Genomic DNA, 230,686 nt, shown 5'->3' with positions numbered 1-230,686 from the left:
TCTGGTGGGATAATGTCCTGCGGGCCTGCCCACTTGCCACTGAAAACATAGGTCACGTACCGGCTCTGCTCGGCCACACATTCCACCAGCCCCGCGTCTTCACCTTCACCCGGCTTACAGGAACCATAGGCTTTACTGAACAGATCGCTGAATGGTGTCCCCAGCTTGCTGCCCCATTCGGTGGCAATCTTAGGATCCATAACATCGACGCGACGCGCATAACCTTTCGGCTCACCAGTGATCACCAGCTTCACATTGTCGCCGTCCAATGCCTGATAATACGCCACGATCTGGCCGTTGTTGGTCGCCATACCACCGCGCATGCGATAGTTGTTGTTCAGACCTTCGCCAAGCGCGCTCTCTGTCATTGAGGTAGTGGCATTAATACCGCCGACGCCTTTGCCGCTGACTTCCACGCTGCCACCAAACCAGTTGAACGGCGACAGGCTGGACCAGGAGAAGTTGCTCAGAGTCGAGCAGCCCGTCAGTAACAGCGGTAGCCCTAACAGCAGTGGGCGAATATTCATTTTATAGCTCCTTAACATCAAACAGATTGGCGATTGCAGCCTCTCATAACTGCCCGGGTGACGCCATTGGTTGCGAGCTTGGAGTGCGTAAATTGGGAAAAGTGCCGCAAAAACAGCAATTAGTCCTGCTCTTCTGCGGGCATAAAGCAGGCTTTCAGGCGTTGATTCAACAGCAGGTAGCCCAATGCCAGCGTATCCAACAGTACCAACACCCCATCCAGCAGCGGTTCATTGCCACCTTGCAACCACAGGTTATAGAGCGCCCCCAGCAAAGCCGCTACCAGAGACAACACCAGCACCCAGCGCCAGCAACGCCACAGGCGCGGCCAGTGCTGGCGACGGCCACAAATCAGGAACGCCAGTGCCGCAGGCAAGCCCAGCACCATACCGTACCAAAAACGTTCTGTATCGGGGTAAAACAGTTGTAGCAGCCCAGCCCCCTGATCGCGCGAAGCTCCTGCCATCACAAACAATATCCAGGTGCGGGCCTGCAGTATCAATACGCCCCAGAACCAGAGGGGAAGGCGCAATATGCCATGCTGATCGTAATCGTCCGGCGAAAACCGGTGGGCTGAATCCTTCAAACGTTATTCCTTGCTGCGATCATAATGATGACGGGTATATACAGATGGCGACAGCGCTGGTCATTTTCAATCTCCGGCTTAAGAAGCTCTTAAGATCCTTGTGTTTTAATTCTGACTATCAAACGACAGCCTGATGAACAAGGCTTTGATTAACATGCAAGATAAGGAAAGCACCGATGAAAAAAATGACTTTAGCACTCTTAATCGCCCTGTGTAGCGCACCGGTTCTGGCACAACAAGGGGGATTTCTCGATCCTAATGCCCCAAAAACCCAGACACAAAACAGCCAGCAAGGGGGGTTCTCCGGCCCAAGCGCAACGCTGACCACCGTGGATAAAGTAAAATCGATGAGTGACGACACCTGGGTAATGTTGCAGGGCAACATTGAACAGCATGTTGGCCACGATAACTATACCTTCCGCGATGCCACTGGCACCCTGACGGTCGAGATTGATAAAAAACGCTGGAATGGCCAGACCATCACCCCACAAGACAAAGTGCAGTTGGAAGGGAAAGTGGATAAAGAGTGGAGCAGCGTAGAAGTAGATGTGAAAAACATCAAAAAACTGCCATAACCGAACATCAGGGCGGTAAAGATTTACCGCCCTGACTGTTAATACTCCTGATCTTCAATCAGCCGTTTGCCCAGGCTGGTAATACCCTGGATCTCGTAACCAAGTTTTTCATACATCTCGATCACGGTATCGTTATCTTCACGCACCATCAGTTGAATTTTTGGGCAACCGCGCGCAATCAGCTTTTTCTCCAACCGATTAATCAGCGCATTGGCTATGCCACGGCCACGATAATCGGGGTGAACCCCCAGATAATAGGCCGAACCACGGTGGCCATCGTAGCCCCCCATCACTGAACCCACCACTTCGCCACCCACTTCTGCCACCAGGAACAGTTCGGGATCGTGATTCAGTTTGCGTTCGATATCCATTTCAGGATCGTTCCATGGCCGCAGTAGATCACAACGTTCCCACAGGGTGATGACTTCTTCAAAGTCGTCTTGCCGAAATACGCGAATTTCCATTAGACAGGCGCCATTATAAAAATGATTACTCTGATTATACTCAAAGTCAGTCGCATTGCAGCCAGACGACACCCAAGCAACTTGAAGTATGACGGGTATAAATAGCGTCTGCCTGCAACCCACCTTATTTAGGGTATACTTAGCGCCCTGTTCAGCAACCCGTTGTGAATAACCTGTATGAGTTTACCCACCATTGCCGCAGTAAAAACCTTTCTGCTGGCGCTGCAAGATCGCCTTTGTGAACAATTAGCACTGGCCGACGGCAGTGCGGGCTTTCATGAAGATCGCTGGGAACGTGAAGAAGGTGGCGGTGGCCGCAGCCGGGTGTTGACCAATGGCGCCGTGTTTGAACAAGCAGGGGTGAACTTCTCCCATGTTTCCGGCGCAACGCTGCCCGCTTCTGCCACCGCGCACCGCCCTGAATTGGCCGGGCGTAGCTTCCAGGCGATGGGGGTTTCGCTGGTGGTTCACCCACTCAACCCTTACATCCCAACCAGCCACGCCAACGTGCGCTTTTTCATTGCCGAGAAACCGGGTGAAGAGCCGGTCTGGTGGTTCGGCGGTGGTTTCGATCTCACTCCGTTCTATGGTTTTGAAGAAGATGCCGTTCACTGGCACCGCACGGCGCAACAGCTTTGCGCCCCCTTCGGTGACGATGTTTACCCGAAGTACAAACGATGGTGCGACGATTATTTCTTTATCAAACACCGCAACGAAGCGCGCGGCATTGGTGGCCTGTTCTTTGACGATCTCAACACCCCAGATTTTGATGCCTGCTTCGCCTTTACCCGTGCCGTGGGTGAAGGTTTTCTGGACGCCTACCTGCCAATTGTGGCAAAGCGCAAATCATTGCCGTGGGGCGAAAGCCAGCGTCAGTTCCAGCTTTATCGGCGTGGTCGCTATGTGGAATTCAATCTGGTGTGGGATCGCGGCACGCTGTTCGGCCTGCAAACCGGTGGCCGTACCGAATCTATTTTGATGTCGATGCCGCCGCTGGTGCGTTGGGAATATAATTATCAACCGGAAGCGGGCAGCCCAGAGGCCGCACTTTATCGCGACTTCTTGCCAGTGCGCGACTGGTTGCAGGAGCAAAACTAATGCAGATTTGGGTCGATGCGGATGCCTGTCCGAACGTGATTAAAGAAGTCTTGTTCCGCGCTGCAGACCGTGCCGCTATGCCAGTGACGCTGGTGGCTAACCAGCCTTTGCGCACACCGCCGTCTAAATTCATCCGCACCTTGCAGGTGGCTGCAGGATTTGACGTGGCAGATAACGAGATCGTGCGCCGTTGCGAACCGAACGATCTGGTGATCACCGCCGATATCCCGCTGGCTGCCGAGGTGATCGAAAAAGGAGCCATCGCACTGAACCCGCGCGGTGAACGTTACACGCCAGATACCATTCGCGAACGCCTGAATATACGTGACTTTATGGATACTCTGCGCTCCAGTGGCATCCAGACTGGTGGGCCAAATACCTTGAACCAGCGCGATCGCCAACAGTTCGCCAACGAACTGGACAAATGGCTGCAGCAGGCAAAACGGGCGCAGTAACTTTTAATTAACCGCTACGCTATTTTTTGTTTACGCAACAAGGCATTACCTTTTTCGTCCTGGCAGTGAACGTGGAAAGAATGTTTACCGAGCTCGATACCAATAAGCGTCACGTTTTGCATGATGGTTCCCTCTGAAATAAAACACCCTGCCAGCGTACCGCTCACAGGGTGGGGGTGACCATCTCATTAACGCCCCTGCTGCCGTAGCAACAGGGGCGCTCATTTTCGCCTTATAACGGCTCGGTCTGTGCTTCCACCACCGCCAGCGCCACCATGTTGACGATACGGCGCACCGAGGCAATCGGCGTCAGGATATGCACCGGTTTAGCCACGCCCATCAACACCGGCCCCACGGTTACCCCTTCGGAAGAGGACACGCGCAGCAGGTTGTAGCTGATACGCGCCGCTTCCATGTTCGGCATAATCAGCACGTTAGCAGACCCTTTCAGTGGGCTATCCGGCATCAGATCGTGACGGATGCTTTCCACCAGCGCCGCATCCCCGTGCATTTCGCCATCAATCTCCAGTTCTGGAGCCATCTGGTTCACCAACGCCAACGTTTTACGCATTTTCAGGGCCGTTGGGCTATTGGAAGAACCAAAGCTGGAATGGGAAAGCAGAGCCACTTTGGGTTCAATGCCGAAGCGACGCACAGTTTGCGCGGCCATCACGGCGATTTCTGCCAGTTGTTCCGGCGTCGGATCGTCATTAACGTAGGTATCGGCGATAAAGGTGTTGCCGCTCGGCAGCAGCAGAGCATTCATTGCCCCGGCCACATGCGCCCCTTCGCGGAAGCCAAACACCTTCTCGACCACCTCGTAATGCTCATGGTAGCTACCGATAGTGCCGCAAATCATGGCATCGGCTTCACCACGGTGCAGCATGATGGCCGCAATCAGCGTCGGGTTACCGATCACCGCACGGCGCGCCTGCTCTTGCGAAACACCACGACGCTTCATGATCTGGTAATACTCACCCCAGTATTCTTTGAAGCGTGGATCGGATTCGTTGTTCACCACTTCGAAATCCTTGCCCGGTGTCAGTTGCAGGCCAAGATTCTTCAGACGCTTTTCAATCACGCTCGGGCGGCCAACCAGGATCGGATACGCCAGCCCCTGCGATACCAGCTCCTGCGTGGCATGCAGTACGCGCTCCTCTTCCCCTTCTGCCAACACCACGCGTTTCACTTCTTTCTTCGCCTGGGAGAAGATCGGCTTCATAAACAGATTGGTTTTGTAGACGAATTCGGTCAGTTTCTCGACGTAGGCATCAAAATCTTCGATTGGCCGCGTCGCCACACCGGACTCCATCGCCGCCTTGGCTACTGCCGGAGCAATTTTCACAATCAGGCGCGGATCGAACGGTTTTGGAATGATGTATTCCGGGCCAAAAGAGAGTTCCTGACCACCATAGGCCGAAGCCACTACGTCGCTCTGCTCTGCCAGCGCCAAATCGGCAATCGCATGCACGCAGGCCAGCTTCATCTCTTCGTTGATAGTGGTCGCGCCTACATCCAGCGCACCACGGAAGATGAACGGGAAGCACAGCACGTTATTGACCTGGTTCGGATAGTCAGAACGCCCGGTACAGATAATCGCATCAGGGCGCACCGCTTTGGCCAGCGGCGGCAGGATTTCCGGTTCCGGGTTAGCCAGCGCCATGATCAAAGGATCTCTGGCCATGGTTTTCACCATCTCCGGCGTCAATACGCCAGGGCCGGAGCAACCAAGGAACATATCAGCATTCGGTATCGCATCACCCAGCGTGCGCTGGCCGTTGTCCTCAATTGCATAAGCCGCTTTGGTCTCCTCCATGTGGGCATCGCGACCTTTGTAGATCACGCCTTTGGAGTCACACACGGTAATGTTCTGCTTGCGCAACCCCAGCGCCACCAGCAGGTTCAGACAGGCAATCGAAGCCGCACCCGCACCGGAAACCACCAGCCGCACGTCGGAGATGTTCTTTTTCACCACTCTCAGGCCATTCAGCGCTGCGGCAGTGGTGATGATCGCGGTGCCATGCTGATCGTCGTGGAATACCGGGATCTTCATGCGCTCGCGCAATTTTTTCTCAATGTAAAAACATTCTGGTGCCTTGATGTCTTCCAGGTTGATGCCGCCAAAAGTGGGCTCCAGCGCGGCAATGATGTCGATCAGTTTGTCAGGATCATGCTCATCAACTTCGATATCGAACACGTCAATACCGGAAAACTTCTTAAACAGAACACCTTTGCCCTCCATCACCGGTTTACCCGCCAGCGCACCAATGTTCCCCAAGCCGAGTACCGCAGTGCCATTGGAGATCACCGCCACCAGATTACCGCGCGCGGTGTATTTATAGGCAGCTAACGGATCGGCTGCAATTTCCAGACAAGGCGCGGCCACACCCGGCGAATAGGCCAAGGCCAGATCGCGCTGCGTTGCCAGCGGTTTGGTGGGTGATACCTGGATCTTCCCTGGGACAGGAAACTGATGGAAATCAAGAGCACTCTGTTTGAGCTGTTCGTCCATTATGGGTTCCTTTACTTGCTGCTTTTTATGTTGAGGTAAGACGTTAACGCTGAACCAGTATAGTGAGAGAATCGTCACAAACTTTGAACCGTGCCATAACCTTGATTGAAACTCGCAAATAAAAGTTAAAAAGGCATTTCATTGGATGAAAAACCAACAAATCAGCGCATCCATGCACGACGAAAAGTTATTTTGCTGTTTCTACAGGAATATCTGCGAAACGCCGCCCTTTATGGTAGAAAATCCGGTCGCGCTCGCCGATGGATCTTAGTACGCGGCAGGGAACACCCGCAGCAACCACATCACAAGGCACATCCTTGGTCACCACGCTGCCAGCACCAATCACGCTATTACGGCCAATGGTGACACCGGGATTAATGATCACCCCGCTGCCAATCCAGACGTTATCCTCAATCGTTACGGCCAAAGAAAACTGTTGTCCGGTAATACGCACCGTTGGATCCACCGGGTGCCCGGTGGTGGAGATTGTGACATTCGGCGCAATCATCACATTGTCGCCAATCAGCACTTTACCGTCATCCACCACCACCAGATTAAAGTTGGCGTAAAAGTTATCCCCGATCGCGATCTGGCTGCCATAGGCAACATGCAGTGGCGGCTCAATCCAAAAGTTTTTGCCGATTTTCCCCATCAGCCGACGGATCAGCGCCTCACGTTTTGCCTGCTCTGAAGGGCGCGTATGATTAAAGTCATAGACTAATTCTTTTCCGCGCAGGCGCTCTTCCGCCATGCTTTCATCCATATCAGTGTATAAATACCCGCTGGCTAATCTTTCCCGCTGCATCATCGCATTCTCCTTGCTGTTCATTACGCCATATTCCTTACCGCATCAGGCTCACGTTTAAAAGCCGACAGTGGCCCACGCCCCGACAGCGTGAAAAGTGATATCAGCGTAAACGTCAGCGCAATAAGCCCCAGAATAAGGTAGGCACCGTGGAAACCAATTTTTTCATACAGGTTCCCGACAAAGACCGACATAAACATAATCGCTAATTGTTTAAAGAAGCAGAAGCAAACCAGATAAATCGTGGCAGAGAAGCGCACCTCAAATACCGAGGTAATATATTTAAAACAACCAACGATCAGGAATGGAACCTCAAACATATGCAAGGTTTTCAGAACCACCACTTCTAACGGCGTAGAGGCAAATGAAGAACCAATAATGCGTATCGACATGATTAGCCCCGCCAGCAGTAACGCATTTTTCCCGCCGATACGATTCACAATCAGCGGAGCAAAAAACATGATTAATGCATTCAGTAATTCACCCATGGTAGTGACATAGCCAAAAACACGCGTGCCCTGATCGGCTGAAGAGAAGAACGAAATAAAGAAGTTGGCGAACTGCTGATCAAACACTTCATAGGTACAGGAAACACCCACCACATACAGGGCTAAAAACCACAGCTTAGCGTCTTTGAGTAATTCGAACGCCAGGCGTAAATTAAACGGTTTGCTGTTAGCCCCCAACTTATCTGCAATCTGTGCAGAGTTCCCCGCTTCAGGTTTAGCAATCAGTAGCAGGAGCGCCAGTACCAAGGCACAGCCAGAGCCAAGCCAGAATACAAATTCATTGTTGATGGTGAACATAATGCCAGCCACCGAAGCACACAACGCCCAGCCGATGCAGCCAAATAAGCGTGCCCGGCCAAACTCAAACGAACTGCGACGGCTCACTTTCTCTATATACGCCTCAATGGCTGGCGCGCCGCCGTTATAAATAAAGCCAAGATAAATCCCACCCACAATAGAGCCTAAAACAATATTAGTGCGTAAGAGAGGGCCAAATACATAGATAAAGAACGGCGCAAATAACACCAGCATCCCGGTGATAATCCACAGTAAGTGTTTTCTCAGCCCCAGCTTATCTGACAGTAAGCCAAATATCGGTTGAAACAGTAATGAGAAGAAGGAGATGCTGGCAAAGATAATCCCGGCATCACTTTTGCTGATCTGATTAATGCTATGCAGCCAGATAGGGAAAAACGGGAAATAGGCCCCCATGATAAAAAAGTAGAAGAAGAAAAACAGCCCAAACATCCAAAAGTTAGTATTTTTTAAATAGTACATGCGAATTCCTTGTGCAAAACCCAGACGCATTTTGAGTTAATGCTCAATAACTTATCTATACCGGTTATATTTCAGTGCCCCCGGCCACGGAGATAACGATATAACCGTAGGGCAACCAGAAGTATGGCGAGTTAATGTTATGCGCCGCACTGCCAAACAAACTTATAGCTATAGTGTTCGGCATCCAGGATAAAGTCTGGGCTCACACTCGGGCTCCATGAGTCATCACCGCCAACCCCCATATGGAAACCGTCGATATTGACCCAAACCCCCTGCTCCGCCTGCAGCAAATGGTTATGCGAGGTATTGGCTAATTGCTGCTGGCTATAGCGGCTGAGGCCAAAGTGGAAATTCCCCTGCCACTGCCATCGGCCCAAACTCAGTTGGCGAGTATTACAGCGTAAGCCATTCTCCGTTGGGAAAATGTACGGTGTGTGTAGTGCAGAAAGCGGTAACGTCCAGCGCCCAAACTGAGCAGAAAGCTGGCGATCAGGATAGTTTTCGTGTGGGCCCAACCCTAACCAGGTTGCGTGTTCAACGACGTCCGCAAGCTGACAGCTCAGCCCAATGCGCGCTGGTGCCGGAATGCCGTGGGCGACGTCAACATTGGCCTCAATATGCAGTTTACCCTGGCGGTCGATCAGATAGGTCTTACGGCTGATAAACAGGACGTCGTTTTGGTAGGCATAAGCATGGGCTGTGCAGATCTGTACGCCTTGCGAGATCGAATTGGCTTCACATTGCAGTAAGCGAGTTTCTAACGCATACATCCCCGCGCTCTTCCAGCGTTCTACCCATGCATTAGGATCGATACGGGTGGCATCACTCACCCCAATGTCATTATCCAGCGGCGCACGGGTAAAGTTGTCGCGTAGCGGTGCCAACAACGCGGCTTTTTCATCCTGCCACCACTGCTCAAGCAAACCGGTTTGCCGATTGAACTGCCAGCGTTGTGCACCCCACTCAATGCTGAAAACCTCATTGCGCTCGCTCAACCGAGGCGACTGTGCCTGAACGTCACTGTTATCAATGGGTAAGGTTAATGAACGTGCTAAACGCCACTGGTCCCAGGCACAGCGATGATGCGCTTCGGACCACGCCGTTGCCTTTATTTGGCGCACCTCTACGTTCAGCCACAGTTCGCCGCTGCCCGTCAGTTGGGGAAGATCGCCCAGTACAATTCTCTGCCTACCCTGCGCCGCTAATGACAGTTCAGCCTCGCCCTGCGCAATCACTTTTCCGTCTAAGGCGACATTCCAGTAAAGCCGTTCGTTATCGCAGGTACGGAACAGATATTCACTGCTCACTTCAACCGTTAACGGCTGCTGTTCGAGCAGTTGGAACTGGAAAAACTGCTGGGCACGCTGCGCTTCAAACAGTGCCGGATGCGGGCTGCGATCGGGGAACACCAGTCCGTTCAGACAGAATTGACGATCGTTAGGCGTGTCACCGAAGTCGCCGCCGTAGGCCCAGTAACGTTGGCCGTCATCACCAAGACGCGTTAAGCCCTGATCGACCCAATCCCAGACAAAGCCCCCCTGTAGCCGAGGATGTTTACGGAAAGCCTGCCAATAACGATCAAAACCGCCAAAGCTGTTGCCCATCGCATGGGCGTACTCGCACAAGATCAGCGGGCGGTACTCATCCGGTAAACCGATCCACTTCTTGATCGACCATTTGGGTACCGCAGGGAAGGGTTGATCCTGATCAACCCGCGCATACATCGGGCAGATAATATCCGTTGCTGCCGTGTTGGCACCGCCGCCTTCATATTGTACCGGGCGGGTAGGATCCTGGCTTTTCACCCAGCGGTACAGTGCATCATGGTTGCAGCCATGACCGGATTCATTGCCCAGCGACCAGATGATAATACAGGCGTGGTTGCGATCACGCTGCACCATGCGCGTAACCCGCTCGCTCATAGCGGGCAACCAAGCCGGATCATCGACCAACCGGTTCATCGGCTGCATGCCGTGGGTTTCAATATTGGCTTCGTCTACCACATACAGGCCGTAGCGATCGCAAAGTTTGTACCACAGTGGATGGTTCGGATAATGGGAACAGCGCACCGCGTTGAAATTATGCTGCTTCATCAGCAGGATATCCTGGCGCATGGTGGCTTCATCCATCACTTGGCCGTGTTCAGGATGGTGCTCGTGGCGGTTGGTTCCACGGATCAACAGCGGCTGGCCGTTAAGCTTCAGTAAACCGTTGCTGATTTCAACCTGGCGGAAACCCACGTCATAGGCTTCTGCCTCCACCAGTTCATCCGTTGGAGAGAGCAATAGCACCACCGCACGATACAGTTCTGGCGTCTCAGCACTCCACAAGGCCGGTTGCTCTACCGGCAGACGCAAAGTGGTGCGCTCGTCATAAGCGCCGCGCTCATCGATAATCTCGCTGCCGAAGGGCTGAGTTTTCTCAGCAATCAGGGTATCTTTACGCCACAGTTGCACCTGTACCCGGTGTTGTTGTGGCTGATGGGCCCGCACCTCTACCACCAGTTCCCCGCAGCGGAAACTGTCGCTTAATGGCGTGGTGATATGGATATCGCTCAGGTGCGTGGCGGGTTTATGCAACAGGCTGACATCGCGGAAAATCCCGCTCATGCGCCACATGTCCTGATCTTCCAGATAACTGCCGTCGCACCAGCGCAATACCATCACCGCCAGCCGGTTTTCCCCTGCGACCAATACGTCACTGAGATCGAATTCGGCCGGTAAACGGCTGTCTTGTGAATAGCCAACCCAGTGGCCATTGCACCACAGATAAAACGCAGAGTTGACGCCATCGAAAATAATCCGGGTTTGCCCCTCAGCTAACCACGAATCATCAACATTAAATGTGAGCGAATAACATCCTGTGGGATTCTTTGCAGGAACGAACGGGGGATTAACCGGGATCGGATAGGTGACGTTGGTATAAATCGGCGCATCGTAGCCCGCTAATTGCCAGTTTGACGGTACCGGCAATTCATCAGCGCTGTCCAGATCGTGCTGTAACCATGCCTCCGGTACCTGCTCTGGCTGACTAAAATAGCTAAACTTCCAGGTGCCATTTAATGACCTATATTGCGCTGAAGCCTTGTCTTCTCGTGCATCCTGCTCATTGCGCCAGCTTTGAAATGGCGGATGCGCGGGCAGGCGACGGTATTGCGTGCAGGCCGTGTTTTCCCAATCCCGACGAGATAAAACAGCGCTGAGTGACTGCCCTGGTTGAGATGAATTCATACTGCCCCCAAAAATGTTATACGCTCACAATTAGTGGTAAAATGAACAACACGCATAGAGGTGTAAAGCAAATATCCCTGAGAAAGCGAGGTCAGTCACAAATTCAGCGAAGGGATCAGCACCGATCCTTCACTTTGGTGGCTATTTCCCTTCGAGTGCGGAGAGTTGGCGGGCGATACGCAATAATTCCTGAGATAAGCGTTGCAGCGGTACCTTTTCTTGATTCACTGCCGCTGTGGTATGCCGTTGCACCAGGCGGGTCGCCAAACGCAAAGAACCCGCCTGAGGCCTATTCCGCCCTTCCAGACATTGAACCAGGTGCTTAACACTCTCCTGCCCCAACATGCGAAAATCCTGCTTAATGGTGGTCAACGGGGGGTAATAACAAGCACTGTCTTCAGTATCATCGTAACCCACTACCGACACCTGTGCCGGAATCTGCAACCCATACTCCTGCAACGCACGCAGCACGCCCAGCGCCATTTGATCGTTTGCCACCAATATCGCCGTAGGGTGTTTTGGCAAGTTTAAAATCTGCCCGGTAAGCTGATAACCGGAAACCGCACTCCAATCACCATGGAGCACAGAGCAAGGTTCCAACTGATGCTCAGCCAGCGTAGCCAGCCATCCCTGATAGCGCAAACGCGCCGAAATCGAGACCAACGGCCCGGTAATCAGTGCAATCTCACGATGCCCAAGCGCAACCACATGTTCGACCCCTTGACGAGCCCCTTCATGGGGATCAAACAGGATGCTGGATACCTCAGAAGCGGGGTCAACGTCCAAAAACAGCGCCGGGACCTCGCCACAAGCTTGTACGATCGCATGAGAATCTTCAGTGCTGAGAGAAACATTAATCAGCAAACCATCCACCCGCTGAGCCAACAGCTCATTTATCGCAGAGCGACAGGCCTGAACGCTAAGATCTTCCACCATGGAGATCACCACGTTAAACCCCATCTGATTAGCCTGCGTTTTAATTGCCGAAGCGATTTGCGAAGGTGCATGCAGCGCCAGTTCGGTGGTCGCCAGCCCCAGCGTAAAACTCTGTTTACCCGCTAGTTGTTGTGCGACGCGGTTTGGCACGTAATTCAGCGCAGCCATTGCCTGTTCGACCTTGGCACGGGTTTTACCCGAAACGTGTTCAGCGCGATTTAAGACCCGTGACACCGTTTGATACGACACCCCGGCATAGTCGGCGACGTCATTTAGCGTGACAGATTTAGGCTTCATACGGTTTCTCGCGTCGATTAATTCCAAGAAAAGCAGGTTAATACCTTTTATCAGGCCATTGATGTCACACTGAACAATTAGCCCGAGGAGTTGTAATAACAGCGCTTACTGCGACATATTAAGAATAGTGCGGATATTCAGGGCACTGGTGGCGATAATATCGATCGCCCCGGTGCGCAATGCGCCTAATATCGCCAAGGCTTTGGTGTTTTCCGAAGCGATGGCGATCACACAAGGGATACGCCGCAGTTCATCAATGCTTAAACCGATGACGCGATCATTCATCACCGTATCCACATGCTGCCCCTGCGCATTAAAAAAGTCGTAACCGGCGATATCGCCGATCACCCCCTGATTCAGGCTGGCGTCAATAATCTCGTGCGGCGTAAACCAGCCCAGTTTGACCATGTAGCTGTTCTCATTCATGTCGCCAATCCCCACCAGCGCGACGTCCGCCTTGCGCGCCCGATCGAGGGTTTCTTTGATGGTGCCGTTCTGCATAAAGGCTTCTTTTAACGCCCGGTTCTCTACATAGGCCGGGGCGTACAGCGTTTCGCTGCTGCCGCCAAACTTCTTCGCCAAACGGCGGCTGATATGATCGGCATTAATCGCATCACCGGGGCGATGGGTGCCGCCAATGCCACAGATAAACTTGCAGTTTTTCTGCGCGACACTGCCGATGTGATCGGCAATCGCCGCCACATTGCGCCCCTGCCCGACCGTGAGCACCATGTCATCTTTCAGGGACATCGCCAAATGCCCCGACACCAAAGCCGCCACCTGCCGCCGCTGCTCCTCTTCGTCCTGGTGATCGAGTGCGATCAACGCCCGGCTGATGGGAAAACGCTCCAGCATCTGCTGCTCCAGGCGCGTGCTGAATACGGGGTGGTAACGCACGGTGATCTCAACGATGCCCTCTTCTTTGGCTCGCTTGAGCAAGCGCCCCACTTTGATGCGTGAGATACCGAATTTTTTTGCAATCTCTTCCTGAGTAATTTCGTCCTGATAATAGGCAACGGCAATTTCAGTCAGCAGTTCGTTATCTTGGGACACGGTGTGTTTTTCCATTGATTGGTAGGCTCCCCACGGCAAGTGTGGCGGTATCCCCTTGGTCGTTAAGCTGCAGTATATACTCTAAATAATTCGAGTTGCAGCAAACAAGGGGATCACCCGTCATACTTCAAGTTGCTTGGGTGTTGGCTGCCCTCACTCACCCCAGTCACTTACTTGAGTAAGCTCCTAGGGCTTCGCTCCGTTGCCGCCTACAAGCAACTCGAATTATTTTGGGGATAGCCATTCACGCACTCACGGTATTCAAGCCTTGTGTTACCTGATCGGCCAATTGGCATAATAACAGGCAGCAGGACACCGCACCGGCATCCAGAACACCGCGCGAACGCTCGCCCAACCGGCTGGCACGGCCAATCTTCGCCACCAGATCGCGCGTGGAATCCCGCCCGGCGATAGCCGCCTGCTTCATCTGGGCCAGAGCTTCGCTAAAGCGCTCTCCTTGTTGCACCGCCTGTTCAAAACGCGCAATCGCCGGGAGCAAGGTATCCATCAGGCACTTGTCGCCGACGCCTGCACTGCTGATGTCCTGCAATTCACTCAGGCCATTTTGCAACATAGCCAGAAATGCCCGCTTATCCAGCAGCGGTTTATCGCTCACGCTGTCGGCCATCCCCATAAACAGGCTGCCATACAGTGGCCCCATGGAACCGCCAATGCCTTCCATCAGCGAGTCAGCAAGCGCATCAAACGCCTGCGCCAACGTCAGTGGCTGGCCTTTGATGGCTTCAGCGCACATGGCAAAGCCTTTCGCCATATTAATGCCGTGATCGCCGTCGCCAATTGCGCCGTCGATCTCGCTGAGATATTCGCGATTACTGACGATCGTCCGAACCAAAGCGGCCACAATCTCATTGCCATGCTGGGTTGAAATATGTTCTTCCATGGTTTACTCCACCTGGGTTAAGCCTAATGAATGGGCGGGTAGATCGATTAAGGTTTTCAGTTCATCATCGAGCTTCATCAGTGTCAGCGTCACCCCCATCATTTCCAGCGAAGTAAAATAGTTGCCGACATAGCAACGATGCACCTTAACGCCTTGCGCGGCCAAGCGCTTTTCGATCTCGGCATAATAGATGTACAACTCCATCACTGGCGTGGCTCCCAACCCGGAGATCAACACCACCACTTCCTGCCCCTTCGGTAACGGCATATCGTTAAGCACAAAATCGAGCATCGTGCCAGCCATCGCCGAGGCCGACTGGATCGGCGAAACTTCAATCCCCGGCTCACCGTGGTGACCAATACCGATCTCCATTTTGCCGTCTTCAATATGGAAGTTTGGCTTACCCACCGCCGGAATGGTGCAAGAACTCAAACCAACACCGATCGAGCGGCAATGATTGATGGCCTTTTGCGCCGCGCCGATCACGCCGTCCAGATCGTAGCCTTGGGCCGCTGCCGCCGCACCGACCTTCCACATCAGGATCTCACCGGCCACGCCACGGCGCTTTTCCATTTCACTGGCGGGTGCCGAGGCCACATCGTCATTTGCCACCACGGTTTTCACCGTCATCCCCGCCGCCGTCGCCTTTTTGATCGCCATTTTGACGTTCATATTATCGCCAGCGTAATTGCCATACAGGCAGGCAACGCCCGCGCCGCTGTCAGCCACCTTGAACGCATCAAGGAATGCCCCGGCGGTCGGGGAAGAGAAAATCTCCCCAATCGCCACCGCATCCAGCATATTTTTGCCGACATAGCCCAGAAACGCCGGTTCATGGCCTGAGCCGCCGCCAGTGACGATCCCCACTTTGCCTTTAATCGGTGCCGCCGGGTATTTGAGCACCCGCGCGTTGTCAGTGGCAGAAAAATAGTTCGGATGAGCTTGCAGATAGCCTTGAATCGCGTCTTCCACCACGCGATCGGGATCGTTAATGATTCTGTTCATCGTTACCTCTCATTCATTTAAATAGGCATTATTGAATGGTGTAGCCGCCGTCAACCAGCAGGTTGGCACCGGTGATCATGTTGGCCGCATCGCTGGCTAAAAACAGCGCGCTGGCAGCAATATCCTGCGGTTCAGCAAAGCGCCGCAGCGGGATTTTCTGTTTCATCTGTTCGGCCACTTCGCCCGACCAGGCTTTGCGCCCCAGTTCGGTGAGCACCACGGTGGGAGAAATCGCGTTAACCCGCACGTTGCGCGGCCCCCATTCCAGTGCCAGTACCTGGGTTAAACCGATCACGCCAGCCTTGCTGGCGCAGTACGCCAGGTGATTGGGCAGCGCCACCACACCGGCTTGAGAAGCCAGATTGATAATGCTGCCGCTCTCCTGGTGGAGAAAATAGTGGCCCACCACCTGGCTGGCGAGAAACACCCCTTTGAGATTGATCGCCATGGTGCGATCCCAAGCGTCTTCCGGCAGTTCTTCCGCCGGATGCAGCGCGACAATCCCGGCGCTGTTGACCAACACATCCAAGCGGCCAAAATGCGCTTTTGCCTGGGCGACCGCCTGGGTTAACGCGGCTTTGTCGGTCACATCGGTCACTATTCCCAACGCTGATTCAGCATCCAACTGTTGAGCTAGCGCCGCCACCTGCGGCACGCGATCCAGCAACACTACCTTTGCACCGTTTTGCAGATAATGCTCGGCGATGGCAAAGCCAATGCCAGCCGCGCCCCCAGTGATCAGCGCCACTTTTCCTTGCAGAGAAAACGGGTTCTTTTCAGTCGACATCATCGGTTCCTCGTCTTACTAATCAGGAGATGTTGGCCAAACGGGCGGGATGTTCTTCAGCCGTGGTGGCACTGTCTTTCGGTAAGGTGACAAACTTCATCAGCGCCCCGGCGAACAGATACAAACCGGTGAAAATCCAGATCACCCCACTGCTGCCCAAACTACCAATAAACAACCCCACTACCGCCGGGCCAACGAAGGTGCTCAACCCGGCACCAAGGTTAAGGATCGACATAGCGGCACCTTTATTCTCCGGTGCTAATGAAGGCATAAGTGCCGAAAGTGGGACGAATGCCGCCAAACAGGCACCGAACAGGCCTGCTGCAATCACGGTCAGCAGGTAATTCGTCCCGAGGAAATAGGGCACGTAGTAGAACAGCAACGTGGTCAGCGCGCAGCCCACGCAGCCAAACCACATCACGACATTGCGCCAGCCCAAACCGTCGCTGACCACGCCAAAAATCAGGTTAAAGATGATGTTGACCGTCCACAGCGCCGCGTACATCTGCAGCCAATCAGTGCGGCTAAAACCGAGATCCATCATGTACATCGGCATAAACACCACAAAGCCATACGCCGCCGAGGTATTGATGGTGCGCACAATGCCGCCAAGGCCTATTTTTGGGTTTTCAAACGCAATAGTGATGCCTTTCAGCACATAGCTGAGGGAAGCTTTTTCTCGATTGCCCACTTCGGCATGGCCGGGCGTGCGGTTGAGCAATAATGCGATCATCGCCCCCAGCACCACAAAGATTAACGCACTCCACAGGGTGTGGATTTCCCCCAGATACGGCAGCATGATGCTGGAATAGAGCACGCCCAGCACGCTCAGCCCACCGCTGTAGACAAACCAGAAAATCCCCACCGCCGATCCCAACCTTTCCGGCGGTGCCTCATAGGCGACCCACACCAGAAAACCATAGGCAAACAGCGGGTAACCCAAACCGCGTAGGGCATAAGTGGGCACCATCACTGCCAGGTTATTGCTCGGTAATCCCCAGACCAAAAAACACACCGAACCCAGCAGGAACAGCAACAACCCGGCGATCATTACCCGGCGGGCGGTGAAAATCTCTGCCAGCACGCCAGAGAACCAGGCAGCGATAGCCGCAGCAAAACCATAGACGCTGAACAACAGCGCCGATTCCTGAATCGTTAACCCTTTGCCAATCAGATATGGCGAGAGCCAGCCTTGCTCCAACCCTTCCCCCATCATGAATACCAGCACACCGGCATAGCCCAGCATCAGTTTTGGCGACAGGCCAATGCGATGAATCAGTCCATTCAACATAAAACACCTCGCACATTTAATTGTGAGGTGCAGGCTCACCCGCACCCGGAGAATAATGCAGGCATTACAAATTCGGGTTGAGTACCACTTTGATCGAGCCGACGCCGCGTTTCATCATCTCGAAACCTTCGGCAAACTGCTCAAGCGGCAGCGTTTGTGTCACCACGCCTTTGGTAGGTAAATCGCCATTGCGGATACCTTCGATCACCAGCGGATAGCAATACGGGCCCAGGTGGGAACCCAGCACATCGAGCTCTTTGCGATCGCTGATAATGCTCCAGTCGACGGTCACCGGATCTTTGAACACCGAGAACTCAACAAAAGTGCCCAGCTTGCGGATCAGCATCAGCCCTTGCTCAACAGACTTCTGTGCGCCAGTCGCTTCAATGTAGATGTCACAGCCATAGCCTTCGGTCATGCCTTTGACGATTGCCATCACATCATCGCGCAGCGGGTTCAACACCACATCGGCACCAAACTCTTTCGCCAATGCCAAGCGCTCGTCAGACAGATCGAGCACCACCAGTTTTGCCGGGCCGGATTTTTTGATCGCCCCAATCATCCCCAGGCCGAGCGTGCCCGCCCCGGCCAGCACCACCACATCGCCCAGTTTGATATTGGCGCGCTGCACCGCGTGGAATGAACAGGCATAAGGTTCGATCAGGATGGCGGCTTCGATCGGCATATCCGCAGGCACGTGATAGTTGATGGCTTCTTTGGTGAACTTCATGTATTGCGCCATACCGCCATTAACGTTTTTCTGGAAGCCATACAGATCGTGTTTCTCACACATCCAATACTGGCCCCGGTTACAGAAGCGGCATTCCCAACAAGGGACGATCTGCTCGGAGATCACCCGATCGCCCAGAGCAAATCCTTCCACGCCTTCGCCATAGCCCACCACATGGCCGATAAATTCATGGCCGGGGATCATCGGCGCTTTGATATAAGCAGGCTGTTTTTCATCGCCCCAGAAGCTGGCGGCCCCTTCGAACGCTTTCACGTCACCGGCACAGATCCCGCAGGCTTCAACCTTTATCAGGATCTCTTTTGGGCCAATTTTCGGTACTGCCACTTCCTCCAGGCGGTAATCGTGCGGGGCATAAGCCACCACCGCTTTCATGGTTTCAGGTATTCCTTCGGCCATTTTTGCTGGTGTTACGCAGTTCTGACACATAGTTCTCTCCTTTGGTAGGGCTTATCATAATGATCATTAATACACATTAAGAACATATGAACACTACTCATTATGTTCGAGGTTGCCCACCACCAACTTTTCAAAGTGTGATACTGTTCAAAAAGCCCTCTTTTAATCGTTATAAATTCATATATTACCTATTTATTGGTATTTAAGTCATTTTTCACCTCTTGAATAGAATGTTTATAAAAAAACAAAAGAACAACAGTTGAACATTTGAAAATATCTGATTATGGTAACCCCATGACGCGCCACCGAGATCGTCAACCTTATCGCTATCAACCTGGAGATCTTTATGTTGTCTATTGCTATCGGCGCCGATGATGCCGCCATTGAACTGAAAAATGTGATCGCTGCTTACCTGCAACAGCACAACATCGCTGTCACCGACTACGCACAAGAAAACAATGAGTTAGCGACCAGTTACCCAGATATCGCTTTTGCCGTGGCGCAGGCGATCAAAGAGGGGAAACATCAGCGTGGGATCCTGCTGTGTGGTACCGGTATTGGTATGAGCATCATGGCGAACAAAGTGCCGGGGATCCGCGCAGCGCAGTGCCATGACACCTATTCTGCCCAGCGCGCCCGCAAGAGCAACGACGCCCAGATCATCACTTTAGGCGCACGCGTGATCGGCGCGGAATTGGCGAAATCGATCGTTGAAGCCTGGTTGGCCTCCGAGTTTGAAGGGGGAGGATCGGCCCCCAAAGTGGCAAAAATTGGTTATTACGAACAGGTGATCGGCCAGCGCTAATCCCTACCGATTGTTATTTCCCATCATAGCAATCAGTAAAAGCGCCTGTGAATCATCAGCTTTATGAGGCACTGTATTGGCCTATATGAAAAATATTCTCATTTATTTATCTTGAGCAAGGAGCTTAGCGATGAACCAATTAGACGCACTCAAACAGTTGACCGTCGTGGTCGCCGACAGCGGTGATATCGAGTCGATTCGCCAGTTCGAACCACAGGATGCCACCACCAACCCTTCGCTGATCCTGAAAGCCGCTGCACTACCGCAATACAGACCGCTGATCGCCGAGGCGCTCAACTACGCCCGCCAACAAGGTGGCAGCAAGGAAACCCAATTGATTAATGCCAGCGACAAACTGGCGGTGAATATTGGCGTAGAAATCCTGAAAAGCGTACCGGGGCGGATATCCACCGAGGTGGATGCCCGCTTTTCATTCGATCGCGGCATGTGCGTGGCCAAAGCGCGCAAGCTGATAGGGCTGTATCAGGCACAAGGGATCGCCAAATCGCGCATTCTGATCAAACTGGCAGCCACTTGGGAAGGTATCAAAGCGGCGGAAGAGCTGGAAAGAGAAGGGATCAACACCAACCTGACGCTGCTGTTTTCCTTTGCTCAGGCCCGTGCCTGCGCCGAAGCTGGTGTGTTCCTTATCTCACCGTTCGTTGGCCGTATCTATGACTGGTATCAGGCTAAACAACCGACGGCTGAATATGCTGTCGAGCAGGATCCCGGCGTGAAATCGGTTCGCGCGATTTATGAGTACTACAAACAGCATCGCTATCAGACTGTGATTATGGGAGCCAGCTTCCGCAAAGTTGAACAGGTTCTGGCGCTGGCGGGCTGTGATCGTTTAACCATCGCCCCCAATCTGCTGGAGCAGCTAAAGCAGAGCGAACAACCGATTGAACGCCAATTAACCCCGTCGGTCGAAGCTTTCTCCCCACCAGCTCCGCTGGCCGAAGCCGAGTTCCGCTGGCTGCATAATCAGGATGCGATGGCAGTAGAGAAGCTGGCCGAAGGCATCCGGCTGTTCGCCGTCGATCAGCAAAAGCTGGAAGATATGCTGGCGGCTGAGTTGTAGTTCAGCCTTACAGGTAATCGGCAAAATGCTTATTGAACAGGGCCAGCATATTGCGCTTACGCCGATACTCCGTGGCTAACTGAGCCACGGAGTGTTTGAAATCATTCAGCGGATGCCGGTTTGCCTTAAGCCGCGCCTGAAGGCGCAATAACAGCTTTATTGCTTGTTCATACGATGATGCATGGGTTTCTTCGATCAATCCTTTCACTGCCTGTCGATAAAGTACCAGCGCCTCTTCAGGTTCTGAAACAATCAATAGATCGGCCAGCTGTAATATTTGCGTTCGCGATCTGTTCCCGGCTTTGGCACAGACTTTGGCTTTTTCAAGCTGCTTCTGTTCGATATAAAACGCCAATAACTCATTCCCTAAGCGTGGGGCACTTTGCAATATCTGCTCGACTTTATTTAAAAGCTCTGGCTCGGGCTGCCCAAGTTCCTCATGCACAGCAAATAAATACTGGAATTCACTATAGCTCGGTCGATGTTCAAAACTGCGCCAGGCGGCGTTCCATGCCTGCTTGCTTTCACCGAGGGCTATTTTTACTCGCACCTCTTGGTGCAAACAAGCTATTTGGTTGTGGGATGTCGCAACTTTTTTCGCTTTAAGCAACCAGTCTTCTGCATCCAGTTCTTCTTTATGCTCAAGGTAAAACTGACTGAGTTTCAGATAATCATGGCAATCATGAGCCAACAGCGACAACAAACGCCCCTCTTCACGCCAATCGCCATTTTGCTGCGCAGCCTGCAATAACGGCCTGGCACACTTTTGCATTCGGTAGACAACATCAAACGGTTGCTCTGCCATTTTAAGTTCAGCGGCCATCGTTTCAACCGCATCACGACAGAGTTTCAGCAAGCAATTTTGTACTTCAGCGCTAACAACGAAATGCTCTTCAACCAGTGGGAATACGTCATATTCAGTTTGCCCAAGATGTTCAAATAACCACTGTGCTTTCTTTGCCGCAGGCCAATCGAGCTTTTCGAATATGACCGGCATTTTTTCTAAAATCTGGCCCTCAATAGTAAATCGGTGACCACCAGAATCATCGATACGCTGTAGTACGTTATTCAAGCGTTTCAGCACATGCTCTGTCAGTGCCCATTGTTCCGCAATAGGTAACTTCTCCATCGCTTTCCAAATGCTATCCAACTGGGGTTCTGCCTCTGAAAAATAGCCATAAACCTGATGCCAATCCCAAATCTCACTGGCAGGCAACGCTTTGGTAACCATTTTCTTCAGTTGCACCAGCGAAATCGATTCGGATGCCAGTCTTGCATCGAGCAGCCATGCCTTCATTAAGCTTTCATTACTGCGCAACGCTTGCAGTAATAAGTCGATCAGTTCATCAGGCTTTTTTTGCTCAAAATAACGGCGCAGTAATTGTTCATCACTTTCTTCCGTTGGCAAATTATCAGGGTTCCTCAACTGTAACGCCACTGCGACGGCATGTTTGCAGACATCCATATAATCGGCGGCAGGGCAAGTACAGCTAAATTGCAACTCAGGTTTAAGCGCGATCATCACCTGATAACTGTAGCTGCCTCGTACATCGGCAGTGACCAATGCCCCCTGAATTCGCAGATTGCTGACACGGCCTTTTTCCATCAGTTGTGTACCTTTGGTAAAAGTTTCCCGCCCTGTCAACATTCTTAGTTCAGCCATATCAATCAAAGATGGAACAATGGACGCGATGCTACTATTGTCTGATTTCATGCATTTTTTCCGTAGTCACTGTATATCGATAGCAACAGCATGATGGTTTTGCCGCCTTTGATCTGATCCCCGTATATCGTAATAGCAAAACTCAGCCACAGCAGATTTGCAACAAAAAACCCCGCAGATGGGACACAAGGATTCTTGAGTAACCACCAATGATTAATCTCGCCCCATCCTGAAATATTCATTTCCTGCAGTTTTTAATCGTTTTTTATCCTGTTCAAAAAGCATCCCCACCTCCATTTAACCTATTTTTAACTAAAGACAACAAACAGAGCTCACCTCTAATTCATTGAATAAAAACTAGAAAAATGCTTTAAGCCAGAAAAAATCCTTTATATTGACAGTCATTGACAAAAACATGCGGATCTCGCATTTTCTAAACGTTAACAAGTCGAACCTGTCTGACCTGTTAACTCTAATAAAAGGACCTTGTCGTGGCGACCAAAATGTCTGTGGTGCAACAAGCAACTCAAGAAATTGAAACGCGGATTAGTACAGGAGAATGGCAGGTGGGGCAACGCCTCCCCTCGCAGCATGAACTGGCAAAAATGCTCCAACTCAGCCGCGCGTCATTGCGTGAAACACTCAGCCATCTTGAATCGCGGGGGTTATTAAGTATCAAGCCCGGGAAAGGCGTATACGTCATCGCACGCTCACCCACGGAACAAAAACCATGGCGGTTTGAAAACTACTCGCTTGCAGAGGTGTTGGCTATGCGCCAGCAACTGGAAAGTTTTGCCGCCGCTCATGCGGCGACCAATGCCGTTGCTGAAGATATCGCGCTGCTGGAAACCTCAATCAATGAGGCATACCAGGCGGCAAAGCGGGGAGACCTGCTCATGGTCAAGCTGTGCGATCTGGATTTTCACGCCCAGATCATTCGTATCGCGGGTAATCGGTTGCTGCAAGAGATTATCAAACTGATTCGCCAACCCTATGAACAGAGTAAAACGCCGCCGCACGGTAGTTTTGCCGATATGGAACCTACCCTTGAGGAGCACAAGCGGATCTTTTTAGCCATAAAAATGGGTGAACCTCATTTAGCTCGGACCGCGATGGAGCAGCATCTGCAAAATGCCGCCCTGCGCGCCAATATCCATCTTAGTAGGCCAATTTAATTCATTTGCCAGGAGGCTATCATGATAAAAAAATTTACGTTGAGCGTCGGTGCCAGCTTATTGTTGATGGCAGGGGTTGCGAGTGCCGCCGACCCGGTGAAAACACTCAAAGTCTGTACCGAGGCCAGCCCTGATGGCTTCGACTACTCCTTGTATCATGCTAACTCCACAGCGGATGCCTCATCGGAAGCGCTGTATAACCGCCTGGTCGACTTCAAGCCAGGCACAACGGAACTCCGGCCTGCGCTGGCAGAAAGCTGGGACATCAGCCCAGACGGCAAGACCTATACTTTCCATCTGCGCAAAGATGTGCAGTTTCACACCATGCCCTGGTTCAAACCGACGCGTAACATGAATGCCGACGACGTGGTTTATAGCCTGCAACGCCAGATTGACCCAAGTAATCCTTGGTATAAAACCGCGACGCAAGGCTGGTTTTACGCTCAGGCCATGGGGTTCAAGGAGTTGATCAAGTCCGTTGAGCGGGTGGATGACCATACCGTGCGCATTGAATTAAATCGCCCGGAATCCCCTTTCCTGGCGGATTTGGCGATGGGCTTTACCTCGGTTTTGTCGCGTGAATATGCTACGCAATTAGAGAAAGAGAATAAATTGCGCGATATGGACACTAAACCGGTCGGCACCGGCCCGTTTGTCTTTAAGCGTTACAGCAAAGATCAAATGGTGCGTTATGAAGCGAACCCTACCTATTTTCGCGGTAAGCCAAAGATCGACCAGTTAATTTTCAGCATTGCACCCGATGCCTCCGTGCGTTTGCAACGGTTAAAAGCCGATGAATGTGATGTGATGCTCTACCCAAGCCCGCAAGATTGGCCCGCCATTGAAGCCAATGACAAATTAAATTTGATCAAAGGCAATGCGCTGACCAGTTCTTATTTGCAAGTGAATACCCAAAAGCCGCCGTTGGATAATAAATTAGTCCGCCAGGCATTAGCGCTGGCGGTTGATCGTCCTAATTTAATTAAGGTGGTCACCGCAAATGCCGCTTCACCCATGACCAACCCTTATCCGCCGTCACAATGGAGCTATAACACCGATATTAAGCCGCTGGAATTAAATATCGATAAAGCGAAGAAACTGCTGGCGGAAGCCGGGCACCCTAACGGATTCGATATGGAGATCTGGGTGCGCCCAGGCACCAGTGGTTCTAACCCGAACCCTAAATTAACCGCAGAGATGCTGCAGGCCGATTTCAAAAAGATCGGGGTAAATGTGAATGTCAAAACCATTGAATGGGGTGAATTGCTGCGCAGAGCGCGTGATGGCGAGCACACATCGGTGGTATTGGGTTGGGCCTCGGATAATGGCGATCCGGATAACTTCCTGTCCAATAACCTTTCCTGCTCAGGCATGGAAGATGGCAGCAACTTCTCGCGCTGGTGTGATAAACCCTTCGATCAGTTATTGAAAGATGCCCGTGCAGAATCGGATCTTGCTAAGCGTACTGCAATGTATCAGCAGGCACAGGTGATATTCCAGGAAAACCTGCCGTGGATCCCTTTATTCCATCCGCTGAATGCATTAGCGACCAGTAAAAATGTTTCTGGCGTAATTGCCAGCCCATTAACGCTGAATAGCTATGCGGATGCCGATATTAATAAATAATCTGCAATAACCTCAGCCGTAATATTACCCCTCCCCCTTCCCGTTATGCCAATAGCGGGAATGAGAGTGGGTGCATATAAGGAAATATATCATGACTGCGACGCCATTAAAGGCGCAGATCGCCCGTCTGAGCGATCTGCTTAATGTGATTAATTTATTAAATTGGGATGCCAGCACCGGCATGCCAAACGGTGCCAGTATTCAACGTGGGCAACAGATTGCTACCTTGAGCAGCTTGGCACAAAGCATGATCCTGTCCCCTGAATTAGCCAGTGCGTTGGCCGATGAAGCGGCATTACCGAATTTAACCCTGCATCAGCAGCGCTCTCATCAGGCATTACGACAGGCAATTGCTCACTATAAAAAGGTCCCTGCCAGCCTGGTGGTGGAACAGGCACAATTAGTGGCCGTGGCCGAGGTGGCCTGGCGTGAAGCGCGTGAACAGAACAACTTCAGCCTGTTCCAACCCTATTTAGAAAAGATTGTTGATTTAAAACGCCGCTTTGCCGAGGTAGTGGGTTACCAAAATCACCCCTATGAAGCCCTGACCCATGAATATGAGCCCGGTTTAACCGTCCCAGCATTGAAAACCCTGTTTGCCCAGCTACAGGCGCGCTTATTGCCGTTAGTCAAGCGCGTTCACGCCGCGCCTAAGCCTGATAACTCTTTCTTGCATCGCCATTTTCCCGTCGATCAGCAGCGGGCGCTGTCCACCAAGCTGGCCGGGAAGATTGGTTATGATTTTCAACGTGGCCGTTTAGATACCACCACGCACCCTTTTGAAATCTCGATCACCCGCGAAGATGTGCGCATTACTACCCGGTTTAATCCGCAGTTTCTGAATGCCGGGCTGTTTGGCACCCTGCATGAAGCCGGGCATGCCATTTATGAGCAGAATGTCGCGCCAGAGCTTAGCGGCACTGCGCTCACGCTGGATCTGTTCGGGCTGTATGCGGTCGCTGGCACCAGCTACGGGGTGCACGAATCGCAGTCGCGCCTGTGGGAAAACCGTGTGGGCCGCTCTCTGCCGTTCTGGCATCACCACTATGCAGAGTTACAGGCTACCTTCCCCGGCGTGCTGGACGATGTGTCTGTCGAACAGTTCCACCGGGCGATCAACCGCTCAGAGCCTAGCCTGATCCGCGTCGAAGCCGATGAATTAACTTACGATTTCCACGTCATGCTGCGGGTTGAAATCGAAATGGGCCTGATTGAGGGCAGCCTGAAAGTCAGCGATTTACCGGCGTTTTGGGCTGAAAAAATCCAGGCTTATCTCGGCGTTAAACCCACCACAGATACGCTTGGGGTACTGCAGGATATCCACTGGTCAAAAGGCATGATCGGTTCATTCCCCACTTACACCCTCGGCAACGTCATGGGCTCACAATTTATGGCCGCCGCCCTGCAACAGCAGCCGTCATTAGCCACGGCGCTAGTACAGGGGAACTACCTGCCACTGAAAAGCTGGCTGACAGAAAACATTCTGCAGCATGGCCGCACTTATTTGCCCCATGAATTGTTACAGCGCGCCACCGGTAAAGGGTTGGATGCCACCCCTTATCTTGACTATCTGGAACAGAAATTCACCGCGCTTTATCAACTGTAAGCGACACGGCTAACCAAGGGAGAAATCATGAAAATTATAGACATGAACTGGATGCAGCTCGAATCCTACCTGCAGCAGGACGATCGCGTCGTGGTGCCATTAGGCAGCGTTGAACAGCATGCTTATTTAAGCCTGGCCGTCGATATGATCCTGGCAGAGAAAGTGGCGGTAGATGCGGCCGAGCCTTTGGGCATTCCGGTCTATCCGGCGATCCCGTTTGGCGTAACGCCCTATTTTGCCGCGTTTCCCGGCACGGTCTCTTTACGCGTAGAAACCTATGTACGGGTGATTCACGATCTGTTAGACAGCCTCGCCCGTTCTGGTTTCAAACGTATTGTGCTGGTGAACGGCCATGGCGGTAATCAGCCTGCCGCCAGCGCCGCCACAGAATGGATGCTGAGTAACCCAGACGTTAAAGTGCGCTTCTACAACTGGTGGAATGCGCCGAATACCCTGGCCAACGTGCGCTCGGTGGATCCTACCTCTTCCCACGCCAGTTGGATGGAGAATTTACCCTGGACGCGATTGGCGGATGCTCCCTGCCCAGACGCACGTAAAGCGCCGATTGATTACCAGCGTTTCCACGTGATGAACGCGGCACAGGCCAAAGAATACCTGGGCGACGGCAATTTTGGCGGTTGGTATCAGCGCCCTGCCGAGGTGGAAAATGCCATGTGGCAAGTCGCGGTGGAAGAGACTCGCGCCATTCTGCAAGGGCCTTGGGAATGAGCCCGTCGCCGATTGTTGTTTGGGGCGCTGGTGCCATGGGCGGCACCTTGGCAGCCTATTGGATCCGGGCCGGGCTCGATGTGCTGCTGGTGGACAACAACCCTGCTCACGTGGCGGCGATTAATCAACAGGGTTTACGCATCAGCGGGCCGATCGAGGAGTTTATCGTTCCTGCCCGTGCGGTGTTGCCGGAACAACTTGGGTCGCCGAGCGCCGCAGGCAATGCCAGCCCGCAACGGTATCAGCGCATCTTTCTCTGCACCAAGGCGCAGCATACAGAGGCGGCCTGCCACAGCCTGGCCCCGCACCTGGCCGAACAGGGTGAGGTGATCTCGGTACAAAATGGATTGAATGAGCTGATTATTGCCAGCATCGTCGGCGAATCACGCACCATCGGCTGCTTTATCAATTTTGGTGCCGACATTTTAGAGCCGGGCCACATTCATTACGCCGGGCGTGGTGCCGTGGTGATCGGTGAGTTGCAAGGCGCTTTAACCCCTCGCCTGGCCGATATTCTGCATTTGATGCAACTATTTGAACCGAACGCGCTGCAAACACAGCATATCTTCAGCTATTTATGGGGCAAATTGGGTTACGGTGCACTGCTGTTTGGTACGGCACTGACCAACGAGTCGATTGTCGATGTGCTGGCGCATCCTGATTACCGCAACGTCCTGATCGCTATCGGCAAAGAGGTGTGTGCGGTGGCTGCCGCAGCCAACATTCCGCTAGAAGGCTTCAACGGTTTCCATCCCCCCGCTTTCAGCGCCCAGGCCACGATGGCAGAAAGCCATGCCTCGATGGATGCCATGGTGGCATTCAACCAGCGATCGGCCAAAACCCACAGCGGCATCTGGCGTGATCTCGCCATTCATAAGCGTAAAACCGAAGTGGATCAGCAGCTCGGTGTGATTGTGCAGGAAGCAGAACGCCTGGGCATTGCCACCCCACTGTTGCAAGCGGTGATTAACGGCATTCACCAGATCGAACAGGGCACGCCGTTATCCTGGGCCAACCTCGATCGGGTTGCCGCCTTAGTGCAACCCATCGTTCATCACGGCAGTAAGGAGTAATAGATGAAATTTGATTTTTCCGAACAGCAGATCATCGTTACCGGTGCGGCACAGGGTATTGGCCGTGCGATTGCCAAAGCCTTCGCGGCATTGGGTGGCAAAGTGTGGATCTGCGACGTGGATGCAGACACGCTGGCGATTACCCAGCAAGAGTGCGGGCCGTCAGCGCAGGCGCGCATGGTCGATGTGACCGATCGGGCGCAGGTGCAAGCCTTTGTCACTGAAGTCGGCAAGGTGGACGTACTGGTGAATTGTGCTGGCGGGGTGCGCGGGCAAGAGGGCCATCCGCTCGAAACCATTACCCCGCAACAGTGGCATGCCCTGTTTCAGGTTAACGTAGACAGCACCTTCTGGTTTGCCCAAGCCGTCGCCCCAGCGATGAAAACAGCGAACTATGGCCGCATTATCAATATCTCCAGCGGAGCCGGGCTGGGCATCAGCCTGACCGGGATCCAGGCCTATGCTTCCGCGAAAGCGGCACAGATTGGCCTGACTCGCCAGCTCGGCCATGAACTGGGCCCCTTCGGTATTACCGTGAACAGCGTTGCCCCCGGCTTTGTGCGTTCCAACCCCAGCAGCGAGCGCCAGTGGCAAAAATTTGGCGAAGCGAAACAGCAAGCGATTTTGAGCCAAATCGCCATGCGCCGTTTAGGCAAAGCGGAAGATATCGCCCACGCCGTTCTGTTCTTTGCCTCGCCTTATGCGGGCTGGGTGTCGGGCCAGACACTCTCCGTCGATGGCGGTAAGTAACGCGTTCAGATTCACCCGGTGCGCGGGAGGACGCCCCGCACCACGCACTTTTAATAGGTACTCCAATGGTTAAATTTATTCTAAAGCGCCTATTGATGCTGATCCCGAGCTTTATCGGGATCACCTTGATTACGTTTATGCTGGTTCATCTGATCCCCGGCGATCCGGTGGAAATCATGATGGGCGAACGCGGGCTGGATCCCGTTTATCACGCGGAAATGCTGAAAAAACTGGGGTTGGATTTGCCCCTGCCACAGCAGTATTTCAATTATCTGAGCAGCCTGCTGCACGGCGATTTAGGCATGTCGCTCACCTCTAATGAATCGGTGCTGCATGAGTTTCTGACGCTGTTCCCTGCCACCTTGGAATTAGCCACGCTGGCCATGATCCTGGCGATTATTGTCGGTATCCCGATTGGGGTATTAGCCGCCGTTAAGCGTGGTTCTATTTTTGATCATGGTGTGATGGGCTTGTCATTAACCGGCTTTTCCATGCCGATTTTCTGGTGGAGCTTAATCCTGATCATGTTCTTTTCGGTGCAACTGGGCTGGACGCCGGTATCAGGCCGCATTGATCTGGATTTTGATATTGAACCCCACAGCGGTTTTATGCTGATCGATGCGCTGATCGCGCAATATCAGGATCCCGATGCCAATCAGGGGGCGTTCCTTAACGCGCTAAAACACCTGATCCTCCCGGCCATCGTCCTGGCTACCGTGCCATTGGCGATTGTCTCGCGCATGACGCGTTCATCGATGCTGGAGGTGCTGCGTGAGGATTATGTGCGCACCGCCTACGCCAAAGGGTTATCGCCGTTACGGGTCATTTTTGGCCATGCCCTGCGCAATGCCTTGATCCCGGTATTAACCATTATCGGCCTCAGCGTCAGTTCACTGCTGGGCGGTGCCGTGATGACAGAAACCATTTTCTCCTGGCCCGGCATTGGCAAATGGCTGATCGAGGCAATTGGCCGCCGCGATTACCAGGTGGTGCAGAACGGTATTCTGCTGGTTGCCACCTTGGTCATCATCACCAACGTGCTGGTGGATATTTTATACGGTGTGGTCAACCCGCGTATTCGCCACGCTTAACAGGAGCCGATGATGTCTAATGCAATGTTGAATAACGGCATGGCGCTGGATCAGGACGATCTCTCATACCGCTATCCCTCGCCATTCAAAGAGTTCTGCCAGAGCTTTGCAACGAATCGCGGTGCCTCGATCGCGCTGGGTTTCATCGCGATCGTGCTGATTGCCGCCGTTTTTGCCCCCTGGTTGGCACCTTATGATCCGATCACGCAATACCGCGATCACCTGATGCAGCCGCCGATGTGGCAAGAGCACGGCAGTGCCGCCTTCCCGTTGGGGACTGACGAAGTTGGGCGCGATATTCTTTCCCGCTTGATGTACGGCGGGCGGTTGTCGCTGTTTATCGGTTTCTGTGCGGTGATTTTTGCCCTGATCCCAGGTGCCATGCTGGGGCTGTTGGCGGCATTTTATCCGCGCTTCATCGGTGTCGCCGTAATGCGTTTGATGGACATCATGATGTCGATGCCCACTCTGCTGCTGGCGGTGGCCATTATGGCGGTACTCGGCCCGGGCCTGCTCAATGCGATGATCGCCATCGCCATTGCATCGTTACCCGGTTACGTGCGCCTGACACGGGCGTCGGTGATGATGGAACTGAATCGGGACTATGTTACGGCGGCGCGGGTTGGCGGAGCCGGTACGCTGCGCCTGATGTTTTTCACCGTGCTGCCCAACTGCATGGCCCCGCTGATTGTGCACATGACCATGAGTTTCTCGTCGGCGATCCTGGAAATTGCCGCACTGGGCTTTCTCGGGCTGGGCATTCAGCCACCAGACCCGGAATGGGGCACCATGCTGGCTTCAGCGCGTGAATATATGGAGCGCGCCTGGTGGATCGTCACCATGCCGGGCCTGACAATTCTGTTGTCGGTCGTGTCTATCAATCTGATCGGTGATGGTCTGCGTGACGCACTGGATCCGCGTCTGAAGCAAGCAGGATAAGGTGAACGCATGAGCCTATTGGATATTCGTAACCTCTCCGTAGCCTTTGGCGCGCGGAAAAAACCGTTTCGTGCGGTTGAAAATGTGAATTTAACCGTCGAGCACGGTGAGATCGTCGGTATTGTCGGTGAGTCAGGATCGGGTAAATCGGTCACCATGATGGCGATGATGGGGCTGTTGGAAAAGCAGGGGCGGGTTTCCGCAGACACCCTGCAGTTTGACGGCCATGACATGCTAACCCTGTCGCCCCGCGAACGCCGCAAGATCATTGGCAAAGATATCGCCATGATTTTTCAGGATCCGATGTCATCCCTCAACCCCAGCTACACCGTCGGGCGGCAGATTATGGAAGTGCTGGCGCTGCACCAAGGGCTGAAGGGCGCAGCATTACGCGATCGCGCCATTGAGCTGATGACACTGGTAGAGATCCCCGATCCGGCTCGCCGTTTGGAGGCTTACCCCCATCAGCTATCGGGGGGAATGAGCCAGCGCGTGGTGATCGCCATGGCTATCGCCTGTAAGCCGAAGTTATTGATCGCCGATGAACCGACCACGGCGCTGGATGTCACCATTCAGGCGCAAATCATGGAGCTGCTGGTAAATCTGCAGAAAACGCAGGGGATGGCGCTGATCCTGATCACCCATGACCTGGCGGTGGTAGCAGAGATCGCCCATAAAGCAGTGGTGATGTATGCCGGGCAGATCGCCGAAGTCTCTGCCGTGCCAGCGATCTTCCGTCGCCCACACCATCCTTATACGCAGGCGTTGCTGAAGTCGATCCCGGAACACAGCAAGGGAACCGAACGCCTGTTTACCCTGCCAGGGATTGTGCCGGGGCAATTCGATCGCCCGATGGGGTGTTTACTGGCACCGCGTTGCCCGTATGTTCAACAACAGTGCAGCGCCAAGCGCCCAGAACTCACCGTTAGCGACGACTATGCCGTCAGGTGCTACTTCCCTCTCAATGCGTCAGGTCAACCATGAAAACGATATTACAAGCCACCGATCTCACTCGCCATTATGAGGTCGGCCAAGGTTTCTTGAGCAAGGGCCACACCGTCAAGGCGCTCAATGGAGTCAGCTTTTCGTTGGCTGCCGGCAAAACTCTGGCCGTGGTCGGTGAGTCCGGCTGCGGCAAATCCACCCTGGCCCGCCAGCTAACCTTAATCGAATCGCCGACTTCAGGTTCATTGGTGCTTGACGGCCAGGATATCGCCAGCGCCACGGCGGCACAGCGCAAAGCGATGCGCGCCAAAGTGCAGATGGTGTTCCAAAACCCTTATGCCTCATTGAATCCGCGCAGCAAGATCGGCACACAGCTCAGCGATCCGCTGGCGATCAACACGTCGCTGAATGCCAAAGAGCGTGAGGAACGAGTGCGGTTAATGATGAGCAAAGTCGGGTTACGCCCGGAGCATTACCACCGCTACCCGCACATGTTTTCTGGCGGGCAGCGGCAGCGGATTGCCATCGCCCGTGCCATGATGCTTAACCCGCAAATTGTGATTGCAGATGAACCCACCTCCGCGCTGGATGTTTCGATCCAGGCACAGGTGCTGAATCTGTTTATGGATTTACAGGCGGAATTTAATACCACCTATGTGTTTATTTCCCATAACCTTTCCGTTGTGGAACATGTTGCCAATGATGTCATGGTGATGTATCTCGGGCGTGCCGTGGAGATTAGCAGTAAAACCACGCTCTATGCGCAACCACTGCATCCTTATACCAAAGCGCTGCTGTCGGCCACCCCGACCATTCACCCAGAAGATCGGCAGATAAAAATCAAGATCATGGGAGAACTGCCGAGCCCGCTGAATCCCCCTTCCGGCTGTGCTTTCCACAAACGTTGCCCGTTTGCCGATGCACGTTGTCAGCAGGAAGAACCCCAATTACGGACGCTCGGCAGCACGCAGGTGGCCTGCCACCATGTCGAGCGGATTAACTAAACGCATTCAAGGTCATAAAAATGAGCACAATCAAGCCCGTTATCGTCATCCATGGTGGCGCAGGCACTATCAGCCGCCATAGTTGTACAGCAAAAAAAGAACAGGAATACCACGCCGCTTTACAAGCGGTGTTAGCAGCGGGCCAGGCTATTCTGGCTCAAGGCGGCAGCGCCACCGACGCCGTTACTCAGGCGGTCACGCTGTTGGAAGATTGCCCGTTATTCAATGCCGGGAAAGGCGCGGTATTTACCCATGCGGAAACCCATGAACTGGATGCGGCAATCATGAACGGTGCCAATCTGCAAGCCGGGGCACTCTCTTGCGTTAACCATATCAAACACCCGATCCAGGCCGCCCGCGCCATTATGGAGCATAGCGACCATGTGCTGTTTGTCGGCGCGGGTGCCGAAGACTTTGCCCGTCAACAGGGGTTGGAACTGGTAGATAACAGCTATTTTTCTACCGATGCCCGGCGTGAGCAGTTGTATCGGGTAAAAAATGGTCATGGTGGCATGGTGTTGGATCACAGCGCCGAAACCCTCACCCAGCAAGCTCCGCCAATCAGTGAAGAACATAAATTCGGCACCGTCGGAGCCGTCGCGCTCGATAGCCACGGCAATCTGGCAGCGGCAACCTCCACAGGCGGCATGACCAATAAGCAGGCGGGGCGCGTCGGCGATACCCCGATTTTAGGTGCCGGAACCTATGCGGATAACCAGACGGCGGCCATTTCCTGTACCGGTACCGGGGAGATGTTTATGCGCATGGTCACAGCCTACGATGTGTGCGCTCTGATGCGCTATGCGGGCCTTTCTCTGGCACAGGCCACCGAGCAGGTAGTGATGGAAAAGCTCCCCACCATCGGCGGTGAAGGCGGGTTGGTTGCCGTTGATGCGCAAGGCAATATCAGCCTGGCTTTTAACAGTGAAGGGATGTATCGCGGTTATGCTTATGTCGGGGAAGAGGTGGTCACGGCGATTTTTAGATAATCGCTACTGATGTTGCCGTAGGTGGCCTGCCATAAACGACAGGCCAACCCATCCTTATCCCATCACCCGATGGATTTGCAGATACTGCAGCAGCATGATGGTTTTACCGTCTTTGATGCGGCCATCGGCGATCATCGCTATCGCTTCGCTGAACGGCAACTCCACCACTTCGATATCTTCATCTTCAATACCGCCACCTGCGGTATGGCGTTCGTTATCCTGGTACTCGGCAATAAAGAAATGGATAATCTCCGTCACGCCGCCCGGCGACATGTAGGCTTCGAAGATTTTCTGTACTTCCCCTACCTGAAAGCCGGTTTCTTCTATCGCTTCGCGGCGGGCGCACTGTTCGGGGGAGTCAGCGTCCAGCAGCCCGGCGCAGGCCTCCAGCAACATGCCGCTGGCATTGCCGTTGACGTAGGTCGGCATACGGAATTGGTTGGTCAGCACCACGCTGCCTTTAGCGCGGTTATACAACAGAATCGTTGCGCCGTTACCACGATCGTACACCTCGCGTACCTGTTCAATGGAACCACCGTTCTTACGTTTCAAATCAAAGGTATATTTGTTCAATACATACCAGTTGTTCGACAGCAGCTCTTTCCTGATATTTTCAATCTTGGATGACATAAACCCAGCTTCCGTTAGCAGACCCGACCCAACATGTGGCAATAGCAAAACGCAGCTACGGCGGATTTGCAACAAAAAACCCGCAGGCTTTGCAGCACTGCGGGTTTTTTTATACCCAAAATAATTCGAGTTGCTTGTAGGCGGCAACTGAGCGACAAATCGGTCAAAGACCGATTTGAACAGCGCTTGCGCTGGCCCGCAGGGTGAGCCTCTCTGAGGCTCATAAGCCCCAGGAGCTTACTCAGGTAAGTGACTGGGGTGAGTGAAGGAAGCCAACACCCAAGCAACTTGAAGTATGACGGGTATATACCAATAACTTAGAAGCCGTTCGGTACTTCGCGCATATCCGGCAGCTTGTGTGCGATCCCTTTATGGCAATCAATGCAGGTTTTGCCTTCGGTAATCGCTTTGTCGTGCATCTTCGCCGCCACGGTTTTCTGGGCGTTGAAATCCATATACTCAAAGTTATGACAGTTACGGCATTCCTGTGAGTTATTGGCCTTCATCCGGGCCCATTCGTTGCTGGCCATCGTCAAGCGGTGCGCCTCAAACTTCTGCGGCGTGTCGATCAGGCCAAACACCTTGGCATACAGCTCTTTGCTGGCCTTTATCTTGCGCAGCATTTTAGGCCCCCACTCGTGCGGAACGTGGCAATCCGGGCAGGTGGCGCGAACGCCGCTGCGGTTGCTGTAGTGCACACTCTCCATATATTCTTCGTAGACGTTCTCGCGCATTTCGTGGCAACTGATACAGAACTGCTCGGTGTTAGCCGCCTCCATACCGGTGTTGAAACCACCCCAGAAAATGATCCCGGCCACAAACCCCAACAGCAGCAGCGTACCCAAAGCCAAGCGGCTTGGCCTGCGCCACCAGCACCATAAGCGGCGAATCAACCCGGCCTTTTTCTCAGGCGTTTCATTATTACGTTCGGCCATAACTCCCCCGCTTATTGCCCAAAGCCTGGCATAGGCTTGAAATCGTTACCGATGATCGGTGCAGCATCGGTTTGTGGTACGTGACATTGCAGACAGAAATAGCGGCGTGGTGCCACTTCACCCAGCACTTTGCCGTTGCTGTCCATAAAGTGTGTCGGGCTGACGCGCGGAGCGCCAGTGGTGCGATAACTCTCAACCCCGTGGCACTGCAAACAACGGTTAGTGTTCTTGGTCACCTGATAGCCATCAATACTGTGCGGGATCATCGGCGGCTGGTTGACGTAGTTCAGCGCCATTCTCTCCTGCTGTTTCGGCATTCTGATCTGCCCTTCGACAGTGGCGGAAACCTCTGGCGATTGCTGAAGATCCACATCACTGGCGGCAAACGCGAAGCTGGCAACCACCAGCGACAGCAGCGCTCCACACAGGGAAAGCGGCTTGTTCAGGACATTGCTTTTCATTTTTTGGCTCCCGAATAATGAAATTTGGTCTTAATTTCGAATACATTTTCTGCACAGACGTCGATACAGCGTCCGCAGGCAATACAGGCATCACTGGCCACCCGTGGTGTACCTTTTTGTAGTAATAACGGTTCACGCAAAATCTGGGGTTCCGGGCACACATGGAAACAATCCATACAGCGGGTGCAACTTTCGCGCCGCTCTGCGCTGATCTGCACCACACCCTGGCTGCCAATCACGCCATATAACGCGCCTATCGGGCAAAGATGGCCACACCAGCCGTGCTCAACCACCAGCAGATCAAACAGGAACAGCGCCACAATCAGCCAGATCCCCGCACCAAAAGCGGCAACCAGGCCTTTGAGCCAACTTAGTGCCCCTTCACCGGTACCATGAATCAAGCCACGGCCCATCACAGCAACCGGGTTGAGCCATTCCCACAGCAGCGTGCCACTGACGGCGCTGCCCACCAGCACGGCGATCAGGATGCCGTAACGCAGGCTGCGCGGCAGGCTGGCAGATTGCCGTAAACCCAGCTTGCGCCGCAGCCACGCCGCCAGATCGGTGACCGGGTTCAACGGGCAAACCCAGCCACAGAACACCCGATTGCCGATCAGGCCGTAGATCAGCACCACTGCCGTGCCTACCCACACCAACCAGGCAGGCCAATGACCGGCCAGCAGGCTTTCCAGCATCATCAACGGATCGGTGAGCGGGATGGTCTCCAGCAACAGGCTGGCGCTGTAGTTGCCACGCAGGATCCAAACGCCCCACAGTGGCCCGGACAGAAACATCAGCAAGATCAGTAACTGGCTGCTGCGCCGCAAGATCAGGAAGCGGTTGCTGCTCCACCAACCGTGGCGCAGACGCGCATCACGCCCGGCTTGTGCGACAGGATTAGCCATCATTCCCCTCCTTTGCACCACGTACCGGTAAGGTGATCCCTTCCGGCACCAGCGAATGCCCGGCACGCTGTTTCTCCTGCCAACCCCAGCGGTAATGCTCGCCCAACTGACCGCGCGCCAGCTCCATTGGCAACACCTTGATTGCCGCCTGTTCCAGCACGCAAGCCTGCTCGCACTTGCCGCAGCCGGTGCAGGCGTCGCTGTGTACCGTAGGCAGGAACAGCGCATGCTTGCCGGTCCGTTGGTTGTGCTGCAGATCCAGCGTAATCGCCTTATCGATCTGCGGGCAGACACGGTAACAGACGTCACAACGCAAGCCCTGCCAGTTCAGGCAATTTTCGTGATCCAACAGCACCGCCAACCCCATTCGTGCCTGATCGATATCGGTCAGGGCGGGATCCAATGCCCCGCTGGGGCAGGCCACCACGCACGGCAGGTCGTCACACATCTCGCAAGGGATATCCCGTGCCACAAAGTAAGGCGTTCCTGCCGCCAGCGGCGAGAGCAGCGTGGCCAGTTTCAGCGTCTGATACGGGCATGCCTGCACGCACTGGCCGCAACGGATGCAGGCGCTGTCAAAGGCTCCCGCCACCAACGCACCCGGTGGCCGCAACGCCAGGCCATCACGCGCCTGCGACTGCTTTTGCTGCAACCCGAGCAGTGCGGCGATTCCCGCCAACCCGGCGGCGCTGCGAGCAGCATCACGCAGAAAGCGCCGCCGTGCCGGGGTTTTATCTCGTTGCTGGCTCATGGCGTTGGCCTTATACCTTCTCCAGTTTCACCGCGCACTTCTTGTAATCGGTCTCTTTTGACAGCGGATCGGTCGCATCCAGCGTCAGGTTGTTGACCAGTTGTGCGGCATCGAAGAATGGCATGTAAACCAGACCTTTCGGCGGACGGTTACGGCCACGGGTTTCTACAATGCTGATCACTTCACCCCGGCGGGAAACCACTTTCACTTTGTCGCCCCGGCGCAGGTTGCGTTCTTTGGCATCCAGCGGGTGGATAAACGTCACCGCCTCAGGGAAAGCACGGTGCAATTCCGGCACGCGGCGCGTCATGGAACCGGTATGCCAATGCTCCAGCACACGGCCAGTGGACAACCACAGATCGTATTCTTTATCCGGGCTTTCTGCCGCTGGTTCATACGGCAGCGCGAAGATCACCGCTTTACCGTCGGGTTTACCGTAGAAACGCACGCTTTCACCCGCTTTCACATAAGGATCGGTACCTTCGCGATAGCGCCACAGGGTTTCTTTGCCATCCACCACCGGCCAGCGTAAACCACGCGCCTGGTGATACATGTCGAACGGCGCCAGATCGTGACCATGGCCGCGACCAAAGCCCGCATACTCTTCAAACAGGCCTTTCTGGATGTAATAACCGAAAGCCCGCGCTTCGTCGTTCAACTGAGCTGCCGGGATCTCTTCCAGCTTGTATTTATTGACTTCGCCGTTGTCAAACAGCACGTCATATAGGGTCTTGCCACGGTATTCCGGCTTCTGATTCAGCAGCTCTGCGGGCCATACTTCCTCCACTTTGAAGCGTTTGGAGAACTCCACCAGTTGCCACAGATCGGATTTGGCCTCGCCCGGCGCTGGCACCTGCTGACGCCAGAACTGGGTACGTCGCTCGGCGTTACCGTAAGCCCCTTCTTTCTCAACCCACATGGCGGTCGGCAGAATTAAGTCCGCCGCCAACGCGCTGATCGTCGGATAGGGATCGGAAACCACAATAAAGTTGCGCGGATCGCGCCAGCCCGGCATGCGTTCTTGGCTAATATTCGGCCCAGCCTGCATGTTGTTGTTACACATCACCCAGTAGGCATTCAGTTTGCCGTCTTTCAGCGCTCGGTCTTGCGCCACCGCGTGCAGCCCGACTTTTTCTGGGATGGTGCCAGCCGGTAACTGCCACTTCTGTTCGGCAATCTGGCGGTGCTTCTCGTTGGTGACCACCATATCGGCAGGCAAACGGTGAGCAAAGGTCCCGACTTCACGCGCAGTACCACAGGCAGAAGGCTGACCAGTGAGCGAGAACGGCCCGCAGCCCGGCTTGGAGATCTTGCCGGTCAGCAGGTGCAGGTTGTAGCACAGGTTATTCGCCCAAACGCCGCGCGTATGCTGGTTAAAGCCCATGGTCCAGTAAGACACTACCTTCACATTCGGATCGGCATACAGCTTCGCCAGCGCTTCCAGTTGGTCTTTCGGTACGCCGCTCATCTCGGCAGCCTTATCCAGCGTGTATTCCGCTACGAAGGCTTTGTAATCATCAAAGCTCATCGGCTCTGAAGCATCACTGCCCGGATTCTTGGCGGCTTTCTCCAACGGGTGCGTCGGACGCAGGCCGTAACCGATATCGGTCGCGCCTTTGCGGAGGTTGACGTGCTGTTTGAGGAATTCCTGATCGACCGCGTTGTTCTGGATAATGTAGTTGGCGATGTAATTCATGATCGCCAGATCGGTCTGCGGGGTGAACACCATAGCGTTATCCGCCAGCTCAAAGCTGCGGTGCTCAAACGTCGACAGAACCGAGACATTGACCTTGTCGTTACCCAAACGGCGGTTGGTGATGCGCGACCAGAGGATCGGGTGCATTTCCGCCATGTTGGAACCCCACAGCACAAACGCATCGGCCTGCTCGATATCATCGTAGCAGCCCATGGGTTCATCCATGCCGAAGGTGCGCATAAAACCCACCACTGCCGAAGCCATGCAGTGGCGCGCGTTCGGATCAAGGTTGTTGGAACGCAGACCGGCCTTGAACAGCTTGGCAGCGGCGTAACCTTCCCATACCGTCCACTGGCCGGAACCGAACATGCCCACGCCCTCTGGGCCTTTCTCTTTCAAGGTTCCTTTGAACTTCTCGGCCATGATATCGAAAGCCTGTTCCCAACTGATGGGCGTAAACTCCCCTTCTTTATCGTATTGGCCGTTTTTCATCCGCAACAGCGGCTGCGTCAGGCGGTCTTTGCCGTACATGATTTTCGGCAGGAAGTAGCCTTTGATACAGTTCAAACCACGGTTGACTGGCGCATCAGGATCGCCCTGAGAGGCAACAATCCGGCCATTCTGCGTGCCCACCAGCACGCCGCAACCTGTGCCGCAGAAACGGCAAGGCGCTTTGTCCCATTTGATTTCGTCGGCACCGCCGACCACGGCCTGGGCGACCGTTGGGATCGTCAGCCCGGCAGCCGCAGCGGCAGCCGCTGCAGCGTTAGCTTTCATGAAGTCTCGACGACTGAGTTTCATGGCGTTACCTCACCTTGCTCATCCTGCTGGTGATAAACCAGCGACACCGCCAGTACGCCATCCAAATTACGCACCGACTCAATTTTTTCCAGCAACGCCTCAGAGCGTGCTGCCTGCATCACCACGACCAACTTACCTTGCTGTTGATCCTGTGCCGGAACTTCCGTCTCTGGGATTGCCAGCAGCGCTGGAATCAACCCTGGAAACATTTCAGGCCGGGCCTGAACCATCAACCCGCTCACATGCCACTCGTTATTCATTGTTTTCACTCCGGGTTATCGCGATCGCCACCGTTGGGCAACTGGCTACACAAGCTCCACAGCCGCTACAGGCCGCCGCATCGAGAGCCGGCTTGGCTATCCCCCCCAACTGTGGCCGGAAGCGGATCGCCTGCGTTTCACAGTTATCCTGGCAACTGCGGCACTCAATGCCCTGCATGGCCAGGCAACGATCGGTAAAGGTTGCCACCAGTTGCCAGGGTGGGTATTGCAGCGGATAAAACAGCGGAGCTTCGCAAGCCTCTGCACATCGGCGGCAGAAGGTGCACTCCGCACGTTGGAAATCAACTTCAGGAAAACCACCGCTGCCAACGACTAACACACCGGTTTCACAGGCGTTGATGCAGGCCTGACAACGAGTGCAACCCGCAAGAAAGAGAGGAGCTTCGCGCGACCATGGGGGGCGGATCGCATCAGAATGATGACGCCATTGTCCGCTGAGCAGCTTGCGTCGCGACAATTCGGCCATGCGGTTTATCCTTAGTGTTAGAAATACAAACTGCGTATCAAAATGACCCTGTAATTCTGTTATGTTTGCGCTCAAAACCCCTACCGGGGTAAGGTCAAAATAGGCTGAACGCCAGAGTGAAATAATCACTCTTTATGGGTAAATCACTAGGTTGATTGCGCCAGATCAATCTCTGGCAATGCATAGAGGGGTTTCTGACGAGGATTTCTACGCGAGCGTTATTTACTTTACTATATAACGGGAGTCACCTCAATCCGCATCTGACAGTTTGACAAAAGTCGCGGTGCTTTCGCGCCGTAAAAGGTTATCATTTTGCCCACCAACGAATTCACGGGCTTAGGCTCGCCTTCTGATAAGGATGCTTAATTGCTCGTAAAACGTTCAGTGACAGCTAGCATGGCTAAAGCCTTGATCAGCATCGTGATACTTTCGGTGTTATCTACCGGGCTGGCGCTGACCACCGTCGCCGATAGCCTGCGCGATGCCGAAGCCGTGAATATTGCCGGTTCCTTGCGTATGCAGAGCTATCGCCTGGCCTACGCATTGACCACTGGTTCCGGTGAGTTGAACGAGTATTTGTTGCAATATCAGCAATCGCTGCTGGCTCCCGCCCTGCTCAAGCTCGATCGTTTTTACGTCCCGAAGGACGTGCGGGAAAAGTACCTGACGCTGCGTCAGTCCTGGCTAACGCTGGAGAAACAGATCCAAGCCGGGCAGACGGCGAACTACCAGGCGCAAGTCGCCAGCTACGTCAAACAGATCGACCATTTTGTGCTGGCGCTGCAGCGCTATTCAGAAATCAAACTCACCATTGTGGCCGCGATCAGCGTTATGGGGTATATCGCCATCGTCGCTCTGGTGCTGTTCTGCATCCGTTTTATGCGCCGCCAGGTGGTGACACCGCTGAAACGTTTGGTCGATGCCAGCCAGCGTATGCAACAGCGTGATTTCGACCATCCACCGCTCGACGTGTCATTACCGAATGAATTGGGGGTGTTGTCACAGGCGTTCACCGCCATGTCCGGCGAACTGGCTAAGCTCTATAAGTCGCTGGAATATAAGGTGCAGGAAAAAACCGAGCGCCTGCAGCAGGCCAACCGCACGCTGGAGGTGCTTTACAGCTGTTCACAAGCGCTGAGCGCCGGGCAACTTGATCAACGGGCGTTCGAGAAAGTGTTGCGCATTGTGCGCCTGAGTGAACAACTGCAATGCATTCAACTGAATGTGGAAGATAACCTCAGCCAGTGGCAGGTCAGCAGTGGTGAACCGCTGGCAGAACAGGAGTGGCACGCACTCACAATCGTGCAGGATCACAAGCCGTTGGGCAGCCTGAGCTGGCAGCAACAGCAACAACCGCCCCACCCGCACCTGATGCAAAGCGTGGCGAATATGCTCAGCCGCAGCGTTTATTTCAATCGTGCGCAAAAGCAGCATATGCAATTTCTGCTGATGGAGGAACGCGCCACCATTGCCCGCGAGCTGCATGATTCACTGGCTCAGGCACTGACGTTCCTGCGTATCCAGCTCACCTTGCTGAAGCGTACTCTCGCCGGCAGCACGCCAGCAGCTCACGAGATCATTAATGATTTTGATCGGGCACTGGCTGATGCTTACCGCCAACTGCGCGAGTTGCTGACCACTTTCCGCTTGAGTATTCAGGATCCCGATCTCAATGCGGCGCTTGAGCAGGTATTGGAGCCATTAAAACTTCTGACCTGCGCACGGATTCAGTTACACTGTCGGCTTGCCTCACAGGCGCTGAATGCACAGCAACAGGTGCATGCGTTGCAGATCGTGCGTGAAGCGGTGCTGAATGCCATCAAGCACGCCGATGCACAGGAAATTGTCATTCGCTGCGAACTCTCCCCAGAAGGCGATAACCAGATCACCATCATCGATGATGGTTCCGGCATCGACAGCCTGGATGAACCGGAAGGCCACTACGGCCTGACAATCATGAGCGAACGGGCGGCGCGCCTGGGGGGGAAACTGCATATCCGGCGTGGCAAAGAAAAAGGCACAGAGATCTGTCTTATTTTCCCGCCTTGAGGGAGTTATTGGTTGCCGTCGGGCATGAGTCGCCTTTTAATACTATCCGCGGCCTCAACGCCGTTCTGTGATTAACAGCCAAATGCCTATCTGGCACTTGCGTGGTTTCACTCGCTACAGGGAGCATGTTTCATGGTGATAAAAAATTATAAAGTCATGATCGTTGACGATCACCCACTGATGCGCCGGGGCATCAAACAGTTGCTTGGGCTGGATCCGACCTTTACCGTCGTGGCAGAAGCCAGCAATGGTAACGAAGCCATCACGTTAGCCGGGCAGTTGGCGCCAGACGTGATCCTGCTGGATCTGAACATGAAGGGTCTTTCTGGGCTGGATACGCTGAAAGCCTTGCGTGAAGAAGACGTGGATGCCCGTATCATTGTGCTGACCGTCTCCGATGCGCGCAGCGATGTTTATGCGTTGATCGACGCCGGTGCTGACGGCTATCTGCTGAAAGACAGCGAGCCGGAGCAGCTGCTGGAGCATATCCATGAAGCCGCTGAAGGCAAGAATGTGATCAGCGAAGCGGTAGCCGACTATCTGGCCTCACGCAGCGAACAGCACGATCCGTTCGCCGATCTCACCGAACGTGAACTGGATGTGTTACAGGAGGTCGCGCGCGGTATGTCGAACAAGCAGGTAGCCGCACAGTTGCATATCTCTGAAGAGACGGTGAAAGTGCATATTCGCAACATGCTGCGCAAGCTCAACGTCCGTTCACGCGTGGCAGCCACCGTTTTGTTTCTGGAATATAAAAGCCAGTAATCTCTCCCCGGCATGCCGGGGAGCCGTTATTCAATCGCGGCAAGCAATGCCAGATGATGCTGGTTAACCCAGCTTTTATTCAGCGGCCCCCAATTCTCAAGCCGATAGAAACCATCGTTATTACGCATTCCCTGCTGCACAAACTGTAATTCCACCCCCAAACCAGGCAACGCTTTCAGCACATCCTGCAATGTGCGGCGCGGCCAACCGGTCAACGCCATCAAGCGCGGCACATTAGGCCGTTCACTGTGGCTGATTAACCAACAGAGATAAAGGCGGCGAGCAAATACCGGGTTAATTTCCATGCCAAACTCCTGCTGTGATAATGTCACTGACTCTGCGATAAATGTAGCTGACACCCACTGTTATTTACATTATCTCCATTCTTTCTCCACGCTTTCCCTGCCTATCACGGGTAAAGTGCAAGAGTGTTGAAGATCGGCTGAACGTTGTACCCATAACAGATGCTGTCAAAAATATAACAAGTCATAACGAGGTTCATGCTGCATGGCCAATTTTTTCATTGACCGCCCTATTTTTGCCTGGGTTTTGGCAATTATTCTTTGCCTGACGGGCACATTGGCAATTTTTTCGTTGCCTATTGAACAATACCCGAACCTCGCTCCGCCTAATGTGCGGATTAGTGCCAATTACCCAGGAGCTTCAGCGCAAACGCTGGAAAACACCGTAACGCAGATTATCGAGCAGAACATGACCGGCCTCGATAACATGATGTACATGTCGTCGCAAAGCACCAATACCGGCCAGGCCAGCGTGACGCTGACGTTCAACGCCGGTACCGACCCCAATCAGGCCATGCAACAGGTGCAAAACCAGCTACAGGGAGCGCTGAAACGCTTGCCGCAAGCGGTACAGCAACAGGGGGTTTCTGTCTCCAAATCCGGTGATACCACGCTGATGATGGTGGCTTTCGTCTCCACCGATGGCAGTATGGATAAGCAGGATATCGCCGATTACCTTGTCTCCAACCTGCAAGATCCGCTCAGCCGCCTTGATGGCGTGGGTAGCATGGACGTTTATGGCTCACAGTACGCGATGCGCATCTGGCTGGATCCAAACAAACTCACCAGCTATAAATTGACCACGCAGGATGTGATCAGCGCGATCGGGGCGCAGAACGCCCAAGTGGCGGTAGGCCAACTGGGCGGGACTCCGTCGGTAGACAAACAGGCGCTTAACGCCACCATCAACGCCCAATCCCAGTTGCAGACGCCAGAGCAATTCCGCGAGATCACCCTGCGCGTTAACCAGGATGGTTCCATGGTCACACTGGGTGATGTCGCTACCGTTGAACTCGGCGGCGAAAACTACAACTTCCTCAGCCGCTATAACGGCCTGCAAGCCGCCGGGATGAATATCAAACTGGCTTCCGGCGCTAACGAACTGCAAACCGATCAACTGGTGAAAAACAAACTCGCCGAGCTGGCGCACTATTTCCCATCTGGGCTGGAAGCAAAAATCGCCTATGAAACCACGCCGTTCGTTAAAGCATCGATTAAAGACGTGGTGAAAACGCTGCTGGAAGCCATCGCACTGGTGTTTCTGGTGATGTACCTGTTCCTGCAAAACTTCCGCGCGACGCTGATCCCGACCATCGCCGTTCCAGTCGTGCTGATGGGTACCTTCACCATTCTTGCCGCCTTTGGCTACAGCATTAACACCCTGACAATGTTCGCTATGGTCCTGGCGATCGGCCTGTTGGTGGACGATGCCATCGTGGTAGTGGAAAACGTTGAACGCGTGATGAGTGAAGAAGGATTACCACCGCGCGAGGCAACGCGTAAGTCTATGGGGCAAATTCAGGGAGCGCTGGTGGGGATCGCCATGGTGCTTTCAGCAGTATTTATTCCCATGGCGTTCTTTGGCGGCACTACCGGGGCAATTTATCGCCAGTTCTCGATCACTATCGTTTCTGCCATGGTGCTGTCGGTGTTGGTGGCAATGATCCTGACCCCAGCACTGTGCGCTACCCTGCTGAAACCGCTCACCAAAGGCCACCACCATGGCAAGCGTGGTTTCTTTGGCTGGTTCAACCGCATGTTCAACCGTAGCGCTGAACGCTATGAACGCGGTGTCGCGCGCGTGCTGCATCACAGCCTCCGCTATCTGGCGATTTACCTGCTGTTGCTCGGCGGGATGGCTTTGTTGTTCCTGAAACTGCCGACCTCATTCCTGCCGCAGGAAGATCGCGGCGTGTTCACCGTGCAGGTGCAACTGCCAACAGGTTCAACCCTGCAGCAAACCACCAAAGTAGTGGAAAAGGTGGAGCAGTATTTCCTGAGTAAAGAACAAGATAACGTGCTGTCGGTATTTTCCACCATTGGCTCTGGGCCAGGGGGAAATGGGCAGAACGTAGCCCGGATGTTTATCCGCCTGAAAGACTGGGAACTACGCACGTCGGGGGCCAACAGCTCCTTCGATATTATCGATCGCGCGACCAAGGCCTTCGCCAAGATCAATGAAGCCAGAGTGATCGCCAGCAGCCCACCAGCGATTACCGGGCTGGGTAACGCTGCGGGCTTTGATATGCAGCTAGAGGATCATGCCGGGCTGGGCCACGCTAAGCTGATGGCGGCACGCGATCAATTGCTGCAACTGGCGGGGCAGAACCCGCAGTTATCCCGCGTGCGCCATAACGGCCTGGATGATAGCCCGCAGTTGCAGATCGATATCGATCAACGCAAAGCGCAGGCGCTGGGCGTTGCGATTAGCGATATAAACAGCACGCTGTCAACGGCCTGGGGCTCAACCTACGTGAACGACTTTGTCGATCGTGGACGAGTGAAGAAAGTGTATGTACAGGCCGCAGCCCCTTTCCGCATGCTGCCGGAAGATATCAATAAATGGTACGTGCGCAACAGCAGCGGTGGCATGGTGCCGTTCTCCGCCTTTGCCACATCGCATTGGAATTTCGGTTCACCACGTCTTGAACGCTATAACGGCAGTTCAACGGTCGAAATTGTTGGTGAAGCCGCTGCCGGTGTCAGTACCGGCACCGCAATGCTTGAGATGGAAAAACTCGTCAGCCAGTTGCCGGTCGGTTTTGGCCTCGAATGGACCGCAATGTCTTATCAGGAGCGGCTGTCTGGCTCACAGGCCCCGGCGCTGTATGCCATCTCGCTGCTGGTAGTATTCCTGTGCCTGGCGGCCCTGTATGAAAGCTGGTCGATCCCGTTCTCGGTCATGCTGGTTGTGCCGCTTGGGGTGATTGGTGCCGTAGCTGCCACTTGGCTGCGCGGGCTGGAAAATGACGTCTACTTCCAGGTGGGGCTATTGACGATTATCGGGTTGTCCGCCAAGAACGCCATCCTGATCGTCGAATTTGCCAATGAACTCAATCAGAAAGGGCAAGACCTGATGGCCGCCACGCTGGAAGCTTCGCGCATGCGTCTGCGCCCGATTCTGATGACCTCACTGGCCTTTATCTTCGGCGTCTTGCCGATGACCATCAGCTCTGGTGCCGGTTCAGGTAGCCAACACGCTGTCGGTACCGGTGTGATGGGCGGCATGATTTCCGCCACCGTTCTGGCTATTTTCTTTGTGCCACTGTTCTTTGTTCTGGTGCGCCGCCGCTTCCCTGGTAAGCATGCAGTGCCGTCAGCGGCAGAAAAAAGTAGCGAATAATACGCGTAAAAAAAGCAGCATCAGCGAACCGATGCTGCTTTATTTTTATTACTACAACTTATGTTTTGTACCCAAGGTGTTTTAAGTAAAAAAAACCAATCAACTGCCTTGTTGTCAGCTTCAAGCCGGTGTTAGTTACCTAACATCTCGTCAATGAAGTCTTTCCAGTTTCCTAACTCACGATCAACCATAATACCTTTACTGCCTCCATTAAAAATCACCCACATTTTACGCCCATTTTTTGACCACGTGAAGCATTTTGGGAACGCTGTTAGACGTGACAGACGGTGGCAGATCATATTTTCAATGGAATCAAAAAGCTGATGAAATCCCGTATTCCCTTGTACGATCAATTCTTCCGTAGTAGCGTGCCGATAGGCTAAAAAAACTGCATTATGCAGACTTTGAACACATCAGTTAGGAGCAAACCATGGAGATCTTTGTCAGCCTTAGCCATTGCCACATTGACTGGCAACAGTTAGCTGAACTGTTGGAAGCCGCAGGATTGGGCAAGCGCGACCCACAGATGATGAAGAAGGTTTATCAAAACAGTCAGTTCTGTTATTTCGGCTTCGTTAAGGGTGAACTAATGGCTACCGCTCATGCTATCAGCGATATGACTTCGGTAGCTTATCTGGCAGATGTTGCTATCCACCCGCGCTTGCAAGGGCATGGCTACGGCCATCAGTTAATGGCGCGCGTAATGCAGGATTTGGCTCCGCTCGGCAAGGTATTTATCTACTCGGTACCCGATAAGCTGACATTTTATAAGAAATACGGTTTCCACGATCTGACCACCGGTATGGTTTATGCGCAAGGTACGGTTCTCGAACGTTTACAGAATAACGGGTATGTCCGCTGATATCGTTTTAAATAATAGGGGAGCTTATGAAAAGACTATCACCGCAGGATTGCAGCAATATGGAAGATATACGTGCTGAGATCGACATTATGGATCAACAAATCATTAAATTATTTGCCCAACGTTTTGAATATGTCAAAGCCGCGGCAAAATTCAAAACCAGCCCCGACGCCGTGCGGGCAAAAGCACGCTTTGAGGCCATGATCCAAACCAGAAGGCAATGGGCCAGTGAAAACGGCCTGAGCCCAGATGTAATTGAAAGCCTCTATACGGAACTGGTGAATTACTTTATCAGCGAGGAATTGAAACACTGGTCAAAGCAACAGGCTCATCACTGAACTGCTTCTGTCTTGAAAGATAAAAGCTTTCACCTTCCCCCATCTTTGCGCTCCTTCGTTGTGGAACTCTTGACTGTTTTTCGGCATGCTGAGCGCTGATTTCTATTTTCCGCTACGAGCGGTTTGCCACCGCCTGTTCGGTGGGTTGCTGCAGAGAAGGTTTTTCTTTATGAAGTTAACTATGTTTGGCATCAAAAATTGCGACACCATCAAGAAAGCGCGCCGCTGGCTGGAAGAACAGGGCGTCGCTTACCAATTCCACGACTATCGCGCAGACGGGCTGAGCGAACAGCAGTTGCGTGATTTTGTCGAACGCCTTGGCTGGCAAGCACTGCTGAACACCCGTGGTACCACCTGGCGCAAGCTGGATGAAGCACAACGCAATGCCTGCGATAATGCCGATGCGGCCATCGCTCTGATGCTGGAGCAACCCGCCATGATCAAACGCCCATTGTTAGACGATGGCAACGGCCATGCTCTGTTGGGTTTCAGTAGCGACAGCTATCAGCAATTTCTCACCGAGGTTAAATCATGATCTGCCCTGTTATTGAACTGGCGCAACAGCTAATCAAGCGCCCTTCCCTCAGCCCGCACGATGAAGGCTGCCAGGAGATTATGATTGCCCGTCTGAAGGCCATCGGTTTCACCATTGAGCCAATGAACTTTGGCGATACGCAGAATTTCTGGGCCTGGCGCGGCCAAGGCGAAACGCTGGCCTTTGCTGGGCACACCGATGTTGTGCCCACTGGTGATGAAAAAAATTGGCAGAACCCGCCCTTCGAACCCACCATCCGCGATGGCATGCTCTATGGGCGCGGCGCGGCAGATATGAAAGGCTCGTTGGCGGCAATGATAGTGGCCGCAGAACGCTTTGTGGCTGCGCACCCCAATCATCAGGGACGCCTGGCGTTTCTGATCACCTCCGATGAAGAAGCCAGCGCCACACATGGCACTGTGAAAGTGGTAGAAGCCCTGAAAGCTCGCAGCGAGCGCCTCGATTATTGCCTGGTGGGCGAACCTTCCAGCACCGAACGCGTGGGGGATGTGGTGAAAAATGGTCGACGTGGATCGATCACCGCTAGTCTACATATTCATGGTATTCAGGGCCATGTTGCCTATCCACATTTGGCAGATAACCCGGTTCACCGTGCCATACCCGCGCTGAACGAACTGGTAGCGATCGAGTGGGATCAGGGCAACGAATTCTTCCCCCCCACCAGCATGCAAATTGCCAACGTGCAGGCTGGCACCGGCAGTAACAACGTGATCCCTGGTGATATGTTCGTGCAGTTCAACTTCCGTTTCAGCACCGAACTGACCGATGCCATCATTAAACAGCGCGTGCAGGAACTGCTGGATCGCCATCAGTTGAATTACACTCTCGACTGGTGGTTATCGGGCCAGCCATTCCTGACCGCCCGTGGATCGCTGGTGGATGCAGTGGTCAATGCTGTGGAACACTATTCCGAAGTGACGCCGCAATTGCTGACCACTGGCGGCACCTCTGATGGTCGTTTTATCGCCCAAATGGGCGCTCAAGTGGTTGAACTTGGCCCGGTGAATGCCACCATCCACAAAGTTAATGAATGTGTCCATGCTGCCGATTTGCAGTTACTCAGCCGTATGTACCAGCGCATTATGGAGCAACTGGTCGCATGATCACGCCGGAAATGCTGACCGGGCGCTCAACGGAACACTTGGCACCGCTGAGTGGTAACCATCGTCTGCAACCGGCAGCGGTCGAGGCTTTCCGCGCTATGCAGCGAGCCGCCAAAGCAGCCGGATTTGATCTGCAACCTGCCAGCACTTTCCGGGATTTTGACCGGCAACTGGCGATCTGGAACGGTAAGTTCTGCGGCGAGCGACCCGTTTTGGATAAGGACAGCCAGCCGATAGATATCACACCGCTGTCTGCCGCCGAGCGTTGCGAAGCGATTATGCGCTGGTCCGCGTTGCCCGGAGCCAGCCGCCATCATTGGGGCAGCGATCTGGATATTTACGATCCGTCCCTGCTGCCAACCGGGCAGAAATTGCAGTTGGAACCTTGGGAATATCTGGAAGGTGGCTATTTTTATCCGCTGAATCAGTGGTTGACTGAACATATGGCTGACTTCGGGTTTTACCGCCCGTTTACCGAAGAACAAGGTGGCGTCGCGGCAGAACCCTGGCATCTTAGCTACCGCCCATTGGCACAGGAGGCTGAACGGTTATTAACCCCCGCACTGTTGCTGGTAGCCTGGCAGGATAAAGACGTTGCCGGTGCGCAATGGCTCGCCAGCCATTTGCCTGCAATATTTTCGCGTTTTATATATGGAAAGGGTTAAATATGCATTGGTTAGCGGACTACTGGTGGGTGATCTTAGTGATACTGGTCGGTATGGTGCTTAACGGCATCAAAGAATTACGCCGTCTGGATCATAAAAAATTCATGGCCAACAAACCCGAATTACCACCGCACCGCGATAACAACGCCCAGTGGGACGATGAAGAAGACTGGCCGAAGAAGAAATAACCTCAGGGCGCACGCATTGGCGCCCTGCAGTTTATTTAAAAGCGATCAAATCACCGCGTTTGCCGAACATCGCTTCTTCCCAATAGCGCTGTGGCACGTAGTAATGCAGACGTTCCAGTGCCAGGTTCATCATGCCCTGATTGATGGCATGCCCGACACCTTCCTCAACATCCAGCGTAAAGTCACAGCCAACGGCCTGTAACTGGGCTGCCGCCGCGCACGCATGTTCCACCGCGATAACCGCATCGGTCTCACCGTGGATCAGGTGCACCACGCTTTCGCCAAAATCTGTTTCTGGCAACTGGGCAAAACGACCACTGAAGGCCACGACGCGCCCAGCCAGCTTAGGCTCAGCTTTCAAGCCTTCTAACGCCATGATGGAACCTTGTGAGAAACCAACCAACGCGGTTCCCGCATAGCCCACACCGCTTTGCTGCTGCCAGTAACGCACGCTTTCAACAAACTTTGGCATCACCTCGGTAATACGTTCTGCGCGGTTCGCCTCCGTAATCCCCTGCACCGAGAACCACTGGCGGCCATTGCCCAGGCCAGAAGCAAACGGCCCACCGATGCTCACCACCAGCGCCTGCGGGAAATCCTTGGCGAAATAACTGCCGATCTCCCCCATCGCGACCGGGTTATCACCCACGCCATGAAACAGCAGGATCAACTGCTCAGCCGGGGTTGCAGGGCTTTGCACAACAAAGTGTTCATGTTTCATGGGGTACTCCTCAGTAAATAGCGATCCGAACTACCAATAACTATATACCCGTCATACTTCAAGTTGCTTGGGTGTTGGCTGCACACCGTCGCCCCAGTCACATAGTGGGCTATGCTCCTGGGGTCTCCGTTGCTGGCCGCCTACAAGCAACTCGAATTATTTTGAGTATACACCGTTGAGAAATCGCGAAAATCGGGTTTTATTGAATAACTCTTTCCATTTATTGCAATGATTGAGACCACTGCTGCCAATGTTGGCAACGCGGGCGATCTAACTGTTCGAGCGCCTGCGCAACCTCTTGCCGCCAATGGCGCAGCAGCGCTTTATAGCCACTTAAGCCATGTTCAGCCGCACACTGCACCTGGCTCTGCTGCTGTTGCAAATGGCTACGCAGAGCCGCGATTGGCAAGGCAGAGTTCAACAGTAAGCGTTGCAGCGCCCCCAGGCTAGCTTCCAGTGGCCGATGGGCAAAAGCGAAACCGGCCAATTCGCGCCAGTCTTCTTCATTCAGCAGCAGATCGCCTTCATCACCCGCAATCGTTAGCTGTAACTCAATGCGCTGTTGTAACCAATGCCAGTCACGCAGTAAATGTTTATGCGCGGCATGACACAATGCCTCCCCCTGTTCGCTCAATGGCAACAGCGCCATGGCGGTATAGCAACCGCTGCTGGCTTCCGGCTTACTGCCAATACGCACCAGGGTAAAACCGCAGGACTGCCAGAAACGCCACAGCGGTTCGGTATAGCCAAAGCTGACGGAAAGAAAATCCAGCCCTTGTGAGGATTGTTTTTGCTGTTCAATGAGCCGCCTGGCGATCCCCTGCTGACGCAACGCTGGCAATACCGCAATGCGGGTCACACGGCGTGAACGCAGCGTTGGGGCCCACCATTGGCCGCCGTGGGCCGCCAGAGATTGCGCCACCAGGTTGCCACGCGGTCTTCTGCGGCCAGCCCAAACCTCATGGGCCAGTTCAGCGCTCAAGCCGCCTTCATCCACCAACCACAGCGCTCCCACGATCTCGTCCGCCAACGCAGCCGCACTAAAATGCATACCCGGCGCATCCATCAGGCGGCGCAAATCCAGTGGCGAAGTGCGGTAGTGAGCGCTGCTGAGCAACGCATAAAAACGCCTCAGCCGCAGGGGATCGGCACATAACTCCGCTTGCTCAAGCGGGTTGATGCTCAGCGTTTGGTTAATTGCTGGCCACACCGGCTCTTCATTAAACAACAAGGCGTTATCGATGATACGCTCTAAGGCATCCCCCGCCGCCCAACGGATGGGTTGCTGCAGGCTGAGTGGCTGCCAACGCGGCAATGTGGCACAGAACTTGAGCAGAAAGCCACGACCGGTGCCTTCGTAACCCTGTACCGTCGTGGTCAACAATACACGCGGGAAATAGCTAACCAGCCGTTGCAGCACAGGGCCGGGGATCGCGGCAGCTTCATCCACCAGTAACCAACCAACCTCGCTAACGCTATGCTCAGCACAATATTGCAACAAAGCGTCCGGTGCCCAGAATGGTGCCTTGCCGCCCGCCCAGGTGCTGGTGACTTCGGTTGCCGCACGGCTTGGCCCGGTGAGCCAACAGGTTAGCGGGCTGACTGCCACCAGCATCCCGGCCAAGGTGGATTTCCCCCGGCCACGCGCCGCCGTCAGCACCCAAACGCCGCTTTCTGCTGCCAGTAGACGTGCCAAAATGGCCTGTTGCTCGCTACTGGGCTTGCCCTGCGGCAACTGCCAATCTGCCCGTTCCGGCAATTCCGCCAAGCGTAGTGATTCTCCCTGCCGCCACAGCGTCACTTCACTGTCTGCCACCAACTGTTGCTGCAAATGAGCGATGAAATTGGGTGTCGCGATCGGTTGTGGGCAATCGCTCCAGCGCAGGCTGTCGCTGTCCGGCTGTTGCCCCCAGTCTGACCAAGCAGGAACCAGTAACAATAACCAGCTACCGGCACGCAATGTACCGCAAAGCTGAGCCAACGCTTCTACGTCCAGCCCTTGCGTAGCATCAAAAACGGCATGCAGGCGTTCCTGCCCCAACAGCGTTTTAACCGCGCCACTGCTTAAAGCTTGCGCATTGGCAGGTGCTGCATTACCCACCCACAACCAATCCCCCGGCAGTGACGCAGCCAGTTGTTGAGCCTGAGTACAACACCACTGCGGTTCACCGCTGAGAACCAGCAAACGGCGAATCCCCTGCCGCTGCATGAGTGGCTGCATTGTCTGTAACATCAAAAACTACGCCTGAAGGGGAACAAATCAACGGGCAGCAAAGGTATTACATTTATTCGGGTCACCACTGTCGAATCCTTGTTTAAACCAAGTGTAACGCTGCTGCGAAGTGCCGTGGGTGAAACTATCCGGCACCACCCGGCCCTGGCTTTGTTGCTGTAAGCGATCGTCGCCAATCGCCTGCGCTGCGTTCAACGCCTGCTGCAAATCACCAGCCTCCAGCATGTTTTGCCGCTGAGCATAATGCCCCCAAACCCCGGCAAAGCAGTCTGCCTGCAATTCCATTTTCACCGAAAGGCGATTGACCTCTACCTGGCTGGCCCCCTGCTGCATCTGGCGGACTTTCCGTTCGATCCCCAACAGGTTCTGGACGTGATGCCCAACCTCATGCGCCACCACATAGGCCTGCGCAAAATCACCACCGGCACCCAGTTTGGTTTTCATATCCTGATAAAATGACAAATCGATATACACCGTGCCGTCCGCCGGGCAGTAGAACGGCCCCATCACCGACTGGCCAGTTCCGCAACCGGTACGCGTGGCCCCGCGATACATCACCAGTTTCGGATCCCGATACTGTTTACCTGTCTGCTGGAAAATTTCATGCCAGCTATCTTCGGTCGACGCCAGTACCACCGAGGTGAATTTGGCCAGTTCATCGTCTTTGGGGCTGATCCTGACGCTTTGCTGCTGCGTTGGCGGTGCCATGTCGCCGCCGTTCAGCAACGGTGTCAGATCGATACCGTAGTAACCGGCAACCAGCACCACCACCAGAATGATAATGCCGCCTTTGCCGCCAATCGGTGGGCGAAAACCGCCACCCCCCATGCCAGAGGATTGCCCACGACGATCTTCAACATTGTCACTTTCCCGACGCCCCTGCCAACGCATATGTAAAACTCCAGAATAAATAAATGGTGTGGGTACGCAGATGATTATAGAGGGTTGGTCCCGCAGGAAATGCAGTTATTTTCTGGAAATAAAAAGAAAACGGGGCATTTCTACTGAATGCCCCGTATTGAACTAGGTGGCGGAAAGAAGTTTAGTCGAGGTTCACACCGATGCGGCGAGCGACCTCCTCATAAGCCTCGATCAGGCCCCCCAGGCTCTGGCGGAAACGGTCTTTATCCATTTTATCCAGGGTATTTTTGTCCCACAGGCGGCTGCCGTCTGGCGAGAATTCATCACCCAACACCACTTCGCCCTTGAACAGGCCAAACTCCAGTTTGAAATCCACCAGGATCAAACCGGCGTCGTCGAACAGTTTGCTCAACACCTCGTTGGCCTTGTAGCTCAATTCACGCATACGTGCCAAATGCTCTTTGCTCACCCAACCAAAAGTTTCGCAGTAAGATTCGTTAACCATCGGATCGTGCATGGCGTCATTCTTCAGGAACAGATCAAACAGCGGCGGGTTCAGCGGCAGGCCTTCTTCAATCCCTAAACGCTTGACCAAAGATCCGGCAGCGCGGTTACGGATCACACATTCAACCGGCACCATGTCCAGCTTTTGCACCAGCACTTCGGTATCTGACAGCAGACGTTCCATCTGCGTCGGAATACCGGCCTCTTCCAGCTTGCTCATAATGAAATGGTTGAACTTGTTGTTCACCATCCCTTTGCGATCGAACTGCTCAATGCGCTGACCATCCAGTGCTGACGTATCGTTACGGAATTCCAGCACCAGCAGATCAGGATTTTCGGTGGTGTAGACGGTTTTCGCCTTTCCGCGATACAACTCAGCTAGCTTTTGCATCTTAACTTACTCCAGTGAGGTTATACCTTTCGGCTGCCTATACCCGTCATACTTCAAGTTGCTTGGGTGTTGGCTGCCTTCACTCACCCCAGTCACTTACCTTAGTAAGCTCCTGGGGCCTCGCTCCGTTGCCGCCTACAAGCAACTCGAATTATTTTGGGTATACAACGTACCGGGTATAGAAAATTGACCTAATAAATTCTTTGGCGTGCTGGTGGCTATTGTGCCAAACCCGTGACGCAAACGATACCGTTTCGGCAAAACAAAAAGGGGCCGCAGCCCCTTATGATGGATTATTTAACGCTGGTTTTGCTGAAAGCCGCCTGGAATGCCGCCACCAAGGCATCATTCTGCGCTTGAGGCAACGGTTTCCCTTTGGAATCGATAAATTGCAGGCTGGTACGGTTATTCAAATCACCGATCTGCAGTTTGTAATCGCCCGATTTCAACTCTGGATCTTTCACCCCCAGAGCATCCCAGTCGCTACTGCTCAAGGATTTATAGGTTACGGCAATGGTACCCTGCGGACGGCTGCGGTCACCCACTTTCATCCCCAGCTTTTCCAAAGCCGCTGGCAAACGATCCCACACAGCAGCGTAAGGCGCACGCACGATCAGCACTGGTAAGCCTACGTCATCGGCACCACTCTGCACGTCCAGTGCTCCGATACCGTTAGCCACACGGCTGCTCGCCAGATTGTCCTGCTTATCCAGATTTTCGACGATAGAGTTCATCATCATGCTGCTATAGCGCTGAATCTCTGCAGGATCGGTCACCTCTTCGGTTTTACCCTGCTGGCGCAACCCTAGTGTTTTCACTACCAGCGCCTGCTGATAACCCTGTTTCTGCACGTTGATTTGGTAACGGCCTTCGTACTGGGTATCTTCATCCAGACGGTTCCACTTCACCCAATCCGTAGTCAGAGTCTGGTTGGCTTCCTGCTGAGAAGCAATTGGCATGTTTTTCGCCTGCAGCGAGCTGACGACACGTGGCCACAGGTTCTGGTTCTGCGGGCTGTTCTCCAGCAGCAATGTGCTGCTGTTGCCGCTGTTCTGGCTGCGGGAACCGCTCAGCAAAGCCAGAGGCTGCGACGGAGGCCGGATATCCAGTTGCTTGCCGACAGGGCCTTTTTGCGCACTGGCCGAGACTTCAAAATCACCGGATTGTATCGGCAGGCTCAGACCAGCAGGCGCGCTCAGCGGTTTGAGCGGTGCGGCATCGAGATAGGACTCATCGCCGCTGACTTGGCGTTTGTAACGCTGATCGGTGGAACAGGCCGCCAGCGTCATGACAAGCGCTAACCCTACGACTGTTGCTACCGTCGACTTTTGCAATGAATAAGCCATCAAATCTCCCTAAGAATGATATCCCCGTGCTACTTGAAGCGCTGGCAACGTGGGTCACCGACTCGCTCCCAATCACTGGGAATCGGTACGTGCCACGTTGCAGCGGCTTTAGTGACTTGGGGTTATAGCAAACCGGCGCTTTTCAACGCACGCTCCACCACAGGACGGGCAGCGTCGGTTAACGGCGTCATAGGTAGACGCATCGAATCGGTTGCCATCAATCCCAATACCTTACAAGCCCATTTCACCGGAATTGGATTGGGTTCTACAAATAAATCCTGATGCAACGGCATCAAGCGCTGATTCAAGCGGCGAGCTTCGGCAAAGTTGCCTTGGGCCGCAAGACGGCAAAGTTCTACCATTTCACGCGCGGCCACGTTGGCCGTCACAGAAATCACCCCTTTGCCACCCAGTTGCATGAAATCCAGGCCGCTGGCGTCATCGCCGCTCAGCAGAATGAAGTTTTCATCTTCAACCAACACTTGGATCTGACTTACGCGGCTTAAGTTCCCTGTTGCCTCTTTAACGGCAACAATATTCTTAATCTTGGCTAAACGCGCGATGGTCGGCGGCAGCATGTCACAACCGGTACGTGAAGGCACGTTATACAGGATCTGTGGCAGTTCGGTGCTCTCGGCAATCGCTTTAAAGTGCTGGTACAGCCCTTCCTGCGTTGGCCGGTTGTAGTATGGCGTGACCGTCAGGCAACCGACTACGCCGGTATCGTTTAAATGACGCGTGAGTGAGATCGCCTCACTGGTCGAGTTCGCCCCGGTTCCGGCGATCACCGGAATGCGGCCTGCGGCCAGCTCCAGCGTCTGCAGCACCACGTCAATATGCTCGTTATGGGCAAGCGTGGCGGATTCTCCGGTAGTCCCTACGGAAACAATAGCCGCAGTCCCACTGGCTACATGGTAATCAATCAGTTTTTTTAGGCTCGCACGATCGACAGCACCTTTGGCGTCCATCGGCGTAACCAGTGCAACAATACTTCCCGTAAACATTGGCCGTCCCCTCCACAAACAAGTGCCTCATGGTACTTTTGACACCTATCCAAAAGCAAGCAAACAACGTGCTGTAAGCGCTTGGCAGGCGGTTTTTTTTATGTTTACCATGGTAATCCCATTGAGCATGACAGGAAGCTCCATTTTGCCGAAGCCAGATGAACACTATCTCGTGATTACCGCACTGGGTGCCGATCGCCCCGGAATCGTCAACACCATCACCCGCCACGTCAGCAGTTGCGGGTGCAATATCGAAGATAGCCGTCTGGCCATGCTGGGTGAGGAATTTACCTTCATCATGTTGCTTTCCGGCAGTTGGAATGCCATAACCCTGATCGAGTCCACGCTGCCGCAAAAAGGAGCAGAGCTGGATTTACTGATTGTGATGAAGCGCACAAACTCACATGAGCGGCCACCCACGCCAGCGGCGGTATGGGTACAGGTGGAAGTCAAAGATTCACCGCATATCATTGAGCGTTTTACCGGCCTGTTTTACGCCAGCCAGATGAATATTGCAGAACTGGTATCGCGGACTCAGCCAGCAGAGGGCGATCTGCCGCCTCAGCTGTATATCCAGATTACTGCACACAGCCCCAGCACTGAGGATGCATCAAATATCGAACAGGCCTTTCATCGCCTATGTACAGAATTGAATGCACAAGGCAGTATTAGCGTTGTGAACTATCCACAGCATGATGAGAAAGATGGAGAGTAGTGATGAGCCCATTGAAAGCCGGTGATACAGCGCCAAAATTCAGTTTACTCGACCAGGACGGCGAGGAAATTCATTTGGCCGACTTCCAGGGACAGCGAGTTCTTGTTTACTTTTATCCTAAAGCCATGACGCCAGGCTGTACCGTTCAAGCTTGCGGCCTGCGGGATAATATGGACGAATTGAAAAAAGCTGGTGTCGAAGTGCTAGGCATCAGCACCGATAAACCGGAGAAACTGTCACGTTTTGCCGAGAAAGAATTGCTCAACTTCACGTTGTTATCTGATGAGGATCATCAGGTCGCCCAGCAGTTTGGCGTCTGGGGTGAAAAAACCTTCATGGGGAAAACCTATGACGGCATCCACCGTATCAGCTTCCTGATCGATGCTAACGGTAAGGTTGAGAAAGTGTTTGATGATTTCAAGACCACCAATCATCACGACATCGTACTGAATTACCTGAAGCAGTAATCTCTAAAGGTATTGATCTCAAAGCGCAGCACCCCGCTGCGCTTTGTTTTGCCCCTACTTCGTCTGTTCCCCTGTATCCAGCAGCATGTCGTCCGGCCAGGCATGAATCACCGCTTTCACTAACGTCGCCAGCGGAATGGCGAAGAATACGCCCCAGAACCCCCACAGCCCGCCAAAAATAACCACTGACAGGATGATTACCAGCGGATGCAGGTTGACCGCTTCAGAGAACAGAATCGGCACCAGCAGGTTACCATCCAGCCCCTGGACCACCAGATAAGCGATAATCAACGTCCAGAAATCAGCACCCAGCCCCCACTGGAACATCGCCACCACCACCACCGGGATCGTCACCAGCACTGCGCCAATGTAGGGAATCAGGACGGAAAAACCGACCAGCACCGCCAACAGCAACGAGTAACGCATATCCAGAATGAAAAACACCAGATAGGTTGCCACACCCACGATCACCATCTCCAAGACTTTGCCACGGATATAATTGGTGATCTGCTGGTTCATCTCTTTCCACACCTGCCCAGCCAGCCCACGATCGCGCGGCAGCACACGACGCACCGCATTGAGCATCTGCTCTTTATCCTTGAGCAGGAAAAACACCATCAATGGCACCAGAATCAGATAGATCGCCAGCGTCAGCAAGCCAACCAGCGAAGCCAGTGAAAACTTGACCACCGACTCCCCCATGCCAGACAGCCTACTGCGCAGGTTTTCTGCCATCATGTCGATAATGCCTACATCCACCAACGCCGGGTAACGCGTGGGCAAGGTGGTGGCATAGTTATAGAACTGGTTGAGCATGCCCGGTAAGTCGCTCATCAGGTTGATCCCCTGTTTCCAGGCGGTGGGGGCAACAACAAAAACCAGCAGCAACGTGATGCCAGCAAACACGATCAGCACCATGCTTGCTGCCCAGGTTCGCGACCAGCCCCAACGCTGCAGGCGTGCCGTCGGCCACTCAAGTAAATAAGCCAAGACAATCGCCACCAGCAGGGGGGCTAAAATACCACTCAGAAAGTAGAGAATGCAGAATCCGGCAACCAGGATCACCAGCAGCGCGATAGCTTGCGGGTCGGTAAAACGGCGGCGGTACCACTGTAACAACATCTCCAACATCAGAGATTGCTCCTTATTCCGTCAATGAGAATAGGCTTCCGCCTTTCCCTGTGCGATCCAGCAGGCAGGTGATGATGACTTGTTTTAACACAATTTCGGCCCGATTATCGCCGGGTAAATGTTTCATTGCGAGCAGTGGCTGGCTATCATGAAAAGGCTCCAGCCCGGTTCGCAAGAAAATAAATTTCTGTGATCCAATGCACTTTCGTGCTGATTGTACTGGAGAGTCTGGCATGCAAGAAGAACTCTTACGTGATGCTGGCGTCTTAATACCCATCATACTTCAAGTTGCAGGTGTGTTGACTACGCGCGCTCACCCCAGTCACATAGTTGTCTATGCTCCCGGGGATTCACGCGCTTGCCGCCTTCCTGCTACTCGAATTATTTAGGGTACAGTTGATGACTTTGATTTAAGGGAAACGCCTGACTATGACCACCCGGTTGACTAAAACAGCCTTAGCAGTACTGTTGCTCGGCACGCTCTGCGCCTCTGCGCCAGCACCGGTAAATGCAGACACACAGGATCAACTGCCAGACATCGGCACTAGCGCTGGTGGAACCTTGAGTATCGGCCAGGAATTGATCATGGGTGATTTTTATGTGCGGCAGTTGCGCGCCAGTGCCCCTTTAATTAACGATCCCTTATTAACCCAATATATCAATCAGTTGGGTAACCGATTGGTGGCGAGTGCCCATTCGGTAAAAACACCCTTCCACTTCTTTCTGGTGCGTAACGACGAAATAAACGCCTTCGCTTTCTTTGGCGGCAATGTGGTGCTGCACTCGGCGCTGTTCCGTGAAACCGACAACGAGAGCCAACTGGCTTCGGTGTTAGCGCACGAAATCTCGCACGTGACTCAACGCCATCTGGCACGCGCCATGGAAGATCAACAGCGCAATGCACCGTTAACCTGGGTTGGAGCGCTGGGTTCCATCCTGCTGGCCATGGCTAACCCGAGTATGGGGATGGCGGCGCTGAGCGGTACGCTGGCTGGCGCACAGCAAGGGATCATCAGTTTCACCCAAGCGAATGAGCAGGAAGCCGATCGCATTGGTATTCAGGTATTACAGCGGGCTGGTTTCGATCCAGAAGCCATGCCGGATTTTCTGCAAAAGCTGGCCGATCAGTCACGCTACGCCTCCAAACCGCCAGAAATGCTGCTGACGCACCCACTGCCTGACAGCCGCCTTTCCGACGCACGCAACCGCGCCAACCAGATGCCACGCCTGCTGGTGCAATCCAGTCAGGACTACCTGCTGGCCAGAGTGCGTACCCTCGGTATGTACAGTTCAGAAGGTTATGGCCTGACCGAAGAAATAATCAATAACTACAGCAAAGGCAATGTGCGGGAACAGATGGCGGCCAAATATGGCCGGGCGCTCCTGTACTACGAAGCAAAAAAGTATGATGAAGCACGCAATATTATTCAGCCATTGCTGACGCAGGATCCGAAAAACGTCTGGCTGCTGGATCTGATCACCGATATCGATCTGGGTCAGCAAAAAGCCCCGCAGGCTATTGCCCGCTTACAGGCGGTTAATGCCGAGCAAAGCAAGAATCCCGTTCTGCTGCTCAATCTGGCCAATGCCTACGTTGAAGGGAATCAGGCAGCACAAGCCTCAAGAATTCTTAACCGCTATACCTTTACCTACCCAGGCGATCCAAACGGTTGGGACCTGTTGGCGCAAGCCAGTGCCGCTCAAGGGTTACGCGATGAAGAACTTTCAGCCCGTGCAGAAAGCCTGGCGCTGGCAGGCCGTTTAGATCAGGCGATCGATTTACTCAGCAATGCCAGTTCCCTGCAAAAGTTGGGGAGCCTGAAACAAGCGCGTTACGATGCGCGTATCGACCAATTGCGCCAGTTACAGAAGAGCTTCAGCAAGTTCCAACGCAGCTAATTTGACCAAGGAATGATTGAAATGAAAAACGTCACTATCTACCACAATCCACGCTGCTCAAAAAGCCGTGAAACGCTGGCGCTGCTGGAACAGCATGGCGTTACTCCTGACGTGGTACTGTATCTGGAAACACCACCGTCAGTAGATGAATTGAAAACGCTGCTGAAAGAATTGGGATTTGGCTCCGCGCGTGAGCTGATGCGGCAAAAAGAGGATCTGTACAAAGCGCTGAATCTTGCGGATGCCAGCCTGAGCGAAGAACAGCTGTTGCAAGCAATGGTGGCGAACCCGAAACTGATCGAACGGCCAATCGTGGTGAAAGGCCATCAGGCGCGTATTGGCCGCCCACCGGAACAGGTGCTCGAAATTCTCTGATTTCGCTGGGGCTTACAGCCCCAGAATATCCTTCACGAACGGAATGGTCAGCTTGCGTTGCGCGGTGATCGACGCGTGATCGAGCTGATCCAGCGTCATAAACAACGTGCGCATTTCACGATCCAAACGCTTAAGCAGGAAACGGCCCACGTCTTCCGGCAGTTCAAACCCCCGCAGCTTGGCGCGCAATTGTAACGCCATCAGTTTCTCTTCATCAGAAAGCGGCTGCAGCTTGTAGATTTGCCCCCAGTCCAGACGCGAGGCCAGATCCGGTAAATGCAGATTCAACTGGCGCGGCGGACGATCGCCGGTAATAAACAAACGTGTCCGCCCGGTTTCCTGAATGCGGTTATAGAGATTGAAAATCGCCATTTCCCACTCTTCATCACCGGCAATACATTCAATGTTATCGATGCACACCAAAGCCAACTGCTCCATGCCATCCAACACTTCCGGCACGAAATAGGCCCGTTTGTCTAATGGCACATAGCCGACGGCCTCATCCCGCTGAGAAAGTTCGGCACAGGCCGCATGCAATAAATGGCTACGCCCTCCTCCCTCACGAGACCAGAAATAGATGTAACTACCATGTTCCTGACGGATTGCAGACTGGATCGCAGCTAATAGGGATGGGTTCTCCCCCGGATAAAAACTGGCAAAAGTTTCATCATCGGGAAGATAGAGTGGCAGTGAAAGCTGTGCCGGCGTATTCAGAAAAGCACCTCAACCAAAACTGGCAGGAAAACCGCATCAGTCTATCACAGAAAGCCAGAACTGTTGAACTAGCCGGTTTTTATGCCGCAATAGTGAGCAGAGATGGCGATTATGCCGCATCCCTGCTATACCCAAAATAATTCGAGTTGCTTGTAGGCGGCAACTGAACGACAAATGGGTCATAGACCCATTTGAACAGCGCCTGCGCTGGCCCGCAGGGTGAGCCTCTTTGAGGCTCATCATCCCCAGGAGCTTACTCAAGTAAGTGACTGGGATGAGTGACAAATCTGCTTGGCAGATTTGAACGCTGCTTGCAGCGGCCCCGAAGGGGCGAGGCCCAGTCTGGGCCGAGTAACGCAGCCAACACCCAAGCAACTTGAAGTATGACGGGTATATACACAAAGCACTTGGCTTCGTTCACGGCTCCACAGATTATGACAAGGATAATAGACAATGAAATCATGGAACAAAGTACTGCTGGCCGCGATTATTGGTTTGCTGGTGACGGGCTGCGATAGCGCCCCCAACACCGATAACACGCCAGACAAAGCTAGCGCGGAACAAATACCAGAACATGCGGCAGAGAACAGTATGGGCGAACAGCCACAAGAAACGGATGGCGCTAACGATCCGGCGGGGAAACCGGTTAGCCCATAAAGCGCCGGTTCCGGAGCACATACCAGGCAGTCTGCGTAAGTCTCCCCCTCTTATTATTCGTTGCAGCTTTTATCAACGTTAATAAAGGTGTCGTTATAGATGATGAATTTCTGCCCTTTCAGCTTGATGCCAGGATGGCTCAAAGTATCTCCTGGGCGTAAATATTCTGTCGTTCCTTCTTCATCGGTACTGTCGCACCCTGGTTTCAACAGAAATTTGAAGAAGGTATTGCCAGTATTTTTAATCGTGCCGCGCTGCTTGTCGAGTTGATAAGCAAACTGGGTTTCACGCGGTCTGACCACCAGAATAGTATCCATCACAACTATCGGTTCCAGATTGACGCTGGCTTTGCCACGTTGCGCAGCATCCTGATAGTTAGTGGGCACTTCGCGAAAAGCCACGCGATAATAACGCTCTTTATTATCTTTAGGCCCATGATAATAAAACTTGTAATACTCCCCCTGCCCGGCCTGCAAAATCAGCTGTTTGGGGGCAAACAGCAGTTCCCCGTCAGCCGGGCGGCTGCGCGTTTCCTGCTGCCCCGGCTTATCAATGGCACGAATGGAAACCTGATAAATGCGCGCGCTGTTGTTATTGTTCAACACGCGTTTAGCCACAAATGCCTCATCCTGATGCATGGCAAAGGTCATGGGGCCCACATTGATCGCGCCTGCGCTCAACGGCAGGCACAGGAGCCAAAGCAGTCGTTTTTTCACCTCATCCCCTTAGTTGATATTGCGCCAGGTCGCTTCAACATGGATCTCGCCCGCAGCCCTGACATCACCAAACCAACCATTACCATCAACGGTTTTGCTCGAGATGGGATCGTTCATCGGGATAGTAAATTTAACCCTGGTTTTATTCATCACGCCAACAGCGCCAGAAATATCGTTCCACGGCGTGCTGCTCCACAAGGCATTCGTCATATCATGCCATTGCCCGTCACACCCGGAGTCAAACGACTTTTCCGTACCTGTGCTGGTGGTAATACTGAGCTTAGCCGGGAAAGGCACTCGCGTCGCTGCATCTTCATCCGCAGAGAAAATACAGTAGGGATTCCCCGCCAATGACTGCGTTGGGCCTGTGGCCATCACCTTGACCACATCGGCGCTGCTCTTGCCACTGGTGGTAACAATATAGCCAAATTCCAGCGGCGGTTCCCCGTTGCCAACATAACCTTCGCGATAAGGCGCATTATCGAAATCATCAGAAATAATGCTGATACTGAAATCACGCGGTTTAATGATTAATTGGTTCGAGGTCGAAAACTCATACCAACCCGATTCCGGCGAGGTGGTGTTCTGAAAACGGAAGTTAATCAGATCACGGGTTCCACTGTCTGTGATGCCCAGGTTCACCATCTGCTTGAACAAGTTACTGGAAAAGAAGACATAAATCGCGTTATTGCTCTTCAATTCATCAAAAGTATAGTAATACGTCGTACCCGACGTGTTTTTCCACGTATTGCCGTTCAGGCTGAACTGCAGATCGGCCGCGTTGGCAACCGATGCCAGCGCAGCATGGTTGATTGAGGGGAACACATGAATCGAGGTGTTGCTGACACTGCCATCCGTCTGCAGATTGTAGCTCACCATTTTGCACATGATGCCGCTGCGGCTACCCACGGTTTGTGTCTTGCAGTCCGCATTCCCTTCACCAATGATCGGCACCCCGTCACTGTTAACAAATACCTCGGATACCGCGTTGGTATTGATAAACCGCAGGTGAGCAGCCTTGGTGTGGGACACATTACGTCGATACCAGGTTCCTGTACTCTGATTCTGGCAGCGCCCACCGCTGCTGGCGCTGTAGGCAACAGAAGTCTGGCAGTTATTGATCTGCATATTGAATGAGCTACCCGTAGCCATTTGCTTCAGGTACTGGTAAAAATTCGGCGACATCATGCCATGCATCCATTTTTGCCCGCCTGGCGTTACAACGGTGCCATAAAACCCTTTTTCATCCGTGGTTTCTGGCAGGATCAGGCTGGTATCCATGTTACAGCCGGCATACCAGTTAATACAGCGCAACCCCAAGAACGGGTTTTTGACCGGCGCATTTTCCAGCCACATGTCGAACCGCCAGTTGGCATTCAGACCGGTGTTATAACCGTTGTCGACGTAACCCAGGCTCTGCTGGTAAACCGTACCGGATCCACCATATTTCAGGCCTGTCCATTTATTGGCCCCGGTCAGACGTGGATCCAGCCCCCCAGCTGGGGTAACAAAGAAGTTATCGTCCGCATTGTTCTCAACAAAGACAAACTTCATCGCCGCAGCATCCGCCAGATTGGTCGGGTTGATAGCCAGCGCCGGAACGGCAGCCAACAAGCCACCGAGCAACAACATCAAGCGTGCTATTTTAGCCTTCATTACGCATTTCTCCTGCTTGCCCATGGCTGGCATAGGTTCTCAGCCCACGGCAAACCACGTCGCCAACCCAGACGGCGCCTTGCGCCTTAACCAGATCCAGTTCCACCTCACAGGTTTGACCTTGGCTCTGAGTAAAATCGATCACCGGGAATTTTTTATCCACATCCATCACAAACTCCCCTTTATCATCCGTGCGGGTAAGCCCGATGTGGTTTTTAATGTTAGCGTTGGCCAGCAAAGAGCCATCCTCCGCTTTAATGCGGCCAAATACCGTTACCAACTGTTTGATTTGTGGCTCAATCACCGCCACGTTGCCCGGGTACAGCGTCAAATTCGTTTTGCGCTTGGTGACGATATCAAAACTTTCCATCGAGTTTTTATTATTCATTAACTCAACGACATACTGGCCGTAAGGTGACAACGGCAGATAGTTTTTATCGCCGGTCAGCTTAACGATGCGCCCATCCACACGCGCAGTCAGCATGCCTTCTTTCTCCAGGCCGGTTTTGATAATAATCCCGGAGTTCCCTTCACTGCGCCCACTCGCCGCAATGTCACGCCCCTGCCAGCCCAAACTGCCACTGGCGGTCAAACTGGAGTTGACTGAACCGTTGGCAGAGCTGCTGACGTTAACCGTGCCAGTGGAATATTTAGTATCAAAGCGCGCATAAGCACCGCCGTTAAAATCATTATCCCCGTTGGTATCACCTGAAATAACCCGCGAAACGTTGGCACCGACCGTGCGGATCGTCCCTTCAGTCATCTCTTTACGGGCTGCAATATTGGCGGTGGTGTAACCATTCTGGTTGGAAACCCCAGCGCTAAACCAGTTGCCCAGCGGCAACGAGAAATCAAGCGCGATATACTTACCGGTATTCCCCTGCGAACTACTGTTGTTGTAGTTGTAACGCTGTACCCCGACACGCAGGCTCAACGTCCCATAATGGCTGGTAAACAGGTTCTGGAAGTAATCGACATTGTAATAATGGCTGTGGTTCTTCCTGTCATCGTTGTAACTGACGCTAAAGGTGCCCAGTCGCGGGCTGATTGCCCCCAGATTCAACGTGCCACCGATTGCCCGGTTATGAGCATCGTTCTGACGCAGTTTGTTGCCGATCGTCGTCTTTTCTTCATTTGCCCACAGCGTACTGAAGCCTCCAGGCAAGGTGACGCTAACGGTATTGATTAGGCTCCATGAATTATCGGCAGCCGTCATGCCCTGGGTACTCACCTGCAAGGCTTCGGCGATCGGTACGCTGATGCGCCCTTCCCCAACCGGGTTGTTGTCCAGCCAATAGCCGGACAGTGCCCAGTTCAGCATCTGCGCATTACCCGTGGCAGACGCCCCCGCCAGATAGGAATCTTTTGCTGCGCGGGTACGATCGTTGTCCCCACGCCACTCGCTCATACGCACCAGACCGCCCCAATACTGCCAGGACATAGCGGCGCTGGCGGCATGTGATGGGCTATAGAGCTTGTTAACCCGCTGAGTACGCCGGTTGATCACCTGACCATTCACCACCACTTCCACCTGCACGTCGTAAATGCCATAAGGCAGAGTACCGGTGTCAACTTCATGATTACCCATGGCAAAATTCTGCACGCTCAACAAGCGCCCATCACGTGACAGGTGAACTTCACCCGCCGCAGGGAAAAAGGCCACTATCGGGGTTAACGATTGGGTGTTATCCAACACGGTTGAACTGGCGCGGTTGCCATAAGACATGCCATAAATTTTACTTGCGTTGATGGTTGTGACCGGGCCGAGCGATTGCAGATTCCAACTGTCCAACATGCCTGCGGCAAAACGTCGGCCAGCAAAATCACGCTCATACATAGCTTTATAGATGTTGCCGTTCCGGTTACTGCTGCCGATGCCATAAACAGAACCGTTCACATCCACATGGTGTTCACGCAACGAGGTCAGGCTATTTAGCGATAAATAGCTGGAACTAAAACCTTCACTGGCTTTAGTACGGTTATCGTAAATCCCCAGGTTATAATTCAGCGTGCTGCTTAATGTATCGACGCTTGACGCACCTATATCGCTAGAACGTTCACGAAATACCGTGCCCATGGCAGATTCTTTGACGACCAGTTGCAGGTGCAACTGACGGAAATTCAAGGCCAACCAGGCATCGTCCGTCAGCATCACACGGTTTTTATCGTCAAATTCAGTATTTTCCAGCTTATTGAGTTGTTTTAACGTAGCTTCTGTCAGCTGTGCTCCGCCCTCATTATCTTCCAGAATAACCTGGCGGATCTTCAGACGGTTATTATCCAGGGATAACACAGCATGACCAATACGCTGATCGTCTTTCGGCGTGCCATTTTTCTCAAAATGCAGCAGAACCGGGATACTTACCCCTTCGCTCAGTGCCGTACGAAAAGCCTGAGGGATCAGAACACCATTAATTTGGTTCAACTCAGCAGCAAAAGCTGATTGTCCAGAAAGCAGAACGGTCGGTGTGGCAAACACCCCTACCGTAACCAATGTTTTTACCAACGCACCATCCAGGATTGGCTTCACTTAGAACTCCTTGAACTGTGTCTATACCCGCCATACTTCAGGTTGCTGTTCAAAAACGCGTTACGTTTTTGAACAGCAACTTGAATTATTTGGGGTATATGCCCTAAACAAGCTTTTTATGTATTCCATGACAAATCAGACACGGTTCTATTTAACTTGAATAAAGCGTTCTCCATACCAAAGTGCGACATGACTTTTCTTATCATTAATATCAACCTTAGTCAGAGCACGCTCTCTCCCAGGCATCACGAAATAGTTTTCTTTACAGTCGTTGCCGCTTTTCTTGTCTTTACACATGCCATAAGCCACCATCTTGAAAGTGGCATTCCCAGTGTTGGTGATTTTTCCATTAGCATACTGATGGTTGAATTGTACTTTGCGTGGCGCCACGACCAGGATAGTGCCAATACGTGCCGACGTCGTAGCCACCGCATTGCGTTTAGCGGTATTTTGCCCAGCATCGGATAATGCCTGATCGAGCCAGACAATCCGATAATAACGCTCTTTATTATCCTCAGGCCCTTTATAATAAAAGCGAATAACATCAATAGCTTTGGCTGGCATCATCAAGCTGGCAGGTGAGAGCAGCATTTCATCTGGCGTCTCCATCGGAATAATGGTGCCAGACTCTGATGGATTAGAAATCCGTTCTATTTTTATATTCACCAAGCGGCCATCATCCGTCGTATTTTTAATTTCTTTACTCAAAATTGCACTATCACTGTGCATAAATGAACTGATAGCCCCGACATCCAGCGCCAACGCGCTGTGACATAAAGAAAGCAGAAGCGGAATAGAAAAATAGAAACGACTCATAATAATTTTCCAACACTTTATATGAGCGAAAAACAGGGGAGGACCCCCTGTTTAAAACGCATTACCAAGAAGGGATGTTTAGATAGTCCAAGTAGCGTCGAACTCAACGCTCACATCACCACTCCAGATACCTTCTGGCAGTGCAGAGAAGTCAGTCACTTGAGTAGTACCATCAGAAGTTGCGCCAATGATGTTGAAAGTGAACTGATCTTGCGCGCTAGTGCGGCCAGTCTGGTTATAAGCGTTACTCAACGCGCTCAAGTTGCCACCCAGGATGCCAGCTGAGGTGTCAATCATGGTGGTTTTGCCAGTCTTTTCTACCGCAACACCATTGAAGTTAACGCCAACATCCAGAGTAGAACCAGAAGTGTCCAACTGAGTCAGGGTGTTAGAAACCAGTTTAGAAGTCAGTTTGAAATCACTGGCACTGGTATCGCCTTCGATAGTGATATCGAACAGGCCTTTCTGGCTGTTGAAGCCTTTGATACCTTCAGCATATTGGAAAGACAGGCTGCCCAGTGGCGTAACAACCAGTTTGCTCGTGGTATCTTTCTTAGCAGTTGCAGACCAGGTAGCCAGTGCCTGAGCAGTAACGTCTGCTGCCTGAGCAGTACCAACGATTGCGAATGCAGAAACCATTGCCAGAGCAAGTGTCATTTTTTTCATGGTAAAACTTCCTTAATGTATCGGTTTGTATATCCATTTGTATGTGACGTGCTTTGTCACCCCCACTCACTCTGGTAAAGCCAGTTGCTAGCGGGATAAGGCCAAGGTGAATTTACTTACTAGATAAATCTGTATTGGCCTGCCTGACTAGAAGGATATTACCCCAAACCAATAAGAAAAGACTTATTAACTACAAAAATGCAATTATTTAGATTAAAACACCAAATTTAATATTATTAAATGAGCATTAAGGTGTTAATAGCCAATAAAATGAAAGTTTATATGCGATTGGCAGCAATGTTTTTATACGAAATACCCCTTTTAACCTTCTCTTACTCAGTCAGAAATTAATTTCTGACAATTTCTATTTTTTAAAAAAAAGTATTAAAGATCAAAATAAACAAAAAATTAACCGTATATTTACAGGAATCAAACCTGTGAAAAATAAGAAAAAACTTAATAAATTCAAGTTACAAGCAGGAGGTGGCACTGCTCAAACTGGCCGTAGACCGATTTGAACAGCGCTTGCGCTGGCCCGAGGGGGCCGAGTAATGAAGAAACTTGAAGTATGAAGGGGATATCTCGAGCAAAAGGCCATCATCCATGGCCGTTGAGCATTAACTAATGGTCGCGCCGCTCTTCTGGCACATCAATCACTTCTTCTTCCCGGCGATACAGGCTGATCACCTTGAACAGCAGGCTCAGGCCGATACCCACGATGGTCGCCAGCGCCATGCCTTTCAGCTCTGCTGCGCCGATATGCACTTTGGCACCGCTCACCCCGATAATCAGGATCACCGAAGTCAGGATCAGGTTCTGCGCCTTGTTGTAATCCACCTTGGACTCAATCAGCACCCGGATACCCGAAGCGCCGATCACACCGTACAGCAGCAGAGAAACACCGCCCATCACCGGTACTGGCACCGCCTGGATCGCCGCCGCCAGCTTACCTACGCAAGAAAGCAGGATCGCTAGAATCGCCGCGCCGCCGATTACCCAGGTACTGTAAACCTTGGTGATCGCCATCACGCCAATGTTCTCACCATAGGTGGTGTTAGGCGTTGAGCCGAAGAAGCCGGAAATCACCGTCGAGATACCGTTGGCAAACATCGAACGATGTAAGCCGGGATCGCGCAACAGGTCTTTTTTGACAATATTCGCCGTCACCACCAAATGGCCAACGTGTTCAGCAATCACCACCAGCGCTGCGGGCAAAATGGTGAAAATAGCGAACCATTCAAAACGCGGCGTATAGAAGGTTGGCAGTGCAAACCAGTGCGCTTCACGGATGGGCGTCAGATCCACTACGCCCATCACGAACGACAGCGCATAACCCACCAGCACCCCGATCAGGATCGGGATAATCGCCAGGAAACCACGGAACAGGACCGAACCGAGCACGGTGACCCCCAGCGTCACCAGTGAAATCGTGATGGTGGTGCTGTCGGCTGAAGTGCCTTCGGCAGGTAACAAGCCAGCCATATTGGCCGCCACACCTGCCAGTTCCAAACCGATCACCGCCACGATGGCCCCCATCGCGGCGGGCGGGAAGATCACATCCAGCCAGCCGGTCCCAGCTTTTTTCACAATCAACGCCACCAGGCAAAACAGCACGCCGCACATGATAAAACCGCCGAGCGCCACTTCATAACCCAACGGCAACAGCAGCAATACCGGTGAAATAAACGCAAAGCTGGAGCCTAGATAGGCCGGGATCTTGCCTTTACAGATAAACAGATACAGCAGCGTCCCGATACCGTTGAACAGCAACACCGTCGCTGGGTTGATTTTGAATAAAATCGGCACCAAAACGGTCGCACCAAACATGGCGAACAGATGCTGGAAGCTGAGTGGAATGGTTTGGAGTAACGGCGGGCGTTCGCTGACGCCGATAGCACGACGGGTCATGTATTTTTTCCTCTGAACTATTATCAGTTGTGTTGGCTTGATTATAAATGCTCTATGGATTTCAAGTTGTAGCTTGAAAGACGACGAGCATTAAAAAGCCGACTCTCTGGTCGGCTTATTTAAATTATTTAGTCCCAAATATCTTATCGCCTGCATCACCCAGGCCAGGCACAATGTAGCCATTCTCATTGAGATACTTATCAATAGAAGCGGTATACAGCTCTACATCCGGGTGGGCTTTCTCCAGCGCTTTAACCCCTTCCGGGGCCGCAACCAACACCAGCACCTTGATACTGCTGCAACCCGCTTTCTTCAGCAAATCGATAGTCGCAATCATCGAGCCACCGGTAGCCAACATTGGGTCAACCACTAGCGCCATACGTTCTGAAATGTTGGAAACCAGCTTCTGGAAATAAGGCACCGGCTGCAGGGTTTCTTCATCACGGTAAAAACCCACTACGCTGATACGCGCACTGGGGACGTGCTCAAGTACCCCTTCCATCATGCCAAGCCCGGCACGCAGGATTGGCACCACGGTAATTTTTTTCCCTTTAATCTGTTCGACTTCAACCGGCCCACACCAGCCTTCAATAGTCACTTTTTCAGTCACCAGATCGGCGGTCGCTTCATAGGTCAACAAACTCCCCACTTCAGAAGCCAGCTCACGAAAGCGCTTGGTGCTGATGTCATGCTCACGCATCAGGCCAAGTTTGTGTTTAACCAGCGGGTGTTTCACCTCAACGATCTTCATCATTATTCTCCTATTAAGGCGGTTGACGGCCAAAAAAATCGCGGGATTATACCGTCTTTTACCGAGTGCGCCACTACCAATAGCCGTATCAAGATCAACAAAAGATCGATAATTATTATATACCCAATAAATCTCGGGCAGCGTTTTGGGGCAAGAGCATTAATCCTCAACCACTGGCTGGCCCCGTTCGCCAGAGTAATAGAAACCTCGAACGAAAAGTGGGAGCAAGCCAACACGGTTCTCGCAAACGTTTGCTTGCGCTGTTAGAATTGCCGCGCCTTATTCCGGAAACAACACCGGAAGCACAGTTTTCAAACCGCAAACCGTCGTGGGGATCGCGCAGTGACCGACAAAACCTCTCTCAGCTATAAAGACGCAGGTGTCGATATCGATGCTGGCAACGCATTGGTAGATCGCATCAAAGGTGTAGTTAAACAGACCCGCCGCCCGGAAGTAATGGGTGGCCTAGGCGGGTTTGGCGCCCTGTGTGCGTTGCCGCAGAAATACCGCGAACCAATACTGGTTTCTGGGACCGACGGCGTAGGCACCAAGCTGCGCCTGGCGATGGACCTGAAACGTCACGACACCATCGGTATCGATCTGGTTGCGATGTGTGTGAACGACCTGGTGGTTCAGGGTGCTGAACCGCTGTTCTTCCTTGATTATTATGCAACCGGCAAACTGGATGTAGACACTGCCACCAGCGTGATCAGCGGCATCGCCGAAGGTTGCAAGCAGTCTGGTTGTGCGCTGGTGGGGGGCGAAACCGCCGAAATGCCAGGTATGTACCACGGTGAGGATTATGACGTCGCCGGTTTCTGCGTGGGCGTGGTCGAGAAATCCGAGATCATCGACGGCAGCAAAGTGCAGCCGGGTGATGCTCTGATCGCCTTGGGTGCTTCCGGTCCGCATTCCAACGGTTATTCACTGGTGCGCAAGATCCTTGAAGTCAGTAATACCGATCCTACGACGACCCTGCTGGAAGGCAAACCGCTGGCAGATCATCTGCTTGCGCCGACCAAAATTTACGTCAAATCCGTGCTGGAGCTGATTGCCAAGGTTGAGGTGCATGCAATTGCTCACCTGACCGGTGGTGGCTTCTGGGAGAACATCCCGCGCGTGCTGCCAGAAGGTATGCAGGCGAACATTGATGAATCAAGCTGGCAGTGGCCAGCGATCTTCAATTGGCTGCAACAGGCCGGTAACGTCAGCCGCCACGAGATGTATCGCACCTTTAACTGCGGCGTGGGGATGGTGATTGCGCTGCCGGAAAGTGCGGTTGAAGAAGCTATCGCTTTGTTGACCGCTGCCGGTGAAAAAGCCTGGAAAATCGGTAAACTGACGGCTTCTTCTGACGAACAACAAGTGATTATTCAGTGATGAAAAAGATTGTGGTGTTGGTCTCTGGCCAGGGGAGCAATCTCCAGGCGTTGATTGACGCCTGCCAGCAAGGCCGGATTGCCGCCAATATTGTGGCGGTATTCAGCAACAAAGCCCAAGCTTATGGCCTGCAGCGTGCCGCAGACGCTGGCATTGCCGCCCATGCGCTGGATGCCAGCGCCTTTGCCGACCGTGAGGCGTTCGATGCGGCACTGGCTGCCGAAATCGATCAATACCAGCCCGATCTGGTGGTGCTGGCGGGTTATATGCGCATCCTCAGCAGCGCTTTTGTTCAGCACTATGCCGGGCGTATGCTGAACATCCATCCGTCACTGCTGCCGAAATATCCCGGCCTGCACACTCATAAGCAAGCGATCGACAACGGCGACAGCGAGCACGGTACTTCGGTGCATTTCGTTACCGAGCAACTCGACGGCGGCCCGGTGATCCTGCAAGCCAAAGTGCCTATTTTCCCCGGTGACGAGGAAGATGAGGTGATTGAACGCGTGCAGACGCAGGAACACCGTATTTACCCACTGGTGGTGAACTGGTTTATTGCCGGGCGGCTGGCAATGGGTGATAACGCGGCTTGGCTGGATGGGGAACGCCTGCCTGCGCAAGGCCATGCGGCAGACTAGCGCCTGCAATCTGAATACAGCCTAAACGGTGCCCTGAGTGGCACCGTTTTTTTTCGCCCTAATCTAATGCCCAGCATTATACTTTGCACATATTCATTATGTTGAGGAAAAGATATGCCAAGCACCACCAGCGTCAAATTACGCCCACTGGAACGGGACGATTTGACGTTCGTTCATCAGATGGATAACAACGCCAGCGTAATGCGCTACTGGTTTGAAGAACCGTATGAAGCCTTTGTCGAACTGTCCGATCTGTACGACAAACACATTCACGATCAGAGCGAACGGCGCTTTATTATCGAACACGAAGGGGCCAAAGTCGGTCTGGTTGAACTGGTGGAGATCGATCACATCCACCGCCGCGCCGAATTTCAGATCATTATTGATCCGGCCCATCAGGGCAAAGGCTACGCTGGCACCGCCGCCAAGCTGGCGATGGACTATGGTTTCTCCGTACTGAATCTGTATAAACTTTATTTGATCGTCGACAAAGAGAACCCGAAAGCGATTCACATTTACAGTAAATTAGGGTTCGAAGTGGAAGGTGAGCTGATCGACGAGTTCTTTGTTAACGGCGAATATCGCACCGTGCTGCGCATGTGTATCTTCCAACCGCAATATCTGGCGAAGTTCAAAACACCGCACCTAACGCCAAAGTAAGCATACAGGAGAGGGGTTAACAGCCCCCTCTCCGCAGTCTAGAGAAAAAGTCAGACCTGACCCAGATAATCCATTTTACCCAACTCAACGCCCTGATGGCGCAGAATGGCGTAAGCTGCCGTCAGATGGAAATAGAAATTCGGGATAGCGAAAGTCAGCAGGTAGCCCTCTGCCGTAAAGCTGAATTCCCGTGATTTACTCTGCAGCTTGATCGTGCGCCCATCGGCGTCAGCAAAATCACCAGCCTGGAAGCGTTGCAGATAAGCGATGGTTTTCTCAATACGCTGATGTAATTCAGCAAAGCTCGCCTCATTGTCTGGCATCGCTGGCACTTCCTGCCCGCTGAGCCTGGCGACCGCACCTTTCGCCGTATCACTGGTAATCTGCACCTGCCGTAACAGAGGGAACATATCCGGTGCTAAGCGCGCCTCCAGCAGCGTACTTTCGGCTAGCTGTTTTTCATGCAGAAACTGCTCCGCCTTCTTTAAGATCGATGACAGGTTCTGTAAACCACGGATGAACTGTGCAGGGGAATGGGCATAAATTGACAATGACATAACATCTCCTTATTTTAGCAACGAGTTTCCGCATGAATCTTACGCCTTCCACCACCTTAATGTTGCAAAGTTGTTTAGCAATTCATGCCAATAAAATAATATATAACTATATCAGTCGGTTATTGAGTTACGGTTGAAACCACAACTGAAAGTCAGCATTCTTAGAAATTCTGATTAACAAACCGCATGATGATTTAATGCTCATTGTTAGGTATCATTCCGGCCACTACCTATAGCCCCAACGGAAACGGTGACTGCGGGCAGGTAACACCATTCCCCGTCCTCTGCTGCAAACGGAATTCAATCGGCCTGAGAAACATGCGTAAATACAATTTATTATGGTGTATCTGGGTGTTATGGGCTTTACTCATAATGCTTTGGCTGACAGGGCTCGGCACCAACGGAACAAACCTGAACCGACCGCTACTCGCAACGTTATTCGTTATGCTGTTGGTAACTATCGCGTTTATCTACAAAATACCAAGGATGAATAAAATGCTGTCATTCAATAAACAGAAAAAATCTGCTAGTGAGTCAAAATCACCTGAGGTGATTGATTCACCAACATCACCGACGGCACCTCAGCCTGAGTTGGTAGCCCCTAGTGATGTTGCCGATGCCATCAAACCGATCCGCGCCAAGAAAGACACCTTTGTCTCTAATGGGGCTCAGTTTACCGGGGTGATCGAAGGCGACGGCAATATCATCATCGAAGGCCAGGTTGAAGGTAACATCATCTGTATGCACATGGTACGCATCGAAAATAGCGGCAGCGTCAAAGGTGAAATCCGCGCGCAGCAGATCATGATTAACGGTTCGGTGGAAGGCCGGTGCTATGCTGAATCGCTGTCAATTCAGCCCAAAGGCAGCGTGCGTGGGGATATTTTTGCTGACGAAATCTCGATCGAGAAAGGCGGCGTGTTTATCGGCCAGTCGCAACTGATGCAGAAGGCTCAACCCGCAGCCCCCGCAAAAATCACGCCGTTGAAAACCGCTCTTAGCTCCGCTGAACCCGAAAACCAGCCGGAACCATCAAACAAGCAAAACAAATAAACCGCATCAACCATATCGGCCAGTGATGTAATCTTCCGTACGGCGCTGGCTCGGTGAGGTAAAAATACCATCGGTATGGTTATATTCCACCAGTCGTCCCTGGTGGATAAATGCCGTATAGTCCGAGACCCGCGCCGCCTGCTGCATATTGTGCGTTACCAATACCACGCTGTAGCGCTGTTTCAGGGCCGCAATAAGCTCCTCGATGGTGAGCGTTGAGATGGGATCCAACGCCGAGGTCGGTTCATCCAGCAAGAGCACTTCAGGTTCAATCGCGATCGCACGGGCAATCACTAGGCGTTGTTGCTGGCCGCTGGACAAGCGGAACGCATTCTCGCGCAAGCGATCTTTCACCTCATGCCACAAGGCTGCTGCGCGCAAGGAACGCTCTACGGCCTCGTCCAAAATACGCCGCTCGCGGATCCCTTGCAGCCGCAGGCCGTAAACCACATTTTCGTAGATGGATTTCGGGAACGGATTTGGCCGCTGAAACACCATACCAACGCGCCGCCGCAATGCGGCCACCTCAACCTGGGGGCCGGAAATGATTTCGCCGTTGAGCCGCAGCTCACCGTTGATGCGGCAATCGTCGACCAGATCGTTCATACGGTTAAAACAGCGCAGCAGCGTTGACTTCCCGCAGCCAGAAGGCCCAATCAGTGCCGTGACGCGGTGTTTCGGAATACGCAGGGAGATATCGTGCAATACCTGCTTTGCACCGTAAAACAGATTCAGGCCGTTTACCGACAGTGCAGTCTCCTCATCCGCAAGATGCTGAACATCCAGCAGGGGTAAACTGTCTGGCATCATCAAACCCATGGTGTACTCCCCAAAACGTCATCCTCTTTCGCTCTGTAACAGCAGACTATTGCGACCCTATCTTATAACGCTCCCGCAGCGAATGGCGGATCCCCATCGCTGCCAGATTAAGCCCCACCACAATCAACACCAACAGGAACGCCGTCGCAAATACCAACGGCCTGGCCGCCTCTGCGCTCGGGCTCTGAAATGCCATGTCGTAGATCTGAAAACTCAAGTGCATGAATTTCCGTTCTAAATGCAGATACGGGAAAATATCATCCACCGGCAGCACCGGCACCGACTTCACGACGCCAACCAGCATCAACGGTGCCGTTTCCCCCGCCGCACGCGCTACGGCCAGGATCAAGCCGGTCATCATCGCCGGAGCCGCCATCGGCAACACAATATGCCACAGCGTTTCTGCACGCGTAGCCCCCAATGCCAGCGATCCTTGGCGCAAGGTGGCCGGAATGCGCGACAGCCCTTCTTCAGTCGCCACAATCACCACCGGCAAGGTTAGCAGGGCCAGCGTCAACGCCGCCCATAACACGCCGGGCGTGCCAAAGGTCGGATTGGGCAGCGATTCGGGGTAAAACAGTTGATCGAGAGTGCCGCCAATCATATACACAAAAAAGCCAAGGCCAAACACGCCATACACGATCGAAGGCACACCAGCCAGATTGACCACAGAGATACGGATCAAGCGCGTCAGCAGGTTATTCCCCGCATACTCATGCAGATAGAGCGCAGCGATAACGCCAAATGGCATTACCACGATCGACATCAGGATAACCATCAGCACGGTGCCGAAAATCGCCGGGAACACGCCCCCTTCAGTGTTAGCCTCGCGCGGGCTGTCGGTCAAAAACTTGTGTACCTGAACGGCCCAATGTAGCAGTTTTTGCCCGCTTCCCATGGCATTCGGATACCAGGCATCGCGCACCTGGCTGAGCGGGATAGTATGAACTTGCCCGTGCATATCGCGTAATAACAAAGCGTCACGCTCCAGATCGCGATTCAGCCACTCCAGTTTATCGGCCAGTTGCCGATATTGACGCTGTAATTCCAACCTCTCAGCGCGGATAGAGGCCTGTAGCCGTTCGTCCAGTTTATTATCACGCAACAGGCTTTTTTCGTGCAGGCGCAGGTTTTCAAATTGCTGATTGATACGCGCCATATCACGGGATTGAATGTGGTGCGCCTGACGGGCAAGAGCAGCAATCTGTGGCAAGCGCTGTAACAACGCCTGGCTGAGATCGCTCCCGGTCAATGGCTGGCCGTCTTCCAGCATCCCGGCCAGATAGCCGTAGGCGGTGCCATTAGTATTGCGCTCCAGTACCAGTAAATCCGCTGGGGTGGTTCGCTGGCGAACGTCGCTGGCCAGCAGAGTGCGGAAATCCTGCCCTTCAATTTCACGGTTACCCACTTTGATCAGATAACGGGTAAAGCTTTGCGCCTCGCCTTTGGGCGGCACGACGCCGGAATCTTGCAACTGGCGGCGCGACAGCGTTTGTTGTTGATAAAGCTCACCAATCACCATCACCGATCCTGCGGCAGTTTGATTCAGTTCAAACAGGTAAACCGGGCTGGGCCAGAAATAGCGCATCCCCTGCCCGGCCAACAGCAGCAAAATACCGATCAGCGCCAGCAGGCTGACCGCGACCGACGCGGCAGTCAACCAAATCCAGGGAGAACCGCTGCCAATCCACTTTCTCATGGCGTCTCCTGATTCAGCGTATAGCGCTTGCGCAGGCGCAAACGCACCGCTTCAGCCAGCGTGTTAAACATAAAGGTAAAGATGAACAACACCAGCGCAGTCAGGAACAGCACGCGGTAATGGCTGCCACCGACCACCGCCTCCGGCATTTCAATGGCGATATTGGCGGCCAGAGCGCGCAACCCCTGGAACAGGCTACCATCAATAATCGACGTATTGCCGGTGGCCATCAGTACGATCATGGTTTCCCCGACCGCCCGGCCAAAACCAATCATCAGGGCTGAAAATATCCCGGCGCTGGCAGAAGGCAACACAACGCCAACCACGGTTTGCCACTGGGTCGCCCCCAACGCCAGCGAACCACGGCTGAGTGCGGTCGGCACGCTGAACAGAGCGTCTTCGGCCAGCGAGAAAATAATCGGCACCAACGCAAACCCCATCGCCACGCCGACCACTAGCGTATTGCGCTGATCGTAACCCTCACCCAACCGATAGTGCAGCGGTTCACCAAACAGTTGCAGCTCCAGCCGAGGCCCGATGGCGAACGCCAGCCAGACGGTCAGCACCACCAGCGGCAACAGCAACAGTAAATCCAGCCCCGGGGCCAAGCGGCGCGGTGCAAACTGGTTAACCAGCCAGCCGCACAACAGCACCACAATCGCCAACAGCAACGGCAACGCGATCACCGCCAGCAGGTAAGTTTCCATCAGCGGGGCCAACCAGATACCGGCCACCAGCCCAATCACCACCGTTGGTAACGCCCCCATCACTTCCATCGCCGGTTTCACCACGCGCCGTAATCCAGCCGACATAAAGCAGGCGGTATAAATCGCTCCGGCCAGTGCCAGTGGCACGGCAAACAACATGGAATAGCCTGCGGCCTTAAAAGTGCCGAAGATCACCGGGATCAGGCTGAATTTGGCCTGATAGCTATCTTCCCCCGACGTGGACTGCCAAACATAAGCCGGTTCCGGGTAGTTTTCATACCACACCTTCTGCCACAGCGAACGCCAGGTGACGTCGGGATAAGGATTATCCACAGCGTAATGCTGCCAACCCTGGGCGGTTTCCAGCAGCAGGCCATCGCCACGCGGGGCAAATGCCATCTGCTGCACCTCACCATGCACGCGGGTATTCAACAAGGGTTGCGGCTGAATAGTGGAAAATAACGCGAATGCGCCCCCCGGTTGCCATGAGGCAAACACCCGGCGATAGGGTTCGGTCACCAGTAATTCATCTGGCAATACCCGGTGTGCAAATTGCTGTATTGGCGTCAACTGGCGTTGCTGATGGTGTTCTACCGTGAACCATTCACGCAGGCTGCCATCCGCCGCACGGATTAATAGCGCATTACCACCGGGTAAAGTTGTCAGCTGATAAGGTGGAAATTCACCCAGAGTGCGCGTCTCCCGCAAAGATAACTGCGCGCCGTCGATCTGGTAACGGGCCAGTTGATTCCCACTGAGTAGATAAAGTTGGCGGCCATCTGGCGTCAGCAACAGTTGCTGTGCGGCGGCTTTCAGTTGCACCTGCGTCTGCTGCGCTGGCGCGGAAGGGCTGAAACGGCCAAACAATAAACGATGATCGTCAGTCACCGCTGCCAGCAGGGTGGCTCCCGCGCGCGTTGAGGCCAGCGCCAGCAGCGCCAACGGTTTCCCTTGGGGATCGAATGCCAGCGGTTGCTGGCCTAGCGGAAAGTGCCATTGCGGTGGTTCACTGGCAAAATCAGCCTGAACCACCGCCACGCGACCATCGGCTTGGGCCAGCGCAAACAGATCGCGCTCACCAGCAGCCCGCGCCAACAGCAGCGGTTTACTCAGCAAAGTGTGTTGCGCTAAAAGTTGCCCTGCGCTGTCATAGCCTTGCGCTACCAGGCGATAAAAACGGCCTTCACCCTGTTGATCGATGCGGTAACCGATACGCTGCTGTACATCCATACCGATCGCCCAGGCTGGGGAGGCATTAACAATCGGCAATGGGCGTGCAGCCCCGAGCGAAACCGGTTTAAACAATGGCAATACCGAAAGCAGCAGATAAACGAAAATCAGCAGCAACGTCATCAGCACCAGCAATCCGCTAACGGTGACAGCCCCTTGCACGCCGCGATCGGCCAGCGCCCGCCAACGATCGCGGGGAGGTTGATTGACCTTTGTCTGTGCCATGTCTTTCGCTGTCGGCTCCATGTGCTGGCTGATGTCCTAAGATAACCGCGCATCTTATGTCAGTTTTATGATGTTTGCATGCCAAAACTTCCGCGTATTATCTCTCGGTTTCCCCCTCTGGCCGATCTCCGACCTTGGCAAAAATGCGGGTGCCATGCCCGCAGATATGTTGGACATTCCCGCAATTCTCTCGCCATAATAAATAAGACACTGGGCGGTGTCCCGAGTCCTTTTCTAAAATTGAACTGGAGTGGCAATGGGTCAGGAAAAGCTCTACATCGACAAAGAATTAAGCTGGTTATCCTTTAATGAACGTGTATTACAGGAAGCGGCAGATAAGAGTAATCCCCTGATTGAACGCATGCGGTTTCTGGGCATTTACTCCAATAATCTTGACGAGTTTTATAAAGTCCGTTTCGCCGATCTGAAAAGGCGCATCTTAATCAGCGAAGAACAGGGCCTGGGCGGTATGCCGCGTCATTTGCTGAAAAAGATCCAGGCCAAGGTGTTAAAAACCGATCAGGAATTCGACGGCCTGTACAACGATCTGCTGCTGGAAATGGCGCGTAATCAAATTTTCTTGATCAACGAGCGTCAGGTGTCTGAAAACCAGCAGATCTGGCTGCGGCAATATTTTAAGCAGCACCTGCGGCCTCACATCACGCCCATCCTCATCAATCATGACACCAATCTGGTGCAGTTCCTGAAAGATGACTACACCTATCTGGCGGTGGAGATTATCCGTGGTACGCGCAGCGACTATGCGCTGCTGGAGATCCCGTCCGACAAAGTGCCACGCTTCGTCAATCTGCCACCGGAAGCACCGCGCCGCCGCAAGCCAATGATTCTGCTGGATAACATTCTGCGTTACTGCCTGGATGATATCTTCAAAGGCTTCTTCGATTACGACGCGCTCAACGCCTATTCGATGAAAATGACCCGCGATGCGGAATACGATCTGGTCACCGAAATGGAATCCAGCCTGCTGGAACTGATGTCTTCCAGCCTGAAACAGCGCCTGACTGCCGAACCGGTGCGCTTTGTTTATCAGCGCGATATGCCCAACGAAATGGTGGAATTGCTGCGCAACAAGCTGGGGATTTCCAATTACGATTCGGTCATTGCCGGTGGCCGTTACCACAATTTCAAAGACTTCATCAGTTTCCCTAACGTCGGTAAAGCCAATCTGGTCAACCGACCGCTGCCGCGCCTGCGCCATATCTGGTTTGATAAATTCCGCAACGGCTTCGACGCCATCCGCGAGCAAGACGTTTTGCTTTACTACCCATACCACACCTTCGAACACGTCTTGGAGCTGCTGCGCCAGGCATCGTTCGATCCCAGCGTGCTGGCGATAAAAATCAACATTTACCGGGTAGCGAAAGACTCACGCATCATTGAGTCGATGATTCATGCGGCGCACAACGGCAAGAAAGTCACCGTGGTGGTCGAGTTGCAGGCGCGCTTTGATGAAGAGGCCAATATCCACTGGGCCAAGCGGCTGACAGAGGCGGGCGTCCACGTTATTTTCTCTGCCCCCGGGCTGAAAATCCACGCCAAACTGTTCCTGATCTCGCGCCGTGAAGGCGATGACATTGTACGCTATGCTCATATAGGCACCGGTAACTTTAACGAGAAAACCGCGCGTATTTACACCGACTACTCGTTGCTGACCGCCGACTCACGCATCACCAACGAAGTGCGCCGGGTCTTCAACTTTATCGAAAACCCATACCGGCCAGTCACTTTCGACCATCTGATGGTGTCACCGCAGAACTCACGCCGGATGCTGTATGACCTGATCGACCGCGAAATCGTCAACGCTCAGGCCGGAGAAAACGCCGGTATTATGTTGAAAATAAATAATTTGGTGGATAAGGGGCTGATAGATCGGTTATATACCGCCTCCACGGCGGGAGTGAAGATCCGCCTGCTGGTGCGTGGCATGTGCGCGTTGATCCCCAATTTGCCGGGTATCAGCGACAACATTCAGGTCACCAGCATCGTAGACCGCTATCTGGAACACGATCGAGTCTATGTTTTCGAAAACAAAGGTGACAAACGGGTTTATCTCTCATCCGCTGACTGGATGACCCGCAATATAGATTACCGCATCGAGGTGGCAGTATCGTTGCTGGATCCAACGCTGAAACAGCGCGTTCTGGATATTCTGGAGATCCTGTTCAGCGATACGGTCAAAGCTCGCTACATCGATAAAGAACTGAGCAACCAGTACGTGCCACGCGGTAACCGCCGTAAAGTACGCGCCCAGGTGGCTATTTATGAGTATTTAAAAGCTCTGGAACAACCAGCAAAGTAGGCCAGCAACTATGCCGCTAGAAAACACCGTAACCAACAAACCGCAGGAAATCGCTGCCATCGACCTGGGTTCGAACAGCTTCCACATGGTGATCGCTCGGGTCGTGAACGGCGCATTACAGGTATTAGGCCGTTTAAAACAGCGCGTCCACCTTGCCGACGGATTGGACTGCAATAACGTACTCAGCGAAGAGGCCATCGAGCGGGGCTTGGCCTGCCTGGCGCTGTTTGCCGAGCGGTTGCAAGGGTTCCCGGCAGATAACGTCACTATTGTAGGGACACATACCCTACGCCAGGCGGTGAATGCCGAAGTGTTCCTGAAACGGGCCACCAAAGTGATCCCTTACCCCATCGAGATCATCTCTGGTCAGGAAGAGGCGCGTCTGATCTTTATGGGTGTAGAACACACTCAGCCAGAAAAAGGCCGCAAACTGGTGATCGACATTGGCGGCGGTTCTACCGAGCTGGTGATTGGTGAAGATTTCGAACCGCTGCTGGCAGAAAGCCGCCGCATGGGGTGTGTCAGCTTCGCACAACAGTTTTTCCCTGAAGGGGAAATCAATAAAACCAACTTCAAGCGGGCACGGCTGGCCGCAGCGCAAAAACTGGAAACCCTGGCTTGGCAATATCGCATTCAGGGCTGGCAGTATGCACTGGGTGCCTCGGGCACCATCAAGGCCGCGCATGAAGTGTTGGTGGCCATGGGCGAGAAAGACGGCCTGCTCACGCTGGAACGCCTGGATATGCTGGTTGAGCAGGTTTTACAGTTTAAAAACTTCAGCACCTTAAGCCTGCCGGGGCTGACAGAAGATCGCCAGTCGGTCTTCGTTCCGGGGCTGGCCATTCTGTGCGGCGTGTTCGATGCGCTCGCCATCCGCGATCTGCGTCTTTCCGACGGTGCGCTGCGTGAAGGCGTGCTGTATGAAATGGAGGGCCGCTTCCGCCATCAGGATATTCGCAGCCGCACGGCAAAAAGCCTGGCGGATCACTACAACATCGATCGTGAGCAGGCCAAACGCGTTCTGGACACCACAGAACTGCTGTATGCCCAATGGATGGCGCAGAATACCAAACTGGTGCAGCCGCAGTTGGAAGCCTTGCTGAAATGGGCTGCCATGCTGCATGAAGTTGGGTTGAGCATCAATCACAGCGGCATGCACCGCCATTCCGCTTATATCCTGCAAAACTCCAACTTGCCCGGTTTTAATCAGGAGCAACAATGGTTATTGGCGGCACTGGTGCGTTTCCACCGCAAAGCAATCAAGCTTGAAGAGCTGCCACGGCTGAATCTGTTCAAGAAAAAATACTATCTGCCGCTGATTCAACTGCTGCGTTTGAGCACGCTGCTTAACAACCAGCGCCAATCGACCACCACGCCGGAAACGTTACGCCTGGTGACCGATGATAACCATTGGACGCTGCGTTTCCCTGCCGGTTATCTGACACAGAACAACCTGGTGCAACTGGATTTTGAACGTGAACAGGCTTACTGGAATGACGTCGTTGGCTGGAAGCTGATGATTGAAGAAGAAAGCGAGCAGAGCGAACAGATCCCTGCCTGATAGAGCCCTCTCGCCCTCCTTACCGAGGGCGAGAGGGTTAGGCTAGACCTCGGGCTCGTTCGGTTGCTGTACTAACGACGCCAGCAACTGTGGCTTACCGATAAAATAGCCCTGCATATAATCCACCCCCAGGCTCTTCAACGCATCGCGCTGTGCTTCTGTTTCTACATATTCCGCCACAATCGATAACCGCTGCATCAGCGCGACTTTGCAGATCGACGAAATAATCTGGTAATCCACTTTGCTCGTCAGCATATCGCGCACAAAGTTGCCGTCGATCTTCAGCGTATCCACGTCTAACTCTTTCAAGCGAGCGTAAGTGGCGTAGCCCGTACCGAAATCATCCAAGGCAATGCGGCACCCCATTTGGCGCAGCTCTTTCAGCGAGTTCTTGGCGTATTTAACATCCTGCACCAGATGAGATTCCGTCACTTCCAACACCAGTTGATACGGCTCAATCTGGTTCTGCCGTAACGCATCGAACACATCCTGGCACAGGCTGGGGCGGCACAGCGAAGAAGGTGAAAGGTTCACGGCAAAACGCGCGCTGGGTAAAGCCTCACGGTTTTGTGCCATAAACTGCAGCGTATGGCGCAATACCCACAGATCCAACTGATAGGCCAGGCCAAACTCATGAACCACCGGCATAAATTCGTTCGGTGGCACAATATTGTCATCGTCATCCAGCATCCGCAGCAGCACTTCGTGATAGGTATCGCCACGCACGCCAACAATCGGTTGAGCCATCAGCACAAAACTGTCGTTATCCAGTGAACGCTGCACCCAGTGCAGCAAAGCGACCTTACGCTTAATCTCATCCTGCGCAACATGGTGATCGTTCTGGATGTTCTCTGGCCGGCCACTGGTCAGCGACATTTCCGCCAGCGAGCTCAATTCCCCCAGCAGCAAATGCAAATGCGCCACTTCTGAATATACGCCGCAATAGCTGATGCCCAACGGCGGATGAATCGGCAAACCGTTCCACACCAGCCGGAACTTCTCCAGCGTACTTTGGATAATGGCAACCTTGTCTTCAGCGTTCGAACCGTTCAGCCGCAGCACCAGATCGTACCCTGGCAGATGATAGACATCCTCACCCTCTTCCAGTACCGTCCGCAGCGTACCCGCCAACTTCTGTTTGAAGCGGATCCGCAGTTGCATACCGTAATTTCGGCTGAGCAGGTCCAGCTCGGCAATACGCAAAAAGCAGAGGGTAGAACGCGGCGTTTTCGCCAAATCGCGCTTCAGTGCCCGCAGGTTGGGCAAACCGATGACCGGATCTTTCAACGAGGCGCTCTGGGCCTTGGCATGATCCATCCGCTGACGGGTATGTACCGCTGAAGTCAGCAGAATACTGAGCGTAAACGCCAGCATCATGGAGGAGATCATGGTCAGGTTGTGTAACAGATTGCTCCACTGCACATAACCTGGGTAGTTAAAGAACAGCACTATCAAGGTGGTGGCCCAGATAATGCCATTAAACTGGTAACCAAAGCGCATGGCGCTGTACAACATCACCGGGATCAGCAACGTCAGGCTGTAATCCGGCACCTGCAAATAATTGGTGTCCGCAGTGTGATAAGACAGAACAAATACCAACAGACTTAACACAGCAAACCACAGTTGCAGTTCGCTGCTTTTAACCCCTGGCGCAATCTCCCGGCGTATTCGCCCCCACAATACCTTGGCAAATCGGGGTTTTTTCAAAATCCGCAAGACAAAATAGAACAGTTGCATCGACGAGAGGCAACCGATCAGCACCGCCTGGAAATTAACCAGCGTATGCAGATTGATCCCGTTACCCGGCATCATTCCGAGCTCATCAGGCAACAGATCAAGGCCGATAAGGAGTTTCAGGCCAAACACAAACAGCGCGGATGGGAGCATGACCAGCCAGATCAATCGGTACTTGCTGAGCTTCAGTTCCGAAAAGCCCACACACCAGAAGCGCTGAGACAGTGAACGGTAGCCCCACCAGCAAATCCCCAGGCACACCATGTAGAGCAGGGTCATGATGATCGTAATATCAAACCCTGAACGACCGGAATAGCGGATAAAAATTGCCAGAGTGATCCCAGGCAGAGCACGCCAGTCATAGACCATCAGCAGAGAAAAGCAGGCCGCCAAAGGTAAATAGACCAGATAGACCTTACCTTCAGGCAGCATAAGACGCGGCGATAACCAACCGGCAATAGGCAACATCAGCAGGCTCAGCACAATCGGCTGCCCCCACCAATGGTCGCGTAACTGATTCCAGAATTTCAACATACCCATCAAGACACTGTATCCGCCAATGCGTGACTCATATCACCGTTTAAGCATAATTTAAATCGCAGAGAAGAGTTAGATCCTATCCCGCATAACCCTGCATGAAGACACGCTCGACCAACGTCAAGAATGGCTGCTTATTCTCTACTTTTTCATCGCTCAAGATTTGACCACGAACAATTAATCGGGAAAAGACAAATAAAAAATCACGAAGATTCTTAACCGATGATAATAACCTATTAAGACGCAACAAAAAATCAAACGGTATGTCAACAGAGGTGAAATATCCAACACCTTGCCCGCATACCTTCAAAACTCTTACTTAGTTTTCAATGCTATGCTCTATCTTGTAAGGGGAGCCGTAAAAGAAGCGCATCAACCCAATCTGGGTTAAGGAATACCATGTCCACCGCAACACATAATGTAAAAAAGGTCGCAGAGCATCGTCAGCGCATTCTGAACTTACTGTTACATAACAAACCTTTGGTTGACGGCATTCTCGGTCGCCCAGGTGATGAGAAAGAACTCGGCAGAAACGAACTTTTAAATCATACCGCCGAGATTACCCAGCTACTGAAAGATATGCACGCCGCCGATCTGGCTGATCTGCTGGAGGCCCTGCCACAAGACCAGCGCCTGGCGCTGTGGCGGTTGGTCGATAACGCTAAACGTGGCCAAACGCTGGTAGAAGTGGCAGAACCGGTTTGGGATAGCCTGATCGAAGAGATGAGCGATAAAGATCTGCTCAAAGCGATCAAAACGCTGGATGTCGATGAACAGGCCTATCTGGCACAGTATTTGCCGCGTAACCTGATGGGCCGCCTGCTTACCTCGCTAGAACCCCATGAACGCACACAGGTGCGGGAAATGGTGCACTACGGCAAAGATACCGTTGGCTGGATGATGGATTTCGAACTGGTGACGGTACGGCCAGACATTTCACTTGGCACCGTCCACCGTTTTTTACGCCAGCGCAAAACCATCCCGGACGCCACCGATAAACTGTTCGTCACCGACCGTAAAAATACGCTGTTGGGGGAATTACCCCTCACGGCGGTGTTGCTCAACGATCCGCACATGCTGGTTTCCCAGTTGATGGACAGCGATCCCACCACGTTCGAACCCGAAGATAAAGCCGAAGCTGCCGCCAGTGCTTTCGAACGTTATGACCTGATCAGCGCCCCGGTGGTCGATGCCAAAGGCAAACTGATGGGGCGTTTGACCATTGAAGAGATCGTTGACGTGGTCAACGAAGAAAGCGATACCACCCTGCGCCGCATGGGGGGCTTGAGCCCGGATGAAGACGTGTTCGCCCCGGTTGGCAAAGCGGTAAAAACCCGCTGGGCCTGGCTGGCAATCAACCTGTGCACCGCCTTTATTGCTTCACGCGTCATTGGCCTGTTCGAACACACCATTTCACAACTGGTGGCGCTGGCAGCGCTGATGCCCATCGTCGCCGGGATCGGTGGCAATACCGGTAATCAGACGATTACCATGATCGTGCGCGCGCTGGCGCTGCACCAGATTGAGGTCGGCAATATTTCACGCTTATTGCTCAGAGAGCTGGGCGTCGCGGTAATCAACGGCATTGTCTGGGGAGGAATCATGGGAGTGATCACTTACCTGCTGTATGGCGATCTCGCCATGGGCGGCGTGATGACGCTGGCGATGCTCCTGAACCTGCTGGTCGCCGCACTGATGGGGGTCGTGATCCCGATGACCATGCTGAAGTTGGGGCGCGATCCTGCCGTGGGCTCCAGCGTACTGATCACCGCCTTGACCGATACCGGGGGATTCTTTATTTTCCTTGGATTAGCCACGATTTTCCTGCTGTAACGTTGAGCGGCCAGTGCCCCTCTTTAAACACCTGTCTCTTGTTCACATCTTGAGGGTTATTATGGGATATGTGTTGATTTCGGTCGCTACACCTTTCGTGTTTATTCACTAACGCCGTGAACGCGACCGAGTTGGGGGCTCAAGAGCCAGCCCCCAACACCCCGGCCCTGGCCATATCAGGCGGTGGGCTTCGCCCACTTCCCTCACTTCGCCACCGCGCATTAAGGCCGGCTACGACAGTCGTCCCTGACTGTCTCGCCTGAACGCGCCGTCCGTGGCGCGTTCGCCTATGCGCCGTGTCTCCGTTCGGCGCCTTCAATGGCCTCAACACCCGTGCTCATCTCACCGATAAGAATGCCTGAACTGCTGTTATCAATTCCCTTGTAAAAGTTGCCCGGTGGTTACAGATTCAGGGGTTGACGTTGCGCGCATCATGGCCTGCTGAGCAAGACCGCGTTGCCAGGGGCAACCGGCCATGGAGGGCCGGTTGAGGCGAGACAAACAGGGACGTTTGTCGTAGCCGACCCGCCCGGCAACGGGGGCGCGGCGAAGGCACCCGCGTAGCGGGCAGGCCATGTTAAGCGTGGGCGGGGTGCAGGGCCCCGCCTTGGGCCCTGCAATTGCCGTTCACTGTGGGGCATGGGATTGGATTCTGTTTACGGCAATTCTCATTACACCTGGCTGACATAGACAAGCACGTTGTGTATAAGAGACAGCTTTAAACACACTGGGTTTACACCTTAATATCGCTCATTCAATAGGCATTCGTCATACACTGTACTAATCTCTTGTTAGTAAAATTGCCCACTTTAAACGGTCGTTATTTTTGCTTGTGCCCGCTAGCACAGTAAGGTTACTTATGGACATCAGCGCAGCGAATCACCCCACGCCGTCAGGAAACTCTTTACTGATGCACTCGCTGTTAATGTCAGTAATGATCTTTCTGCTGGCTTACCTTTGCCTGACGCTCTCGACCGAATCCAGCAGTTTTACCCCGCTGTGGTTCCCCACTGCCGCGATTATTATCTTGCTGTACCGGTATCGTCCGCAGTATTGGCTACTGCCACTGTTGCTCTCTGGAGTCAGCATCTGTACTGCCAATATCATTCTGTTTGGTCTGAGTTGGATCCCGTTCAAACTGACGCTGATGAATCTGCTGGAAGCGGTGGTCAGTGCACTGCTGTTGCAGCACGTCCTGCAACCCACAGATCCGCTTGACAGCCTGGCAAGCTGGCTGAAGTTTGTTACTTGTGCCGTAATCTTTACCCCGATGTTCAGCGCTCTGTTAGCGGTGTCCTGGGTTCCCCAACTCGGCCAATCCTTCTGGCAAGCGGCCAGCACCTGGTTTATTTCTGAAGCCATTGGCGTACTGGCGTTGACCCCCATCGGGCTGGTGTATCGCCGTTCGATGCTGAAAGAGCTGAATCTGGCAAAACTGCTACTGATACTAATAGCCATTCTCTTTTTCAGCTATCTGGTGCTGGTCAACCTACCTTATCCGTTTGCTTTCGTTACGTTGCCGCTTTTGTGGGCCGCGATTAGCCTATCCCGGCTTAAAACCTTCATTATCTGCTTTGCCACTACGTTGATGATTACCGTAGCCATCTCACTGGGGCTGTTACATTTTTCAGCTCACAGACCATTTTTAGGCGACGTCGAAATCTATCTGCCACTCATCCTGATTCTGATCCCCGCCCATTCCATGTCAATGGTGATGCACGCCTTCCGGGTGGAGAAAAAACGTATCATTGAGAGTGAAACCCGCTTTCGCAATGCACTGGAGTATTCCGCTATCGGCATGGCGTTGGTATCCCCGGAGGGGAAATGGCTGCAGGTCAACCAAGCGCTGTGCAAACTGCTGCATTACCCGCCAGAAACCCTGTGGCACCTGACCTTTCAGGAAATTACCCATCCAGACGATTTGAATGCCGATCTGACACAGTTGCAGGAACTGCTGGCAGGCAACATCAGCAGCTATACCATGGAAAAACGCTTTATCCGCAGCGATGGTGAAAGCGTCTGGACGCTGTTGGCAGTTTCACTGGTCCGCGATCCCCACGGTCAGCCGCTGTATTTTATCTCCCAAGTGGAGGACATCAACGAGCTGAAGCTGGCAGAAGCTGAGAATCGCCTCCTGATAGAACGCATTACGCTGGCCAATCGGGCAGGGGGGATCGGCGTGTGGGAATGGATGGTCAACGAACAGCAGCTCATCTGGGACAAACGTATGTTTGAGCTGTACGATTTCCCGCTGGATCAAATACCGACCCCACAGCTCTGGCGTTCACTGTTGCTGCCAGAAGATCTGCCGCGTATCAATCAATTGATCGCCCAGGTCATGGAGCACCCACAGCTATTTGTGACTGAGTTTCGCATCCTGACCCGCCAAGGGAAACTGCGTTATATTCGCGGGCAAGGCAACCTGCTGCTTGACGAACATGGCAAGCCACAGCGCCTGCTTGGCACCAATATTGATGTGACCGAAGTTATTACGCTGACCAAATCGCTGCATGAGGAAAAGGAACGCCTGCACATCACCCTGGATGCCATCGGTGAAGGAGTTATCTCCACCGACAGCGAAATGTGCATCACTTTTATGAACCCGGTCGCCGAACAGATGTCCGGTTGGTCACTGGAGCTGGCGCAGGGTATGCCGATCGATAGCGTAATTCGCATCACCAACGGCAGAAACGGCCCGATAGTGGAAAACCCGGTGCAATTGTGTCTGCAGGAAGAGACAACCTTGCCTCCAGACTATGCGCTGGTGCTGCACAGCCGCGATAGCCGCCGCTTCGACATACAAATCTCCGTTTCGCCGCTGAAAACCGTTGAAGGTGCAGTGATGGGCGCAGTAATAGTGTTGCTTGACGTCAGCGCCTCACGGGAATTGATGAAAAAGCTGAGTTATAGCGCCTCGCACGATGCCTTGACCAATCTGCAGAATCGCACCAGTTTTGAAAAGCAGCTGCAAGATGCGATCGCCAGCGTGGCCGATAACGATCAACAACACTCATTGGTGTTCCTCGATCTCGATCGGTTCAAAGCGGTTAACGACACCGCCGGGCACGCGGCAGGCGACGCTTTGCTGAAGGAGATCAGCCAGCTTATGCAGCGCCAGCTTCGCAACCATGACAGCCTGGCACGCCTGGGCGGTGACGAATTTGGCCTGATCCTGTTCGACTGCCCACAAGAACAGGCAAAAACGCGGATGCAACAGATCGTGTCGCTGATCGGGGAATACCCGTTCTACTGGGAGAGCAAACTCTACCACGTCGGTGCCAGCGCCGGGATCACCAGCATTAATGCCAGCAGTGGCAAAAGCACAGAGTTGCTGGCACAGGCTGATCTTGCCTGTTACACCGCCAAACATCGTGGTCGTGGGCAGGTTTATACCTATGAAGCCCGGCAGGAGCCACCGATAGAGCGCCAGCATGAACTGCTGACGCGGCAGCAAGTGGTCAACATCATCAATCAGCAGCAGTTGCAACTGTACGTCAAGGCCGTATCCCCGCCCAATGCGCCGCAGGCGATCTGTTTTTACCAACTCATATTGCGGGTCACTGCCGACACTGAACGCCCGCTGACGTTCAAAAACTTTTCCGCTGCCGCACAGCTGTACGGCCTGCTGCCAGAAGTCGATCGCTGGGTGGTAGAACAGATCCTGGATCAGCACGCCCTCTCCCTTACCCGCTTGGGCGTCTCCATTGCTCTGCCGCTGACGACCGACAGCCTGCTGGATCGGGACTTTCAGCACTATCTGCGGCAAAAGCTGGCAGCGACCCTTTTGCCGCACCAGGCTCTGTTACTGATAATCGATGAAGCCATTATTCTGGATCATACGGAAAATGCCGGTGAGTTCAGCCATCAATTACAGCAAATGGGCTGCAGACTGATCGTTAACGGCTTTGGGCGCAGCCTGAACGCCTTTGATTTGTTGAACAACCAACGGCTTGATTATATTCGTATTGATGAACGTTTTATCACCAATGTGCATAACAATCAGATGGATGAACTAATGGTGTCACTGCTCAACAACGCCGCTCACCGCATCGATGCCAAGACGCTGGCGGGCCCGGTGGAGCTGCCAGCCACGCTGAATACGCTGGCAACCCTGGGTATCGATCTGGTGGACGGCGACATCATCGCACCAGCAAAATCGCTGGCTGAGTTACTTGACGATGGCACCCGTTGATGGCACCCAGTGGCCGTTATGCCACAAATGCAGCGTCGCATAAGAACGCCATGGCCGCCAACGTTCGGCGTACTGCTCGATCTGACGCGGAGTCATACCGGGAAAACGCTGTTTGATCAGGTAATCCCCTGCCAGAAAAACGTCTGGCCATGACCAGGCGCGCATAGCGACATAGTTGGCAGTCCAACTGCCGATGCCCGGCAAGGCGATCAGCGCGTTAATACCCTGCTCAATATCCAGCACGTTATCCAACTGCAACCGCCCTTCCACCACCGCTTGAGCCATGGCGATCAGCGCCGCCGCGCGCTTAAGCTGGATCCCCAGCGGCCTGAGTTCCTCCGGCTGCAACTGCGCAATTTTTGCTGCTTCTGGGAACACATGAGTGAGGTTGCCATGGGGCTGCTCTAAAGGGGTTCCCCAGTTCTGTGCGATGCGCCCGGCAAAAACAGCGGCCATCTTCACGCTGACCAGTTGCCCCAGCACCGCTCTTGTGGCCTGTTCGAAACTGCTGACGCACCCGGGCAACCGCAGGCCCGGTGCACTGGCGGCTAAATCCCCCAACGCCTCGGCAATACGGTCGGGAGCCGCATCCAGATCGAACAGTTGGCGAATACGCCGCAGCACCTCAGTCGTCACCCGGCTCAGTGACGGCGCAATTTCCACCCGCACCCGATTCCCGGCTTCATCCGGCTGCACCCTCACCCAGCCACAATAATCAACCCCACCCTGCTGAACCGCGATAGAACGCCAGTATTGCTGCCCTTCAACCTGTTCCACACCGCTGACCGCACGCGCCTGCAAAAAAGCCAGCATGCGCGGCCAATCGTAAGGTGGCCGATAACCGAGATGAAAAACCAGCCCGCTGGTAGCCGCGCGTTCGTGGCGGCCTGCGGTGCTGCGCAGCGCGGAAGGGATCAGGCGATAACGGGCTTTAAACAGTTCGTTAAAACGCCGCAGGCTGCCAAACCCGGCAGCAAAAGCCACCTCGCTCAACGGCAGATGGGTATCGGCCAGCAAGCGCTTGGCCTGTAACAAACGATGCGACTGGGCATAATCGATCGGGGACGCACCGAACTGTTCGGCAAAAATACGCCGCAGATGGCGATCGGATATCCCCAAGCGCGCGGCCAGTTGCTCACAACTGTGCTCCGACAGATACCCTTGCTCGATCAACTGAACGGCCACCTGAGCATAGCGGTTGCCCAGGTCGATCAGCGCCAGCCCCGGAGCCAGTTCCGGCCTGCACTTCAGGCAAGGGCGAAACCCCGCCAGTTCGGCTGCCGCAGCGCTGCGGTAGAAGGTACAGTTTTCGATTTTTGGCGTCCGGGCACTGCACACAGGCCGACAATAAATACCGGTGGAAGAAACGCCGACAAAAAAGCGCCCATCGAACTTACGATCGCGCGCACTGAGCGCGCTATACAACGCTTGCTGCTGTTCCATCATGGTAACGCTCAAGGTCAGTTTTTTCTTCATTATGCTGCTCGTGCCGGTCGCTGACGTGCGGGAATCGGACATTAACCTGAAACGCCTAAGTTAAGCATGCCAACGCAAGCCGTGCTAAATTTTTTACCATTGCTGCACACCGGTTGCCCATCCCGCCCGTCTCGGGTAAAGTCGCCCCCCTTCATTGGCATGGGGAAACAAAAATAAATGTTTATTGGCTTCGATTATGGAACAGCTAACTGTTCCGTCGCCGTTATGCGAGATAATGGCCCCGAATTACTGACCTTGGAAAACCACGAACCCTATCTGCCTTCGATGCTGTGTGCACCGACGCGTGAAGCGGTGAGTGAGTGCCTGCATCGCCACTGGCAAGTGCCTACCGGCAGCGAAGAAAACCAGCAATTGCTGCGCCGCGCAATCACCTTCAACCGGGAAGAAGATATCCCGGTCAAAAGTGACAGCGTGCTATTCGGCCTGCAAGCGCTGGCGCACTATAGCGAAGACCCGGAAGAGGTCTACTTTGTGCGCTCACCGAAATCCTTCCTCGGGGCCAATGGCCTGAAACCACAACAGATTGCGCTGTTTGAAGACCTGGTGTGCGCCATGATGTTCCACATCAAACGCCAAGCGGAAGGGGTACTGCAAAGCAGCATTGAGCAAGCGGTGATTGGCCGCCCGATCAACTTCCAGGGCATCGGTGGCGAAGAGGCCAACCAGCAGGCGCAGGGGATTTTGCAGCGCGCCGCCGTGCGTGCCGGTTTCAAACAGATTGAATTCCAGTTTGAACCGGTAGCCGCCGGGCTGGATTTCGAGGCAACGCTGAACGAAGAGAAAACCGTGTTGGTGGTGGATATCGGCGGCGGCACCACTGACTGCTCGCTGTTACTGATGGGCCCACAGTGGCGCGATCGTGCCGATCGCCAGCAAAGCCTGCTGGGGCACAGCGGCTGCCGCGTTGGCGGTAACGATCTGGATATCATGCTGGCCTTTAAACAACTGATGCCGCTGTTTGGCATGGGGGGCGAAACCGAGAAAGGCATCGCGTTGCCTGCTCTGCCTTACTGGAACGCGGTCGCCACCAACGATGTTCCAGCACAGAACGACTTTTACAGCACCGCCAATGGCCGCCTGTTGCGCGACTTGATCCGCGATGCTGCTGAGCCGGAAAAAGTGCAGCGTCTGCTGAAAGTCTATCAGCAACGGCTGAGCTACCGTTTAGTTCGGGCAGCGGAAGAGAGTAAAATCACCCTGTCTCACCAGCCAAGCATTCTCACCTCGCTGGCTTTTGTACAAGCGGATCTGGCAGAGAACATCACTCAGGCTCAACTGGCCGAGGCGATTGCCCAGCCGCTGCTGCGTATTCAGGAGCAGGTCAGCGCCGCGTTGGCCACCAGCCAATGCACGCCGCAGGTGATTTATCTGACCGGTGGCAGCGCGCGTTCCCCTCTGTTACGCAGCGCATTACAGCAGCAACTGCCGGGGATCCCGATCGTCGGCGGTAACGATTTCGGTTCGGTCACCGCCGGGCTGGCACGCTGGGCACAAACGCTGTTTCGCTGATTGATATCGGAGTAACCACTGATGACGATCGTCTCCTTGCAAACGGCACGACTACGATTGCGTGAATGGCAAGACAGCGATCTACCCGCTTTTGCCGCGCTCAATGCCGATCCTACGGTAATGAAGTATTTTCCGGCGCGGTTAAACCGGGAAGAAAGCGATGCACTGGCCGAACGCATCCGCCAATTTATGCAACAACACGGTTGGGGTTTATGGGCGGTGGAAGTCAAAGAAGGGGCTCCCTTTATCGGCTATGTTGGGCTGGCAATCCCCGGTGACGATCTGCCCTGTTCCCCCTGCGTGGAGATCGGCTGGCGGTTGGCGGCAGAACACTGGAGCCAAGGCTATGCCAGCGAAGCCGCCCAAGGTGTATTAAATTTTGCATTTAATACGCTTAACCTTGCCGAGGTGGTATCCTTCACCGCCGAAATCAACCAGCCTTCACGCCGGGTTATGGAACGGATTGGCATGACGTTCAGCGGTGAAACTTTCGAGCACCCACGTTTACCCGTTGGGAATCCGCTGCGCAAACATGTGTTGTATCGCAGTAGCGTGGTTTCATCCAGGTAAGGCCGGGGGCTGGCTCTTGAGCCCCCTGCTCGGGCGCGTTCACCTTGTTGCCGAATGAGCGCAAAACGTGTAGCGACCGAAATTAATCCTCTTACCAGCACTATCGCAAATCACTCAGTACTCGCCTCATTCAGCACCTCAATATCCTCCCCCTCCAGCTTCAGCTCAATCGCCCTCACCACTTCATCCAACTGCCTCAACGAAGTCGCACTGACGATCGGCGCAGTAATGCTTGGCCGCGCCATCAACCAGGCAAGTGACACTTGCGCAGGCGTCGCCTGATATTTCGCCGCCACCCGATCCAGCGCCGCCAAAATACGGAAACCACGCGGGTTAAGATAACGGGCAACAATGGTATCGCCACGCGGGCTCTTGCCCATGTCCTGCTCGCTGCGATATTTCCCGCTAAGGAAGCCGCTGGCCAGCGCAAAAAAGTTAATCACCCCCAGGCCATACTGCTGAGCCACCCCTTCCAGCGCGGTTTCATAACCTGCACGGGCATACAGATTGTATTCCGGCTGCAGCGTTTCATACCGCGCCAAGCCATTCTGTTCACTCACTTTCAGCGCCTCTTCCAACCGATCCGCCTGATAGTTGGACGCCCCGATCGCCCGCACCTTGCCAGCCTTGATCAACGCATCGAATGCCGCCAGGGTTTCTGCCAGTGGCGTATCTCTATCATCATCATGGGATTGATACAGATCGATATAGTCCGTCTGCAAGCGGCGCAGAGAATCCTCCACCGCCTGTTGGAGATAACGCGGCGATAGCCCTTGTTTACCCTCGCCCATCGGCTTGCCGACCTTGGTGGCAATAATCACCTGCTCGCGCTTACCGCTTTTTTTCAGCCAGTTGCCGATCACCGTTTCCGACTCACCACCGCGATTGCCCGGAGCCCAGTTGGAGTACATATCGGCGGTATCAATAAAATTCAGCTGGCGATCCATCAGCGCATCCAGCAGGCTGAACGAAGTCGCTTCATCCGCCGTCCAGCCAAACACGTTACCGCCGAAGGTCAGCGCCGGCACTTGAATACCAGAACGGCCCAGTTCTCTTTTGCTCATCATCAACTCCCGTCATCCCGTTTAAGAGCCTATCCCAATAGGCTCTCAGTATCACTGCGGTTAATTATGTGTTTTCTTCCGAAAAACCTGACATTACCTCCATATTTCCTTCATTCTTTTGCTGGTACTCCTCGCTAAACTAGTATCCTGTTGGGAGTGTCACTTTTGGCAATGATTGCCCGCCTGTTTGTCTCTGGAGAGAGCCTTTATCACCATGAATGCAAAACCGAAACGCCGCTCATTGATACTACGCCAGCTGGTAGTGGTTATCGTCGTTATTGTCGCTATGCTGGCCTGGCGTCACTTCAACACGTCACCAACCACTGAGGCTACACCGGGAGCTCATCCGGCAGGGGCAGGGAATGCAGGTGCTGGTGGTAGAGGCGGTGGCAGGCGCAATGCGCCGATGTCCCCCGTGCAGGCCGCCACCGCTACTCAGCAAGACGTGCCGCGTTTCCTGAGCGGGCTGGGTACCGCAATCGCAGCCAACACCGTCACCGTCACCAGCCGGGTCGAAGGTCAACTGATGGCGATCCACTTTAGCGAAGGCCAACAGGTAAAAGCCGGTGATTTACTGGTGGAGATCGACCCACGCCCGTATGAAGTGCAATTGACACAAGCCCTGGGGCAACTGGCGAAAGATCAGGCCACGCTGGCTAATGCCAAACGGGATCTGGCACGCTACCAGCAATTAGTCAAAACCAACCTGATTTCACGTCAGGAGTTGGATACCCAGCAATCATTAGTACGCCAGAGCGAGGGTGCCGTCAAAGCCGATCAGGGCGCGGTCGATAGCGCTAAGCTGCAAATCACCTACAGTAAAATCACCGCCCCGATTGATGGCCGGGTTGGCCTCAAGCTGGTGGATGTGGGCAATTACATCTCCAGCGGCAGCAGCACCGGGATCGTAGTGATCACGCAGACCCATCCGATTGACGTGGTCTTTACCCTGCCAGAAAGCCATATTGCCGATCTGGTCAAGGCACAGAAAGCCGGGCCGGTCAGCGTCGCTGCCTGGGATCGCACCAATCAGCAACAGTTAGCTAACGGCACACTGCTGAGCCTGGATAACCAGATTGATACCGCCACCGGCACCATCAAGCTGAAGGCTCGCTTTGATAATCAGGACGACACCCTGTTCCCCAATCAATTCGTTAACGCACGCCTGAAGGTCGCCACTCTGCATGATGCCATCGTCATCCCCAGCGCCGCGCTGCAAATGGGCAATGAAGGCCATTTCGTCTGGCTTTTGAGCACAGATAACAAAGTCAGTAAGCAGCGGGTTACCGCTGGCGTGCAGGACAGCCAACAGGTGGTAATCACCAACGGCGTAAAAGCGGGCGAGCGTGTGGTCACCGACGGTATCGACCGTCTGACCGAAGGCATGCAGGTCGAAGTATTGGCACCGCAGGATGCCAGCACAGCAACCCACGTTAAAAAACCACGCAAAGCGCAGGAGAAATCCTGATGCAATCCATGCCCCCCAAAGCCGGTGGTGGGCCATCACGGCTGTTTATCCTGCGCCCAGTGGCGACCATCTTGTTTATGCTGGCGATCCTGCTGGCCGGGATCATCGGTTACCGGGCGTTGCCGGTTTCTGCCCTGCCGGAGGTGGATTACCCCACGATTCAGGTCGTAACACTTTACCCCGGGGCCAGCCCGGACGTTGTGACTTCGGCGATCACCGCCCCTCTGGAGCGGCAATTCGGCCAGATGTCGGGGCTGAAACAGATGGCTTCGCAAAGTTCCGGCGGCGCTTCAGTGATCACGCTCCAATTCCAGTTGGAACTGCCGCTCGATGTCGCAGAACAGGAAGTGCAGGCCGCCATCAATGCCGCCACCAACCTGCTGCCCAACGATCTGCCCTACCCGCCGATTTACAGCAAGGTTAACCCTGCCGATCCGCCGATCCTGACTCTGGCAGTCACTTCCAGCGCCGTGCCGATGACGCAGGTACAAGACATGGTGGAAACCCGCGTGGCGCAAAAAATTTCGCAGGTTTCCGGCGTCGGTCTGGTCACCCTTTCCGGTGGTCAGCGCCCGGCAGTGCGGGTGAAGCTCAATGCCGCTGCGGTCGCTGCTCATCACCTGGACAGTGAAACCATTCGCACCGCCATCAGTAACGCCAACGTCAATTCCGCCAAAGGTAGCCTGGACGGCCCAACGCGTTCAGTGACGCTTTCTGCCAACGATCAGATGAAGTCCGCAGAGGATTATCGTCAATTGATTGTGGCGTATCAGAACGGTGCAGCCATTCGTCTGCAAGATATTGCCACCATTGAACAGGGGGCAGAAAATAACCGGCTGGCAGCCTGGGCCGACCAACAGCAGGCCATCGTGCTGAACATTCAGCGCCAGCCGGGGGCCAACGTGATCACCACCGCCAACAGCATCCGTGAAATGCTGCCGCAGTTGATCAGCAGCCTGCCTAAATCGGTGGAGGTGAAAGTCTTGACCGATCGTACCACCACCATTCGCGCCTCGGTCAGCGACGTGCAGTTCGAGCTATTGCTGGCGATCGTGCTGGTGGTGATGGTGATTTACGTGTTCCTGCGCAATGTGCCTGCCACCATTATCCCCAGCGTGGCGGTGCCGCTTTCGCTGGTGGGTACCTTTGCCGCCATGTATTTTCTCGGGTTTTCGATTAACAACCTGACGTTGATGGCGCTGACTATTGCCACCGGCTTTGTGGTGGACGATGCCATCGTGGTGATCGAGAACATTTCGCGCTATATCGAAAAAGGCGAAAAACCGCTCGACGCCGCGCTGAAAGGTGCCGGGGAGATCGGTTTCACCATTATCTCGCTGACTTTCTCGTTGGTAGCCGTGCTGATCCCACTGCTGTTTATGGGCGATATCGTTGGCCGCCTGTTCCGCGAATTTGCCGTGACGCTGGCGGTGGCAATTCTGATTTCCGCCCTGGTGTCCCTGACGCTCACACCGATGATGTGCGCCCGCATGCTCAGCCACGAATCGCTGCGTAAGCAAAATCGTTTCTCGCGCGCGTCAGAACGTTTTTTTGATCGGGTGATCGCGCAGTACGGCGTGTGGCTGAAAGTGGTGCTGAATCACCCTTGGCTGACGTTGGGCGTGGCCTTCAGTACCTTGATCCTGACCGTACTGCTGTATCTGCTGATCCCGAAAGGCTTCTTCCCGGTGCAGGATAACGGCATCATTCAGGGCACACTGGAGGCACCGCAGAGCGTGTCATTCAGCAATATGGCCGAACGGCAGCAACAGGTGGCTGCCGAAATCCTGAAAGATCCGGCGGTAGAAAGCCTGACCTCGTTTGTCGGCGTGGATGGCAGCAACGCCACGCTCAACAGCGGGCGGTTGCAGATCAACCTGAAGCCGTTGAGTGAGCGCAGCGATCGCATTCCGGCGATCATTAGCCGCCTGCAACAGCAAACAGCACAGTTCCCAGATGTGAAGCTGTATCTGCAACCGGTGCAGGATCTGACCATTGATACCCAGGTGAGCCGCACCCAGTACCAGTTCACGCTGCAGGCGATGTCCCTTGAACAGCTCGGCCAGTGGGTACCGCAGCTGATGCAAGCGCTACAGCAAGCACCACAACTCACCGACGTCACCAGCAACTGGCAGGATCGGGGGTTAGTGGCATTTGTGAATGTCGATCGCGATTCAGCCTCGCGCCTGGGCATCACCATGAATGCCATCGACAACGCGCTCTATAACGCCTTTGGTCAGCGGCTGATCTCCACCATTTACACCCAGGCTAATCAGTACCGGGTGGTGCTGGAACATGATGTCAGCAGCACGCCGGGATTGGCTGCGTTAAATGATATCCGCCTGACCAGCAGCAACGGCACCACCGTGCCGCTGAGCGCCGTCGCCAACGTTGAACAGCGTTTTGGCCCGCTGACAATCAACCATCTGGCCCAGTTCCCATCAACCACCGTGTCATTCAACGTCGCCGAGGGATACTCGCTGGGTGAAGCGGTCGAGGCCATTACGCAGGCGGAAAAAACGCTCAACATGCCCAACGACATCACCACCCAGTTCCAAGGGGCGACGCTGGCGTTTCAGGCCGCGCTTGGCAGCACCCTGTGGCTGATTCTGGCAGCGGTGGTGGCGATGTATATCGTGCTGGGCGTGCTGTATGAGAGCTTTATTCACCCGGTCACCATTCTTTCAACCTTACCGACCGCTGGGGTCGGAGCCCTGCTGGCGTTGATGCTGTCCGGCCATGAACTGGATGTTATCGCCATCATCGGCATCATCCTGTTGATTGGTATCGTGAAAAAGAATGCGATTATGATGATCGACTTCGCTCTTGCCGCCGAACGCGAGCAGGGGATGACGCCGTATGAAGCCATCTATCAGGCCTGCCTGCTGCGTTTCCGCCCGATCCTGATGACCACGCTGGCCGCCCTGCTTGGCGCGCTGCCGCTGATGCTCAGCACTGGCGTTGGCGCGGAGCTGCGCCGACCGCTGGGGGTTTGTATGGTGGGCGGGCTGGTAATGAGCCAGATCCTGACGCTGTTCACCACCCCGGTGATTTATCTGCTGTTTGACAAGCTGGCGCGTAATACCCACCGTCAACCCGAGGCGCAGGAGCTACCGTGAAATTCTTCGCCTTGTTCATCTATCGCCCCGTCGCGACCACGTTGTTGACGTTGGCGATCGCCATCGCCGGGGTGATGGGTTTCCGGCTGCTGCCGGTGTCGCCGCTGCCACAGATCGACTTCCCGGTGATCGCGATTAATGCGTCATTGCCGGGGGCCGATCCAGAAACCATGGCCTCTTCGGTAGCCACTCCGCTGGAGCGGGCATTGGGCCGCATTGCCGGGGTCAGTGAAATGACCTCGACCAGTTCGCTTGGCAGTACGCGAATCATTTTGATGTTCGATCTCGAACGTGACATCAACGGGGCCGCCCGCGACGTGCAGGCGGCGATCAATGCGGCACAGAGCATGTTGCCCAGCGGGATGCCTAGCCGCCCGACCTATCGCAAGATCAACCCGTCCGACGCACCGATCATGATCCTGACGCTGACATCGGACACCTACAATCAGGGGCAACTGTATGACTTTGCCTCTACGCAACTGGCGCAGAAAATTGCCCAGACCGAAGGGGTGGGCGATGTGTCGGTGGGGGGCAGTTCCTTGCCTGCGGTACGCGTGGAACTCAACCCTGGCGCGCTGTTCAATCAGGGCGTTTCGCTGGATGCGGTACGCCAGAGCATCGCCAATGCCAACGTCCGTCGGCCACAGGGCGCGGTAGAAGACCCGCAGCAACGCTGGCAGATCCAGGCCAATGACGAGCTGAAAACCGCAGCCGCCTACCAACCGTTGGTGATTCACTACCACAACGGCGCAGCGGTGCGCCTGAGCGATGTCGCCAACGTGGTCGATTCGGTGCAGGACGTTCGTAACGCCGGGATGACCAACGCCAAACCGGCAATAATCCTGACCGTCACCCGCTCGCCGGGGGCCAATATTATTGAAACCGTCGATCGCATCCGTGCCGAACTGCCTGCATTGCGAGAAAACATTCCCACCTCGATCCAATTGAATATCGCGCAGGATCGCTCCCCCACCATTCGTGCTTCGCTGGCAGAAGTAGAGCAAGCCTTGCTGATTGCCATCAGCCTGGTGATCCTGGTGGTATTTATTTTCCTGCGATCTGGCCGTGCCACGCTGATCCCGGCGGTAGCGGTGCCGGTTTCGCTGATCGGCACCTTTGCCGCAATGTACCTGTGCGGCTTCAGTTTGAATAACCTGTCGCTGATGGCGCTGACCATCGCCACCGGTTTTGTGGTGGATGATGCAATCGTGGTGCTGGAAAATATTTCTCGCCACATTGAAGCAGGGATGAAACCGCTCAACGCCGCGCTGCAAGGGGTGCGTGAAGTGGGCTTCACCGTGCTTTCCATGAGCGTGTCGCTGGTGGCGGTATTCATTCCGCTGCTGTTTATGGGCGGTTTGCCGGGCCGGTTATTCCACGAATTTGCCGTCACGCTCTCGGTGTCTATCGGGCTTTCGCTGCTGATCTCACTCACGCTGACGCCGATGATGTGCGCTTATCTGCTGCGCTATCAACCGGCCCGCACTCAGCGGCGCACGCGCGGTTTTGGCCGGGTGTTGCTGGCACTGCAACGCAATTATGGCCGCTCGCTGAATTGGGTGCTTGGTCATTCACGCTGGGTGCTGGCGCTGTTTATGGCCACTATCGCCCTCAACGTCTGGCTATATGTCAGCATCCCGAAAACTTTCTTCCCCGAACAGGACACTGGCCGCCTGATGGGATTTATTCAGGCCGATCAGAGCATTTCATTCCAGGCGATGCGCGGCAAGCTGGAAGATTTCATGAAGATCGTGCGGGAAGACAAAGACGTGGATAACGTCACCGGCTTTACCGGCGGTTCACGCACCAACAGCGGTTCGATGTTTATCTCGCTCAAACCGCTGTCGGAACGCAGCGACGATGCGCAAAAGGTGATCGCCCGGCTGCGTGCCAAACTGGCGAAAGAGCCCGGTGCCAGCCTGTTTTTGATGGCGGTTCAGGATATCCGTGCCGGGGGCCGGCAATCCAACGCCAGCTATCAGTACACGCTGCTGGCGGACGATCTTCGCGAGTTGCGTGAGTGGGAACCGAAGATCCGCCTTGCCCTTGCAGCGCTGCCAGAACTGGCTGACGTTAACTCCGATCAGCAGGACAGAGGCTCGGAAATGGATCTGTCTTACGATCGCGAAACCATGGCGCGCCTGGGTATTTCCGTTACCGATGCCAACAATTTGCTGAATAACGCTTTCGGCCAGCGCCAGATTTCGACCATCTATCAACCGTTAAATCAGTACAAAGTGGTGATGGAAGTGGCCCCGCCTTATACGCAGGACGTGAGTTCGCTGGAGAAAATGTTCGTGATTAACCAGGCAGGCCAGTCGATCCCGTTGTCTTATTTTGCCCGCTGGCAACCGGCTAATGCTCCGCTGGCGGTCAACCATCAGGGGCTGTCGGCGGCCTCAACCATCTCGTTTAACCTGCCGGATGGGGGCAGCCTTTCCAGCGCAACCAGCGCCATTGAACGCGCCATGACGCAGATCGGCGTGCCCTCTACGGTACGCGGTACGTTTGCTGGCACCGCGCAGGTATTCCAGGAAACGCTGCAATCGCAACTGCTGCTGATCGCCGCCGCCATTGCCACGGTGTATATCGTGCTGGGGATGCTGTATGAAAGCTATATCCATCCGCTGACCATACTTTCTACCCTGCCCTCCGCTGGCGTTGGTGCGTTACTGGCGCTGGAGATGTTCGGCGCACCGTTCAGCCTGATCGCCTTAATTGGTATCATGTTGCTGATCGGCATTGTGAAGAAGAACGCTATCATGATGGTCGATTTCGCCCTCGATGCGCAGCGCAATGCTGGCCTCAACGCACGCGAAGCGATTTTCCAGGCCAGCCTGCTGCGTTTCAGGCCAATCATGATGACCACGCTGGCAGCGCTGTTCGGCGCTCTGCCGCTGGTCTTGACCAGTGGTGATGGCACCGAACTGCGCCAACCGCTCGGCATCACCATCGCCGGTGGGTTGGTGGTCAGCCAATTGCTGACGCTGTATACCACCCCGGTCATCTATCTGTATTTTGATCGGCTGCAGATGAAGTTCCGTCGGGGTAAAAAGCTGGCACCGCTGCCGCATTAAAGAGCTAGATTGTAAATAATGGTGGGTAAAATGATTGGTAGACAGACCGCTCCAGTAAAATGGCAGCTATGGATTGTGGCCTTCGGTTTCTTTATGCAGGCGCTGGATACCACCATCGTGAATACTGCTCTGCCGTCGATCGCGGCCAGCCTGGGAGAAAACCCGCTGCGCATGCAGTCGGTGATTGTTTCTTATGTGCTGACGGTAGCGGTGATGCTGCCTGCCAGCGGCTGGCTGGCCGACAAGGTTGGCACACAGCGGGTCTTCCTCACCGCTATCGTCCTGTTCACCCTCGGTTCATTACTGTGCGCCCAGTCGGCAACGCTGAATGAACTGATCATGGCCCGCGTGATACAGGGTGTAGGTGGCGCGATGATGGTGCCGGTCGGCAGGCTGACGGTGATGAAAATTGTCCCGCGCGAACAGTATATGGCAGCGATGACGTTCGTCACCCTGCCCGGCCAGATCGGCCCGCTGATGGGGCCTGCGCTGGGCGGTTTTCTGGTGCAATACGCCAACTGGCACTGGATCTTTCTGATCAATATTCCGGTCGGGATTGCTGGCGCTATCGCGACCCTGCTGTTTATGCCCAATTACCGTATGCAGACCCGCCGTTTTGACCTCAGCGGTTTTATTATGCTGGCGATCGGTATGGCGACACTGACGCTGGCGCTCGACGGGCACAAAGGCATGGGGCTTTCCCCCGCTATTTTGGTCGGGCTGGTGATTCTGGGCTGTGCAGCGTTGGCGGGTTACTGGTGGCATGCCAAGGGCAACAGCCGAGCGCTGTTTTCGCTGCGGCTGTTTAATACCGAAACCTACAGAATCGGCCTGACGGGCAGCCTGTTAGGGCGCATCGGCAGCGGTATGTTGCCGTTTATGACACCGCTGTTTCTGCAGATCGGCATGGGATTCTCCCCCTTCCATGCCGGGCTGATGATGATCCCGATGATCGTCGGCAGCATGGGCATGAAGCGCATCGTGGTGCAGATAGTCAACCGCTTTGGCTATCGCCATGTGCTGGTCGCCACCACGCTGTTGTTAGCCGCGCTCAGTTTAACCCTGCTTTTAGTGGCGATGCTCGGCTGGGTTTATCTGCTGCCGGTAGTGCTGTTCTTCCAGGGTATGGTTAACTCGCTACGCTTTTCCTCTATGAATACTCTGACGCTGAAAGATCTGCCCGATCGCCTGGCCAGCAGCGGCAACAGCCTTTTATCCATGGTCATGCAGCTTTCCATGAGTCTGGGCGTCAGCATCGCCGGGATCCTGATCGGCAGCTTCGCTCACCACCACGTGGTGGTCGACAGTTCCGCCATCCACAGCGCATTTATCTACAGCTATGTCTGTATGGCGCTGATCATCGCTCTGCCCGCATTGGTGTTCGCCCGCGTGCCCGCCAATATCGCTCCTAACCGCACGCTCACCAAAGAACCGGGTAGGTTGTCATGAGAATAGGTATCACTGGCAAACTGTTTATGGCGATTTTCGCCACCTGCATGCTGGTGCTCATCACCATGCATTTTGGGGTGCGCATCAGCTTTGAACGGGGGTTTATCGACTATATCAGGCAGAGTAACGAGCAACGTATCACCATGCTCAGCGACGCACTGGAGGAACAATATCGCCTCCACGGCAACTGGGCGTTCCTGCGTAACAACGATCAGATGGTGTACCGCATTATACGTTCCCTCGAGCAAAATGGTGACGGTGGCCATCCTCCGCCCCCCAAAGGCTGGCGTTCACAATTCTGGATTGTCGATAGCCAGTATCAACGGCTGGTAGGCCATACAGGCCCGATCCCGAGAGAAAGCACCCGTCACCCGATCCACTATAACGGCCAGATTGTCGGTTGGGTGATGTCGGCACCGCCGGAGAAACTGACGCGTAACGCCGATATCAACTTTGATCGCCAGCAAAAGCGCACCAGTTGGCTGATCGTCGCCCTGTCAACCTTGCTGGCGGCGGCGGTCACCTGGCTGCTGTCACGCGGCCTGCTGGCACCGGTCAAACGGCTGATGGCAGGTACGCATCGCCTGGCGGCTGGGGATTTCAGCGCGCGCGTCACCGCCAGCAACAAGGATGAGCTGGGCCGGTTGGCGCAGGATTTTAACCACCTCGCGATCTCGCTGGAAAAGAACGAACAGATGCGGCGGGCATTTATGGCCGATATTTCCCACGAGTTGCGCACCCCGCTGGCGGTATTGCGCGGGGAACTGGAAGCGTTGCAGGATGGCGTTCGCCAACCGACACCGGCTTCGATCAGCTCGCTGCTGGCAGAAGTCTCGACCCTCACCAAACTGGTGGACGATCTGCATCAGCTTTCGCTCTCCGATCTTGGTGCACTGGCCTACCGAAAATCCTCGGTAGATTGTGTTCATTTGGTGCAAATCGCCGTCGCTGTGTTCCGTGAACGTTTCCATGCCAAGGGGCTGGAGATCGTCACTCATCTGCCGGAACAGGCCCTGCTGTTTGGCGATCCGGATCGTCTCAATCAGTTGTTCAACAACCTGCTGGAAAATAGCCTACGCTATACCGATCCCGGCGGCATACTGGAGATCGGCCTGGAACTGCTGCCGGAGACCATCAGGCTGTACTGGCAGGACAGCAAACCCGGCGTCAGCGACGAGCAGTTGGCATGCATTTTTGAACGCTTTTACCGCACCGAAGGTTCACGAAACCGGGCCAGCGGCGGAGCTGGGCTGGGGCTGGCCATCAGCCAGAACATTGTGGAAGCCCACGGTGGTACGATCTATGCGCAGCATTCGCCTTTCGGCGGCGTGCGCATTACAGTAGATTTCCCCATGATGGTGAACAACAAGGCTCTATGATGGAAAACCAGAACCCGCCTTTGCAGATTATGATTGTGGAAGATGAGCCCAAGCTGGGTCAATTGCTGGTGGATTATCTGCAGGCAGCGGGCTACGCCACACGCTGGCTGACCCATGGCCGCGAGGTTGTTCCCGCAGTACACGAGCAGCAACCGGCACTTATCCTGTTGGATCTGATGCTGCCGGGCTGCGACGGTTTAACCATTTGCCGCGATCTGCGCCGCTTTACCGACGTGCCAATCATGATGGTGACGGCCAAGATTGAAGAGGTTGACCGCCTGTTGGGGTTAGAGATTGGTGCCGATGACTATATCTGCAAACCTTACAGCCCGCGAGAAGTAGTTGCCAGAGTCAAAACCATTCTGCGCCGCTGTTACCGGCACATGGAACCGGGTGCCGAAGAAACGCTGCTGTATATCGATGAACCGCGCTTTCAGGCCAGCTATAGCGGCCATATTCTGGATCTGACCCCGGTAGAATTCCGCCTGTTAAAAACCCTGGCCTGCCAACCGGGCAACGTCTTCTCGCGCGAGCAATTACTGAACAATCTGTATGACGATTATCGCGTGGTGACCGATCGCACCATCGACAGCCATATCAAAAACCTGCGCCGCAAGCTGGAACTGATTGACGGCGACAAAGCGTTTATCCGTTCGGTTTACGGTGTCGGCTACCGTTGGGAGGCAGAACCGTGCAGGTTGGTGAACGGGCTGACATAAATCTGCTCCCGCGCACCAGTGCAATAGATCACATTTTGTACGATTACTTCACTGCTTAAACGTCGTTTTTCAAGCCATTGGCTACACTTACCTCTGTCATTGGAACCCAACGGAGAAGGACTATGGCAACCGGCCACTATGAGCTAAAAAAATCGAGTAATGGGCAGTATCACTTCACCCTGAAAGCCAGTAATGGCGAGATCATTCTTTCCAGCGAGATGTATGCCAGCAAAGCCTCAGCAGAAAACGGCATTACCTCTGTGCAAGCCAATGCGCCCGACGCAGTCCAGTTTGAAGTAAAAAGCAGCAGCGATCATAAACCTTATTTTGTGCTGAAAGCCAAGAACCATCAGGTGATCGGTACCAGCCAGTTATACAGTTCAGAAAGCGCGATGAAAAACGGTATCCAGTCAGTGATGAAGTATGGCCCAACCCGGCAGATACGCGATTTGAACGCCTGAGTCATGCCTATTTTAAGTACCAGCCTCACCTGCAAAATACAAAAAATCCCCCGCCACTGAACTCATTCAGTGCCCGGGGGAAATGACTTCCTCCCCCCAAAGTTCCCCCTAAAAAATTCCGGTTACTTGCTGATTTCTTGCCGTGCTACCGTTACAATCCCCCACTTTCGCTACGCCATTGGGTGGCGTAGTACTGACCTGAAATCAGACCGAGAATCACAATGTTTACACCAGAACTCCTTTCCCCGGCGGGAACGCTGAAAAACATGCGTTTCGCCTTCGCTTACGGTGCCGATGCGGTATATGCAGGCCAACCCCGCTACAGCCTGCGAGTGCGTAACAATGAATTCAACCACGAGAACCTGGCGCTGGGGATTAACGAAGCCCATGCGTTAGGCAAAAAATTCTATGTGGTGGTCAATATTGCCCCGCACAACGCCAAGCTGAAAACCTTTCTGCGCGATCTGAAACCGGTGATCGACATGGGCCCAGACGCCTTGATCATGTCTGACCCTGGTTTGATCATGATGGTGCGTGAAGCCTTCCCGCAGATGGACATTCATCTCTCAGTGCAGGCTAACGCGGTCAACTGGGCCACGGTAAAATTCTGGCAGCAGATGGGGCTGACGCGCGTGATCCTTTCCCGCGAACTGTCGCTGGATGAGATCGCCGAGATCCGCAGCCAGGTGCCGGAAATGGAGCTGGAGATTTTCGTCCATGGCGCACTGTGCATGGCCTATTCTGGCCGTTGCCTGCTTTCCGGCTATATCAACAAGCGCGATCCGAATCAGGGCACCTGCACCAATGCCTGCCGCTGGCAGTACAAAGCAGAAGAAGGCAAAGAAGACGATACCGGCAGCATCGTGCATATGCATGAGCCTATCCCGGTGCAGAACGTTGAGCCAACGCTTGGCATCGGCGCGCCGACGGATAAAGTGTTTATGCTTTCTGAAGCGCAGAAACCCGGCGAATACATGAGTGCCTTTGAAGATGAACACGGCACTTACATCATGAACTCAAAAGACCTGCGCGCCATCCAGCACGTGGAGCGCCTGACGCAGCTTGGCGTGCATTCGCTGAAAATCGAAGGCCGTACCAAATCCTTTTACTACTGTGCACGCACTGCCCAGGTGTATCGCCGTGCCATTGACGATGCCGTTGCCGGCAAACCCTTTGATCCCACCCTGCTCACCACGCTGGAAGGGTTGGCGCACCGTGGTTATACCGAAGGTTTCCTGCGCCGTCATACCCACGATGCGCACCAGAATTATGATTACGGCTCTTCGATCTCCGAACGCCAGCAATTTGTCGGGGAGTTCACTGGCGTGCGCCGCAACGGTTGGGCGGAAGTGGATGTGAAAAATAAATTTGTCTGCGGTGACAGCGTGGAAATGATGACGCCAGGCGGTAACATCCTGTTTACGTTGGCAGGTATGCAGAATAAGAAAGGCGAAGCTATTGAAATTGCTCCGGGTAATGGCCATATCGTTTATTTGCCGATCCCAGAGGATATTGACCTGAATTACGCGTTGTTGATTCGTAATCTACCAGAAGAAAATAGCGAATTATGATGTGTTTTTATCACCCTCTCAGCCAGTGGTGATTTTTGGCAAATATTAGAATCAGATCACATCAATTACCGGGCAGCTTGGTTATTATCAAGCTGCTTAAAAATAAGAACGAAAATATTTGCATAGCAATACTAGGAACCACCTCCTTAGCCAACCCAATCTCCCTTGGGTTGGCTTTTTCTTTATTTTTTTCCGCTATGTTCCCAAATAATGTGCGTTGGCGGAACCAGGCTGCTAATTCCAAAATATGGGACAGCTCTATTTTTTTAAGATATTTCTCGGATTTTTGATTTGAAACGAATACCAACAATCTCCTAATATATAAATTTCATATAAGTGTTAATCATTTTTTTAATGTGAACGTTTATAACCAGAGGAAAAAATCTCAATAGCGTAAGAAAACTCCCCTAGAGTCCGTGATTGTTATTGCCTAAATATTCCAGTGGTTTATCTTTTAATCGTATCCTTCATCGCTAGGAGATAAAAATGAGCCAAGATGCGTCAGTGCTGCTTATCATTAACGGTAAAAGCGCAGGCAATGAAGAAAACAGCAGCGTGATCGATGCTTCTCTGCCTTGGCTTGAGATTAGTGCTCCACATGAGATTACGTTTAATCTTGATGGTGAACCGCTGAAAGGCAAACATTTCCGTATTGAGTTACTGCCGGGGGCGATCAAGTGCCGCCTGCCGCCCAACTGCGATCTCTTAGGCCAACCCCGCTCGACCCTCATTTAACCTTCTGTTTTAAAATAATTATTCTCACCTCAGGCCCGGCGTAGCCGGGCTGCCCGTTATCGCCAGCGATCCTCTACCTGCGGCTTACCTCTTTCTACCCTTCCTTTTCTTTCACTTTAAACTTTCAAAATAAAATATTTATCTTTCAAATTGTGATCTATTTAAAACAAATGCATTCATTAAATCACTACTGTAGACCCATGGCACCAGAGCCGCTGTTCGCTCCAGGCCATTTCATCCATTACAGGAGAAAATAATGATTGAGCTAATAACCCACGGAGCCGAATGGTTTATCGGCCTGTTTCAGAAAGGCGGTGAGGTGTTCGTCAGCATGGTGACCGGCATCTTACCTTTGTTGATCAGCCTGTTAGTCATCATGAACGCGCTGATCAAATTTGTTGGCCAGGAACGTATCGAACGATTAGCACAGCGTTGCGCTGGTAACCCAGTTTCACGCTATCTGCTGCTGCCGCTGATCGGCACCTTTGTCTTTTGTAACCCGATGACGCTGAGCCTTGGGCGCTTTATGCCCGAGAAATACAAACCGAGTTACTACGCTGCCGCCTCTTACAGTTGCCACTCAATGAACGGCCTGTTCCCGCACATCAACCCCGGTGAACTGTTCGTTTACCTCGGCATCGCCAGCGGACTGACCACGCTGGGCTTGCCGCTGGCACCGCTGGCCGTGAGCTATTTCCTGGTTGGGCTGTTCACCAACTTCTTCCGTGGCTGGATCACCGATCTCACCACCAGCCTGTTCGAACGCAAGATGGGCATCCAATTGGATCGCCAGGTTCAACTTTAATTTGTGGAGTGCAGCATGAGCGCTTATATCCGTATTGAAAAAGGGGCTGGCGGCTGGGGTGGCCCATTGCAATTGGCCATCGAGCCCGGCAAGAAAATTGTCTATATCACCGCAGGCACCCGACCAGCGATCGTCGACAAACTCAGCGAACTGACCGGCTGGCCAGCGGTTGACGGGTTTAAAGAGGGCGAGCCACCGGCTGAGGAAATTGGTCTTGCGATCATCGACTGCGGCGGCACCTTACGCTGTGGCCTGTACCCCAAACGCCGTATTCCAACCATCAATATTCATGCCACTGGTCAATCTGGCCCACTGGCGCAGTTTATTCTGGAGGATATCTACGTTTCTGGCGTGCGGGAAAACAATATCAGCCTGATTGAGCTGGCCGATGGTTGCGCAGCAGCCCCAACGCAGCCCGTAGCGCCAAAAGTTCGTGACTACGACACCAGCAAAAAAATCACCGAGCAGAGCGACGGATTGCTGGCCAAAGTCGGGATGGGGATGGGTTCAGTAGTGGCGGTATTTTTCCAGGCCGGGCGTGACACTATCGACACCGTACTGAAAACCATCCTGCCGTTTATGGCCTTCGTCTCAGCGCTGATCGGCATCATCATGGCTTCCGGGCTTGGGGATTTCATCGCTCACGGCCTGACGCCGCTGGCCAGCAGCCCTATCGGCCTGGTGACGCTGGCACTGATCTGCTCCTTCCCGCTGCTTTCGCCGTTCCTTGGCCCAGGCGCAGTCATTGCTCAGGTGATCGGCGTCTTGGTCGGTGTGCAGATCGGCCTAGGCCATATCCCACCGCAGTTGGCATTACCAGCGCTGTTTGCGATTAACGCACAGGCCGCCTGTGACTTCATCCCTGTCGGCCTGTCGTTGGCAGAAGCCAAACAGGACACGGTACGGGTGGGCGTGCCTTCGGTACTGGTCGGGCGCTTCTTGACCGGTGCGCCAACCGTGCTGATTGCCTGGGCAGCATCGGCCTTTATCTATCAATAAGTTGAACAGGGGAAAACGATGAACACCATTTTCCAGACCACTATTACCCATATCGGCGGCTGTGCCCGCGATGCGCTGCTGGATGACATGCTGATCACCTTCCGTGAAGGCGCTCCGGCAGAGATCGAGGAATACTGCTTCATCCACCAGCACGGCAATATTGCCGGGGATTTGCAGGTCGGCGGCATGATGAAGCTCGGCGAAAACTGTTACCCGATTACCGCCGTCGGTGAAGTTGCCAGCCAGAACCTGCGCGAACTGGGCCACGTTACCGTACGGTTCGACGGTGAGGCACAGGCGGAGTTCCCCGGCTCGATCCACGTTACCGGCCCAACGCCTGCCGATATCCCGTTAGGTAGCACCTTCAAATTTTTACTCTAAATAATTCGAGTTGCGGGAAGGCGGCAAGAGAGTGAATCCTCAGGAGCATAGATAACTATGTGACTGAGGTGAGCGAGTGCAGCCAACGCACAGGCAACTTGAAGTATACGCATAAGGAGAGGAGTACAATATGTCTGAAGTAGCTGTAGTGATTGGCGGTGGTCAAACGTTAGGCGCCTTCCTGTGTCACGGCCTGGCCGAAGCCGGTTACCGCGTGGCGGTGGCGGATCTGAACGCTGACAACGCCCATCAGGTGGCACAGCAAATCAATCAGGAATACGGTGCCGATCGCGCCGTTGGTTTCCAGGCCGATGCCACCGATGAAGCCAGCGTTATTGCGCTAGCCAGTGCGGTCGATCGGGCCTTCGGCACAACCAATCTGCTGGTGTATAGCGCCGGGATCGCCAAAGCCGCGCCGATCACCGATTTCCAACTGGGTGATTTTGATCGCTCGCTGCAGGTGAACCTGGTGGGGTATTTCCTCTGCGCCCGCGAGTTCTCACGCCTGATGATCCGCGACGGCGTGGCCGGGCGTATTATTCAGATCAACTCAAAATCCGGCAAAGTCGGCAGTAAACACAACTCTGGCTACAGTGCAGCCAAGTTCGGCGGCGTCGGGCTGACCCAATCGCTGGCGCTCGATCTGGCGGATTATGGCATTACCGTGCATTCGCTGATGCTCGGTAACCTGCTCAAATCGCCGATGTTCCAGTCGTTATTGCCACAGTACGCGCAGAAATTGGGAATCAAACCAGAAGAGGTTGAGAAGTATTACACCGACAAAGTGCCGCTCAAACGCGGCTGTGATTATCAGGACGTACTGAATACCCTGCTGTTCTACGCCAGCGACAAGGCGTCGTATTGCACCGGCCAGTCGATCAATATTACCGGCGGCCAAGTGATGTTCTGATGTTTATGGGCTGGGCATTCCCTGGCCCTTCATTTTTTGACAAGGAGTACGGCAACCATGACCAGCGCACTTATCACCTTTGCCGTTATCGCCTGGCTGATGCAAATCGCCCTCGGCTGGTGGCAGATTCAGCGTTTCAACCGCGCCTTTGATCGCCTGTGCCAACTGGGCAGCGTGGGCGTTGGCCGCTCCGGTGGGCGCTTCAAACCCCGTGTCGTGCTGGCGCTGGCGTTCGATGAACAGCAACGGGTGTGCGGCAGCCTGCTGATGCGTGGCCTGACTATTTTTGCACAACCTAAACAACTCAGTCAGTTACATGGTATGCATCAACAAAATTTATGCCCGGATGTGATCTTCCCCGAGGATCGCGCATGCCAAACTGCACTATCGTTAGCGATTGCACCGAAATCATGATATTTTCACACTAAAAGACATTACCTTTCATAGTGAATTATTCACCGAGAGGAATGCTCAACTCTTGTGAACAGGAATCGCTATGAAACCAAAGCAGCGGCAAGCCGCTATCCTTGAATACCTGCAGCGGCATGGCAAAACGGCAGTGGATGCCTTGGCTGCACACTTTTCCACCACCGGCACCACCATCCGTAAAGACCTCACTTTGCTGGAAGATGAAGGGGAAGTGATCCGCACCTACGGTGGTGTGGTGCTCAGCCGTGACGATGGCGATCAGCCTATCGATCGCAAAACCCACATCAACACCGAGAAGAAACGCCAGATCGCCGATGCCGCCATCAAACTGATCGACGACGGCGACTCGCTGATCTTCGACGCGGGCAGCACCGTTTTGCAAATGGTGCCGCATCTGGCGCAGTTCAATAACATCACCGTGATGACCAACAGCCTGCACATCGTCAATGCGCTGGTGGAGTTGGATAACGACCAGACCATCCTGATGCCCGGCGGCACCTATCGCAAAAAGTCGGCTTCGTTCCACGGCAGCCTGGCCGAGTCGGCCTTCCACCAGTTCAGTTTTGATAAGCTGTTTATCGGTGCCGATGGTGTCGATCTCAACGCAGGAGTGACCACCTTCAATGAGGTGCACAACGTCAGCAAAGCGATGTGCGAAGCCGCCAGCCGCATTGTGCTGCTGGTTGACTCCTCAAAATTTGGCCGCAAAAGCCCGAACGTGGTGTGTGATCTGAGCGTAGTAGATACGCTGATCACCGATAAAGACATCAACCCGGATTATCTTGCCGCGCTACAGGCGAAAGGCATCAATATCATTCTGGTAGGAGACACCGATGAGTAACGCCACTGCCCTGCTCCACTTTGCCCGTGAAACCCTGGAGATTGAACTGGCGGAAGCGCAGCGCCTGCTGACGCGGCTGGATGATAACTTTGTCCACGCCTGTGAACTGCTGCTGAACTGCCGGGGTAAGGCGGTGATTTCCGGCATTGGCAAATCCGGCCATATCGGCAAAAAAATTGCTGCCTCGCTGGCAAGTACCGGTACACCGTCGTTTTTCGTGCATCCGGCAGAAGCGCTGCATGGCGACTTAGGCATGATTGGCGCTGACGATGTAGTGATCTTTATCTCCTATTCTGGCCGGGCCAAAGAGCTGGATCTGATCCTGCCACTGTTGGCAGAAAGCCAGATCCCGGTGATCGCCATTACTGGCGGCAAAGAATCCCCGCTGGCGCTGGGTGCAGCCTGCACGCTGGATATCAGCGTGGAGCGTGAGGCCTGCCCGATGGGATTGGCCCCCACCTCCAGCGCGGTCAACACCCTGATGATGGGCGATGCACTGGCGATGGCGCTGATGCGCCAGCGCGGCTTCAACGCGGAAGACTTTGCCCGCTCTCACCCCGGCGGCAGTTTGGGCGCACGCCTGTTAAATCGCGTACACCATCTGATGCGCACTGGCGACCGTCTGCCAATGGTTAACGAAAGTGCCAACGTGATGGAAGCGATGCTGGAACTGAGTCGCACCGGCCTTGGCCTGGTTGCAGTATGTGATGCCCAGCAGAAAGTAGTGGGCGTCTTTACCGATGGCGACCTGCGCCGCTGGCTGGTAAAAGGCAACAGCCTTAACGATGCCTTAAGCCCCGCCATCACCCGCCCCGGCTATCGCTTGCCGGAACAATGGCGGGCAGGCGAAGCACTGGAAGCCCTGCACGAGCAGCATATCAGCGCCGCCCCGGTCGTTAACCTTGACGGCGTGCTGGTTGGGGCCATTAACCTGCACGATCTGCACCAGGCGGGAGTCGGCTGAACTCGGTGCCGGGCATTTTTGTGCCCGGCCTCACTTCACCACCAGGCATGGAAATGATGTACCGGCCCAATACCCTGCCCCACTTCCAGGCTGTCGGCCTGCTGCAAGGCTTGTTGCAGATAAGCTTTGGCTGCGGCCACCGTTTCAACCCAGCTTTCATGGCGCGGGCGCAATGCCGCCAGCGCCGCCGACAGTGTGCAACCGGTGCCATGAGTATGCCGGGTTGCCACACGCGGCGCGGTAAAGCGTTGCTCAAATTCAGCAGTAAACAGCCAGTCTGGGCTTTCACCTTCGCTCAAGTGGCCCCCTTTCATCAGCACCGCCTGGCAACCCATCGCTAACAAGGCTCGGCCTTGCTCACGCATTTGCCGTTCGTTCTCAGCCGGTGCACAAGCCAGCAACGCCGCCGCTTCCGGCAGATTCGGCGTGACCAGCGCAACCAACGGCAGCAATTCACGGCGGATGGATTCGACGGCCTCAGGGGCCAGCAGCGGATCGCCGCTTTTAGCCAGCATCACCGTGTCGAGCACTACGTGTGGCAGCGGATAATGACGCAGGCGTTCCGCCACCACCCTGACGATATCTGCATTCGCCAACATACCAATCTTGGCGCTGTCGATACGCACATCGCTGAGCACGGAATCAAGCTGGGCAGCCACAAAGGCCGGATCGATATGATAGACCGACTGTACCCCACGGGTGTTTTGCGCCACCAAGGCGGTAATCACGCTGGTGCCATAGGCACCAAGAGCCGAAAACGCTTTCAGATCGGCTTGAATCCCTGCGCCCCCGCTCGGATCGGTGCCTGCAATAGTCAGAGCATTAATACGTTTCATTGCAGTTCCTCCGGGGTCAGTTGATAAAGCGCATCAAGAAACGCTGAGGTAAAACTGCCAGGGCCGCTACAGCGTGCCACCGCACGCTCACCGCAGAGCGACATCACCCGGCAGGCAGTAGCGACATTATCCAATCGCTCACCCGGCAGGCTGCAAAAGGCCGCCACCACTGCCGACAGCGCACAGCCGGTGCCCACCACCCGCGTCATCAGGATATCGCCGCCGGTAACGGCCCAAGCACGTTCGCCGTCGGTGACGTAATCCACCACGCCGGTCACGGCGACAATTGCACCGCTGTTGCGTGCCAGTTCACGTGCACCTGGCAGCGCCGCCAACGAATCGTCGTGACTATCGACACCACGGCCACGGGCCTGCAGGCCGCTCAACGCCATAATCTCCGACGCATTACCCCGGATCGCTGCTGGCCGCAGCTTAAGTAAACGCTGGGCAAACTCGGTGCGGTAAGCCAGGCCACCCACCGCAACCGGATCCAACGCCCAAGGTTTGCCTGCCTGATTGGCGGCCTCGATAGCGGCCAACATCGATTCGGCCCGCGCACTGTGCAGCGTGCCAATATTAATCAGCAACGCATCTGCCAACCGACTGAACTGCGCAGCTTCGGTAGGTTCAACCACCATTGCTGGAGAAGCGCCCAAGGCTAACAGGACATTGGCAGTCAGTTCCTGTACCACTTCGTTAGTCAGGCAATGGACCAGTGGAAGACGTTGTTTGAATTGGTGAAAACAGGCCGCGGCACGGTTGCCGGGTAACACATCAGGTCGAGTGAACATATTGCTCCCAACCGGCGTTCAGAAGGCGGGTACCGGTTGAGATACCGAGACTTCCCTACGCTGGCATTATCCAGATCAGGTCAGCGGGTGTATCTCAGCCCTGTTTTACAGAGGCACCCCGAGTCATTTAAAATCAGAATCAACTAGTTGCGATTAACGTCCCGTTAATCACTGCTCAGGATAATGCCAGCGGGAAGTCAAAGACACAACCCATAAAAACACAATGTGACCCGGCTGGTGGCCCATTTAGGCGTAGTGGTCAAGAAGCTCTGTTCACGGCTTTAGCGTTTTTCCAGTAGCAGCTTTCCGGTTCGTTGAGTGTTAATCCCTTGTTATATTCGTAAGGCTCACCCTATGGGGCAAGCACTCGAATTATTTTTAGGTATACACTGAAATTTCTTCTTTTCATTGGCGCACCTGTAATATTCTACGGTGAGCATATCACCTCTGTTCAGGTGGCCAGATTAACGATGCCACTACGCATTGTGAATTCCGCGCTATTATCGCCTGCAAGCGGCTCTAATTGCTTAGGTTATAAATTAAATTTATCACATATAAAAAATCATTGGTTCTTTTTTAATTAAAAACATCATACAATTTTAAAATACCAAGGGAATGCTAGCCCTATTACATATGGATAGCAAAATTGAGTTCTGAAAGAGTCGATACCTCTGGTATTTATTATGACGAATGTCAATGATTGTAATACTGCAATTGTGATTTTCCTCTTATGGTTCTCTATAGCCGAAATAATTTGAGTTGCTTGACAAAAACGCTCTGCGTTTTTGAACGGCGCTTACGCTGGCCCCGAATGGGCGAGTAACGTAGCCAACCCCCAAGCGGCTTGAAGTATGAAGGGTATATATAATAGGTATCACATGACGTAAGCAGCTATTACATTATTTTTATTTATAATCTAAAGTTACTTAAGGATTTTTTATGTCTCATATTAAGACGAATGCAGTAGTGGCCGCGTTTATTTCTTTCTCTGCATTCGCCGCTCAAGCTGCTGACCAGGGTTCAGGTAATGTTACATTTAATGGTTCCATTATTGAGGCACCATGTTCAATTACTCCACAAACTGCCGATCAGGTTGTTTCTCTGGGGCAGATCTCTGCTGCGTCGCTGAGCAATAAAGGTAATTCGACACCACAGAACTTTTCTATCGATTTAGAGAGATGTGACACGACTTCGCTGAAAAATGTTTCTATTACCTTTAACGGTGATAAAAACGCTGATGACAACACTCTGCTGGGTATCGTTGGCGATGCAAAAGGTGCTGGTATTGTCATCACCAATGGCAGCGGCACTGTGGTAAAACTGGGCGAAGCCTCACCAGCACGTCAACTTTTAGCTGGCAGCAACACCTTGTTATTCTCTGCCTACCTGAAAGGCAGCAGCATTACTGAAGGTAGTGTAGTGCCAGGTAAGTTTACCAGCATTGCCAATTTTACCCTGGCATATCAGTAATTATCTGTATCCACCCTATTTCAAGTTACTCAGGTATTGGCTGTACCCCGTATTACCAGTGACATAGTGCGCTATGCTCCAAGGGTCTGTGCTACTTGCCGTCTACAAGAGTAACTCGAATTAATTTGGGCGCTATAAAAGCATACGGCTTTAGCCGTATGCTTTACCCCTAAAAATAACTGTGTTAAAAACAAAAATGTTAAAACCATCGTTATTATTATGTAGCCTTATCTTTTCCTCAGCAATCTATGCGATGCACAAAGATTACGGTCGGGTAAATATGAATGGGGTCATTATCAACCCAGCCTGCTCCATATCTTCAGACAATGCTGAGCAAACGATAGATTTGGGTTTGATTACACAGGAAACATTGAACAATACTGCTGCAGTAACATACCCCTTTACCATCAATTTAATAAATTGCGTTTTTTTGCACGCAGAAGAAAATAAAGAGATGCAGAGTACGTTAGGCTTGAGATTTGATGGGCCCAGCGAGCCAGGTAGCTCATGGTTTAACCTAGGGGAAAGTAGTAAAGGGCTGGCGTTCCAAATTTTAGATGGACAAAGTAACGTTGTCATCCCTGGTGCAGTGATGAGAGTGCATAAACATGATGGTGAGAATAAAAAATTAAACTACTCTCTACGCCTTATTAAAAAAATACCTCAAGTCAAGTCTGGGCGTTTTCACTCAATGGTGTACTTTACCTTGATTCATCAATGAATACCTCCCCGGGTTAGTCCTGTTTGCTCTTATTAACAGCCTATAAAAACCCGATCGAACAGTTTATATGAGCCACGAAATGAATTTCATTAAAGTCATCTACGTCACCTCTATAGCATCATTGATGGGGCTCAGTAGCACCACCTATGCAGTGGAATTTAATACTGATATTTTAGATACTGAAGATAAGCAAAACATTGACTTATCACGCTTCGCCGTTTCCGGTTATGTTATGCCTGGACCCTATCAATTGGTTATCAACATTAACCAGCGTGATTTTCCCGAACAAACGGTGAATTTTACTCCCCGTGATGACAACCCGAACAGTAGTGAACCCTGTCTGTCAGAAAATGTGGTTGCGCTATTGGGGCTAAAACAGAATATTGCTGAAAAAATCACTTACGGGCACCAAAATCATTGTGCAGACCTTAAAGCACTTGATGGCATCACTATGCGTACCGATCTCAGTGCAGGTACGTTATACATCAGCATCCCTCAGGCATTGATAGAGTACAGAGACCATAACTGGCTGCCACCATCAAGCTGGGATGATGGTATTCCCGGTTTGTTGCTGGACTACAACCTCAACAGCCAGGTCAACAGACCACAGCAAAGCGCCGCCATCACAAACACCAATGTAAACGGTACAGCCGGTGCCAATTATGGCCCGTGGCGTCTGCGGGGGGATTATCAGGGTAATTACACCAAGATCGGTAACGGTCAGTCTCAGAATAATTTCGAATGGAATAGGTTTTATTTATATCGCTCCATTCGCTCATTAGCGTCGACATTAACGGTAGGAGAAAACTATTTCTCATCCGATATTTTTAGCCTCTTCCGCTATACCGGCCTGAGCCTAGCCAGTGATGAACGCATGTTACCGCCGAACCTGCGTGGTTACGCGCCAGAGGTGGCAGGTATTGCCCGTACTAACGCTAAAGTCATTGTCAGCCAACAAGGGCGGCTGTTATATCAGACGACCGTGCCTTCCGGGCCGTTTCGTATTATGGATTTGGATAGCTCGATCAGTGGATTACTGGATGTGCGGGTAGAGGAGCAGGATGGCAGTGTGCAAACCTTCCAGATCAATACGGCTACCATCCCTTACCTCACCAGACCCGGTACATTGCGTTATAAAATTGCCTTCGGTCGGCCAGCAAACGTTGGCCGCCGTTTAGAGGGTTCCCCCTTTGCCAGCGGCGAATTCTCCCGGGGTATCAGCAACAGTTGGTCATTGTATGGCGGTGGGATTGCCGCAGGTCATTACAACTCTCTGTCTGCCGGGATTGGCCGCGATCTTTATGTACTGGGGGCGTTATCGGCAGACGCTACCCAGTCTTGGGCAACGAATTTGCCTGGGCAACCTTCTCAGCAAGGGAAATCATACCGCTTAAGCTATGCCAAGCGTTTTGATCAACTCGACAGTGAAGTCACGTTTGCCGGTTATCGTTTCTCGCAGCGTCAATTTATGACGATGAGCCAATATTTGGATACGCGCTACCGGGGTGATAACAGTGGGAATAGCAAAGAGATGTACACTGTTATGTTCAATAAAAACTTCCCCGATGCCCGAGTCAGTCTGAATCTCTCATACAGTCACCAGACCTATTGGGAGCAGCAGGCCGCAGATAATTTCAGCCTCTCATTGAACCATTATTTTGATGTATTGAATATTAAAGATGTGTCGACCAACTTATCCGCAGGCCGTAGTAAGAATAACGGAGTGAATGAAAATACGCTGTTCCTGAGTTTTTCAGTGCCACTGGGGAATCAGCAATACGTCAGTTATAGCGGGCAACATAGCCAAGGCGGTTATAACCAAACCGTCAGTTATCTTAATAGCAACGGCGAGAACAGTAATTATCGCCTGAGTACCGGTTTAAATAATCAGCAGCAGAACGGCACCAAAAGCCAGTTTAGCGGTTTCTATACTCAGCGCAGCAGCATGGCGCAACTGAGCCTGAACAGCGCTTACGTTCAGGATAGTTATACGTCTTATGGCATGTCATTAAAAGGTGGAGCCACGGTGACAACCAAAGGCGCGGGGCTGCATGGCAGCAATGTCAGCGGAGGCACCCGGTTGATGCTCAGTACCGATGGCATAGCTGGCGTCCCGATTGAAGGACGTAACTTAAGCTCCAACCGGTTTGGTATTGCAGTGCTCAATGATATTGCCGGTTATTACCGTACCGATACACGCATAGATATCAATCAGTTGGCCGACGATGTCGAAGCACGGCAATTGGCTGTGGAGTCGGCTTTAACTGAGGGAGCCATTGGTTATCGGCGCTTCAGTCTGGTTAAAGGCCTTAAGGCCATCGCCACGTTACGAAAAGCTGATGGCAGCTATCCCCCCTTTGGCAGCAGCGTGACCAATAGTAAAGGGCAGGAATTAGCGATCATCAGTGATGATGGTTTTGCCTATCTGAGTGGTGTTTCAGTGGGAGAAACTCTCGATGTTGCCTGGAATGGCAGCAAGCAATGCCAGGTAAACATTCCTGAAAAACTCCAGCCGCAATCGCAGCTACTACTACCATGCCACTCAACGAAATAGGCAAAGATGAGAATGAAACATAAAATCACTTTTTTAACGGTATTACTCCTCGGAACTCAGGCAGCAGATGCAGCTGTCGCATTGGACCGTACCCGGGTTATCTATGATGGGCAGAGCAAATCGGTCAGCCTTAATATCAGCAATGAAAATAAAGAGTTGCCCTATCTGGCACAATCCTGGATCGAGGACGCACAGCATAAAAAAATCACGACGCCACTCATCGTGACACCACCGGTACAGCGGCTTGAACCAGGCAGCAAAAGCGCGGTGAGGATTTCAACAACACCAGAGGCCATGAAGCTCCCCCAAGACCGTGAGTCTCTGTTTTATTTCAATTTGCGCGAAATCCCACCCCGCAGTGAAAAAAGCAATGTGATGCAAATAGCGCTTCAAACGCAGATCAAACTGTTCTATCGGCCACAGGCCATTACACCTAAACCGGGGCAAGTCTGGCAGGAACAGGTGACATTACAACAGACTGCACAGGGTTACCGCATCGAAAACCCTACCCCCTACTACCTGACGGTGATTGGGCTGGCAGAGAAAAACACCCCGGTGGACGATAATTTCCAACCGCTGATGATCGCCCCCAAAGCGACCGGGGAACTGAAATCAAGCCACTTTGCCCAACCAGTTCTGACCTATATCAACGATTACGGTGGTCGGCCAGTGCTGAATTTCAAATGTAACGCGGGCAGTTGCCAAGTGGCGAAAGCGGAATAGGTAATCGTTGGAAAAGAGAAGATAGGTGGAAATATGTTTGCGCAATGTATAAAAATGATCGTGGTGGCCTTAGTGTGGTGTTACAGCCCGTTCAGTATGGCTATTATCGCTCCCGGCTCATGTAATGTAGCCAGTGTTACGTCTTCTCCCTATACCTTAGAGCCATTGCCAGCCAAGTTAACCAACGGGACCATATTGGCATGGCGTATTATTACCTATAATTTTACCTATTCAAAAACAGGCTCTACGTCAGATATTCTGCTGGCTGATGCTTGGTATACCTCTGGAGTGACTGGGGAAACAACTCAGCCGATGTTCCCCGATGAAGGCGTTGGCGTAAGCCTGCTTGTGCTAGCGACCCCTGGTGGTTATGCAAACACTGATGCTTTTCGCGGCTTGTCTACCCAGTCTGTTGGCAATCCTGGTAACAACCTGACCTATCAAGTCTTTTTACAGCAGTTTTTAGTCGTTAATGATGTCAACCGCTACAAAGGGGGAGCGTTAAGTGGATATCCTAAAGGCCTTACCATTGCCTTTGGTAATCAAAAAACGTGGGACGATAAAACCGTTCTGGCTGGTGGTACACGCTGCGTAGCGAGTACCGCACTTTTTGGGAAAGAAGTGCTGACATTTGGCACAACAGGGGAGTTGCCTACGTTACCTGTCCCCAAAACCCCCACCTGTGACTTAGGTGGTACCAATATTACCGTGCCATTACAGGGGGTAGAAAGTTCGGCGTTTAAAAAAAGCGGCGATCTGAGCGGCAGCAAATTATTTTCTATCCCATTGGGCAACTGTGGCAAAGACGCCAAGCCTTATATCACCTTCACTGATAGCAATAACAAAGCGAATCGTTCAAATATCCTGGGGTTATCACCGGGGAGTACGGCGACTGGTGTAGGTATTGTGCTTGAAAAAAGTGATGGCCAGAGAGTGCAGTTCGGTGCACAAAATACGAGCGTCAGCGGCAGCAATGTGGGGCAGTTTATGATCGGCACTTCTGCGGTCGAAGGCGGCTCGCTGCTACTGGATATAACGGCGAAGTATATTCGTACTGACGAAGAGCTTAAAGCCGGAGAAGTAAAGGCCGAGGCGATTTTTACCCTCGCTTATCCATGATCATTCCACGACGTTGATACCTTCTCTCAGCCTTGATTGTAAAACAGCCAGGCCATCCATTCGGCGTGATGCTAGCCCCATCACGCCGCTGCTCGATATCGTAATAGGGATTCCCGCATCTGTTGTCAAAACAGAGAATATTTCACCGAAAATGAGATCATCTTCATAATTTATAAATGTTAACGTTAACTTTTGTGATTAACATCAAATTGCCACACATATAAGGCAGCAAAACAAAAATGTTAACGTTACCTTCTCGTCATTGCTTCGAAAGATTGACTTAGAGTAAGGAAAACATCATGAGCATGCTCCTCCAGGCCAATACCGCCATTCGCGACCTAAAAGACAAAGTTAACCCACGCTGGTTTCCTCACTTTCATATTGCACCTCAAGCTGGCTGGATGAACGATCCTAACGGTTTATGCTGGTTTAATGGCTATTATCATGTGTTTTACCAGCATTATCCCTACTCCCCAGAATGGGGCCCAATGCATTGGGGGCACGCCCGCAGTCGCGATCTGGTGCATTGGGAGCATCTCCCTATCGCCCTGGCTCCAGAAGGGCCGGAAGACCAAGACGGCTGTTTTTCCGGTTCGGCGGTTGTTGATGATGGTCAGATGGCACTGATCTACACCGGCCATAAGTTTCACGGTGCTCACAGCGATGACAACTTGTTTCAAGTGCAATGCCTGACAACCAGCCATGACGGTCTGCATTTTCAGCGTGAAGGCATGATTTTGGATACACCCCCAGGCGTAAACCATTTTCGCGATCCCAAGGTCTGGCGTGAAGGCGATCGCTGGATGATGGTTGTGGGTGCCAGAGTCGCGGGTATTGGTGAAGTACAACTTTACCAGTCGCAAGACCTTCGTCAGTGGAGTTACGTCAATACCCTAAGTAAAGCTGATGAGACAATGGGCTATATGTGGGAGTGTCCAGATTTTTTCCCGCTGGCGGATAAACATATTCTGATGTTTTCTCCACAGGGGATTAATGCCGAGGGTTACCACTATCGAAACCTGTACCAGAGTGGGTATATCGTCGGTGACTGGCAGGACGGAAGGAGCTTTCATCCCACCCAGCAATTTTATGAAATGGATCATGGTCATGATTTTTATGCGCCTCAATCCTTTGTGGCACCGGACGGCAGACGCATTGTTATCGGCTGGTTGTCCATGTGGGAATCCCCGATGCCCGAAAAAGCGGACGGTTGGGCGGGAATGCTCTCCTTACCACGAGAGCTCAGCCTTGATAATGACTTACGTTTACGGATGACACCCGTTAAAGAGTTGGAAGCGTTGCGTGGCGAACACCACTGCTGGTCAGTGCATAAATTGAGTGGAGGTACTCACCAGGTTGAGAATGACGCAATCGCGATGGAAATCACTCTGGAGCTTGATCTGACACGCAGTACAGCAGAACACTATGGCCTGATGCTTGGCCAAGGCGCTCGTATTTTTGTGGATAATCAGGCCCAGCGCCTGGTCATTGAGCGGAATTATCCACAGCATCAGTTGATTGGTTACCGCAGCGTCCCTCTGCCGACGGCAGGGATACTGAAGCTGCATATTTTTATCGACAAATCTTCTGTAGAAGTCTTCGTTAACGAGGGAGAGTTCACCCTTAGTAGCCGTATCTACCCAGAACACGACGATCGGGCATTATCACTATTCAGCCATCACGGTGAGATGGTCATTTCCAGTGCAAACGCCTGGCAGCTCAACGCAGCATCAACTGAATAAATTTGTCCTCCAGCAAGGTCCGCTGCAACTGGAAATCAAACCCTAATATCACTCAGCCTGGATTGGAAAAAATATGAAAATAAATATGCCGTTCAGTAATGATAAATACCGTTATTCCTCAGCGTACTTACTCTTTTTCTTTGCTGCCTGGTCGCTCTGGTGGTCATTCTATGCCATGTGGCTAAAGAATAAACTTGGGTTGTCGGGTAGCGACTTGGGCATGTTATATGCGGTAAACCAGTTTTTCAGCATGATTTTCATGATGGCTTATGGTTTTATGCAGGATAAATTAGGCACCCGGAAACCATTAATGTGGTTAGTCGGAATCGTTATCACATTAAGCGGCCCCTTCCTGATTTATATATATGAACCCTTGCTGATGACTAATTTTAAACTGGCGATGGTATTTGGTGGCATATTTTTTGGCCTCGGCTATCTCGCAGGCTGTGGTTTGGTTGACAGTTTTATTGAAAAAATCAGTCGTCGCTTTAATTTTGAGTTTGGCACTGCTCGTTTCTGGGGATGCCTGGGCTATGCCGTCGGTACTTTCGTGGGGGGGATTTTCTTCAGCATCAACCCACATATCAATTTCTGGTGTGTTTCCCTAATGGGCATCTTGTTCCTGGTGGTTAATCTCTTTTTCAGAACAGAAGACAGCCAGACTCTCCCCCTCGGGGCCTCTAATGCTCATTCTCTGACTCGAAAAGACTTTATCACCATATTTAAAGATGCCCAATTTTGGTTCTTTGTGGTGTTTGTCGTGGGGACCTGGTCGTTTTACAATATTTATGATCAACAGATGTTCCCGGTTTTTTATACTGGACTTTTTGAGAACCCGGAAATAGCACCGCGAGTTTATGGCTATCTGAACTCAGCACAAGTATTTCTCGAGGCCATTGGTATGGCATCTGTTCCGTTCCTGATAAATCGAATTGGCCCGAAGTCAGCATTGATGCTGGGGGGAATGGTCATGACCTTCCGGATCCTCGGTTCGGCCCTGTTTGAGGATATTTATATCATTTCATTTATCAAAATGCTTCATGCGCTGGAAGTACCATTATTTGTTATTTCAGTCTTCAAGTTCAGCGTTGCAAATTTTGATCAGCGCCTGTCCTCAACGATGTATTTAATTGGATTCAATATTGCCAGCTCAATAGGAATCATTGTACTTTCTCTGCCGATTGGTCGTTTATTTGACAAGGTGGGGTACCATTCAACATTCTATATAATGGCGGGGGTTGTCGTCTGCACTATTCTGTTCGGATATATTACGTTGAGCAAAAAGAAACCAGAAACAGCTGAGCTTATCATGAGCAATGATGTGGTATGAATCAGGCACCTGAGGCAAAAATCAGTAACACCACCAAGTAGTAGAACGGTATTTTTACGCAAGCCTGGGTGATTGTTCACTTAGCTCGCGTAACTTGAAGTATGACGGGTATCAACGGTAAAACCGTTTACGGGGCTGAAACCACGCCCTGGATTTCACCGCTATATCCGGTGCGGGAAATCGCCGTCAATAATGCCTGATTATCAAAGCCCTCAGGCACAATCACCTCTGCCTGATGCGTTTTCAGGGAAGCTTTGGCCTTAATCACGCCGTCGGTAGAACGCAACGCTTTATTGATGGAGATAACGCAAAGCGAACAGGTCATATCTTTGATATCGATAGTGACCTTTTTATTTTCAGCCCATGCCTGCGGTGCCATTAATACCAAAGCCAGTACCAGAAAAAACAGCCTCTTCATTCCATCAACTCCCACAACCAGGGCAACACATACGGATAGGTCATCAGAGCCAAAAGCAGTGGCACCGACAACCAATAAAGCCAAAGCAACACTCGACGACTAACGACATTCACACAGACAGGGCGTGGTGACAGGTAAAGCCGCCAGAATCCTCTCAACATCAAGCCGACAGAGAGAACAACCATCGGCAATTGCAGCCAGGATAGCGCCGGGATCCCCGTCAATCCGGCAGCCGAAATACCGAACACCAGATAGAGCAGCGGGCCAAGGCAGCAAAGTGTTGATGCGGCGGCAGCAAGCAGAGCCACCAACAACGTCGCCACACTCCCTTTAAGGCTGTTCGACAGAGACATAGTCATAACTGAACTCAGCCGGATCGTAGAAATTCAACGGATCGCCATCCACCTCAGCATAAGGATAACCAAAGTTATTGAGGTCCCCCTGTTCTGCCACTGGCGCAAGCGCAAAGTCACGGGCATAGTTAAAACCAACCCAGTTCATCTCCCAATTACCGAACAGATAATCGCTGACCGCCTCAACGGCTGGATCGCCGTTTTCTTTTTTCTCAGTTAAACGCATTTTAGTGACATCAGCCGGATCGGCTGGCAACCAACCAAAACCCGCCAGCCAGAACATAGCCCGGCAATGCTGACCACCGCTGATTTTCGCCACACCCTGTTCGTCGGCGCTACCGAACGCTTTTTTCGAATAGTTTGCCAGCTTGCGGGTGGCCCCCAGGCGGATACCGAACATCTCGCGAGCCGGGATCCCACAGGAGCGGCACAGCGCGACGAAAACGGAGTTAATGTCGGTACATTTCCCGCCCAGATTGCCGGTTTTGAGAATTTGGCCCACGTCGCCGCTGCCACAGCCAATCACCGAATCATCTCGATGCATATGGGTTCTTACCCAATCATGGATCAAGCGCGCCTGTTTCAGGGGGGACTTCTCGCTACCGATAATCTTCAATGCCGTTTGTTTCACCAAGCCATCCACCGGGATATGAGGCGTAGCGTTGAGATAGGGTTGTACCTCGGCGGGGAAAACCAAATCAGTTTCAGGGAGATACCATTCAGACAGTTGATTGTTCTTCAACGGTTCCCAGTCCAAGGTTTCAATCAGCATCTCTACGTTCAGTTCCATCGGGCCTTTTGAATCCGCCCAAGTGGCAAACAACGTTTTAGCCGCATAACGATTGTTGGCCGTGAGATAAGCCTGCTGATAGTTTCCAGAAAAGGAGATGTGCTTCAGCTGTTGAAAAGCGGTGTCTTCCGGTACCGGGATCCACAGATTGGCCTTACCTTCCGAGCCCGCAGGGGCTTTCAGCCGATAAGTCTGCGTCATCAGAAAACGCCTTCTTCTATCCACACAGGTAACCACAGAAGTATCGGCTTTACGCGACTCTGACCAAGCGGGGCTAATCAGCCCAAAAGAAGATAACGCAGCGGCACCTTTAAGAAAATCACGCCTTTCCATCACATTTCCTTTTTTATTATCAGATAACGCCAAGGCCTTACCTACTCCGATGGCGAGAGAAGATAGTACGCAGCCAGGCTGTACAAAACAACCCAAACCCGGCCTCAAAGCAGGCTATCTCCTGCCAACTTAAATACAATATATTGTGTTTTAACTCGGTTATTTGAATTTAACACACTTATTAAGAGAATTACTGAACTTGCTCAGGCTGCTCGTTAATTCTATAATTTTGTGAATTAACGCGTATGGTTTGATAGGATTTCACAATATGTTGGATTTAAGTTTCAGCAAACCGAGTGAGATCGTCAAACGATTGTGCGAGCGCTTGCGCACAGAGCGGTTGGCGCAGCAAATGACTCAAGCGGATGTGGCCGGGCGCGCGGGTATCGGCATCAATACCGTGTCCAATCTGGAAGCAGGACGCAACGTCGGGTTCGAAAATGTGGTCCGCGTGGCAATGGTTCTTGGGCGAATCAAAGAGCTTGAAGGCCTGTTTCTACCTAAGCTAGACAGCCTCGAAGACGTTCGCCGTTACGAAAACAGCGCCAATCGTCACCGTATTAAGAGGAAGCTCAACAATGCTTGAGCAAGTAAACGTGTACTACGAAGGCTGGGGTGAACGATGGTTATGGGGCACGCTGATGTCTACCACCGCCCTCACTGGCCGCCCGCAGATTATGTTTGAGTACAGTAATGAGGCAAGACGGAGAGGTTTGGAGCTCTCCTCCTACACTCTGCCGCTGGAAGGGGCTCAGCTGCGCCGAGGCTTCCCATCCTACCAATTGGGTCTGCCCGGGCCTGTTTATGACTCGTTACCTGACGGTTGGGGCATGCTGTTGATGGACCGATTGTTCAGACGCCGTGGGCTCACCACTGCGCGCATCGGCCCCCTGGAACGGCTGACTTACATTGGCAGCAATGCCATGGGAGCCATGTCGTTCGAGCCCGTGGTGCCTGAAGGGGGAGAATCGCAACTGCATATACCACTCGATGTGCTTGCTGCAGAAGTGCAGGAAGTGCTTCATGGCAACGATGGGATATTCCTGCAGCGTTTGTTGCAGGTGGGGGGCTCGCCGCAAGGTGCCAGACCGAAGGCACTGATCTATCGCGATCCTCAGACAGGGCAATTTACCACCGCCACCACACCAGGCTTCGACGCCTGGCTGGTCAAGTTCCCCGCCAAGGAAGAACATGCTGAGGTGTGCGCCATTGAAATGGTCTATGCCGAGTGCTTGCGTATGTGTGGCATCCCAACCCCAGACACACAATATTTCAGCCTGCCCAAAGGAATGGCAGCATTCGCCAGTAAACGTTTTGATCGCCAAAACGGTATGCGCGTGCCCATGCAAAGTCTTGCCGCTTTTACCGGTGCCGACTATCAGGTCGCGGGGGTTTTAGACTACGTGAACTTCTTGCGTGCAACGCAGATGTGTACCAACGATGTGCGAGAAAAAGCATTCGCCTTCGAACGCGCCGTGTTCAATGTGGCGTTCAACAACCGAGACGATCACCTCAAAAACTTCGCCTACCTGATGTCGCCAACTGGCGAGTGGAAGCTGGCGCCAGCTTACGACGTAACCTTCTGTGAAGGGCCCGGCGGATACCACCAGATGGATGTCATGGGTGAGGCTTTAGCGATAAATCGCGCAGCGTTGCTCCAACTCGCAGAGGAAGCGGAGGTTTCAGCAGAGGCCGCAAACCACATTATAGACAGCATGTGCGGTGTGGCAGGCCAGTTTGCCACGCTCGCCGATAACCTGCTGCCACAGGTTATCACCCGAGACACTTTGAACATGATTCAGAGCCGTATTAACCAAAACCTTGATTTGCTGCGATAGAGTTACTGGCTGCTAAAGTAAAAAGTCCGCAATAACGCGGACTTAAACAGTGTTGAATACTTAATCGTGGCCAGACGTTAAATCATTCTCACTCAATCGTTGCTCTTCCTGTAAGACCGCTTCGTAATCCTGATCACCATAGAACACACCCAGGATCGATACTTGTTCTGCATCCACGCTAAAAGCAATCACGGTGCGTTTTCTATAATTCGTGATTCGCAGGTTGGGCCGGATATCATCGCGCCGGGTGCCGCTGTAAGGCGTCGTCTGTAGCTGTTCACAGACGCTGACAATGCCTGGCAGCAATGTCAGCAGAAGCCGCAACTGCAATATAACGGTACAACTCCACCAGTTGCTCCTCGGCTTCTGGCGCAAAGACAAGGCGATAACTCATTTTTTCTTGGCATGTTCAGCGGCAAGACGCGCACGCACTGCGTCAAGAGTTATGGCACGAGAGGGGTCGGCCTGTAATGCGTCGTAAGCCTGCCCCACCTGGTCATGCAACCAATTGTCTACAGCCCTGTCCCGCGCCAATAGCGTGCGCAAGCCATCACGGATCACTTCGCTCTCTGTCGCATATTCGCCGGTCTTCACCTTGGCCTTGATGGCTTCAGCCATTTCGTTTGGCAGCGTAATGCTTAACTGTTGTGTGGTTCGCATCATGCACCTTCTTTGCTGTGAATATTATTTAATCCTGCTCTCGGTTCACCCCAAAGTCTACGATACCAAGAGTAGGTTATCGCTCAGATAAACTGCTGTAATCTTGATGCGCTCATGGCCTAATTCACGACTGATATGAGGTTGTAAGTCGTACAACCCGTTCCCATCCTCCTTTGTCCAAGAACCTTTCAACACAATGAGATTGTACTGGTTAGCATAGGGTCGAAATTTAATAGCTTCCTCACGAGGTAGCCCGGGAATCTATTGCAAGCCCAGACTCATGCGCACATAGGATCATGCGTAGCCGATTGTATTTTTACCGTTGCATTGAACGGTAAAAATAGCAGGAACAGCATGGAACTCGGTGGCTTTCAGAAAACAAAAAAGCCAGTCAATCACTTGATTTAACTGGCTTTTCAAGACATCAACGGCCTTCAGAAGACGCTAAAAACTTATTCCCACTCAATCGTCGCTGGTGGCTTACCGCTGATATCATAAACCACACGGGAAATACCGTTCACTTCGTTGATGATACGGTTGGACACGCGGCCAAGGAAATCATACGGCAGGTGTGCCCAGTGCGCGGTCATAAAGTCGATGGTTTCTACTGCACGCAGTGACACTACCCAATCGTATTTGCGGCCATCGCCCATCACACCAACGGAACGCACCGGCAGGAACACGGTAAATGCCTGGCTGACCTTGTTGTATAAGTCCGCTTTGTGCAGTTCTTCGATGAAGATCGCATCCGCACGGCGCAGCAGATCACAGTACTCTTTCTTCACTTCACCCAACACGCGCACGCCCAAACCTGGCCCTGGGAACGGGTGGCGGTACAGCATGTCGTACGGCAGACCCAGTTCCAGGCCAATCTTGCGCACTTCGTCTTTGAACAGCTCTTTCAGCGGTTCAACCAAGCCCAGCTTCATCTCTTTCGGCAGGCCACCCACGTTGTGGTGCGATTTGATCACATGAGCTTTACCGGTAGCGGAAGCGGCGGATTCGATCACATCCGGGTAAATAGTGCCCTGCGCCAACCACTTCACTTCGCTTTGCTTACAAGCTTCTTCGTCGAACACTTCAACAAACACGCGGCCAATGACCTTACGCTTGGCTTCGGGTTCATCAACACCCGCCAACGCGCTCAGGAAGCGGTTCTCTGCCGCTACATGCACAATGTTCAGGCCAAAATGATCGCCAAACATCTCCAGTACCTGAGCGGCTTCGTTCAGGCGCAGCAGGCCGTTGTCGACAAATACGCAGGTCAGGCGCTTGCCGATCGCGCGATGCAGCAGCATGGCGGTAACGGATGAATCCACACCGCCAGACAGGCCGAGGATCACATGATCTTCCCCTACCTGTTCACGAATGCGCTCCACGGCATCTTCGATGATGGTAGCTGGCGTCCACAGCGCTTCACAGCCACAGATATCCAGCACAAAGCGCTCCAACATGCGCTGGCCCTGGCGGGTATGAGTCACTTCCGGGTGGAACTGCACGCCGTAGAAACGTTTTTCTTCGTTAGCCATAATGGCAAACGGGCAGGTGTCGGTACTGGCAACGGTCACAAAATCAGCCGGGATAGCGGTCACTTTGTCACCGTGGCTCATCCACACGTCCAGCAACGGTTTGCCCGCTGGGCTGATGGCGTCCTGAATGTCGCGAATCAGCGCGCTTTCAGTGGTAATTTCCACTTGCGCATAGCCAAACTCACGCTCGTTAGAGCCTTGTACATGGCCCCCCAACTGCATCGCCATGGTCTGCATGCCGTAGCACACGCCCAATACCGGTACACCGGCGGTGAAGACGTATTCTGGCGCGCGTGGGCTGTTTTGTTCGGTGGTGCTTTCCGGGCCACCGGAAAGAATGATGCCGCTTGGATTGAATTCGCGGATCTGCTCTTCGCTCACATCCCAGGCCCACAGTTCGCAGTAAACACCGATCTCACGCACGCGGCGGGCGACCAGTTGAGTATATTGCGAACCGAAATCCAGAATGAGGATGCGATGCTTATGAATATTTTTTGACATGTGAGGCAAATTCCAGCAACAGAGAAAAAATGCAAAAAAATGTATTGGGGTGAAGGATTCCCCCTCACCCACTCATCTCCCCACAGGGAGAGAACAAAACATTAGCCCATACGGTAGTTCGGTGACTCTTTAGTGATGGTCACGTCATGCACGTGGCTTTCCTGAATACCCGCACTGCTGATACGCACAAATTCAGCTTTGGTACGCAGTTCATCAATCGTGCCACAACCGGTCAACCCCATGCAGGAACGCAGGCCGCCCATTTGTTGATGAACGATGGCTTTCAGCATGCCTTTATACGCCACGCGCCCTTCGATACCTTCCGGCACCAGTTTATCAGCGGCGTTATCGGTCTGGAAGTAACGGTCAGAAGAGCCTTTGGACATGGCACCCAGAGAACCCATACCACGATAAGATTTGAACGAACGGCCCTGATACAGCTCAATTTCACCTGGAGACTCTTCCGTCCCGGCCAGCATTGAACCCACCATCACGCAGGATGCGCCAGCCGCAATGGCTTTGGCGATATCACCCGAGAAACGGATACCGCCGTCGGCGATCACGGGGATACCTGTGCCTTCCAACGCTTCTACCGCATCGGCAATCGCGGTGATTTGCGGTACACCCACGCCGGTAACAATACGGGTGGTGCAGATAGAACCAGGGCCGATACCCACTTTCACCGCGCTCACGCCAGCTTCCATCAGGGCTTTGGCACCGGCTGCAGTGGCAACGTTGCCGCCGACGATTTGTAGGTCTGGGTATTTCGCACGCGTTTCACGAATGCGTTGCAACACGCCTTCGGAATGACCATGCGAGGAATCGATCAACAACACGTCAACACCAGCAGCCACCAGCGCATCAACGCGTTCTTCATTACCAGCACCCGCGCCCACTGCAGCACCAACGCGCAGGCGGCCATGTTCGTCTTTACAGGCGTTAGGTTTACGTTCTGCTTTCTGGAAGTCTTTTACGGTGATCATGCCGATCAGATGGAAGTTATCATCCACCACTAGTGCTTTCTCAACGCGTTTTTCGTGCATTTTTTGCAACACGACTTCACGCGCTTCACCTTCCTTAACGGTAACCAGACGCTCTTTCGGCGTCATCACCGCCGTAACCGGCTGGCTCAGGTCAGTGACAAAACGCACGTCACGACCGGTAATAATCCCTACCAGTTCATTATCTCCGGCCACTACCGGGTAACCGGCAAAACCGTTACGGGCAGTCAGTTCTTTGACTTCGGCCAACGTGGTGCAAGGCGTGACGGTTTGTGGATCCGTGACCACGCCGCTTTCATGTTTTTTCACGCGGCGGACTTCTTCTGCCTGACGTTCAATAGACATGTTTTTGTGAATAAAGCCTAGGCCACCTTCCTGCGCCAGCGCAATCGCCAAACTAGCCTCGGTTACGGTGTCCATGGCTGCAGACAACATCGGGATATTCAGGCGGATGGCTTTGGTCAGTTGGGTGCCGAGATCGGCAGTGTTAGGCAGAACTATAGAATGAGCTGGAACCAGGAGAACGTCGTCAAACGTTAGAGCTTCTTTAGCGATACGTAGCATGGGCAATATCTCACCAAGGTGGATGCGGAAGGGATAAAATATTGCCGTGGCATTATACAGAGCGTAATCGGTTGCCTCCAGCACTTTCTCACAAAAACTCTTGATTACTTGTTATGGCGCTGTAGTATCGACCAATTAAGTGCTTGTTTTGAAATTTGATCTGGGTCACATGTCGCTACCTACTTCACCGTCGATTTTTACCGTAAGCCGCCTGAATCAGACGGTCCGACAGCTGTTGGAAATGGAAATGGGGCAAATTTGGCTCTCTGCCGAGATCTCCAACTTCTCCCAACCCTCTTCCGGCCACTGGTATTTCACGTTGAAAGACGATGGTGCGCAGGTGCGTTGTGCCATGTTCCGCAACAGCAACCGTCGCACAACCTTCCGTCCGCAGAATGGTCAGCAAGTGTTAGTGCGCGCCAGCATCACGTTGTATGAACCGCGTGGCGACTATCAGCTGATTGCCGAAAGCATGCAGCCTGCCGGTGATGGCCTGCTGCAACAGCAATTCGAGCAGTTAAAACAGCGCCTGGCAGCCGAAGGGGTGTTCGATCAGCAGTTCAAGCAACCGCTCCCCAGCCCGGCCAAATGCGTCGGTGTAATCACCTCCGCCAGCGGTGCTGCGCTGCATGACATTCTGCAAGTATTGCAACGGCGTGATCCTTCTCTGCCGATCGTGATTTACCCTACCTCCGTACAGGGCGCAGAAGCTCCGCTGCAGATCGTGCGCGCCATTGAGGTTGCAAACCGGCGTGATGAGTGTGATGTGCTGATCGTTGGCCGTGGCGGCGGTTCACTGGAGGATTTGTGGAGCTTTAACGACGAACGCGTAGCACGTGCCATTTTTGCCAGCCATATTCCGATCGTCAGCGCCGTCGGCCATGAAACCGACGTCACCATCGCTGATTTTGTTGCCGATCTGCGTGCGCCCACCCCTTCCGCCGCCGCCGAGCTGGTTAGCCGCAATCAGCTTGAGCTGTTGCGCCAGTTACAGTCGCAACAACAACGGCTGGAAATGGCGATGGATTACTATCTGGCGCAGCGCCAACAGCAATTCTCCCGTATCAACCACCGTCTGCAGCAGCAACATCCTCATCTGCGTCTGGCGCGGCAACAAACGCTGTTGTTCAAGTTGCAACGCCGCTTGGAAGAAGGCATGCAACAGCGCTTGCGGCTGGCTACCCGCCGCAGTGAACGCGCCCAGCAACAGCTGGCGCAAATGCAACCGCTGGGCAGGATCCACCGTTTGCAGCAGCGCCTGCAACAGCAGGAGTACCGATTGCAACAAGGGCTAGAGCGGCAACTCAATGCCTATCGTCAACGTTTTGGCGTGGCTTGTAGCCAGTTGGAAGCCGTCAGCCCGTTAGCCACCCTGGCGCGCGGATATAGCGTGACACAAACACCGCGCGGCGAACTGTTGAAAACCACCAAGCAGGCGCAGGTAGGGGAAATGCTGAAAACCCGTCTGCAGGACGGCTGGGTAGAAAGTGAAGTGAAAACTATCACTGCAGCGAAGAAACCGCGCAAGAAGCGTGCGGCTGATTAGTGGCCGTGAAAACAGGCTGTATCCAGCAAAAGAGCGGGATACAGCCGCAATGCAGCCTGCATGATATTTATTTGGCAGCAATACACTCCACTTCGGCCTTAGCGCCGAGTGCCAACCCACTGACTCCAAATGCGCTTCTTGCAGGATAAGGTTGGCTGAAAAAGGTCTGATAAACTTCATTAAACTCAGCCCACTCAGACATATCAGCTAACATTACCGTGCATTTGACAATATCCTTCATCTCATACCCTTTTTCATTCAGGGATGCGCGGATATTTTCAAAGATCTTCTTTGTTTCGGCTTTAATGCCACCAGGAATAACTTTAAAGGTATTATCGGGCTGTCTTTCTGAGGCAATTTCCCCGGAAAGGAACAGAATATTCCCTACTCTGACGCCATCAGAAAAAGGCAACCCGGTAAATTTACCCGAATCAAAAAAAGTGATGTTATTTTTACCATCGTGGGATTTATCTTTTGCTATTGCAGGTGCGCTGCCAGACATAAAAATCGCCACCAGAGCCATTGAGATATATTTGGTCATCATGTTCTCTCTTGTGATTAATATCGTTGCTTATTCAGGAAGTTAAACACGTTAATTTTTTCACTTGGAGAGATATAGATACAGTTTCTTATAAAAGAGGATATAACAGTACGTTGACAGAGAATATATCAGAGAGGATCACGCCGTCGGCAATATTAAAAAAAATTATCCCCAAGAGCAGCATAGAATACGCCCTTGGGGATCGGTTCCATTACGATCGTGATCGTAAATCGTTTGGCATAACCTTAGCTTAATGCATAACTATTACCACGAACCCCATTCACCCACAGCTCACGGGTTTCACCGGCGGGCAGCGTGATATCCAGCGTTTGCCAGGCCGGTTTAAAATGCCCTTCGGCGGTAATAGTCAATTCAATGCGCACACTGTCGCTGACCGCTTGCCACTGTAACCACAACGCATTGTCCTGCTGCCAGCCATAGCTTTCGCCATCATCTTCAAACAATAAGCCCGCAGAGCACCCACAACCTTTGGTAGGGAATAACTGCAATTCACGGCGATCGTCTGCGGCGATATCCACATGGGCAAAACGTTGTGACAACGGCAGTGCAGCACCAGCACGCACCAGTAACGGCAGGCGTTCCAACGGTGCATCCAAGACAATCGTCTGACCACCGCTATACCACTGGCCGCTATAAAAGCAGTACCAACCGTCGCCGTTATCTGGCAGATAAACCTCACGCTGGCGCTGCCCTTGTTCCACCACGCTGGCCACCAGCAGATCGCGGCCAATCAGGAAATCATCGGTTTCCCGCAAAGTACGCTCATCATGCTCATGATCGAGAAACGTTGGCCGCAGCATCGGCTCATCATCGGTACTCGCCAGCCACAGCAGAGTGTAGAAGTACGGCATCAGGCGATAACGCAGGTTAATCGCTTCACGAATCATCGGCGTCGCCGCCGGATACATCCAGGGCTCATTAACGGTTGCATCATCATTCCACGAATGGATGGTAAAACGCGGATGCATTACGCCGTTCTGCACCCAGCGTACAAACAGTTCAGCATCCGGTTTATCGCCGGAAAAACCACCAACGTCATGCCCGACGTTGAATAGCCCCGACAGGCTCATGCCCAACCCCATCCGGGTGTTGTAGCGCAGGGTTTGCCAGTTGGTGCGGTTGTCACCGCTCCAGGTTTGCACGTAGCGCTGCATGCCCGCACAGCCAGAACGGGAGATCAGGTAAGGGCGCAGGTGCGGTGCAAAACGCTGTTGAGCTTCCAGCGAGGCGCGCATCATCAGCAGCGGCATCACCGGGCGAATATGTTTGATGGCAATCGGTTGACCAAAACCGTGGCAACGCGCTTCACCGTCCCAGACTTCATATTCGTTATTGTCATTCCAGGTAGCGTCGATACCCATGGCCAACAGTTGCTCTGTTACCCCCTGCTGCCACCAGCGCACCGTAGCCGGATTGGTGAAGTCGAGGTGTGAACCTTCGTCGTCCCAAAAGCTTGAGCGTTCCGGTGTGTTGCTTTCCGAATCACGGATAAACAACCCCTGCTCTGCCACCTGTTGGTACTGCGGGTGATCCTGCAACAGACAAGGTTTGATATTCGCGGCCAGCTTCAGCCCGGCCTCATGGAAGGCTTTACTGAGCTGTTTAGGCTGCGGCACTTTGTCGTAGTTCCAGTTGAACACATAACGCTTGTTGCCAATCGAGGTGTAACCCGATGAGAGCTGGAACGAATCGCAGGGAATATCATGCTGCTGACACAGTTGGATAAACTGCTGCAACTGCTGCTGCGCATCCGGTGCATCGGTGTAGTGCATGGTAGAACCGCTGTAACCGAGGCTCCATTTCGGCCCGAAATGGGTTTTACCGGTCAGGCGCACAAAAGCCTTGGTGACATCCAGCACTTTCGGCCCGAGGAACAGATAATAATCCAGATCTCCGGCTTCAGCCTGATAGCGGCGGTAAGCCAAATGATAGTTGTCGATCTCGTTCCCCAGATCTAACCAGCAACTGCTCAGGTTGTCATAAAACAGCCCAAAGCTGACGTCTGTACGGCGCGTAATGGTAAATGGAATATGTTTATAGAGCGGATCGGTGCTGGCGGCGTTGTAGCCCATCGCATCCAGGTTACGCATCTCGTAACGGCGGCCACTGCGCTCCAGATCGCCCGCCTTTTCCCCCAAACCATAGTAACGCTCGCTAGCAAAGCGGCGCTGGTAATGTGCCACCCCGTCGCCATGCGCATTGAGCAGATAAGCGCTGGTCGGGCGATCCGCCGCCAACGGCTGCCATTCCCCCTCGGCGTTACAGTATTCCCACTCCAGCCACAGTGGCTGGTGCACCGTCACACGCAGTTGCGGGGTAGCCAGCGTCAAACTTGCACTATCGATCTCCAATTGGTAACCAGGTAAGCCAAAACCGGCTACACTGAGACGATCCCGCCCTTCCCAAGGGACATCCCCTTCTGGGGCGATACTCCAGGTGCGGTTCAACGCCAGCTCACCTTGGCGCTTAATCAACACGCGGAACAGTGAGTTTTCCAAAACATACAGGCAGAACAGGTGCTGCTCATCCACCAGCAGCTCAATCCGATCGGCATATTGCCCCACCAAAGTCCAATTTTTTAACGTTTTCATAGAGATCCAGCTTTAAACAGTAGGTGATGGCTTCTTGCCACGTTCAGCGATCAGGCCAATCAGGAACATCGCACCGATCAAATCGAAGAAGCCCATGGCAACAAACAGTGGGTTGAAGCCAACGGTGTCGGAAACCGCACCGATCAGCAACGTAAACAGGAAGCTGGCGATCCAGGCACTGGAACCGCGCATGCCGTTAACCGTCGCCATCTGGTTTTTATCGAACGATTCCACCACCAGTGCGCTCAACATGCAGGAGATCACCTGGTGGCCAAAGCCGCCGACAGAGATCAGCGCGATCGCGATATAAGGATCTTTAGTGATTGCCACAAACGCCAGCGATACCATCATGAAAGCACCGGTCACTGAACTGGCTACCACCGAGTTCACCCGTGAACAGCCAAACCATTTGCGATACAGCGTGGTGAGATAGCCACTGGCGACGCTGCCGATATCCGCCGCCAGGAATGGCAGCCAGGCAAACATGGCGATCTGCTTGAGATCCATACCGCGTTCAGTCGCCAGATAAAGTGGCACCCAGAAGCTGAATACCGCCCAGGCAGGCTCGGCCAGAAATGCCGGAATGGCGATACCGTAGAATTTTTTGTTTCTGCACAGGATTGCCAGCGATTTGAAGAACGGCAGCTTTGGCAATACCGGCTCATTATCTTCATGAATCAGTTCAAATTCTTTCTGGCTCAAATTCGGGTGCTGCTTTGGTGAATGGTAAAACAGCCACCACAGCACGACCCACACCAAACCCAAAGCCCCGGAAAACAGGAACGCCCCCTGCCAGCCAAAAGAAACGTGCGCGATAACAATAATCGGCGGAGCCAACATGGCACCGATGGAGAAACCAACGCCAGCCCAACCGGCAGCAATTGGCCGTTCCTTTTTCGGGAACCAGTCAGAAATCGCTTTGGCGTTGCCCGGCGTGGCGGCGGCTTCCGCTCCCCCCATAAAGAAGCGCAGGATCGCTAATTGCAGCCAGGTTCCTGCTCCGGCATGCATCATACACACCACTGCCCAGATACTGGCGCAGATCAGGAAGCCCATTTTCAGGCCGATAACATCAATCAGCCAACCGCAAATCGGTTGGAATACGGTATAGGCCAACTGGAACGACGCCACCACCCAGGAATATTGCTCGGTGGTCATGTTCAGGCTGGTTTTCAACTCCGGTGCCAGAATACCCAGCGAGTTACGGGTAATGTAGTTAACCGTTACCCCAAGCAAGAACAGCGCCAGCATCCACCAGCGCAACGATTTGAATTTGCGGCCACTGCGTACAGCGACTTGTTCGATTTCTACGCTCATCTCGAATCTCCGTGGTGACAATGCACCTTTTTGGTAGAGCACATGTTTCTATCGGAAGTGTTAACAGCGAACTCTTGTGATAACGCTCACAAATACAACTCTGCCGCTATGACAACCCTATGATTTAATTTTTGTTTTACTTGTAATTCAGCCCAATAAATTGGCCTGATAAATCTATAAATTGGTGTACCAAAACAGACTAACCAGTGAAGTGATGGAGCGAAATGGTGTTTTTTGCAAAAATTTTCATAAGCGAGCTAAAATATCGCCATAATGGCAATCAGAAGCTGTTCACAAGCCAGAAAGCACTGTGAAAATATTCTCATCAGTGAATTTGAAGGAGATCACAGAATGAATGGAAAGCTGAAAATACAGGAAATTGCCCGCCAAACCGGCCTTTCCATCAGTACCGTTTCCCGCGTATTAGCGGGGAAAGCCAACACCAGCCAAGCAGCACGCCAGCGGGTGCTGGAGTGCGCACAACAGAACGGCATCCTGCAAGGGCTTTCCAACGGCAGGCTGATGTTGAATAACGTGATGGTGTTTGCACCACAGCGCGCTTTCGACGTGCGCACCGATATATTCTATTACAAAGTGATTCAGGGGATCACCGCTGCACTGGCTGAGCATGAAGTGCGGATCCGCTACTGTGGGCTGGAGGAAACTCACAGCGACAGTGCGCTGTTCCTGGAAAAAATGAGCGATCCGCAAACCGAAGCCGCGTTGATTATCGGCATTGATGATGAGCATATCCATACGCTGGCCGCCGATCTGAATAAACCCTGTGTTTTGATTAACTGCACTGATCGCCAGATGCGCCTCGACAGCGTTTCACCCGACCATCAACTGATCGGTGAATATTCTGCCAACTACTTGTTTCAGCAAGGGCATAGCCACATTCTCAACCTGCAATGCCTGCGCCGCAACACCATGGAATTACGTCTGGCAGGCATCCGTCAGGCTTATAGCTGGCATAACATTGCTTTCGATGACAGCCAACACCTGATCGCTACATCCGGTTTTGGTAGTGAAGAAGCCGAACAGGCACTGACAACGTTTATTCACGGCATTGACGATCGGGCACGTTTGCCCAGCGCCATCCTGACCGGCGGCGACTATATGGCCGTTGGCGCAGTTAATGCGCTTAGGAAGATGCAACTTAACGTACCGGGGGATATTTCGGTGATGAGCACCGATGGTTTTAATCTGGCGGCCATTCATGATGTCCCACTCACCTCGGTACACGTACCACGCGATGAGTTGGGCCAGGAAGCTATTGGGCTGTTGCAACGCCGCATGCTGCGATCGGATGCGCCACCGTGCAATATGCTGCTCTGTGGGCGGTTGGTGGTGCGCGCTTCGGTTAAACGCCTCAGCCCAAACAAGGTATCACCCGCGGTGAGTACGCACGATCACCGCCTGTATGATGTTTAACGGTTAAAGTGGCTGATAGCTGAACTTGACGCGCTTTTTAGAGATCAGCCCATGACCATGCTGGCACAGGTAATCCACCGCGCCGCAGGCTTTCAACTCCTGCAAAAGTTGCCCACAGTCGGGGCACTCGGCGATCTGCCGATAGTCCCTGTTGCAGGCATCACAGTGATAATTCCCCTTTACCCAGCTCATCGGCTGAGCACAGTCAGGACAGATTGCATCCATCTTTCTTTCCCTCAAATTAAATCACGCCCCACGAGCGTAGGAGATAGATCCCAAACACGGTAGTAAAAAATGAGCCGACGGTGGTGATGGCAATAATATTGGCAGCCAATGTGGCATTGCCGCCCATGGCGCGAGTCATGACATAGCTGCCCGATGCCGTTGGCGTGGCTGAAAACAGGAAGATAATCCCCAGCGCTGCACCGTGGAAACCAAATAGCCATCCCCCAAATGTCATCAGCATCGGCACCAGAAACAGCTTAGCGGATGACGCGAGCGCAGCGACGTTGGACGAGCGGAACATCGCGCGTAAATCCAGGCTGGCACCGGTACACAGCAGCGCCAGCGGTAGCGAAAGCCCGGAGATATAAGTGCCGGTCTGTTTGAAGACCTGCGGAATACCCAGCCCGGTTTGTGCATAAGCTAACCCGCTCAGCAGGCCAATAATCAGCGGATTGGTGACAATACTGCGCAGCAATGACGAATGCTTAATCTTTTTCCCTTGCCCACCCTGCAAGCTGCGCGTCAAGGTAATCACCGACAGGATATTAAACAGGATCACCGTTACGGTCAGGTATAACGAAGCAATCGCTACCCCTTCATCACCGTAGGCCGTCATGGCGTAAGCCAGGCCAACGATTGCCGTATTGGCACGGAAGCCTCCTTGCACAAACACCCCGCGCTCACGGGGCTCTTTCACTAGCCACTTCGCCGCCACTTCCAGCAACAGGAAGGTGAAAATCGTACCCAAAGCCCCATAAATCACCAGCGGAACGTTATCCCGCAGTTGCGGATGATTAGTGGCAATGCTGAAAAACAGCAGGCAGGGCAAAGCGAGATTGAACACCAGCTTGCTGGCACCGTCGATAAAACGATCGTCCATCAGCCGCGTGTACCGCAACAGAATACCCAATAGCATCATCAGCAGATTTGGAACGGTAACGTTAAATGCAAAACTCCAGGTTTCCCAGGACATGACGATCCTTCGCGGAGGGCAGTAAAAGGTTGTAATACACAGATAATAAAACGATTTCAGGCAGATAAAAATAGGGCGCGGTATCAATACCACGCCCTGTTGCTACTATTTTGATTTCTTCAGATGGCTCATCAAGCGCTTGCGCTTGCGCATCTGATTCGGGGTCAACGTATTGCGCTTACCGGCAAACGGGTTATCCCCCTCTTTGAACTGAATACGGATCGGCGTACCCATCACGTTCAATGAGCGGCGGAAATAATTCATCAGGTAACGCTTGTACGAATCCGACAGATCGGACACCTGGTTACCGTGGATCACCACGATCGGCGGGTTATATCCACCGGCATGGGCATATTTCAGCTTCACGCGGCGGCCACGTACCAACGGCGGCTGATGGTCGTCGGTAGCCATCTGCATGATTTTGGTGAGCATTGAGGTATTCACGCGGCGGGTCGAACACTCGTAAGCTTCCAATACGGATTCAAACAAGTTACCAACACCACTGCCGTGCAGCGCAGAGATAAAATGCACGCGGGCGAAATCGACGAAGCCCAAGCGCAGATCGAGCATCTCTTTCACGTGCTCACGCGCTTCTTCACTCATGCCATCCCACTTATTGACCGCAATCACCAGTGAGCGCCCACTATTGAGGATAAAGCCCAACAAGGAGAGATCCTGATCGGAAATGCCTTCACGGGCATCGATCACCAGCAACACCACGTTGGCATCTTCAATCGCCTGCAGCGTTTTGATTACCGAGAACTTTTCTACCGTTTCGGTGACTTTGCCGCGCTTACGCACCCCAGCGGTGTCGATCAGCACATATTCGCGCTCGTCGCGCGTCATCGGGATATAGATGCTGTCACGGGTCGTGCCCGGCATGTCATACACCACCACCCGCTCCTCGCCGAGGATACGGTTAGTTAGCGTAGACTTACCTACGTTAGGGCGGCCCACGATCGCCAGTTTGATCGGCAAATCTTGCGGGTTGAAGTCGTCTTCCGGCTCTTCACCTTCACCGTCTTCCGCGATTTCACCGTCTTGCTCTGCCCAATAGGCTGCGTTAGCCTCTTCTTCGGTCAGTTCCACTTCCTCTGGCTTCTCTGGGAGGAATGGCACCAGCACATGTTCGATCAGTTGCGCCACACCGCGCCCATGGGATGCAGCGATGGCAAATACCTCACCCAGCCCCAGCGCATAGAAATCTGCGGTGGCAGTATCGGGATCCATGCCGTCGGTTTTGTTGGCAACCAGGAAAGTGGCCTTCTGACGGTTGCGTAAATGCTGAGCAATTCCTTGATCGGCAGGCATCAAGCCAGCGCGGGCATCCACCATAAACAGCACAATGTCCGCTTCTTCAATCGCCAGCAGCGATTGCCCCGCCATGCGGGTTTCGACACCGTCTTCCGTGCCGTCAATACCCCCGGTATCGACGATAATAAATTCATTGCCCTCAACTTCAGCACGACCATACTTGCGGTCTCGCGTTAGCCCGGGGAAATCCGCCACCAGCGCATCGCGCGTATGTGTTAAACGGTTAAACAAGGTGGATTTACCCACATTCGGGCGCCCGACCAGCGCGACGACAGGTATCATGGTTGAAGCCTCATTACTTGATAATCAATGCGTAACCACGCAGCGCGACAGACACGTCATACTTCAGATTGAATGTGCGTTGGCTGCGTCGTTTTAAAAACACGAAACGGCCCCTGAGCATCAGGAGCCGTTATCCCCTTCATCTTTCAAGCCGCAATGCTGTTGACCGCCGCTTGAAATTTATGGGTATACAAACCGGTTGGTTAGCGGGTGAAAGCGTAAACTTTACCGCCACGCGCCTGAATCAGCAGTTTATCACCCGCCACAATCGGCGCAGACAGGAAGCCGGAGCTATCCACTTGCTGCTGAACCACAAAACGACCGTCGGTGGTGTTGATCCAGTGCAGATAACCTTCGGCATCCCCAACCACCAGATAACCATTATACAAGGCAGGTGCGGTCAGATTGCGGTGCAACAGATCGCTCTGACGCCACAGGCTGGCACCGCCATCGGTATTCATGGCGATGACGCGATCGTCCTGATCAACCAGATAGATACGGCCAGAATCAACGATAAAGTCGTTTACTGAGCCCATCTCACGTTTCCATACGATCTGACCAGAACGCAGATCCAGCGCCGTCAGGTTGCCATTGTAACCCAATGCGTATACCACGTTGTCAACCACCACCGGAGTGGTGTCTACATCGTTGAGGCGATCGATTTCAGTCGCGCCGCTCGGCTGAGAAATACGCTGCTGCCAGATCAATTGCCCCTGCTGCATCAGCACGGCGTTGACGCGGCCATTATCACCGCCAACGATCGCTGCACCAAACGCAACGGCTGGCGCGGATTCACCACGCAGCGATAACGAAGGCATATCCAGGTTAACCGTCCACTTGATGGCACCATCGGCTTCGTTCAGCGCCTGTAACTGACCGTTAGTGGTATGGATCAGAACCATACCGTCGGCAACCACCGGGCGGGAAATCGCTTCACCGGCCACCTTGGTCTGCCACGTCACTTTACCGTCGGTGGTATTGAGCGCATAAACAACCGCTTTCTCGCTGCCTACATAGACGTTAGAGCCAGAAGCCGTCAGGCCACCAGACAGCAGCGCTGGCTGATTACGGGTGAAGAAACGGGTTTTCTCTGACAGATCCACCGACCACTTCTCTTTCCCTTCAAGCAGATCCATCGCTTTCACCAGACCACGGCGATCGGCGGCATAAACGGTGCCATCCTGATAGGCCGGGCGCAGGTGAGAATAGTATTCACCAATACCATCACCGACCGAGGTGCTCCACGCTTTATTCGGCGTGAATTGGTTTTCAACTTTTGGCAGCGGCGACATGGTAACCACGTCTTCTTCGCCACTAAACAGCGAACAACCACTCAGCAAGGCAACAGAAACCAGCCCGACCAAGAGTGTTTTACGCAATTGCATGGGAATTCCCCTTAGCTGGACAAGTTATTCAATTTCATGCGCATCAATCCCGCCAGTGCCTGAGAGGGATTGGATTCGATGCCTTTACTGTAAGCTTCACGGGCACCTTTGATATCACCTTTTGCCAACAGCACATCACCGCGAACGTCTTGTGCCATAGCCAGCCAGCCTTCGCCCTTCACGCCATCTAAGGTTTTCAGCGCTTCATCCAGCTTTTTTTCCTGCAATTGGACATGCGCCAAGCGCAGGTTAATGATCGCCAACAGGCTTTCATCTTTGGTTTGGCCCTGAGCCACTACCAATTGCTGTTCTGCTTTCGCGAAATCATTCTGTTCAACAAAGTGTTTTGCCAACTGCAGTGCAGCCAGTACGCCGTAACTATTACTGTTGGCCTGAATAAATTTCTCTTCAGCAGCCACGCCGTCCGCTTTACCCGCAGCCAGCTGTTCGTTGGCCTGTTGATAGGCATCCGAAGCCGCCATCATGCTGGCGTTTTGGTGGCTCTGCCAATAGCGCCACCCCAACAGAGCACCAACACCGAGCACCACGCCCACGGCCAATGCTTTACCATTTTCGCTAAAGAACCGGCGCACGGCATCAAGTTGTTCGTTTTCAGTGGTATAAACTTCCACGGTGTCCTTCTCCTTAACCTAGCATCAAAGCCAGACGCGCTGCGACTTCGCTTTGCGCCAGCGTTTCTTGTTCACCACTGCGCAGGTCTTTGACCACCACCTGCTGTGCCGCCACTTCATTTTCACCCAGGATCAGGGCAATGCGAGCACCCCATTTGTCTGCGCGGGTGATTTGCTTCTTAAAGTTACCGCCGCCATAGTTGGTCATCAATTTAATCTGCGGTACGGCATCACGCACCCTTTCGGCCAACTGCACCGCCGCACTTTGCGCGCCAGTACCGGAAGAGATGACATAGACATCAATCGTTGCTGGCGCTTTGAAATCTGGATTCACAGCCTGAACCAGCAGCACCAAACGCTCCAGCCCCATGGCAAAGCCCACGGCTGGTGTAGCACGCCCGCCCAGTTGCTCAACCAGGCCGTCATAGCGACCACCGGCACACACGGTGCCCTGCGCGCCCAGGCTGGTGGTTACCCACTCAAATACCGTGCGGTTGTAATAATCCAAGCCACGCACCAAACGCTCGTTGACGGTATATGAAATACCTGACTGCGTTAAAAGTTCGCACAAGCCATTGAAGTGCTCTCTGGACTCTGCATCCAGATGCTCAGAAAGACGCGGCGCGTCATTCAACAGGGCCTGTACTTCGGGATTTTTGGAGTCCAGCACGCGCAAAGGGTTGCTGTACATACGACGTTTACAATCTTCGTCCAGCTTTTCCTGATGCTGTTCCAGAAAAGCCACCAACGCATCGCGGTAGTTGGCTCGTGCTTCCAACGAACCAATTGAATTCAGCTCAAGCTTGACGTGCTCGGCAATCCCCAACGCTTTCCACCAACGGGCGCTCAGCAGAATCAGCTCAGCATCAACATCCGGGCCTTGCAGGCCAAACACTTCGGCCCCTAACTGGTGGAACTGGCGATAACGGCCTTTCTGTGGCCGCTCATAGCGGAACATCGGGCCGATGTACCACAGACGCTGTTCCTGATTGTACAGCAGACCATGTTCGATACCGGCACGTACGCAACCAGCCGTCCCTTCCGGGCGCAGCGTCAGGCTTTCGCCATTGCGATCGTCAAAGGTATACATCTCTTTTTCTACGACATCGGTCACTTCACCAATGGCGCGCTTGAATAACGGGGTCTGCTCTACAATCGGCAACCGGATTTCGCTGTAACCGTAGCTGCCCAACACTTGCTTGAGAGTGCCTTCAATACGCTGCCACAATGCCGTGTCTTCCGGCAGGTAATCGTTCATGCCGCGAATGGCTTGAATGTTTTTTGCCACGTGAGTTCTCTGTCCGTTTTATATAAAAATGAAACCGATTATAGGGACTTTGCCATCCGCTGTTCAACGCGGATGCACGTTAAGCCCGTCAGGCTCATCAATAAGCGGGCCTAAATGCCCGCTCCACCGGCTTGTATGCTTACTTTTCCAGCAAATTGACCGCAATGCGGTTGGATTGATCCAGCATCGCTGCTTTGGCGCGAATCTTCGCTTCCAGTTGATCGATCATCTGCTCGTTGTCAAAACGCTCTTTCTGGCGCACGCCATCTTCATAGAAGCCGCTCTTATTGTGCCCGCCAGTGACCCCTAAAGTAGATACCAACGCTTCACCAGGCCCGTTTACCACGCAACCGATAATCGAAACATCCATCGGCGTGATGATATCTTCCAGGCGCTGCTCCAACGCATTGACCGTGCCGATCACGTCAAACTCCTGACGCGAACACGTCGGGCAAGCGATAAAATTGATGCCGCGCGCACGAATGCGCAGTGACTTCAGGATATCAAAACCCACCTTCACTTCTTCTACCGGATCGGCAGCCAACGAAATACGCAGGGTATCACCGATCCCCTCGGCCAGCAGCATACCCAGGCCAATCGCCGACTTCACGGAACCGCTACGCGCGCCACCGGCTTCGGTAATCCCCAGATGCAAAGGTTGATCGATGCGTGCAGCCAGCAAGCGATAAGATTGCACTGCCAGGAAGACATCAGACGCCTTCACGCTCACCTTGAACTGATCAAAGTTCAGACGATCAAGAATATCGACGTGACGCATTGCCGATTCCAGCAGCGCCTCCGGTGTTGGTTCACCGTACTTTTCCTGGATGTCTCTTTCAAGAGAACCACCGTTCACCCCAATGCGGATGGGGATGTTTTTGTCGCGCGCGCAATCAACCACCGAACGGATCCGGGATTCATTGCCGATGTTACCAGGGTTGATACGCAGGCAATCAACGCCGTATTCGGCAACCTGCAACGCGATGCGGTAATCGAAATGGATATCCGCCACCAGCGGCACATTCACCTGCTGTTTGATCAGCCGGAATGCTTCAGCAGCGTCCATAGTAGGAACGGAGACACGCACAATATCGACACCTACACGCTCCAACGCCTTGATTTGATTCACTGTCGCAGCGACATCGGTGGTACGTGTGTTGGTCATCGACTGCACGGCAATCGGTGCACCATCGCCAATAGGCACCTTGCCGACGTAAATGCGTGTTGATTTGCGGCGGTTGATGGGTGCTTGGTTATGCATCACTTACTCTCCACTGTTGCTCTGACATAACGACAATCGCCGCGCTATCACTGCGCGGCAACGGTCAGACGAGCAACACGGTTTGCCTTAACGAACCGGCTTAAATCGACCGGCTTACCTTGATATTGAATCTGTACTGCAGCCGGTGCGCCGATGGTCAGTTTATACGGTGCGGTGCCAGCCAGGTTCAAACGGGTTCCCCCTTTCTGGATGCCACTGAATAAGGTTTTACCCGTAGCATCCGTTACCTGCAACCAGCAGTCAGCGGAGAAATCCATCACCAACCCGTTAGCGTCCTCAACAGGTGCACTCACAGCGGCTTCACCGGTCGGCAACTGAGGCTGAGCAGCAGGAACGGCCGGTGCCACTACCGGGCTTGTTGCCTGATTCGGTGCTGGCACCACAAGCTGCGGAGCCGTTTGCAGCGCCGTAGTATCTGGAACCTGTGGAGAGGCAACCGGTGTATTGGTTGTTACCGGAGCGGCCTGAGGTTCTGGCGCAGCGCCATCATCAACCGCAGAAGCAGCATCACCGTCGTTCAACGGCGCTGTCTCACCATCATTGTTATGTTGGGAAAGCTGGGCCGATGATTGATTGGCCATGGTTGCAATCTCTTCCTGCTGCGCCTTGTGGTTCTGCCACCACCAGGCACCGGTCAGGCCGACAACCACAAATACGATCAACCAGGTAAAGCTCATCAGCCAGCCATCACGCTTTTTACGGCGTTTGCCCAGTGAGAAGCTCTGCATCTGAGCCACTTTAGACACTTTGGCGGGAGTCTGCTTTGCCAACATCGGCAACAGCTCATCTTCTGGCACATGTACCAGCTTGGCATAAGAGCGGACATAACCACGCACGAAAGTCGAAGCAAGATCGGCAGAAAGCGTGTCACTTTCAATCTCGCGCACGGTAGACATTTTGAGACACAGGCGTTCTGCAACGGCCTGTTGACTCAGCCCGAGCTGTTCACGGGCCAGACGCAGACGTTGACCTGTCGTCATAGATACGGTTTTATCTTGGGAGTCTTCAGTATTCATTAGCTAAGAACTGCTGGTACTGTTTGGATTGTGGAAAACTTCGCGCTAGCTGCTTGCCGTAGCGTTGAACGCTATCCTGACGACCTGCTAACGCGGCGAAACGAATCTGTAACCATAAACTGTCGGCACTGGCCGGCAGAACACGTTGATAACTATCCAATAAAAGTTGCGACTGCGCGCGCTTCCCTTCTCCAAATTGCTTTTCTGCCTCCGCCAACAGCGGAGCACCCTTGTCCGGATCGATCTTCAGCGCCCGTGATAATAACTTGCGCGCATCATCGTTTTGCCCGGCTTTGAGGAAACAGTAACCTGCATTTTCCAGGCTGTCGGCAACCTGAGCGTAATCGGGTGCCTGTGCCGCAGCGCTAAACTGCTGTTGGGCCGGTACATACTGCCCTAAACTACAGAGAAACGCACCGTAATTATTCAGTACGGTGCCATTGGCCGGTGCAAGCTTGAGCGCTTGATGATAACGCTGCTCAGCCGCAGTGTTATCACCAATCCGCTGAAAGTAGAGAGCCATACCCAATTGAGTACGATAATCCCGTGGGGCTGCATCTGCTGCTTTTTCCAGATTCTGCTTCGCAGCCTGCATATCCCCTTGATTGAGATATTCCAGGCCCAGTTGCAAACGCGTTTGCCCCGCCGCCGGTTGGTCTTTGTCCGGCACCGAATTTGAGCACCCAGCTAACAAACCGGCTGCCAATAACACGCCCCACAGTTTCAGCTTCATGCCTGCACTCATTCCTTATCTGATGTTACCCGATTACCTGAAGGATTGCTGTTCACATAACAGGCTGTTAGATAACAAAAAAATCATGCTATAGGTTTCAGACCGCTCGTACGTTGATAGGTTCCCCGGCCATTTTCTTTTTCAGGGTACGCTTAGTACGGTCGATCACATCACCCGCCAACTGCCCACAGGCAGCATCGATGTCGTCGCCACGGGTTTTACGAACAATAGTCGTAAAGCCGTATTCCATCAATACTTTGGAGAAACGGTCTACGCGGCTGTTGGAACTGCGGCCATAAGGTGCACCAGGGAACGGGTTCCATGGGATCAGGTTGATCTTGCAAGGCGTCTCTTTCAGCAACGCTGCCAATTGATGCGCATCATCGGTGCTGTCATTGATGTGATCCAACATCACGTACTCAACGGTAACACGCCCCTGATTGGCATTGGATTTCTCCAGGTAACGGCGAACCGCAGCCAGGAAGGTTTCGATATTGTATTTACGGTTGATCGGCACGATCTCATCGCGGATCTTATCGTTTGGCGCGTGCAGCGAGATCGCCAATGCCACGTCGATCATATCACCAAGCTTGTCCAACGCCGGAACCACACCGGAAGTAGACAGGGTCACACGGCGTTTTGACAGGCCAAAACCAAAATCATCCAACATGATTTCCATCGCAGGAACCACGTTATTCAGGTTGAGCAACGGTTCCCCCATCCCCATCATCACCACGTTGGTGATGGGGCGCTGGCCGGTAACCTTCATCGCCCCGAGGATTTTGGCAGCACGCCATACCTGACCGATAATTTCTGACACGCGCAGGTTGCGGTTAAAGCCCTGCTGTGCGGTCGAACAGAATTTGCACTCCAACGCGCAGCCCACCTGCGAGGAAACACACAGCGTGGCGCGATCGCCGTCTGGGATATACACGGTTTCAACCTGCTGATCGCCGACGCTGATGGCCCACTTGATGGTTCCATCGGTTGAACGTTGTTCTTCCGCCACTTCAGGCGCGCGAATTTCGGCGATCTTCTGCAATTTGCCACGCAGAACCTTGTTGATGTCGGTCATCTGCTCAAAATCGTCACAGCAGTAATGATAGATCCATTTCATGACCTGATCGGCGCGGAATGGTTTTTCCCCCATATTGGCGAAAAACTCACGCATTTGCTGACGGTTTAAATCAAGCAGGTTTATTTTGGCCGCAGCCGGTTGTTCCGTATTAACGGCAGATTCGATCGGTGAATTATTTTCAGACAAGGTGTGCTCGGACGCGATGGGTTCTAACATAATGATCTCTTGGCCTCGTTGTTACACGTTATGGCTCGAAAGAATGGAAAGTAAGTGTGTCATTCAGGCTGCACAGTAGAGGACAGCGACACTAAAAACACGCCCCAGATAAGATGGCTTACCTGGGGCGCGGCATTGTACAAATTTTATTAACGGGTTTCCACGTTTGAACGGCTTTCACGGTATTTTTATTGTATCTACCGGTAAATAGCCTGCCCTAACCAGGAAAATCCGCCATTAACGTGGGCAGATTTCGCTTTCGTTGAAGAAGTATGCGATTTCACGTTGCGCAGATTCTACAGAATCAGAACCGTGTACAGCGTTAGCAGTGAAGCTGTCTGCATAGTCAGCACGCAGAGTGCCCGCCAGCGCGTTGTCTGGGTTGGTAGCGCCCATCAGATCACGGTTACGCTGCACAGCGTTTTCTGCTTCCAGCACCTGAACGACAATCGGGCCAGAGGTCATGAACTCAACCAGACCGTCAAAGAAAGGACGGCCTTTGTGCTCAGCGTAGAAGCCTTCGGCTTGTTCGCGAGTCAGGCGCAGCATTTTGCAAGCGATGATATTGAAACCTGCGCGCTCGAAACGGGCATAGATTGCACCGATGTCGTTGTTAGCTACTGAGTTTGGTTTAATGATCGAAAAAGTACGTTGTACAGTCATGATGGCCTCTATATGTTCTAAAACAGGCCGGTCAAAAGTTGAAGTACCGGCCTTCTCAAGTGGCGCAGATTATATGTGTGCCGTTAACGCTTGCCTACGGGAAAATCAACATTTCATTAAAAAAAATCTCTCAATTGCCCATATTCTGCGACGGAACATCTTGCAACAGTCAACGATGCCACACGGGTGATGCTTATTGCGTTTTTTCCGTTGAAGGAATGAGATTACGCAGCCAACTGCCCCAGCGGCGCTGGTAGAAAGGCTGCGTGTGCGTGATCAGATAGTGGCTGATACCGCGCTCTTTCTCTGACACCAGACAAAAATCAACCGGATCGTCATTTGGGGCCGTTGCGCTGGCGACACTGCCTGCCTCACTGATCAGCGCTTCAATCTCAGCCTGCTCACCATCCATTTCCAGGCCGATCAACAGATTGGGTTTTTCATCCACTGCACGATCGTGCATCAACGCCAGAAACGCACGGCGTACCGGTTTATGTTGGCTGAACAGCGTCGTTAATGCGTCGACCATCGCCGAAGGATAGGTTTCAGGTTGGCCCAGCAGGATTTGGCTGTCTTTATCGACGTAATGCTCTACCGGCTTCACCACTCCGCCAGTAGCCAACAGCATGGCGATTTCATCTGGGAAAAACTCTTTACCGTATTCCGCTTTCGGGTTGAGGAACAATTCATCACCCTGAGTGATTTCAAACAGTACGCGCGCAGGCATGGCGATAAAGGGTTGTGCACCTTCTACCGCTTTTTGCAGCGTTTCCAGCGAAGAGAAAAATGGAATAATGCTGCTGCCATCCTGCTTTTCCCAATGTTGAATATTCACCGGTGTCTCAGCATTCAGCATGATGTCGCCTTCCTGCTGCACCTGTTCACCGTCGCCCAGAATGTAAACCGTCGACTCCAGCAACACGCGGAAAAATGCCGGGCGATGTGCAGGTTCCGATACCGCCATTTTCAGAAGGCGCTCAAGTTCATTTTCGCCTGGAACGGCATCGTCATTATGGTGGTGGGAACTCATTGCTTACTCCAATGTATTAAGGGTTCAGCATGCTGAACCCTTAGGAAAAATGTCATGTTAAAGTCGGGCAATTATTTGGCTTTACTCAACAACAAATTAGCCAATGTGCGCACACCCAAGCCAGTTGCACCTGCAGACCATTGCTCGACGGCACCTTTGCGGTAAGTGGCGGAACAATCAATATGCAACCACCCCTTCTGGTAGTTCTGCACAAAATGCGACAGGAAAGCCGCTGCAGTGCTGGCCCCAGCGCTGTGAGCCGCACCGGCCACGTTATTCAGCTCAGCAAAGTTTGACGGCAACTGGCTGCGGTGGAACTCTGCCAGTGGCAAGCGCCAGAACGGCTCGTGCTCATCATCGGCACTGGCCAACAACTCTTGCGCCAAAGCATCATCAAAACTGAACAGGGCATGATAGTCATTACCCAGCGCCGTTTTTGCCGCCCCGGTCAAGGTAGCGCAATCAATAATCAGCTCAGGATTTTGTGCACTGGCATCGATCAAGCCATCGGCCAGCACCAGACGCCCTTCAGCATCGGTATTCATCACTTCAACGGTTTTGCCGTTGCGGTAGCGAATGATATCACCCAACTTAAACGCGTTGCCGCTGACCATGTTATCCGCACAGCACAGGAACAGTTTTACCCGCTGTTTCAGACCACGTGCCGCCGCTAACGCCAGCGCCCCGGTGATGGTGGCTGCACCGCCCATGTCGGACTTCATCGAATCCATAAATGCGCTTTGCTTCAGGCTGTAACCACCAGAGTCAAAAGTGATTCCTTTGCCTACCAGGCAAGCAAATACCGGGGCGTCAGTATTACCGGTTGGGTTGAAATCCAACGCCAGTAACACCGGTGAACGATCGGAACCGCGGCCAACGGTGTGGATACCGGCATAATTCTGCTCGCGTAAATCTTCGCCTTTAGTGATGCGATAGTTGACCGCCTCACCGGCAACCTCACACATCAGATCGACGGCACGGGTTGCTAATTGCTCTGGCCCCAGCTCTTCCGCTGGCAGATTAATCGTGTCACGCACCCAATCGACAATCTTCAGGCGCTGTTCCAGTTCTCCGCGCTCCGCTGCCGACAACTCTGCCCATTCAACGCTACGTTGGCCCTTTGGCCCACGGAATCCTTGCCAGAATGCCCAGCTTTGCTCGAGACCCCAGCCCTCACCGACCAGCTTAACTTTTTTGATGCCCTGCCCATCAATCCTACGTGCAGCACGCTGGATCGCGCCCAACTTGCCATTACCGATCAGATGGATAGTCATGCCGTCGTTATTGGTACTCAGCAGCGCTTTTTCACCCCAGCGCGCATCCGCAGCGTCGTGGGACAGCGTAATCTGCATGATTTCAGTTGTCATAGCCTTACTCCAGTCCGGATTATTCTTTTATTAATCGTATCAGGTGCAATATAAATGGGCCGCCAATGGCAGCCCGTTACGCTATTTACTCTGCTTCATCTAACCAGACCAGCAGGATCGCTTCCAGTATTTTTTCGTTGGAAGCCTGTGGATCATCATCAAACTCTTCCAGATCGCAGATCCATTGGTGCATATCGGTAAACCGCACGGTTTTCGGATCGGTATCCGGGTATTGATCGTACAGGGCTTCGCCGATTTCGCGGCTGTCGGTCCACTTTAGTCCCATAATAATAACCTCCTCAGAGAAAGTGCTTCAGTAGGCGTAGCGAGCGAAAGCAGTTTTGCCATGGACAGCGCGGAGGAACCGGAGCGTACACATAGTACGTGAGGATTCCGAGCACTGCCCTAGGCTAAAATGCTGAGCGCAGTAGCCTAATGAGGTACTTTCTAGTGCTCACGCGCATGATTGATGGTATAGCGCGGCATCTCAATCACCAGATCTTCATCAGTGACGCGCGCCTGGCAGCTCAGACGGCTTTCTGGCTCCAGCCCCCAGGCTTTGTCCAGCATGTCATCTTCCAGCTCACTGCTTTCATCCAGCGAATCAAACCCTTCACGCACGATGCAGTGGCAGGTAGTACAAGCACAGGATTTTTCACAGGCGTGTTCAATTTCAATCCCGTTACGCAGCGCAACGTCGAGGATGGTTTCCCCTTTCTCCGCTTCTAACACTGCTCCCTCTGGGCATAAATCTTGATGGGGCAGGAAAACAATTTTTGGCATGGTTAAACCTCATCCACAGAATGGCCTGCCAGCGCACGGCGAATGGAGGCATCCATGCGGCGCGCGGCAAAATCTTGGGTTGTTGCATCGACTACTTTGATGGCGGCTTCAATGGCGGCGGGATCGTTACCCTGCATTGTCTGTTGCAAATCGGCTACCGCAGCATTGATTGCCTGGCTTTCTTCCTCGTTCAGCAGTGCAGCATCGCTCGCCAGAGCCCCTTGCAGGCTTTCCAGCACGCGTGACGCATCCACTCGCTGCTCAGCCAGCATGCGCGCGCCGATATCGCCTTGTGCGTTCGCCATAGAGTCTTTGATCATGTCAGCAATTTCGGCATCGGACAGCCCATAGGAAGGCTTCACCTGAATAGAGGCTTCAACGCCGGTAGATTTCTCCATCGCTGTGACACTCAGCAGGCCATCGGCATCCACCTGGAAGGTGACGCGAATATGTGCCCCGCCCGCAGGCAACGGCGGCAAACCGCGCAGTGTGAAACGCGCCAGAGAACGGCAATCCGGCACCAGTTCGCGTTCCCCTTGCAGCACGTGGATCATCATCGCGCCCTGGCCATCTTTAAAGGTGGTGAACTCTTGTGCCCGTGCTACAGGAATCGTGGTGTTACGTGGGATGACTTTCTCAACCAGCCCGCCCATGGTTTCCAAACCCAACGACAATGGGATCACATCCAGCAGCAGCATTTCGCTGTCAGGCTTATTGCCCACCAGAATATCCGCCTGGATCGCAGCACCGATGGCGACCACTTTATCGGGATCGATAGAAGTCAGCGGGGCGCGGCCAAAAAACTCGCCCACCTGTTCACGTACCAAAGGCACGCGGGTGGAACCACCGACCATCACAACTTCCAGCACCTCGTCGGCGCTGACGGCAGCGTCTTTCAACGCCCGGCGACAGGCCATCAGGGTGCGTTTTACCAGGGAAGCAACCAGAGACTCGAATTGCTCACGGGTCACTTCGCCTTGCCAGCCAGCCACGCTAACGTTGACGCTTGGCGCATCGCTCAACGCGATTTTAGCGGCGATCGCCGCGTCCAGCAGTTGGCGTTGCACGCTGTGATCGTGACGCGAGGCCACGCCAGCTTGTTCACGCAACCAGTCGGCCAGCAGATGATCGAAATCATCGCCACCCAACGCGGAATCCCCACCGGTGGACAAAACTTCGAACACGCCACGGCTGAGGCGCAAAATAGAAATATCAAAAGTACCGCCGCCCAAATCGTAAACGGCAATCACCCCTTCCTGACCTGAATCTAACCCATAGGCGATCGCCGCCGCAGTAGGCTCGTTCAGCAGACGCAGTACGTGGAGGCCCGCCAGACGCGCGGCATCCTTAGTGCCCTGGCGCTGTGCATCGTCAAAATACGCGGGGACGGTGATCACTACGCCATCAAGCTCACCCTCTAACGCCGCGCTAGCCCGAGCAGCAAGTGCCTTGAGGATATCGGCAGATACCCCGATCGGGTTCACCAGACCAGAAGCCGTCACCATCATCGGTAAACCGTTATCGCTGGCTTGGAACTGATACGGCAGGTTCGGATAATGCCGTTGAACGTCGGCTAAAGAGCGGCCCATCATGCGCTTGACTGAGCTGATAGTATTGGTTGGATCCTGTGCTGCCTGCGCACGCGCAGCCCACCCTACATGGTGCTGTTGCGCCTGATAATGCACGACAGAAGGCAGCAGATCGCGCCCCTGTTCGTCAGCCAGCGTTTCCGCCCGCCCACTGCGCACGGTGGCCACCAGCGAGTTGGTAGTACCTAAATCGATCCCGGCAGCCAGACGGCGCTGGTGTGGAGCGGCGCTGAGACCAGGCTCACTAATTTGTAATAAGGCCATGTTAGGGCTTCCACAATGAAAATGTATTACTCAAAACCCAGCAATTTTTCTTCGAGTTGTTCCACTTGCTGCTGAAGTTTGTCCAAAAAACGCAATTTTCGCACGGTGTCAGCAGCCTGCGGCCACTGCTGGTTATCCAGTTCCTCTACCATTTGCGCACTACGCTGCTTAAATATCTTGTTCAGACGTGCGGCGAAAACCGCAAGCGCGCTTTCTGCATCAGGCTTACGTTCAATCGCATCCAGCTCTTCACGCAGCTCCAATTGCTCCATCAGGAACACAGTATCGCGCATCGTGTGTTGTTCATTACGCAAATCAAAACCGTGCAAAGATAACATATACTCCGCACGTTTTAACGGATGCTTCAGCGACTGATAAGCTTCATTGATAGTGGCAGCCTGTTGTAACGCCATCAGGCGTTCGCATTCAGGTTGGAGAGCATGGCGATCGGGGTGGAATTGGCGCTGTAAATCCTGATAGCGCGAGGTAAGCAGGCTACCATCCACGTTGAAGCGAACCGGTAGCCCGAATAAAGTAAAGTAATCCATAGCGTGCTCTGGGCGTTATCGTGATGGTTAAGGTTCCCCCGCACATGGCGGGGGAGCACGATGGACTGTCAGACGTTGAAACTTTCGCCGCAGCCACACTCGCTTGAGACGTTCGGGTTGTTGAACTTGAAGCCTTCGTTCAGGCCTTCTTTAACGAAATCAAGTTCTGTGCCATCAAGGTAAACCAGGCTCTTGCCATCAATGATCACCTTGACGCCTTTGTCTTCAAAAACGATGTCGTCATCGTTCGTTTCATCAACAAATTCGAGCACATACGCCATCCCGGAACAGCCGGAAGTTCGCACTCCCAGACGCAACCCAAGACCTTTGCCACGGTGATCCAAAAACGCCTGAACACGCTGTGCAGCGCTGTCGCTCATCGTAATCGACATAACAACCTCACACTCAATATACCCGTTATCTTTACTCTACCCGCACGTTTGGCGGGATCTGAAAATCTATCGGGTATCACTCAAAAAATTACTTGGCGCTGTGTTTGCTTTTGTAGTCGGCAATTGCTGCTTTAATGGCGTCTTCAGCCAGGATCGAGCAGTGAATTTTAACCGGCGGCAACTCCAGCTCTTCGGCGATCTGGGTATTTTTGATCGCTTCAGCCTGCTCGAGTGATTTGCCTTTCATCCATTCGGTGACTAACGAGCTGGATGCGATGGCGGAACCACAACCGTAGGTCTTGAAGCGGGCATCTTCGATAATCCCTTCATCGTTAACCTTGATCTGCAGCTTCATCACGTCACCACAGGCCGGAGCGCCCACCATGCCGCTACCGACGCTAGGATCTTCATTATCAAAGGATCCTACGTTACGTGGATTTTCGTAGTGATCGATTACTTTTTCGCTATAAGCCATGACGTTGCTCCTAAATCCTGAGAATTAATGATGTGCCCATTCGATGCTGTTGAGATCCACGCCCTGCTTGAACATTTCCCACAACGGGGAGAGATCGCGCAAGCGGCCAATGGATTTACGCACCAGCGAAATGGTGTAATCGATCTCTTCTTCCGTGGTAAAACGCCCCAGAGAGAAACGGATCGAACTGTGCGCTAACTCATCATTCATACCCAAGGCGCGCAGCACGTAAGAAGGCTCAAGGCTGGCAGAAGTACAGGCAGAACCTGAAGAAACGGCCAGATCTTTCAGCGCCATGATCAGCGACTCGCCTTCAACATAGTTGAAGCTGACGTTGAGAATATTCGGAGCACCGTGTTCCAGGCAACCGTTCAGATACACTTCTTCCATATCTTTCACGCCGTTCCACAGACGATCGCGCAAGACACGCAAACGCGCCATTTCGCTCGCCATTTCTTCTTTGGCAATGCGATAGGCTTCGCCCATGCCAACAATCTGGTGCACCGGCAACGTGCCTGAACGCATACCACGCTCATGGCCACCACCGTGGATTTGGGCTTCGATACGGATACGCGGCTTACGGCGCACATATAACGCACCAATACCTTTCGGACCATAAATCTTGTGGCCAGAGAAGGACATCAGATCAACTTTCAATTTGCCCAGATCGATCGGTAATTTACCTACGCTCTGAGTCGCATCCACATGGTAAATGATACCGCGAGCACGGCACATTTCGCCGATAGCCTCGATATCCTGCACCACGCCGATTTCATTATTCACATGCATGATAGAAACCAGAATAGTATCTTCACGCATCGCGGCTTCAAGCTCTTTGAGATCGATAATCCCGTTGCTCTGTGGAGCCAGGTAGGTCACTTCAAAACCTTCGCGCTCAAGCTGGCGACAAGTATCCAACACGGCTTTATGTTCGGTTTTGCTGGTGATGACGTGCTTGCCTTTCTTCTGATAGAAATTGGCCGCGCCTTTGATCGCCAGGTTATCTGATTCGGTGGCCCCAGAGGTGAACACGATCTCACGTGGGTCAGCGCCAACCAGTTCAGCAATCTGGTTACGGGCGATATCGACCGCTTCTTCCGCCTGCCACCCAAAACGGTGGGAACGGGAAGCCGGGTTGCCGAAAGTACCGTCCAGGGTCAAAAACTGCATCATCTTCTCGGCAACACGTGGATCGACCGGGGTCGTTGCCGAGTAGTCCAGATAAATCGGTAATTTCATTGCTCTTGTGCTCCGTACATCACTTCCAAAAACGAATAAATTTGTCGCTAGCTGCTTATGCGCGCAGATTAACGTTGATCGTTTCTTGCACTCGGCCATTCGCCGTGCGACGCGTATCGCTATTTTGGCGATCCGCTACGTCCAGCACTTCCTGGTTGTTTACCAGTTCAGCCAGCGTAATATTATTCAGGAACCCACTGATGCGCTCGCTAAGATCGCGCCACAGGGTATGAGTCAGACAACGATCGCCACCTTGGCAACCTTCTTTGCCCTGACAGCGGGTAGCATCTACCGATTCGTCAACGGCAGTGATCACCGCGCCTACCGCGATCTCACCAACCTCTTTGCCCAGCAGATAACCACCACCCGGACCACGTACACTGGCTACCAAACCATGCTTACGCAGACGGGAAAATAATTGTTCCAGATAAGAGAGCGAAATACCCTGGCGCTCGGAAATATCCGCCAATGGTACTGGCCCTTCCTGGGAATGCAATGCCACGTCGAGCATAGCTGTTACGGCATAACGGCCTTTGGATGTCAGTCTCATAGCTAAATGGTTACCTGTTGGTCAAACATGATAGAAAGTTTGACATTCCCGAGTAATACAGTCAACTATTTAACCTACTAATTTACTCAACTATTAGCACGTTTTGTGCACCATCAAATAAAGTGCTTATAAAATACATCTTATAACTCTAAGATAAATAATGCCATGCTCGATTGCCTCTCAACAACCACCCCATTAATTACCTTGATGTTTATCCTGTTTCTCGATCGACGTTAGCATCCCACGCAAGATATTCAGCTCTTGCGCTTCCGGGCGCGCCCGAGTGAATAAACGCCGCAAACGGCTCATAACCTGCCCCGGATGTGCCGCGCGGATAAAACCGGTGTGCAGCAGCGTTTGTTCCAGATGCAGATAAAAACGCTCAAGATCATCCACCAGCGGATAAGGTGCTTCTTCCTGCGGCGGAACACCTTCTTGTTGGCGATCGAGATAAGCAACGCGCACTTCATACGCCAGGATCTGCACCGCCATCGCCAGATTCAGCGAGCTGTAATCCGGATTGGCAGGGATGGCGACATGATAATGGCATTTTTGCAATTCATCATTGGTTAAGCCAACACGCTCGCGGCCAAATACCAAAGCCACCGGCCCCAGTGCCCCTTCCTGTATTGCACGCACACCACATTCACGGGGTTCCAGCATCGGCCAAGGCAAAGTACGCGAACGCGCACTGGTCCCGACCACCAGGCTACAACCGGCAATCGCCTCATCAAAGGTATCCACGATAGTGGCATTACCAATAACATCACTGGCACCAGCCGCCAAGGCAATCGCCTGTGAGTCTGGTTTTACCAATGGATTAACCAGATAAAGATTGGTTAATCCCATGGTTTTCATGGCACGGGCAGTAGAGCCCATGTTACCGGTATGGGAGGTTTCGACCAGGACAATGCGGATATTGTGCAGCATACAAACTCTGAACGTAGCGGAAAATCACAGCATTCTAACACAGCCACGTACCCAAAATCATTCGAGTTACATCGAGGCGGTAACGAGTGATCCCCAGAGGCTCACTCCTTGGGTGAATTAACGGAAGCAATAAAGAGGTGGCTTGAAAAATGAAGGGGATTAGGCATTTTGCCGAAGGCCTGCTATACTCTGCGCCGTTTTCTGTTCTTTAACATCTTGTGGAAGATACCCATGCATCCGATGCTGACCATCGCCGTGCGCGCTGCGCGCAAGGCCGGTAACCTGATTGTCAAAAATTACGAAACCCCAGACGCTGTAGAAGCGACACAAAAAGGGTCTAACGACTTTGTTACTAACGTTGATCGCGATGCAGAGCATCTGATCATCGACATCATCCGTAAATCTTACCCACAACACACCATCATTGGTGAGGAATGTGGCGAGTTGGTTGGCACTGATCAGGACGTGCAATGGGTGATCGATCCACTGGATGGCACCGCCAACTTCATCAAACGCTTCCCACATTTTTCAGTTTCTATCGCCGTGCGCATCAAAGGCCGCACCGAAGTTGCGGTAGTTTACGATCCAATGCGCAACGAACTGTTCACCGCTACCCGCGGCCAGGGCGCACAGCTCAACGGCTACCGCTTGCGCGGCACCAATGCCAAGGATCTGGACGGCACAATTCTGGCTACCGGCTTCCCGTTCAAGGTCAAACAGCATGCTCCGGCCTACATCAATGTAGTGGGTAAACTGTTCACCCAATGTGCAGACTTCCGTCGCACCGGTTCTGCTGCACTGGACCTGGCTTACGTGGCAGCAGGCCGCGTTGACGGTTTCTTTGAGATCGGCCTGAAGCCTTGGGATTTTGCCGCTGGCGAGTTGCTGGTGCGTGAATCGGGTGGTCTGGTGACCGACTTTGTTGGCGGCCATAACCACTTAAGCTCAGGCAACCTAGTTGCCGGTAACCCGCGCGTAGTAAAAGCACTGCTCTCTGCTATGCGTGAAGAATTGAGCGAAGCGCTGAAGCGTTAAGATGACAGGTTCCTACCGACTGTGAACCATCAGGAAAACGCTGCCGATGCAGCGTTTCAGACTACTGACAAAGCCAGTTATTAGGGGGAGCGTGCCGAAGGGGTCGTAGCGGCGTAAGCCGCCGGAGCGCCCCTCGGTGCGCTAGACCCGGGTATCTCGGGCTAAAAAGCCACTTTGTCATCAACCTCAAACGCTGCCGATGCAGCGTTTTTTTATACCTGCTAGCGGGTGAAAGGCCGCATTCCACCGCCAAACTCGGGCTGTGCACTCACGTACATCAGCACCCCGGCAAACAGCAGGACGATCCCGCCAATCAACGCCAACGATCCCCAGGCCACGGCGCTCCATGCAGCAGGTGTGCGCTGGCCGCTGATGCGGACCGCCTGCTTGCGGCTATAGTGTACAAAGAACGCCAACGCCGAGATGGTCAACGAAGTCCCCAATGCCATCGCCAGGGCAGAAAATACGCCCCAGATAAACACGCCAAGCACTTTGGAAAACAACAACACCAGAATCGCGCCAGAACATGGCCGCATGCCCATTGCCAGCACAATCGCTGTTCGGGTACGCCAATCATTACCCGCTTGCAGTTCAGCATCGCTGGGCAAATGCCGGTGCCCGCAACCGCAATTAGCATCGTGAACATGGTCTACCGGCAGTGGTTGCAAGCGGTTAATCCGCAACGCAGCCACGGGTCGCATCCCTTTCACCGTCTGATATAAACGTTTCAACGCTCGCCAAGTCAGCAACGCACCAAGCAACATCACCAGAATAAAACTGCCCTTTTCCAGCCAGAAACTGCTCTGATGCAATTGGCGAGAAGAAAGTTGCCACACTACCAATACCAGCGTAACCAGAGCAATCGCTACCAGCCCTTGTAACAGCGAAGCGGCAAACGTCAGTTGCAAGCTGCTTTTCAAGCGCGCCGGATGGGTAGCCAGATAAGTGGCGATCACTACCTTGCCATGGCCCGGCCCAAGCGCATGTAACACACCGTAGCTCAAGCTAAACAACATCAGTGCCAACCCAGCCTGCTGCGGAGCAGCTTTAACCTGTTGCAACAGGGCGGCCATTTGCTGATGCAGTGCTTTCTGCCACACCACACTGTGCATCAGCAACTGAGGCCAGTACTGCCAAACCAGTTGCGCTCCCGCCGCCAAAGCGATAAACAGCAACAATAGCGGCCACAGGCTGAATAGCCAATGGCGTTTACCCGCAACGGGCTGGCTGAGGTTTACTGACATTGTAACGTTACCCGCTGTGCAAATTGCTGCCCCAGCGCCATGTCTTCGCCGGGAGTGTCGTTTTTATCAAGAGACAGCGCATAAGCCTGTAATGATGAATCCGGTTTTGGTGTAACCAGACTGAATTTGCACTGCTGCGCTATTTCTGGCGGCAGATGCAACGCCTTTTTATCCTGATAGGCCATATCGACGAAATAGGTGGGATCGTAGGTAGAAATCTCAAACGGCTTGCCCGCCAGCGCCTGCGGTTCGGCCAGCGGCATTACAAATTCCAGCACCGCTTTATGGCCTGTTCGGGAAAGACGATATTCCGTTGGCAGATTCAGATACTTCACCGGCTTACCATCGCGATAAATATCGGTGAAATAATGTTGTGCCAGCACATTAGCCATCACTTCCGCTGCCAACTTTTTCCAGATTTCCGAGTCGCTTTTGGCATTTTCTGCATCATACAACAGGTCTGCCGAAGTGATTTCATCCATAACCCAAACCATTTTCAAACCTATCAAGCTCTGATCTTTCGCCACAAAGGTGGTGTTCATATCGATAAAACTGTGCGGATGAGCAGCAACCTCTGCGCAGAACAAACTCAACCATCCGACCACTAGATAACGTAGTTTCATCATCACATCATACTCATTATTGTTATAAAGTAACATAAATCGCACTTCAACGAGCGGTGAGGCTCGGCAGAACTGTGACGAAAGTTGTAAGCCGAAATAAAACCAGCGGCAACAGCCGTGCCGCCACAACGCCTTTTGCTATGCTTAAGCAGAATTTAAACATAACCTGCCAGAAGGTGATATGAGCCTAGACACTTCTTCTGTGCCTGAGCTCTCCGGTCAACAACGGCGCTGCAATCTGCTACTGATGCTGTACACGCCGGTGTCCAAGGTACAACTGGAGACTATCAGCCGAATCAATGGCGTCGACCACCCTATTACCCGGCAAGATATAGCCGAGGTTGCCAGTGAAATCCAGCGTTTCCACCAGTTGGAAATCCAGGGTAACCCCGATGAGGGCTATCAGATACAGGGCAGTACGCTCAATCAACGACTTTGCCTGCTGCACTGGCTGAGGAGAGCGTTGCGATGCAGCCCGGAATTTGTTGCACAACATTTTGGCCCACAACTTCAACAGGCCATCTCACTGGATAGCCAACAAATGTGCGCGCTGGAACAGTGCATCACCCAATGCGAGCAGCGGCTGAATCGCCATTTTGAGCGACGCGACCGGCAATTTCTGCAGCATTATCTCTGCTATTGCGCCATAGACAATCAACACCGACACCATCCCGATTTCGATCAGATCCAGCATGAATGGCTACAGTGCAAACCAGAACAGCCCGCTGCTGATGAGCTACATCAAACACTGAGCCAGTTGTTCAATCAGCCGATGGCAGCTTGCGAGAACGATTTTCTAACACTGATGCTGGTGATGATGAAAAACCACAGCTATACCCGCCGTGACTCGGCAGAGGATCGGCGTCTGATGGCAGCCATTGAGCACATGGTGGAGCGATTTCAGCAAGCCTCCGGCATGAACTTCAGCAGCAAGGCAGAGCTTATCAGCCAACTGTTTGCCCATTTGGCTCCGGCCATAGAACGCTGCCGTTTTTCCATCGGGATCGATAATCTGTTACTGGAAGAAATCACGCGCAAATATCCGCGTTTGATGCGTACTACGCAACAAGCCTTAGTGCCATTTGAACGGGAGTATGACATCCGGTTTTCACGGGAAGAAACCGGGTTGGTCGCTATCAGCTTTGGCGCCTGGCTGATGCAAGAGAATGCGTTGCAAGAAAAACAGGTACTGTTGCTAACGCAGCATAACCCACAGTTGGAAGAAGATGTTGAGTATCAGTTGCGTGAACTGACGCTCTTACCGCTCAGCATCAAATGCCTGCCCCTGGCAGATTATCTGCACTCTGGCGCACCGCCGGGGATCTCTTTGGTGATCAGCCCGTATGCAGCGGAAGATCAGGCGCGGTCACCATCGATAATGTATCTCGAACTGCCGTTAACTCACCAGCAGCGCAAAGTGCTGCGTGCGCTGCTGGAGGGGCCTTAGCGGCTGCTGGCCGCGGGTGGGCGGATAAACAGCGTGGGCAGCACCACTACAGCCATTACCCAGAAAACTCCGCCCTGTAAATGCTCGAACAGGAAGCCAGCCAACACAGTCATGATCGCAATACCGCCCCCCATCGCCAAGCCAGAATAAACAGCCTGCAGGCGAATCACTTCCGCCCCCTGACGTGCCGCGATAAAACGCATCGCCGCCAAATGGCAAACGGTGAAGGTGCCGCAATGCAGCACCTGCATCAACAGCAAACCGGCTAACTCTGTGGTAGATGCCATCAGGCTCCAGCGCAACAGGCCGCACACGGCTGAAAGCAACAGCAGATTGCGTGCATTCCAACGGCGGAATAGGAGGTTACTGCTGGCGAAAATAATCACCTCTGCCACCACGCCCAACGACCACAGGTAGCCAATAGTCGCGGTAGAATATCCAGCCTCTTGCCAATAGATAGAGGCAAAACTGTAGTAACCGGCATGCGCACCTTGCAATAAAGTCACGCACAGCAGAAAACGCCATACCGGCCCTTCACTGAGTAACTCACGCCAGGAACGCACCGCTTCACTCTGCTCGCGTGCTTCTCCCTGTGGCATGACGCTGGGTTTCAGCAACATTCCCAGCAGCATCGCCAACAAACTGAACAGCAGGCTATACAAAATCGCGTCATGGCCCCATACGGAAACCAGCTTACCGGTTAACGCCGAACCGATCACAAAGGCCAGCGATCCCCACAATCGTACCCGGCCATAATCCAGCGTGACCTGCCGCTGCCAGGTCGAAGCCAGCGCATCGGTCAACGGCATCAGCGGTGAGAAAAACAGGTTGAAACCGGCGATCACCAACATCAGCCAGGCCCAGCCGTTGCCAAAGCAGAAACCCATGGCGAACGCCAGCGTCAACAGAGCCAACAGGCGCAATGCGGTAACTAAATGAGAGGGATCTTTAACACGTGGTGCAATCAGCAGGCTACCCAGAAAACGAGCCACCAGCCCAGCCCCCAGCAGAATACCGATAGTTTCCGGTGGGATACCTTCACCTTTTAGCCAGACGCTCCAGAACGGAAGAAAAATGCCATAAGAGAAGAAATAAGTGAAATAACTGAGAGCAAGCCAACGCGTTGATTGCAGAACCATGTTCCCTCCAAGTTTAGGGCGATACTTTGACAGAGCTCACACAATGTAGCAATCTTCATTCTGCCTCAAAGGGTTAGAGTGCAAAGCAGTTCACAGTTTGCTGGTAATAAGCATAAAAAAACCCGCCGAAGCGGGTTCAGGTTGTTTGGTATGTAGCTCTGCGTGATTATGCGTAAACCGGCAGACGCGCACAGATATCGAGCACTTTCTTCTTGGTGCGCTCGATGGTCGCTTCGTCGTTGATGTTATCCAGCACATCACAGATCCAGCCCGCCAGCTCACGCACGTCAGCTTCCTGGAAGCCGCGACGGGTTACTGCAGGAGTACCGATACGGATGCCAGAAGTCACAAACGGGCTCTTCGGATCGTTTGGCACGCTGTTCTTGTTAACGGTGATATTGGCACGGCCCAACGCAGCATCGGCTTCTTTACCCGTCAGATTTTTGTCCACCAAATCCAGCAGGAACAGGTGGTTATGCGTCCCACCGGAAACAACTTTGTAGCCACGCGACAGGAACACTTCCACCATCGCTTTAGCATTGGCGGCCACTTTCTGCTGGTATACTTTGAACTCAGGCTCCATCGCTTCTTTCAACGCTACCGCTTTACCGGCGATCACGTGCATCAGCGGGCCGCCCTGGCCGCCAGGGAACACGGCAGAGTTCAGCTTCTTGTAAAACTCCTCATCACCGCCCTTCGCCAGGATCAGGCCGCCACGCGGGCCCGCCAGAGTTTTGTGCGTGGTCGTAGTCACGACATGCGCGTGAGGAACCGGGTTAGGGTAGACATCTGCGGCGATCAGGCCAGCAACGTGTGCCATATCCACGAACAGGTACGCCCCGATACTGTCAGCGATTTCGCGCATTTTCGCCCAATCGACAACGCCAGAGAACGCAGAGAAACCACCGATGATCATTTTCGGCTTATGCGTCTGCGCCTGCTTTGCCAGATCGTCGTAGTCGATCTGGCCTTTGGCGTCGATACCGTAAGGCACTACGTTGTACAGTTTGCCAGACAGGTTGACCGGTGAACCGTGAGTCAGGTGGCCACCGTGCGCCAGGTTCATCCCCAGAATAGTGTCGCCCGGTTGCAGCAGCGCGGTGTAAACCGCAAAGTTAGCCTGGGAGCCAGAGTGCGGCTGAACGTTGGCATAGTCTGCGCCGAACAGCGCTTTAGCGCGATCGATCGCCAGTTGCTCAACGATATCCACATATTCGCAACCGCCGTAGTAGCGCTTGCCCGGATAGCCTTCTGCGTATTTGTTGGTCAGTTGAGAACCCTGAGCCTGCATAACGCGCGGGCTGGTGTAGTTCTCAGACGCAATCAGTTCAATATGCTCTTCCTGACGCACCACTTCTTGCTCCATGGCTGCCCACAGTTCGGCATCATAATCAGCAATGTTCATTTCACGCTTTAACATCCGGCATCTCCTGACTTAAATCACCAAATAACTACCCGTTTGGGTTCTGGGCAACAGTGTAAACTGTTTCCCCCCACCGAGGATAGGCCTTGACAGAGGTTTTTACGCAAACGATTGGCTTTAGGTGTGGCAAGGTTTTGAACCATTAAATACCCCTTTATTGGCAACGGACTTTTACTCATAATGATCGTGCGGTTTTTTCATGTTAGGCGAATCGCCGATAAACACGGGTATTTACAAGCTCGGCTGAAACCAATAACATGCATTTAAAATGCATCATTAAAATCCCCCTAAGGAGCGCTTCCATGCTGGATAGCCAAACCATCGCCACCGTAAAATCCACTATCCCTCTACTCGTGGCAACCGGGCCGAAACTGACCGCTCACTTCTACGATCGTATGTTCAACCACCATCCCGAATTGAAAGATATTTTCAATATGAGCAACCAGCGCAATGGCGATCAGCGCCAGGCGTTATTTGATGCCATTTGTGCCTACGCCAGTAATCTGGAAAATCTGGCAGCGTTGCTGCCAGCGGTAGAACGTATCGCACAGAAACATGCCAGCTTCAACATTCAACCGGAGCAGTACCAGATCGTCGGTACTCACCTGCTGGCGACATTGGACGAAATGCTCAGCCCAGGCCAAGAAGTGCTGGACGCCTGGGGTAAAGCCTATGGCGTGTTGGCGAACGTTTTTATCCAGCGCGAAGGCCAGATCTACCAGGAAAGTGAAAACAGCAACGGCGGCTGGCGCGATCTGCGCGCATTCCGCATCGTCAAAAAACAGCCCGAAAGCGAAGTGATTTGCAGTTTGGTATTAGCGCCGGTAGACGGCGGCAAGGTAGCGGATTTCAAACCGGGGCAATATCTGGCGGTATATATTAACCACGATAGCCTGGAGCATCAGGAAATACGCCAGTATTCACTGACCACCTCACCGAACGGTGAATCTTACCGTATCGCGGTAAAACGTGAGGGCCAGGGCGCCGTTTCCAGCTTCCTGCATCAACAGGCCAAAGAAGGCGACATCATTCATGTCGCTCCGCCGCACGGTGATTTCTTCCTGCAGGTTGAGCCCACCACGCCTGTAGCATTGATTTCTGCTGGCGTTGGCCAAACACCGATGCTGGGCATGCTCAATAGCCTGCACGCTAACCAGCATCAAGGCGAGATTCATTGGTTGCATGCCGCAGAAAATGGCGCAGCCCATGCTTTTGCCCACGAAGTGGCCGCTATCGCCGAACGTATGCCAAACCTGAGCCGCCATGTCTGGTATCGGGAACCAGGTGCTGATGATGTGGCAGAACGTGATTACCACAGCAGCGGCTTAATGGATCTCAGCCCACTGCGTACCACGCTGGACAATCCACAGATGCATTATTACTTCTGTGGCCCGGTGCCATTTATGCAGTTTATTGCCCAGCAGTTATTGGCGATGGGCGTGGCCGCCGAACGTATCCACTACGAATGCTTTGGCCCACATAAAGTGCTGTAAGAATCTAGGGGGCGGTGCAAACTGCCCCCTGCTGTTTACTGTGATTGCAGCTCATGTGCCACTCTCACCTGATCGATGGTGACAGGTGCCGCCTGATTGCCCCAGCTACCACGCAGGTAACTCATTAAATCCGCCACATCCGAATCACTCAGTACCCAGCCATAACCCGGCATAACCACGCTCGTTGCCTGCTGAGTGATTGGAGTATGCGCCCCTTCCAACACTACTCGCAGCGCCGTCAACGGGTTATCTGCCGTCACCGTCAGATTGCCAGCCAAAGCCGGGATGACATGATCGTTACCCAACCCGTTGTCACCATGGCAGGTTGAGCAATAGGTCGCATAAATATGTCGACCGGCCTCCACATTACTGGCAGTTGCAGGCGTCACGGTAGCGGCTTTCGGCTTTGTCACCGGCAGGCTATGCAGATACTGCGCAATGCTGTTCAGATCGGCATCGCTGAGGTATTGGGTACTGTGTGTCACCACGTCCCCCATCGGTCCAGCGACTGCGGCATGCTGGCTACGCCCGGTTTTCAGCAGAGCGACTACCTCGTCCGGTTTCAACCCGCGGATGCTTGATGCATACCAACCGTCGAGCTCTGCTCCGCTCAGGAACTCCGGCGCTTTGCTATCCAGCCCTTTCTCCTGCATGGCCCAACCGCGTGGCGTATGGCAACTGCCGCAATGGCCAAGCCCCTGCACCAGATAAGCGCCGCGATTCCACTCAGCGCTTTGCTTGCTGTCTGCCTGATAAGGTTGATCCTTATGGAACAGGCTGTTCCAGAGCGCCAACGGCCAGCGCATGGAGAGCGGCCAACTGATGTCGCTTTCCCGGTTAGCCACGGGCTGTGCCGTAACTTCATGCATCAGATAGTCATACAGCGCACGCATGTCCTCTGCATTCATTTTGGCGTAAGAGGTATAGGGCATTGCCGGATACAGGCGATGGCCGTCTTTGGCAATACCCTGGCGCATCGCGCGGTCAAACTCTTCAAAGCTGTAGGCTCCAATACCATGCACCGCATCCGGCGTAATGTTGGTGGCATAAATATCCCCCAGCGGAGTAGGGAACTTCATCCCTCCGGCCAAGGTTTTGCCACCTGGCATGGTATGACAGGCCGCACAGTCACCCGCTTTAGCAACGTATTCGCCCGCAGACATAGCTTGCGCCTGCCCCGCCGCTAGCAGCAACATCAGGTACAGCGGACGCAGGCTCATGCATCCCCCTTAGCAGCAACTTTACCGTAGGCCAGTTCATTCACTGCGCGCCATGCCTGATCGATAGCCGAATTGGCATAAGGGCTCCAGTCTGAGTCCGAATTGGCAATCACAATTTTGCCAATCGGCTGCCGCGCTGTAGCGATAATTTTCTTCGCTTCTTCTTCATCGTCGAACATGCCATTAAGAAAGTACGAATAGCCGTGTGACCAACGGTTAACGGTGATCGCCTGAATATCACGCTGATGATCAAACCCAGCGGAGCCGAGCATGCCTTGCAGTTGTTCACGGATCATCTGTTCATGCACCTCGAAGGGGGTGCCCAACAGCAAGGCTCGCCCTTTGCGCGATTGTTCGCGCGGGCTGAGGCCGCTGCCAGCCAACGTGGGGACATACACCATGTGCAGGCCAATCGGCTGATTCGGATCGCGTGGGTGCTGGTAACCGCCCATACTCACCGGATAGTCCAGCTTGACGCGGCTATAGGGCGCGGTTGGTGAATACACTTCATGTACACCCAGCTTGATAAACGGCTGCCAGTTACGGAGCACCACCTTGCTATACACTAAGGGTGATTTCACGTTCTGCTTCAAGGCTTCCTGCTGCGCCTGCGGTATTTCCGGCACCAGATAAGGAATCATCATATTATAGCCAGCCATCACAACGTGCCCGGCGCGGGCCTTAGAAATATTCACCCCACTGATGTAAGACACTTCCACCTTATCGCCCACGTTAGCCACATGCAGCCCGGTACTGCTCAACCGCAGTTTCACCGGTGATTCAGGGCGATCGAGTTGGCTATAATCAAACTGCGCCATCACGATATCGTTCATGTCGTTGCCCGGAGCCACAGCCGGGATCAGATGGCGCACCATCAGGCGTGCCAGCGAAGCGTTGCCATCGGGGAAATGGAAAACGTAAGGATCGTCGAGATCCGCCTGCGACTCTTCATCCAGCGGCGGTAAATTCATGCCATTCAGGCCCGGCAAGTCGCAAATCCGCGCATCGCTACAAGAGGTGGCATCAATGCCCACCGCCTGAAAATCACTGGTAGTCTGTTGGAAATAGCGGATGGCCATCTCGCTCAGCCCCACTTTCTCACGCAGGAACTGGCTGTAACTGTGTTTATCCAACCAGGCGACCTTGTCTTCCTGGCTCATACCCGGTAAGTAATCTTTATCGATGGTATGCAGCGCAATCAGAGCCTGACGATCGCTTTCAGGCAGTGGGAAATCATTGATAAACGCGGCATAGGAACGGCCATTGAGGCGATCGCGCGGAATATCATCCGCCACTACCCGGCCTGGATCGCCGCTCACCACTTTATCAACACCAAAGTTTTGGCGATCGAAGTAAACACCACGGCTCAGGTTCAGATCTGGGTAGAAGGTTTTATCGAACGCCTTTTCCAGATTATCGATACTGACGCCCAGTTTTTGCAGCAACCCCAACGCCACCGGGCTGAAATTGGATCGTGGTGACTGCAACGATTCGCTGCCACCATAGCCAAGGATCAGGCCGTTTTCGCTGCTGAACTCATTACGTTTGGCGTGCCCACCAAAGTCATCATGATTATCAATCAGCAAAATGCGCTGTTGCTGGCCTTTCATTTGCTGCCAGAAGCAAGCGGCGGCCAAGCCGCTGATGCCAGCACCCACCACCACCAGATCGAACTCCTCCTCAACCGGCACTGCACCGAAATCAAACGCTCTGCCGTCACGCCCCAGTTGATGAGCGCGCTCGAATGAACCGGGATGATTACCCCGCAAACCGGTTAAGGCAGGTGGGTAATAGAGAGTTTTATTGGCGGTTTGCGGCGATGCCCGCAAAATTTGCATCGGCGTTAAACCAGCAGCGATAGTGAGCGCCACTCCATTAAGAAAATCACGACGAGTAATAGCCATTCATGACATCCTTCATTTTTTATCAGCCTGATTATCGCGCCATTTTGCAGGTAAAATATTATAAATCAATGCTTAAACATCACATGGCGGATTGTGGTGTAATCCTCCAGCCCATACATCGACATATCTTTACCATACCCAGACAGCTTCTGACCGCCATGCGGCATTTCACTCACCAGCATAAAGTGCGTGTTCACCCAGGTACAGCCGTACTGCAGGCGCGCGCTCAGGCGGTGTGCGCGGCCAACGTCACGCGTCCACAGCGAAGAAGCCAAGCCATAGTTTGAATCATTCGCCCAGGCCAGAACCTGCGCTTCATCATCAAACTGCGTTACCGTCACCACCGGGCCGAAAACTTCGCGTTGCACAATTTCATCTTCCTGGCGCGCCCCGGCCAGCAACGTAGGCTGGAAGTAGAACCCAGGGCCATTCACCTTCTCACCGCCAGTGATTACCTGCACATGCGGCAAGGCTTTAGCCCGTTCAACAAAGCCCACCACCCGCTCCAGATGCTGTGCCGTGATCAACGGCCCGAGCTCAGTGCTGCTGTCCTCCGGTGGCCCGATCTTCAGGCTGGCGACCGCATCACCCAGCGCTTGCACCAAGCGCGGGTAAATGCCCTTTTGCGCGTAAATACGGCAGGCGGCGGTGCAATCCTGCCCGGCATTGTAGAAACCAAAGGTACGAATCCCCTCCACTACCTGCTCCAAATCGGCATCATCAAACACCAGCACTGGCGCTTTGCCCCCCAGTTCCATGTGCGTGCGTTTAATGCCCGGTGCGGTGTGAGCAATGATATGTTCCCCAGTCGCGATAGAACCGGTTAGCGATACCATACGCACCTTGTTATGGCCCGTCAGTGCATCACCCACGCTGGCCCCACGGCCAAACAGCACGTTCAACACACCCGGCGGGAAAATACCTGCCGCCAACTCCGCCAGTTTGAAGGTAGTCAACGGTGTCTGTTCGGAAGGCTTAATCACCACACAGTTGCCTGCTGCCAACGCCGGAGCCAGTTTCCAGGCCGCCATCATCAGCGGATAATTCCAGGGGGCGATCGAAGCCACCACGCCAAGCGGATCACGGCGGATCATCGAAGTATGCCCGGCCAGATACTCACCAGCGGCCAACCCGCTCAGGCAACGGCTGGCACCGGCAAAAAAGCGGAACACATCGGCCACCGCAGGCAACTCATCATTCAGCACGCAGTGATAAGGCTTGCCGCAGTTGAGAGACTCCAATTGGGCGAAGGTTGCCGCATGTTCGTCAATCACGTCAGCCAGTTTCAGCAAATGCTCGGCCCGCTCTTTCGGCGTGGTTTGCCCCCATGCAGTAAATGCGGCATCCGCCGCTAATACCGCCTGATCCACCTGTTGTGCGCTGGCTTCTGCCACTAACACAATTGTTTCTCCGGTTGCCGGGTTAACTACCGGCAGCTTCTCACCTTGGCCCGCAACCAGTTGGCCGTTAATCAGCAGTTGGCTTTGCATAGGGTTTTCCTTTAAAAAAATGGACATCAGGGTTCAAGCTACTTGCCGCTACCGGCGACGCTTTCTCCGCCTTTAGTCAGATAATAAGCACCCAAAATCGGGATCATGGTCAGTACCATCACCGACAGCGCCACTACGTTGGTGATCGGTACATCACGCGGTCGGCCAAGCTGGTTCAGCAACCACAGCGGCAGCGTGCGCTCATGCCCGGCAGTGAAAGTCGTAACGATGATCTCGTCGAATGACAGAGCAAACGCCAGCATACCCCCCGCCAGCAACGCCGAGCCCAAGTTAGGCAGGATGACATAACGGAAGGTTTGCCAACCGTCGGCCCCCAAATCCATCGAGGCTTCGATCAAACTGTGCGAGGTGCGGCGGAAACGGGCGATCACGTTGTTAAACACGATCACCACGCAGAACGTAGCGTGACCGATCACGATGGTCATGATCCCTGGTTCGATATTCAGCGCCTTGAAAGCCGCCAACAGTGCGATACCGGTGACAATCCCCGGTAATGCAATCGGCAACAGCAGCAACAGCGAGATACTCTGTTTACCGAAGAAATCACGGCGATACAGCGCAGCCGCCGCCAAGGTGCCCAACACCAGCGCGATGGCCGTCGCCAGGCTGGCGATCTGCACCGAAAGCAACACCGCATCGATAATATCCTGCCGCCCGGCAGCCACGCTGAACCAGCGCAGCGTCAAACCCTGCGGCGGGAAGCTGAATGCCGCTTCCTCGGTGTTGAAAGCGTAGATGGCGATAATCGCCAGTGGGAAGTGCAGGAAGATCAGGCCACCCCAGGCAGCCAGTTTCAGCCCTAACGGCGCGCGTTCAGAGTGCATCGAAAGCCCCCAAGCGTTTAACAATCGAAAGATAGATCGCAATCAACACAATCGGCACCAGGGTAAAGGCCGCCGCCATCGGCATATTGCCGATCGCCCCTTGCTGGGCATACACCATGCTGCCGATGAAATAACCCGGTGGGCCCACCAGCTGCGGCACGATAAAATCCCCCAGCGTCAGCGAGAAGGTGAAAATCGAACCGGCGGCAATCCCCGGCACCGCCAGCGGCAGGATCACATAACGGAACGTCTGCGCCGGGCGCGCGCCCAAGTCCGCAGAAGCGTGCAACAGCGAAGGAGGTAAACGTTCCAAAGCGGCCTGGATCGGCAGGATCATGAACGGCAGCCAGATATAGACAAATACCAGAAACCGCCCTAGGCCAGAGGTGGATAAGGTGTTGCCACCCACGCCCGGGATACTCAGGATCCCGGCGAGCAACGGTTCCAACCCCATATGTTGCAGGAACCACTGCGCCACACCGTCTTTAGCCAACAACAGCGTCCAGGCATAGGCTTTGACGATATAGCTGGCCCACATCGGCATCATCACGGCAATATAAAAGAACGCCTTTACTTTGCCGCTGGTGTAACGCGCCATGTAATAAGCAATCGGGAACGCCAGCACCGCACTGGCCAGCGACACCAGCACCGCCATGGTAAGGGTACGCACAATGATGTCGTAGTTGGCCGGGTTGAATAGCGCACGCAGGTTGGCAAAGGTCAGATCCGGCGTCACCGTCATGGTGAAATCGTCGAAGGTATAGAACCCTTGCCATAACAGCGTCAGGAGTGATCCCAGATATACCGCGCCAAACCACAGTAACGGCGGCACCAGCAGCAACAGCAGATACAGCGTCGGTTTGCGGTACAGATAGGTGGAGAGCGCGCGGATTTTACCGCCTGTTGCAACCGGATTCTCGATGCTCATCTCCATCTCACCTCTCCTCCAGCAGTGGCACCATCGCCTCACGCGCCCAGCAGGCGGTAACCGGCTGGCCGATAAGGCGTTGCTGTTCAACCGCCTGCCACTGTGGGTTGGCCTGGCTGACCAGCAGCTTTTCTCCACTGTTCAGAGCAACTTCATACCGGGTAGCTGCGCCCTGATAATGGATATCCTGCAACGTCCCTTGTACCTGAATTTCTCCCTGCAGCACTGCGTTGTGATCCAACAGGCGAATATGCTCCGGGCGAATCGAGAAGGTGGCACTTTGCCCCAGCAGGCGCTGTGCCAGATCGCTGCGCACTACATTAGAGGTGCCGACAAACTCGGCAACAAACGGCGTTCTTGGCCGCATATACAGCTCACGCGGTGAGTCCACCTGCTCAATGCGGCCATTATTGAACACCGCAACCCGATCCGACATCGACAGCGCTTCGCTCTGATCGTGAGTAACAAAAATAAAGGTGATGCCCAGTTGGCGCTGCAACTTTTTCAACTCACCCTGCATCTGTTCACGCAGCTTCAGATCCAAGGCTCCCAGGGGTTCATCCAGCAGCAATACGCGTGGGCGATTGACTAGCGCACGTGCCAGTGCCACCCGCTGGCGTTGGCCGCCGGAAAGATGTGCAGGCTTACGTTCGGCGGCAAACCCCAGTGCCACGCTTTCCAGCGCCTGCAGCGCCCGTGCCTGCCGCTCACGCTTGGCTACGCCTTTCACCATCAGCCCATAGGCGACGTTCTCCAGCACTGACATATGCGGGAACAGTGCGTAATCCTGAAAGACGGTATTCACATCGCGCTGATACGGCGGCAGGTCAGCGGCCTCTTGCCCGTGGATACGGATCGAGCCCGAGCTGAGTTGCTCAAAACCGGCGATCAAACGCAGGCAGGTGGTTTTACCCGAGCCGGAAGGCCCGAGCATAGAAAAAAACTCTCCATCCTGAATGTCGACAGAAACCCGATCAACGGCCAGAACATCGCCGAAAATGCGCGAAACGTCGATAAACTGTACGGCAATGCTCATGATATACGCTCCACGTTGACTCTCTTGATTCATTAAAGTTGATTCAGTAGGCGTAGCAAGCACAGGCCGGTTGGGTGCGGACAGCGCGCAGGCCCCGGAGCGTACACGTAGTACGTGAGGAGGCCGGGCACTGCCCAATCCCAAGGTGCCAAGCGCAGTAGCCTAATGGATTAACTTTTATCTGCCGCCCATAATGGCGATATAGTCCTGCGTCCAACGGCTGTAGGGCACAAATTTACCGCCTTCTGATTGCGGTGTTTTCCAGAAAGCAATCTTGTCGAACTGGTTAAAGCCGTTGGTTTCGCAACCTTTGTCGCCCAGCAAGGCGCTGGCTTTACAACCCGCAGGCACTGCCGGCAGCGAACCAAACCAGGCAGCGACATCCCCCTGTACTTTCGGCTCCAGCGACCAGTTCATCCACTGATAGGCGCAGCTTGGGTGTTTAGCCTCGGCATGCAACATGGTGGTATCCGCCCAGCCGGTCACACCTTCTTTCGGGAATACGGTGGCAATCGGCTGGCCTTCACCTTTCAGGGCGTTGGCCTGATACGGCCAGGCACCGGAAGCGACTACCCCTTCATTTTTGAAATCACTCATCTGCACCGAAGTATCGTGCCAATAACGGTGGACCAGCGCGTGCTGGCTGCGCAGCAGGGTAAGCGCCGCTTGGTATTGCTCTTCGTTCAGTTGATAGGGATCGGTAATACCCAGTTGCGGTTGGGTTGCTTTCAGGAACAACGCCGCATCGGCGATATAAATCGGGCCATCATAAGCCTGTACCCGACCCTGGTTGGTTTTGCCATCTGGCAGATCTTGCTGCTGGAAGACGACCGCCCAACTGTCTGGCGGCGTCGCGAAGGTTTTAGTATTGTACATCAGCACGTTTGGCCCCCACTGGTAAGGCGTGCCATAGGTTTTGCCCGCCACGGTATACCAAGGCCCATTTAACAGGCGTGGATCAATATTCTTCCAGTTAGGGATCAAAGCAGGATCGATTGGCTGCACGCGTTTGCCGTAGATCAGGCGCAGTGAGGCGTCACCGGATGCGGTCACCAAGTCGTAGCCGCCTTTAGCCATCAGGCTGACCATTTCATCGGAAGTGGCGGCAGTTTTTACGTTCACCTCGCAACCCGTTTGCTTTTCGAATTGGGTCACCCAATCGTAATTTTTGTCCGATTGACCGCGTTCGATATAGCCGGGCCAGGCAATGATATCCAGCCGCCCTTCGCCTTTGCCAAGCGGCTGAACGGCGGCCTGTGCCATACCGCAAACAACGGTGATACAGAGCGCGGAAAGTGTGGTGACTGCGGTTGTTTTTCCCATCGTAATTACCCCTGTGTTGCGTATCGAAAAGTGGCTGATTTTTGTCATGTAAACGGTTAAAAAGCGGGCTTGAATTTCGCCATCACATGCCTGACAACGCTGTAATCCTGTAATGAATCGCTGGAAAGATCCTTACCATAGCCGGAGCGTTTCAGACCGCCGTGCGGCATTTCACTCGCCAGAGTAAAGTGGGTGTTGATCCAGGTGCTGCCATATTGCAGATGCGCGGCGATGTGCAGTGCGCGATCGATGTTCTGCGTCCAAACCGAAGAGGCCAGACCGTATTCAGAGTCGTTCGCCCAGCTCACCGCCTGTTCCAGCGTTTCGAAGCGCGTGACGCTGACCACCGGGCCAAATACTTCACGCTGGACGATTTCGTCAGTTTGCAGGCAGCCCGCCAGCAAGGTGGGTTGATAATAGAAACCGGGGCCGGAATGGGCTGCTGCGCCGGTAATCAGTTCAATATGGGGTTGGCTGAGGGCACGCTCGACAAAACTGGCTACGCGATCGCGCTGGCGGCTGCTGATCAGTGGGCCAATCTCATTATCTTCATCGCGCTTGCGGGCGAAACGCAGGCTGGCAACCGCTTCCCCCAAGGCTTCGACCAACTGCGGATAAATACCTGCCTGCGCATAGATCCGGCAAGCTGCGGTGCAATCTTGCCCGGCGTTGTAATAACCAAAGGTGCGGATACTGCTGACCACTTCGTCCAGATCGGCATCGTCACAGACGATCACCGGGGCTTTACCTCCCAATTCCAGATGAGTGCGCTTTACGCTTTTCACTGCCGCTTGCAGGATTTTCTGCCCAGTCACGATATCGCCAGTGACAGAAACCAGCCGTACCTGCGGGTGGCCCACCAGATAGCTACCTACCCCTTCACCACCACCGTAAACAATGTTCAAAACGCCCGGTGGCAGGATCTCCTGCAACGCAGGAACCAGCGCAAGAATAGTCAGCGGCGTATGCTCGGAAGGCTTAAATACCACGGTATTCCCTGCAGCCAGCGCTGGCGCAATTTTCCAGGCGGCCATCATCAATGGGTAATTCCAGGGGGCAATAGAGGCCACTACACCGAGCGGATCGCGCCGCACCATTGAGGTGTGGCCGGCAATATATTCACCAGCCAGTTGCCCCTGCTGAGTGCGTACTGCTCCGGCGAAAAAGCGGAACACATCGATAGCCGCTGGCAGGTCATCCTTCAGCGCCTGATGAAAAGGTTTACCGCAATTGAGCGCTTCGAGCCGCGCCAAATACTCAGCCTGTTGCTCAATAGCATCGGCGATGCGCAACAAGATAGCCGCGCGAAAAGCAGGTGTGGTGCGGGACCAGTGAGAAAAAGCCTGCTGTGCAGCCGCGACAGCGCTACCCACTTGGGCAGTAGAAGCTTCGGCGAGAGAAACCAGCGTTTCGCCATTGGCAGGGTTAACAATCTGCTCATGATGGCCTTCGCCTTCAACCGATTGACCATTAATAAATTGCTGACAGGACAAACCTGAAACGAGCTGCACATCTGCCATTGCGTATCGCCTTGTGACAAAAACGTTAACCAAATGTGATTAAGTGGTTTTATCAGACTAGGCGAGCGTACTGCGGGCAACAAATACTAAATACTGAAGGCTGCGTTCGACTAAATCGAATGCTTCAGGCCTGCTACATTCATCTTACTGTTCTCACGCGCAATCGTCAGGAATGGTGTGACCAACTCAGGCCGGGCACTACCACGCCGCCATGCCAGGCCGATATCCAACGGTTCCAGCAGATCCACCAGCTTACGAGCCTCGATCATATTGCCTTCCAGCGACCAGGCGCGATAAGCCATATCCGGCAGAATGGCAATCCCCATTCCTGCCGCCACCAGGCTACGCACCGCTTCGGTGGAGGCGGTTTTCATCGCAATCTCCGGCTTAAGGCCCGCGCGGCCCCAAATCCGCCGGGCATGTACATCCATTTCATCCACATTCAGTTGAATTAAAGGCTGCTTTGCAACGTCCGCTAAACTGATACTTTCATGTTCCAGCAACGGATGCAGCGGCGGTAACCACAGGCGATACGGTGAATGCATCAGCACTTCGGCTTGCAATGCATCGCGATCTTCAATGTTCGACAGGATCAACACACCGATATCAATTTCACCGCTCACCAGCAAATGTTCGATGTAGGGCCGTTCATCCTCAATCACCTGGATCGTTACGTTGGGATAGGCTGATTTAAAACGCTTAAGCAGTTCCACCAGAAAATAACCGGCAACCAGACTGGTAACACCGATAGTCAGCTTGCCGTTCAGGCTCTCGGTGCCCAACTGCAGGCTGCGTTTGGCGTTATCCACCGTGGCAAGGATCAGATAAGATTGGCGCAAAAACTGGTGGCCTTGATGAGTGAGGCTCATCCCTTTGGCATGGCGCTCGAACAACCGGACGCCAATTTCTGTTTCCAACTGCTGGATCGCTAAAGTCAAAGATGACTGCGAGACAAACACTGCCTGCGCGGCAGCAGAGATTGAGCCGGTTTCTGCCACGGCGATAAAGTGGCGGATTTGGCGTAACGTCATCATGGCAAGCAACCTCAGTCAAAGCGATTGCTTTGAGTGTAGATGCTTACCGGCAAGCTATCGGGGAAAGTGGGAGAAATGCGATAGCGTTCGCTTTTTTAGAATGATAGGCAGATCATGGCCAGGCCCAAAATACCGGCACATCGGTATCAGTTTTAACTTATAATATGCTTTAGTGACTAGGTATAAAGATGGAGGGTAATGATGAACAGTGCTAAAAAAACGGTTGTATCTTATAACAAACCTTCCCGTGAACAGATCGTTCGTTCTGTTGTGACTTCCACAGCGATCGAAACAGGTCAACCATCAGATAAAATTGAAGCCTCTCTCAAAATTCAACGTGAAAAGTTTGCTCATCTCCGCTTGGGGATTTAATCATTTTCCAGCGCTAGACTGACCCAGTATTTCATCGGTTCATAGTTCATGCCTATTCCTGCATGAATAGCCGATATGTAATGATCTCTGTTATGCTCCCAACTTTGATAGTCCAAAGGTTTAAACCCTCCTTGAACAGCCATTACATCCGCTAGAAGCCGCGATAAACGCCCATTACCCTCTCTGAATGGATGAATGAGTATCAACTCCACGTGGAGAATCGCAATTGCCTCTATGACTTCTTCTTTGTTCATTCCTGAGCATGGCGTATATCTTACGAGATGCTTTGTTTCGAACCCATTTAAAAGCTTTGGCAACTGTGCAGAAGGCGCAAACATAAAACCGCCTTTACTGATATTCACCGTTCGCTCTTGTCCGGCCCACTCATAGATATTTGCCAGCCAACGGCGATGCCAACCTTTTATCATTGAAACAGTGATTGGCCCTTGGGGAAATTGTTCCTCAAAAACCGCTTGGTAAAGCTTCTCCAACAGAACCAGCTCAGCCCCATCAATTTCATCAGGGTTAGAAATCCCCAACCTATTTGCCAAAACCTGCTCTGCAGAGCCTTCCGCATACTTTCCTTCGCTGCTTGAAATGTCGTATCTGCTCATTAGATTTTGCAACTGTTATCATCAGGGGATAAGAACTGCCCATGTTCACCAGGCGAGAAACGACAGAGGCGCAGCAATGCTACGCCTCTCCGGCATAAATCCACTTGAGCCAGACCGCTTAAATCGCTTCTTCGTCTTGCTCGCCAGTACGAATACGCACCACTCGCGCTACGTCGAAAACAAAGATCTTACCGTCGCCGATTTTGCCAGTTTGTGCAGTCTGCATGATGGTTTCTACACAGGTATCCACGATATCGTCAGCCACCACGATTTCGATTTTGACCTTCGGCAGGAAATCGACCATGTATTCTGCACCACGGTACAGCTCGGTATGGCCTTTCTGGCGGCCAAAGCCTTTGACTTCGGTTACGGTCATCCCGGTGATCCCGACTTCCGCCAGCGCTTCACGCACGTCATCCAGTTTGAACGGTTTGATAATAGCGTCGATTTTTTTCATTTTTATTCCTTAATTACCAATTTTTACGGCCAAAACCGGAGGTGATTGGGTAACGGCGATCTTTACCAAAACTACGGGCGGTAATGCGTGGCCCAACGGCTGCCTGACGCCGCTTGTATTCATTAATATCCACCAAGCGGATCACCTTGCGCACAATAGCTTCATCAAAGCCTTCAGCCACCAGATCGGCGACTGACTTATCGCGCTCAACGTAACCTTCAAGAATGGCATCCAGAATGTCATATGGCGGCAGGCTGTCCTGATCGAGCTGATCCGGGGCCAATTCGGCAGACGGCGGACGATCGATCACCCGCTGTGGGATCACATAAGAGACAGTATTGCGGTATTCAGACAGTTTGAACACCAGCGTTTTTGGCACGTCTTTCAGCACGTCAAAACCGCCCGCCATATCTCCATACAGCGTGGCATAACCCACAGCCATTTCGCTTTTGTTACCGGTGGTCAACACGATGCTGCGGCGTTTGTTAGACAGCGCCATCAGCACCACACCACGGCAGCGGGCCTGCAGATTCTCTTCGGTGGTATCACGCTCGGTGCCAACAAACATCGGTGATAACTGGCCCATAAAGGCATCAAACATCGGCTCAATAGACACAATGTCAAACTCGATACCCAGGATTTCAGCCTCTTCTTTAGCATCAGCAATACTGATATCCGCCGTGTAACGGAACGGCATCATCAAGGCCTGTACCTTGTCTTTACCCAACGCATCAACGGCAATGGCCAGCGTCAGCGCCGAGTCGATACCGCCGGACAGGCCCAGTACAGCGCCTTTGAAACCGTTCTTGGTGACATAGTCGCGCACTGCCAGCACCAGCGCTTCGTATACCTGTGCCAACGGCGGCAGTTCCGCCGCTGGTGCGGTCATCGGCACCACCTGCAGATCGTTGAATTCCAATAGAGTGACCTGCTCAGCAAACGCCGCCAGGCGATGGGTCATATTCCCTGCGGCATCGAACACTTTTGAGCAACCATCAAAAATCAGCTCATCCTGCCCACCGATCTGGTTGAGGTATACCAATGGCAAGCCCGTGCGCTGGCAGTGGCCTGCCATCAGGGTTTTACGGATATAAGGCTTTTCACGGTTATACGGTGATGCATTGATCGACAGCAGAATTTCCGCCCCAGCGGCTTTTACCGCATCCACCGGCTCCGGGAACCACAGATCTTCGCAAATCAGCAAACCCAGGCGATAACCTTTCAGATCCACCACACAGCTTTTATCCCCGGCATGGAAGTAGCGTTTTTCGTCGAACACACCGTAATTCGGCAACTGCTGCTTGAAGTAACGCGCCTGCAGTTGCCCTTCGGAAAACAGCGACAGTGCGTTATACAGCTTACCGTCTTCACGCCACGGGTGGCCTAGCAGGATCGCCACCTTGGCCGATGCCTGTTGCAAACGATTCAGTTGGGCATCGCAACGTTGATAAAAATCGTCACGGTACAACAGGTCTTCCGGCGGATAACCCGACAGTGCCAACTCGGTGAACATAACCAGATCGGCTCCCGCCTTCTGCTGGTCTTGCACGGTTTGCAACATGCGTTCCGTGTTGCCCTCAATATCGCCCACCAGCAAATTCAACTGGGCCAACGCAATGGAAAGTGATCTGCTCATATCTCTGCTCTGCCATGCCACAACAAAAGAATCGAAGTGTATACCCGTCATACTTCAAGCTGCTTGGGTGTTGGCTTCCCTCACTCACCCCAGTCACTTACTTGAGTAAGCTCCTGGGGCTTCACTCGGTTGCCGCCTACAAACAACTCGAATTATTTTGGGTATATACCCTTCGGTTTTGTTTGTTGAGAACCTGCCTTAAGCAGGTTCAGGAAAAAAACATCATTCTTTGAAATCATTGGCGTCCAGTTCATGACGCGACAACAATTTATAGAATTCAGTACGGTTACGGCCCGCCATGCGCGCGGCCTGAGTGACGTTACCCTTGGTGATCTGCAACAGCTTGCGTAAATAGTGTAATTCAAACTGATTGCGTGCTTCGACAAAGGTCGGCAAAGCGGTGTTTTCCCCTTCCAGGGCCTGTTCCACCAATGCTTCGCTGATCACCGGAGCAGATGTCAACGCCACACACTGCTCGATGACGTTCACCAGTTGGCGCACATTGCCCGGCCAACTGGCGGTCATCAGGCGTTTCATCGCATCGGAGGAGAAACTGCGCACAAAAGGTTTATGGCGCAGGGCCGATTCACGCAATAAATGGTTAGCCAGCAGCGGAATATCTTCCGCCCGCTCATTCAGTGCCGGGATCTTCAGGTTGACGACATTCAAACGGTAATAGAGATCTTCACGGAACTCGTTTTTCGCCATCGCCTTGGGCAGATCACGGTGGGTCGCGGAAATGATACGCACGTCAATGTCCAGATCGCGATTACTGCCCAGCGGACGCACCTTGCGCTCCTGCAGAACACGCAACAACTTCACCTGCAGCGAAAGCGGCATATCACCGATCTCATCCAGAAACAGCGTCCCACCAGCAGCAGCCTGGAACAAGCCTTCACGGCTGCTGACCGCACCGGTGAATGCGCCTTTGGCGTGCCCAAACAACTCTGACTCCAACAGTTGCTCTGGTAATGCACCGCAGTTGATAGCGATAAAGGCTTTTTTCGCCCGAGGGCTAGCACCATGAATTGCCTGTGCCAGCACTTCCTTACCGGTACCGCTCTGGCCATTAATCAGTACGCTGACATCCGACTGTGCCACCATCTTGGCCTGCTCAAGCAGGCGCAACATGATCGGGCTACGGGTTACGAAGTCTTCACGCCAGCTTTCATCACCAGCCGGTATCGACAACGACAGCGCATCGTCAATGGCTTTGTACAGCGCATCTCGATCGACCGGTTTGGTCAGGAAGCTGAACACCCCTTGCTGGGTTGCGGCCACCGCATCCGGGATCGAACCGTGAGCAGTTAGAATGATCACTGGCATACCCGGCTGATACTTCTGGATTTCAGCGAACAACGCCATGCCGTCCATTTCATCCATCCGCAAATCGCTGATGACCAGATCGATCTTTTCACGCGCCAGCAAACGTAATGCCTCCTGGCCGCTGGCAGCGGTAATGACGTGAAAACCTTCGCTGGTCAGGCGCATCCCCAGCAGCTTGAGCAGGCTGGGATCGTCATCAACCAACAGAAGATTGGCCGGTTTGCGAGCTGTCATTGCGCTTTAGACTCCTTATGAGCGGGTGGCGGTGTATCGCTCTCTTCTGGTTCTACCGGGACAGCCGTCCCTTTCTCTGTCTCGTGGGCAGGCTCCGGCTCAGCGTCTTTAGCTTTTGCCGGGGATGCCGTATTTTTGCCTGCAGCATCCACCTTTGGCTGGGCTGTGCCACTTTCAGGGATTTCGCCCTGCATTTGCTTACGCGAGGAAAGCTGGCGCTCAATATCGGTCAGGGTCTCCAGTTTGCGAGACGTCTCCTGCAATTGGTTCTGCAAATGAGCCTGGCTCTGGCGCAGTAAGTCGATCTGGCTATCTGAGCTTTCCTGTAGATGCTGGTAGCGAGCCCGCTCGTCAAACAATGAAATCTGCAGGGCCTGTTGCTGACGCCACAGCTGTAGCAATGGGCGCAATGAGCTAGGAAACTCGAGGCGATAACTATTGAGACGATCGATAATCTGGCGGCGTTCAGCCGAGGTCGGCTCAGCGCTGCCCAGCAGAATGCTTTGTTTGAAAACGCCTTGCCAGCTGCTGCCCGGCAGCGTTTTCACCAAGGCACGAGCCTGCGTGGAACCAATACGATCGGCACAATCCATGACTCGCAGCCAGTAGAGAGGGTTTTCCAGTATTTCTTTATCATCAAGTGGTAACAACGTTTCGCAAGGTGCGATGCGGTAATCGACGACTTTAATATCTGGAATAGATTCTTGCTGCTGTAGAGCTAAATCACTACTGACGGCACGATCAACACACCCCGCAAGCAGGAGCGGGGCAAAAAGCAGTGGGCCCAAAAAAGAAAACGGGCGCTTGCCGAGCGGTGCACGTTGAAAAATACGTGGTGAACCTTCGGTCTGTGGTAAACGAGCGCGTTTAGACCATATATACATTATTTATTCATTCTCGGCGGTTAATGGCAATTCAATTCGGAAACAGACATCAGCGTCAGCAACGTTGACCAGTTTCAACTCTCCGCGCATACGGCGGATACAATCCTGAGCAATACTCAGCCCCAGCCCGCTTCCTTTTACCGCCCCTTTTCGCTGGTGACTGCCCTGGAAAAAAGGCTCAAAAATCATGGTATGTTCCGTTTCGGGGATTGGCGTACCAGTATTGGCGACGTCAATCTGCACCCGTTGCCCAACCTGGCGACTGCGGATCCAAATGTTACCGGATTCCTCGCCGTAGTGCACCGCATTGGAGTAGAGATTATCCAGTACACGCATCAATAGCGTAGGTTGTGCCCAACAGATTTCCGCATCAAGCTTCACCTCGGTGCGGATCATTTTAGCTCGAGCAGGCAAACTGTGGGCGGCAACCACCATATCCACCAGTTCTTCCAGCTCGACATTCTCATGTTCCGACGGGCCATCGGCCAATTTGCGGTTGTAATCCAGCAATTGCTCAATCAATTGCTGCAGGTGGCGGCTACTTTGATCGAGGATCGCTACCACCTCTTTTTGATCGGAGGTCAACGGGCCTGCCACTTCATCAGCCAGCAGTTCGGTACCTTCCCGCATACTGGCCAACGGCGTTTTCAACTCGTGGGAAATGTGGCGCAGGAACTCATGCCGTTGCGATTCCAGCCATGCCAAACGCTCACTCAGCCAGATAATGCGTTGCGCCAACGAGCGTAGCTCTCGCGGACCTTTGAAAGAAGCCGTCATACCGATTGGCCGCCCTTCGCCCAAGCGGTTAATCATACGCTCAACCGCCTTGACCGGCCCGATAATCATGCGGGTAAACAGCACCACCAACATCACGCTGACCAAAAACAGTAACAGTGCCTGCCAGCCAAAAAACTGACCACGCTCGGCAATCGCCTGTTGCAACTGCTGACCTCGAGAGAAGATAACGCTACGCGTAGCCTGAACCATTTCTGCATTGGAACGGGAGAACGACTCCAGCAACAGTGAGGAGTCTTTATCCGGGCCGCTGCTCTGGCACTTGATAGTCGCAAGCTGAGTGAGCAGATCGCGCAATGTCTGGTAGTAACGCTCATCGGGTAAGATCGGCGCATGGGAGTCCAGCATCTGGGAATATTGTTTGCGCTGGTTCTGATAAAGCCGCTCTAAAGTAGGATCGACCAGAACGCAATACTGGCGATAGCTGCGTTCCATTTCCAGCGCCATGCTGGTCATCGCTTCGCTGCGCCGGGCATCCACCAGCGTCGTTCGGTTGATATCTGCCGCCTGCGCGCTGAGATGATCCAGGCTCTGATAGGCCTGATAAGCCAGTACCAGCAAGGGGAGCAGCACCAACAGAAACGCCATCAGCACCAATTGACGCAACGAACGTGGGAATAAACGCCATCTTTTCAAAGAAATCATCTCATTATCTTTAGTCTGCATTGATGCTAACTGACTCGACGAGGAGAAAAAAGCCCGATAAAGGATAATCCGCGATCCGGCACGCAAAGTGGCCGTTTAGCACATAAGAAACGAATTTATAAAAATCATCAAAAAAGCAATGATGGTGAACGCAGGGAGCAAGAGAAGAGATGGGGAGAACTTACCAAGAACGAATGAGCGCTTCTGTTGCGACATGAAAAACACAGAATGACGCTGGCCTGAAGGGCTTTTAACATTGACGCTGGGGCAAAATGCCCCATCGCAATGAGATATGTGGATGCCCTTAAACCTCGTCCCCAGGGTGATGTAGCACAAAGCTGGCATCGAATAGGACGAATAGCATCCTTAAGTATCCGGAATTGATGAACACATCATCACAGTTGGATACAAGGCGGTGCCTCACTCAACGTGTCGTCCGATGCTTGATAAAGCCGCTTACGCGTCTGTTATCGATGTAGTTGGACGATAGGCACCATTTCTTTGGCATCATTCGGAGGCTTATGAGGCATAATTCCGTCTAAATACGGGGCCATCATAAAAAGTTGAATGAGCAACTGAGTAATATAATGCACTACTCATGCCAACCTTGATGGTTTATTTTTAATGAATTGATTTTATTGTTATTTTTAATAATAACTCATTTGGAATTACCATTTTGAGTTATACCTGATGGGAGATAATCCGCCACACCGTCGCCAAATGCCGACAACTTATCCCTACATATTTACTCATCAATAAAATCAATAAGTTACACGTCTCCTTTTAGAGACACCCAATATAGCGTTTGTCGCAAAAAGCCGACACAAACCCTAACTCACTAAAATATAAAGAAATAAAAAGGGCGCAACATTTTGCGCCCCAGATAATAATGATGCATCAAGCAGACCGCATCAATCAGCCCAGTTGTTTACGCGCATTGCGGAACATACGCATCCAAGGGCTATCCTCGCCCCACTCTTCCGGGTGCCAGGAATTGCTTACCGTACGGAAGACCCTTTCAGGGTGCGGCATCATCACGGTAGCGCGGCCATCGCTGCTGGTCACTGCGGTGATCCCGTTTGGCGAGCCGTTCGGGTTCGCCGGATAAGCCTCAGTGACCTGGCCAGCATTATCCACAAAGCGTAGCGCAACCAGGCCATGATGTTCCAACGCCGCCAGATGTGCCGCATCGCGCACTTCCACGTAGCCTTCGCCATGAGAAACCGCAATTGGCATACGTGAACCCGCCATACCCTGCATAAACAGTGACGGGCTGGCAGCAACTTCCACCAGACTGAAACGGGCTTCAAAGCGCTCCGACAGGTTACGCACAAAGCGCGGCCAGTGCTCAGCCCCTGGAATCAGCTCACGCAGGTTAGACATCATCTGGCAACCGTTACAGACACCTAACGCCAACGTTTGTGGCCGCAAGAAGAACTCTGCAAACTCATTGCGTACACGCTCGTTGAACAGAATTGACTTTGCCCAACCCTCACCAGCCCCCAACACATCACCGTAGGAGAAGCCCCCACAGGCGACCAACGTGTGGAAACCCTGCAAATCGAGGCGCCCTGTCAGCAGATCGCTCATGTGCACATCAACCGCATCAAAACCGGCACGGTGGAACGCGGCCGCCATCTCAACGTGAGAGTTAACCCCCTGCTCACGCAACACGGCCACTTTCGGACGTACACCCTTGGCGATGTAAGGCGCGGCAATATCTTCATCCGGTGCGAAGGTCAGCTTGACGTTCAGACCAGGATCGCGAACATCCTGTTTGGCCTGGTGTTCCTGATCGGCACATTCTGGGTTATCACGCAGGCGCTGCATCTGCCAAGTGGTTTCAGCCCACCAGGTGCGCAGCGTATTGCGGTTTTCGCTATACACCAGTTTGCCTGCACTGGCGATCTCAAAGCGATCGCCACTCTGCACACTGCCAATAGGGTGCACATTGTTGGTCAGGCCATGATCGGCAAACACCTGCTGCACGGCAGCCAATTGCGTGCTGGAAACCTGAATCACCGCACCGAGCTCCTCATTAAATAAGGCAGCCAGCGCATCGTCACCCAAGGACTGAATATCAACCTTCACACCACAGTGGCCAGCAAAAGCCATTTCTGCCAGCGTCACCAACAAGCCACCGTCAGAACGATCGTGATAAGCCAGCAGCGCGCGATCCGCCACCAGTTGCTGCATCGCATTGAAGAAACCAGCCAGTTGCTCCACATTGCGTACATCGGCTGGTTTATCGCCCAGTTGGCGATAAACCTGTGCCAAGGCCGTAGCCCCCAGTGCGTTGTGGCCATTACCCAAGTCAATCAGCAGCAGCGCGGTATCGCCTTTGTCGGTACGCAGTTGCGGCGTCACGGTATGGCGCACATCTTCAACACGGGCAAACGCGGTGATCACCAGCGAAAGCGGTGAGGTCATCTCGCGTTGCTCATGACCTTCCTGCCAGCGGGTTTTCATCGACATTGAGTCTTTGCCCACCGGAATGGTGATGCCCAATGCCGGGCACAGCTCTTCACCCACGGCTTTTACCGCTTCATACAGGCCAGCATCTTCACCGGGATGGCCTGCTGCCGCCATCCAGTTAGCTGAAAGCTTCACGCGTTTCAACGAACCGATTTCGGTAGCTGCCAGGTTGGTCAGCGCTTCACCGACGGCCAAGCGGGCAGAGGCGGCAAAGTCCAACAACGCGACAGGCGCGCGCTCGCCGATTGACATCGCTTCGCCGTAGTAGCTGTCCAGGCTGGCGGTAGTGACTGCGCAGTCGGCCACCGGGATCTGCCATGGGCCAACCATCTGGTCACGTGCCACCATACCGGTCACGGTACGGTCACCAATGGTGATCAGGAAGGTTTTCTCTGCCACGGCAGGCAGATGCAGAACGCGTTTCACCGCCTCGGCCAGGGTGATCTCGGCACGCTGCAGTGCTTCACCTTGAGCCTGCTGGCGCTGAACGTCGCGGGTCATTTTAGGTGTTTTACCCAACAACACATCCAACGGCATATCAATTGGCTGATTGTCGAAGTGGCGATCGTTGAGCGTCAGATGCAGTTCTTCTGTGGCTTCGCCGATCACCGCATAGGGCGCACGTTCGCGGCGGCAAATGGCATCGAACTGCGCCAGTTGCTCTGGAGCCACCGCCAGCACGTAACGCTCCTGCGATTCGTTACACCACACTTCAAGCGGGCTCATACCCGGCTCATCATTGAGGATGTCACGCAGTTCGAAACGGCCACCACGGCCACCGTCGCTCACCAGTTCCGGCATCGCATTCGACAGGCCACCCGCTCCCACATCGTGGATAAACAGAATCGGGTTGTGATCGCCCAACTGCCAGCAACGGTCGATCACTTCCTGGCAACGGCGCTCCATCTCCGGGTTGTCGCGCTGTACCGAGGCAAAGTCCAGATCGGCATCGGACTGGCCGGATGCCATGGAAGAAGCTGCACCACCGCCCAAACCGATATTCATCGCCGGGCCACCGAGCACCACCAGTTTGGCACCCACGGTAATTTCGCCCTTCTGCACGTGATCGGCGCGGATGTTACCCAGCCCCCCTGCCAGCATGATCGGTTTGTGATAACCGCGCAGCTCAACGCCGTTATGGCTGTTGACGCGCTCTTCATAAGTACGGAAGTACCCCAGCAGCGCCGGGCGACCAAATTCGTTGTTGAACGCAGCGCCCCCCAACGGGCCTTCGGTCATGATATCCAGCGCGGTGACGATGCGATCCGGCTTACCAAAATCCTGTTCCCACGGCTGTTCAAAACCTGGGATACGCAGGTTGGATACCGAGAAGCCTACCAGGCCAGCTTTCGGCTTCGCGCCACGGCCAGTAGCCCCTTCGTCACGGATCTCGCCACCGGAACCGGTAGCAGCACCCGGCCAAGGAGAGATCGCCGTCGGGTGGTTGTGCGTTTCCACTTTCATCAGGATATGTGCATCTTCCTGATGATAGTCATAGACACCGTTTTCCGGCGCAGCAAAGAAACGGCCAACCTGCGAACCTTCCATCACGGCGGCGTTATCTTTATAGGCGGAAAGCACGTAGTCCGGCGTCTGTTCGAAGGTATTCTTGATCATTTTGAACAGCGACTTTGGTTGCTGTTCGCCATCAATGATCCAGTCTGCATTGAAAATTTTGTGACGGCAGTGCTCAGAATTGGCCTGCGCAAACATGTACAGTTCGATATCCGTTGGGTTGCGCCCCAAACCGGTAAACGCATTCAACAGATAATCTATTTCGTCCTGCGCCAGCGCCAGACCGAGTTTGACGTTGGCCTGTTCCAATGCGCTGCGGCCTTGGCCCAGCACATCAACGGTCTGATAAGGCGTTGGCTGGTGGTGAGAAAACAGTTTTTCAGCCTGCTGTAACTCGCTGAAGACGGTTTCCATCATGCGATCGTGCAGCAATGCGGCCAGTGTTTGCCACTGGGCTTCATTCAGCGCCGGGGCGGTGACGTAAAATGCCAAACCGCGCTCAAGGCGAATCACCTGCTCCAGGCCGCAATTATGCGCAATATCGGTGGCTTTGGAAGACCAGGGGGAAATGGTGCCTGGGCGCGGCGTCACCAACAGCAGGCGGCCTTCCGGGGCATGTTCAGCGAGAGAAGGGCCGTATTTTAGCAACCGCTGAAGCTTGGCATGCTCTTCGGCACTCAGCGGTGCACTAACATCGGCAAAGTGGACGTATTCGGCGTAAATATCACTGACCGGGAGTTGAGCGTCCTGGCAGCGGGACAGCAGTTTGGTAATACGAAAAGCCGACAAAGCGGGCGAGCCACGCAATATTTCCATAATCAAAGTTCTCTCGTCTTCGAAGCAACTGACTTCAGCACTTCATTGGGCGCAACAGCAGGGGAAAACGCGCGTCATTATAGAGAATACGAGCCGCCGACGAAACCGTTTGCGTAGCTATTATTGATAAAAGCGCTCTTCGCCATCGGTTTGTCATAACGTGTCAATAAAGTTGCACCTTGACGTTTTGTTACGCAAAATGCCCCGACACTGGTGATTTAACCATGATAAATCTTGGCATCCAGTAAACAGAAAGTGTGCATTTATTTGAGATAACTATTTGAAACGAATAAAAATAAACTACATTCTAATCGGTGTCGTCACCTTGCTTCTGGCCCTGGCTCTGTGGCCCAATATCGCTTGGCGCGGTGGCCTAGGCGGCCAACTTGAAGCGATCAAGTCACGGGGAGAATTACGGATCAGCACGCTGAATTCGCCGTTGACCTATTTCAGCACCAAACAGGGGCCGAGTGGTCTGGATTATGAATTAGCAAAAAGCTTCGCCAACTATCTTGGGGTGAAGCTGGTGGTGATCCCACACCAGAACATCAACGATCTGTTTGACGATCTGGATGATGACAACGCCGATTTGCTGGCCGCAGGCCTGATTTACAACCCGGAGCGCCTTAACCGTGCCATCGCTGGCCCGGCTTACTATTCGGTTTCCCAACAGGTGGTTTACCGGCTCGGTACTCCACGGCCAAAAACCTTTGCCGATATGAAAGGCAAGTTGGCGGTCACTTCGGGTTCAGCACACGTCAGCACGCTGAAGCAGCTCAAGCAGAATAAATACCCCACTCTCAGTTGGGAAGCATCGAGCGATCTCACCTCCAAAGAGCTGCTGGAGCAAGTCGCCGATGGCAAGCTTGATTACGCCATTGGTGATTCCGTGACTATTGCTCTGCTACAGCGTATACATCCACAACTGGCCGTGGCGTTTGACATCACCGATGAAGAACCGGTGACGTGGTATCTGAAACGCAGCACGGATAACAGTTTGTATGCCGCGCTGCTGGATTTTTACAGCCAGAAAGTGGAAGACGGTACCCTGGCGCGGCTTGAAGAAAAATATCTTGGTCACGTGGGTAGCTTCGATTATGTCGATACCAAAACCTTCCTGTCGGCGATTGATTCGGTGTTACCTAACTTCCGTGCGTTGTTTGAAAAGCATGCCAATAAAAATGAGATCGACTGGCGGCTGTTGGCGGCGGTGGCTTATCAGGAATCCCACTGGAATCCGCAGGCCACCTCCCCCACAGGCGTACGTGGGCTAATGATGCTGACACGTGCTACCGCAGAAGGTCTGGGGGTGAATGACAGGCTCGATCCGGAAAAGAGTATTCAGGGGGGCGCACTTTATCTGCAGCGCCTGATGCAGAAAGTGCCGGACAGCGTACCGGAAGACGAACGTATCTGGTTTGCTCTGGCGGCCTATAACATGGGCTGGGGCCATATGTTAGACGCACGCAAACTAACCAAAAATCAGCAAGGTAATCCCGATCGCTGGGTGGATGTGAAACAGCGCCTGCCCATGCTCAGCCAGAAACGCTATATCCCCCTACTGACCTATGGCTATGCCCGTGGTCACGAAGCCTATAACTACGTGGAAAATATCCGCCGCTATCAGGTCAGCTTAGTGGGATATCTGCAGGAAAAAGAGAAGAAAGCAGCGCTGCATGCCGCAAAGCAGGCTGAACTGGCACTCGGTTATCCGGTGGTAGAAGCAAAACTGGCGCTGAATTACTGATTACTCGGGATCTTTATCGATACGCTGCGCCTGCTTCAGAGCTTTTTTCTGTTCACGGCGCAAACGGAAGAAGTTGCTGATCGTCGCGGCGCACTCTTCTGCCAATACGCCCGAAACAATCTCAATCTGGTGGTTCATCCCTGGGTGACGCAGGATATCCACCAGCGAACCTGCGGCCCCGGTTTTCTCATCGGTTGCGCCATAGACCAAACGGCGGATGCGGCTATGGATCATCGCTCCTGCGCACATCACACAGGGTTCCAGCGTGACATAGAGCGTGGCGTTCAGCAGGCGGTAATTCTGTAGAACCGCGCCGCCCTGGCGCAACGCCATAATCTCCGCATGGGCTGTTGGGTCGTGGCGGCCAATAGGCCGATTCCAACCCTCACCAATCACCTGATTGTCCAATACCAACAGCGCCCCCACAGGCACCTCACCCTCTTCCTGCGCACGCATAGCCAGGTTTAATGCCTGCCGCATCCAGTAATCGTCATTATATTCATTCATTGCATCAATCCTCGCGTGCTTTTTTGCGGCGGGCATTATACACAGTAGCCCTATTTTATCGCAGCAGCGCATTGCAAAGGTGTATTGCTGCAATATGCCCAAGCAACTTGAAGTATGAAGGGTATAACTCGCTGTTTTACAAACTTTTGACAACTTTATACAGCGAACAGACAACTCGGCCCATGATAAGGTGAATAATCGCTGCACTACTCCCTGAGTCCTGCATAAGAGGCACTATCATGAAAATAAAACAGGCAGCAACCCTATTGGCACTCGCCCTGTTCCCACTGTTCGGTCTGGCAAAAACGGCATCCCCGGTGGTCAGCGTTAAGTCAGAGCTCGCCGCCCCAGTCATGCTGGTGAACAGTGAAGATAAAAACTATCTGAAGGTTTCCCTGACTGGCTTCAATCTTGATAGCCAACGCCGCAGCCCTATCAACCTGGCGCTGGTGATCGATCGTTCCACCTCAATGAGCGGCGATCGTATCGAAAAAGCCCGGGAAGCGGCGATTCTGGCGGTAAATATGCTCAACCCGACGGACACTCTGTCGGTGGTTGCCTACGATAACAGCGCCGAAGTGATTATCCCTGCCACTAAAGTCAGCAACAAACCGGCGCTGATCGCCAGCATTCAGCAGCATATTCGCCCGCAAGGCATGACCGCGCTGTTTGCCGGTGTCAGCAAAGGCATTGGTCAGGTAGGCAAGCACCTGAATAATGAGCAAGTAAACCGTATCATCCTGCTTTCTGATGGCCAGGCGAATGTCGGCCCCACCTCGATCAGTGAGCTCGCCGAGTTGGCACGCATCGCAGCCAAACAAGGGATTGCCATCACCACCATCGGGCTGGGCAATGATTATAACGAAGATTTAATGACCGCTATCGCCGGTTACAGCGACGGCAACCATGCTTTTGTTGCCAGCTCTGCCGATCTGGAAACCGCCTTTACCAAGGAGTTTCAGGATGTGATGTCCGTGGTCGCACAGGATGTTATCGTCCAGATAAAAACTGGCGATCGGGTAAAACCGGTACGGCTGCTTGGGCGTGATGGTGAAATTTCCGGCAATGTGGTTAACGTTAAACTGAACCAGCTTTACTCCAATCAGGAGAAATATGTTCTGCTGGAGGTGATTCCAGCACAAGGCACGGACAAGCAGCAAAAAAACCTGGCCGATGTCAGCGTCAGCTACCTGAACCTCAGCAGCAAGCAACAGGATCAGGTTAACGAACGGGTAACCGTCAGCTACAGCCAGTCAGCGGCGAAAGTCAGAGATGCCGTGCAGCAGGAAGTGGTGGCCGAGTCAGAGATTCAGAAAACAGCGCTGGCCAATGATGAAGCCATCCGGTTAATCGATGCAGGCCGCAAAGATGAAGCCAAGAAAGTGCTGGAATCCAACGCCTCTAAGCTTAGCGGTATGTCATTCTCCAGCCCGGTAGCAGAGAGCAAAGTCAGAGAGAGCACGGAGAAACAGCGTAAATTGGCGCAGGACATTGACAGCAAAGAAGCCGCCACCTACCGTAAGGAACTAAAAGAACAGAACTACAGCGTCAAACAACAGCAGCAGTAAAGGTCAACTCTGCGCTGAGTCAACCACAGGCTCAGCGCCGCCATGGGATGGGTCATGAAGCCGTCAAAAAGTCTGTTTCTTTTTACGTTCACTACGCTACTGATTTGCGCAGCGATCGCCTACTTCGGTTATCGTACCCTGACCCACGAAGCCCTGCTGCGCCATTATCAGAACCAGCGCCTGGCACAAAGCCACACTAGCCAAGTCAGCACCTTTATCCAGGGCTTGCTGCAGCAGAACGCAGTACGCCTCAGTTCTGTCGCTACCTATATGTCATTAGACAGCAAGGCGCTCAGTGAGTTAATCGCCCAAGAGAGCGGTATTGATACACTGTTCGTGCTGGAGAAAAACCGGCTGCTGTACCCCAATACTCAGGTGCCACTGACCGAGAAAGAACAAGCCTGGGTACAGGCAATTACCCCCATCGTGCAAGATCCGAGCCTGTTGTACAGCCACTACTTTACGGACGAACAGGCGCAGCCAACCTCGGGTTGGTATCTTAGCCGTGAATCTGGCGAACCGCTGCTGATTTACTGGCAACAGCGTGGCAACCAGTTGATCGGATTTAAGTTTTCTTACGTTAAATTACTGTCCGATGTGATTAATACGCTGGCGTTCGACTATGCACCGAACAAGGTACGGGTACTGGATGATGGCCGCCTGCTCTATCAGAATGGCGACATTCCCTTAGCCGACGGCCAGACGCCGTTGGAGTCCCTGCGCTTACCTTATCCGTTGAGTGCCTGGCAAATAGACTATTACGCCAAAGCGCCCAATGACCATACCCTTTATATCTGGGGTGGTCTGTTGATACTGCTGCTGATCGCTATCTTCGGGCTGGCGATGCTGTACTTATACCGAGAATATACCCGCCAATTACGGCTCGCACAGCAGCAGGTCAACTTTGTTGGCCAGGTTTCGCACGAGTTGAAAACGCCGCTGACCAATATTTCGCTGTATGCAGAGATGTTGCAGGAGTGGCAACAGGAAGACGGCCCGCCGCTTTCACCAAACCAGCGCTACATCGAGATCATTCTCAATGAAAGCCAACGCCTCTCACGCCTGATCCAGAATATCCTCAGCTTTACCAAAGCGCCAAAAGTGCATTTACAACCGGTAGCCTTGGGCCCGCTGCTGAACAAGATTTACCACACCTTTCTCCCTGCTTTCGGCACCAGGCATATGGAACTGGTGTTGCTCGCCCACACAGAGATTCATCTCACCACGGATGTGGATCGCTTAACGCAGATTATCAGCAACTTTCTCAGCAACGCGGAAAAATATGCCGCACAAGGCAAACGGGTAGAACTGATAGCCGAACAAAGTGCGGGCAATGTGCTGATCAAGGTCCGCGATTATGGTAGCGGCATCGCGGCAAAAGAGCTGAAGGCTATCTTTCAACCTTTTTACCGGGTCAAAAGCAGCATTACCGAAGGTGTTTCCGGCACCGGCATTGGCTTGACCATTTCCAGGCAATTGGCGGCCAGCTTGCAAGGAGAGATTTCTGTCACCAGTGGCCCGACCGGTAGCTGCTTTACCCTGTCGTTACCACTCACTATGAAACCTGAAGCCATCACCGATAAGGAGCAGCGCAAGTGAAAATATTGATCGCCGAAGACGATGCCCACATCCGCAACGGGCTGATGGAAGTGCTGGCTCATGAAGGCTACCACCCTATCGCCGCAGAAAATGGAACACAGGCGCTGACGCTGTATCATCAGCAACAACCGGACTTTATTATTCTCGACATCATGATGCCAGAGCGGGATGGTTATGACGTGTGCAGAGAGATTCGCAAGCACGATCGACAGATCCCCATCGTTTTCCTGTCGGCCAGAGATGAGGAGATTGATCGGGTGATTGGGTTAGAGCTCGGTGCAGACGACTACATCAGTAAGCCGTTCGGTATTCATGAGATGCGCGCCAGAATCAAAACCATCGCCCGGCGTTGCCTGCGCCAAACGCCGGAGGCGGAGGAAGACGTCAGCTTCCCATTTGGGGATCTCAGAGTATTTCCTAACGAACTGTGCGCCATTCGCCAGGATCAGCGGCTCGAACTGTCGCTGCGCGAAGTCAATATTCTGCGTTATCTGTATCAACATAAAAACCGGGTAGTCACTCGGGATATGCTGTTTGATGCCGTTTGGGGATACGATCACCTACCGCAAAGCCGAACGCTCGATCAGCATATTTCTAAACTGCGCAAGACGATTGAAACCGATCCGGTCAACCCGGTTCTGGTTCGCACAGTACACGGTGTGGGTTATCGTTACCAATCAAGCTACCCCCCTAACCCCCTAAGCAACAACCAGGGATTAAGGGTGTTACTCAAGGATATAACAACATGAAAATCAATAAGAAAAATGCAGAGGTGGTGCGTAAAGCACTCACCAGTTGGGTGGAAGAAGGCACGCTCAGCACCGAACAACATCAGCAACTGCTGCAAAATATGCAGGTTCAGCCTTTTGACTGGCGCAGGCTGGCACGTTACGCGTTCCTTGCCGCATTGGCTTCGCTGGTGATCGCAATGACCAGCCTGTTCACCGACAGTTGGCTGTTGCAACAGCTCAGCGAACTGTTCCGTTTCGACGCGCCCGTGCGCATGGCGATCGCCGCCGTAATGGCAGTTCTGGCCTATCTCTGGGCGCTACGCCGCCGTATCCGCTTCCCCGACAAACGCTACAGCAATGAGGCTATTCTGTTTATCGCCATTCTGCTCACCGCCTGCGCATTGTGGCAACTGGGCGTCTGGCAGGACAACGGGAGCGGGCGGGTATCGGTGCTGCTGATGTTGGGCGCAGTGCTGTACGGTGCTATCGGCTGGTTTAGCCGTTCCGGGCTGGTGTGGTGGTTTGCCTTGCTGTCGCTTGGCAATGCCTTTGGTGCCGAAACCGGCTATCTCTCTGGCTGGGGTGCTTACTGGCTTGGCATGAGCTTTCCGATTCGTTTTATCGCTTTCGGCATTACCCTGATCGCCGCCGCGCTGCTGTTGAAACCGCTGCTGGCCCAACGTGGTCTGGAGCGAGTATCTCTCGCTATGGGGCTGCTGTATCTGTTTATTGCGCTGTGGATCCTGTCAATATTCGGTAACTATGGCGATCTGGACAGTTGGTACAGAGTACACCAAATCGAGCTATTGCACTGGAGTCTGCTGTTTGGCCTTGCCGCAGCCGCCGCTATCTGGCTCGGCCTGAAACACGACGACGGGATGTTGCGCGGATTTGGTTTGACCTTTCTCGGTATTAATCTGTACACCCGCTTCTTTGAGTTCTTCTGGGACAGTATGCCAAAGGCTTTTTTCTTCGTTATGCTTGGGCTCAGCCTGTGGGCCTTAGGGCATTATGCGGAAAAAATCTGGCAACTAGGACGCCAGCCGCAAGACGTGAGCGATGACTGATTGATATTGTTCATCTCAGGGCTGCGCCACTAAAGCACAGCCTTATATATCACCGGAGCTACTTCAACAGCTGTAACTCACCTTGCTTACTGACCCGCCAACGATGTTCACAGAAAAACAGCAGCGGGTCATCTTGTGTGCTGTCGCTGTAACCACTGTACAGTTTCAACGGTGAACCGAGACGTTGTTCCAATTGCACTACCTTCTGTTTGCCCAGACAACGTAACGTCAACACCCAACCGCCGTAACGACGAGTTATGCGGCTACCAATCAAATGCACTCGCGGCAGAAAAGTAGCATCCCGATAGACCTGCTCCACCAGATGCTCTGGTGAACCGGTAATCAGCCATATCTGTGCCGTATGCTGGTCAAGATAATGGTGCAGGCGCGTCTGCACCGCTGGAAACGCGGTCACTTTCTGGCGAAAGCCGGTGACAAAGCGCTGTTCCAGGGCTTTGAGTACGCTCTCAGAGCGGCCAAAAGTCATAGCCCATAACAGCAAGCTCACCGGCCAACGCGCGGCACGCCCGACAAGCAGCATACCCACCCCAACCACAGGCAACAATGGCAGCACCAAGACGCCATTCAACGGCAGGTGCCGTAACAAAAAGCGCAGGAAACTGCCAAACAAATCTTCCCGGTGCAACGTGCCATCCAGGTCAAAAAACACGACTCGGTGAGCTTGCGCTGCCTCCTGGCTTGGTGGTTTGGTCAAATGCTGCTCCTCATGCCTCAGCGATTAGGTCAATTTACCCCATCAATGCCGCACGCAAATATCCCTGATGCTTCTGCAATCGCTGTTGCGCTTCGGTAGCCGTAACATCAGCCAGAATCATCAGGATCGCCGGTTTTACCTCAAACCCGGTTTGGGCCAGGGCCTCTTCTGCCTGGCTGCGAACGGCACCGGTAGCCTCCATCACAATGCGGCAGGCGCGATCCACAAGTTTTTCATTGGTCGCTTTCACATCTACCATCAAGTTCTGATAGACCTTACCCAGCTTGACCATCGCACCGGTAGAGATCATATTCAGCACCAGCTTTTGCGCCGTGCCCGACTTCATACGGGTAGAACCGGTTAGGGCTTCCGGGCCCACAACCGGCGAGATAGCCACCTGCGCTTCTCTGGCAATCGGCGAGTCTGGATTACAAGAGATCGCCACTGTCGGGCAGCCCAGTTGACGGGCAAACTGCAATGCCCCAATGACATAAGGCGTGCGCCCAGAGGCCGCCAAACCAATGACCACATCACGTGCTGTCAGATTTAACGCTTTCAGGTCAGCTTCACCCAGCGAAACGTCATCTTCCGCGCCTTCTACCGCTTTAAACATCGCCCCCGGCCCACCAGCGATCAATCCGATCACCAGATCGTGTGGCACGCCGAAGGTTGGCGGGCACTCAGATGCATCCAGTATCCCCAACCTGCCACTGGTCCCTGCCCCCAGATAAATCAGACGCCCACCGGCCTGCAAAGCAGCAGCAGCAAAATCCACGGCCTGAGCGATCTCAGGCAACACCTTGGCAATAGCCTCAGGGACTTTACGATCTTCGTTATTAAAGCAGATCATCATCTCGAGCGACGACATTTCATCCAGCATCATGGATGCAGGATTACGGGTTTCTGACACTAATGCACCTAAGTTCATTTCATCACCTTGAATTTTTAATTCATAAAATTAAATAAACATCTGAATATTTTATCAACATAATGCGGGGTATTTGCTATTTTAAGGGCGAAATTACAAAACTTTTCGTTAATCCTTTCGCTAGCGCGTGGCAAAATGCCTGCTGGTTCAAAGGAAAAAAGTTTTTCCGTTGGCTGACAGCACCACAACCCATTACGGAACACAACCTGATGAGCACCCTTCTTCGCATCCGCCAGATGTACCCGACACTGGCTCAAAATGACCGCAAGCTGGCCGATTTTCTGCTGCATAATGCCGAACAGGCTCGCCATCTTAGCTCGCAAAAATTAGCTCAGTTAGCAGGCGTCAGCCAATCCAGCGTAGTCAAGTTTGCCCAAAAAATGGGTTATAAAGGTTTCCCTGCCCTGAAACTGGCCCTGAGCGAAGCACTGGCACAACCACAGTCAGAACCTATCGTCACCGTCCATAATCAGATCCTCAGCAGTGATCCCCTAAAAACCGTAGGTGAAAAGTTGCTGGCGGAAAAGCAGGCGGCATTACGCGCAACGCTGGATATCAACAGTGAGCAGCGGCTGAATACAGCTCTGGATATGCTGCGTACGGCTCGGCGGGTGGTGCTGGTTGGGCTCGGCGCTTCCGGGTTAGTGGCAAAAGATCTTTCATTCAAGCTGCTGAAAATTGGCGTGATGGCGGTGGCAGAAGCAGATATGCACGTTCAGTTAGCCACCGTGCAAGCACTGAGTAAAGACGATCTCCTGCTGGCAATTTCATTCAGCGGCGAACGGCGCGAGATCAATCTGGCCGCAGAAGAAGCCCGTATTGCTGGTGCGCAGGTGTTGGCACTGACCAGTTTCTCCCCCAATAGCCTGCAGCAGCGCGCCGACCACTGCCTGTATACCATCGCCGAAGAACCCAATACCCGCAGTGCCGCGATCTCTTCCAGTACAGCACAGTTTGCCCTGACCGACTTGCTGTTTATGGCACTGATCCAACACGATCTTGAACACGCCTGTGGGCGCATCCGCCACAGTGAGCAACTGGTGAAAAAACTCGGGAGATAGGCTGCGTTTGGCAACGCAGCCGGTGAATTAAAAACTTATGCGGGCGTAATGGGCATCAGCCCCCAGCAGCAATAATGCGCTCTATATTACGTTCTGCCAGAGCGGTGATGGTCAGGGACGGGTTAACTGAACCCGTTGAGCCTGGAATGGCTGCGCCATCCATCACGTACAAACCGTTATAGCCAATGACGCGCCCTTCATTATCCAGCGCTTTATCCAGTACGGCTCCGCCCAGTGGGTGCGCCGTCCAGTTCATACCGGCAACGTCCTCTTTAAAAATCGGTACGCCAGGGACAATGCCATTGGCATCACAAATCCGATTATTCACATAGCGGGCAGCTTCTACGATGTCAGCATTGCCATTGGCAGCCCAGCGCAGATTGACCTTACCCTTGGCCTTATCATAGACAAAGTTCCCGCGATTGGTTTCATCAAACGCCATCCCCAGCGAGCCGATAATCCCCAGGTTGACCGGCACACCCGGCACGTACCAGTTCTCCAAGGTCACTGGCAGGCCAGCATTTCTATCATGAATACGGGAAGCGCTTGGTGAAGCCTGTTGCAGACCTTTGATAGGGGAGAAACTACGCGTCACGATAGTGTCGCCGTTGGTCCCCCAGCCTTGGCCGATTTCTTCATTCAGATCCGGCAAGGTGCCCTTGGCCTGCGCTTTGACCAGCAATTCCGTGGTGCCAATCGAACCAGCTGCCAAGACCAGGCGGTCACAAGAGAGTTCATAACGGTTCAGTTGGTTACCTTCAGGCGAAGATTGAATCACGCTGATCAGATAACGGCGGCCATCCCAGGAAATATCAGAAACTTCATGCCCTGGATAAATCGTCGTTAGCCCGGTGGCTTCGGCCTGTTTTAAGTAGTTCTGGTTTAAATCATATTTGGCACCGTTACTGTTGCCATGGTTACTGGCACCGGCGATTGCCGAAGGTAAGCTGCGCCCTGTCAATTCGGCTCTGATAACATCCCAGTTAAAGATCGAGTCGATAGGTGAAGTGGTATAACCCGCTTTTCTTGACTGCTGGTCCCAAACGCGAGAGTGCCCAAATGGCGCACTATTATAAATATCCAGTGGGATTGAATTGAGGTTCAACATTTTACGCACTAGCGGATAATATTTTTTATCCATTTCGTCGTAATTGACACCACCACCAAAGATGGCGTCGAAATACTGGCGTTCCGGTTGGATCATCACACCGGTAAAAATAACAGAGCCACCGCCCACTGCGGCACCTCGCCATACCGTCATATTGGCATAATCAGTGGCGTCCATCACCCCGGCAAACTTATCAAAATAAGCCGTATTGCCCGCGATCATTTTGGCGCTGGTACGATGCCAGAATGCCCGGCCATCAGGTAATGTGTCGTTGGTAAACGCAGTACGGAAAGGCCCGGTGGGCCATTTGAAGCCCCTTTCCAATACGGTCACTTTCTCACCTGCTTGTGAGAAACGTAAAGCGGCAACCGCGCCACCAAAACCGGAACCGATAACGATAACAGGTGTATGAGCCGGTGGCCGTTTTACGGTTTGGAACAACTCAGGAGCGTGAATTTTATATTTCAGCGTATTGAGTGCAGATATTGTTGCATGTGCCGAAGTTGAATTCAGGCCAGTGATACTTCCAGCACCTATAGCGCCACAACCCAGAAGAAATCGTCTACGAGATACCATGTTAAACCTCCATTTATTGTATTAATCGCCTTACATGACTATTGATGCTGTCCCAGCGGCAACAAAATCATTAGAAAAATAAATGTTAACACAGATATAAAGCCCAAAAAACAATCTAAATAATTCGATTATTTTATCGATTAATTAAAGATCAGTAATTTTCTTATTAAAAAATAAGAAATTAAGAAAAATTAAATTAGAATAAGTATTGATGCCTATTTTAATGTTCTTAATGTATTAAGAAATACCTAAAGTAGAATCATCTTTTGGTTAAACAGCAATCAGCGCTCAGATCCCCCCAAAATTACAGGATATATCTTTATTTAACGCAGGAAATGACTTGCCAATACAGCGCCGATTCTTATGCAAAGAATTCTGTGATACAGTGCGCGGCGTAGCCATGTTTTCGGGTAGCTCCGGCTTATCAAGCGAAGTATCGCTCTTTTGGACGATCAGGCCGATCCATTCCTCATCGGAACATGCTATACCCAAAATAATTCGAGTTGCTTGTAGGCAGCAACCGAATGAATCCCCAGGAGCTTACTTGAGTAAGTGACTGGGGTGAGTGAGGGCAGCCAACACCCAAGCAACTTGAAGTATGACGGGTATAGACGTTTAACTGATTGAAATGACGAGATAGAAAGGTAAATTACTGCAATGGCCCTATTGATTACCAAACGCTGTATCAATTGCGATATGTGCGAACCGGAATGCCCAAATCAGGCCATTTCGATGGGGGATGAAATTTACCAGATCGATGCCAATCGCTGCACCGAGTGCGTCGGCCATTATGATACGCCAACCTGCCAGCAGGTTTGCCCGATCGATAACACCATCATTACCGATCCGCAGCATACCGAAACGCAGGAGCAACTGTGGGAAAAGTTTGTGCTGCTGCACCACGCCGATCGCCTGTAAACCGTGCTGAGCCTACAATCCAGCACCGGGATCTGACATACTGAGCCCCTGTGCTAAGCGGGACCCATCACCCTTCGATAATCACGGTTGCACAGGCATAACGGCGCTCATCAGCCAGAGAGACGTGGATCGAGACAACCCCCATTTTCAGCGCCAGTTCAGCGGCGGCCTGGTGCAAGCGCAGATTGGGTTTGCCCAGACCATCGTTAAACACTTCGAAATGATTGAAAGCCAGCCCGTTGCGGATACCAGTGCCAAAGGCTTTAGCGGCAGCTTCTTTCACCGCAAAGCGCTTGGCAAGAAAACGTATCGGCTGTTGATGCTGCTGATAGGCTTCCCATTCAGCTGGGCTCAATACGCGGCGCGCCAAACGATCGCCGCTGCGTTCAACCACCGCTTCGATACGAGCGATCTCGACGATGTCAGTACCTAAGCCAAGGATCGCCATTAGCGACGCGCTTCTCGCATCAGCAGTTTCATGTCGGCAACCGCCGCTGATAAACCGCTCATCACCGCCTGGCCGATAATCGCATGACCAATATTCAGTTCATGCATCTCCGGCATTGCCGCAATCGGTTGAACATTGTGATAAGTCAGACCATGACCGGCATTCACTTTTAACCCTTTGCTCGCAGCATAGGTTGCTGCTTTGGCGATACGATTTAGTTCGGCCTGAACGGCCAGTTCGCCTACGGCTTCCGCATAAGCACCAGTGTGGATCTCGATATAAGGCGCGCCAACGGCAACGGCGGCGTCGATCTGGCGATGGTCAGCGTCAATAAACAGTGACACCAGGATCCCGGCTTGGGATAGCCGCTCAACCGCTACGGCCATTTTGTCCAGTTGCCCAGCGACATCAAGCCCGCCTTCAGTGGTCACTTCCTGGCGTTTTTCTGGCACCAGGCAGCAAAAATGCGGCTTCAGCTCAATGGCGATATCCAGCATTTCGTCGGTAACCGCCATTTCCAGATTCATGCGCGTCTGAATCGTCTGGCGCAGGATCCGCACGTCACGATCGGTAATGTGGCGGCGATCTTCACGCAGATGAACGGTAATTCCATCGGCACCCGCCTGCTCGGCAATAAACGCCGCCTGGACCGGATCTGGATAGTGGGTTCCGCGCGCATTCCGTAACGTGGCGATATGATCAATATTAACGCCCAGCAGCAAATCAGCCATGACAATCCTCTAAATAACAATGTTCAGTAGCAGCAGTTTACACGCCTGTGGAAAGCGGCAAAAGCAGAAAGAGATTAGGTTTCGTCGACAGGAGTGTTGGGTTGCTTACGCACGAACTGACGGAACAGCTCACGGCTTTTCAGCGGTTTGCCGCCAAGGTAGGGTTTCAGCGCGATACGGGTAAAACGTTTGGCCGCCCGCAGAGTTTGTGCATCGGGGAATTGTCGCTCGGCCAAAGCACGCAGTTCACGACCAGTAAAGCTGTAGTGATCGACCACCAGGCTGGCGATAAAGCCTTTTTCTTCGCGATACCGGTAGGTCATGCCATCATCTACCGGCTCACCGCTGCCAGCACAGTGCAGGAAATCCAGGCCATAACCGAGATGGCCCAACAGGGCCAGTTCGAATTGGCGCAGAGCCTGCTCCGGTGAACTGTCCTCCGCCGCCAATGCCTGTAAGCATTGCAGATAATCGAAGAACAGTACCGAATAGTTGCCTTCCTGCTCCAGCACCCGCGACAGCAACTCGTTCACGTACAGGCCGCTATAAAGCATCATGCCACTGAGGGGTAAACCGAGAGAAACGGCTTCGGCGCTGCGCAGCGTTTTAACTTCACCACGCCCGCCCCAGCGTACTAACAGAGGGGTGAAAGGCTGTAAACATCCTTTCAGACTGGAACGGCGACGGCGTGCGCCTTTTGCCAGCAAGCGCACCCGTCCATGGCCTTCGGTGAACAAATCCAGCATCAGGCTGGTTTCACTGTATGGCCGCCCATGCAGGACGAAGGCGCGCTCCCAGCCATCCATCAGAGGGGTTACTTCAAATCGTCAACATAGCCCAGGCTACGCAGCGCACGTTCGTCGTCTGCCCAGCCGGATTTCACTTTCACCCACAGTTCCAGATGCACTTTGGCTTCAAACATCTGTTCCATATCCTGACGGGCTTCAATGCCGATAGTTTTGATTTTCGAACCTTTATTACCGATAACCATTTTCTTCTGGCCTTCACGTTCCACCAGAATCAGGCCATGAATATCATAACCACCGCGATCGTTGGCCACAAACTGTTCGATTTCCACCGTCACAGAGTAAGGCAGTTCCTCGCCCAAAAAACGCATCAGTTTTTCACGGATGATTTCTGACGCCATAAAACGCTGGGAACGGTCGGTAATATAATCGTCTGGGAAATGGTGCTCCGCTTCCGGCAACAGTTTACGCACGATACCGGCGATCGTATCCAGATTCGTGCCCTTTTCTGCGGAGATAGGTACCACATCAAGGAAATTCATCTGCTGGCTAAGGAACGAAATATGCGGCAATAGCTTGGATTTGTCGGTAACGTTGTCGACCTTGTTGATCGCCAACAGAACCGGGCATTTCAGGCTACGCAATTTGTTCACCACCATTTCGTCATCGTCAGTCCAATGGGTGCCTTCAACCACGAAGATCACCAGCTCAACGTCGCCGATCGAACTGCTGGCCGCACGGTTCATCAAACGGTTGATGGCGCGTTTTTCTTCGATATGCAACCCGGGGGTATCCACATAGATAGCCTGGTAAGGCCCTTCAGTATGGATCCCCATAATGCGGTGACGGGTAGTCTGCGGTTTACGCGAGGTGATGGAGACTTTTTGCCCCAGCAGTTGGTTGAGCAACGTGGATTTACCCACGTTGGGGCGACCGACGATCGCAATAAAACCACAGTATTGTTTTTCTTCGCTCATTCAAGCTCCAGCTTTTTCATGGCTTGTTCCGCTGCCGCTTGCTCAGCTTTGCGCCGGCTTGAACCCGTACCCATCACAGGTTCGCTCAAACCGCTCACTTGGCAGTGGATGGTAAACTCCTGATCGTGCGCCTCACCGCGAACCTGCACTACCAGATAGGAAGGCAACGGCAGATGGCGACCTTGTAAAAACTCCTGCAAACGGGTTTTCGGGTCTTTCTGCTTATCACCGGGGCTAATTTCGTCCAACCGGCTACGATACCAGTCCAAAATCAGGCGTTCGACGGTTTGAATATCGCTATCCAGGAACACGCCACCAATTAATGCCTCAACCGTATCCGCCAGAATTGATTCGCGGCGGAATCCACCACTTTTCAACTCTCCCGGCCCAAGGCGCAGACACTCGCCCAGATCAAATTCACGCGCCATTTCCGCCAGAGTGTTACCACGCACCAGTGTGGCACGCATGCGGCTCATGTCACCTTCGTCTACGCGAGGAAAACGGTGATAAAGCGCATTGGCAATGACGAAACTAAGAATAGAATCACCCAGAAACTCAAGACGTTCGTTGTGTTTACTGCTGGCGCTACGGTGAGTCAACGCTTGCAGTAAGAGCTCCTGCTGTTGAAAAGTATAGCCCAGCTTCCGCTGCAGCCTGTTTATTACGATGGGGTTCATGAGTTACCAATAGATCAAGAATGCGTCAAAAACTTGCAGCATACGGAACAGGCCTGCTTAGTTGAAACCAACCCAAAGCTGTTTCGTTTGCAGTGGCTCCGACAAGAAGCCAACTTTTTATCGCTCGAAAACATATTCTACAACGAGTGGAAATATAATGCTGCGTTTATATATAACTTGTGGGTTTTTAACCGCAACCATACCGACGGCGGTTAAAGATAAAAGGTAAAACGCCTATACCCTAAATAATTCGAGTTGCTTGCGCTATCACCCAAGCAACTCGGAGCATGACAGGTATATTAATGAATTCCGCCAATACGGCTTAATCTAACGCCAGTTGGCCATTCACCTTCCTGCTTTTCAAAACTCATCCAGATCGTTGTTGCTTTACCCACCAGATTGCGTTCCGGCACAAAGCCCCAATAACGGCTGTCAGCACTATTATCCCGGTTGTCGCCCATCATGAAATAATGACCAGCAGGAACAACCCACTCAGCTAATTGCTGGCCCGGTTGTTGATAATAAGCGCCGATCTGATCCTGCGTACCAGGCACGGTCAGAATACGATGGGTTACGTCACCCAAGGTTTCCTTACGCTCACTCAGGCGGATACCGCCAGGTGGCACATTGTCGGTCAACGGGATCTGGAAGAAACCATTGCTGGCTTCACTCATGCCACTACGGCTGAACATTTGCACGAAATCACTTGGCTGCACATCGCTGTAAGTCACTGCCAGTGCAGTATCGCATGACTGACCGCTATTACAGGATGGCTGTATCGTGACGCGTTTATTGATCGGATCATAGCTCACACGATCGCCCGGCAGGCCAATCACACGTTTGATATAGTCCAATTTTGGATCGCGCGGGTATTTAAATACCGCAATATCACCACGCTTCGGCTGACCCGTAGGAATGAGCGTCGTCTGGGTGATCGGGTCTTTAATACCGTAGGCAAACTTTTCCACCAGAATAAAATCGCCGATCAGCAGCGTTGGCATCATTGAACCGGAAGGGATCTGGAAAGGTTCGTAAATAAACGAACGCACCACAAACACCAGTAACAATACCGGGAAAACCGAAGAGCCGGTTTCAACCCAACTCGGTTGCTTCGCCGCTTGCGCCAGCACGCTTGGGTCAATCTCACCCGTAGCCTGGGCATTGATCGCCGCAACTTTCGCCCGGCGTGCAGGAGCCCATTTAAAGCGTTCAAAGCACCAGATGATCCCGGTCACCAGTGTTGCGATTGCCAGGATCAAGGCAAACATATTCGCCATGCAAACTTCCTCGTTAAACGAGCTTCCGCTCTTACTTGCTGTCTTTGCCTACGTGCAGAATGGCCAGGAAGGCTTCCTGCGGCAACTCAACGTTACCCACCTGCTTCATGCGTTTCTTACCGTCTTTCTGTTTCTGCAGCAGTTTCTTCTTACGGCTCACGTCCCCGCCGTAACACTTCGCCAGAACGTTTTTACGCAGTTGTTTCACTGTGGCACGCGCGATAATGTGAGTGCCAATCGCTGCCTGAATCGCAATGTCGAACTGCTGGCGAGGGATCAGCTCTTTCATCTTCTCCACCAAATCACGGCCACGATACTGGGAGTTATCACGGTGAGTGATCAACGCCAGCGCATCCACACGTTCGTTGTTGATCAACACATCAACACGCACCATGTCAGAGGTCTGGAAACGTTTGAAGTTATAATCAAGCGACGCATAACCACGCGAGGTTGACTTCAGGCGATCGAAGAAGTCGAGCACCACTTCTGCCATTGGAATTTCGTAGGTCAACGCCACCTGATTACCGTGGTAAACCATGTTGGTCTGTACGCCACGTTTCTCAATGCACAGCGTAATCACGTTGCCGAGATATTCCTGCGGCATCAGCATATGACATTCAGCAATCGGCTCGCGCAGTTCGGCAATATTGTTCAGCGGCGGCAGCTTGGAAGGGCTATCGACATAAATAGTTTCTTTGCTGGTAGTTTCGACTTCATAAACTACCGTTGGGGCGGTGGTGATCAGTTCCAGATCATACTCACGCTCCAAACGCTCCTGAATGATCTCCATGTGCAGTAAGCCCAGGAAACCGCAGCGGAAACCGAAGCCCAGCGCCGTGGAGCTTTCTGGTTCGTAGAACAGGGAAGCATCGTTCAGGCTCAGTTTACCCAACGCATCGCGGAAGGCTTCGTAGTCGTCAGAGCTGATTGGGAACAGGCCTGCGTAGACCTGTGGCTTCACTTTCTTGAAACCCGGCAGCATTTTTTCTGCCGGTTGACGCGCCAGTGTCAGAGTATCCCCTACCGGTGCACCAAGAATGTCTTTGATTGCACAAACCAGCCAACCCACTTCGCCACAGTTCAACACCTCGCGGTCAACACGCTTTGGCGTGAAAATACCCAGACGATCCGCGTTATAAGTTTGGCCGGTGCTCATGACCTTGACCTTGTCACCCTTGCGCAGCGTACCGTTCTTGACGCGAATCAGAGAAACCACGCCCAGATAGTTGTCGAACCAAGAGTCAATAATCAATGCCTGCAGTGGTGCATCAGGGTCACCTTCTGGCGGCGGAATATCGCGCACCAGGCGCTCCAGAACCTCTGGCACGCCCAAACCGGTCTTCGCTGAACAGCGAACCGCATCGGTAGCATCAATACCCACGATATCTTCGATTTCCTGCGCTGCACGATCGGGATCGGCGGCTGGCAGGTCGATCTTGTTCAAGACCGGCACCACTTCCAGATTCATGTCCAGTGCGGTATAGCAGTTAGCCAATGTCTGAGCTTCTACGCCCTGCCCGGCATCTACCACCAGTAATGCGCCTTCACAGGCAGCCAAAGAACGAGAAACCTCATAAGAGAAGTCAACGTGCCCTGGAGTATCAATAAAGTTAAGCTGATATGTTTGACCATCAGGAGCGTGGTAATCGAGCGTTACGCTCTGCGCTTTGATGGTAATACCGCGCTCACGCTCCAGATCCATTGAATCTAGAACCTGCGCCGCCATTTCACGCTCGGTCAAGCCACCGCAGATTTGAATAATACGGTCTGACAGCGTCGACTTACCGTGGTCAATATGGGCAATAATGGAGAAATTTCGTATATGCTTCATTATAAAAGTTTTTCTGCCTTGGTATTTCTGAATTACTCGCCTATGGAAACCCGCATGGACATAAAGCGACAGTGAATGGGTTCGTTCGGCCATCTTTCGCCTGAATCGCAGCATTCTACATGCCACACCACTGAAAACCTAGCGCTCGGTGCAGTGACAGCACTGTATTATGCTTACTTTAGTGTTGCAGAGCGTCAGGAGTTTTGAAAGGAGCTATTAGTAAATAACAATCACGACAAGCTCGCTGATTCAAGCGTGGGAAATGAGGAGGCCGCTAGAGTGGTTTCTGCCATTACATACACATCCACCCGCGCAGCATGACAGAACCTGACGATAATTTTAGAACGGAGTATCACTCTCTGGATGCAAACGCAGAACGCCCGGCGGTAAGCCGATTTGCAGTACTACTGGCTGGTATTCGGCCTGTTCGCCAAGCCGCGTCGCCAGCAACCGGGCCACGAAGAAAGCCGAAGTGCCACCGACAACGGCACCGAGCAGGGCCGCAGCATCGCTGCCCATCCACCATTGCAGTAAACCGCCACCAAGCATCATGCCAAGCAACGGGGTCATATAAACCAGCACTGCCGAACGCAATAAGCTGCCTTCAGCAATACCCACCTCAACCCGTTGCCCTGGCTCAAGCGGCTGCTCAATACGCACCTGCAAATGATGCTCATTTTCTGCTACCAGTTCATTCAACGCATGAGCACCACAACCAGAACGCGCCTTACAACTGCCACAACCCGCCTTAGGTTCGCAGCGCAGCAACGCCACGCCTTGCTGCCATGAAACCACGGTTGCCCACTCTTTGATCATGGCGGTGATACCTTGAAAGAAATGCTGTCAGCAATCCGTTTAGCCGTTGATGGCGGCAGTTCACCCACCACGGTAATTTCATTGCCATTACGAATTTCGGTCTGAATAGTGCGGCGGCCTTGACGGTAAAACTGCTGACCAGCCTTGTTACCTGATGGAGTGACGTTCACTGAAAAGCTGAATAACCCGTCGCTGTAGAGCCGCGATTCAACAAGCTCCTCAACATTCGGCAACTTGCGGCGATTACGAGCAACCTCATTGACGCCAGCAGGCAACCAGCCCGTGCTCCAGCTCAACTGAGTATTTTCTGCGGCAGGCAACGACAGCAATGGTGGCAGATTAGCCTTGAGTAACCCGCGCATCACGTTCTTCACCTGATCGCCCATCACGAATGAGATCACCCGGTACTGTTCTAACGTTTCACCATCACGATCGAGCAGATCCACCCGCAGTGGCAGTTTGCTCTCCGTATCCAGCCAGACCACATAGCTATAACGCGAGCCATCACGCGCAACAACGCGGAACACTTCGCTCGGACGATCGGAGATACGGGTTTGGCCAACGGCAATGATGTCGTAGTACTTCGCCAGATAATTGAAATCGGCATAGGCAATCGAAGGCAACACATCAACGATATGATCGCCGGATAAGGTGAAAGGCTCAAGACCAGGTTCGAAATAGCTGATCCCACCACCGCGCTGCAACACTTCACGGCGCGGGCCATCCATATGCAACAGTTGCCCCAGAGGTTGCTTATCGATCACTGCGTGACGATAACGCAACGACTCTATCCCCTGTTTGCTGATGCTGATATAGGCGAGTTCATAATTGAGTGAACGGCTAGCGCTGCTCATTTGTTGCAACATCGCCACAGACGCACTCTGCTGCGCTGCGGCGATGTTTGAAGAGAGCAGGCTGCCCGTCAGTAGACAGACGGAGAACCAGATTTGCTTCATTACTGCTGTTGCATTCCTAAAGACTGGGTTCCAGGAACCTGAACAGCCGCTTGTTGTGGAGAACTCTGTTCAAGCTGCAACTGATCAGAATGCAGACGGCGCTGCAGTTCATAGTCCTGCAGCATAGCGTTGATACGCTTACGTTGTTCCTGAACCTGCTGTTGCTGACCACTGCCGGTAGATAAGCTATCTGCTGGCACGCCCAAACTCACCGGAGAAGGCTGCCCCATGATCGGCAATGTATTGAACACAGGCGTTTCAGAAACACCGGATTGCACATTTGGCTGGTTATAGTGCTGCACGCCTACAATCACGGCCAGAGACACACAGGCGGCCACACCAACTTGTGTGATTTGACTGGCCCAAGGACGAACCTTGTTCCAGAAAGGCATTTTTCCCCAAGTGCGAGGCTCAGGCTGAGACTCGGTAACGGCTGAAGGAACCAGACGAACAGGTTCTTTCTCCAGCGCTGCGGCAACACGATCTGCGATATCGAGATGCATGACTTGCCCTATATCACCCCGTAATGTGTCACGGATCAGGTGATAGCTCTGCCAGCTTTGTTGAAGCGCTTTATCTTTGCACAATGAACTTAACAGCTCATTGTCGAGCGTTTCACCATCCATCAGAGCGGAAAGCTTTTCTTTCTGCATACCTAAGTACCCTTCCTGTGTCCGCTATCGCTAGCGTTGGATCAGTGGTTGAACTTTGTTATCGATAGCTTCCCTGGCACGGAAAATACGCGAACGTACTGTTCCCACCGGGCAGTCCATGATAGCGGCTATCTCTTCATAGCTTAGGCCATCTAACTCCCTCAAGGTAATCGCCATGCGAAGATCCTCGGGAAGTGACTCAATCGTACGGAAAACTATCTGTCTCAACTCTTCTGACAACATTAAGTTCTCAGGGTTCGAAATTTCTTTCAGTGCACCGGCACTTTCGTAATTTTCAGCATCGTTAGCATCCACATCGCTTGACGGTGGACGCCGCCCCTGAGCAACCAGGTAATTTTTTGCCGTGTTCACGGCGATTCGATATAACCAGGTATAAAAGGCGCTATCACCGCGGAATGACTCCAGTGCGCGATAGGCTTTAATAAACGACTCCTGCACCACATCAGGCACATCACCCTGCGGCACATAGCGGGAAACCAGACTCGCCACCTTATGCTGATAACGCACTACCAGCAGGTTAAAAGACTTCTGATCGCCTTTCTGGACTCGCTCAACCAGCACCTGATCCGTTAACTGCTCGCTCATCCGAGGTAAACTCTCCCCAAATCCGTCTCCACGCGTAAAATAGTACTGCCAGCCATACATTAATCTTCCTGAGCAAGCACTCGCTTGGAGTTCATATGGAACACGAAGTTCCATATCGCCATTGTTTTTCTGCTGATGTCACCCTACCCGTGGCTTTTGCCCGGACAAGTAGGCTAACATGAATTTCACTCTTCTTCTGCACACATCATACGTTATGCAACCATCATCTGAATATGTTAGCGATGTACTGATCGTCGGCAGCGGTGCTGCGGGCTTGTCACTGGCCTTGCGTCTGGCGCAACATTGTAAGGTTACCGTACTCAGCAAAGGCCCTCTGAATGAAGGCGCAACCTTTTACGCTCAAGGCGGGATCGCCGCAGTGTTTGACGAAACGGACAGCATTGCCTCACACGTTGATGACACTCTGATTGCCGGAGCCGGTCTGTGTGATAAAGACGCCGTCGAATTTATTGCTGGAAACGCACGCCACTGCGTACAGTGGTTGATCGATCAGGGTGTTCTGTTTGACACCGAAACCAACTCCCGAGGTGAAGAACGCTACCACCTGACGCGTGAAGGCGGGCACAGCCACCGCCGTATCTTGCACGCAGCAGATGCTACCGGTAAAGAAGTAGAGACCACCCTGGTAGGGAAAGCAAGCGCTCACCCCAATATTTGTGTGATGGAACGCCACAATGCGGTTGACCTGATCACCTCCAATAAAATCGGCCTGCCGGGCACTAAACGCGTAGTGGGCGCTTACGTTTGGAACCGCGAGCAGGAGCAGGTAGAGACTTATCGCGCCAAAACGGTGGTATTAGCCACTGGCGGCGCCGCCAAGGTCTATCAGTACACTACCAACCCGGATATCTCCTCCGGCGACGGCATTGCCATGGCCTGGCGTGCTGGCTGCCGGGTTGCCAATCTGGAGTTCAACCAGTTCCACCCGACCTGCCTGTTCCACCCGCAGGCGCGTAACTTCCTGCTGACAGAAGCGCTGCGCGGCGAAGGGGCTTATTTGAAACGCCCAGACGGCAGCCGTTTTATGCCCGATTTCGATCCACGTGGCGAGTTGGCTCCGCGCGATATCGTGGCACGCGCCATTGACCATGAAATGAAACGCCTGGGTGCAGACTGCATGTATCTGGACATCAGCCATAAACCAGCCGAATTTATCACCCAGCATTTCCCGATGATCCACGAAAAACTGCTGACGCTGGGGTTTGATCTGACCAAACAGCCGATCCCGATTGTGCCTGCAGCGCACTACACCTGCGGCGGCGTCATGGTCGATCAGCATGGGCGAACCGATCTGGATGGTTTATACGCCATCGGCGAGGTCAGCTATACCGGCCTGCACGGTGCCAACCGCATGGCGTCTAATTCACTGCTGGAATGCCTGGTTTACGGCTGGTCTGCCGCCGAAGATATTCTGACGCGTCTGCCCACCATCAAGCTCGCCAAACAGTTGCCGCAATGGGATGAAAGCCGGGTAGATGACTCCGACGAGCGCGTGGTGATCCAGCATAACTGGCACGAACTGCGGCTGTTTATGTGGGATTATGTGGGCATTGTACGCACCACCAAACGCCTGGAACGCGCACTGCGACGCATCAATATGCTGCAGCAGGAGATCGACGAGTACTATGCCAACTTCCGTATCTCCAACAACCTGTTAGAGTTACGCAATCTGGTGCAAGTAGCGGAACTGATCGTACGCAGCGCAATGGCGCGCCAAGAAAGCCGTGGGCTGCATTTCACCCTGGATTACCCCGATATGCTGCCAGAACCCAAACCAACCATTCTGCAGCCTTGAACCTGTTTCCCCTCTTGTTCTGAGAGGGGAACTTCAATAATTCAGATAGAAATCAGTAATCAACTGGCGGAAATCAGCGGTATAGCTGCCATCCACCAATTTTATCGCCAATTCAGTTTCTTCCTTTTCTACCGGGCTGCGAGCCAGCGCCAGCAACATGCGGTGCTTCTGCGTATCGGCCCGATCGCTGATATTCAGCCGCCGGGCAGTCTGCCAACCACGTTGGTGTGCGTTTACTTCAAACGCTTCACCAATCCCATAGGGCAACACTACGCAAAAATAGCCGCCCTCATTGAGCAAACGCTCGGCACAATCCAGCAGAGCATCATGAGTCAGGGTTTCGGTATAACGGGCGTGGGTTCGGGCCAGATCGCGGCAGGCGACAGCGGACTCAAAGTACGGTGGATTGCTAACGATCAGGTCATAGTAATGTGTATGTTGTTGGGCAAAATGGTGGATATCTTGGCTATGCACGTTAATCTTTTGCGGCCAGGGCGATTCCAGCACATTTTCACGAGCCTGAACGGCAGCGGCATGATCCAGTTCAACCGCGTCGATGATCACCTCCGTCGCCGCCCGCTGCGCCAGCATCAGCGCAATTAATCCGCTACCACAACCAATATCCAGGATCCGCCGAGCCTGCCCTAATGCCACCCAGGCACCAAGCATCACGCCATCAGTACCCACTTTCATCGCACAGCGATCGTGGGCAACAAAAAATTGCTTGAAGGTAAACCCGCCACGGCGCGGCGTCGGTTTGGTTGTAGTTTGATTACGCACAATAGCCACCTGGAGACAAAACTGGCGTAGCATAAGGCAATCTGATCCAGGGTAAAAGAGATGCTTTCCTTAAAAAGGGTGAACCCTGAGGCTAACCCGTCTATAATCGGCGCCCCAAGTAGAGGTAGACCATGACAGCAACCCAATTTTCCGAACTCGAACTCGATGAACGCCTAATCACCGCATTGCGTGATAAAGGCTACGATCGCCCCACCGCAATTCAAGCCGAAGCGATCCCGCCGGCCATGGATGGGCGCGATGTATTAGGTTCGGCTCCGACTGGCACCGGCAAAACCGCCGCATTTTTACTGCCCGTTTTGCAGCACCTGCTCGACTTCCCGCGTAAGAAATCGGGCCCGCCGCGCGTATTGATCCTGACTCCAACGCGCGAACTAGCAATGCAGGTAGCCGATCAGGCGCGTGAATTAGCTGCTCATACCTCGTTGGACGTCGCCACGATCACTGGCGGCGTGGCCTACATGAACCACGCGGAAGTGTTCAGTGAAAACCAGGATATTGTGGTTGCCACTACTGGCCGCCTGCTGCAATACATCAAAGAAGAAAACTTTGACTGTCGCGCGGTTGAAACCCTGATCCTCGACGAAGCCGATCGCATGCTTGATATGGGATTCGCTCAGGATATCGAAACCATTTCTGCCGAAACTCGCTGGCGTAACCAAACGCTGCTGTTCTCGGCAACGCTGGAAGGCGAGGCCATTCGTGAATTTGCCGAACGCATTCTCAAAGAGCCGGTGGAAGTAGAAGCCGACCCTTCACGCCGCGAACGCAAAAAAATCCTGCAGTGGTATTACCGTGCTGATGACGTGAAGCATAAAACCGCCCTGCTGGTGCATTTGTTGAAACAGCCAGACGTGCAAAAATCCGTCATCTTCGTGCGCAAACGTGAGCGAGTGCATGAACTGGCGGCTTGGCTGCGCGAGGCAGGTATCAACACCTGCTATCTCGAAGGTGAAATGGTGCAGGCCAAGCGTAACGAAGCGGTCAAACGCATGATGGATGGCCGGGTGAACGTGCTGGTTGCTACCGACGTTGCCGCTCGTGGCCTGGATATTCTGGATATCACCCACGTGTTCAACTTTGACATGCCGCGCACGGCAGACACCTATCTGCACCGGATTGGCCGAACTGGCCGCGCCGGGCGCAAAGGTACAGCAATTTCTTTGGTTGAAGCACACGATCATCTGTTGCTGGGTAAAGTGGGCCGTTATCTGAATGAACCCCTGAAAGCCCGCGTGATTGATGAACTGCGCCCGACGACCAAGCCACCAAGCGAGAAGAGCAACGGCAAACCGTCGAAGAAGGTGCTGGCTAAACGCGCAGAAGACAAGCTGAAGAATAAAGAGAAAGCCAAGGTGAAAGTGCGCCATCGCGACGCGAAAAACGTCGGTAAACGCCGCCAGCCAAAAGCTCAATCCGAATAAGAGCGTTGCCTTAACCGTAGAGAACCGCCTTTCATCGGCGGTTTTTTTTATGTTCCCAATAGCGGGAAATATCTGTTCTCAACCTTACTTTCTATGCATTAAAAAGGGGAGCCGAAGCTCCCCCTTTGCACTGCAGCCTGAAATTACAGGCTTTCAGTAAAGGTACGTGCAATAACGTCACGTTGCTGTTCTGGTGTCAGTGAGTTGAAGCGCACTGCATAGCCAGAAACACGGATGGTCAGTTGCGGGTATTTTTCCGGATTCTTAACCGCATCTTCCAGTGTTTCACGGCGCAGCACGTTCACGTTAAGGTGCTGACCACCTTCAACACGCACGGTTGGCTGCATTTCCATTGGCACTTCGCGATATTCGATCTGGCCCAGTTCACTGACAGGAACGATCTGATCTTCTGCATAATCAGCCTTGGCGCACACGCAGCGAGCTTCTGACTTCTCTTCATCCAGCAGCCAGAAAGAGTTCACCAGTGCCTGATTGTTCGCTTTAGTGATTTGAATACCAGTAATCATTTTGTTGCCTCCGTAATAAGGGAGAAAAATTTCTACGTTGTCGAAAACCCACCAAGGGCTTCGGCTATTTGGTAAAACCAATGTTGTCTTATTGTTCTGTATACCAGTCTGACCAGGTGAATTCCTTGATTAAGGTCAATTTTTGCGGGGTGTCAGTATAGCCAGAAAAGGCAAATTCATGTTTTATATCAATTTTACCATTTCTCTCTTTAAAATTATTTTTGTAAATTTTAAAAAATATTTGCATGTCCGGTCCACCAGACTTGTGGAACGAATGATAAAAGCGGGTTTCACTACGCTAAGGTAAGCGGTAAGCTATGCACAGTGAATTGCTAACAAAAACAAAGGAGAGCGTTTATGTCTACCTCCCTCACCTGGCATGACGTCATTGGCAAAGAAAAAGAGCAACCTTATTTTCTTGAAACGCTCGCCTTTGTTGCCACAGAACGCCAGTCTGGTAAGACCATTTATCCACCACAAAAAGACGTGTTTAATGCCTTCAGGTTTACTGAACTGGCAGATGTCAAAGTAGTTATCCTCGGGCAGGATCCTTACCATGGCCCCAATCAGGCCCACGGCCTGTCATTTTCTGTGCGCCCCGGCATCCCAGCACCACCATCATTGGTCAATATGTATAAGGAACTGATGACCGATATCCCCGGTTTTGAACGCCCAGACCATGGTTACCTGCAAAGCTGGGCCGAGCAAGGTGTGCTGCTGCTGAATACCGTGTTAACCGTTGAAGCGGGTAAGGCACACTCTCATGCCAATCTGGGCTGGGAAACCTTTACCGATAAGGTGATTGCTGCGCTGAACGAACATCGTGAAGGAGTGGTATTTCTGTTATGGGGTTCACATGCGCAAAAGAAAGGGAACTTTATCGATCGCCAACGCCATCACGTCCTGAAAGCGCCTCATCCTTCCCCGCTTTCCGCACATCGTGGTTTTCTCGGTTGTCGCCATTTCTCACAAGCTAATCAATTGCTTGAACAGCAAGGCTCACAGCCAATCGACTGGACACCGCGTTTACCACAAGCCTAATACAGCGACAAACAACAAGGGCGCCCTCGGGCGCCCTGGCTTATCACTACCCAAATTTACGCTTTAGTTTTAGCCACCGCGACCATGGCCGGGCGCAACAGACGTCCATTCAGCGTATAGCCTTTTTGCATCACCATCATCACATGGTTTGGTTGATGCTCATCAGACTCCATCATGCTCATCGCCTGATGCACATCTGGGTTGAATGGCACATTGATATCACCAACAATCTCAATACCGTACTTACGCACCGCATCCAGCAGCGATTTCAGAGTCAGCTCAATACCTTCGATCATCGGAGCTAAATCCGGGTTGTTTTTGTCTGCCAATTCAAGCGCACGCTCAAGGTTATCGATCACAGGCAACAGATCGCCAGAGAATTTCTCCAAAGCGAATTTGTGCGCTTTTTCAATATCCAACTCAGTACGACGACGGACGTTTTCCATCTCGGCCTTGGCACGCAGCAGGCTTTCGCGCTCACGTTGCTGAACCTCAGCCAGTTGGGCCTCCAGTTCAGTAATGCGTTCATCGCGCAGATCGACACCTTCCATCATCTCTGGCAGGGTTTCCTCGTGCTGAGCTTGTTCCATCTCTTCCGAGAATTGCTCGTTTGGCGTCTTCTGTTCTTTATTACTCATGAATATCTCCGCGTTTTAGCATTAATCTCGCAACTTGGCTTATTATGGGGATCAAAACCGGGGTTTCAAGTCAACCGGTCACAATGTGGGGCATAAACCAGCCCTGGTGAGGAAAATCACAACAATGAATAAAAAATTTACATGTATTGGCATTGTTGGCCACCCGCGTCACCCTTCGGCCCTAGCAACGCATGAGATGCTGTTCCACTGGCTGGTCGCCCGTGGTTATTCGGTGATGCTTGAACGCCAGATCGCCCACGATCTCGGGCTGAAAGACGTTGTCACCGGCAGCCTGGCAGACATTGGTCAGCAGGCCGATCTGGCGGTAGTGGTCGGCGGTGATGGCAATATGTTGGGAGCCGCGCGCGTGCTGGCGCGTTACGACATCAAGGTGATCGGCGTTAACCGCGGCAATCTGGGTTTCTTGACCGATCTCGATCCTGATAACGCTTTGCAGCAACTGGCTGACGTGCTGGAAGGTGAGTACATCGACGAACAACGTTTCTTGTTAGAAACCATCGTGCATAAAGAGCACCAGCAATGCCGTGTCAGTACCGCGATTAACGAAGTGGTACTGCATCCAGGCAAAGTGGCACACATGATTGAATTTGAAGTGTATATTGACGATCGCTTCGCATTTTCTCAACGTTCAGACGGCCTGATCATTGCCACCCCAACCGGCTCTACGGCCTATTCACTTTCCGCTGGCGGGCCAATATTAACCCCTTCGCTGGAAGCCATTGCGCTGGTTCCGATGTTCCCGCATACGCTTTCCGCACGGCCACTGGTCATCAATGGCAGCAGCACTATTCGGCTGAAGTTTTCCCAAGTTGGCCGCGATCTGGAAATCAGTTGCGACAGCCAGATTGCATTGCCCATACAGGAAGGTGAAGAGGTCTTGATTCGCCGTAGTGACTTCCACTTGAATCTTATTCATCCGAAGGACTACAGCTATTTCAATACATTGAGCACCAAACTGGGGTGGTCAAAAAAATTGTTCTAAAAATAGTGCCAGCTACTTTACTGTATATAAAACCAGTTTATACTGTATGAAATAACAGTTGTGTTTTTATACACAGGAAGGTCCCTATGCTGGCACAATTAACCATCAGCAACTTTGCTATCGTTCGTGAGTTGGAGATCGATTTTCAACCGGGCATGACGGCAATTACCGGTGAAACCGGTGCCGGTAAGTCAATTGCCATTGATGCACTCGGTCTATGCCTCGGTAACCGTGCCGACGGCCAGGCCGTTCGTTTAGGGGCCAATCGTGCCGATATCTGTGCGCGCTTTTCTCTGGCAGATACCCCTTCTGCCCGCGAATGGCTGGAACAGAACCAGCTTGATGACAGCAACGAATGCCTGCTACGCCGCGTGATTGGTGCTGATGGCCGTTCACGCGGTTTTATCAACGGCACTGCCGTCCCGCTTTCTCAACTGCGTGAGCTGGGCCAACGTCTGATCCAGATCCACGGCCAACATGCACACCAGTTGCTGCTAAAGCCCGAGCACCAGAAACAATTGTTAGACGCCTATGCCAGCGAGCCTGCGCTACAAACGGCAATGCGCCAAGCTTATCAGCGCTGGCACCAAAGTTGCCGCGAACTGGCGCATCATCAGCAGCAATCCATTGAGCGTGATGCCCGCAAACAGCTGCTGCAATATCAGTTGAAAGAGCTGAACGAGTTTGCCCCACAGGCGGGGGAATTTGAACTCATCGACACTGAATACAAACGCCTGGCTAACAGCGGCCAATTGTTGACGCTCAGCCAACAGGCATTGCAACTGCTGGCCGATGATGAAGAACACAATATGCTCAGCCAGCTTTATAGCACCAAGCATCTGCTGGTTGAGCTGGCAAGCATGGACGAAAAACTCAACGGCCTGCTGGATATGCTCGAAGAGGCCTCGATCCAAATCAGCGAAGCCAGTGACGAACTGCGCCATTACACCGATCGCATGGATCTCGATCCCAACCGGTTGTATGAGCTGGAACAACGTCTTTCACGCCAAATCAGCCTGGCACGCAAGCATCATGTTTCACCAGAGGAGTTGCCCAATCTGCATCAGCAGTTGCTTGATGAGCAACTGCTACTTTCCCAACAGGAAAGCGATCATCAGCATCTCAGCGCAGCGGTTGCTCAGCATCATCAACAAGCGTTGGTGCTGGCTGAACAGCTCCATCAGAAACGCCAGCATTATGCCGCAGAGCTGACAGCACTGATTACCGACAGCATGAATACCCTCTCAATGCCGCACGGTAAATTCCATATCGATGTACGCTTTGAGCCCGAGTATCTCAGCAGTGAAGGGGCAAATCGCGTCGAGTTTTGTGTCTCCACCAACCCTGGGCAACCGTTGCAACCTTTGGCCAAGGTGGCTTCTGGCGGTGAGCTTTCCCGTATCGCGTTAGCCATTCAGGTGATTACCGCTCGTAAAATGGAAACTCCGGCCTTGATTTTTGATGAAGTCGATGTCGGGATCAGTGGCCCAACGGCGGCGATTGTTGGCCGCCTGCTGCGCCAACTGGGCGAATCGACCCAGGTGATGTGTGTAACTCACTTACCGCAGGTCGCCGGTTGCGGTCATCAGCATTTCTTTGTCAGCAAACAAACTGACGGCACAGAAACCGAAACCCAGATGTCGCCACTCGACAAACGAGCCCGTTTGCAAGAGCTGGCACGCCTGCTCGGTGGCAGCGCAGTCACTAAAAACACACTGGCAAACGCAAAAGAATTGCTGGCCGCATAACTTTTTTGCTTTCCTGAGGTCATATTGGAGCCCTGTAAAGGTTCCCAACTGCTGCAAGGTCTATTATCATCGGCATCCTATGCCCTAAAGGAATGTGATTACTATGCGCTGTAAAACGCTGACAGCTGCCGCTGTGGTTCTTGTGATGCTGACTGCAGGCTGTTCTACTTTCGAGAAGGTGGTTTACCGGCCTGATATCAACCAGGGTAACTACCTGACATCCACCGATGTGGCGAAAGTCCACAAAGGAATGACGCAACAACAGGTTGCTTATACGTTGGGCACGCCAATGATGCAGGATCCGTTCGGCACTAAGACGTGGTTCTATGTATTCCGCCAGCAGCCTGGCCATGAGAAAGTCACGCAACAGACGCTGACACTGACTTTCGACAGTGCAGGTGTACTGACCGATATGCAGAATAAAACCGCGCTGACGCAGTAAATTGAGCCGGATCTGTCATCCGGCCCGTGAGGAAGTTCGTCATTCTTTACGACAGTCACAGGCTGCAACTCGGAAGATAAGATTCTGATGAAAAATAAGGCGCTAATTGCGCCTTATTTTTTTGCTTTCTCTGCCCGCTGGCGGCGCAGTTCTTTAGGATCGGCAATCAAGGGCCGATAGATTTCCACCCGGTCACCGTCATTAAGCACATCGCCCAATTTGGCAGGTCGGCTGTAGATCCCGACTTTATTGCTGCTTAAATCGATATCACTGCGCAGTTCAAGCAACCCAGAGGCCAAAATCGCCTGCTCAACGCTACTGCCCTGCGCCAATTTTACCTGGCGCACATACTGGCGCTCTGGCAATGCGTAAACCACCTCAACCTGGATTTCAGACATTGTAAATCTCTTTTGCCCGCTGGGTGAACGCCTGCACCATATTGCCCGCCAGCTCTTTGAATACTTTACCGAAAGCCAATTCGATCAGCTTGTTGGTGAACTCAAAATCCAGATGCAATTCAACCTTACAGGCTTCTGGGCTCAACGCGGTGAACTGCCAGCCCCCCATCAATTTACGAAACGGGCCATCAACCAGTTGCATGTTAATGCGTTGGTTATCGTGCAACGTGTTACGCGTAGTAAACGTCTTACTGATACCGGCTTTCGCAACATCAACCGCTGCGGTCATTTCATTATGAGAATAAGCAATCACCCGGCTACCGGTGCAACCAGGTAGAAAATCGGGATAAGAGTGAACATCATTAACCAACTGATACATCTGCTCGGCGCTGAACGGCACCAATGCAGACCGACTGATCTGAGGCATATCATTTCCTGTGAAACATAAAACGTACAGATAATACCATTTATCTATCATCAGACAAAAAATCCGCTGCACATTTAACGGTGCAAAAACGCATGAAATTGCGCAGGTGCCGAACGGGAAAGGATTTCTTTCGCTGCCGCATCTAGTATAATGCTCACACTATGACTAAGAAAAAAGCCTACAAGCCCGGTTCCGCTACCATTGCGCAAAATAAGCGAGCACGTTTCGAATACTTCATTGAAGAAGAGATTGAAGCGGGCTTGTCGCTGCAAGGTTGGGAAGTAAAATCACTGCGTGCTGGCAAAGCTAACATCAGCGACAGCTACGTGATGTTCCGTAACGGTGAAGCCTATCTGTTTGGTGCCACCATCACACCGCTGAACGTCGCTTCGACCCATGTAGTATGCGATCCCACACGTTCCCGCAAACTGCTGCTAAAAAAACGTGAGCTCGACTCGCTGATTGGCCGCGTTAACCGCGATGGCTACACTCTTGTTGCCTTATCCATGTATTGGAAAAATGCCTGGAGCAAGGTGAAGATCGGTGTTGCCAAAGGTAAGAAAGAACACGATAAGCGCGATGACATCAAAGATCGTGAATGGCAGACGGCGAAAGCCCGTATCATGAAGCATGCCAATCGTTAAGCTGCTGGCTTAACAGGGTAAACTTCTGTTATACTGCTCACAGTTACTTGGGGCTGATTCTGGATTCGACGGGATTTGCGAAGCCCAAGGAGCATGCCGAGGGGCGGTTTGCCTCGTAAAAAGCCGCAAAAAAATAGTCGCAAACGACGAAAACTACGCACTAGCAGCTTAATACCCTGCTTAGAGCCCTCTCTCCCTAGCCTCCGCTCTTAGGACGGGGATCAAGAGAGGTCAAACCCAAAAGAGATCGCGTGGATGTCCTGCCTGGGGCTGAAGCGTTAAATCCAATCAGGCTAGTTTGTTAGTGGCGTGTCCATCCGCAGCTGACCGGCGAATGTAAAGATTGGACTAAGCATGTAGTGCCGACGGTGTAGTAATTTCGGACGGGGGTTCAAATCCCCCCAGCTC

At 53.1% G+C, this 230,686-nt stretch carries 206 protein-coding genes, 1 other RNA gene, 2 pseudogenes and 1 riboswitch (1 of these 210 cut by a window edge); of the genes and pseudogenes, 87 read left to right on the top strand and 122 right to left on the bottom strand.

The genetic code is table 11. The features are described from left to right. Both IV04_RS16000 and IV04_RS15995 read right to left on the bottom strand, forming a co-directional pair. Positions 1-527, bottom strand: partial view of an RpoE-regulated lipoprotein gene (locus tag IV04_RS16000; RefSeq protein ID WP_037395664.1) — the 5' portion only. It extends 58 nt beyond the left edge of the window; only the first 527 of its 585 coding nucleotides appear in the window; its start codon is at positions 525-527; its stop codon lies beyond the left edge, outside the window. A 119-nt stretch (positions 528-646) separates the two neighbouring features. After that, positions 647-1,111 carry a DUF2919 domain-containing protein gene (locus IV04_RS15995; protein WP_037395662.1) on the bottom strand — a complete coding sequence of 155 codons (465 nt, stop codon included), beginning with the start codon at positions 1,109-1,111 and terminating at the stop codon, positions 647-649. Between the two features lie 176 nt (positions 1,112-1,287). Here IV04_RS15995 and IV04_RS15990 point away from each other — a divergent pair, with 176 nt between their 5' ends. Then, on the top strand, positions 1,288-1,686 hold the full coding sequence (locus tag IV04_RS15990) for a YgiW/YdeI family stress tolerance OB fold protein (protein WP_037395660.1): 399 nt from the start codon (positions 1,288-1,290) through the stop codon (positions 1,684-1,686). A gap of 38 nt (positions 1,687-1,724) precedes the next feature. Here the strand turns inward: IV04_RS15990 and IV04_RS15985 are convergent, their stop codons facing one another. Next, positions 1,725-2,150, bottom strand: a complete 426-nt coding sequence (locus IV04_RS15985; protein ID WP_037395658.1) for a GNAT family acetyltransferase — start codon at positions 2,148-2,150, stop codon at positions 1,725-1,727. Positions 2,151-2,327: 177 nt separating this feature from the next. On the opposite strand from IV04_RS15985, the gene hemF reads away from it, so the two are divergent. Next, positions 2,328-3,248, top strand: a complete 921-nt coding sequence (hemF, locus tag IV04_RS15980; RefSeq protein WP_037395655.1) for an oxygen-dependent coproporphyrinogen oxidase — start codon at positions 2,328-2,330, stop codon at positions 3,246-3,248. Beyond that, complete coding sequence (locus tag IV04_RS15975; protein WP_037395654.1) at positions 3,248-3,703, top strand: YaiI/YqxD family protein; 456 nt, start codon at positions 3,248-3,250, stop codon at positions 3,701-3,703. The genes hemF and IV04_RS15975 overlap by 1 nt, the downstream gene beginning before the upstream one ends. Before the next feature lie 232 nt (positions 3,704-3,935). Here the strand turns inward: IV04_RS15975 and maeB are convergent, their stop codons facing one another. The 11 genes from maeB to IV04_RS15920 all read right to left on the bottom strand — a co-directional run bounded on the left by maeB (position 3,936) and on the right by IV04_RS15920 (position 18,983). Further along, positions 3,936-6,215 (bottom strand): NADP-dependent oxaloacetate-decarboxylating malate dehydrogenase, encoded by a 2,280-nt coding sequence (gene maeB, locus IV04_RS15970; RefSeq protein WP_037395653.1) that lies wholly within the window; start codon positions 6,213-6,215, stop codon positions 3,936-3,938. Between the two features lie 187 nt (positions 6,216-6,402). Continuing rightward, entirely contained in the window at positions 6,403-7,044 is a 642-nt protein-coding gene (locus IV04_RS15965) for a maltose acetyltransferase domain-containing protein (protein ID WP_231566234.1), read from the bottom strand. Beyond that, entirely contained in the window at positions 7,044-8,306 is a 1,263-nt protein-coding gene (locus IV04_RS15960) for an MFS transporter (RefSeq protein ID WP_037395652.1), read from the bottom strand. Before IV04_RS15960 ends, IV04_RS15965 begins: the two co-directional genes overlap by 1 nt. Before the next feature lie 137 nt (positions 8,307-8,443). Continuing rightward, a complete protein-coding gene (locus IV04_RS15955; RefSeq protein WP_037395651.1) occupies positions 8,444-11,536 on the bottom strand; it encodes a beta-galactosidase in 3,093 nt (1,030 codons plus the stop codon). A gap of 141 nt (positions 11,537-11,677) precedes the next feature. Then, the gene (locus tag IV04_RS15950; RefSeq protein ID WP_037395650.1) at positions 11,678-12,769 is read right to left on the bottom strand and encodes a LacI family DNA-binding transcriptional regulator; all 1,092 of its coding nucleotides are present in this window, start codon (positions 12,767-12,769) and stop codon (positions 11,678-11,680) included. Between the two features lie 105 nt (positions 12,770-12,874). Further along, entirely contained in the window at positions 12,875-13,837 is a 963-nt protein-coding gene (locus tag IV04_RS15945) for a sugar-binding transcriptional regulator (RefSeq protein WP_037395648.1), read from the bottom strand. A gap of 229 nt (positions 13,838-14,066) precedes the next feature. Next, positions 14,067-14,723 (bottom strand): dihydroxyacetone kinase subunit DhaL, encoded by a 657-nt coding sequence (gene dhaL / locus IV04_RS15940; RefSeq protein ID WP_037395646.1) that lies wholly within the window; start codon positions 14,721-14,723, stop codon positions 14,067-14,069. A 3-nt stretch (positions 14,724-14,726) separates the two neighbouring features. Continuing rightward, on the bottom strand, positions 14,727-15,728 hold the full coding sequence (locus IV04_RS15935; protein ID WP_037395643.1) for a dihydroxyacetone kinase subunit DhaK: 1,002 nt from the start codon (positions 15,726-15,728) through the stop codon (positions 14,727-14,729). 28 nt (positions 15,729-15,756) lie between these two features. Next, positions 15,757-16,515: an SDR family oxidoreductase gene (locus tag IV04_RS15930; RefSeq protein ID WP_369794930.1), complete on the bottom strand. Its 759-nt coding sequence runs from the start codon at positions 16,513-16,515 to the stop codon at positions 15,757-15,759. A gap of 22 nt (positions 16,516-16,537) precedes the next feature. Further along, a complete protein-coding gene (locus IV04_RS15925) occupies positions 16,538-17,806 on the bottom strand; it encodes an MFS transporter (protein WP_037395639.1) in 1,269 nt (422 codons plus the stop codon). A 64-nt stretch (positions 17,807-17,870) separates the two neighbouring features. After that, positions 17,871-18,983, bottom strand: coding sequence for an alcohol dehydrogenase catalytic domain-containing protein (locus IV04_RS15920; RefSeq protein WP_037395637.1), 1,113 nt, complete (start codon positions 18,981-18,983; stop codon positions 17,871-17,873). A gap of 316 nt (positions 18,984-19,299) precedes the next feature. On the opposite strand from IV04_RS15920, the gene rpiB reads away from it, so the two are divergent. Then, positions 19,300-19,758 (top strand): ribose 5-phosphate isomerase B, encoded by a 459-nt coding sequence (gene rpiB, locus IV04_RS15915; RefSeq protein WP_037395634.1) that lies wholly within the window; start codon positions 19,300-19,302, stop codon positions 19,756-19,758. 130 nt (positions 19,759-19,888) lie between these two features. Beyond that, the gene (tal, locus tag IV04_RS15910) at positions 19,889-20,839 is read left to right on the top strand and encodes a transaldolase (RefSeq protein WP_037395632.1); all 951 of its coding nucleotides are present in this window, start codon (positions 19,889-19,891) and stop codon (positions 20,837-20,839) included. A 7-nt stretch (positions 20,840-20,846) separates the two neighbouring features. Here the strand turns inward: tal and IV04_RS15905 are convergent, their stop codons facing one another. After that, positions 20,847-22,553, bottom strand: coding sequence for an SWIM zinc finger domain-containing protein (locus IV04_RS15905; protein ID WP_037395630.1), 1,707 nt, complete (start codon positions 22,551-22,553; stop codon positions 20,847-20,849). Positions 22,554-22,993: 440 nt separating this feature from the next. Between IV04_RS15905 and IV04_RS15895 the strand changes: the two genes are divergently transcribed. From IV04_RS15895 to IV04_RS15845, 11 genes are all read left to right on the top strand, one after another. Next, positions 22,994-23,677, top strand: a complete 684-nt coding sequence (locus IV04_RS15895) for a FadR/GntR family transcriptional regulator (protein ID WP_037395626.1) — start codon at positions 22,994-22,996, stop codon at positions 23,675-23,677. A gap of 21 nt (positions 23,678-23,698) precedes the next feature. Then, positions 23,699-25,303, top strand: coding sequence for an ABC transporter substrate-binding protein (locus tag IV04_RS15890; RefSeq protein ID WP_037395624.1), 1,605 nt, complete (start codon positions 23,699-23,701; stop codon positions 25,301-25,303). Between the two features lie 91 nt (positions 25,304-25,394). Continuing rightward, positions 25,395-26,909 carry a carboxypeptidase M32 gene (locus IV04_RS15885; RefSeq protein ID WP_037395622.1) on the top strand — a complete coding sequence of 505 codons (1,515 nt, stop codon included), beginning with the start codon at positions 25,395-25,397 and terminating at the stop codon, positions 26,907-26,909. Positions 26,910-26,936: 27 nt separating this feature from the next. After that, positions 26,937-27,638 (top strand): creatininase family protein, encoded by a 702-nt coding sequence (locus IV04_RS15880; RefSeq protein ID WP_037395620.1) that lies wholly within the window; start codon positions 26,937-26,939, stop codon positions 27,636-27,638. After that, positions 27,635-28,711, top strand: a complete 1,077-nt coding sequence (locus IV04_RS15875; RefSeq protein ID WP_037395618.1) for a ketopantoate reductase family protein — start codon at positions 27,635-27,637, stop codon at positions 28,709-28,711. The genes IV04_RS15880 and IV04_RS15875 overlap by 4 nt, the downstream gene beginning before the upstream one ends. Positions 28,712-28,714: 3 nt before the next feature. Then, positions 28,715-29,461, top strand: a complete 747-nt coding sequence (locus IV04_RS15870; RefSeq protein ID WP_037395616.1) for an SDR family NAD(P)-dependent oxidoreductase — start codon at positions 28,715-28,717, stop codon at positions 29,459-29,461. A 65-nt stretch (positions 29,462-29,526) separates the two neighbouring features. Continuing rightward, a complete protein-coding gene (locus tag IV04_RS15865) occupies positions 29,527-30,552 on the top strand; it encodes an ABC transporter permease subunit (protein ID WP_037395614.1) in 1,026 nt (341 codons plus the stop codon). Positions 30,553-30,591: 39 nt separating this feature from the next. Beyond that, positions 30,592-31,491: an ABC transporter permease subunit gene (locus IV04_RS15860; protein ID WP_197062140.1), complete on the top strand. Its 900-nt coding sequence runs from the start codon at positions 30,592-30,594 to the stop codon at positions 31,489-31,491. 9 nt (positions 31,492-31,500) lie between these two features. Next, positions 31,501-32,475 (top strand): ABC transporter ATP-binding protein, encoded by a 975-nt coding sequence (locus IV04_RS15855; RefSeq protein WP_037395610.1) that lies wholly within the window; start codon positions 31,501-31,503, stop codon positions 32,473-32,475. Beyond that, positions 32,472-33,440 carry a peptide ABC transporter ATP-binding protein gene (locus tag IV04_RS15850; RefSeq protein ID WP_037395609.1) on the top strand — a complete coding sequence of 323 codons (969 nt, stop codon included), beginning with the start codon at positions 32,472-32,474 and terminating at the stop codon, positions 33,438-33,440. The genes IV04_RS15855 and IV04_RS15850 overlap by 4 nt, the downstream gene beginning before the upstream one ends. Positions 33,441-33,460: 20 nt before the next feature. After that, complete coding sequence (locus IV04_RS15845; protein ID WP_037395607.1) at positions 33,461-34,429, top strand: isoaspartyl peptidase/L-asparaginase family protein; 969 nt, start codon at positions 33,461-33,463, stop codon at positions 34,427-34,429. Positions 34,430-34,483: 54 nt separating this feature from the next. Here the strand turns inward: IV04_RS15845 and nudK are convergent, their stop codons facing one another. The 8 genes from nudK to napF form a co-directional block, all read right to left on the bottom strand. Beyond that, the gene (gene nudK / locus IV04_RS15840; protein WP_037395605.1) at positions 34,484-35,059 is read right to left on the bottom strand and encodes a GDP-mannose pyrophosphatase NudK; all 576 of its coding nucleotides are present in this window, start codon (positions 35,057-35,059) and stop codon (positions 34,484-34,486) included. 317 nt (positions 35,060-35,376) lie between these two features. After that, positions 35,377-35,994, bottom strand: coding sequence for a cytochrome c-type protein NapC (napC, locus tag IV04_RS15835; protein ID WP_037395603.1), 618 nt, complete (start codon positions 35,992-35,994; stop codon positions 35,377-35,379). Positions 35,995-36,005: 11 nt separating this feature from the next. Continuing rightward, positions 36,006-36,455, bottom strand: a complete 450-nt coding sequence (gene napB, locus IV04_RS15830; protein WP_037395601.1) for a nitrate reductase cytochrome c-type subunit — start codon at positions 36,453-36,455, stop codon at positions 36,006-36,008. Then, entirely contained in the window at positions 36,452-37,360 is a 909-nt protein-coding gene (gene napH, locus IV04_RS15825) for a quinol dehydrogenase ferredoxin subunit NapH (RefSeq protein WP_037395599.1), read from the bottom strand. Before napH ends, napB begins: the two co-directional genes overlap by 4 nt. Further along, entirely contained in the window at positions 37,353-38,111 is a 759-nt protein-coding gene (napG, locus tag IV04_RS15820) for a ferredoxin-type protein NapG (RefSeq protein WP_037395597.1), read from the bottom strand. The genes napH and napG overlap by 8 nt, the downstream gene beginning before the upstream one ends. A 10-nt stretch (positions 38,112-38,121) precedes the next feature. Next, complete coding sequence (napA, locus tag IV04_RS15815; protein WP_037395595.1) at positions 38,122-40,608, bottom strand: nitrate reductase catalytic subunit NapA; 2,487 nt, start codon at positions 40,606-40,608, stop codon at positions 38,122-38,124. Then, positions 40,605-40,868 carry a chaperone NapD gene (napD, locus tag IV04_RS15810; RefSeq protein ID WP_037395593.1) on the bottom strand — a complete coding sequence of 88 codons (264 nt, stop codon included), beginning with the start codon at positions 40,866-40,868 and terminating at the stop codon, positions 40,605-40,607. Before napD ends, napA begins: the two co-directional genes overlap by 4 nt. Beyond that, positions 40,861-41,355 (bottom strand): ferredoxin-type protein NapF, encoded by a 495-nt coding sequence (napF, locus tag IV04_RS15805; protein WP_037395591.1) that lies wholly within the window; start codon positions 41,353-41,355, stop codon positions 40,861-40,863. Before napF ends, napD begins: the two co-directional genes overlap by 8 nt. A 366-nt stretch (positions 41,356-41,721) precedes the next feature. Here napF and narQ point away from each other — a divergent pair, with 366 nt between their 5' ends. Together narQ and narL are read left to right on the top strand one after the other, a co-directional pair. Beyond that, positions 41,722-43,404, top strand: a complete 1,683-nt coding sequence (gene narQ, locus IV04_RS15800; RefSeq protein ID WP_037395589.1) for a nitrate/nitrite two-component system sensor histidine kinase NarQ — start codon at positions 41,722-41,724, stop codon at positions 43,402-43,404. Between the two features lie 132 nt (positions 43,405-43,536). Next, positions 43,537-44,169: a two-component system response regulator NarL gene (gene narL, locus IV04_RS15795; protein WP_037395587.1), complete on the top strand. Its 633-nt coding sequence runs from the start codon at positions 43,537-43,539 to the stop codon at positions 44,167-44,169. 26 nt (positions 44,170-44,195) lie between these two features. Here the strand turns inward: narL and IV04_RS15790 are convergent, their stop codons facing one another. Further along, the gene (locus IV04_RS15790; protein WP_037395585.1) at positions 44,196-44,474 is read right to left on the bottom strand and encodes a helix-turn-helix domain-containing protein; all 279 of its coding nucleotides are present in this window, start codon (positions 44,472-44,474) and stop codon (positions 44,196-44,198) included. Between the two features lie 202 nt (positions 44,475-44,676). Here IV04_RS15790 and acrD point away from each other — a divergent pair, with 202 nt between their 5' ends. Further along, positions 44,677-47,814, top strand: coding sequence for a multidrug efflux RND transporter permease AcrD (acrD, locus tag IV04_RS15785; RefSeq protein ID WP_037395583.1), 3,138 nt, complete (start codon positions 44,677-44,679; stop codon positions 47,812-47,814). 131 nt (positions 47,815-47,945) lie between these two features. On the opposite strand, the gene ypfM is transcribed toward acrD, so the two are convergent. Continuing rightward, a complete protein-coding gene (gene ypfM, locus IV04_RS26140) occupies positions 47,946-48,005 on the bottom strand; it encodes a protein YpfM (protein WP_100396732.1) in 60 nt (19 codons plus the stop codon). A 239-nt stretch (positions 48,006-48,244) separates the two neighbouring features. On the opposite strand from ypfM, the gene IV04_RS15780 reads away from it, so the two are divergent. The 6 genes from IV04_RS15780 to IV04_RS15755 all read left to right on the top strand — a co-directional run bounded on the left by IV04_RS15780 (position 48,245) and on the right by IV04_RS15755 (position 51,526). After that, the gene (locus IV04_RS15780; protein WP_037395581.1) at positions 48,245-48,676 is read left to right on the top strand and encodes a GNAT family N-acetyltransferase; all 432 of its coding nucleotides are present in this window, start codon (positions 48,245-48,247) and stop codon (positions 48,674-48,676) included. 26 nt (positions 48,677-48,702) lie between these two features. Further along, positions 48,703-49,014 (top strand): isochorismate lyase, encoded by a 312-nt coding sequence (locus IV04_RS15775; RefSeq protein WP_037395580.1) that lies wholly within the window; start codon positions 48,703-48,705, stop codon positions 49,012-49,014. A gap of 169 nt (positions 49,015-49,183) precedes the next feature. Next, entirely contained in the window at positions 49,184-49,549 is a 366-nt protein-coding gene (locus tag IV04_RS15770; RefSeq protein WP_037395578.1) for an ArsC family reductase, read from the top strand. Then, complete coding sequence (gene dapE / locus IV04_RS15765; protein ID WP_037395576.1) at positions 49,546-50,673, top strand: succinyl-diaminopimelate desuccinylase; 1,128 nt, start codon at positions 49,546-49,548, stop codon at positions 50,671-50,673. The genes IV04_RS15770 and dapE overlap by 4 nt, the downstream gene beginning before the upstream one ends. Continuing rightward, on the top strand, positions 50,670-51,338 hold the full coding sequence (locus IV04_RS15760; RefSeq protein WP_037395574.1) for a M15 family metallopeptidase: 669 nt from the start codon (positions 50,670-50,672) through the stop codon (positions 51,336-51,338). Before dapE ends, IV04_RS15760 begins: the two co-directional genes overlap by 4 nt. A 2-nt stretch (positions 51,339-51,340) precedes the next feature. Next, a complete protein-coding gene (locus IV04_RS15755; protein ID WP_037395571.1) occupies positions 51,341-51,526 on the top strand; it encodes a YpfN family protein in 186 nt (61 codons plus the stop codon). 31 nt (positions 51,527-51,557) lie between these two features. Here IV04_RS15755 and ypfH read toward each other — a convergent pair whose 3' ends face one another. From ypfH to dapA, 6 genes are all read right to left on the bottom strand, one after another. Further along, positions 51,558-52,247, bottom strand: coding sequence for an esterase (ypfH, locus tag IV04_RS15750; protein WP_037395570.1), 690 nt, complete (start codon positions 52,245-52,247; stop codon positions 51,558-51,560). Between the two features lie 220 nt (positions 52,248-52,467). Beyond that, on the bottom strand, positions 52,468-54,480 hold the full coding sequence (locus tag IV04_RS15745; RefSeq protein ID WP_037395569.1) for a tRNA(Met) cytidine acetyltransferase TmcA: 2,013 nt from the start codon (positions 54,478-54,480) through the stop codon (positions 52,468-52,470). A 27-nt stretch (positions 54,481-54,507) separates the two neighbouring features. Beyond that, positions 54,508-55,371 (bottom strand): neutral zinc metallopeptidase, encoded by an 864-nt coding sequence (locus IV04_RS15740; protein ID WP_037395568.1) that lies wholly within the window; start codon positions 55,369-55,371, stop codon positions 54,508-54,510. 151 nt (positions 55,372-55,522) lie between these two features. Beyond that, on the bottom strand, positions 55,523-56,236 hold the full coding sequence (gene purC / locus IV04_RS15735; protein ID WP_037395566.1) for a phosphoribosylaminoimidazolesuccinocarboxamide synthase: 714 nt from the start codon (positions 56,234-56,236) through the stop codon (positions 55,523-55,525). Between the two features lie 293 nt (positions 56,237-56,529). Continuing rightward, positions 56,530-57,582: an outer membrane protein assembly factor BamC gene (gene bamC / locus IV04_RS15730; RefSeq protein ID WP_037395564.1), complete on the bottom strand. Its 1,053-nt coding sequence runs from the start codon at positions 57,580-57,582 to the stop codon at positions 56,530-56,532. Positions 57,583-57,704: 122 nt separating this feature from the next. After that, positions 57,705-58,586, bottom strand: a complete 882-nt coding sequence (gene dapA / locus IV04_RS15725; RefSeq protein ID WP_037395562.1) for a 4-hydroxy-tetrahydrodipicolinate synthase — start codon at positions 58,584-58,586, stop codon at positions 57,705-57,707. A 127-nt stretch (positions 58,587-58,713) separates the two neighbouring features. Here dapA and IV04_RS15720 point away from each other — a divergent pair, with 127 nt between their 5' ends. Together IV04_RS15720 and bcp are read left to right on the top strand one after the other, a co-directional pair. Continuing rightward, the gene (locus IV04_RS15720) at positions 58,714-59,301 is read left to right on the top strand and encodes a glycine cleavage system transcriptional repressor (protein WP_197062139.1); all 588 of its coding nucleotides are present in this window, start codon (positions 58,714-58,716) and stop codon (positions 59,299-59,301) included. 2 nt (positions 59,302-59,303) lie between these two features. Continuing rightward, entirely contained in the window at positions 59,304-59,768 is a 465-nt protein-coding gene (gene bcp, locus IV04_RS15715; RefSeq protein ID WP_037395560.1) for a thioredoxin-dependent thiol peroxidase, read from the top strand. Positions 59,769-59,822: 54 nt separating this feature from the next. Here bcp and IV04_RS15710 read toward each other — a convergent pair whose 3' ends face one another. Continuing rightward, positions 59,823-60,899: an AI-2E family transporter gene (locus tag IV04_RS15710; protein WP_037395559.1), complete on the bottom strand. Its 1,077-nt coding sequence runs from the start codon at positions 60,897-60,899 to the stop codon at positions 59,823-59,825. Between the two features lie 429 nt (positions 60,900-61,328). Between IV04_RS15710 and IV04_RS15705 the strand changes: the two genes are divergently transcribed. Continuing rightward, positions 61,329-62,798: a M48 family metallopeptidase gene (locus tag IV04_RS15705; protein ID WP_037395558.1), complete on the top strand. Its 1,470-nt coding sequence runs from the start codon at positions 61,329-61,331 to the stop codon at positions 62,796-62,798. A 21-nt stretch (positions 62,799-62,819) separates the two neighbouring features. Further along, positions 62,820-63,173: an arsenate reductase (glutaredoxin) gene (arsC, locus tag IV04_RS15700; protein WP_037395556.1), complete on the top strand. Its 354-nt coding sequence runs from the start codon at positions 62,820-62,822 to the stop codon at positions 63,171-63,173. Positions 63,174-63,185: 12 nt separating this feature from the next. Here the strand turns inward: arsC and hda are convergent, their stop codons facing one another. Beyond that, positions 63,186-63,887 carry a DnaA inactivator Hda gene (gene hda, locus IV04_RS15695; protein WP_037395554.1) on the bottom strand — a complete coding sequence of 234 codons (702 nt, stop codon included), beginning with the start codon at positions 63,885-63,887 and terminating at the stop codon, positions 63,186-63,188. Here hda and IV04_RS26415 point away from each other — a divergent pair. Both IV04_RS26415 and IV04_RS15685 read left to right on the top strand, forming a co-directional pair. Then, positions 63,857-64,027, top strand: coding sequence for a hypothetical protein (locus IV04_RS26415; protein ID WP_156106824.1), 171 nt, complete (start codon positions 63,857-63,859; stop codon positions 64,025-64,027). The genes hda and IV04_RS26415 overlap by 31 nt on opposite strands. A gap of 313 nt (positions 64,028-64,340) precedes the next feature. Then, positions 64,341-64,544 carry a hypothetical protein gene (locus IV04_RS15685; protein ID WP_037395550.1) on the top strand — a complete coding sequence of 68 codons (204 nt, stop codon included), beginning with the start codon at positions 64,341-64,343 and terminating at the stop codon, positions 64,542-64,544. Positions 64,545-64,597: 53 nt separating this feature from the next. Here IV04_RS15685 and IV04_RS15680 read toward each other — a convergent pair whose 3' ends face one another. The 7 genes from IV04_RS15680 to upp all read right to left on the bottom strand — a co-directional run bounded on the left by IV04_RS15680 (position 64,598) and on the right by upp (position 73,587). Then, positions 64,598-65,260 carry a fimbria/pilus periplasmic chaperone gene (locus IV04_RS15680; RefSeq protein ID WP_037395548.1) on the bottom strand — a complete coding sequence of 221 codons (663 nt, stop codon included), beginning with the start codon at positions 65,258-65,260 and terminating at the stop codon, positions 64,598-64,600. A gap of 9 nt (positions 65,261-65,269) precedes the next feature. Further along, positions 65,270-66,892, bottom strand: a complete 1,623-nt coding sequence (locus IV04_RS15675; RefSeq protein WP_369794932.1) for a hypothetical protein — start codon at positions 66,890-66,892, stop codon at positions 65,270-65,272. A 13-nt stretch (positions 66,893-66,905) separates the two neighbouring features. Then, positions 66,906-69,446, bottom strand: a complete 2,541-nt coding sequence (locus IV04_RS15670; protein ID WP_369794928.1) for a CS1-pili formation C-terminal domain-containing protein — start codon at positions 69,444-69,446, stop codon at positions 66,906-66,908. A 147-nt stretch (positions 69,447-69,593) separates the two neighbouring features. Next, positions 69,594-70,262 carry a hypothetical protein gene (locus IV04_RS15665; RefSeq protein WP_037395545.1) on the bottom strand — a complete coding sequence of 223 codons (669 nt, stop codon included), beginning with the start codon at positions 70,260-70,262 and terminating at the stop codon, positions 69,594-69,596. A 78-nt stretch (positions 70,263-70,340) separates the two neighbouring features. Then, positions 70,341-70,928, bottom strand: coding sequence for a common pilus major fimbrillin subunit EcpA (locus IV04_RS15660; protein ID WP_037395539.1), 588 nt, complete (start codon positions 70,926-70,928; stop codon positions 70,341-70,343). Positions 70,929-71,549: 621 nt separating this feature from the next. After that, entirely contained in the window at positions 71,550-72,836 is a 1,287-nt protein-coding gene (uraA, locus tag IV04_RS15655; protein ID WP_037395538.1) for a uracil permease, read from the bottom strand. Between the two features lie 124 nt (positions 72,837-72,960). Then, positions 72,961-73,587 (bottom strand): uracil phosphoribosyltransferase, encoded by a 627-nt coding sequence (gene upp / locus IV04_RS15650; protein ID WP_037395536.1) that lies wholly within the window; start codon positions 73,585-73,587, stop codon positions 72,961-72,963. Positions 73,588-73,929: 342 nt separating this feature from the next. On the opposite strand from upp, the gene purM reads away from it, so the two are divergent. The 3 genes from purM to speG all read left to right on the top strand — a co-directional run bounded on the left by purM (position 73,930) and on the right by speG (position 76,265). Next, positions 73,930-74,967, top strand: a complete 1,038-nt coding sequence (gene purM / locus IV04_RS15645; RefSeq protein WP_037395534.1) for a phosphoribosylformylglycinamidine cyclo-ligase — start codon at positions 73,930-73,932, stop codon at positions 74,965-74,967. Then, a complete protein-coding gene (gene purN / locus IV04_RS15640) occupies positions 74,967-75,605 on the top strand; it encodes a phosphoribosylglycinamide formyltransferase (protein ID WP_037395533.1) in 639 nt (212 codons plus the stop codon). Before purM ends, purN begins: the two co-directional genes overlap by 1 nt. Positions 75,606-75,719: 114 nt before the next feature. Then, entirely contained in the window at positions 75,720-76,265 is a 546-nt protein-coding gene (gene speG / locus IV04_RS15635) for a spermidine N1-acetyltransferase (RefSeq protein WP_037395531.1), read from the top strand. Between the two features lie 50 nt (positions 76,266-76,315). On the opposite strand, the gene IV04_RS15630 is transcribed toward speG, so the two are convergent. Next, positions 76,316-76,822, bottom strand: coding sequence for a DUF1993 family protein (locus tag IV04_RS15630; RefSeq protein ID WP_037395529.1), 507 nt, complete (start codon positions 76,820-76,822; stop codon positions 76,316-76,318). Positions 76,823-77,317: 495 nt separating this feature from the next. Between IV04_RS15630 and IV04_RS15625 the strand changes: the two genes are divergently transcribed. Continuing rightward, positions 77,318-77,875: a polymer-forming cytoskeletal protein gene (locus IV04_RS15625; RefSeq protein ID WP_051916830.1), complete on the top strand. Its 558-nt coding sequence runs from the start codon at positions 77,318-77,320 to the stop codon at positions 77,873-77,875. Positions 77,876-77,881: 6 nt separating this feature from the next. Here the strand turns inward: IV04_RS15625 and pstB are convergent, their stop codons facing one another. From pstB to IV04_RS15610, 3 genes are read right to left on the bottom strand one after another with little or no spacing between them, the layout of a single operon-like run. Continuing rightward, positions 77,882-78,694: a phosphate ABC transporter ATP-binding protein PstB gene (gene pstB / locus IV04_RS15620; protein WP_037395527.1), complete on the bottom strand. Its 813-nt coding sequence runs from the start codon at positions 78,692-78,694 to the stop codon at positions 77,882-77,884. Between the two features lie 46 nt (positions 78,695-78,740). Continuing rightward, on the bottom strand, positions 78,741-80,393 hold the full coding sequence (gene pstA / locus IV04_RS15615) for a phosphate ABC transporter permease PstA (protein ID WP_037395525.1): 1,653 nt from the start codon (positions 80,391-80,393) through the stop codon (positions 78,741-78,743). Continuing rightward, entirely contained in the window at positions 80,390-82,555 is a 2,166-nt protein-coding gene (locus tag IV04_RS15610; RefSeq protein WP_037395523.1) for an ABC transporter permease subunit, read from the bottom strand. Before IV04_RS15610 ends, pstA begins: the two co-directional genes overlap by 4 nt. Positions 82,556-82,811: 256 nt before the next feature. Between IV04_RS15610 and ppk1 the strand changes: the two genes are divergently transcribed. Both ppk1 and ppx read left to right on the top strand, forming a co-directional pair. Further along, positions 82,812-84,875 (top strand): polyphosphate kinase 1, encoded by a 2,064-nt coding sequence (gene ppk1 / locus IV04_RS15605; RefSeq protein WP_037395521.1) that lies wholly within the window; start codon positions 82,812-82,814, stop codon positions 84,873-84,875. 10 nt (positions 84,876-84,885) lie between these two features. Continuing rightward, on the top strand, positions 84,886-86,436 hold the full coding sequence (gene ppx / locus IV04_RS15600; protein ID WP_037395519.1) for an exopolyphosphatase: 1,551 nt from the start codon (positions 84,886-84,888) through the stop codon (positions 86,434-86,436). Positions 86,437-86,478: 42 nt separating this feature from the next. Here ppx and IV04_RS15595 read toward each other — a convergent pair whose 3' ends face one another. Further along, the gene (locus tag IV04_RS15595; protein ID WP_037395517.1) at positions 86,479-88,710 is read right to left on the bottom strand and encodes an EAL domain-containing protein; all 2,232 of its coding nucleotides are present in this window, start codon (positions 88,708-88,710) and stop codon (positions 86,479-86,481) included. A 396-nt stretch (positions 88,711-89,106) separates the two neighbouring features. On the opposite strand from IV04_RS15595, the gene mgtE reads away from it, so the two are divergent. Further along, positions 89,107-90,540: a magnesium transporter gene (gene mgtE, locus IV04_RS15590; RefSeq protein WP_037395515.1), complete on the top strand. Its 1,434-nt coding sequence runs from the start codon at positions 89,107-89,109 to the stop codon at positions 90,538-90,540. A gap of 859 nt (positions 90,541-91,399) precedes the next feature. Continuing rightward, a complete protein-coding gene (locus IV04_RS15585; protein ID WP_037395512.1) occupies positions 91,400-94,732 on the top strand; it encodes a diguanylate cyclase in 3,333 nt (1,110 codons plus the stop codon). On the opposite strand, the gene alkA is transcribed toward IV04_RS15585, so the two are convergent. After that, complete coding sequence (alkA, locus tag IV04_RS15580; RefSeq protein WP_037395510.1) at positions 94,709-96,208, bottom strand: DNA-3-methyladenine glycosylase 2; 1,500 nt, start codon at positions 96,206-96,208, stop codon at positions 94,709-94,711. The two genes, IV04_RS15585 and alkA, sit on opposite strands and share 24 nt — an antisense overlap. 177 nt (positions 96,209-96,385) lie before the next feature. Between alkA and yegD the strand changes: the two genes are divergently transcribed. Next, positions 96,386-97,738 (top strand): molecular chaperone, encoded by a 1,353-nt coding sequence (gene yegD / locus IV04_RS15575; protein WP_037395508.1) that lies wholly within the window; start codon positions 96,386-96,388, stop codon positions 97,736-97,738. A 21-nt stretch (positions 97,739-97,759) separates the two neighbouring features. Continuing rightward, positions 97,760-98,308, top strand: a complete 549-nt coding sequence (locus IV04_RS15570) for a GNAT family N-acetyltransferase (protein ID WP_037395506.1) — start codon at positions 97,760-97,762, stop codon at positions 98,306-98,308. 110 nt (positions 98,309-98,418) lie between these two features. On the opposite strand, the gene IV04_RS15565 is transcribed toward IV04_RS15570, so the two are convergent. Further along, the gene (locus tag IV04_RS15565) at positions 98,419-99,372 is read right to left on the bottom strand and encodes an aldo/keto reductase (RefSeq protein ID WP_037395504.1); all 954 of its coding nucleotides are present in this window, start codon (positions 99,370-99,372) and stop codon (positions 98,419-98,421) included. 214 nt (positions 99,373-99,586) lie between these two features. On the opposite strand from IV04_RS15565, the gene IV04_RS15560 reads away from it, so the two are divergent. The 8 genes from IV04_RS15560 (at position 99,587) to yegQ (ending at position 112,615) form a co-directional block, all read left to right on the top strand. Continuing rightward, positions 99,587-100,840 (top strand): MdtA/MuxA family multidrug efflux RND transporter periplasmic adaptor subunit, encoded by a 1,254-nt coding sequence (locus tag IV04_RS15560; RefSeq protein ID WP_037395503.1) that lies wholly within the window; start codon positions 99,587-99,589, stop codon positions 100,838-100,840. After that, positions 100,840-103,959, top strand: a complete 3,120-nt coding sequence (locus IV04_RS15555) for an MdtB/MuxB family multidrug efflux RND transporter permease subunit (protein WP_037395502.1) — start codon at positions 100,840-100,842, stop codon at positions 103,957-103,959. Before IV04_RS15560 ends, IV04_RS15555 begins: the two co-directional genes overlap by 1 nt. Further along, positions 103,956-107,036: a multidrug efflux RND transporter permease subunit MdtC gene (mdtC, locus tag IV04_RS15550; RefSeq protein ID WP_037395501.1), complete on the top strand. Its 3,081-nt coding sequence runs from the start codon at positions 103,956-103,958 to the stop codon at positions 107,034-107,036. Before IV04_RS15555 ends, mdtC begins: the two co-directional genes overlap by 4 nt. Positions 107,037-107,066: 30 nt before the next feature. Beyond that, entirely contained in the window at positions 107,067-108,485 is a 1,419-nt protein-coding gene (gene mdtD, locus IV04_RS15545) for a multidrug transporter subunit MdtD (protein WP_037395726.1), read from the top strand. Continuing rightward, the gene (gene baeS, locus IV04_RS15540; RefSeq protein WP_037395500.1) at positions 108,482-109,864 is read left to right on the top strand and encodes a two-component system sensor histidine kinase BaeS; all 1,383 of its coding nucleotides are present in this window, start codon (positions 108,482-108,484) and stop codon (positions 109,862-109,864) included. Before mdtD ends, baeS begins: the two co-directional genes overlap by 4 nt. Further along, the gene (baeR, locus tag IV04_RS15535) at positions 109,864-110,583 is read left to right on the top strand and encodes a two-component system response regulator BaeR (protein ID WP_037395498.1); all 720 of its coding nucleotides are present in this window, start codon (positions 109,864-109,866) and stop codon (positions 110,581-110,583) included. The genes baeS and baeR overlap by 1 nt, the downstream gene beginning before the upstream one ends. 122 nt (positions 110,584-110,705) lie before the next feature. Further along, the gene (locus IV04_RS15530; protein WP_037395496.1) at positions 110,706-111,044 is read left to right on the top strand and encodes a YegP family protein; all 339 of its coding nucleotides are present in this window, start codon (positions 110,706-110,708) and stop codon (positions 111,042-111,044) included. Between the two features lie 221 nt (positions 111,045-111,265). Beyond that, positions 111,266-112,615, top strand: coding sequence for a tRNA 5-hydroxyuridine modification protein YegQ (yegQ, locus tag IV04_RS15525; protein ID WP_037395494.1), 1,350 nt, complete (start codon positions 111,266-111,268; stop codon positions 112,613-112,615). A 61-nt stretch (positions 112,616-112,676) separates the two neighbouring features. On the opposite strand, the gene IV04_RS26595 is transcribed toward yegQ, so the two are convergent. Then, a complete protein-coding gene (locus tag IV04_RS26595) occupies positions 112,677-112,922 on the bottom strand; it encodes a hypothetical protein (RefSeq protein ID WP_037395493.1) in 246 nt (81 codons plus the stop codon). Positions 112,923-113,155: 233 nt separating this feature from the next. Between IV04_RS26595 and IV04_RS15515 the strand changes: the two are divergent. The 8 genes and pseudogenes from IV04_RS15515 to gutQ form a co-directional block, all read left to right on the top strand. Further along, a pseudogene (locus IV04_RS15515) lies at positions 113,156-113,350 on the top strand (lipid kinase YegS); the annotation flags it as partial. Between the two features lie 256 nt (positions 113,351-113,606). Further along, complete coding sequence (locus IV04_RS15510) at positions 113,607-114,155, top strand: PTS glucitol/sorbitol transporter subunit IIC (RefSeq protein ID WP_037395489.1); 549 nt, start codon at positions 113,607-113,609, stop codon at positions 114,153-114,155. Between the two features lie 15 nt (positions 114,156-114,170). After that, positions 114,171-115,154, top strand: coding sequence for a PTS glucitol/sorbitol transporter subunit IIB (locus IV04_RS15505; protein WP_037395488.1), 984 nt, complete (start codon positions 114,171-114,173; stop codon positions 115,152-115,154). Between the two features lie 18 nt (positions 115,155-115,172). Further along, positions 115,173-115,535 carry a PTS glucitol/sorbitol transporter subunit IIA gene (srlB, locus tag IV04_RS15500; RefSeq protein WP_037395486.1) on the top strand — a complete coding sequence of 121 codons (363 nt, stop codon included), beginning with the start codon at positions 115,173-115,175 and terminating at the stop codon, positions 115,533-115,535. Positions 115,536-115,665: 130 nt separating this feature from the next. Beyond that, the gene (gene srlD, locus IV04_RS15495) at positions 115,666-116,445 is read left to right on the top strand and encodes a sorbitol-6-phosphate dehydrogenase (RefSeq protein ID WP_037395484.1); all 780 of its coding nucleotides are present in this window, start codon (positions 115,666-115,668) and stop codon (positions 116,443-116,445) included. 57 nt (positions 116,446-116,502) lie between these two features. Beyond that, entirely contained in the window at positions 116,503-116,859 is a 357-nt protein-coding gene (gene gutM / locus IV04_RS15490) for a transcriptional regulator GutM (RefSeq protein ID WP_037395482.1), read from the top strand. 82 nt (positions 116,860-116,941) lie between these two features. Further along, complete coding sequence (locus IV04_RS15485) at positions 116,942-117,715, top strand: DNA-binding transcriptional repressor (RefSeq protein WP_037395480.1); 774 nt, start codon at positions 116,942-116,944, stop codon at positions 117,713-117,715. Then, positions 117,708-118,679 carry an arabinose-5-phosphate isomerase GutQ gene (gutQ, locus tag IV04_RS15480; protein ID WP_037395478.1) on the top strand — a complete coding sequence of 324 codons (972 nt, stop codon included), beginning with the start codon at positions 117,708-117,710 and terminating at the stop codon, positions 118,677-118,679. The genes IV04_RS15485 and gutQ overlap by 8 nt, the downstream gene beginning before the upstream one ends. Before the next feature lie 35 nt (positions 118,680-118,714). On the opposite strand, the gene thiD is transcribed toward gutQ, so the two are convergent. Beyond that, entirely contained in the window at positions 118,715-119,515 is an 801-nt protein-coding gene (thiD, locus tag IV04_RS15475) for a bifunctional hydroxymethylpyrimidine kinase/phosphomethylpyrimidine kinase (RefSeq protein WP_037395476.1), read from the bottom strand. After that, the gene (gene thiM / locus IV04_RS15470) at positions 119,512-120,306 is read right to left on the bottom strand and encodes a hydroxyethylthiazole kinase (protein ID WP_037395474.1); all 795 of its coding nucleotides are present in this window, start codon (positions 120,304-120,306) and stop codon (positions 119,512-119,514) included. The genes thiD and thiM overlap by 4 nt, the downstream gene beginning before the upstream one ends. A gap of 35 nt (positions 120,307-120,341) precedes the next feature. After that, a riboswitch (TPP riboswitch) is annotated at positions 120,342-120,437 on the bottom strand. An 808-nt stretch (positions 120,438-121,245) separates the two neighbouring features. Here thiM and IV04_RS15465 point away from each other — a divergent pair. From IV04_RS15465 to IV04_RS15435, 7 genes are all read left to right on the top strand, one after another. Next, positions 121,246-121,776, top strand: a complete 531-nt coding sequence (locus tag IV04_RS15465; protein WP_037395472.1) for a fimbrial protein — start codon at positions 121,246-121,248, stop codon at positions 121,774-121,776. Positions 121,777-122,029: 253 nt separating this feature from the next. Beyond that, positions 122,030-122,497 (top strand): fimbrial protein, encoded by a 468-nt coding sequence (locus IV04_RS15460; protein ID WP_037395470.1) that lies wholly within the window; start codon positions 122,030-122,032, stop codon positions 122,495-122,497. 79 nt (positions 122,498-122,576) lie between these two features. Then, complete coding sequence (locus IV04_RS15455) at positions 122,577-125,051, top strand: fimbria/pilus outer membrane usher protein (protein ID WP_037395468.1); 2,475 nt, start codon at positions 122,577-122,579, stop codon at positions 125,049-125,051. Positions 125,052-125,057: 6 nt separating this feature from the next. Then, the gene (locus IV04_RS15450; RefSeq protein WP_037395466.1) at positions 125,058-125,774 is read left to right on the top strand and encodes a fimbria/pilus periplasmic chaperone; all 717 of its coding nucleotides are present in this window, start codon (positions 125,058-125,060) and stop codon (positions 125,772-125,774) included. A 33-nt stretch (positions 125,775-125,807) separates the two neighbouring features. Further along, complete coding sequence (locus tag IV04_RS15445; protein WP_051916829.1) at positions 125,808-126,893, top strand: fimbrial protein; 1,086 nt, start codon at positions 125,808-125,810, stop codon at positions 126,891-126,893. A 296-nt stretch (positions 126,894-127,189) separates the two neighbouring features. After that, complete coding sequence (locus IV04_RS15440; protein ID WP_081893230.1) at positions 127,190-128,635, top strand: glycoside hydrolase family 32 protein; 1,446 nt, start codon at positions 127,190-127,192, stop codon at positions 128,633-128,635. 73 nt (positions 128,636-128,708) lie between these two features. Next, positions 128,709-129,965: an oligosaccharide MFS transporter gene (locus IV04_RS15435; protein ID WP_037395462.1), complete on the top strand. Its 1,257-nt coding sequence runs from the start codon at positions 128,709-128,711 to the stop codon at positions 129,963-129,965. Between the two features lie 127 nt (positions 129,966-130,092). On the opposite strand, the gene IV04_RS15430 is transcribed toward IV04_RS15435, so the two are convergent. The 3 genes from IV04_RS15430 to IV04_RS15420 are packed head-to-tail and all read right to left on the bottom strand — an operon-like array spanning position 130,093 to position 131,859. Then, entirely contained in the window at positions 130,093-130,383 is a 291-nt protein-coding gene (locus tag IV04_RS15430; protein WP_037395460.1) for a heavy-metal-associated domain-containing protein, read from the bottom strand. Then, positions 130,380-130,742: a hypothetical protein gene (locus IV04_RS15425; protein WP_051916828.1), complete on the bottom strand. Its 363-nt coding sequence runs from the start codon at positions 130,740-130,742 to the stop codon at positions 130,380-130,382. The genes IV04_RS15430 and IV04_RS15425 overlap by 4 nt, the downstream gene beginning before the upstream one ends. After that, entirely contained in the window at positions 130,714-131,859 is a 1,146-nt protein-coding gene (locus IV04_RS15420; RefSeq protein ID WP_037395459.1) for a transglutaminase-like domain-containing protein, read from the bottom strand. Before IV04_RS15420 ends, IV04_RS15425 begins: the two co-directional genes overlap by 29 nt. Before the next feature lie 268 nt (positions 131,860-132,127). Between IV04_RS15420 and IV04_RS15415 the strand changes: the two genes are divergently transcribed. Then, positions 132,128-132,445 carry a helix-turn-helix domain-containing protein gene (locus tag IV04_RS15415; protein WP_037395458.1) on the top strand — a complete coding sequence of 106 codons (318 nt, stop codon included), beginning with the start codon at positions 132,128-132,130 and terminating at the stop codon, positions 132,443-132,445. Beyond that, positions 132,438-133,697 carry a type II toxin-antitoxin system HipA family toxin gene (locus tag IV04_RS15410; RefSeq protein WP_037395456.1) on the top strand — a complete coding sequence of 420 codons (1,260 nt, stop codon included), beginning with the start codon at positions 132,438-132,440 and terminating at the stop codon, positions 133,695-133,697. Before IV04_RS15415 ends, IV04_RS15410 begins: the two co-directional genes overlap by 8 nt. Positions 133,698-133,757: 60 nt before the next feature. Here IV04_RS15410 and IV04_RS15405 read toward each other — a convergent pair. The 4 genes and pseudogenes from IV04_RS15405 to guaB form a co-directional block, all read right to left on the bottom strand. Beyond that, positions 133,758-134,091: pseudogene (locus tag IV04_RS15405) on the bottom strand (type II toxin-antitoxin system RelE/ParE family toxin). Then, complete coding sequence (locus IV04_RS15400) at positions 134,088-134,357, bottom strand: type II toxin-antitoxin system ParD family antitoxin (protein WP_037395723.1); 270 nt, start codon at positions 134,355-134,357, stop codon at positions 134,088-134,090. The pseudogene IV04_RS15405 and the gene IV04_RS15400 overlap by 4 nt, the downstream one beginning before the upstream one ends. Before the next feature lie 452 nt (positions 134,358-134,809). Next, complete coding sequence (gene guaA / locus IV04_RS15395; protein ID WP_037395454.1) at positions 134,810-136,387, bottom strand: glutamine-hydrolyzing GMP synthase; 1,578 nt, start codon at positions 136,385-136,387, stop codon at positions 134,810-134,812. 101 nt (positions 136,388-136,488) lie between these two features. Further along, positions 136,489-137,952, bottom strand: a complete 1,464-nt coding sequence (gene guaB / locus IV04_RS15390; protein WP_152562890.1) for an IMP dehydrogenase — start codon at positions 137,950-137,952, stop codon at positions 136,489-136,491. A gap of 169 nt (positions 137,953-138,121) precedes the next feature. Here guaB and xseA point away from each other — a divergent pair, with 169 nt between their 5' ends. Beyond that, positions 138,122-139,498, top strand: coding sequence for an exodeoxyribonuclease VII large subunit (gene xseA, locus IV04_RS15385; RefSeq protein ID WP_037395450.1), 1,377 nt, complete (start codon positions 138,122-138,124; stop codon positions 139,496-139,498). A gap of 67 nt (positions 139,499-139,565) precedes the next feature. On the opposite strand, the gene IV04_RS15380 is transcribed toward xseA, so the two are convergent. From IV04_RS15380 to IV04_RS15370, 3 genes are all read right to left on the bottom strand, one after another. Further along, complete coding sequence (locus IV04_RS15380) at positions 139,566-140,042, bottom strand: RidA family protein (RefSeq protein ID WP_197062138.1); 477 nt, start codon at positions 140,040-140,042, stop codon at positions 139,566-139,568. Between the two features lie 242 nt (positions 140,043-140,284). Further along, on the bottom strand, positions 140,285-142,651 hold the full coding sequence (locus IV04_RS15375) for a TIM-barrel domain-containing protein (RefSeq protein ID WP_037395448.1): 2,367 nt from the start codon (positions 142,649-142,651) through the stop codon (positions 140,285-140,287). Between the two features lie 12 nt (positions 142,652-142,663). Beyond that, entirely contained in the window at positions 142,664-143,968 is a 1,305-nt protein-coding gene (locus tag IV04_RS15370; RefSeq protein ID WP_037395447.1) for an MFS transporter, read from the bottom strand. Between the two features lie 351 nt (positions 143,969-144,319). Here IV04_RS15370 and IV04_RS15365 point away from each other — a divergent pair, with 351 nt between their 5' ends. After that, positions 144,320-145,402 carry a LacI family DNA-binding transcriptional regulator gene (locus IV04_RS15365; RefSeq protein ID WP_037395446.1) on the top strand — a complete coding sequence of 361 codons (1,083 nt, stop codon included), beginning with the start codon at positions 144,320-144,322 and terminating at the stop codon, positions 145,400-145,402. 3 nt (positions 145,403-145,405) lie between these two features. Here the strand turns inward: IV04_RS15365 and IV04_RS15360 are convergent, their stop codons facing one another. The 22 genes from IV04_RS15360 to trmJ all read right to left on the bottom strand — a co-directional run bounded on the left by IV04_RS15360 (position 145,406) and on the right by trmJ (position 165,656). Beyond that, positions 145,406-145,627, bottom strand: a complete 222-nt coding sequence (locus tag IV04_RS15360) for a zinc ribbon domain-containing protein (protein ID WP_037395444.1) — start codon at positions 145,625-145,627, stop codon at positions 145,406-145,408. Between the two features lie 16 nt (positions 145,628-145,643). Beyond that, entirely contained in the window at positions 145,644-146,600 is a 957-nt protein-coding gene (locus tag IV04_RS15355) for an AEC family transporter (protein ID WP_037395442.1), read from the bottom strand. Between the two features lie 105 nt (positions 146,601-146,705). After that, positions 146,706-148,196, bottom strand: coding sequence for a ribosome biogenesis GTPase Der (der, locus tag IV04_RS15350; RefSeq protein WP_037395440.1), 1,491 nt, complete (start codon positions 148,194-148,196; stop codon positions 146,706-146,708). 203 nt (positions 148,197-148,399) lie between these two features. Beyond that, positions 148,400-149,581: an outer membrane protein assembly factor BamB gene (gene bamB, locus IV04_RS15345; protein ID WP_037395439.1), complete on the bottom strand. Its 1,182-nt coding sequence runs from the start codon at positions 149,579-149,581 to the stop codon at positions 148,400-148,402. An 11-nt stretch (positions 149,582-149,592) separates the two neighbouring features. Then, complete coding sequence (locus tag IV04_RS15340) at positions 149,593-150,213, bottom strand: YfgM family protein (protein ID WP_037395437.1); 621 nt, start codon at positions 150,211-150,213, stop codon at positions 149,593-149,595. Between the two features lie 13 nt (positions 150,214-150,226). Next, a complete protein-coding gene (hisS, locus tag IV04_RS15335; protein WP_037395435.1) occupies positions 150,227-151,501 on the bottom strand; it encodes a histidine--tRNA ligase in 1,275 nt (424 codons plus the stop codon). 139 nt (positions 151,502-151,640) lie between these two features. Next, a complete protein-coding gene (gene ispG / locus IV04_RS15330) occupies positions 151,641-152,762 on the bottom strand; it encodes a flavodoxin-dependent (E)-4-hydroxy-3-methylbut-2-enyl-diphosphate synthase (protein WP_037395434.1) in 1,122 nt (373 codons plus the stop codon). A gap of 47 nt (positions 152,763-152,809) precedes the next feature. Beyond that, the gene (rodZ, locus tag IV04_RS15325; RefSeq protein WP_037395433.1) at positions 152,810-153,799 is read right to left on the bottom strand and encodes a cytoskeleton protein RodZ; all 990 of its coding nucleotides are present in this window, start codon (positions 153,797-153,799) and stop codon (positions 152,810-152,812) included. Continuing rightward, the gene (pilW, locus tag IV04_RS15320; protein WP_037395432.1) at positions 153,789-154,532 is read right to left on the bottom strand and encodes a type IV pilus biogenesis/stability protein PilW; all 744 of its coding nucleotides are present in this window, start codon (positions 154,530-154,532) and stop codon (positions 153,789-153,791) included. Before pilW ends, rodZ begins: the two co-directional genes overlap by 11 nt. Positions 154,533-154,629: 97 nt before the next feature. Next, a complete protein-coding gene (locus tag IV04_RS15315; RefSeq protein ID WP_037395430.1) occupies positions 154,630-155,826 on the bottom strand; it encodes a bifunctional tRNA (adenosine(37)-C2)-methyltransferase TrmG/ribosomal RNA large subunit methyltransferase RlmN in 1,197 nt (398 codons plus the stop codon). Between the two features lie 237 nt (positions 155,827-156,063). Continuing rightward, positions 156,064-156,489: a nucleoside-diphosphate kinase gene (ndk, locus tag IV04_RS15310; protein WP_037395428.1), complete on the bottom strand. Its 426-nt coding sequence runs from the start codon at positions 156,487-156,489 to the stop codon at positions 156,064-156,066. 193 nt (positions 156,490-156,682) lie between these two features. Then, positions 156,683-157,519 (bottom strand): enhanced serine sensitivity protein SseB, encoded by an 837-nt coding sequence (gene sseB, locus IV04_RS15305; protein ID WP_037395426.1) that lies wholly within the window; start codon positions 157,517-157,519, stop codon positions 156,683-156,685. Positions 157,520-157,590: 71 nt separating this feature from the next. After that, entirely contained in the window at positions 157,591-158,886 is a 1,296-nt protein-coding gene (gene pepB, locus IV04_RS15300; protein WP_037395425.1) for an aminopeptidase PepB, read from the bottom strand. Positions 158,887-158,971: 85 nt separating this feature from the next. Then, entirely contained in the window at positions 158,972-159,172 is a 201-nt protein-coding gene (gene iscX / locus IV04_RS15295) for a Fe-S cluster assembly protein IscX (protein ID WP_006327336.1), read from the bottom strand. A 161-nt stretch (positions 159,173-159,333) separates the two neighbouring features. Continuing rightward, complete coding sequence (gene fdx / locus IV04_RS15290) at positions 159,334-159,669, bottom strand: ISC system 2Fe-2S type ferredoxin (RefSeq protein ID WP_037395419.1); 336 nt, start codon at positions 159,667-159,669, stop codon at positions 159,334-159,336. 2 nt (positions 159,670-159,671) lie between these two features. After that, positions 159,672-161,522, bottom strand: a complete 1,851-nt coding sequence (gene hscA, locus IV04_RS15285) for a Fe-S protein assembly chaperone HscA (RefSeq protein ID WP_037395417.1) — start codon at positions 161,520-161,522, stop codon at positions 159,672-159,674. A 26-nt stretch (positions 161,523-161,548) separates the two neighbouring features. After that, positions 161,549-162,070 carry a co-chaperone HscB gene (gene hscB, locus IV04_RS15280; protein WP_037395415.1) on the bottom strand — a complete coding sequence of 174 codons (522 nt, stop codon included), beginning with the start codon at positions 162,068-162,070 and terminating at the stop codon, positions 161,549-161,551. Between the two features lie 68 nt (positions 162,071-162,138). Next, positions 162,139-162,462: an iron-sulfur cluster assembly protein IscA gene (iscA, locus tag IV04_RS15275; protein ID WP_021178859.1), complete on the bottom strand. Its 324-nt coding sequence runs from the start codon at positions 162,460-162,462 to the stop codon at positions 162,139-162,141. Between the two features lie 88 nt (positions 162,463-162,550). After that, the gene (iscU, locus tag IV04_RS15270) at positions 162,551-162,937 is read right to left on the bottom strand and encodes a Fe-S cluster assembly scaffold IscU (RefSeq protein ID WP_037395413.1); all 387 of its coding nucleotides are present in this window, start codon (positions 162,935-162,937) and stop codon (positions 162,551-162,553) included. Positions 162,938-162,961: 24 nt separating this feature from the next. After that, positions 162,962-164,176: a cysteine desulfurase gene (gene iscS / locus IV04_RS15265; RefSeq protein ID WP_037395411.1), complete on the bottom strand. Its 1,215-nt coding sequence runs from the start codon at positions 164,174-164,176 to the stop codon at positions 162,962-162,964. A 55-nt stretch (positions 164,177-164,231) separates the two neighbouring features. After that, the gene (iscR, locus tag IV04_RS15260) at positions 164,232-164,726 is read right to left on the bottom strand and encodes a Fe-S cluster assembly transcriptional regulator IscR (RefSeq protein ID WP_037395410.1); all 495 of its coding nucleotides are present in this window, start codon (positions 164,724-164,726) and stop codon (positions 164,232-164,234) included. A 195-nt stretch (positions 164,727-164,921) separates the two neighbouring features. Continuing rightward, positions 164,922-165,656 (bottom strand): tRNA (cytosine(32)/uridine(32)-2'-O)-methyltransferase TrmJ, encoded by a 735-nt coding sequence (trmJ, locus tag IV04_RS15255; RefSeq protein WP_037395409.1) that lies wholly within the window; start codon positions 165,654-165,656, stop codon positions 164,922-164,924. Positions 165,657-165,887: 231 nt separating this feature from the next. On the opposite strand from trmJ, the gene suhB reads away from it, so the two are divergent. Further along, positions 165,888-166,691 carry an inositol-1-monophosphatase gene (gene suhB / locus IV04_RS15250; RefSeq protein ID WP_037395407.1) on the top strand — a complete coding sequence of 268 codons (804 nt, stop codon included), beginning with the start codon at positions 165,888-165,890 and terminating at the stop codon, positions 166,689-166,691. Positions 166,692-166,912: 221 nt separating this feature from the next. Here the strand turns inward: suhB and IV04_RS15245 are convergent, their stop codons facing one another. After that, entirely contained in the window at positions 166,913-167,935 is a 1,023-nt protein-coding gene (locus tag IV04_RS15245) for a nickel/cobalt transporter (protein ID WP_037395405.1), read from the bottom strand. Then, a complete protein-coding gene (locus tag IV04_RS15240) occupies positions 167,926-168,594 on the bottom strand; it encodes a DUF1007 family protein (protein WP_037395403.1) in 669 nt (222 codons plus the stop codon). The genes IV04_RS15245 and IV04_RS15240 overlap by 10 nt, the downstream gene beginning before the upstream one ends. 145 nt (positions 168,595-168,739) lie before the next feature. Between IV04_RS15240 and csiE the strand changes: the two genes are divergently transcribed. Next, a complete protein-coding gene (csiE, locus tag IV04_RS15235; protein WP_037395401.1) occupies positions 168,740-170,005 on the top strand; it encodes a stationary phase inducible protein CsiE in 1,266 nt (421 codons plus the stop codon). Here csiE and IV04_RS15230 read toward each other — a convergent pair. Both IV04_RS15230 and glyA read right to left on the bottom strand, forming a co-directional pair. After that, entirely contained in the window at positions 170,002-171,144 is a 1,143-nt protein-coding gene (locus IV04_RS15230) for a 3-phenylpropionate MFS transporter (protein WP_037395399.1), read from the bottom strand. The two genes, csiE and IV04_RS15230, sit on opposite strands and share 4 nt — an antisense overlap. A gap of 166 nt (positions 171,145-171,310) precedes the next feature. Beyond that, positions 171,311-172,564 (bottom strand): serine hydroxymethyltransferase, encoded by a 1,254-nt coding sequence (gene glyA, locus IV04_RS15225; RefSeq protein ID WP_037395397.1) that lies wholly within the window; start codon positions 172,562-172,564, stop codon positions 171,311-171,313. Between the two features lie 305 nt (positions 172,565-172,869). Between glyA and hmpA the strand changes: the two genes are divergently transcribed. Further along, on the top strand, positions 172,870-174,060 hold the full coding sequence (hmpA, locus tag IV04_RS15220; RefSeq protein WP_037395395.1) for an NO-inducible flavohemoprotein: 1,191 nt from the start codon (positions 172,870-172,872) through the stop codon (positions 174,058-174,060). A 35-nt stretch (positions 174,061-174,095) separates the two neighbouring features. Here the strand turns inward: hmpA and IV04_RS15215 are convergent, their stop codons facing one another. From IV04_RS15215 to IV04_RS15175, 9 genes are all read right to left on the bottom strand, one after another. After that, positions 174,096-175,280 (bottom strand): cytochrome c, encoded by a 1,185-nt coding sequence (locus IV04_RS15215; protein WP_037395393.1) that lies wholly within the window; start codon positions 175,278-175,280, stop codon positions 174,096-174,098. Continuing rightward, a complete protein-coding gene (locus IV04_RS15210; protein WP_037395391.1) occupies positions 175,277-177,184 on the bottom strand; it encodes an NAD(P)-binding protein in 1,908 nt (635 codons plus the stop codon). Before IV04_RS15210 ends, IV04_RS15215 begins: the two co-directional genes overlap by 4 nt. Before the next feature lie 65 nt (positions 177,185-177,249). Further along, positions 177,250-178,674, bottom strand: coding sequence for an aminobutyraldehyde dehydrogenase (gene patD, locus IV04_RS15205; RefSeq protein WP_037395390.1), 1,425 nt, complete (start codon positions 178,672-178,674; stop codon positions 177,250-177,252). Between the two features lie 38 nt (positions 178,675-178,712). Then, the gene (locus IV04_RS15200) at positions 178,713-179,519 is read right to left on the bottom strand and encodes an ABC transporter permease (protein ID WP_037395389.1); all 807 of its coding nucleotides are present in this window, start codon (positions 179,517-179,519) and stop codon (positions 178,713-178,715) included. Next, positions 179,509-180,447, bottom strand: coding sequence for an ABC transporter permease (locus IV04_RS15195; protein ID WP_369794931.1), 939 nt, complete (start codon positions 180,445-180,447; stop codon positions 179,509-179,511). Before IV04_RS15195 ends, IV04_RS15200 begins: the two co-directional genes overlap by 11 nt. Positions 180,448-180,454: 7 nt before the next feature. Then, on the bottom strand, positions 180,455-181,483 hold the full coding sequence (locus tag IV04_RS15190; RefSeq protein ID WP_037395387.1) for an ABC transporter ATP-binding protein: 1,029 nt from the start codon (positions 181,481-181,483) through the stop codon (positions 180,455-180,457). 177 nt (positions 181,484-181,660) lie between these two features. Next, positions 181,661-182,806 carry a putative ABC transporter substrate-binding protein YdcS gene (gene ydcS, locus IV04_RS15185; protein ID WP_037395386.1) on the bottom strand — a complete coding sequence of 382 codons (1,146 nt, stop codon included), beginning with the start codon at positions 182,804-182,806 and terminating at the stop codon, positions 181,661-181,663. A gap of 56 nt (positions 182,807-182,862) precedes the next feature. After that, complete coding sequence (locus IV04_RS15180; protein ID WP_037395384.1) at positions 182,863-184,326, bottom strand: gamma-aminobutyraldehyde dehydrogenase; 1,464 nt, start codon at positions 184,324-184,326, stop codon at positions 182,863-182,865. 110 nt (positions 184,327-184,436) lie between these two features. Next, positions 184,437-185,360 (bottom strand): LysR substrate-binding domain-containing protein, encoded by a 924-nt coding sequence (locus IV04_RS15175; protein ID WP_037395382.1) that lies wholly within the window; start codon positions 185,358-185,360, stop codon positions 184,437-184,439. Positions 185,361-185,558: 198 nt separating this feature from the next. Between IV04_RS15175 and IV04_RS26590 the strand changes: the two genes are divergently transcribed. Continuing rightward, positions 185,559-185,732, top strand: a complete 174-nt coding sequence (locus tag IV04_RS26590) for a hypothetical protein (protein WP_156106823.1) — start codon at positions 185,559-185,561, stop codon at positions 185,730-185,732. Here IV04_RS26590 and IV04_RS15170 read toward each other — a convergent pair. The 7 genes from IV04_RS15170 to purL all read right to left on the bottom strand — a co-directional run bounded on the left by IV04_RS15170 (position 185,729) and on the right by purL (position 197,129). Beyond that, positions 185,729-186,346 (bottom strand): Fic family protein, encoded by a 618-nt coding sequence (locus IV04_RS15170; RefSeq protein ID WP_037395380.1) that lies wholly within the window; start codon positions 186,344-186,346, stop codon positions 185,729-185,731. The genes IV04_RS26590 and IV04_RS15170 overlap by 4 nt on opposite strands. A gap of 118 nt (positions 186,347-186,464) precedes the next feature. After that, complete coding sequence (gene glnB, locus IV04_RS15165) at positions 186,465-186,803, bottom strand: nitrogen regulatory protein P-II (RefSeq protein WP_004847623.1); 339 nt, start codon at positions 186,801-186,803, stop codon at positions 186,465-186,467. Between the two features lie 13 nt (positions 186,804-186,816). Next, a complete protein-coding gene (locus IV04_RS15160; RefSeq protein ID WP_037395375.1) occupies positions 186,817-188,439 on the bottom strand; it encodes an NAD+ synthase in 1,623 nt (540 codons plus the stop codon). A gap of 222 nt (positions 188,440-188,661) precedes the next feature. Then, the gene (glrR, locus tag IV04_RS15155) at positions 188,662-189,999 is read right to left on the bottom strand and encodes a two-component system response regulator GlrR (RefSeq protein WP_037395373.1); all 1,338 of its coding nucleotides are present in this window, start codon (positions 189,997-189,999) and stop codon (positions 188,662-188,664) included. Next, a complete protein-coding gene (gene qseG / locus IV04_RS15150; protein WP_051916827.1) occupies positions 189,996-190,883 on the bottom strand; it encodes a two-component system QseEF-associated lipoprotein QseG in 888 nt (295 codons plus the stop codon). Before qseG ends, glrR begins: the two co-directional genes overlap by 4 nt. Before the next feature lie 3 nt (positions 190,884-190,886). Beyond that, entirely contained in the window at positions 190,887-192,323 is a 1,437-nt protein-coding gene (locus IV04_RS15145) for a HAMP domain-containing sensor histidine kinase (RefSeq protein WP_037395371.1), read from the bottom strand. Between the two features lie 915 nt (positions 192,324-193,238). Next, positions 193,239-197,129 carry a phosphoribosylformylglycinamidine synthase gene (purL, locus tag IV04_RS15140; RefSeq protein ID WP_037395368.1) on the bottom strand — a complete coding sequence of 1,297 codons (3,891 nt, stop codon included), beginning with the start codon at positions 197,127-197,129 and terminating at the stop codon, positions 193,239-193,241. Positions 197,130-197,409: 280 nt separating this feature from the next. Here purL and mltF point away from each other — a divergent pair, with 280 nt between their 5' ends. Continuing rightward, entirely contained in the window at positions 197,410-198,876 is a 1,467-nt protein-coding gene (mltF, locus tag IV04_RS15135; RefSeq protein WP_037395367.1) for a membrane-bound lytic murein transglycosylase MltF, read from the top strand. Here the strand turns inward: mltF and tadA are convergent, their stop codons facing one another. Then, positions 198,877-199,383, bottom strand: a complete 507-nt coding sequence (gene tadA, locus IV04_RS15130; RefSeq protein WP_037395365.1) for a tRNA adenosine(34) deaminase TadA — start codon at positions 199,381-199,383, stop codon at positions 198,877-198,879. It lies immediately after the preceding gene. 239 nt (positions 199,384-199,622) lie between these two features. On the opposite strand from tadA, the gene IV04_RS15125 reads away from it, so the two are divergent. The 4 genes from IV04_RS15125 to IV04_RS15110 are packed head-to-tail and all read left to right on the top strand — an operon-like array spanning position 199,623 to position 204,348. Further along, a complete protein-coding gene (locus IV04_RS15125; RefSeq protein WP_081893228.1) occupies positions 199,623-200,951 on the top strand; it encodes a VWA domain-containing protein in 1,329 nt (442 codons plus the stop codon). A 54-nt stretch (positions 200,952-201,005) separates the two neighbouring features. Beyond that, entirely contained in the window at positions 201,006-202,550 is a 1,545-nt protein-coding gene (locus IV04_RS15120; protein ID WP_037395363.1) for a cell wall metabolism sensor histidine kinase WalK, read from the top strand. Further along, on the top strand, positions 202,547-203,299 hold the full coding sequence (locus IV04_RS15115; protein WP_231566231.1) for a response regulator transcription factor: 753 nt from the start codon (positions 202,547-202,549) through the stop codon (positions 203,297-203,299). The genes IV04_RS15120 and IV04_RS15115 overlap by 4 nt, the downstream gene beginning before the upstream one ends. Then, complete coding sequence (locus tag IV04_RS15110; protein WP_037395361.1) at positions 203,296-204,348, top strand: DUF2157 domain-containing protein; 1,053 nt, start codon at positions 203,296-203,298, stop codon at positions 204,346-204,348. Before IV04_RS15115 ends, IV04_RS15110 begins: the two co-directional genes overlap by 4 nt. A 58-nt stretch (positions 204,349-204,406) precedes the next feature. Here IV04_RS15110 and yfhb read toward each other — a convergent pair whose 3' ends face one another. Next, positions 204,407-205,063 (bottom strand): phosphatidylglycerophosphatase C, encoded by a 657-nt coding sequence (gene yfhb, locus IV04_RS15105; protein WP_037395359.1) that lies wholly within the window; start codon positions 205,061-205,063, stop codon positions 204,407-204,409. 34 nt (positions 205,064-205,097) lie between these two features. Beyond that, complete coding sequence (gene murQ, locus IV04_RS15100; protein ID WP_037395357.1) at positions 205,098-205,991, bottom strand: N-acetylmuramic acid 6-phosphate etherase; 894 nt, start codon at positions 205,989-205,991, stop codon at positions 205,098-205,100. 209 nt (positions 205,992-206,200) lie between these two features. Here murQ and IV04_RS15095 point away from each other — a divergent pair, with 209 nt between their 5' ends. Continuing rightward, on the top strand, positions 206,201-207,052 hold the full coding sequence (locus tag IV04_RS15095) for a MurR/RpiR family transcriptional regulator (protein ID WP_037395356.1): 852 nt from the start codon (positions 206,201-206,203) through the stop codon (positions 207,050-207,052). 55 nt (positions 207,053-207,107) lie between these two features. Here IV04_RS15095 and IV04_RS27035 read toward each other — a convergent pair whose 3' ends face one another. Continuing rightward, positions 207,108-208,736 (bottom strand): GMC oxidoreductase, encoded by a 1,629-nt coding sequence (locus IV04_RS27035; protein WP_037395354.1) that lies wholly within the window; start codon positions 208,734-208,736, stop codon positions 207,108-207,110. 657 nt (positions 208,737-209,393) lie between these two features. On the opposite strand from IV04_RS27035, the gene IV04_RS15085 reads away from it, so the two are divergent. Beyond that, the gene (locus tag IV04_RS15085; RefSeq protein ID WP_037395352.1) at positions 209,394-209,654 is read left to right on the top strand and encodes a YfhL family 4Fe-4S dicluster ferredoxin; all 261 of its coding nucleotides are present in this window, start codon (positions 209,394-209,396) and stop codon (positions 209,652-209,654) included. Between the two features lie 67 nt (positions 209,655-209,721). Here the strand turns inward: IV04_RS15085 and acpS are convergent, their stop codons facing one another. The 11 genes from acpS to rpoE all read right to left on the bottom strand — a co-directional run bounded on the left by acpS (position 209,722) and on the right by rpoE (position 219,372). Continuing rightward, complete coding sequence (gene acpS, locus IV04_RS15080) at positions 209,722-210,102, bottom strand: holo-ACP synthase (RefSeq protein WP_037395350.1); 381 nt, start codon at positions 210,100-210,102, stop codon at positions 209,722-209,724. Further along, positions 210,102-210,833, bottom strand: coding sequence for a pyridoxine 5'-phosphate synthase (gene pdxJ, locus IV04_RS15075; RefSeq protein ID WP_037395348.1), 732 nt, complete (start codon positions 210,831-210,833; stop codon positions 210,102-210,104). Before pdxJ ends, acpS begins: the two co-directional genes overlap by 1 nt. A gap of 74 nt (positions 210,834-210,907) precedes the next feature. Further along, positions 210,908-211,639 (bottom strand): DNA repair protein RecO, encoded by a 732-nt coding sequence (gene recO, locus IV04_RS15070; RefSeq protein ID WP_037395346.1) that lies wholly within the window; start codon positions 211,637-211,639, stop codon positions 210,908-210,910. Between the two features lie 8 nt (positions 211,640-211,647). Next, the gene (gene era, locus IV04_RS15065) at positions 211,648-212,556 is read right to left on the bottom strand and encodes a GTPase Era (protein WP_037395345.1); all 909 of its coding nucleotides are present in this window, start codon (positions 212,554-212,556) and stop codon (positions 211,648-211,650) included. Beyond that, positions 212,553-213,233, bottom strand: coding sequence for a ribonuclease III (gene rnc, locus IV04_RS15060; protein WP_037395344.1), 681 nt, complete (start codon positions 213,231-213,233; stop codon positions 212,553-212,555). The genes era and rnc overlap by 4 nt, the downstream gene beginning before the upstream one ends. 299 nt (positions 213,234-213,532) lie before the next feature. Further along, positions 213,533-214,510: a signal peptidase I gene (gene lepB / locus IV04_RS15050; RefSeq protein WP_037395341.1), complete on the bottom strand. Its 978-nt coding sequence runs from the start codon at positions 214,508-214,510 to the stop codon at positions 213,533-213,535. A gap of 31 nt (positions 214,511-214,541) precedes the next feature. After that, positions 214,542-216,341 (bottom strand): translation elongation factor 4, encoded by a 1,800-nt coding sequence (gene lepA / locus IV04_RS15045; protein ID WP_037395339.1) that lies wholly within the window; start codon positions 216,339-216,341, stop codon positions 214,542-214,544. 339 nt (positions 216,342-216,680) lie between these two features. Beyond that, positions 216,681-217,157 carry a SoxR-reducing system protein RseC gene (gene rseC / locus IV04_RS15040; RefSeq protein ID WP_037395338.1) on the bottom strand — a complete coding sequence of 159 codons (477 nt, stop codon included), beginning with the start codon at positions 217,155-217,157 and terminating at the stop codon, positions 216,681-216,683. Beyond that, positions 217,154-218,113: a sigma-E factor regulatory protein RseB gene (gene rseB, locus IV04_RS15035; protein WP_037395337.1), complete on the bottom strand. Its 960-nt coding sequence runs from the start codon at positions 218,111-218,113 to the stop codon at positions 217,154-217,156. Before rseB ends, rseC begins: the two co-directional genes overlap by 4 nt. Further along, positions 218,113-218,766 (bottom strand): anti-sigma-E factor RseA, encoded by a 654-nt coding sequence (rseA, locus tag IV04_RS15030; protein ID WP_037395335.1) that lies wholly within the window; start codon positions 218,764-218,766, stop codon positions 218,113-218,115. The genes rseB and rseA overlap by 1 nt, the downstream gene beginning before the upstream one ends. Before the next feature lie 30 nt (positions 218,767-218,796). Then, positions 218,797-219,372 (bottom strand): RNA polymerase sigma factor RpoE, encoded by a 576-nt coding sequence (gene rpoE / locus IV04_RS15025; protein ID WP_004929136.1) that lies wholly within the window; start codon positions 219,370-219,372, stop codon positions 218,797-218,799. 214 nt (positions 219,373-219,586) lie between these two features. Here rpoE and nadB point away from each other — a divergent pair, with 214 nt between their 5' ends. Further along, on the top strand, positions 219,587-221,188 hold the full coding sequence (gene nadB, locus IV04_RS15020; RefSeq protein WP_197062137.1) for an L-aspartate oxidase: 1,602 nt from the start codon (positions 219,587-219,589) through the stop codon (positions 221,186-221,188). Between the two features lie 33 nt (positions 221,189-221,221). On the opposite strand, the gene IV04_RS15015 is transcribed toward nadB, so the two are convergent. Further along, positions 221,222-222,001 carry a tRNA1(Val) (adenine(37)-N6)-methyltransferase gene (locus IV04_RS15015; protein ID WP_037395331.1) on the bottom strand — a complete coding sequence of 260 codons (780 nt, stop codon included), beginning with the start codon at positions 221,999-222,001 and terminating at the stop codon, positions 221,222-221,224. A 98-nt stretch (positions 222,002-222,099) separates the two neighbouring features. Here IV04_RS15015 and srmB point away from each other — a divergent pair, with 98 nt between their 5' ends. After that, positions 222,100-223,410: an ATP-dependent RNA helicase SrmB gene (srmB, locus tag IV04_RS15010; RefSeq protein ID WP_037395330.1), complete on the top strand. Its 1,311-nt coding sequence runs from the start codon at positions 222,100-222,102 to the stop codon at positions 223,408-223,410. A gap of 143 nt (positions 223,411-223,553) precedes the next feature. On the opposite strand, the gene grcA is transcribed toward srmB, so the two are convergent. Next, the gene (gene grcA / locus IV04_RS15005) at positions 223,554-223,937 is read right to left on the bottom strand and encodes an autonomous glycyl radical cofactor GrcA (RefSeq protein ID WP_021178913.1); all 384 of its coding nucleotides are present in this window, start codon (positions 223,935-223,937) and stop codon (positions 223,554-223,556) included. A 357-nt stretch (positions 223,938-224,294) separates the two neighbouring features. Here grcA and ung point away from each other — a divergent pair, with 357 nt between their 5' ends. Continuing rightward, positions 224,295-224,978, top strand: a complete 684-nt coding sequence (gene ung / locus IV04_RS15000; protein ID WP_037395328.1) for a uracil-DNA glycosylase — start codon at positions 224,295-224,297, stop codon at positions 224,976-224,978. 56 nt (positions 224,979-225,034) lie between these two features. Here the strand turns inward: ung and grpE are convergent, their stop codons facing one another. Then, positions 225,035-225,616, bottom strand: a complete 582-nt coding sequence (gene grpE / locus IV04_RS14995; protein ID WP_037395326.1) for a nucleotide exchange factor GrpE — start codon at positions 225,614-225,616, stop codon at positions 225,035-225,037. 124 nt (positions 225,617-225,740) lie between these two features. Between grpE and nadK the strand changes: the two genes are divergently transcribed. The 3 genes from nadK (at position 225,741) to bamE (ending at position 228,809) form a co-directional block, all read left to right on the top strand. Further along, a complete protein-coding gene (gene nadK / locus IV04_RS14990) occupies positions 225,741-226,619 on the top strand; it encodes an NAD(+) kinase (protein ID WP_037395325.1) in 879 nt (292 codons plus the stop codon). Between the two features lie 86 nt (positions 226,620-226,705). Next, the gene (recN, locus tag IV04_RS14985; RefSeq protein WP_037395324.1) at positions 226,706-228,367 is read left to right on the top strand and encodes a DNA repair protein RecN; all 1,662 of its coding nucleotides are present in this window, start codon (positions 226,706-226,708) and stop codon (positions 228,365-228,367) included. 103 nt (positions 228,368-228,470) lie between these two features. Further along, positions 228,471-228,809: an outer membrane protein assembly factor BamE gene (gene bamE, locus IV04_RS14980; RefSeq protein WP_037395323.1), complete on the top strand. Its 339-nt coding sequence runs from the start codon at positions 228,471-228,473 to the stop codon at positions 228,807-228,809. A gap of 113 nt (positions 228,810-228,922) precedes the next feature. Here bamE and IV04_RS14975 read toward each other — a convergent pair whose 3' ends face one another. Continuing rightward, on the bottom strand, positions 228,923-229,207 hold the full coding sequence (locus tag IV04_RS14975; RefSeq protein WP_037395322.1) for an RnfH family protein: 285 nt from the start codon (positions 229,205-229,207) through the stop codon (positions 228,923-228,925). Then, a complete protein-coding gene (locus IV04_RS14970) occupies positions 229,200-229,634 on the bottom strand; it encodes a type II toxin-antitoxin system RatA family toxin (protein WP_037395320.1) in 435 nt (144 codons plus the stop codon). Before IV04_RS14970 ends, IV04_RS14975 begins: the two co-directional genes overlap by 8 nt. Before the next feature lie 161 nt (positions 229,635-229,795). Here IV04_RS14970 and smpB point away from each other — a divergent pair, with 161 nt between their 5' ends. Beyond that, a complete protein-coding gene (smpB, locus tag IV04_RS14965) occupies positions 229,796-230,278 on the top strand; it encodes an SsrA-binding protein SmpB (RefSeq protein ID WP_037395318.1) in 483 nt (160 codons plus the stop codon). Positions 230,279-230,327: 49 nt separating this feature from the next. Beyond that, positions 230,328-230,686: a transfer-messenger RNA gene (gene ssrA / locus IV04_RS25325) on the top strand; the annotation flags it as partial.

Origin of the sequence: Serratia sp. Ag1 (assembly GCF_000743355.1) — a bacterium.
In the GTDB taxonomy this organism is placed as follows: domain Bacteria; phylum Pseudomonadota; class Gammaproteobacteria; order Enterobacterales; family Enterobacteriaceae; genus Chania.
Note: the sequence above shows the minus strand (reverse complement) of the source record. Positions and strands in the feature narration are given on the sequence as shown.

Bases quoted from the DNA above. Each gene is read 5' to 3' on its own strand.
- pdxJ (WP_037395348.1), bottom strand. From the start codon at position 210,833: ATGGCTGATTTGCTGCTGGGCGTTAATATTGATCATATCGCCACGTTA.
- lepA (WP_037395339.1), bottom strand. From the start codon at position 216,341: ATGAAGCATATACGAAATTTCTCCATTATTGCCCATATTGACCACGGT.
- hemF (WP_037395655.1), top strand. From the start codon at position 2,328: ATGAGTTTACCCACCATTGCCGCAGTAAAAACCTTTCTGCTGGCGCTG.
- IV04_RS15125 (WP_081893228.1), top strand. From the start codon at position 199,623: ATGAAAATAAAACAGGCAGCAACCCTATTGGCACTCGCCCTGTTCCCA.
- IV04_RS15180 (WP_037395384.1), bottom strand. From the start codon at position 184,326: ATGGCAGATGTGCAGCTCGTTTCAGGTTTGTCCTGTCAGCAATTTATT.
- guaB (WP_152562890.1), bottom strand. From the start codon at position 137,952: ATGCTACGTATCGCTAAAGAAGCTCTAACGTTTGACGACGTTCTCCTG.
- IV04_RS15720 (WP_197062139.1), top strand. From the start codon at position 58,714: ATGACAGGAAGCTCCATTTTGCCGAAGCCAGATGAACACTATCTCGTG.
- IV04_RS15870 (WP_037395616.1), top strand. From the start codon at position 28,715: ATGAAATTTGATTTTTCCGAACAGCAGATCATCGTTACCGGTGCGGCA.
- mdtD (WP_037395726.1), top strand. From the start codon at position 107,067: ATGATTGGTAGACAGACCGCTCCAGTAAAATGGCAGCTATGGATTGTG.
- IV04_RS15890 (WP_037395624.1), top strand. From the start codon at position 23,699: ATGATAAAAAAATTTACGTTGAGCGTCGGTGCCAGCTTATTGTTGATG.
- ispG (WP_037395434.1), bottom strand. From the start codon at position 152,762: ATGCATAACCAAGCACCCATCAACCGCCGCAAATCAACACGCATTTAC.
- glnB (WP_004847623.1), bottom strand. From the start codon at position 186,803: ATGAAAAAAATCGACGCTATTATCAAACCGTTCAAACTGGATGACGTG.
- IV04_RS15985 (WP_037395658.1), bottom strand. From the start codon at position 2,150: ATGGAAATTCGCGTATTTCGGCAAGACGACTTTGAAGAAGTCATCACC.
- IV04_RS15780 (WP_037395581.1), top strand. From the start codon at position 48,245: ATGGAGATCTTTGTCAGCCTTAGCCATTGCCACATTGACTGGCAACAG.
- IV04_RS15570 (WP_037395506.1), top strand. From the start codon at position 97,760: ATGACGATCGTCTCCTTGCAAACGGCACGACTACGATTGCGTGAATGG.
- ung (WP_037395328.1), top strand. From the start codon at position 224,295: ATGTCTACCTCCCTCACCTGGCATGACGTCATTGGCAAAGAAAAAGAG.
- IV04_RS14970 (WP_037395320.1), bottom strand. From the start codon at position 229,634: ATGCCTCAGATCAGTCGGTCTGCATTGGTGCCGTTCAGCGCCGAGCAG.
- IV04_RS15015 (WP_037395331.1), bottom strand. From the start codon at position 222,001: ATGCTACGCCAGTTTTGTCTCCAGGTGGCTATTGTGCGTAATCAAACT.
- IV04_RS15175 (WP_037395382.1), bottom strand. From the start codon at position 185,360: ATGATGACGTTACGCCAAATCCGCCACTTTATCGCCGTGGCAGAAACC.
- IV04_RS15960 (WP_037395652.1), bottom strand. From the start codon at position 8,306: ATGTACTATTTAAAAAATACTAACTTTTGGATGTTTGGGCTGTTTTTC.
- IV04_RS27035 (WP_037395354.1), bottom strand. From the start codon at position 208,736: ATGGTATCTCGTAGACGATTTCTTCTGGGTTGTGGCGCTATAGGTGCT.
- IV04_RS15610 (WP_037395523.1), bottom strand. From the start codon at position 82,555: ATGGCACAGACAAAGGTCAATCAACCTCCCCGCGATCGTTGGCGGGCG.
- IV04_RS15705 (WP_037395558.1), top strand. From the start codon at position 61,329: ATGACCACCCGGTTGACTAAAACAGCCTTAGCAGTACTGTTGCTCGGC.
- purL (WP_037395368.1), bottom strand. From the start codon at position 197,129: ATGGAAATATTGCGTGGCTCGCCCGCTTTGTCGGCTTTTCGTATTACC.
- IV04_RS15365 (WP_037395446.1), top strand. From the start codon at position 144,320: ATGAATGGAAAGCTGAAAATACAGGAAATTGCCCGCCAAACCGGCCTT.
- qseG (WP_051916827.1), bottom strand. From the start codon at position 190,883: ATGTATATATGGTCTAAACGCGCTCGTTTACCACAGACCGAAGGTTCA.
- lepB (WP_037395341.1), bottom strand. From the start codon at position 214,510: ATGGCGAATATGTTTGCCTTGATCCTGGCAATCGCAACACTGGTGACC.
- iscA (WP_021178859.1), bottom strand. From the start codon at position 162,462: ATGTCGATTACGATGAGCGACAGCGCTGCACAGCGTGTTCAGGCGTTT.
- IV04_RS15930 (WP_369794930.1), bottom strand. From the start codon at position 16,515: ATGTCGACTGAAAAGAACCCGTTTTCTCTGCAAGGAAAAGTGGCGCTG.
- IV04_RS15845 (WP_037395607.1), top strand. From the start codon at position 33,461: ATGAGCACAATCAAGCCCGTTATCGTCATCCATGGTGGCGCAGGCACT.
- IV04_RS15710 (WP_037395559.1), bottom strand. From the start codon at position 60,899: ATGTTGGAGATGTTGTTACAGTGGTACCGCCGCCGTTTTACCGACCCG.
- IV04_RS15790 (WP_037395585.1), bottom strand. From the start codon at position 44,474: ATGGAAATTAACCCGGTATTTGCTCGCCGCCTTTATCTCTGTTGGTTA.
- pepB (WP_037395425.1), bottom strand. From the start codon at position 158,886: ATGACAACTGAAATCATGCAGATTACGCTGTCCCACGACGCTGCGGAT.
- sseB (WP_037395426.1), bottom strand. From the start codon at position 157,519: ATGAGTTCCCACCACCATAATGACGATGCCGTTCCAGGCGAAAATGAA.
- gutM (WP_037395482.1), top strand. From the start codon at position 116,503: ATGACCAGCGCACTTATCACCTTTGCCGTTATCGCCTGGCTGATGCAA.
- baeS (WP_037395500.1), top strand. From the start codon at position 108,482: ATGAGAATAGGTATCACTGGCAAACTGTTTATGGCGATTTTCGCCACC.
- recO (WP_037395346.1), bottom strand. From the start codon at position 211,639: ATGGATGGCTGGGAGCGCGCCTTCGTCCTGCATGGGCGGCCATACAGT.
- tal (WP_037395632.1), top strand. From the start codon at position 19,889: ATGAACCAATTAGACGCACTCAAACAGTTGACCGTCGTGGTCGCCGAC.
- IV04_RS15920 (WP_037395637.1), bottom strand. From the start codon at position 18,983: ATGTGTCAGAACTGCGTAACACCAGCAAAAATGGCCGAAGGAATACCT.
- IV04_RS15850 (WP_037395609.1), top strand. From the start codon at position 32,472: ATGAAAACGATATTACAAGCCACCGATCTCACTCGCCATTATGAGGTC.
- IV04_RS15565 (WP_037395504.1), bottom strand. From the start codon at position 99,372: ATGAGCAAAAGAGAACTGGGCCGTTCTGGTATTCAAGTGCCGGCGCTG.
- dapA (WP_037395562.1), bottom strand. From the start codon at position 58,586: ATGTTTACGGGAAGTATTGTTGCACTGGTTACGCCGATGGACGCCAAA.
- IV04_RS15990 (WP_037395660.1), top strand. From the start codon at position 1,288: ATGAAAAAAATGACTTTAGCACTCTTAATCGCCCTGTGTAGCGCACCG.
- tadA (WP_037395365.1), bottom strand. From the start codon at position 199,383: ATGAATGAATATAATGACGATTACTGGATGCGGCAGGCATTAAACCTG.
- iscU (WP_037395413.1), bottom strand. From the start codon at position 162,937: ATGGCTTATAGCGAAAAAGTAATCGATCACTACGAAAATCCACGTAAC.
- murQ (WP_037395357.1), bottom strand. From the start codon at position 205,991: ATGAACTTAGGTGCATTAGTGTCAGAAACCCGTAATCCTGCATCCATG.
- IV04_RS14975 (WP_037395322.1), bottom strand. From the start codon at position 229,207: ATGTCTGAAATCCAGGTTGAGGTGGTTTACGCATTGCCAGAGCGCCAG.
- gutQ (WP_037395478.1), top strand. From the start codon at position 117,708: ATGAGTAACGCCACTGCCCTGCTCCACTTTGCCCGTGAAACCCTGGAG.
- IV04_RS15965 (WP_231566234.1), bottom strand. From the start codon at position 7,044: ATGAACAGCAAGGAGAATGCGATGATGCAGCGGGAAAGATTAGCCAGC.
- IV04_RS15245 (WP_037395405.1), bottom strand. From the start codon at position 167,935: ATGTCAGTAAACCTCAGCCAGCCCGTTGCGGGTAAACGCCATTGGCTA.
- IV04_RS15505 (WP_037395488.1), top strand. From the start codon at position 114,171: ATGAGCGCTTATATCCGTATTGAAAAAGGGGCTGGCGGCTGGGGTGGC.
- bcp (WP_037395560.1), top strand. From the start codon at position 59,304: ATGAGCCCATTGAAAGCCGGTGATACAGCGCCAAAATTCAGTTTACTC.
- IV04_RS15210 (WP_037395391.1), bottom strand. From the start codon at position 177,184: ATGGCTATTACTCGTCGTGATTTTCTTAATGGAGTGGCGCTCACTATC.
- recN (WP_037395324.1), top strand. From the start codon at position 226,706: ATGCTGGCACAATTAACCATCAGCAACTTTGCTATCGTTCGTGAGTTG.
- IV04_RS15885 (WP_037395622.1), top strand. From the start codon at position 25,395: ATGACTGCGACGCCATTAAAGGCGCAGATCGCCCGTCTGAGCGATCTG.
- IV04_RS15375 (WP_037395448.1), bottom strand. From the start codon at position 142,651: ATGAAAACGTTAAAAAATTGGACTTTGGTGGGGCAATATGCCGATCGG.
- napC (WP_037395603.1), bottom strand. From the start codon at position 35,994: ATGGCCGAACGTAATAATGAAACGCCTGAGAAAAAGGCCGGGTTGATT.
- pstB (WP_037395527.1), bottom strand. From the start codon at position 78,694: ATGGGTTTGATGATGCCAGACAGTTTACCCCTGCTGGATGTTCAGCAT.
- IV04_RS15660 (WP_037395539.1), bottom strand. From the start codon at position 70,928: ATGAAAAAAATGACACTTGCTCTGGCAATGGTTTCTGCATTCGCAATC.
- IV04_RS15120 (WP_037395363.1), top strand. From the start codon at position 201,006: ATGAAGCCGTCAAAAAGTCTGTTTCTTTTTACGTTCACTACGCTACTG.
- IV04_RS15485 (WP_037395480.1), top strand. From the start codon at position 116,942: ATGAAACCAAAGCAGCGGCAAGCCGCTATCCTTGAATACCTGCAGCGG.
- grpE (WP_037395326.1), bottom strand. From the start codon at position 225,616: ATGAGTAATAAAGAACAGAAGACGCCAAACGAGCAATTCTCGGAAGAG.
- dapE (WP_037395576.1), top strand. From the start codon at position 49,546: ATGATCTGCCCTGTTATTGAACTGGCGCAACAGCTAATCAAGCGCCCT.
- srlD (WP_037395484.1), top strand. From the start codon at position 115,666: ATGTCTGAAGTAGCTGTAGTGATTGGCGGTGGTCAAACGTTAGGCGCC.
- IV04_RS15665 (WP_037395545.1), bottom strand. From the start codon at position 70,262: ATGAGTCGTTTCTATTTTTCTATTCCGCTTCTGCTTTCTTTATGTCAC.
- csiE (WP_037395401.1), top strand. From the start codon at position 168,740: ATGAGCCTAGACACTTCTTCTGTGCCTGAGCTCTCCGGTCAACAACGG.
- acrD (WP_037395583.1), top strand. From the start codon at position 44,677: ATGGCCAATTTTTTCATTGACCGCCCTATTTTTGCCTGGGTTTTGGCA.
- bamC (WP_037395564.1), bottom strand. From the start codon at position 57,582: ATGGCTTATTCATTGCAAAAGTCGACGGTAGCAACAGTCGTAGGGTTA.
- IV04_RS15410 (WP_037395456.1), top strand. From the start codon at position 132,438: ATGCTTGAGCAAGTAAACGTGTACTACGAAGGCTGGGGTGAACGATGG.
- IV04_RS15975 (WP_037395654.1), top strand. From the start codon at position 3,248: ATGCAGATTTGGGTCGATGCGGATGCCTGTCCGAACGTGATTAAAGAA.
- IV04_RS15560 (WP_037395503.1), top strand. From the start codon at position 99,587: ATGAATGCAAAACCGAAACGCCGCTCATTGATACTACGCCAGCTGGTA.
- IV04_RS15425 (WP_051916828.1), bottom strand. From the start codon at position 130,742: ATGACTATGTCTCTGTCGAACAGCCTTAAAGGGAGTGTGGCGACGTTG.
- patD (WP_037395390.1), bottom strand. From the start codon at position 178,674: ATGCAAAGCCAACTGCTGATTAACGGCCAACTGGTTGCGGGCCAAGGT.
- IV04_RS15510 (WP_037395489.1), top strand. From the start codon at position 113,607: ATGATTGAGCTAATAACCCACGGAGCCGAATGGTTTATCGGCCTGTTT.
- rpoE (WP_004929136.1), bottom strand. From the start codon at position 219,372: ATGAGCGAGCAGTTAACGGATCAGGTGCTGGTTGAGCGAGTCCAGAAA.
- IV04_RS15415 (WP_037395458.1), top strand. From the start codon at position 132,128: ATGTTGGATTTAAGTTTCAGCAAACCGAGTGAGATCGTCAAACGATTG.
- smpB (WP_037395318.1), top strand. From the start codon at position 229,796: ATGACTAAGAAAAAAGCCTACAAGCCCGGTTCCGCTACCATTGCGCAA.
- IV04_RS15315 (WP_037395430.1), bottom strand. From the start codon at position 155,826: ATGTTAGAACCCATCGCGTCCGAGCACACCTTGTCTGAAAATAATTCA.
- IV04_RS15195 (WP_369794931.1), bottom strand. From the start codon at position 180,447: ATGAGCATCGAGAATCCGGTTGCAACAGGCGGTAAAATCCGCGCGCTC.
- IV04_RS15360 (WP_037395444.1), bottom strand. From the start codon at position 145,627: ATGGATGCAATCTGTCCTGACTGTGCTCAGCCGATGAGCTGGGTAAAG.
- IV04_RS15085 (WP_037395352.1), top strand. From the start codon at position 209,394: ATGGCCCTATTGATTACCAAACGCTGTATCAATTGCGATATGTGCGAA.
- IV04_RS15925 (WP_037395639.1), bottom strand. From the start codon at position 17,806: ATGTTGAATGGACTGATTCATCGCATTGGCCTGTCGCCAAAACTGATG.
- IV04_RS26590 (WP_156106823.1), top strand. From the start codon at position 185,559: ATGATGAACAGTGCTAAAAAAACGGTTGTATCTTATAACAAACCTTCC.
- rseB (WP_037395337.1), bottom strand. From the start codon at position 218,113: ATGAAGCAAATCTGGTTCTCCGTCTGTCTACTGACGGGCAGCCTGCTC.
- rseC (WP_037395338.1), bottom strand. From the start codon at position 217,157: ATGATCAAAGAGTGGGCAACCGTGGTTTCATGGCAGCAAGGCGTGGCG.
- guaA (WP_037395454.1), bottom strand. From the start codon at position 136,387: ATGTCAAAAAATATTCATAAGCATCGCATCCTCATTCTGGATTTCGGT.
- hscA (WP_037395417.1), bottom strand. From the start codon at position 161,522: ATGGCCTTATTACAAATTAGTGAGCCTGGTCTCAGCGCCGCTCCACAC.
- IV04_RS15160 (WP_037395375.1), bottom strand. From the start codon at position 188,439: ATGAGCAGATCACTTTCCATTGCGTTGGCCCAGTTGAATTTGCTGGTG.
- IV04_RS15465 (WP_037395472.1), top strand. From the start codon at position 121,246: ATGTCTCATATTAAGACGAATGCAGTAGTGGCCGCGTTTATTTCTTTC.
- maeB (WP_037395653.1), bottom strand. From the start codon at position 6,215: ATGGACGAACAGCTCAAACAGAGTGCTCTTGATTTCCATCAGTTTCCT.
- IV04_RS15905 (WP_037395630.1), bottom strand. From the start codon at position 22,553: ATGAAATCAGACAATAGTAGCATCGCGTCCATTGTTCCATCTTTGATT.
- IV04_RS15435 (WP_037395462.1), top strand. From the start codon at position 128,709: ATGAAAATAAATATGCCGTTCAGTAATGATAAATACCGTTATTCCTCA.
- glrR (WP_037395373.1), bottom strand. From the start codon at position 189,999: ATGACAGCTCGCAAACCGGCCAATCTTCTGTTGGTTGATGACGATCCC.
- suhB (WP_037395407.1), top strand. From the start codon at position 165,888: ATGCATCCGATGCTGACCATCGCCGTGCGCGCTGCGCGCAAGGCCGGT.
- napA (WP_037395595.1), bottom strand. From the start codon at position 40,608: ATGAAACTCAGTCGTCGAGACTTCATGAAAGCTAACGCTGCAGCGGCT.
- alkA (WP_037395510.1), bottom strand. From the start codon at position 96,208: ATGAAGAAAAAACTGACCTTGAGCGTTACCATGATGGAACAGCAGCAA.
- nadK (WP_037395325.1), top strand. From the start codon at position 225,741: ATGAATAAAAAATTTACATGTATTGGCATTGTTGGCCACCCGCGTCAC.
- napB (WP_037395601.1), bottom strand. From the start codon at position 36,455: ATGAAAAGCAATGTCCTGAACAAGCCGCTTTCCCTGTGTGGAGCGCTG.
- IV04_RS15370 (WP_037395447.1), bottom strand. From the start codon at position 143,968: ATGAGCGTAGAAATCGAACAAGTCGCTGTACGCAGTGGCCGCAAATTC.
- IV04_RS15860 (WP_197062140.1), top strand. From the start codon at position 30,592: ATGGCGCTGGATCAGGACGATCTCTCATACCGCTATCCCTCGCCATTC.
- iscR (WP_037395410.1), bottom strand. From the start codon at position 164,726: ATGAGACTGACATCCAAAGGCCGTTATGCCGTAACAGCTATGCTCGAC.
- uraA (WP_037395538.1), bottom strand. From the start codon at position 72,836: ATGACCCGTCGTGCTATCGGCGTCAGCGAACGCCCGCCGTTACTCCAA.
- IV04_RS15775 (WP_037395580.1), top strand. From the start codon at position 48,703: ATGAAAAGACTATCACCGCAGGATTGCAGCAATATGGAAGATATACGT.
- era (WP_037395345.1), bottom strand. From the start codon at position 212,556: ATGAGCGAAGAAAAACAATACTGTGGTTTTATTGCGATCGTCGGTCGC.
- iscS (WP_037395411.1), bottom strand. From the start codon at position 164,176: ATGAAATTACCGATTTATCTGGACTACTCGGCAACGACCCCGGTCGAT.
- IV04_RS15380 (WP_197062138.1), bottom strand. From the start codon at position 140,042: ATGATGACCAAATATATCTCAATGGCTCTGGTGGCGATTTTTATGTCT.
- acpS (WP_037395350.1), bottom strand. From the start codon at position 210,102: ATGGCGATCCTTGGCTTAGGTACTGACATCGTCGAGATCGCTCGTATC.
- srmB (WP_037395330.1), top strand. From the start codon at position 222,100: ATGACAGCAACCCAATTTTCCGAACTCGAACTCGATGAACGCCTAATC.
- yegQ (WP_037395494.1), top strand. From the start codon at position 111,266: ATGTTTACACCAGAACTCCTTTCCCCGGCGGGAACGCTGAAAAACATG.
- IV04_RS15630 (WP_037395529.1), bottom strand. From the start codon at position 76,822: ATGTCATTGTCAATTTATGCCCATTCCCCTGCACAGTTCATCCGTGGT.
- IV04_RS15585 (WP_037395512.1), top strand. From the start codon at position 91,400: ATGGACATCAGCGCAGCGAATCACCCCACGCCGTCAGGAAACTCTTTA.
- IV04_RS15770 (WP_037395578.1), top strand. From the start codon at position 49,184: ATGAAGTTAACTATGTTTGGCATCAAAAATTGCGACACCATCAAGAAA.
- IV04_RS15555 (WP_037395502.1), top strand. From the start codon at position 100,840: ATGCAATCCATGCCCCCCAAAGCCGGTGGTGGGCCATCACGGCTGTTT.
- upp (WP_037395536.1), bottom strand. From the start codon at position 73,587: ATGAAGATCGTTGAGGTGAAACACCCGCTGGTTAAACACAAACTTGGC.
- IV04_RS15855 (WP_037395610.1), top strand. From the start codon at position 31,501: ATGAGCCTATTGGATATTCGTAACCTCTCCGTAGCCTTTGGCGCGCGG.
- speG (WP_037395531.1), top strand. From the start codon at position 75,720: ATGCCAAGCACCACCAGCGTCAAATTACGCCCACTGGAACGGGACGAT.
- IV04_RS15145 (WP_037395371.1), bottom strand. From the start codon at position 192,323: ATGATTTCTTTGAAAAGATGGCGTTTATTCCCACGTTCGTTGCGTCAA.
- bamE (WP_037395323.1), top strand. From the start codon at position 228,471: ATGCGCTGTAAAACGCTGACAGCTGCCGCTGTGGTTCTTGTGATGCTG.
- IV04_RS15400 (WP_037395723.1), bottom strand. From the start codon at position 134,357: ATGCGAACCACACAACAGTTAAGCATTACGCTGCCAAACGAAATGGCT.
- ppk1 (WP_037395521.1), top strand. From the start codon at position 82,812: ATGGGTCAGGAAAAGCTCTACATCGACAAAGAATTAAGCTGGTTATCC.
- arsC (WP_037395556.1), top strand. From the start codon at position 62,820: ATGAAAAACGTCACTATCTACCACAATCCACGCTGCTCAAAAAGCCGT.
- IV04_RS15240 (WP_037395403.1), bottom strand. From the start codon at position 168,594: ATGTTACTTTATAACAATAATGAGTATGATGTGATGATGAAACTACGT.
- IV04_RS15745 (WP_037395569.1), bottom strand. From the start codon at position 54,480: ATGTTACAGACAATGCAGCCACTCATGCAGCGGCAGGGGATTCGCCGT.
- IV04_RS15110 (WP_037395361.1), top strand. From the start codon at position 203,296: ATGAAAATCAATAAGAAAAATGCAGAGGTGGTGCGTAAAGCACTCACC.
- srlB (WP_037395486.1), top strand. From the start codon at position 115,173: ATGAACACCATTTTCCAGACCACTATTACCCATATCGGCGGCTGTGCC.
- hscB (WP_037395415.1), bottom strand. From the start codon at position 162,070: ATGGATTACTTTACTTTATTCGGGCTACCGGTTCGCTTCAACGTGGAT.
- IV04_RS15420 (WP_037395459.1), bottom strand. From the start codon at position 131,859: ATGGAAAGGCGTGATTTTCTTAAAGGTGCCGCTGCGTTATCTTCTTTT.
- IV04_RS15865 (WP_037395614.1), top strand. From the start codon at position 29,527: ATGGTTAAATTTATTCTAAAGCGCCTATTGATGCTGATCCCGAGCTTT.
- IV04_RS15460 (WP_037395470.1), top strand. From the start codon at position 122,030: ATGCACAAAGATTACGGTCGGGTAAATATGAATGGGGTCATTATCAAC.
- IV04_RS15955 (WP_037395651.1), bottom strand. From the start codon at position 11,536: ATGAATTCATCTCAACCAGGGCAGTCACTCAGCGCTGTTTTATCTCGT.
- rodZ (WP_037395433.1), bottom strand. From the start codon at position 153,799: ATGAATACTGAAGACTCCCAAGATAAAACCGTATCTATGACGACAGGT.
- dhaL (WP_037395646.1), bottom strand. From the start codon at position 14,723: ATGGAAGAACATATTTCAACCCAGCATGGCAATGAGATTGTGGCCGCT.
- pilW (WP_037395432.1), bottom strand. From the start codon at position 154,532: ATGAAGCTGAAACTGTGGGGCGTGTTATTGGCAGCCGGTTTGTTAGCT.
- IV04_RS15355 (WP_037395442.1), bottom strand. From the start codon at position 146,600: ATGTCCTGGGAAACCTGGAGTTTTGCATTTAACGTTACCGTTCCAAAT.
- IV04_RS15200 (WP_037395389.1), bottom strand. From the start codon at position 179,519: ATGCACTCTGAACGCGCGCCGTTAGGGCTGAAACTGGCTGCCTGGGGT.
- bamB (WP_037395439.1), bottom strand. From the start codon at position 149,581: ATGCAATTGCGTAAAACACTCTTGGTCGGGCTGGTTTCTGTTGCCTTG.
- baeR (WP_037395498.1), top strand. From the start codon at position 109,864: ATGGAAAACCAGAACCCGCCTTTGCAGATTATGATTGTGGAAGATGAG.
- IV04_RS15455 (WP_037395468.1), top strand. From the start codon at position 122,577: ATGAATTTCATTAAAGTCATCTACGTCACCTCTATAGCATCATTGATG.
- IV04_RS15095 (WP_037395356.1), top strand. From the start codon at position 206,201: ATGAGCACCCTTCTTCGCATCCGCCAGATGTACCCGACACTGGCTCAA.
- der (WP_037395440.1), bottom strand. From the start codon at position 148,196: ATGATACCTGTCGTCGCGCTGGTCGGGCGCCCGAATGTGGGTAAATCC.
- rseA (WP_037395335.1), bottom strand. From the start codon at position 218,766: ATGCAGAAAGAAAAGCTTTCCGCTCTGATGGATGGTGAAACGCTCGAC.
- IV04_RS15875 (WP_037395618.1), top strand. From the start codon at position 27,635: ATGAGCCCGTCGCCGATTGTTGTTTGGGGCGCTGGTGCCATGGGCGGC.
- pstA (WP_037395525.1), bottom strand. From the start codon at position 80,393: ATGAGAAAGTGGATTGGCAGCGGTTCTCCCTGGATTTGGTTGACTGCC.
- ppx (WP_037395519.1), top strand. From the start codon at position 84,886: ATGCCGCTAGAAAACACCGTAACCAACAAACCGCAGGAAATCGCTGCC.
- grcA (WP_021178913.1), bottom strand. From the start codon at position 223,937: ATGATTACTGGTATTCAAATCACTAAAGCGAACAATCAGGCACTGGTG.
- ypfH (WP_037395570.1), bottom strand. From the start codon at position 52,247: ATGAAACATGAACACTTTGTTGTGCAAAGCCCTGCAACCCCGGCTGAG.
- purN (WP_037395533.1), top strand. From the start codon at position 74,967: ATGAAAAAGATTGTGGTGTTGGTCTCTGGCCAGGGGAGCAATCTCCAG.
- napF (WP_037395591.1), bottom strand. From the start codon at position 41,355: ATGGCCGAATTGTCGCGACGCAAGCTGCTCAGCGGACAATGGCGTCAT.
- fdx (WP_037395419.1), bottom strand. From the start codon at position 159,669: ATGCCAAAAATTGTTTTCCTGCCCCATCAAGATTTATGCCCAGAGGGA.
- IV04_RS15450 (WP_037395466.1), top strand. From the start codon at position 125,058: ATGAGAATGAAACATAAAATCACTTTTTTAACGGTATTACTCCTCGGA.
- yegD (WP_037395508.1), top strand. From the start codon at position 96,386: ATGTTTATTGGCTTCGATTATGGAACAGCTAACTGTTCCGTCGCCGTT.
- IV04_RS15760 (WP_037395574.1), top strand. From the start codon at position 50,670: ATGATCACGCCGGAAATGCTGACCGGGCGCTCAACGGAACACTTGGCA.
- IV04_RS15675 (WP_369794932.1), bottom strand. From the start codon at position 66,892: ATGTTGTTGCTCGGTGGCTTGTTGGCTGCCGTTCCGGCGCTGGCTATC.
- ydcS (WP_037395386.1), bottom strand. From the start codon at position 182,806: ATGGGAAAAACAACCGCAGTCACCACACTTTCCGCGCTCTGTATCACC.
- glyA (WP_037395397.1), bottom strand. From the start codon at position 172,564: ATGTTAAAGCGTGAAATGAACATTGCTGATTATGATGCCGAACTGTGG.
- IV04_RS15740 (WP_037395568.1), bottom strand. From the start codon at position 55,371: ATGCGTTGGCAGGGGCGTCGGGAAAGTGACAATGTTGAAGATCGTCGT.
- narL (WP_037395587.1), top strand. From the start codon at position 43,537: ATGGTGATAAAAAATTATAAAGTCATGATCGTTGACGATCACCCACTG.
- IV04_RS15595 (WP_037395517.1), bottom strand. From the start codon at position 88,710: ATGGGTATGTTGAAATTCTGGAATCAGTTACGCGACCATTGGTGGGGG.
- ndk (WP_037395428.1), bottom strand. From the start codon at position 156,489: ATGACTGTACAACGTACTTTTTCGATCATTAAACCAAACTCAGTAGCT.
- napH (WP_037395599.1), bottom strand. From the start codon at position 37,360: ATGGCTAATCCTGTCGCACAAGCCGGGCGTGATGCGCGTCTGCGCCAC.
- napD (WP_037395593.1), bottom strand. From the start codon at position 40,868: ATGAATAACGAGTGGCATGTGAGCGGGTTGATGGTTCAGGCCCGGCCT.
- IV04_RS15755 (WP_037395571.1), top strand. From the start codon at position 51,341: ATGCATTGGTTAGCGGACTACTGGTGGGTGATCTTAGTGATACTGGTC.
- IV04_RS15170 (WP_037395380.1), bottom strand. From the start codon at position 186,346: ATGAGCAGATACGACATTTCAAGCAGCGAAGGAAAGTATGCGGAAGGC.
- IV04_RS15880 (WP_037395620.1), top strand. From the start codon at position 26,937: ATGAAAATTATAGACATGAACTGGATGCAGCTCGAATCCTACCTGCAG.
- thiD (WP_037395476.1), bottom strand. From the start codon at position 119,515: ATGAAACGTATTAATGCTCTGACTATTGCAGGCACCGATCCGAGCGGG.
- thiM (WP_037395474.1), bottom strand. From the start codon at position 120,306: ATGTTCACTCGACCTGATGTGTTACCCGGCAACCGTGCCGCGGCCTGT.
- rpiB (WP_037395634.1), top strand. From the start codon at position 19,300: ATGTTGTCTATTGCTATCGGCGCCGATGATGCCGCCATTGAACTGAAA.
- hmpA (WP_037395395.1), top strand. From the start codon at position 172,870: ATGCTGGATAGCCAAACCATCGCCACCGTAAAATCCACTATCCCTCTA.
- IV04_RS15935 (WP_037395643.1), bottom strand. From the start codon at position 15,728: ATGAACAGAATCATTAACGATCCCGATCGCGTGGTGGAAGACGCGATT.
- mgtE (WP_037395515.1), top strand. From the start codon at position 89,107: ATGTCCACCGCAACACATAATGTAAAAAAGGTCGCAGAGCATCGTCAG.
- IV04_RS15430 (WP_037395460.1), bottom strand. From the start codon at position 130,383: ATGAAGAGGCTGTTTTTTCTGGTACTGGCTTTGGTATTAATGGCACCG.
- IV04_RS15215 (WP_037395393.1), bottom strand. From the start codon at position 175,280: ATGAGCCTGCGTCCGCTGTACCTGATGTTGCTGCTAGCGGCGGGGCAG.
- xseA (WP_037395450.1), top strand. From the start codon at position 138,122: ATGTCGCTACCTACTTCACCGTCGATTTTTACCGTAAGCCGCCTGAAT.
- nadB (WP_197062137.1), top strand. From the start codon at position 219,587: ATGCAACCATCATCTGAATATGTTAGCGATGTACTGATCGTCGGCAGC.
- IV04_RS15945 (WP_037395648.1), bottom strand. From the start codon at position 13,837: ATGGAAAAACACACCGTGTCCCAAGATAACGAACTGCTGACTGAAATT.
- napG (WP_037395597.1), bottom strand. From the start codon at position 38,111: ATGAGCCAGCAACGAGATAAAACCCCGGCACGGCGGCGCTTTCTGCGT.
- IV04_RS15445 (WP_051916829.1), top strand. From the start codon at position 125,808: ATGTTTGCGCAATGTATAAAAATGATCGTGGTGGCCTTAGTGTGGTGT.
- iscX (WP_006327336.1), bottom strand. From the start codon at position 159,172: ATGGGACTAAAGTGGACCGACAGCCGCGAAATCGGCGAAGCCCTGTAC.
- IV04_RS15685 (WP_037395550.1), top strand. From the start codon at position 64,341: ATGAAATCATGGAACAAAGTACTGCTGGCCGCGATTATTGGTTTGCTG.
- IV04_RS15530 (WP_037395496.1), top strand. From the start codon at position 110,706: ATGGCAACCGGCCACTATGAGCTAAAAAAATCGAGTAATGGGCAGTAT.
- IV04_RS15190 (WP_037395387.1), bottom strand. From the start codon at position 181,483: ATGAGCATTGCCGTACAGTTTATCGACGTTTCGCGCATTTTCGGCGAT.
- IV04_RS15625 (WP_051916830.1), top strand. From the start codon at position 77,318: ATGCTGTCATTCAATAAACAGAAAAAATCTGCTAGTGAGTCAAAATCA.
- IV04_RS15950 (WP_037395650.1), bottom strand. From the start codon at position 12,769: ATGAAGCCTAAATCTGTCACGCTAAATGACGTCGCCGACTATGCCGGG.
- rnc (WP_037395344.1), bottom strand. From the start codon at position 213,233: ATGAACCCCATCGTAATAAACAGGCTGCAGCGGAAGCTGGGCTATACT.
- purC (WP_037395566.1), bottom strand. From the start codon at position 56,236: ATGCAAAAGCTAGCTGAGTTGTATCGCGGAAAGGCGAAAACCGTCTAC.
- nudK (WP_037395605.1), bottom strand. From the start codon at position 35,059: ATGTCATCCAAGATTGAAAATATCAGGAAAGAGCTGCTGTCGAACAAC.
- trmJ (WP_037395409.1), bottom strand. From the start codon at position 165,656: ATGCTGCACAATATCCGCATTGTCCTGGTCGAAACCTCCCATACCGGT.
- IV04_RS15230 (WP_037395399.1), bottom strand. From the start codon at position 171,144: ATGGTTCTGCAATCAACGCGTTGGCTTGCTCTCAGTTATTTCACTTAT.